The sequence below is a fragment of the Rhizobium acaciae genome (assembly GCF_025941625.1).
In the GTDB taxonomy this organism is placed as follows: Bacteria; Pseudomonadota; Alphaproteobacteria; order Rhizobiales; family Rhizobiaceae; genus Rhizobium; species Rhizobium acaciae.
In genome coordinates, this window is record NZ_JAPCZO010000001.1 from 1 (window position 1) to 220101 (window position 220101).

At 61.4% G+C, this 220101-nt stretch carries 228 protein-coding genes, 5 pseudogenes, 1 riboswitch and 1 other annotated feature (1 of these 235 only partly in view); of the genes and pseudogenes, 127 read left to right on the plus strand and 106 right to left on the minus strand.

The window, feature by feature from the left end:
* A pseudogene (locus OLZ32_RS00005) lies at window positions 1-402 on the plus strand (S4 domain-containing protein); the annotation flags it as partial.
* A 185-nt stretch (window positions 403-587) separates the two neighbouring features.
* On the opposite strand, the gene OLZ32_RS00010 reads toward OLZ32_RS00005, so the two are convergent.
* A complete protein-coding gene (locus OLZ32_RS00010) occupies window positions 588-1010 on the minus strand; it encodes a hypothetical protein (protein ID WP_264394968.1) in 423 nt (140 codons plus the stop codon).
* Between the two features lie 433 nt (window positions 1011-1443).
* Here OLZ32_RS00010 and OLZ32_RS00015 point away from each other — a divergent pair, with 433 nt between their 5' ends.
* Both OLZ32_RS00015 and OLZ32_RS00020 read left to right on the plus strand, forming a co-directional pair.
* Window positions 1444-2616, plus strand: a complete 1173-nt coding sequence (locus OLZ32_RS00015; RefSeq protein ID WP_017988755.1) for an MFS transporter — start codon at window positions 1444-1446, stop codon at window positions 2614-2616.
* Between the two features lie 501 nt (window positions 2617-3117).
* Complete coding sequence (locus tag OLZ32_RS00020; protein ID WP_264394972.1) at window positions 3118-3540, plus strand: TIGR02594 family protein; 423 nt, start codon at window positions 3118-3120, stop codon at window positions 3538-3540.
* A gap of 56 nt (window positions 3541-3596) precedes the next feature.
* On the opposite strand, the gene OLZ32_RS00025 is transcribed toward OLZ32_RS00020, so the two are convergent.
* Window positions 3597-4382, minus strand: a complete 786-nt coding sequence (locus OLZ32_RS00025; protein ID WP_264394974.1) for a class I SAM-dependent methyltransferase — start codon at window positions 4380-4382, stop codon at window positions 3597-3599.
* A 154-nt stretch (window positions 4383-4536) separates the two neighbouring features.
* Between OLZ32_RS00025 and OLZ32_RS00030 the strand changes: the two genes are divergently transcribed.
* Entirely contained in the window at window positions 4537-5013 is a 477-nt protein-coding gene (locus OLZ32_RS00030) for a GNAT family N-acetyltransferase (protein ID WP_264394975.1), read from the plus strand.
* Window positions 5014-5103: 90 nt separating this feature from the next.
* On the opposite strand, the gene OLZ32_RS00035 is transcribed toward OLZ32_RS00030, so the two are convergent.
* Window positions 5104-5424 carry a low molecular weight protein tyrosine phosphatase family protein gene (locus OLZ32_RS00035; RefSeq protein WP_222032720.1) on the minus strand — a complete coding sequence of 107 codons (321 nt, stop codon included), beginning with the start codon at window positions 5422-5424 and terminating at the stop codon, window positions 5104-5106.
* Window positions 5425-5566: 142 nt separating this feature from the next.
* Window positions 5567-6970 carry a pyridoxal phosphate-dependent decarboxylase family protein gene (locus OLZ32_RS00040; protein WP_264394980.1) on the minus strand — a complete coding sequence of 468 codons (1404 nt, stop codon included), beginning with the start codon at window positions 6968-6970 and terminating at the stop codon, window positions 5567-5569.
* A gap of 313 nt (window positions 6971-7283) precedes the next feature.
* Between OLZ32_RS00040 and OLZ32_RS00045 the strand changes: the two genes are divergently transcribed.
* From OLZ32_RS00045 to OLZ32_RS00055, 3 genes are all read left to right on the plus strand, one after another.
* The gene (locus OLZ32_RS00045) at window positions 7284-7757 is read left to right on the plus strand and encodes a hypothetical protein (RefSeq protein ID WP_264394982.1); all 474 of its coding nucleotides are present in this window, start codon (window positions 7284-7286) and stop codon (window positions 7755-7757) included.
* Window positions 7758-7893: 136 nt separating this feature from the next.
* Complete coding sequence (locus tag OLZ32_RS00050) at window positions 7894-8400, plus strand: GNAT family N-acetyltransferase (protein WP_222352722.1); 507 nt, start codon at window positions 7894-7896, stop codon at window positions 8398-8400.
* A gap of 99 nt (window positions 8401-8499) precedes the next feature.
* Window positions 8500-9420 carry an ornithine cyclodeaminase family protein gene (locus OLZ32_RS00055; RefSeq protein ID WP_264394987.1) on the plus strand — a complete coding sequence of 307 codons (921 nt, stop codon included), beginning with the start codon at window positions 8500-8502 and terminating at the stop codon, window positions 9418-9420.
* A gap of 15 nt (window positions 9421-9435) precedes the next feature.
* On the opposite strand, the gene dapB is transcribed toward OLZ32_RS00055, so the two are convergent.
* From dapB to OLZ32_RS00070, 3 genes are all read right to left on the minus strand, one after another.
* Window positions 9436-10206: a 4-hydroxy-tetrahydrodipicolinate reductase gene (dapB, locus tag OLZ32_RS00060; RefSeq protein WP_264394990.1), complete on the minus strand. Its 771-nt coding sequence runs from the start codon at window positions 10204-10206 to the stop codon at window positions 9436-9438.
* A gap of 13 nt (window positions 10207-10219) precedes the next feature.
* Entirely contained in the window at window positions 10220-10573 is a 354-nt protein-coding gene (locus OLZ32_RS00065) for a hypothetical protein (RefSeq protein ID WP_264394992.1), read from the minus strand.
* Window positions 10574-10635: 62 nt separating this feature from the next.
* A complete protein-coding gene (locus tag OLZ32_RS00070; RefSeq protein ID WP_003540858.1) occupies window positions 10636-10851 on the minus strand; it encodes a hypothetical protein in 216 nt (71 codons plus the stop codon).
* A gap of 192 nt (window positions 10852-11043) precedes the next feature.
* On the opposite strand from OLZ32_RS00070, the gene OLZ32_RS00075 reads away from it, so the two are divergent.
* Both OLZ32_RS00075 and OLZ32_RS00080 read left to right on the plus strand, forming a co-directional pair.
* Window positions 11044-11433 carry a VOC family protein gene (locus OLZ32_RS00075; RefSeq protein ID WP_264394996.1) on the plus strand — a complete coding sequence of 130 codons (390 nt, stop codon included), beginning with the start codon at window positions 11044-11046 and terminating at the stop codon, window positions 11431-11433.
* A gap of 223 nt (window positions 11434-11656) precedes the next feature.
* On the plus strand, window positions 11657-12661 hold the full coding sequence (locus tag OLZ32_RS00080; RefSeq protein ID WP_264394998.1) for a carbon-nitrogen hydrolase family protein: 1005 nt from the start codon (window positions 11657-11659) through the stop codon (window positions 12659-12661).
* A 233-nt stretch (window positions 12662-12894) separates the two neighbouring features.
* Here OLZ32_RS00080 and OLZ32_RS00085 read toward each other — a convergent pair.
* Window positions 12895-13516: pseudogene (locus OLZ32_RS00085) on the minus strand (histidine phosphatase family protein).
* Window positions 13517-13675: 159 nt separating this feature from the next.
* Complete coding sequence (locus OLZ32_RS00090; protein WP_264395000.1) at window positions 13676-14260, minus strand: nucleotidyltransferase family protein; 585 nt, start codon at window positions 14258-14260, stop codon at window positions 13676-13678.
* Window positions 14261-14400: 140 nt separating this feature from the next.
* On the opposite strand from OLZ32_RS00090, the gene OLZ32_RS00095 reads away from it, so the two are divergent.
* Window positions 14401-14874 carry a VOC family protein gene (locus OLZ32_RS00095; RefSeq protein WP_264395002.1) on the plus strand — a complete coding sequence of 158 codons (474 nt, stop codon included), beginning with the start codon at window positions 14401-14403 and terminating at the stop codon, window positions 14872-14874.
* 78 nt (window positions 14875-14952) lie between these two features.
* Here the strand turns inward: OLZ32_RS00095 and OLZ32_RS00100 are convergent, their stop codons facing one another.
* The gene (locus OLZ32_RS00100; RefSeq protein WP_222042843.1) at window positions 14953-15354 is read right to left on the minus strand and encodes a GFA family protein; all 402 of its coding nucleotides are present in this window, start codon (window positions 15352-15354) and stop codon (window positions 14953-14955) included.
* Here OLZ32_RS00100 and OLZ32_RS00105 point away from each other — a divergent pair.
* The 3 genes from OLZ32_RS00105 to OLZ32_RS00115 all read left to right on the plus strand — a co-directional run bounded on the left by OLZ32_RS00105 (window position 15353) and on the right by OLZ32_RS00115 (window position 18199).
* Window positions 15353-15544 carry a hypothetical protein gene (locus OLZ32_RS00105; RefSeq protein WP_264395005.1) on the plus strand — a complete coding sequence of 64 codons (192 nt, stop codon included), beginning with the start codon at window positions 15353-15355 and terminating at the stop codon, window positions 15542-15544. The genes OLZ32_RS00100 and OLZ32_RS00105 overlap by 2 nt on opposite strands.
* A gap of 37 nt (window positions 15545-15581) precedes the next feature.
* On the plus strand, window positions 15582-17462 hold the full coding sequence (locus tag OLZ32_RS00110; protein ID WP_264395007.1) for an ABC transporter ATP-binding protein: 1881 nt from the start codon (window positions 15582-15584) through the stop codon (window positions 17460-17462).
* Between the two features lie 140 nt (window positions 17463-17602).
* Complete coding sequence (locus OLZ32_RS00115) at window positions 17603-18199, plus strand: demethoxyubiquinone hydroxylase family protein (RefSeq protein ID WP_264395009.1); 597 nt, start codon at window positions 17603-17605, stop codon at window positions 18197-18199.
* Window positions 18200-18267: 68 nt separating this feature from the next.
* Here OLZ32_RS00115 and OLZ32_RS00120 read toward each other — a convergent pair whose 3' ends face one another.
* The 3 genes from OLZ32_RS00120 to ubiA form a co-directional block, all read right to left on the minus strand.
* Complete coding sequence (locus OLZ32_RS00120) at window positions 18268-18894, minus strand: family 16 glycoside hydrolase (RefSeq protein ID WP_017988751.1); 627 nt, start codon at window positions 18892-18894, stop codon at window positions 18268-18270.
* A 241-nt stretch (window positions 18895-19135) separates the two neighbouring features.
* Window positions 19136-19912 (minus strand): phosphodiester glycosidase family protein, encoded by a 777-nt coding sequence (locus OLZ32_RS00125; RefSeq protein ID WP_003540846.1) that lies wholly within the window; start codon window positions 19910-19912, stop codon window positions 19136-19138.
* A 22-nt stretch (window positions 19913-19934) separates the two neighbouring features.
* On the minus strand, window positions 19935-20849 hold the full coding sequence (gene ubiA, locus OLZ32_RS00130) for a 4-hydroxybenzoate octaprenyltransferase (RefSeq protein ID WP_264395011.1): 915 nt from the start codon (window positions 20847-20849) through the stop codon (window positions 19935-19937).
* A gap of 210 nt (window positions 20850-21059) precedes the next feature.
* Here ubiA and OLZ32_RS00135 point away from each other — a divergent pair, with 210 nt between their 5' ends.
* Entirely contained in the window at window positions 21060-21443 is a 384-nt protein-coding gene (locus tag OLZ32_RS00135) for a VOC family protein (protein WP_264395013.1), read from the plus strand.
* A 35-nt stretch (window positions 21444-21478) separates the two neighbouring features.
* Here OLZ32_RS00135 and OLZ32_RS00140 read toward each other — a convergent pair whose 3' ends face one another.
* Window positions 21479-21652 carry a hypothetical protein gene (locus OLZ32_RS00140; RefSeq protein WP_003540843.1) on the minus strand — a complete coding sequence of 58 codons (174 nt, stop codon included), beginning with the start codon at window positions 21650-21652 and terminating at the stop codon, window positions 21479-21481.
* A gap of 317 nt (window positions 21653-21969) precedes the next feature.
* A complete protein-coding gene (locus OLZ32_RS00145; protein WP_264395025.1) occupies window positions 21970-23181 on the minus strand; it encodes an argininosuccinate synthase in 1212 nt (403 codons plus the stop codon).
* A gap of 124 nt (window positions 23182-23305) precedes the next feature.
* On the opposite strand from OLZ32_RS00145, the gene OLZ32_RS00150 reads away from it, so the two are divergent.
* Window positions 23306-23773, plus strand: a complete 468-nt coding sequence (locus tag OLZ32_RS00150) for an Lrp/AsnC family transcriptional regulator (RefSeq protein WP_264395027.1) — start codon at window positions 23306-23308, stop codon at window positions 23771-23773.
* Window positions 23774-23969: 196 nt separating this feature from the next.
* On the opposite strand, the gene OLZ32_RS00155 is transcribed toward OLZ32_RS00150, so the two are convergent.
* On the minus strand, window positions 23970-24866 hold the full coding sequence (locus OLZ32_RS00155) for a hypothetical protein (protein WP_264395029.1): 897 nt from the start codon (window positions 24864-24866) through the stop codon (window positions 23970-23972).
* Window positions 24867-24929: 63 nt separating this feature from the next.
* Here OLZ32_RS00155 and OLZ32_RS00160 point away from each other — a divergent pair, with 63 nt between their 5' ends.
* On the plus strand, window positions 24930-25805 hold the full coding sequence (locus OLZ32_RS00160; protein ID WP_003540839.1) for a bifunctional helix-turn-helix transcriptional regulator/GNAT family N-acetyltransferase: 876 nt from the start codon (window positions 24930-24932) through the stop codon (window positions 25803-25805).
* A gap of 142 nt (window positions 25806-25947) precedes the next feature.
* Here the strand turns inward: OLZ32_RS00160 and OLZ32_RS00165 are convergent, their stop codons facing one another.
* The gene (locus OLZ32_RS00165) at window positions 25948-26979 is read right to left on the minus strand and encodes an aldo/keto reductase (protein ID WP_264395032.1); all 1032 of its coding nucleotides are present in this window, start codon (window positions 26977-26979) and stop codon (window positions 25948-25950) included.
* Window positions 26980-27113: 134 nt separating this feature from the next.
* On the opposite strand from OLZ32_RS00165, the gene OLZ32_RS00170 reads away from it, so the two are divergent.
* Window positions 27114-27734 carry a TetR/AcrR family transcriptional regulator gene (locus OLZ32_RS00170; RefSeq protein WP_264395034.1) on the plus strand — a complete coding sequence of 207 codons (621 nt, stop codon included), beginning with the start codon at window positions 27114-27116 and terminating at the stop codon, window positions 27732-27734.
* Between the two features lie 351 nt (window positions 27735-28085).
* Here the strand turns inward: OLZ32_RS00170 and OLZ32_RS00175 are convergent, their stop codons facing one another.
* Window positions 28086-28727, minus strand: a complete 642-nt coding sequence (locus OLZ32_RS00175; protein WP_264395036.1) for a dihydrofolate reductase family protein — start codon at window positions 28725-28727, stop codon at window positions 28086-28088.
* 90 nt (window positions 28728-28817) lie between these two features.
* Between OLZ32_RS00175 and OLZ32_RS00180 the strand changes: the two genes are divergently transcribed.
* Window positions 28818-29339 carry a winged helix-turn-helix transcriptional regulator gene (locus OLZ32_RS00180; protein WP_025395039.1) on the plus strand — a complete coding sequence of 174 codons (522 nt, stop codon included), beginning with the start codon at window positions 28818-28820 and terminating at the stop codon, window positions 29337-29339.
* Window positions 29340-29363: 24 nt separating this feature from the next.
* Here the strand turns inward: OLZ32_RS00180 and OLZ32_RS00185 are convergent, their stop codons facing one another.
* From OLZ32_RS00185 to OLZ32_RS00195, 3 genes are read right to left on the minus strand one after another with little or no spacing between them, the layout of a single operon-like run.
* Window positions 29364-30167, minus strand: a complete 804-nt coding sequence (locus OLZ32_RS00185) for an ABC transporter permease (protein ID WP_264395041.1) — start codon at window positions 30165-30167, stop codon at window positions 29364-29366.
* A 2-nt stretch (window positions 30168-30169) separates the two neighbouring features.
* Complete coding sequence (locus OLZ32_RS00190) at window positions 30170-30970, minus strand: ABC transporter permease (protein WP_264395043.1); 801 nt, start codon at window positions 30968-30970, stop codon at window positions 30170-30172.
* Entirely contained in the window at window positions 30967-31968 is a 1002-nt protein-coding gene (locus tag OLZ32_RS00195; RefSeq protein ID WP_003540832.1) for an ABC transporter ATP-binding protein, read from the minus strand. Before OLZ32_RS00195 ends, OLZ32_RS00190 begins: the two co-directional genes overlap by 4 nt.
* Before the next feature lie 164 nt (window positions 31969-32132).
* Between OLZ32_RS00195 and OLZ32_RS00200 the strand changes: the two genes are divergently transcribed.
* Complete coding sequence (locus OLZ32_RS00200; RefSeq protein WP_003540825.1) at window positions 32133-32675, plus strand: NADPH-dependent FMN reductase; 543 nt, start codon at window positions 32133-32135, stop codon at window positions 32673-32675.
* A 15-nt stretch (window positions 32676-32690) separates the two neighbouring features.
* Here the strand turns inward: OLZ32_RS00200 and OLZ32_RS00205 are convergent, their stop codons facing one another.
* A complete protein-coding gene (locus tag OLZ32_RS00205; protein ID WP_003540823.1) occupies window positions 32691-32837 on the minus strand; it encodes a hypothetical protein in 147 nt (48 codons plus the stop codon).
* 139 nt (window positions 32838-32976) lie between these two features.
* Between OLZ32_RS00205 and OLZ32_RS00210 the strand changes: the two genes are divergently transcribed.
* From OLZ32_RS00210 to OLZ32_RS00220, 3 genes are all read left to right on the plus strand, one after another.
* The gene (locus OLZ32_RS00210; RefSeq protein ID WP_264395047.1) at window positions 32977-33648 is read left to right on the plus strand and encodes a response regulator transcription factor; all 672 of its coding nucleotides are present in this window, start codon (window positions 32977-32979) and stop codon (window positions 33646-33648) included.
* Window positions 33648-35000, plus strand: a complete 1353-nt coding sequence (locus OLZ32_RS00215) for a sensor histidine kinase (protein ID WP_003540818.1) — start codon at window positions 33648-33650, stop codon at window positions 34998-35000. Before OLZ32_RS00210 ends, OLZ32_RS00215 begins: the two co-directional genes overlap by 1 nt.
* Window positions 35001-35202: 202 nt before the next feature.
* Window positions 35203-36102 (plus strand): DUF3313 domain-containing protein, encoded by a 900-nt coding sequence (locus OLZ32_RS00220; protein WP_017988733.1) that lies wholly within the window; start codon window positions 35203-35205, stop codon window positions 36100-36102.
* Window positions 36103-36228: 126 nt separating this feature from the next.
* Here the strand turns inward: OLZ32_RS00220 and OLZ32_RS00225 are convergent, their stop codons facing one another.
* From OLZ32_RS00225 to OLZ32_RS00245, 5 genes are all read right to left on the minus strand, one after another.
* Window positions 36229-36819, minus strand: coding sequence for a GNAT family N-acetyltransferase (locus tag OLZ32_RS00225; RefSeq protein ID WP_264395050.1), 591 nt, complete (start codon window positions 36817-36819; stop codon window positions 36229-36231).
* A gap of 165 nt (window positions 36820-36984) precedes the next feature.
* Window positions 36985-37467, minus strand: a complete 483-nt coding sequence (locus tag OLZ32_RS00230) for a BA14K family protein (protein WP_003540812.1) — start codon at window positions 37465-37467, stop codon at window positions 36985-36987.
* 303 nt (window positions 37468-37770) lie between these two features.
* Window positions 37771-37980 (minus strand): hypothetical protein, encoded by a 210-nt coding sequence (locus tag OLZ32_RS00235; protein ID WP_264395754.1) that lies wholly within the window; start codon window positions 37978-37980, stop codon window positions 37771-37773.
* A gap of 194 nt (window positions 37981-38174) precedes the next feature.
* Window positions 38175-38405 (minus strand): hypothetical protein, encoded by a 231-nt coding sequence (locus OLZ32_RS00240; RefSeq protein WP_003540808.1) that lies wholly within the window; start codon window positions 38403-38405, stop codon window positions 38175-38177.
* 91 nt (window positions 38406-38496) lie between these two features.
* Complete coding sequence (locus tag OLZ32_RS00245) at window positions 38497-39333, minus strand: alpha/beta fold hydrolase (RefSeq protein ID WP_003540806.1); 837 nt, start codon at window positions 39331-39333, stop codon at window positions 38497-38499.
* A 593-nt stretch (window positions 39334-39926) separates the two neighbouring features.
* On the opposite strand from OLZ32_RS00245, the gene OLZ32_RS00250 reads away from it, so the two are divergent.
* A complete protein-coding gene (locus OLZ32_RS00250) occupies window positions 39927-40883 on the plus strand; it encodes a S1C family serine protease (protein ID WP_264395056.1) in 957 nt (318 codons plus the stop codon).
* 38 nt (window positions 40884-40921) lie between these two features.
* Here OLZ32_RS00250 and dusA read toward each other — a convergent pair whose 3' ends face one another.
* Together dusA and OLZ32_RS00260 are read right to left on the minus strand one after the other, a co-directional pair.
* Window positions 40922-41923, minus strand: coding sequence for a tRNA dihydrouridine(20/20a) synthase DusA (dusA, locus tag OLZ32_RS00255; RefSeq protein ID WP_264395058.1), 1002 nt, complete (start codon window positions 41921-41923; stop codon window positions 40922-40924).
* Window positions 41924-42109: 186 nt separating this feature from the next.
* Window positions 42110-42322 (minus strand): cold-shock protein, encoded by a 213-nt coding sequence (locus OLZ32_RS00260; protein WP_003540801.1) that lies wholly within the window; start codon window positions 42320-42322, stop codon window positions 42110-42112.
* A gap of 570 nt (window positions 42323-42892) precedes the next feature.
* Here OLZ32_RS00260 and OLZ32_RS00265 point away from each other — a divergent pair.
* Window positions 42893-43978, plus strand: coding sequence for a preprotein translocase subunit SecY (locus tag OLZ32_RS00265; RefSeq protein WP_264419491.1), 1086 nt, complete (start codon window positions 42893-42895; stop codon window positions 43976-43978).
* A 297-nt stretch (window positions 43979-44275) separates the two neighbouring features.
* On the opposite strand, the gene OLZ32_RS00270 is transcribed toward OLZ32_RS00265, so the two are convergent.
* Window positions 44276-44743, minus strand: a complete 468-nt coding sequence (locus OLZ32_RS00270; protein ID WP_264395172.1) for a YbjP/YqhG family protein — start codon at window positions 44741-44743, stop codon at window positions 44276-44278.
* Window positions 44744-44924: 181 nt separating this feature from the next.
* On the opposite strand from OLZ32_RS00270, the gene OLZ32_RS00275 reads away from it, so the two are divergent.
* Entirely contained in the window at window positions 44925-45236 is a 312-nt protein-coding gene (locus OLZ32_RS00275; protein ID WP_264395174.1) for a putative quinol monooxygenase, read from the plus strand.
* Between the two features lie 85 nt (window positions 45237-45321).
* On the opposite strand, the gene OLZ32_RS00280 is transcribed toward OLZ32_RS00275, so the two are convergent.
* From OLZ32_RS00280 to uvrB, 5 genes are all read right to left on the minus strand, one after another.
* A complete protein-coding gene (locus OLZ32_RS00280) occupies window positions 45322-48111 on the minus strand; it encodes a cadherin domain-containing protein (RefSeq protein WP_264395176.1) in 2790 nt (929 codons plus the stop codon).
* 378 nt (window positions 48112-48489) lie between these two features.
* On the minus strand, window positions 48490-48876 hold the full coding sequence (locus OLZ32_RS00285; RefSeq protein WP_264395178.1) for a GNAT family N-acetyltransferase: 387 nt from the start codon (window positions 48874-48876) through the stop codon (window positions 48490-48492).
* A 368-nt stretch (window positions 48877-49244) separates the two neighbouring features.
* Entirely contained in the window at window positions 49245-49733 is a 489-nt protein-coding gene (locus tag OLZ32_RS00290) for a hypothetical protein (protein ID WP_264395180.1), read from the minus strand.
* Complete coding sequence (locus OLZ32_RS00295) at window positions 49730-51118, minus strand: HD domain-containing protein (protein ID WP_264395182.1); 1389 nt, start codon at window positions 51116-51118, stop codon at window positions 49730-49732. The genes OLZ32_RS00290 and OLZ32_RS00295 overlap by 4 nt, the downstream gene beginning before the upstream one ends.
* A gap of 193 nt (window positions 51119-51311) precedes the next feature.
* Window positions 51312-54314, minus strand: a complete 3003-nt coding sequence (gene uvrB, locus OLZ32_RS00300; protein ID WP_264395184.1) for an excinuclease ABC subunit UvrB — start codon at window positions 54312-54314, stop codon at window positions 51312-51314.
* Between the two features lie 264 nt (window positions 54315-54578).
* Here uvrB and OLZ32_RS00305 point away from each other — a divergent pair, with 264 nt between their 5' ends.
* Together OLZ32_RS00305 and OLZ32_RS00310 are read left to right on the plus strand one after the other, a co-directional pair.
* Window positions 54579-56489 (plus strand): hypothetical protein, encoded by a 1911-nt coding sequence (locus OLZ32_RS00305; RefSeq protein WP_264395186.1) that lies wholly within the window; start codon window positions 54579-54581, stop codon window positions 56487-56489.
* Window positions 56486-57406 carry a hypothetical protein gene (locus tag OLZ32_RS00310; RefSeq protein ID WP_264419493.1) on the plus strand — a complete coding sequence of 307 codons (921 nt, stop codon included), beginning with the start codon at window positions 56486-56488 and terminating at the stop codon, window positions 57404-57406. Before OLZ32_RS00305 ends, OLZ32_RS00310 begins: the two co-directional genes overlap by 4 nt.
* 95 nt (window positions 57407-57501) lie before the next feature.
* Here OLZ32_RS00310 and OLZ32_RS00315 read toward each other — a convergent pair whose 3' ends face one another.
* On the minus strand, window positions 57502-59292 hold the full coding sequence (locus OLZ32_RS00315; RefSeq protein WP_264395190.1) for a glycoside hydrolase family 15 protein: 1791 nt from the start codon (window positions 59290-59292) through the stop codon (window positions 57502-57504).
* Between the two features lie 247 nt (window positions 59293-59539).
* On the opposite strand from OLZ32_RS00315, the gene OLZ32_RS00320 reads away from it, so the two are divergent.
* Together OLZ32_RS00320 and OLZ32_RS00325 are read left to right on the plus strand one after the other, a co-directional pair.
* Window positions 59540-59881: a hypothetical protein gene (locus OLZ32_RS00320; RefSeq protein ID WP_264395192.1), complete on the plus strand. Its 342-nt coding sequence runs from the start codon at window positions 59540-59542 to the stop codon at window positions 59879-59881.
* Between the two features lie 183 nt (window positions 59882-60064).
* On the plus strand, window positions 60065-60391 hold the full coding sequence (locus OLZ32_RS00325; RefSeq protein ID WP_003540765.1) for a DUF982 domain-containing protein: 327 nt from the start codon (window positions 60065-60067) through the stop codon (window positions 60389-60391).
* A gap of 77 nt (window positions 60392-60468) precedes the next feature.
* Here the strand turns inward: OLZ32_RS00325 and OLZ32_RS00330 are convergent, their stop codons facing one another.
* Entirely contained in the window at window positions 60469-61236 is a 768-nt protein-coding gene (locus tag OLZ32_RS00330) for an adenylate/guanylate cyclase domain-containing protein (protein WP_026159927.1), read from the minus strand.
* 232 nt (window positions 61237-61468) lie between these two features.
* Here OLZ32_RS00330 and OLZ32_RS00335 point away from each other — a divergent pair, with 232 nt between their 5' ends.
* Window positions 61469-63685, plus strand: coding sequence for an adenylate/guanylate cyclase domain-containing protein (locus tag OLZ32_RS00335; protein WP_264395195.1), 2217 nt, complete (start codon window positions 61469-61471; stop codon window positions 63683-63685).
* 19 nt (window positions 63686-63704) lie between these two features.
* Here the strand turns inward: OLZ32_RS00335 and OLZ32_RS00340 are convergent, their stop codons facing one another.
* Window positions 63705-64244 carry a YHS domain-containing (seleno)protein gene (locus OLZ32_RS00340; RefSeq protein WP_264395197.1) on the minus strand — a complete coding sequence of 180 codons (540 nt, stop codon included), beginning with the start codon at window positions 64242-64244 and terminating at the stop codon, window positions 63705-63707.
* A gap of 45 nt (window positions 64245-64289) precedes the next feature.
* Window positions 64290-64937 carry an ankyrin repeat domain-containing protein gene (locus OLZ32_RS00345; protein WP_264395755.1) on the minus strand — a complete coding sequence of 216 codons (648 nt, stop codon included), beginning with the start codon at window positions 64935-64937 and terminating at the stop codon, window positions 64290-64292.
* Window positions 64938-65148: 211 nt separating this feature from the next.
* Between OLZ32_RS00345 and OLZ32_RS00350 the strand changes: the two genes are divergently transcribed.
* From OLZ32_RS00350 to OLZ32_RS00375, 6 genes are all read left to right on the plus strand, one after another.
* A complete protein-coding gene (locus OLZ32_RS00350) occupies window positions 65149-65937 on the plus strand; it encodes a DUF899 domain-containing protein (protein ID WP_003540756.1) in 789 nt (262 codons plus the stop codon).
* Between the two features lie 234 nt (window positions 65938-66171).
* A complete protein-coding gene (locus OLZ32_RS00355; protein ID WP_264395202.1) occupies window positions 66172-67932 on the plus strand; it encodes a phospholipase D-like domain-containing protein in 1761 nt (586 codons plus the stop codon).
* A complete protein-coding gene (locus OLZ32_RS00360) occupies window positions 67932-68174 on the plus strand; it encodes a hypothetical protein (protein ID WP_003540750.1) in 243 nt (80 codons plus the stop codon). Before OLZ32_RS00355 ends, OLZ32_RS00360 begins: the two co-directional genes overlap by 1 nt.
* Window positions 68175-68306: 132 nt before the next feature.
* Window positions 68307-68684: a response regulator gene (locus OLZ32_RS00365; protein WP_264395205.1), complete on the plus strand. Its 378-nt coding sequence runs from the start codon at window positions 68307-68309 to the stop codon at window positions 68682-68684.
* An 80-nt stretch (window positions 68685-68764) separates the two neighbouring features.
* Entirely contained in the window at window positions 68765-69016 is a 252-nt protein-coding gene (locus OLZ32_RS00370) for a hypothetical protein (protein ID WP_222015003.1), read from the plus strand.
* A 145-nt stretch (window positions 69017-69161) separates the two neighbouring features.
* Window positions 69162-69217: a sequence feature (sul1 is cis-regulatory element that is thought to sense ions involved in sulfur or methionine metabolism; They are found in Alphaproteobacteria), on the plus strand.
* 69 nt (window positions 69218-69286) lie between these two features.
* Complete coding sequence (locus tag OLZ32_RS00375; protein ID WP_264395209.1) at window positions 69287-70753, plus strand: SulP family inorganic anion transporter; 1467 nt, start codon at window positions 69287-69289, stop codon at window positions 70751-70753.
* Between the two features lie 22 nt (window positions 70754-70775).
* On the opposite strand, the gene OLZ32_RS00380 is transcribed toward OLZ32_RS00375, so the two are convergent.
* Entirely contained in the window at window positions 70776-71699 is a 924-nt protein-coding gene (locus tag OLZ32_RS00380) for a LysR family transcriptional regulator (protein ID WP_003540741.1), read from the minus strand.
* A gap of 100 nt (window positions 71700-71799) precedes the next feature.
* On the opposite strand from OLZ32_RS00380, the gene OLZ32_RS00385 reads away from it, so the two are divergent.
* A complete protein-coding gene (locus OLZ32_RS00385) occupies window positions 71800-72681 on the plus strand; it encodes an NmrA/HSCARG family protein (RefSeq protein WP_264395212.1) in 882 nt (293 codons plus the stop codon).
* Between the two features lie 87 nt (window positions 72682-72768).
* On the opposite strand, the gene OLZ32_RS00390 is transcribed toward OLZ32_RS00385, so the two are convergent.
* Window positions 72769-73848 carry a GlxA family transcriptional regulator gene (locus tag OLZ32_RS00390; protein ID WP_264395214.1) on the minus strand — a complete coding sequence of 360 codons (1080 nt, stop codon included), beginning with the start codon at window positions 73846-73848 and terminating at the stop codon, window positions 72769-72771.
* A 98-nt stretch (window positions 73849-73946) separates the two neighbouring features.
* On the opposite strand from OLZ32_RS00390, the gene OLZ32_RS00395 reads away from it, so the two are divergent.
* Window positions 73947-74996, plus strand: coding sequence for a class I SAM-dependent methyltransferase (locus OLZ32_RS00395; RefSeq protein ID WP_264419496.1), 1050 nt, complete (start codon window positions 73947-73949; stop codon window positions 74994-74996).
* An 83-nt stretch (window positions 74997-75079) separates the two neighbouring features.
* Here the strand turns inward: OLZ32_RS00395 and OLZ32_RS00400 are convergent, their stop codons facing one another.
* Entirely contained in the window at window positions 75080-75817 is a 738-nt protein-coding gene (locus tag OLZ32_RS00400; protein WP_264395217.1) for an SDR family oxidoreductase, read from the minus strand.
* Window positions 75818-75910: 93 nt separating this feature from the next.
* Between OLZ32_RS00400 and OLZ32_RS00405 the strand changes: the two genes are divergently transcribed.
* The 6 genes from OLZ32_RS00405 (at window position 75911) to OLZ32_RS00430 (ending at window position 82930) form a co-directional block, all read left to right on the plus strand.
* Window positions 75911-76822, plus strand: coding sequence for an AraC family transcriptional regulator (locus tag OLZ32_RS00405; RefSeq protein ID WP_264395219.1), 912 nt, complete (start codon window positions 75911-75913; stop codon window positions 76820-76822).
* A gap of 81 nt (window positions 76823-76903) precedes the next feature.
* On the plus strand, window positions 76904-77713 hold the full coding sequence (locus tag OLZ32_RS00410) for a class I SAM-dependent methyltransferase (protein WP_264395221.1): 810 nt from the start codon (window positions 76904-76906) through the stop codon (window positions 77711-77713).
* Between the two features lie 417 nt (window positions 77714-78130).
* A complete protein-coding gene (locus tag OLZ32_RS00415; protein ID WP_264395224.1) occupies window positions 78131-79381 on the plus strand; it encodes an MFS transporter in 1251 nt (416 codons plus the stop codon).
* A gap of 268 nt (window positions 79382-79649) precedes the next feature.
* Window positions 79650-79997 (plus strand): DMT family protein, encoded by a 348-nt coding sequence (locus OLZ32_RS00420; RefSeq protein ID WP_003540725.1) that lies wholly within the window; start codon window positions 79650-79652, stop codon window positions 79995-79997.
* A gap of 121 nt (window positions 79998-80118) precedes the next feature.
* Window positions 80119-81630 (plus strand): DUF1800 domain-containing protein, encoded by a 1512-nt coding sequence (locus OLZ32_RS00425; RefSeq protein WP_017988700.1) that lies wholly within the window; start codon window positions 80119-80121, stop codon window positions 81628-81630.
* Between the two features lie 115 nt (window positions 81631-81745).
* A complete protein-coding gene (locus tag OLZ32_RS00430; RefSeq protein WP_017988699.1) occupies window positions 81746-82930 on the plus strand; it encodes a DUF1501 domain-containing protein in 1185 nt (394 codons plus the stop codon).
* Window positions 82931-83032: 102 nt separating this feature from the next.
* Here the strand turns inward: OLZ32_RS00430 and OLZ32_RS00435 are convergent, their stop codons facing one another.
* The gene (locus OLZ32_RS00435; protein WP_264395229.1) at window positions 83033-84022 is read right to left on the minus strand and encodes an aldo/keto reductase; all 990 of its coding nucleotides are present in this window, start codon (window positions 84020-84022) and stop codon (window positions 83033-83035) included.
* A 156-nt stretch (window positions 84023-84178) separates the two neighbouring features.
* Between OLZ32_RS00435 and OLZ32_RS00440 the strand changes: the two genes are divergently transcribed.
* From OLZ32_RS00440 to OLZ32_RS00455, 4 genes are all read left to right on the plus strand, one after another.
* Complete coding sequence (locus tag OLZ32_RS00440; RefSeq protein ID WP_017988698.1) at window positions 84179-85078, plus strand: LysR family transcriptional regulator; 900 nt, start codon at window positions 84179-84181, stop codon at window positions 85076-85078.
* A gap of 141 nt (window positions 85079-85219) precedes the next feature.
* Window positions 85220-86308 (plus strand): alpha/beta hydrolase, encoded by a 1089-nt coding sequence (locus OLZ32_RS00445; RefSeq protein WP_264395233.1) that lies wholly within the window; start codon window positions 85220-85222, stop codon window positions 86306-86308.
* 119 nt (window positions 86309-86427) lie between these two features.
* On the plus strand, window positions 86428-86910 hold the full coding sequence (locus tag OLZ32_RS00450) for a cytochrome P460 family protein (protein WP_264395235.1): 483 nt from the start codon (window positions 86428-86430) through the stop codon (window positions 86908-86910).
* Window positions 86911-86943: 33 nt separating this feature from the next.
* Entirely contained in the window at window positions 86944-87642 is a 699-nt protein-coding gene (locus OLZ32_RS00455) for a DUF4405 domain-containing protein (protein ID WP_264395237.1), read from the plus strand.
* A gap of 122 nt (window positions 87643-87764) precedes the next feature.
* On the opposite strand, the gene OLZ32_RS00460 is transcribed toward OLZ32_RS00455, so the two are convergent.
* Window positions 87765-88352, minus strand: coding sequence for a hypothetical protein (locus tag OLZ32_RS00460; protein ID WP_264395239.1), 588 nt, complete (start codon window positions 88350-88352; stop codon window positions 87765-87767).
* 19 nt (window positions 88353-88371) lie between these two features.
* A complete protein-coding gene (locus tag OLZ32_RS00465; protein WP_003540707.1) occupies window positions 88372-88758 on the minus strand; it encodes an acyl-CoA thioesterase in 387 nt (128 codons plus the stop codon).
* A 289-nt stretch (window positions 88759-89047) separates the two neighbouring features.
* On the opposite strand from OLZ32_RS00465, the gene OLZ32_RS00470 reads away from it, so the two are divergent.
* Window positions 89048-90865 (plus strand): methyl-accepting chemotaxis protein, encoded by a 1818-nt coding sequence (locus OLZ32_RS00470; protein ID WP_264395246.1) that lies wholly within the window; start codon window positions 89048-89050, stop codon window positions 90863-90865.
* Between the two features lie 87 nt (window positions 90866-90952).
* On the opposite strand, the gene OLZ32_RS00475 is transcribed toward OLZ32_RS00470, so the two are convergent.
* Window positions 90953-91174 (minus strand): hypothetical protein, encoded by a 222-nt coding sequence (locus OLZ32_RS00475; protein ID WP_231285479.1) that lies wholly within the window; start codon window positions 91172-91174, stop codon window positions 90953-90955.
* Here OLZ32_RS00475 and OLZ32_RS00480 point away from each other — a divergent pair.
* Together OLZ32_RS00480 and OLZ32_RS00485 are read left to right on the plus strand one after the other, a co-directional pair.
* Window positions 91074-92318, plus strand: a complete 1245-nt coding sequence (locus tag OLZ32_RS00480) for an extensin-like domain-containing protein (protein WP_264419593.1) — start codon at window positions 91074-91076, stop codon at window positions 92316-92318. The genes OLZ32_RS00475 and OLZ32_RS00480 overlap by 101 nt on opposite strands.
* 137 nt (window positions 92319-92455) lie before the next feature.
* Window positions 92456-92803 (plus strand): CAP-Gly domain-containing protein, encoded by a 348-nt coding sequence (locus OLZ32_RS00485; RefSeq protein ID WP_003540699.1) that lies wholly within the window; start codon window positions 92456-92458, stop codon window positions 92801-92803.
* Between the two features lie 17 nt (window positions 92804-92820).
* Here the strand turns inward: OLZ32_RS00485 and OLZ32_RS00490 are convergent, their stop codons facing one another.
* A complete protein-coding gene (locus tag OLZ32_RS00490; protein WP_264395251.1) occupies window positions 92821-93618 on the minus strand; it encodes a class I SAM-dependent methyltransferase in 798 nt (265 codons plus the stop codon).
* A gap of 281 nt (window positions 93619-93899) precedes the next feature.
* Here OLZ32_RS00490 and OLZ32_RS00495 point away from each other — a divergent pair, with 281 nt between their 5' ends.
* Entirely contained in the window at window positions 93900-94295 is a 396-nt protein-coding gene (locus tag OLZ32_RS00495) for an Ohr family peroxiredoxin (RefSeq protein ID WP_264395253.1), read from the plus strand.
* A 117-nt stretch (window positions 94296-94412) separates the two neighbouring features.
* Window positions 94413-95504 (plus strand): DUF3095 domain-containing protein, encoded by a 1092-nt coding sequence (locus OLZ32_RS00500; protein WP_264395255.1) that lies wholly within the window; start codon window positions 94413-94415, stop codon window positions 95502-95504.
* Here the strand turns inward: OLZ32_RS00500 and OLZ32_RS00505 are convergent.
* The 3 genes from OLZ32_RS00505 to OLZ32_RS00515 all read right to left on the minus strand — a co-directional run bounded on the left by OLZ32_RS00505 (window position 95501) and on the right by OLZ32_RS00515 (window position 97640).
* The gene (locus OLZ32_RS00505; protein WP_264395257.1) at window positions 95501-95917 is read right to left on the minus strand and encodes an NUDIX hydrolase; all 417 of its coding nucleotides are present in this window, start codon (window positions 95915-95917) and stop codon (window positions 95501-95503) included. The two genes, OLZ32_RS00500 and OLZ32_RS00505, sit on opposite strands and share 4 nt — an antisense overlap.
* 44 nt (window positions 95918-95961) lie before the next feature.
* Window positions 95962-96435, minus strand: coding sequence for a MarR family winged helix-turn-helix transcriptional regulator (locus OLZ32_RS00510; RefSeq protein ID WP_264395756.1), 474 nt, complete (start codon window positions 96433-96435; stop codon window positions 95962-95964).
* 149 nt (window positions 96436-96584) lie between these two features.
* Window positions 96585-97640, minus strand: a complete 1056-nt coding sequence (locus OLZ32_RS00515; protein ID WP_032987268.1) for a GlxA family transcriptional regulator — start codon at window positions 97638-97640, stop codon at window positions 96585-96587.
* Window positions 97641-97802: 162 nt separating this feature from the next.
* Here OLZ32_RS00515 and OLZ32_RS00520 point away from each other — a divergent pair, with 162 nt between their 5' ends.
* From OLZ32_RS00520 to OLZ32_RS00545, 6 genes are all read left to right on the plus strand, one after another.
* Window positions 97803-98681, plus strand: coding sequence for an ABC transporter substrate-binding protein (locus OLZ32_RS00520; protein ID WP_264395260.1), 879 nt, complete (start codon window positions 97803-97805; stop codon window positions 98679-98681).
* A 183-nt stretch (window positions 98682-98864) separates the two neighbouring features.
* The gene (locus OLZ32_RS00525) at window positions 98865-99617 is read left to right on the plus strand and encodes an amino acid ABC transporter ATP-binding protein (RefSeq protein WP_017988683.1); all 753 of its coding nucleotides are present in this window, start codon (window positions 98865-98867) and stop codon (window positions 99615-99617) included.
* Between the two features lie 7 nt (window positions 99618-99624).
* A complete protein-coding gene (locus OLZ32_RS00530) occupies window positions 99625-100284 on the plus strand; it encodes an ABC transporter permease subunit (RefSeq protein WP_264395263.1) in 660 nt (219 codons plus the stop codon).
* Window positions 100281-100943 carry an amino acid ABC transporter permease gene (locus OLZ32_RS00535; protein WP_264395265.1) on the plus strand — a complete coding sequence of 221 codons (663 nt, stop codon included), beginning with the start codon at window positions 100281-100283 and terminating at the stop codon, window positions 100941-100943. The genes OLZ32_RS00530 and OLZ32_RS00535 overlap by 4 nt, the downstream gene beginning before the upstream one ends.
* 23 nt (window positions 100944-100966) lie before the next feature.
* Window positions 100967-102196: an Atu1372/SO_1960 family protein gene (locus OLZ32_RS00540; protein ID WP_017988680.1), complete on the plus strand. Its 1230-nt coding sequence runs from the start codon at window positions 100967-100969 to the stop codon at window positions 102194-102196.
* A gap of 1 nt (window position 102197) precedes the next feature.
* Complete coding sequence (locus tag OLZ32_RS00545) at window positions 102198-103409, plus strand: FAD-dependent oxidoreductase (RefSeq protein WP_264395269.1); 1212 nt, start codon at window positions 102198-102200, stop codon at window positions 103407-103409.
* A gap of 182 nt (window positions 103410-103591) precedes the next feature.
* Here the strand turns inward: OLZ32_RS00545 and OLZ32_RS00550 are convergent, their stop codons facing one another.
* Window positions 103592-104362 (minus strand): siderophore-interacting protein, encoded by a 771-nt coding sequence (locus OLZ32_RS00550; RefSeq protein ID WP_264395271.1) that lies wholly within the window; start codon window positions 104360-104362, stop codon window positions 103592-103594.
* Window positions 104363-104624: 262 nt separating this feature from the next.
* On the opposite strand from OLZ32_RS00550, the gene OLZ32_RS00555 reads away from it, so the two are divergent.
* Window positions 104625-105236: an O-methyltransferase gene (locus OLZ32_RS00555; RefSeq protein ID WP_264395273.1), complete on the plus strand. Its 612-nt coding sequence runs from the start codon at window positions 104625-104627 to the stop codon at window positions 105234-105236.
* Window positions 105237-105356: 120 nt separating this feature from the next.
* Window positions 105357-105752: a hypothetical protein gene (locus OLZ32_RS00560; RefSeq protein WP_003540671.1), complete on the plus strand. Its 396-nt coding sequence runs from the start codon at window positions 105357-105359 to the stop codon at window positions 105750-105752.
* 5 nt (window positions 105753-105757) lie between these two features.
* Here OLZ32_RS00560 and OLZ32_RS00565 read toward each other — a convergent pair whose 3' ends face one another.
* Window positions 105758-106450, minus strand: coding sequence for a GntR family transcriptional regulator (locus tag OLZ32_RS00565; RefSeq protein ID WP_017988675.1), 693 nt, complete (start codon window positions 106448-106450; stop codon window positions 105758-105760).
* Window positions 106451-106821: 371 nt separating this feature from the next.
* Here OLZ32_RS00565 and OLZ32_RS00570 point away from each other — a divergent pair, with 371 nt between their 5' ends.
* On the plus strand, window positions 106822-107604 hold the full coding sequence (locus tag OLZ32_RS00570; protein ID WP_264395281.1) for an alpha/beta fold hydrolase: 783 nt from the start codon (window positions 106822-106824) through the stop codon (window positions 107602-107604).
* A gap of 39 nt (window positions 107605-107643) precedes the next feature.
* On the opposite strand, the pseudogene OLZ32_RS00575 reads toward OLZ32_RS00570, so the two are convergent.
* Window positions 107644-109149: pseudogene (locus tag OLZ32_RS00575) on the minus strand (epoxide hydrolase family protein).
* A gap of 42 nt (window positions 109150-109191) precedes the next feature.
* A complete protein-coding gene (locus OLZ32_RS00580) occupies window positions 109192-109863 on the minus strand; it encodes a TetR/AcrR family transcriptional regulator (protein WP_264395283.1) in 672 nt (223 codons plus the stop codon).
* Between the two features lie 93 nt (window positions 109864-109956).
* Here OLZ32_RS00580 and OLZ32_RS00585 point away from each other — a divergent pair, with 93 nt between their 5' ends.
* From OLZ32_RS00585 to OLZ32_RS00595, 3 genes are all read left to right on the plus strand, one after another.
* A complete protein-coding gene (locus tag OLZ32_RS00585) occupies window positions 109957-110577 on the plus strand; it encodes an NAD(P)H-dependent oxidoreductase (protein WP_264395285.1) in 621 nt (206 codons plus the stop codon).
* Window positions 110578-110666: 89 nt separating this feature from the next.
* Entirely contained in the window at window positions 110667-111626 is a 960-nt protein-coding gene (locus tag OLZ32_RS00590) for an acetylxylan esterase (RefSeq protein WP_264395286.1), read from the plus strand.
* Entirely contained in the window at window positions 111623-112351 is a 729-nt protein-coding gene (locus tag OLZ32_RS00595) for an esterase family protein (RefSeq protein ID WP_264395287.1), read from the plus strand. The genes OLZ32_RS00590 and OLZ32_RS00595 overlap by 4 nt, the downstream gene beginning before the upstream one ends.
* A gap of 10 nt (window positions 112352-112361) precedes the next feature.
* On the opposite strand, the gene OLZ32_RS00600 is transcribed toward OLZ32_RS00595, so the two are convergent.
* From OLZ32_RS00600 to OLZ32_RS00660, 13 genes are all read right to left on the minus strand, one after another.
* Window positions 112362-113354, minus strand: coding sequence for a dihydroxyacetone kinase subunit DhaK (locus OLZ32_RS00600; protein WP_003540657.1), 993 nt, complete (start codon window positions 113352-113354; stop codon window positions 112362-112364).
* A gap of 51 nt (window positions 113355-113405) precedes the next feature.
* Window positions 113406-113813: a hypothetical protein gene (locus tag OLZ32_RS00605; protein ID WP_003540656.1), complete on the minus strand. Its 408-nt coding sequence runs from the start codon at window positions 113811-113813 to the stop codon at window positions 113406-113408.
* A gap of 1 nt (window position 113814) precedes the next feature.
* On the minus strand, window positions 113815-115419 hold the full coding sequence (locus tag OLZ32_RS00610; protein WP_017988668.1) for a putative PEP-binding protein: 1605 nt from the start codon (window positions 115417-115419) through the stop codon (window positions 113815-113817).
* Window positions 115403-115759 (minus strand): HPr family phosphocarrier protein, encoded by a 357-nt coding sequence (locus OLZ32_RS00615; protein WP_011652425.1) that lies wholly within the window; start codon window positions 115757-115759, stop codon window positions 115403-115405. The genes OLZ32_RS00610 and OLZ32_RS00615 overlap by 17 nt, the downstream gene beginning before the upstream one ends.
* Window positions 115759-116157: a dihydroxyacetone kinase phosphoryl donor subunit DhaM gene (dhaM, locus tag OLZ32_RS00620; RefSeq protein ID WP_003540653.1), complete on the minus strand. Its 399-nt coding sequence runs from the start codon at window positions 116155-116157 to the stop codon at window positions 115759-115761. Before dhaM ends, OLZ32_RS00615 begins: the two co-directional genes overlap by 1 nt.
* The gene (gene dhaL, locus OLZ32_RS00625; protein WP_017988667.1) at window positions 116154-116774 is read right to left on the minus strand and encodes a dihydroxyacetone kinase subunit DhaL; all 621 of its coding nucleotides are present in this window, start codon (window positions 116772-116774) and stop codon (window positions 116154-116156) included. The genes dhaM and dhaL overlap by 4 nt, the downstream gene beginning before the upstream one ends.
* A 47-nt stretch (window positions 116775-116821) precedes the next feature.
* A complete protein-coding gene (locus tag OLZ32_RS00630) occupies window positions 116822-118462 on the minus strand; it encodes a dihydroxyacetone kinase subunit DhaK (RefSeq protein ID WP_264395288.1) in 1641 nt (546 codons plus the stop codon).
* A 53-nt stretch (window positions 118463-118515) separates the two neighbouring features.
* The gene (locus OLZ32_RS00635; RefSeq protein WP_017988665.1) at window positions 118516-119544 is read right to left on the minus strand and encodes an ABC transporter ATP-binding protein; all 1029 of its coding nucleotides are present in this window, start codon (window positions 119542-119544) and stop codon (window positions 118516-118518) included.
* Complete coding sequence (locus tag OLZ32_RS00640; RefSeq protein ID WP_017988664.1) at window positions 119537-120634, minus strand: ABC transporter ATP-binding protein; 1098 nt, start codon at window positions 120632-120634, stop codon at window positions 119537-119539. Before OLZ32_RS00640 ends, OLZ32_RS00635 begins: the two co-directional genes overlap by 8 nt.
* Before the next feature lie 3 nt (window positions 120635-120637).
* Entirely contained in the window at window positions 120638-120850 is a 213-nt protein-coding gene (locus tag OLZ32_RS00645; RefSeq protein ID WP_017988663.1) for a hypothetical protein, read from the minus strand.
* Window positions 120847-121800, minus strand: coding sequence for a carbohydrate ABC transporter permease (locus OLZ32_RS00650; protein ID WP_264395289.1), 954 nt, complete (start codon window positions 121798-121800; stop codon window positions 120847-120849). The genes OLZ32_RS00645 and OLZ32_RS00650 overlap by 4 nt, the downstream gene beginning before the upstream one ends.
* Window positions 121797-122765: a carbohydrate ABC transporter permease gene (locus OLZ32_RS00655; RefSeq protein WP_264419500.1), complete on the minus strand. Its 969-nt coding sequence runs from the start codon at window positions 122763-122765 to the stop codon at window positions 121797-121799. Before OLZ32_RS00655 ends, OLZ32_RS00650 begins: the two co-directional genes overlap by 4 nt.
* A 123-nt stretch (window positions 122766-122888) precedes the next feature.
* Window positions 122889-124214 (minus strand): ABC transporter substrate-binding protein, encoded by a 1326-nt coding sequence (locus OLZ32_RS00660; protein ID WP_017988661.1) that lies wholly within the window; start codon window positions 124212-124214, stop codon window positions 122889-122891.
* 572 nt (window positions 124215-124786) lie between these two features.
* Here OLZ32_RS00660 and OLZ32_RS00665 point away from each other — a divergent pair.
* The 5 genes from OLZ32_RS00665 to OLZ32_RS00685 all read left to right on the plus strand — a co-directional run bounded on the left by OLZ32_RS00665 (window position 124787) and on the right by OLZ32_RS00685 (window position 131412).
* The gene (locus OLZ32_RS00665; protein ID WP_264395290.1) at window positions 124787-126232 is read left to right on the plus strand and encodes an MFS transporter; all 1446 of its coding nucleotides are present in this window, start codon (window positions 124787-124789) and stop codon (window positions 126230-126232) included.
* A gap of 278 nt (window positions 126233-126510) precedes the next feature.
* Window positions 126511-127575: a sensor histidine kinase gene (locus tag OLZ32_RS00670; protein WP_017988658.1), complete on the plus strand. Its 1065-nt coding sequence runs from the start codon at window positions 126511-126513 to the stop codon at window positions 127573-127575.
* A gap of 279 nt (window positions 127576-127854) precedes the next feature.
* Window positions 127855-128406 (plus strand): DUF924 family protein, encoded by a 552-nt coding sequence (locus OLZ32_RS00675; protein ID WP_264395291.1) that lies wholly within the window; start codon window positions 127855-127857, stop codon window positions 128404-128406.
* A 92-nt stretch (window positions 128407-128498) separates the two neighbouring features.
* Window positions 128499-131033 (plus strand): mechanosensitive ion channel family protein, encoded by a 2535-nt coding sequence (locus tag OLZ32_RS00680; RefSeq protein WP_264395292.1) that lies wholly within the window; start codon window positions 128499-128501, stop codon window positions 131031-131033.
* A gap of 112 nt (window positions 131034-131145) precedes the next feature.
* Window positions 131146-131412, plus strand: coding sequence for a hypothetical protein (locus OLZ32_RS00685; RefSeq protein ID WP_017994411.1), 267 nt, complete (start codon window positions 131146-131148; stop codon window positions 131410-131412).
* Window positions 131413-131433: 21 nt separating this feature from the next.
* Here the strand turns inward: OLZ32_RS00685 and arsK are convergent, their stop codons facing one another.
* The 7 genes from arsK to OLZ32_RS00720 are packed head-to-tail and all read right to left on the minus strand — an operon-like array spanning window position 131434 to window position 135821.
* Window positions 131434-132669: an arsenite efflux MFS transporter ArsK gene (gene arsK, locus OLZ32_RS00690; RefSeq protein ID WP_264395293.1), complete on the minus strand. Its 1236-nt coding sequence runs from the start codon at window positions 132667-132669 to the stop codon at window positions 131434-131436.
* Entirely contained in the window at window positions 132666-133391 is a 726-nt protein-coding gene (gene arsH / locus OLZ32_RS00695) for an arsenical resistance protein ArsH (protein ID WP_017988653.1), read from the minus strand. Before arsH ends, arsK begins: the two co-directional genes overlap by 4 nt.
* Window positions 133366-133794, minus strand: a complete 429-nt coding sequence (gene arsC, locus OLZ32_RS00700; RefSeq protein WP_017988652.1) for an arsenate reductase (glutaredoxin) — start codon at window positions 133792-133794, stop codon at window positions 133366-133368. The genes arsH and arsC overlap by 26 nt, the downstream gene beginning before the upstream one ends.
* Complete coding sequence (locus OLZ32_RS00705; RefSeq protein WP_017988651.1) at window positions 133791-134498, minus strand: aquaporin; 708 nt, start codon at window positions 134496-134498, stop codon at window positions 133791-133793. Before OLZ32_RS00705 ends, arsC begins: the two co-directional genes overlap by 4 nt.
* Window positions 134495-134938, minus strand: a complete 444-nt coding sequence (gene arsN2, locus OLZ32_RS00710; protein ID WP_264419502.1) for an arsenic resistance N-acetyltransferase ArsN2 — start codon at window positions 134936-134938, stop codon at window positions 134495-134497. Before arsN2 ends, OLZ32_RS00705 begins: the two co-directional genes overlap by 4 nt.
* Complete coding sequence (locus OLZ32_RS00715; protein WP_017988649.1) at window positions 134938-135468, minus strand: arsenate reductase ArsC; 531 nt, start codon at window positions 135466-135468, stop codon at window positions 134938-134940. The genes arsN2 and OLZ32_RS00715 overlap by 1 nt, the downstream gene beginning before the upstream one ends.
* Window positions 135465-135821: an ArsR/SmtB family transcription factor gene (locus OLZ32_RS00720; RefSeq protein ID WP_003540616.1), complete on the minus strand. Its 357-nt coding sequence runs from the start codon at window positions 135819-135821 to the stop codon at window positions 135465-135467. Before OLZ32_RS00720 ends, OLZ32_RS00715 begins: the two co-directional genes overlap by 4 nt.
* A gap of 42 nt (window positions 135822-135863) precedes the next feature.
* Between OLZ32_RS00720 and OLZ32_RS00725 the strand changes: the two genes are divergently transcribed.
* Both OLZ32_RS00725 and OLZ32_RS00730 read left to right on the plus strand, forming a co-directional pair.
* Window positions 135864-136388 carry a DUF6428 family protein gene (locus OLZ32_RS00725; protein ID WP_017988648.1) on the plus strand — a complete coding sequence of 175 codons (525 nt, stop codon included), beginning with the start codon at window positions 135864-135866 and terminating at the stop codon, window positions 136386-136388.
* Window positions 136389-136427: 39 nt separating this feature from the next.
* Window positions 136428-136588 (plus strand): annotated as a pseudogene (locus OLZ32_RS00730) (TetR/AcrR family transcriptional regulator); the annotation flags it as partial.
* Here OLZ32_RS00730 and OLZ32_RS00735 read toward each other — a convergent pair.
* Entirely contained in the window at window positions 136553-137557 is a 1005-nt protein-coding gene (locus OLZ32_RS00735; protein WP_264395295.1) for a squalene cyclase, read from the minus strand. The pseudogene OLZ32_RS00730 and the gene OLZ32_RS00735 overlap by 36 nt on opposite strands.
* Window positions 137558-137904: 347 nt before the next feature.
* On the opposite strand from OLZ32_RS00735, the gene OLZ32_RS00740 reads away from it, so the two are divergent.
* Together OLZ32_RS00740 and OLZ32_RS00745 are read left to right on the plus strand one after the other, a co-directional pair.
* Complete coding sequence (locus OLZ32_RS00740) at window positions 137905-138735, plus strand: response regulator (RefSeq protein WP_003540610.1); 831 nt, start codon at window positions 137905-137907, stop codon at window positions 138733-138735.
* 186 nt (window positions 138736-138921) lie between these two features.
* Window positions 138922-140253 (plus strand): diguanylate cyclase, encoded by a 1332-nt coding sequence (locus tag OLZ32_RS00745; protein ID WP_003540608.1) that lies wholly within the window; start codon window positions 138922-138924, stop codon window positions 140251-140253.
* A 141-nt stretch (window positions 140254-140394) separates the two neighbouring features.
* On the opposite strand, the gene OLZ32_RS39310 is transcribed toward OLZ32_RS00745, so the two are convergent.
* From OLZ32_RS39310 to OLZ32_RS00790, 7 genes are all read right to left on the minus strand, one after another.
* A complete protein-coding gene (locus OLZ32_RS39310; protein ID WP_003540607.1) occupies window positions 140395-141414 on the minus strand; it encodes a GlxA family transcriptional regulator in 1020 nt (339 codons plus the stop codon).
* 293 nt (window positions 141415-141707) lie between these two features.
* Window positions 141708-141908: a hypothetical protein gene (locus OLZ32_RS00765; RefSeq protein WP_264395296.1), complete on the minus strand. Its 201-nt coding sequence runs from the start codon at window positions 141906-141908 to the stop codon at window positions 141708-141710.
* A gap of 333 nt (window positions 141909-142241) precedes the next feature.
* A complete protein-coding gene (locus OLZ32_RS00770; RefSeq protein ID WP_264395297.1) occupies window positions 142242-142889 on the minus strand; it encodes a MarC family protein in 648 nt (215 codons plus the stop codon).
* Between the two features lie 108 nt (window positions 142890-142997).
* Window positions 142998-143399 carry a hypothetical protein gene (locus tag OLZ32_RS00775; RefSeq protein ID WP_264395298.1) on the minus strand — a complete coding sequence of 134 codons (402 nt, stop codon included), beginning with the start codon at window positions 143397-143399 and terminating at the stop codon, window positions 142998-143000.
* 51 nt (window positions 143400-143450) lie between these two features.
* The gene (locus tag OLZ32_RS00780) at window positions 143451-145607 is read right to left on the minus strand and encodes a mechanosensitive ion channel family protein (RefSeq protein WP_017988639.1); all 2157 of its coding nucleotides are present in this window, start codon (window positions 145605-145607) and stop codon (window positions 143451-143453) included.
* A gap of 48 nt (window positions 145608-145655) precedes the next feature.
* Window positions 145656-146969, minus strand: coding sequence for an alpha/beta hydrolase (locus OLZ32_RS00785; protein ID WP_026159923.1), 1314 nt, complete (start codon window positions 146967-146969; stop codon window positions 145656-145658).
* A gap of 143 nt (window positions 146970-147112) precedes the next feature.
* The gene (locus tag OLZ32_RS00790; RefSeq protein ID WP_017988637.1) at window positions 147113-148933 is read right to left on the minus strand and encodes an adenylate cyclase; all 1821 of its coding nucleotides are present in this window, start codon (window positions 148931-148933) and stop codon (window positions 147113-147115) included.
* A 145-nt stretch (window positions 148934-149078) separates the two neighbouring features.
* Between OLZ32_RS00790 and OLZ32_RS00795 the strand changes: the two genes are divergently transcribed.
* The 4 genes from OLZ32_RS00795 to OLZ32_RS00810 all read left to right on the plus strand — a co-directional run bounded on the left by OLZ32_RS00795 (window position 149079) and on the right by OLZ32_RS00810 (window position 151895).
* On the plus strand, window positions 149079-149336 hold the full coding sequence (locus OLZ32_RS00795) for a hypothetical protein (RefSeq protein ID WP_003540598.1): 258 nt from the start codon (window positions 149079-149081) through the stop codon (window positions 149334-149336).
* 151 nt (window positions 149337-149487) lie between these two features.
* A complete protein-coding gene (locus tag OLZ32_RS00800) occupies window positions 149488-150594 on the plus strand; it encodes an HlyD family secretion protein (RefSeq protein ID WP_003540597.1) in 1107 nt (368 codons plus the stop codon).
* Window positions 150584-151612 (plus strand): DUF2955 domain-containing protein, encoded by a 1029-nt coding sequence (locus OLZ32_RS00805; protein ID WP_017988636.1) that lies wholly within the window; start codon window positions 150584-150586, stop codon window positions 151610-151612. The genes OLZ32_RS00800 and OLZ32_RS00805 overlap by 11 nt, the downstream gene beginning before the upstream one ends.
* A gap of 46 nt (window positions 151613-151658) precedes the next feature.
* The gene (locus tag OLZ32_RS00810) at window positions 151659-151895 is read left to right on the plus strand and encodes a hypothetical protein (RefSeq protein ID WP_245271942.1); all 237 of its coding nucleotides are present in this window, start codon (window positions 151659-151661) and stop codon (window positions 151893-151895) included.
* Window positions 151896-151991: 96 nt separating this feature from the next.
* On the opposite strand, the gene OLZ32_RS00815 is transcribed toward OLZ32_RS00810, so the two are convergent.
* The 5 genes from OLZ32_RS00815 to OLZ32_RS00835 form a co-directional block, all read right to left on the minus strand.
* Window positions 151992-152495: a CYTH domain-containing protein gene (locus tag OLZ32_RS00815; RefSeq protein ID WP_026159922.1), complete on the minus strand. Its 504-nt coding sequence runs from the start codon at window positions 152493-152495 to the stop codon at window positions 151992-151994.
* Window positions 152496-152674: 179 nt separating this feature from the next.
* Complete coding sequence (locus tag OLZ32_RS00820; protein ID WP_003540589.1) at window positions 152675-153007, minus strand: hypothetical protein; 333 nt, start codon at window positions 153005-153007, stop codon at window positions 152675-152677.
* An 83-nt stretch (window positions 153008-153090) separates the two neighbouring features.
* The gene (gene ppk2 / locus OLZ32_RS00825) at window positions 153091-153936 is read right to left on the minus strand and encodes a polyphosphate kinase 2 (RefSeq protein WP_017988634.1); all 846 of its coding nucleotides are present in this window, start codon (window positions 153934-153936) and stop codon (window positions 153091-153093) included.
* Window positions 153937-153942: 6 nt separating this feature from the next.
* A complete protein-coding gene (locus OLZ32_RS00830) occupies window positions 153943-155661 on the minus strand; it encodes a SulP family inorganic anion transporter (protein ID WP_264419505.1) in 1719 nt (572 codons plus the stop codon).
* A gap of 200 nt (window positions 155662-155861) precedes the next feature.
* Complete coding sequence (locus tag OLZ32_RS00835) at window positions 155862-156326, minus strand: hypothetical protein (RefSeq protein WP_003540585.1); 465 nt, start codon at window positions 156324-156326, stop codon at window positions 155862-155864.
* A gap of 450 nt (window positions 156327-156776) precedes the next feature.
* On the opposite strand from OLZ32_RS00835, the gene OLZ32_RS00840 reads away from it, so the two are divergent.
* From OLZ32_RS00840 to OLZ32_RS00860, 5 genes are all read left to right on the plus strand, one after another.
* Window positions 156777-158168 carry a DUF3300 domain-containing protein gene (locus tag OLZ32_RS00840; protein ID WP_003540584.1) on the plus strand — a complete coding sequence of 464 codons (1392 nt, stop codon included), beginning with the start codon at window positions 156777-156779 and terminating at the stop codon, window positions 158166-158168.
* Between the two features lie 20 nt (window positions 158169-158188).
* The gene (locus OLZ32_RS00845; protein ID WP_003540583.1) at window positions 158189-159145 is read left to right on the plus strand and encodes a DUF2950 domain-containing protein; all 957 of its coding nucleotides are present in this window, start codon (window positions 158189-158191) and stop codon (window positions 159143-159145) included.
* Between the two features lie 81 nt (window positions 159146-159226).
* A complete protein-coding gene (locus OLZ32_RS00850) occupies window positions 159227-159460 on the plus strand; it encodes a DUF2171 domain-containing protein (RefSeq protein WP_003540582.1) in 234 nt (77 codons plus the stop codon).
* Between the two features lie 298 nt (window positions 159461-159758).
* Window positions 159759-160241, plus strand: a complete 483-nt coding sequence (greA, locus tag OLZ32_RS00855) for a transcription elongation factor GreA (RefSeq protein ID WP_003540581.1) — start codon at window positions 159759-159761, stop codon at window positions 160239-160241.
* Window positions 160242-160352: 111 nt separating this feature from the next.
* Window positions 160353-160712 (plus strand): hypothetical protein, encoded by a 360-nt coding sequence (locus OLZ32_RS00860; RefSeq protein ID WP_017988631.1) that lies wholly within the window; start codon window positions 160353-160355, stop codon window positions 160710-160712.
* A gap of 48 nt (window positions 160713-160760) precedes the next feature.
* Here OLZ32_RS00860 and OLZ32_RS00865 read toward each other — a convergent pair whose 3' ends face one another.
* Window positions 160761-161654, minus strand: a complete 894-nt coding sequence (locus OLZ32_RS00865; RefSeq protein ID WP_264395300.1) for a LysR family transcriptional regulator ArgP — start codon at window positions 161652-161654, stop codon at window positions 160761-160763.
* 100 nt (window positions 161655-161754) lie between these two features.
* Here OLZ32_RS00865 and OLZ32_RS00870 point away from each other — a divergent pair, with 100 nt between their 5' ends.
* Entirely contained in the window at window positions 161755-162363 is a 609-nt protein-coding gene (locus tag OLZ32_RS00870) for a LysE/ArgO family amino acid transporter (protein ID WP_264395757.1), read from the plus strand.
* 13 nt (window positions 162364-162376) lie between these two features.
* Here OLZ32_RS00870 and OLZ32_RS00875 read toward each other — a convergent pair whose 3' ends face one another.
* From OLZ32_RS00875 to OLZ32_RS00885, 3 genes are all read right to left on the minus strand, one after another.
* A complete protein-coding gene (locus tag OLZ32_RS00875) occupies window positions 162377-163588 on the minus strand; it encodes a LysR family transcriptional regulator (RefSeq protein ID WP_264395301.1) in 1212 nt (403 codons plus the stop codon).
* The gene (locus OLZ32_RS00880; RefSeq protein ID WP_264395302.1) at window positions 163585-164466 is read right to left on the minus strand and encodes an NAD(P)-dependent oxidoreductase; all 882 of its coding nucleotides are present in this window, start codon (window positions 164464-164466) and stop codon (window positions 163585-163587) included. Before OLZ32_RS00880 ends, OLZ32_RS00875 begins: the two co-directional genes overlap by 4 nt.
* 67 nt (window positions 164467-164533) lie before the next feature.
* Window positions 164534-164668, minus strand: a complete 135-nt coding sequence (locus tag OLZ32_RS00885) for a hypothetical protein (protein ID WP_264395817.1) — start codon at window positions 164666-164668, stop codon at window positions 164534-164536.
* Between the two features lie 253 nt (window positions 164669-164921).
* Between OLZ32_RS00885 and OLZ32_RS00890 the strand changes: the two genes are divergently transcribed.
* The 13 genes from OLZ32_RS00890 (at window position 164922) to OLZ32_RS00950 (ending at window position 178111) form a co-directional block, all read left to right on the plus strand.
* Window positions 164922-165884 (plus strand): VOC family protein, encoded by a 963-nt coding sequence (locus tag OLZ32_RS00890; RefSeq protein WP_264395303.1) that lies wholly within the window; start codon window positions 164922-164924, stop codon window positions 165882-165884.
* 2 nt (window positions 165885-165886) lie between these two features.
* Window positions 165887-166558 (plus strand): 4-carboxy-4-hydroxy-2-oxoadipate aldolase/oxaloacetate decarboxylase, encoded by a 672-nt coding sequence (locus tag OLZ32_RS00895; protein ID WP_264395304.1) that lies wholly within the window; start codon window positions 165887-165889, stop codon window positions 166556-166558.
* Entirely contained in the window at window positions 166551-167618 is a 1068-nt protein-coding gene (locus OLZ32_RS00900) for a 4-oxalomesaconate tautomerase (RefSeq protein WP_264395305.1), read from the plus strand. The genes OLZ32_RS00895 and OLZ32_RS00900 overlap by 8 nt, the downstream gene beginning before the upstream one ends.
* Before the next feature lie 90 nt (window positions 167619-167708).
* Window positions 167709-168539, plus strand: coding sequence for an amidohydrolase family protein (locus OLZ32_RS00905; protein WP_017988623.1), 831 nt, complete (start codon window positions 167709-167711; stop codon window positions 168537-168539).
* Window positions 168540-168610: 71 nt separating this feature from the next.
* Window positions 168611-169540, plus strand: a complete 930-nt coding sequence (locus OLZ32_RS00910) for a LysR family transcriptional regulator (protein ID WP_003540561.1) — start codon at window positions 168611-168613, stop codon at window positions 169538-169540.
* Between the two features lie 162 nt (window positions 169541-169702).
* Entirely contained in the window at window positions 169703-170587 is an 885-nt protein-coding gene (locus OLZ32_RS00915; protein WP_003540560.1) for a shikimate dehydrogenase family protein, read from the plus strand.
* Window positions 170584-172476: a bifunctional sugar phosphate isomerase/epimerase/4-hydroxyphenylpyruvate dioxygenase family protein gene (locus tag OLZ32_RS00920; protein ID WP_264419507.1), complete on the plus strand. Its 1893-nt coding sequence runs from the start codon at window positions 170584-170586 to the stop codon at window positions 172474-172476. The genes OLZ32_RS00915 and OLZ32_RS00920 overlap by 4 nt, the downstream gene beginning before the upstream one ends.
* A 91-nt stretch (window positions 172477-172567) precedes the next feature.
* On the plus strand, window positions 172568-173413 hold the full coding sequence (locus OLZ32_RS00925) for a shikimate dehydrogenase (protein WP_003540558.1): 846 nt from the start codon (window positions 172568-172570) through the stop codon (window positions 173411-173413).
* A gap of 134 nt (window positions 173414-173547) precedes the next feature.
* Complete coding sequence (locus tag OLZ32_RS00930; protein WP_003540557.1) at window positions 173548-174696, plus strand: ABC transporter substrate-binding protein; 1149 nt, start codon at window positions 173548-173550, stop codon at window positions 174694-174696.
* Between the two features lie 49 nt (window positions 174697-174745).
* Entirely contained in the window at window positions 174746-175630 is an 885-nt protein-coding gene (locus tag OLZ32_RS00935) for a branched-chain amino acid ABC transporter permease (RefSeq protein ID WP_264395308.1), read from the plus strand.
* On the plus strand, window positions 175627-176640 hold the full coding sequence (locus OLZ32_RS00940; RefSeq protein WP_264395309.1) for a branched-chain amino acid ABC transporter permease: 1014 nt from the start codon (window positions 175627-175629) through the stop codon (window positions 176638-176640). Before OLZ32_RS00935 ends, OLZ32_RS00940 begins: the two co-directional genes overlap by 4 nt.
* Window positions 176637-177383 (plus strand): ABC transporter ATP-binding protein, encoded by a 747-nt coding sequence (locus tag OLZ32_RS00945; protein ID WP_264395310.1) that lies wholly within the window; start codon window positions 176637-176639, stop codon window positions 177381-177383. The genes OLZ32_RS00940 and OLZ32_RS00945 overlap by 4 nt, the downstream gene beginning before the upstream one ends.
* A 2-nt stretch (window positions 177384-177385) precedes the next feature.
* Window positions 177386-178111: an ABC transporter ATP-binding protein gene (locus OLZ32_RS00950; protein ID WP_264395311.1), complete on the plus strand. Its 726-nt coding sequence runs from the start codon at window positions 177386-177388 to the stop codon at window positions 178109-178111.
* A 132-nt stretch (window positions 178112-178243) separates the two neighbouring features.
* Here OLZ32_RS00950 and OLZ32_RS00955 read toward each other — a convergent pair whose 3' ends face one another.
* Window positions 178244-178447: a hypothetical protein gene (locus OLZ32_RS00955; protein WP_264395312.1), complete on the minus strand. Its 204-nt coding sequence runs from the start codon at window positions 178445-178447 to the stop codon at window positions 178244-178246.
* A 73-nt stretch (window positions 178448-178520) separates the two neighbouring features.
* Here OLZ32_RS00955 and OLZ32_RS00960 point away from each other — a divergent pair, with 73 nt between their 5' ends.
* Together OLZ32_RS00960 and OLZ32_RS00965 are read left to right on the plus strand one after the other, a co-directional pair.
* The gene (locus OLZ32_RS00960; RefSeq protein WP_264395313.1) at window positions 178521-179462 is read left to right on the plus strand and encodes a LysR family transcriptional regulator; all 942 of its coding nucleotides are present in this window, start codon (window positions 178521-178523) and stop codon (window positions 179460-179462) included.
* 168 nt (window positions 179463-179630) lie between these two features.
* The gene (locus tag OLZ32_RS00965) at window positions 179631-179786 is read left to right on the plus strand and encodes an entericidin domain-containing protein (protein ID WP_003540537.1); all 156 of its coding nucleotides are present in this window, start codon (window positions 179631-179633) and stop codon (window positions 179784-179786) included.
* A 76-nt stretch (window positions 179787-179862) separates the two neighbouring features.
* Here the strand turns inward: OLZ32_RS00965 and OLZ32_RS00970 are convergent, their stop codons facing one another.
* Together OLZ32_RS00970 and OLZ32_RS00975 are read right to left on the minus strand one after the other, a co-directional pair.
* Entirely contained in the window at window positions 179863-180225 is a 363-nt protein-coding gene (locus OLZ32_RS00970) for a hypothetical protein (protein ID WP_172426270.1), read from the minus strand.
* 20 nt (window positions 180226-180245) lie between these two features.
* A complete protein-coding gene (locus OLZ32_RS00975) occupies window positions 180246-181247 on the minus strand; it encodes a glycine betaine ABC transporter substrate-binding protein (protein WP_017988614.1) in 1002 nt (333 codons plus the stop codon).
* A 640-nt stretch (window positions 181248-181887) separates the two neighbouring features.
* Between OLZ32_RS00975 and OLZ32_RS00980 the strand changes: the two genes are divergently transcribed.
* From OLZ32_RS00980 to OLZ32_RS00990, 3 genes are all read left to right on the plus strand, one after another.
* Complete coding sequence (locus OLZ32_RS00980) at window positions 181888-183342, plus strand: cobyric acid synthase (RefSeq protein ID WP_264419595.1); 1455 nt, start codon at window positions 181888-181890, stop codon at window positions 183340-183342.
* A gap of 104 nt (window positions 183343-183446) precedes the next feature.
* A complete protein-coding gene (locus OLZ32_RS00985; protein WP_164069101.1) occupies window positions 183447-184217 on the plus strand; it encodes an SDR family oxidoreductase in 771 nt (256 codons plus the stop codon).
* 170 nt (window positions 184218-184387) lie between these two features.
* Entirely contained in the window at window positions 184388-185647 is a 1260-nt protein-coding gene (locus OLZ32_RS00990) for an adenylate/guanylate cyclase domain-containing protein (RefSeq protein WP_264395759.1), read from the plus strand.
* A 28-nt stretch (window positions 185648-185675) separates the two neighbouring features.
* Here the strand turns inward: OLZ32_RS00990 and OLZ32_RS00995 are convergent, their stop codons facing one another.
* The gene (locus tag OLZ32_RS00995; RefSeq protein ID WP_264395314.1) at window positions 185676-187466 is read right to left on the minus strand and encodes a chloride channel protein; all 1791 of its coding nucleotides are present in this window, start codon (window positions 187464-187466) and stop codon (window positions 185676-185678) included.
* 259 nt (window positions 187467-187725) lie between these two features.
* Window positions 187726-188121: riboswitch (cobalamin riboswitch) on the plus strand.
* A 376-nt stretch (window positions 188122-188497) separates the two neighbouring features.
* On the opposite strand from OLZ32_RS00995, the gene cobU reads away from it, so the two are divergent.
* From cobU to cobO, 4 genes are read left to right on the plus strand one after another with little or no spacing between them, the layout of a single operon-like run.
* Window positions 188498-189007, plus strand: coding sequence for a bifunctional adenosylcobinamide kinase/adenosylcobinamide-phosphate guanylyltransferase (gene cobU, locus OLZ32_RS01000; protein ID WP_003540525.1), 510 nt, complete (start codon window positions 188498-188500; stop codon window positions 189005-189007).
* A gap of 4 nt (window positions 189008-189011) precedes the next feature.
* Complete coding sequence (cobW, locus tag OLZ32_RS01005; RefSeq protein WP_264395315.1) at window positions 189012-190061, plus strand: cobalamin biosynthesis protein CobW; 1050 nt, start codon at window positions 189012-189014, stop codon at window positions 190059-190061.
* Window positions 190062-190065: 4 nt separating this feature from the next.
* The gene (gene cobN, locus OLZ32_RS01010) at window positions 190066-194169 is read left to right on the plus strand and encodes a cobaltochelatase subunit CobN (protein WP_264395316.1); all 4104 of its coding nucleotides are present in this window, start codon (window positions 190066-190068) and stop codon (window positions 194167-194169) included.
* Window positions 194166-194816, plus strand: coding sequence for a cob(I)yrinic acid a,c-diamide adenosyltransferase (gene cobO, locus OLZ32_RS01015; protein WP_003540519.1), 651 nt, complete (start codon window positions 194166-194168; stop codon window positions 194814-194816). Before cobN ends, cobO begins: the two co-directional genes overlap by 4 nt.
* 5 nt (window positions 194817-194821) lie before the next feature.
* Here cobO and OLZ32_RS01020 read toward each other — a convergent pair whose 3' ends face one another.
* The 3 genes and pseudogenes from OLZ32_RS01020 to OLZ32_RS01030 form a co-directional block, all read right to left on the minus strand.
* Window positions 194822-195616, minus strand: a complete 795-nt coding sequence (locus tag OLZ32_RS01020; protein WP_264395317.1) for a helix-turn-helix domain-containing protein — start codon at window positions 195614-195616, stop codon at window positions 194822-194824.
* Window positions 195616-196029 (minus strand): nuclear transport factor 2 family protein, encoded by a 414-nt coding sequence (locus OLZ32_RS01025; protein ID WP_017988609.1) that lies wholly within the window; start codon window positions 196027-196029, stop codon window positions 195616-195618. Before OLZ32_RS01025 ends, OLZ32_RS01020 begins: the two co-directional genes overlap by 1 nt.
* A gap of 51 nt (window positions 196030-196080) precedes the next feature.
* Window positions 196081-196343 (minus strand): annotated as a pseudogene (locus OLZ32_RS01030) (TSUP family transporter); the annotation flags it as partial.
* Between the two features lie 100 nt (window positions 196344-196443).
* Between OLZ32_RS01030 and OLZ32_RS01035 the strand changes: the two are divergent.
* From OLZ32_RS01035 to OLZ32_RS01070, 8 genes are all read left to right on the plus strand, one after another.
* Entirely contained in the window at window positions 196444-196863 is a 420-nt protein-coding gene (locus tag OLZ32_RS01035; RefSeq protein WP_264395318.1) for a cobalamin biosynthesis protein, read from the plus strand.
* A gap of 69 nt (window positions 196864-196932) precedes the next feature.
* Window positions 196933-197886, plus strand: coding sequence for a nucleoside hydrolase (locus OLZ32_RS01040; RefSeq protein WP_003540507.1), 954 nt, complete (start codon window positions 196933-196935; stop codon window positions 197884-197886).
* A 189-nt stretch (window positions 197887-198075) separates the two neighbouring features.
* Window positions 198076-198915, plus strand: coding sequence for a uroporphyrinogen-III C-methyltransferase (cobA, locus tag OLZ32_RS01045; protein ID WP_264395319.1), 840 nt, complete (start codon window positions 198076-198078; stop codon window positions 198913-198915).
* On the plus strand, window positions 198912-200222 hold the full coding sequence (locus OLZ32_RS01050) for a cobyrinate a,c-diamide synthase (protein WP_222390680.1): 1311 nt from the start codon (window positions 198912-198914) through the stop codon (window positions 200220-200222). Before cobA ends, OLZ32_RS01050 begins: the two co-directional genes overlap by 4 nt.
* Complete coding sequence (gene cobD / locus OLZ32_RS01055; RefSeq protein ID WP_264395320.1) at window positions 200219-201262, plus strand: threonine-phosphate decarboxylase CobD; 1044 nt, start codon at window positions 200219-200221, stop codon at window positions 201260-201262. The genes OLZ32_RS01050 and cobD overlap by 4 nt, the downstream gene beginning before the upstream one ends.
* Window positions 201259-202239, plus strand: a complete 981-nt coding sequence (gene cbiB, locus OLZ32_RS01060) for an adenosylcobinamide-phosphate synthase CbiB (protein WP_003540493.1) — start codon at window positions 201259-201261, stop codon at window positions 202237-202239. The genes cobD and cbiB overlap by 4 nt, the downstream gene beginning before the upstream one ends.
* Window positions 202240-202332: 93 nt before the next feature.
* Complete coding sequence (locus OLZ32_RS01065) at window positions 202333-202533, plus strand: ECs_2282 family putative zinc-binding protein (RefSeq protein ID WP_003540491.1); 201 nt, start codon at window positions 202333-202335, stop codon at window positions 202531-202533.
* Window positions 202534-202669: 136 nt separating this feature from the next.
* The gene (locus OLZ32_RS01070; RefSeq protein WP_017988607.1) at window positions 202670-203101 is read left to right on the plus strand and encodes a L,D-transpeptidase; all 432 of its coding nucleotides are present in this window, start codon (window positions 202670-202672) and stop codon (window positions 203099-203101) included.
* A 56-nt stretch (window positions 203102-203157) separates the two neighbouring features.
* On the opposite strand, the gene OLZ32_RS01075 is transcribed toward OLZ32_RS01070, so the two are convergent.
* Window positions 203158-203880: a Crp/Fnr family transcriptional regulator gene (locus OLZ32_RS01075; RefSeq protein WP_264395321.1), complete on the minus strand. Its 723-nt coding sequence runs from the start codon at window positions 203878-203880 to the stop codon at window positions 203158-203160.
* Window positions 203881-204300: 420 nt separating this feature from the next.
* On the opposite strand from OLZ32_RS01075, the gene OLZ32_RS01080 reads away from it, so the two are divergent.
* The 7 genes from OLZ32_RS01080 (at window position 204301) to OLZ32_RS01110 (ending at window position 210755) form a co-directional block, all read left to right on the plus strand.
* Window positions 204301-204579 carry an acyl carrier protein gene (locus OLZ32_RS01080; protein WP_003540486.1) on the plus strand — a complete coding sequence of 93 codons (279 nt, stop codon included), beginning with the start codon at window positions 204301-204303 and terminating at the stop codon, window positions 204577-204579.
* A 202-nt stretch (window positions 204580-204781) separates the two neighbouring features.
* Window positions 204782-205264, plus strand: a complete 483-nt coding sequence (locus tag OLZ32_RS01085) for a 3-hydroxyacyl-ACP dehydratase FabZ family protein (protein WP_003540474.1) — start codon at window positions 204782-204784, stop codon at window positions 205262-205264.
* Complete coding sequence (locus tag OLZ32_RS01090) at window positions 205261-206466, plus strand: beta-ketoacyl-ACP synthase (protein WP_264395323.1); 1206 nt, start codon at window positions 205261-205263, stop codon at window positions 206464-206466. Before OLZ32_RS01085 ends, OLZ32_RS01090 begins: the two co-directional genes overlap by 4 nt.
* Window positions 206467-206478: 12 nt before the next feature.
* Window positions 206479-207765: a beta-ketoacyl-ACP synthase gene (locus OLZ32_RS01095; RefSeq protein WP_130700479.1), complete on the plus strand. Its 1287-nt coding sequence runs from the start codon at window positions 206479-206481 to the stop codon at window positions 207763-207765.
* A gap of 56 nt (window positions 207766-207821) precedes the next feature.
* On the plus strand, window positions 207822-208850 hold the full coding sequence (locus tag OLZ32_RS01100) for a zinc-binding dehydrogenase (RefSeq protein ID WP_264395324.1): 1029 nt from the start codon (window positions 207822-207824) through the stop codon (window positions 208848-208850).
* Between the two features lie 4 nt (window positions 208851-208854).
* A complete protein-coding gene (locus tag OLZ32_RS01105) occupies window positions 208855-209790 on the plus strand; it encodes a lipid A biosynthesis lauroyl acyltransferase (protein WP_264395326.1) in 936 nt (311 codons plus the stop codon).
* A gap of 248 nt (window positions 209791-210038) precedes the next feature.
* A complete protein-coding gene (locus OLZ32_RS01110) occupies window positions 210039-210755 on the plus strand; it encodes a PAS domain-containing protein (protein WP_024322086.1) in 717 nt (238 codons plus the stop codon).
* Between the two features lie 55 nt (window positions 210756-210810).
* Here the strand turns inward: OLZ32_RS01110 and OLZ32_RS01115 are convergent, their stop codons facing one another.
* The 3 genes from OLZ32_RS01115 to OLZ32_RS01125 form a co-directional block, all read right to left on the minus strand.
* Window positions 210811-211173 (minus strand): VOC family protein, encoded by a 363-nt coding sequence (locus OLZ32_RS01115; protein ID WP_018074611.1) that lies wholly within the window; start codon window positions 211171-211173, stop codon window positions 210811-210813.
* The gene (locus OLZ32_RS01120) at window positions 211174-211572 is read right to left on the minus strand and encodes a polyketide cyclase (protein WP_018074612.1); all 399 of its coding nucleotides are present in this window, start codon (window positions 211570-211572) and stop codon (window positions 211174-211176) included. It lies immediately after the preceding gene.
* A 70-nt stretch (window positions 211573-211642) separates the two neighbouring features.
* Window positions 211643-212434, minus strand: coding sequence for an AraC family transcriptional regulator (locus OLZ32_RS01125; RefSeq protein WP_130754017.1), 792 nt, complete (start codon window positions 212432-212434; stop codon window positions 211643-211645).
* A 211-nt stretch (window positions 212435-212645) separates the two neighbouring features.
* On the opposite strand from OLZ32_RS01125, the gene gndA reads away from it, so the two are divergent.
* Both gndA and OLZ32_RS01135 read left to right on the plus strand, forming a co-directional pair.
* On the plus strand, window positions 212646-214097 hold the full coding sequence (gndA, locus tag OLZ32_RS01130; protein ID WP_172643630.1) for an NADP-dependent phosphogluconate dehydrogenase: 1452 nt from the start codon (window positions 212646-212648) through the stop codon (window positions 214095-214097).
* Window positions 214098-214180: 83 nt separating this feature from the next.
* Complete coding sequence (locus tag OLZ32_RS01135) at window positions 214181-214945, plus strand: carbon-nitrogen hydrolase family protein (RefSeq protein WP_264395327.1); 765 nt, start codon at window positions 214181-214183, stop codon at window positions 214943-214945.
* A 72-nt stretch (window positions 214946-215017) separates the two neighbouring features.
* Here the strand turns inward: OLZ32_RS01135 and OLZ32_RS01140 are convergent, their stop codons facing one another.
* On the minus strand, window positions 215018-215395 hold the full coding sequence (locus OLZ32_RS01140; RefSeq protein WP_017960818.1) for a VOC family protein: 378 nt from the start codon (window positions 215393-215395) through the stop codon (window positions 215018-215020).
* Window positions 215396-215644: 249 nt separating this feature from the next.
* Between OLZ32_RS01140 and OLZ32_RS01145 the strand changes: the two genes are divergently transcribed.
* The 3 genes from OLZ32_RS01145 (at window position 215645) to OLZ32_RS01155 (ending at window position 217487) form a co-directional block, all read left to right on the plus strand.
* Window positions 215645-216139: a GNAT family N-acetyltransferase gene (locus tag OLZ32_RS01145; protein WP_264395328.1), complete on the plus strand. Its 495-nt coding sequence runs from the start codon at window positions 215645-215647 to the stop codon at window positions 216137-216139.
* A gap of 55 nt (window positions 216140-216194) precedes the next feature.
* On the plus strand, window positions 216195-216704 hold the full coding sequence (locus tag OLZ32_RS01150; protein WP_264395329.1) for a GNAT family N-acetyltransferase: 510 nt from the start codon (window positions 216195-216197) through the stop codon (window positions 216702-216704).
* A 165-nt stretch (window positions 216705-216869) separates the two neighbouring features.
* A complete protein-coding gene (locus tag OLZ32_RS01155; protein WP_264395330.1) occupies window positions 216870-217487 on the plus strand; it encodes a class I SAM-dependent methyltransferase in 618 nt (205 codons plus the stop codon).
* Between the two features lie 9 nt (window positions 217488-217496).
* Here the strand turns inward: OLZ32_RS01155 and OLZ32_RS01160 are convergent, their stop codons facing one another.
* The 3 genes from OLZ32_RS01160 to OLZ32_RS01170 are packed head-to-tail and all read right to left on the minus strand — an operon-like array spanning window position 217497 to window position 219783.
* Window positions 217497-218042, minus strand: coding sequence for an AAA family ATPase (locus OLZ32_RS01160; protein ID WP_264395331.1), 546 nt, complete (start codon window positions 218040-218042; stop codon window positions 217497-217499).
* Window positions 218043-218057: 15 nt separating this feature from the next.
* A complete protein-coding gene (locus tag OLZ32_RS01165; protein WP_264395332.1) occupies window positions 218058-219134 on the minus strand; it encodes a D-alanine--D-alanine ligase family protein in 1077 nt (358 codons plus the stop codon).
* Between the two features lie 34 nt (window positions 219135-219168).
* On the minus strand, window positions 219169-219783 hold the full coding sequence (locus OLZ32_RS01170; protein ID WP_264395333.1) for a C39 family peptidase: 615 nt from the start codon (window positions 219781-219783) through the stop codon (window positions 219169-219171).
* Between the two features lie 175 nt (window positions 219784-219958).
* Between OLZ32_RS01170 and OLZ32_RS01175 the strand changes: the two genes are divergently transcribed.
* On the plus strand, window positions 219959-220101 hold the 5' end (the start) of the coding sequence (locus OLZ32_RS01175) for a LysR family transcriptional regulator (RefSeq protein ID WP_130744175.1). It continues 766 nt past the right edge of the window; the window shows 143 of its 909 coding nt (coding positions 1-143); its start codon is at window positions 219959-219961; its stop codon lies off the right edge, out of view.

A 220101-nucleotide genomic window follows, 5' to 3' on the forward strand; every position in this document is an offset into this window, starting at 1 on the left:
CGAAATTGCACGCCTTGACGTGCTTCGGGATTCCGAGATCAACGAAGCAAAAAAGATCCTTGCCGACCAGATCACCAGTCTGTGCCAGGGGCCGATGCGGCAGTACAAGCTTCCGAAACTTCCCGGCGCATCTTCGAAGCGGGCGAGGTGCCGGCGGGTCTTCCGACGGTGAAGCTCCCCGATAGCCTTCGCGGCGATTTTCCGCTTGTCGACGCCATGGTCGTTACCGGGCTCGCCAAGTCGAAAAGCGAAGCACGTCGATTGATCGGCGGCGGCGGTGTGCGGGTGAACGGCGGCAGCGTGAGCGATGAGGCCATGCGGCTTGGCGACTTCGACGTCCAGGACGGCGTGATCCGGCTCTCGGTTGGCAAGAAGCGACACGTCCTGCTTCAGCCTGTCTAGCGTTGTGTATTCAATTCGGGGAGCGGGACAAACTCGAAACACCTTGTCGCGCTCCCCGCGATACTCCAGAACAGGATGATTTTAGGCCTGTTCGGCCTAAAATCTGAATCCTGTTCTGAATTAAATAGTTAGAGCATGATGTCGTCCGAAAACCGCTCACACTTTCGGCATCATGCCCTAGGCAATCAGCGAATAGGCGTGCAGCTCCCAACGTCATCAGGCTTGACGCGGCCGGATTGAAGATCGCTCCATTGCGGTATCGACGGGTCAGGGCCGCCGATCCTCGCCTCGAACGTGGCACGGTCCACCTTGATGAGCCGTCCAGACGCCGTGATGCTCACCATCTCCTTTTTGCTGACATAAGCCAGGCTGGCATTCAGGCGGCAGAAGAACCGCTTATTGCTGTTCGAGATGACCCAGCCGTAGCCGCCGGCCTTGCCTTTGGTGAGTTTACCGATGGCATAGCCCTGCTTTTCAAGCTTCGAAAAGGATTCCGCCTGCGCAATGCCCGGCATCAAGTCAAAGCCGATCACCGCGCCGACGACCAGTCCGACAAAGCCCTTCCAGCCGGCACGTGCACCCGTATTGTTTATATGCTTCAACGCCATAGTTCCTCTCTCGTGCCACTTGCCTATGGGCACAAACATATGCCGATTGCAGAACGGCAAGTAAATTGAGGTGAATGCGAAATTTTGTGAGAAAGGGGACGTGGATGTGGACGGAGCAGTTGCGCGTCACAGAAATACCAGCGGCCGACAAGCATCCGTGAAATCAGCGGCGGCTGCATGATGCTGACGGAGGCTGTCAGCAAGGGTGGTTGATAATCCTGAGAGCGCGGCTTTTGAGCCAGAGCATGATGCCGAAAAGTGTGAGCGGTTTTCGGACGACATCATGCTCTAGCTATATGATGTAGAACAGGATTCAGATTTTAGGCCGACCCGGTCTAAAATCACCCTGTTCTAGCGCCATTTTGTCGGAAAGTCCGGCTATCTGCGGGATCGCTCTGCTTCGATCCCGCTCCAATCGGAGCAGAGTGCCGAGATGAAGCCGCACCACCGCATTTTCTTCATCCAGTTTGCCGTGGCCCTTTCCTTAGGTGCGTTTGTTTCGCGGTTGCCCGACCTTCAGGTCAAGTTCAGCCTGACCGAGGGAGAGCTGGGCCTTTTGCTCGCTGTCATGTCCTCCGGGGTTCTCTGCGGGTTGACGTTCTCGGTGAGGTTGATCGAGAGGCTCGGTGCGCGCACCACGGCTTTCGTCACCGTCTTCGGTGCGGCGCTGTTTTTCGCACTGATCCCCTGGATGCCTTCAGCTCTCCTGTCAGTGCCATTGTTCTTCATTGCCGGCGTTTTCACCGGCGCGTTCGAGATCAACGCCAATATCGAAACCGATCGCCGTGAGGCGCTGCTTGGGTATCGCATCATGAGCCGGGCTCACGGCATGTGGAGCCTCGGCTTCTGCATCACAGCCCTCGTTGCCGCCGGCATGCGGCAGGCTGCCGTCTCCATCGAACTGCATAGCTTGATCATCCTCGTCACCGTCTTGATTGCGGGGGCGATCGTTTTCGCCGGGATCGAGAATGCGCCCCAACGGCAGGACGCGCACCCGGGAGATAGCCCGCCCATCGCTTTTCCGACGATCGGGTTGCTACCTCTTTGCCTGATAGGCGCAGCTCCACTTCTCGCCGAAGGCGCGAGCGTCGATTGGTCGGCGATCTATATGCGTGACGTATTCGCGGTCGAACCCTTCATCGGCGGGCTCGGCGTGACCATTTTCTCCCTGTTCATAGCCATCGGACGGCTCGGCATGGACCCTCTCATCGACCGCTTCAATCCACGCCCGGTCGCAATAACCCTCCTCGGGATCGCGACCATCGGCCTCGTTATGGTTGCGACGGCGACACATCCTGTTTTCGCGCTCGCAGGCTTTGGCCTGACGGGTATCGGCTGTTCTTCGGTCTATCCGCTTGCCATCTCGGCTGCGGCCCGACGTACGGATCGACCCGCACCCGTCAACGTTGCAGCGCTGGCGCAGACGACGTTTGTCGTGTTTTTCGCCGGGCCGCCGCTGCTCGGTTTCGTCGCCGAACATTTCGGCATCCGCTTTTCGTATGGGATGGTCGTCCCGGTTATCGGTGCCGCACTCCTGGTCACCAGGGCGCTTACCACTGATCCTGCCCTCATGGGCCAGCCCGAACCGGTGCAACCCCACGGTTGATACGCCGCACCGTCCATCTGCTGTCCGAAAGTCGTTATGTCGGCGACCGGCCGTAAGTAAGCCCGGCCTCCGCCGGCGAATGGAGCGAGCGCAATGTATTGTCCGTCACGTCGAAGTATTGTGAGGGATCCTCATAAATATAACTCCTGCGGGCGATGACCTAAGTTTGCGCGCGGTGGTCCGCCCTTGGCAAATGGTCTTGCCGCTCAAGCACTTGAGGCGCGATCCATCTCCATCTGAGTGAACCCGGTTTGGACGGCGAACTGCAGCCTGTGGCACCTGCATAATAGGCCTTTTCGGAGTTTTCTGTCGCCGTGTCAGGTCATAGAGAGAGGCTCGCCAGCGGTGGTAGACGCCTCGTTTCGGACAATTTTTTGCCGCCAAAGTGCCAGTATTAGTTGTTTCTAAATCACGCCATAATTCGCATCTACGTTGCCGCGCCTGTTTTATTCTTCGCCACATTTCGGAATTTCAACATTATACAAACAATGGTGGGTAACTATGAAGGTTATTCTCGTCATCGTCCTCACGGCGCTTGCCGTGCCCTGTGAGGCGGACATGCTCGGCACGGCGTCCCGATACAAAAGCATGCATGAACGCTCCATCTCGTTCCTGAGCATCAATCCGCGCCGGGTATCGTGGTGCGGCGCATTTCTAGCCTTTGTCGCCAAGCGATCTTCGCGACAGCCGCCGCCCAACCCCAACATGGCGGCGTCCTGGAAGAAATTCGGCAAGCCGGTCGGCGTCCGCTCCGCCAGGCGAGGGGATGTCGTGGTGATCCGCACCGGCCGGCGCTTTCATGTGAGCCTGTTCGATCACATCGACCAGCGCCGGCAGTACGTCTACCTGTTCGGCGGCAACCAATCCAACCGGGTCCAGCTGTCGCGCTATCGCGCCAGTTCGGTGGTCGCCGTGCGACGATGATGTTGGGTGAGAACTCACCCTCCTTCCAAACCTCGGTGGCGGCGGGAAAACAGGCCTTACGCCTTGCGCGCCCTGATGTGGAGGAAGATCGGCGCGATGCGGGTGTCGGCGACTATTGGCTCGGCGAGCGCCACCTCGACTGACGCCATGGGCTCGCCGAAAGCTTCGATCGTCAGCCCCGCTTCGACGATCATCGACACCCAAGTCGACAGCGTCCGGTGAAAACGCGGAATGGCGAACGGCGTCAGCGTCGCCCGTTCTTCCTTGGGGATGGAGGAAAAGATCCAGCGCTCGACCCGGCCGTCGCTCTCGTCGAAATAATCGGCGATCTCCACAGCGACGGGCTTGCCGGCCTCGTCACGGATATTGCGGCGTGTCGGCGGCACGAAACAGGGGTGCAGGATCGAAAGCTGCAGGAAGCCGCCCGATTTCAGGACGCGGTGGATGCCCTTCAGCACCTGGCGCTGATCGGCCATGTCCATCATCGACATGAAGGCGGTGACGAAATCGAAACTCGCCTCGGGGAAATCGATGCCCTGGCCGTCGCCGAGCACGTAGTCGATACCGAGCGGCGCTTGCGTCTCGGTCTCGCGGGCAAAACGAATGAAGGTCGGGGCGATGTCGAGACCGATCATGCGGGCGCCGAGGCGGGCGACGGCGCGGGTGTTGGAACCTTCGCCGCAGCCGAGGTCGAGCCCGGCAAGGCCTGCCACCGGCGGCAGCATCTTGAGAAAGGCCGGCGTGTTCAGCGCGTCGCGATATTTGTCGTAGCCGGCGCGGCTATAGATCGTCCAGGTCTCGGCATTGCTCTCCCAATGGGCGGCGACATCATTGGCGTTCATGGCTCTCCTCCATGTGCGATCGGAACGGGCGGGGAGCTATAAGCGCAGCGGATTACAATGGGAAGACAGGCAGTCTGCTGTAAGTGGTTCACGCCCATGGATCATGACCAGGTTCGCGTGCACTATCATGCGACAGAGAGGATAGGGGGCTGCTGTGTCCGACGAAGTGATCATCCGCGAGCTGGTCGGCCTCGATCAGACGATGGCAATTTTCCCGCTGTACAGCCAGGTTAGTCGCCTGAGTGAGGCCGTGGTTTGCCAACGACTTTCAGCCATGTTCGCACAGAGCAACTACCGCTGCATAGCAGGATACATCGACGAACGGACGGTGGGTGCGTCGGGTTTCTGGACGGGCACTCAGTTGTGGTGCGGTAAGTATATCGAGGCGGACAATGTGGTGGTAGACAGCGCCGTGCGCAGTCAGGGCATCGGCGGCAAGATGATGGCGTGGATCGAGGCGGAGGCGGAGCGGACTGAATGCGCGGTGGTCCGTATCGCCATGGTTCTGGGAAGGGAGCGTACGCACCAGTTCTACGCGAGAAATGGCTACTTCGACGACGGCCTGCTGATGGTGAAAGCCCTAAGTCGCGGTGCGGCCGAGTTTCCGGAATATGTCTCTCAACAAGTTTGACTGTCGGCCCCGCAGATTGGCGCAAGTTGCCACCATTGGCACGCGCGCCTTCTTGTTCGGGGCGGCGATTTTACGGTCGCATGACCGAGCTTAGAGATGCCGAGGCACCTTTGCCTTCAGCAGCTGCACGAGCGCGGGATCCATGAAATCGTAATCGTCAGGAATATGAAGGCAGATCAACCGCTTGTCCTTGAGAGCTGACCGGTACTTGCCCTGGACTTTCGAACGGTGAGCCTTCTCCATGACGAAGACGACATCGGCCCATTCGATCAGCTCGTTCGATAGTGGGTTTTCGGCATCCTTGTTGGTGCCGGCCGAGGAGACCTCTATCTCCGGCCAGCCCGCGAAGACCTGTTCGGCCGTCGGGCTGCGAAGTTTGTTCTGACTGCAGACGAACAGGACGTTTTTCACGTTTCGATCTCTCTTGAAGCGAGCGAGGCCCGCGATAGCACAATTTCACTCGCTAACGAACCAGGTATCCATCGACAGAATACCGGCGGCCCTGCGTCCGTTGAGGTCGGCAGAAGAATTGCCTTCGCTGTCGCGCGTTGCGTCAGCCGCCGCTCACACTCTTGAACGCAGCGATGATGCTTTGTGCGGCGCGTTGCGCCTCATCTGATGTCGTCTGGAAATTGGTGACGGAAAGGCGCAGCACGTCGCGGCGGCGCCACTTGGCGCCGCCGGCGAAGATGATGCCGTCAGCTTGGATCTTTTCGATCGTCTTTCGGGTCAACGCGTCGCCTTCTTCGGAGGGCAGGTCCGCTCCGAAACGGATGACGAGCTGGTTCAGCGTCACCTCGTTCAGGATGGCGATGCCCGGTTGTTGCGACAGGAGATCGGCCACCAGCCGCGCTGAGGCGCAGCACTGGTCGATCAAGGCGGCGATGCCGTCGCGGCCGAGATGTTTCAGCATCGCCCAGGTGGCAAAGCCGCGCGCCCGTCTCGAAAGCTCGGGCACGTAGTGTGAGGGATCGCGTTCGCCTTCGCCGGCGAGCGGCAGGTAGCTCGCGGCGATCGTCATGGCGCGGCGATGGGCGAGCTCGTTGCGGACGATGGCATAGCCGCAATCATAGGGCGTCTGCAGCCACTTGTGGCCGTCGGTCGCCCAGCTGTCGGCCGCTTCGATGCCGAGGCTGAGGTGGCTGGTCTTCGCTGATGCCTGCGCCCAGAGGCCAAAGGCGCCATCGATATGCACCCAGGCGCCTTTCGCCTTCAACAGCGGGATGATGGCGGCGAAATCGTCGAAGGCGCCAGTATTGATCTGCCCCGCCTGTAGAACGGCGATGACGGGCCCAGAGACAGTATCGAGCGTGCCCGCCAGCGCGGCCGGGTCTATCCGTCCCATCGCGTCGGTAGGCAGGCGCAGCACGCGATCATGCCCGAGGCCGAGGAACTGAAGCGCGGAGAAGACGGTCGTGTGGGCATCGTCGCCGATCAGCACGGTAATCTCAGGCGCTCCGAACAGGCCCTTTGCGTCGGCATCCCAGCCCACCTGGCGCAGCACCTCGCCGCGGGCGGCGGCAAGGCAGGTAAAGTTCGCCACCGTTGCGCCGGTGACGAAGCCGACCGAGCTTTCGGCCGGCAGCTTCAGGAGATCGAGAAGCCATCTCGCCGCGACGGTCTCGACGGCTGCTGCGGCCGGGGCGGCGGCATGGTTTCCGGCGTTCTGGCCCCAGGCGCTGGTGAGGAAATCGGCCGCGACGCCGACCGGATGGGAGCCGCCGATGACCCAGCCGAAAAAGCGCGGCCCAGTGGTTGCATGCAGCCCGGGTTCGGCGCCGTCCGAGAGACGCCTGATGACATCAAGCATATCGGAACCGGCCGCCGGCAGCGGCTCTTCGAAACAGGCAAGCGAGGCTGCGTAGTCGTGGGTGGGCATATGGCGGGCGGGCGCTGCCTGCCGGAACGCGGCCGCAAGGCGGGCGGCTTCCTGAAACACAGATGCAATTGCCGTCATGCGGATCCCCCTTCCGCTACCGATCCTGGAGGGCCTCACCCTCGAAAGCAGGCTGCCGGCACACGCAATCTAGCCCATATCGCCGAGGCTGTCTTCGCCTGACAGATCTCGGATCTGGGTTCCGGGGCCCTCCCTGGGCTTGCCGAGACCTCAAGACAAAGTGAGCATCGGGGAGGCGCTTCCTAAACATCTACAATAACTACCTTATCCCGTTCTGTGCATTTTTGAAATTTTGCGGCTCTTGTTGAAAATGATTGCCTTCGTCTCAAGTATCGTTCAATGATGTGGAAATATCATTTGCACCATTGTCAAGTTGGTGCTGCCAATCAGCGAGGGATATGCACTGAAATATTTCCTTCTCTACGCGCTGACGTGCACGTTGGTCGGGATAGTTCTTCTCTTTATCATCCGTGAAGTTGTACCGTTCACGATCGACAAGCCAACCGATCAATCGGTTGCCGACTCAACTGATGAGCCAGTTGCCGGGCCAACCGAGCAATCTGCGGCCCGACCAACGGGTGAGCCATTGAGCGCGGCAACCGGCAAGCCGGTGCCGGGGGCAACCGGCAAGCCGGTGCCCGGGCCAACAACCGATCAGTCCGCCGTCCAGCCAGCCGATCCCCTGGTCGTCCGATCCACCGGCCAGCCGGTCGACGGGCCAGCCCGTGAACCGGTGGTCGGCCCAACTGGCGAACCGGCAGCGAGGCCGACCGATCAATCGGTGGTCGGTCCGCCCGGCGAACCGGTCGTCCGGAAGGGTGGCCGGCTGGGGAGTCCGGCGCAGTGACCGGCGCCTGAGACGGCGGATTTCCGTTCGATCTCGTCACTTCGAGCATATGCTGAACTACGAAGCTTCCTGACACCGGTTGCATCGGCTGAGGCCATCTGTATTGACAGTACCTCTCATCTCGCAGGAGGTCCCGATGGATGGAAGTGGCACGACGATCAGGCATGTCAGGGCAGACGAAGTGGAGGCTTTCCGGCGCATCCGTCTGGAAGCGCTTCGCACCGAACCGTCTCTTTTTGCAAGCCGCTACGAGGACTGGGAGGCTCTTTCTCTTGAGGAGTGGCGCAATCGCCTGAATGAGCCGGTTTTCATCGCCTTTCAGGGTGACGAACCCGTCGGCATAACCGGCCTGGTTCGGCAGCGGTCGAGCAAGATGGCCCATCGCGCGACGATCATCATGGTTTACGTGAGAAGGAGCCTGCGCGGAACGGGCCTTGCCGGCAAGCTGCTCGGCGCGGTGGCCGATCACGCGCGCGATATCGGCATCCTGCAGCTGGAACTCTTCGTCAGCGCAGAGAACCCGGCGGCAATACGCTTCTATCAGCGGGAAGGCTTCTCCGAGATCGGCAGGATTCCCGGCGGGGTTCTGGAGGAGGGCAGGGAGATCGACGACGTCATGATGGCTCGCCGTCTGGTCGGTTAGGTCTCACGCCGATGTTTCAGCGCATATCGGTTTGCCTGGCCTATTGACCTCAAGCGGGGTTGGGGTTGCAGCATGCCGGCATGGGCTGGAGGTTTGGCCGTGACGAAAATTCTGAAAGACGAGGAACTGGTTGGTAGCGCGCTGATGGTGGTTGCAATCGATGCGCTCGATACCGCTTTTCTCGCGAGGGCCGGCAATCGACTGATCTCTCCACCCCGGCATCATGTCTCGTTTCCCGATCGAGGCGATCTCGTCTTCACCATCGGCGGCATCCTCGGCGAGAAACCGCTTGCGGGCTTCCGGGTCTATGAAACATTTGACGGGGCTGAGCATTCGCAGATCGTCGCTGTGTGGTCGGCCGACGACGCGAAGCTCAAGGGCATTATTCTCGGAGAGCGACTCGGCAACCTCAGAACCGGTGCGATCGGAGGGCTCGCCATCCGGCATCTCAGCGCGCCTGACGCCAGCATCGTCGGGATCCTCGGCAGCGGAGCGCAAGCGCGAATCCAGCTTGCCGCGGCGGCTGCCGTTCGAAAGCTGGATCGCGCCCGCGTCTATAGCCGCGACGAGAAAAATCGCGCTGCCTTTGCAGACGAGATGCAGCACGCCTTGGGTATTGAAGTGGAGCCTGCCGGCAGCGCCTCCGAAGCCGTCGATCACGCCGACATCGTCATCTGCGCGACGGCGAGCCGAACGCCCGTCATTCATGCCAGGGATATGAAGCCCGGCGTGCACGTCAACACCGTCGGCCCGAAAACACATGGGGGATACGAACTCGGCCTGGATATCGCCGATGTCGCAGCCGTGATCGCGACGGACTCTCCCGAACAGACGCGCACCTATGCTTCGCCCTTTTTCCTGGCCGGCTCCGGCAATGAGCACCGTATGACCGACCTTGCAGATATCATCGCCGGGAAAGTGGCCGGGCGAGGATCGCCTGGCGATACGACGCTGTTTTGCTCCGTCGGCTTGGCTGGAACCGAAGTCGTCGTCGCCTCGGCAATCCTCGATATGCTGTGAGCCTGTTTTCCTTATTCACGCCAGACCCAGCACATCCCGCATGGCGTATTCGCCGGGTGCGCGTCCTGCGATCCAGCGGGCGGCGGCAAGCGCGCCGCGGGCGAACATGCCGCGGTCGAGAGCCGAATGCGAGAGCGTCACGACTTCTTCGGCGGCGGCAAAGAGCACGCTGTGTTCTCCGACGAGCCCGCCGGCCCGCAACACGGCAAAGCCGATTTCGCCGGGCGGCCGCTCGCCGGTGATGCCGTCACGCCCGCGCCGCTCGACGGATGCAAGGGAAACTCCACGGCCTTCGGCGGCGGCTTCGCCAAGCATCAAAGCCGTGCCGGACGGCGCGTCGATCTTCCTGTTGTGATGGGCTTCGAGGATTTCGATATCCCAGTCATGCGCGGGAAGGGCGCGGGCGGCCTGGGCGACGAGGCCAACCAGCATGTTGACGCCGATGGAGAAATTGCCGGAGCGCAGGATCGGAATTCTGCGGGCGGCCTCTGCGATCCGTTCGAGCTCATCCGGCTCGAAACCCGTCGCCCCGATCACCAGGGCCGGTCCGCCGGCCGACGCGCACAAGCCGGCAAGTTCGGCGGCAGCACGTCCCGTCGTGAAATCCAGGATCACATCGGCCGCCTTAATTGCGGTTGAACGGTCGATCAGCCCGGCGCCCATGGAGCCCTCACGGCCGATGCCGCCGACGAACGCGAAATCCGGATCGGCCGCCAGCAGCGGCAGGATGGCGCGCCCCATGCGGCCGTTCGCGCCGGCGACGGCTATTTTGATTGGTGAGGTCACGGACTTTCCTAACTCAGGAGGGCAGGTGTGGTGGGGAGGGGTTTTGGCGTTTTGCGCGCAGACCAAGCAAAACGATAGCATAAACAACAAGTACCGTTGGCGTTTCCCACAAGATCGGAAGTACGATGAAGCCGTCGCCGGGAGCGGCAACTTCGTCTGCCGCCATGGTCGGCGTCGTCAATACGGCGAGCGTCAATGGCGAGAAGAACACCCATAGAAATGCGATTGTGTGTGGCAGCCATCTACGCCGCTTGAGCCTTCGCGCAGCGAAAATTGCTGAAACAGGTATCAGGATGTTCAAAACGAAGACGAGCGAAAGCGCGATGAACTCCGGCAGGATTGTCGGGTAGTGCGGATCATATTCCATCAGGTTTTCTCAAAGACTGCTATCGATGGGATGGCGGCCAGTCCCAGCGGGTCAGTTGAGGTTTACCAGTTGCCGGGGTCGGCGGTGTGATCGATGCTGGCGAATTCGTCTGCCTTTTCCCGGTCCAGCTTCACCTCCGTGGCAGCCTTCGTCTCGTCGGAGACCGAGTAGCGGTCGGGGATCGGTCCCCTTGATAGTTCCTGATACAGGAGCAAGGCGGCCTCCTCGGCGGTGTCGGCCTCGATCTCCCGAGTGATTGATACGGTGAACTTGTGCATGGCTTCGGCCCTCTCGATCGGTGCGCCGGCGTGTGCGTGGCTTGCACAGTCTGACACGAGTTTTGTGTCGATGACACTAAAACTGCTCGCTTAGAATTTGATTCATGCGACGGCTTCAGGTCTTTGTTTTTATGAATGTCGTGGTGCCAAGCCGCCGCACAGTTTTGGCGAACTCAGCCGAGGAGGTAGATCATGCGCCTGAATCAAGTAACCGTTATGATGCCTGACCTTGATGCGGGCTGGAACTTCTACTGCGCTCTCGGTCTCAAGCCGGTCGTCGACGCCCGTCCTCGCTATGCGCGCTTCTTATGCCCGGACGGGGACAGCACCTTCTCCCTGCATCAGGGCGAAGGCGGCGGTGGCGGCACCACGGTCTATTTCGAGTGCGAGAAGCTGGACGAGACGGTCGGCAGTCTCAGCGAGGCCGGCCTTCGTTTCGTCACCGGACCGGAGGACAAGAGCTGGCTCTGGCGCGAGGCGGAGCTTTTCGACCCCGGCGGCAACCGCATCATCCTTTATTTCGCCGGATCTAACCGCACCGATCCGCCGTGGCGCGTGGATAAGGTGGACCGCCCGAAGTAGGCAGCCTCGGCGCCTGCCTATCCCGGCCATTCCCCGAATTGACGAATCGCGGTTGCCTCGGCATCTTTGTGTCGGCGTGGCCTAACGCCGAACCTCCCAGGACCTTCCCCAGCAGGGTCTTCAACCGGAGGCAAAGGGACTTTCGTCTCGGGTCGTGATCCTTGGTCCTGATGTTTCGGGCCTGTTGCTGGGGAACGATGTCCGGAACGTGAGAGGCCCTGATATGACTGAGAATGGAAATTTCAAGCGGCGGGTGCGTGCACGCGCCGCCAAGACGGGTGAATCCTACACCGCCGCCCGCATGCATGTTCTTCCCAGGTCGGCGAACGATGCACTGCCTGAGGCAAGACGCTTGCGTCTCGCCGTGGCCCAGACCACCCATGCAGACGATCCCCGCGATGCCGACAAGCTTCGCCAGAGCGGACAGGAGATACGCCTGCTGATGCGGCAGGCGCGAGAGGCAGGGGCGCGGCTCATCCACTTTCCCGAAGGAACGACATCATCGCCGAACAAGCGCATCATGTCGGAAATCGGGCCGAGAGAGATCGGGCCGTCCGATTGGCGGCGGTTCGAATGGGCCGTGTTGCGTGAGGAGCTGGATATAACGCGCAGACTGGCGCGCGAACTCGGCCTCTGGACGGTCATCGGCTCGGTGCATCCGCTGACGCCGCCGCACCGGCCGCACAACAGCCTTTATGTCGTCTCCGATCGCGGCGAGCTGGTGACGCGCTACGACGAGCGGCTGCTGTCCAACACCAAGATCTCCTTCATGTACACGCCGGGTTCGATCCCCGTGACCTTCGAGGTCGACGGCATCCGTTTCGGCTGTGCGCTCGGCATGGAGTGCAACTTTCCTCAGATTTTCACCGAATACGAGCGGCTCGATGTCCACTGCGTGCTGTTTTCGTCCACTGGGGGGACGTCGGCCAATGATACCTCCTTCGCCGCCGAGGTGCAGGGGTATGCGGCGAGCAACAGGTACTGGGTGAGTTTCTCCATACTTGCACATCCCGGTTTAGCCGATCCCGTGTCTTCCGGGATCGTCGCTCCCGGTGGCCGGTGGGCAGCGCAATGCCCTGCGGATGGAACGGCCGCGATATCGCTCGCCGATATCGACGACAATCACGGCGATATTGCCCGGCCGTGGCGGCGCAAAGCGCTGGGCGGCCTCTACGAGCCGCACCGGGTGGCCGGCGATCCGCGCAGCGACGGGCGGGATATGTTTTAGAGCCGTATCGAACCTCATCCATGCGACGCGTTTGCCCAGTGATTTTCCAGTGGCAGGTCAGCCGCGTTAAGTTATCACCGGTGGGTCGACTCCACCGGTGATGCAGCACCAAAAGAGCCTCACTCTGAGGGGCCTGAAGGTCGATGTTCGCAAGTCGAGGCGTCAATCTCTGGCATCGAGCCGCGTTATAGTCAGCATTGGCGGTCGGGCCGGCACTCAGGGAGGAACCCTTCCTAAGCGACCACGTCGGATATCATATCAGCCGAACCGCTTACCAGACCGAACCCACCGTCGCAAAGACAATAAAACCCGTCTTGGGGAACGGGCAATTCCAACATTTCCTGCTTTGAAAGGCCGGCATATACACCACGCACCAATCTGCCAAACAGCCCGTGAGAAACCGCAACTGTCGGTCCATGTATGCCTACGATCCAGTCCTTTGCTCGAGCACAGGCGGCATCGAAGCTCTCCCCGTCTGGAGATTTGAAATACCAATCAAAAGCGTTGGACCCGTCCAGCATTCGTTGGACCCGTCCAGCATTCTTGGAAACTCGTTGTCGATCTCGAACTTGGTCATGCCGTCCCAAGAACCAACGGTCACCTCCATTAGCCGCGATTCCGGACGGGCCGCCAGTGGCACACCCTTTCGATGCGAGCCGCAGTCTCTTGCGTTCTGCCGAGAGGGCTGACATGGAGTTGGAACGATTGTTCACTTCCTGCCATTTCCTTTTTCAGAAGCTTCGCCATTTGTTCGGCCTGTTCGATGCCGCGCTCTGTAAGCGGTGAATCTTTTTGGCCCTGGAACCGACCTAAGGTGTTCCAAATGGTCTCGCCGTGACGAAGCAGGTAAATCATTGGCGTTGTCCTAAATGAATTGATGAAACAATTAGCTTCGCTACCCGCCCGAGGAACGGTTGTAGCAGCTAGGTCATGCGACAGTTCAATGATGACCGCAATTGGAGCGATCCAGGCGAACCCGATCTTTTTTCTACTGGCTCAAAGCTACCAAGGAACTCACTGGACCGCATCGACTGAAGCCTCTGGCTCGACACGCAACCACGGCCAGCGCTGCTGATATTGGCTGCATTTGCGGGCGAACAATTCGGGCTGAGCGTTGAGCGGGTTCATCCTGAGGATGCCGTCCCACATGTCGTCGAGATGATCGGGTGCGTAGAGGCTGCCGTCATGAACTCTCACCCCCAGCCGAGTACAGGAGATAAGATAGCGATCAACGCCGTCTTCAGTGCATTTGAAGGCAGGGAAGTCTTTGCCAAATTTCTCGCCATACCAGAGGTGGACGCGAGCCTCGTTCTTTATGTCAACTTTGTCTGCGAGGTCTCCCAGCAAAGCCTTGCCACGACGGATTACTTTGTCCTCGGCTTCCCATGAGAGATCGTGGTCGTCAAAATAAAAAATGTCATAATCTTTGATGCCGTGCTCTGGATCATTTCCGGTCTTCAAGTTCCATACCGTCTGAAAGAGGCAGCCAGCCGTTAGCATACATTGCGGCAGGCCCAGAGCCGGCAATTTCTCCAGGAGCAGATGGTTGAGCGGATTAAGCCGAATGCGGGCTAGAAATTGTTCAGTGGTGATGGTCACGCTTATCCCTTCCTCTCTGCGATCATAGTCGATTCTCATCTCGCAATCGTCCGCGTGAAATTGCTCCCATGGGCTGGAGAAAGACGGTTTGCCTCTTATTTCAGTGGGCAATGCGAAACGAAGAGCGAAAGGACAGCGCAATGGCGAAGAACACGATCTGCGTATGGTACGACAAAGACGCTGAGGCGGCTGCCCGCTTCTATGCCGCGACTTTTCCCGACAGCGCCGTGGGTGCCGTCATTCGTGCACCGGGAGATTATCCTGACGGCAAGCAGGGAGATGTCCTGGTCGTGGAATTCACCGTTGCGGGTATTCCTTGCATCGGCCTGAACGGCGGTCCTGCGTTCAAACACAACGAAGCCTTCTCATTTCAGATCGCAACCGACACTCAGGAAGAAACCGATCGCTATTGGAACGCGATCGTCGGCAATGGTGGCCAGGAAAGTGAGTGCGGCTGGTGCAAAGACAAGTGGGGTGTATCCTGGCAGATTACGCCGCGCGTCCTCTCCGAAGCCCTTTCGGCAGGTGGTGGCCAGGCAAAGCGTGCTTTTGACGTGATGATGACCATGAGGAAGATCGACATTGCGGCGATCGAGGCGGCGCGGCGCGGCTGAGGTAGCCTTGCTCAGAGCGATCTTTTACCAGGGCTCGCATCTGGCGCGATCCGGCCCGGGGCGAAATTCGCAGTCGGCTCAGAACCAGAGATCGCGCACGCAGCGCCCCTTGGATGGAAGGTCTTCAAATGTGTCCAGGCCGTCGAAATGATCGATGGGCAGATGCTGAACGAGATCCGGTGGCGCAAGCCGCATGTTGACGGCCATGCGCCTGCGGCCATCCTTTGGAAGCCGCAGGCCGCGCCAGCTCAAGACACAGGCGCAGGATGGGCAGAACAATATTTCGAGAGACGGCTCGTCGCTGTCGCCGCGGGTGTAGGAGGCGGTCTCACCGGCGAGAGCGATGCGCTCTCCTTCGTAGTCATAGGCCCACAGCGTGCCGTAGCGTCGGCAGAGCGTGCAGTTGCAGGCGGTGATCGAGCCGGGATCACCCTCAAGTGTCCAGCTTGCCTTGCCGCAATGACATGAGCCCGTCAGCATGAGCGTCGGTTCGATCCTGCACCATACAACGATGGCATCCTGCCCCAATCCCGTGATGATCGCAATTGGCGCTTTTCGCCGCCGCCTGCTTCCAGCGCTTGCGAACCAATACCTCCTGTTGGCGGATTTTCTGAAATCTCTAATTGAGTTCGCGGCTGGAGGATGGTTTTCTGCGACCCAGCGTAGCTGAGTCCACGCCTCCTCCCGATTTCTGATCCGAGTGGCCCATGTCGATTTCAGATGCGATCTATCGTCCTTTCGAAAGCCTGATCCGGCCGCTCGATATCCCCTACCGGCCACTGCCGTCGAAGGGGCCGGTGGCGGTACTCCTGCATTTCATCTCGATGTTTCGGGGTGTGCTGATTACGCTGGCATTTTGCTCCATGGTGTTCGAGGCGATCAACCTGACGATCGTCTGGGGACTTTCGGTTATCGTCGATGGTGTGACACAACACGGCGCTCCCGCCTTCCTGCGCGATGAATGGCTGCTGCTGACCAATCTCGGCTTACTGATTTTTCCGGTCATGCCGATCATGTCCTTCATGCTCAATACGCTGAAGTCGCACACGCTCGGCATCGGCATGCCGGCTGCCATTCAATGGCAGGGCCATAAGGCTGTCGAGCGGCAGGACCTTGCCTTCTTCCATGATCTCTATGCCGGCCAGGTTTCCTCACGGCTACAGCAGGTCTCTTCCGCCGTCCAGCAGCAGATCCTCGCGGCCTTCCAGTCCATCCCACGCTTCCTGATGCAGCTGGTTGGCTCCGTGATCCTGCTGAGTGCGCTCGCGTGGCAGCTTGCCCTGCCTGTCGTCATCTGGATCGTGCTCAATGTCGTATTCACCGCCAGGATCGTGCCGACCTTCGTCGAGCGCTCGCGCCGCACCGCGAAGCAGCGCAGTCTTGTCGCCGGCGCCATCACCGATCTCTATACCAACATGCAGATGATCAAGCAGTTTGCGGCTGAAGATAGCGAGGCAGGCGCGATCCGCCGCATCATAGGAAAGGCTGTGCAGACGCAGCACAGCGAACAGCGCATCTATCGTTCGTCGGAATTGACGGTCGTGGTTCTCAACACGCTGCTGTGGCTGACCATGCTTGCGATTGGATTTTCCGGCCTCGTCAAAGGCTTTCTCACGATCGGCGAATTCGTCGGCGCGGTCTACATTCTCAACCGGCTGTCGTCGCAGATCTTCGTTTTCCTGCAGATGGGCCAACAGATCTTCCAGGCAATCGGCACCATCAAAGATGCCATGCCTGTTATGACGACACCGCCCAGCATCACCGACCGGACGGATGCGAAGAACCTCGTGGTCGAGCGTGGTGAAATCCGTTTCGAAAATGTCGGCTTCGCCTATAAGTCCGTCAAGCCTGTCATCGATGATCTGTCGCTGACGGTCCAGCCCGGCGAGAAGGTCGGCTTGGTCGGCCTCTCCGGAGCCGGCAAGTCCACGCTCGCCAACCTGCTCCTGCGCTTCTACGACATCAAGGACGGCGCGATCTTCGTTGACGGGCAGGATATCCGCGCCGTCACCCAGGCAAGCCTTCGCCGTGCCATCGGGGTCATCGCGCAGGACGTCGCGCTGCTGCACCGTTCTGTCGGCGACAATATCCGTTACGGCCGGCCGGAGGCGACGAGGGACGAGATCGAAGCGGCGGCGAAGATGGCGAGTGCCGATGTCTTCATCGCCGACCTTTCCGACGGCGAAGGCCGCAGGGGCTATGACGCCTTCGTCGGCGACCGCGGCATCAAACTGTCAGGCGGCCAGCGCCAGCGCGTGGCCATCGCCCGCGTTCTCCTGAAGGATGCGCCGATCCTGGTGCTCGACGAGGCGACATCCGCCCTCGACAGCGAATCCGAAGCCGCCATCCAGGAAAGGCTTAATCTCGTCATGGAGGGGAAGACGGTGATTGCCATCGCCCACCGTCTGTCGACCATCGCCAGAATGGACCGGATCGTCGTGCTCGATCACGGGCGCATCGTGGAGGAGGGCAGGCCGAACGAACTGGTCGAAAAAGACGGCCTGTTTGCCCGCTTGTGGAGACGCCAGACCGGCGGCTTCATTCCCGAAGATATCGACGAACCCTTGTCGGCCTCGCCTACGACCTGAGTGGCTGGTCCTTACGAAAACCGGGATAACATCAGCGGACTTGGAGCAGGCGACCGGGACCTTCTCCATCGCCGCGCCCCTTGACGATGGCGGCGACCGTCCTGCTTATTGCCGGCAAGGGAATCGGGGGCAGGCTGGTCATGATGAATCCGTCGAGCAGGTCGGGCAGGCGCGACCCCGATGTCACCATCCGTCGTATCCTGAAGGTCAACCATGCGGGCGAGTTCGGCGCTATCAGGATCTATGGCGCCCAGATCCTGGTGGCCCGGCGGCTGTTTCCCGACATCGTGCCGGCGCTTGAAGAGATGCGTCGGGACGAGATCGACCATTGCTGCCTGTTTCGCGCGGCGATGCCTGCAAGGAGCGCCAAGCCTTGTCGTGTCATGGCGTTCTGGAGCCTCGGCGGTTCTGTGCTTGGCCTCCTGACGGCGCTTGGCGGGCGCAACATGATCTGGATTTGCACCGAGGCGGTCGAAAGCACGGTCCATCGCCATCTCGAAGACCAGCTGGCTTTCCTTCCGCAGCGCGATCCCGGGCTTCATGCCCTCATCGCGTCGATCCAGGAACAGGAACTGGCGCATCTCAGGACGGCCGAAAACAGCCAGAAAGGGCGGGGCCTCAGCCACGCCCTGCTCTTGCCCGTCGTTGGTGCCCTTACCGATTTAATGATCTGGCTCTCCACATGGGGAGATTCGAGTTGGATGCGCGCCGAAATGGTGCGTGCGGGGAGGAGCTAGCTTTGTGGAGGACGGCGGCTTCCGCTGCCGGGTCTTGCTGTGATCGGATGACGGCTGGCTCACATGAATTAGGAACTTATCCTCAAGTTTGAGAAATAGGCCTGCGTTCCGATGTCGACGAACAGGCCGATGCGGCCGGCCGAAGGCGGTGACTTGGCCTTCGTTATCTCCAGAACCGTCTCGCCGTTTACGGACGCGGCGACGTGATCATCCTGAATCCGAAGTGTCAACTCTATCCATTCGCCGGGTCTGATATCGGCTCCGGCCTCATAGCGTCCGTCTGGATATTCCTCGCGCAGACGCTCGAACCGCCAATCAGGATAGGAGAAATACTGGACGGCCCGACGCGAGCGCGGAGGATTAGGCTCAAGCCGGAGACCATTCAGAGGCCTTAGGTAAACGGCTTCGAATCCGATTTCGGTTATGCGATAGGCGACCCCGGCGAATGCTCTTGCGTAGTCGGGCGCATCTGCTCGGAGCTCGCCCAGGATGTCGACCGAAATCTCGCCGTTCTCAAACTCGATCGGCAGTTCGAGAAACGTCGGCATGTCGATGTAGTCGATATTCGGGGTGCCTCGGGCCGTGCGCTCATCGAACGTCACGCTCAGAGCCGTCCGTCCGACCTTGTCTGCCGTCGCGACCTCGACTGATCTTGCTTTGGAACCCTGTGGCACCGTGGCGAGAACAAGGAGCATCGAAGCTGGATCACTCACACTCATCTCCTCCTGAGGACTTCCAATCGATCAGCCGATCGACGTTAGAATCGCCGCGCAAAGAAAGACATAGGATCGTAGCGATTGCCGCCATTGATTTTCAAAGCGCCTCTTCCAGATTTTGTTTGCATATCGGGCGGAACAGCGGCCGCTCCGCGTCCGGCCAGATCCAAAGGCCCGCTGACGGGATCGCGGGCTTTGATGAAGACGACTCCCTCATGCGCTATTCGACAAGCCCAAAGATAGGGCCGTAGCCGCCGTGCCAGGACCAGTCGTTACGGCCCATTTCAGGATTGTAAAGTCCGACGCCTCGTCCGCCATCGAGAAACAAGGCGTCGGGGCATTTCAGATGGTCGCGGAAGAGCCGTGCAAAATCGTGGAAATTCACCCCGTCTTCGCTGATCGCGAAACGAACCGCGCCACCGTCGCAGACGCCGACACCGCTGCGGCGGGTCCGGTCTGTCGAGCCGACGATGAAGATCGGGTTCAGCTTGTTGGCGATGACAAGCATCGGGCCGGATTGCGTGGCGAACCGCACCTTGGGCCGACGCTTCAGAAATTCATCCGTCGGCAGTATCGCAGCACCTGCTTCACCCAGAAAGAACACGCCGTTCGGCTTCTTATAGAAATTCGGCACCTGACCGGCGGAGCTTTCGGCCTTTGTCGTATTGGCGGGTTTCAATTCCCTGCCGTTTTCGACATAAAGTCCCATCGGCGAAAAATCGGCCCGGTACATCCCGGCGTTGACGGCGAAAGTCAGCGTTCGCCCCTCGGCGCGAACGGCTTCGGCAAGGCTTGAAAAAGTGCGGTATGGCGCGCCGTCGGCATTCTTCCAGAACAATCGCAGGTCGGCTTTGCCCGGTTCCAGCGTGCAGACGACGTATTTTGCCTCTTCGAAGCTTTCCTGCTCACATTGTTCGGCATGCGCCTGATGCAGGGATGTCATCATTGCTGCCAGCGTTATGGCCGCCGCGAGCACGGGATGTTTGAGATAGGTCATCTGTGCCACGTCCTCGCGCTGCTTACCATGTGCCTGACAAAGCCGTGCAGGCGAGCAATACCCCGGTCAAGATATTCGCCAGGAACAGGCGATAATTCACCTCCGGACGGGCAAGATCGATCCGCTGTGTCTGCCAGGCAAGATGGACGGCGATTGCCAGCATTCCGATCGCATAAGGCGGCGACATTTCCAATAGCCAGCCCCCGAGTGACCACGCGCCGACCGCCAGAGCATAGAACAGGCCGATCAAGGCCTTGCCGTGCCGGCCGAACAGGATTGCCGTCGATTTCAGGCCAAGGCGGGTGTCGTCCTTCAGATCGACATAGGCATAGATCGTATCATAGCCGATCTGCCAGGCGATGGCCCCGGCCCACATCAGCACGGCGCCAGCCGGGATATGTCCTGTAGCCTCGGCCCATGCCATCAGCATCCCCCAGTTGAACGCCGCGCCCAGGATAGCCTGGGGCCAGTGGGTGAAGCGTTTGCAGAGTGGATAGACGAAGACAAGCGGCAGGACACATATCGCGATGAGGCGCGTGTAGGGCGTCAGGAAAAACAGCAGCGAAGCCGCCAGTGCGAGTTCAACGGTCAGGAAGATAAAGGCCTGTAGCGTGACGATCTCTCCACTTGCCAGAGGTCGAAAGCGGGTCCGCTCGACATGGCCATCAAACTTCCGATCGGCGATGTCGTTGACCGTAGAACCGGCACTTCTCATCAGAAGAGCGCCGAGAGAGAAGATCGCCAATTGCCTGAGATCTGCGAGACCGTGCGATGCCTGGATAAGGGCGGCCCAGCACGGGAACAGCGTCAGCCATATTCCGACCGGGCGATCCACCCGCGCCAACCGCGTATATGGCCGCCATGCGGCCGGCAACCGGCGATCCACCCAGTCGCCACGGTGGATATCGCTGAGATCAGGGCGGCTCACAGTCGTCATGATGATCCAAATTCCCTGTCAGAATAGCCGTGAAGCCTCAGGTGCTGTCGCCATCGGCGGCGCCCAGAATAGGAATTTTTGCAGACACGGCAATAACCATCGGCTGCGATTGGTCACCGACCTTCCGCGGAAAATGCAGCTTCCTGTTCTTGTTGTGTTCACATATTTGCGATATGGATTCTTCCGATCTTGGAGCAGGGAGGAAAGATCATGAGCGTCTACGCAACCGTCGGTGCAATCGATTCCGTCAAATCGAATGGCTTTTATGATGCGACCCTGGCAACGATCGGATGGAGCAAACATCGGGAATTTCCCGGATGGAGCGCCTATTCCCAAGGCGGGAAGGGTGATGGTTTCGTTTTATGGGTTTGCAAGCCGATTAACGGCGAGCCGGCGAGCGCCGGAAATGGCTCGATGGCTGGTTTCATGGCCAAGTCTCACGCCGAGGTGGACGCTTTTTACGATGCGGCCATGACAAATGGCGGAGCGGACGACGGCGCGCCTGGTCTACGTCCGCACTACGGGCCGAACTGGTATTCCGCTTACGTGCGCGACCCGGCTGGGAACAAGATTGCTGTCGTCTACGACGGCTGAGGCCAGTTTGATTGCCGCAATTCGACGTCTCGGGACTACCAGGCGGTACGGGCGGTGCCGAGCGCGGTCGTATGAGAGGATGAGACCTGGGCGACGTGCGCCTTGAGCGACACGACGCAGTTTCCCGGAACGCTGAGATTGTGCGACGTCAAGTGTTTCAGCAATGTCTCGGCGTCGCGCTTTTCGGTTAGCGGAAATGTCACAGTCATGCGAGTTCTCCAACGAATAAACTGAGCATCTGCAAAAATTAATGTCTAAATTCTTTTGCGCTGCAACAAGAAAATTTTAACGATAAAATTAAAATCGATTAGCTTTCGGAGTGGCTATTTTAAAAATCGTTTGAAATCGGATTTGGGGCTTCTCCATGGATGCCTTGACTGCTTCGGCCAACTGCGAGGGAAGATGCCGTCAATGTGGGCATTGACCTATCCGCCCATCTGACCCTCGCAGCTTTCCTGCCGGTCGAAGTGAAGGCGTTTGGAGCGTCGTGAGCGTTGAGTGCTCTGGCTGACGTAAGATCGGGCGGTCATCTGCCGTTGCGGGCGGCCCAACTCCTGAGCCGTAGTCCGTTAAGCCTGATGAAACCTTCCGCATCGTGATGATCGAAGGCGATGGTGCTTTCTTCGAAGGTGACGAGGTCGGCGGAGTAGAGTGAGAAGGGGGAGGCGCGGGAGATGACCGAGGCGCTTCCCTTGTAGAGCCTGAGCGTCACTTCGCCGCTGACGAAAGCCTGGCTGTGGTCGATCAGCGCTTGCAGCATTTCCCTCTCGGGCGCGAACCAGAAGCCGTTGTAGATCAGCTCGGCGTATCGGGGCATGATCTCGTCCTTCAGGTGGGCGGCGACGCGGTCGAGCGTGATCGATTCAATGCCGCGATGCGCCGAAAGCAGGATCGTGCCTCCCGGCGTTTCGTATATTCCCCTCGACTTCATGCCGATGAAGCGGTTTTCAACGAGATCGAGCCGCCCGACGCCGTGCCGGCCGCCCAGTCCATTGAGCTCGGTCAGCAATGCGGCCGGCGTCATGGCCTTGCCGTTCACCGAAACCGGATCACCCCTCTCGAAACCGATGGTGATGATCTCAGGCGTGTCGGGAGCATCGACCGGATCGACCGTGCGCTGATAGACATGATCGGGCGCGACCTCCGCCGGATTTTCGAGGATCTTGCCTTCGGTCGAGGTGTGCAGCAGGTTGGCGTCGATCGAGAACGGCGCCTCGCCGCGCTTGTCGCTCGGCACCGGGATATGATGCTTCTCGGCATATTCCAGAAGCTGCATGCGGGAGCGGATGTTCCATTGGCGCCAGGGAGCAATGACCTTAATCGATGGGTCAAGCGCATTGACGGCCAGCTCGAACCGGATCTGATCATTGCCCTTGCCTGTCGCACCGTGGGCAATGGCATCCGCGCCGACCTCCCGGGCTATGTCGACCAGACGCTTGGCAATAAGCGGCCGTGCAATGGAGCTGCCCAGCAGGTAGTGCCCCTCATAGAGCGCGTTCGCCCGCAGCATCGGAAAGACGAAGTCGCTGACGAATTCCTCGCGCAGATCGACGATGCGGATGTCCTTGACCCCTGACATCTCCGCCTTGGCGCGCGCCGGCTCGAGCTCCTCGCCCTGGCCGAGATCGGCGGTGAACGTCACCACCTCGCATCCATAGGTTTCCTGCAGCCATTTGAGGATAATCGAGGTATCCAGCCCGCCCGAATAAGAAAGCACAATTTTCTCTATCTTCGTCATTTAGCCATCTCCATCTCGATGCTGGAACGATAGGCCAAGCTCTGCGCAATGAGCTTGCGAAGCATCCGCAAAATTGCGAAAGTTTGGCATATCATGCCATTCCAGCATGAATCGGAGCTATGAAATGCCAGTGATCCTGGACTCGATCGACCGCCATATCCTGCGCGTACTTCAGCGTGACGGGCGTATTTCGAATGTCGATCTGGCGCGGGAGGTAGGGCTGTCGCCTTCGCCGTGCCTGCGTCGCGTCCGGCTCCTGGAAGAGGCCGGTATCATCGATCGCTACGTTGCCGTGCTGGACCCTGCAAAGGTCGGGGCGGGACTGACGGTTTTTGCCCGCGTCTGGTTCAAGACCCAGGATGCCGAGGTCACGCTCCGCTTCGCCGAAGCCGTCCGGCGGTTTCCCGAGGTGATGGAATGCTACCTGACGACAGGAGAATGTGATGCCGTGCTTCGGATCGTCACCGCCGATCTGCATAGCTACTGGCGTTTTCAGGCCGATCACCTGACGCGCATTCCGAGCGTCCTCAGCGTCAAGACCGACGTGCCGATGGAGACGCTGAAGCGAAGCTTCGAACTGCCGTTGAGATAGGCGTCGTGCTCGATCCCTATCCCAGGGGAGAGGCGTTCCGGTTCCTTGCCAGCAAGACGAGGCCTGTGACCAGGAGCAGCATCATCACGGCATGGGTGATGTAATCGAGTGTGGTTTGCGGGCCGACGCCGATGGCGATGGTAAAGGCGCCGACGAGGGTGCCGAGGAGGGCGAAGGACTGGGCGGGGCGAGAGGATCACTCGACCTGGATATGAATATGGTCATCGTGGCGGGCGGCGCGGCAGCCTTGAAAGCGGACATGGCTGTCGGTGATGCCGAGCGCGTTCTTCAGATGCGGCTCGATGAAGATCTTCTGCAGGCCCAAACGCGCAACGCCTTCGCTCGTCAGCCAGCCGATCGCTGCCGATGTGCGCTGCTCCTCGATCCGATAGGCCGGAAACAGAGGCTGCAGCGCATCGAAGTTCCAGCGGGTGGTGAGCCAGTCGTTGCGCCCTTCGCATGGCAGTTCGTCGCCGGGGGCGGGTTGCTCGAAGGCGAAGTAGCCGATCGGGGAGCGGGTGGCGCCATTCAGGAAGGCACCGTCGGCATCCTTGTAATAATAGGCGAAGTCTAGCTTTTTGCCATCGGCATGCGACAGATGCGGCAGCAGCGGAAAGCCGTTCAAGAAGGGGAAATTCGCATCCAGCGCGACGGTGACGGTTCCGGGGAATTCCTTGTCCATGTGGGCGGCAAGCGCCTTTGCCAGATCGCGCACGTCTGGGGTGACGTAGTTGCGGTTCAGTAGGCAATAGATCGGGGAGCGGACCACGAGCCTGTCTGCAGCGTCGGCGACGCAGGAGAGGGCAACCCGCCCGAAGATCGGCGCGGCGAGGCTCGCGGTAAAGGTGGCGCCGGCATAACAAAGCAGAAAGATTGCAAACTTTGCCGGAAGCCGCCGCAAGCCCCAGCCGCGCGATGCGGCCAGCGCTACGAGATAGGCGATGCCGCCGATCTGCGTCAGCAGCGTCAGGATGAGAACGATCAGGGCGTGAAGGGCAAAACGGAACACGGGAAGGCCTTGCGGACGTTGTCGTTCCCATAGGCGAGGCGATGCTGCTGCGCAAGGCGGATGGCGGGGAAGTGCGCGGCTCATTTATGCCCTTCCTTTGAGTGCTTTGAATTGACAGGATCAATTATCTGACTAAAGTCAGATAATATGACTTACGATCCTGTCGCTCGTGTCCGTCGCTTCAACCGTGCCGTCACCTCCGAAGTCGGCGCTCTCGATACGTCGTTCCTCGGACGCGGTCGTCCGCTGGGCGCAGCCCGCGTTCTCAATTCGATCGGCCGGGGACAAACGGATGTTGCGGTGATCCGCGATTATCTCGGTCTCGACTCGGGGCTGATGAGCCGTCTGCTGCGCAGTCTGGAAGAGGAGGGGCTCATCGAGACGGTGCCGAACCCTCAGGACGCGCGTCGCCGCGTTGCCAGGCTGACCGAAACCGGCCGTTGCGAGTTTCAGGCTTATGAAGCGCTTTCCAATGCGCAGGCGAAATCGTTTCTGGCGCGCCATCGCCGCCCGGACGAACTGCTGCGCGCCATGGATATCGTCGCTTCTTCGCTGAGGCGTGAGCAGATCGTGCTCGAGGAGAAAGATCCGCGGCACGAGGACGCCAGCTATTGTCTCCGCGAATATTACGGCGAACTCGCGCGCCGCTTCGAGAAGGGTTTCGATGTATCGCTTTCTCGCGATCCTGACGCCAAGGATATGATCCGTCCGCGCGGTGCGTTCCTGGTGGCCATGTCGGATGGCCTGCCGATCGGCTGTGTCGGGCTGAAGGGCAATGGCGGCGAGGTTGCGGAGATCAAAAGGCTCTGGGTCGCCCCATCCGCGCGTGGCCTTGGGCTCGCAACGCGCCTTATGACGGCCGCCGAGAACATCGCCCGCGAGTTATCCATCAAGCTCCTGCGTCTGGATACGAATAGTGCTCTGCCCGAGGCAACGCAGCTTTATCGCGGAACCGGTTGGAATGAGATCGATCGTTTCAATGACGACCCATACCCGGACAGGTTCTTTGAGAAACGTCTTTAAGTGACGCTCGCTTTGAGCTGTCCAAATTAGGGGAGGCGCCGCTGTCCGGCGCCCTTCGCATGGCTCAGGGCGTTCGGCCCTGCGATCGATTCACTGGATCGATCGCTCCTGCTTCGCAGGACCGGGCCTCACCCCCTGCCGGTCAGGCGGCGAAGCGCTCCGTTATCGGGCGGCGGCGCAGGTTCGGCTGCGTTACCGCAGGCGGGTTATAGGCCGCTTCCAACGGGCCGGTGTCGGTGCCGGGTGGGACGATCGCGTCGATCCGGTCGAGGATTTCGTCCGTCAGGCTCACCCCGGCGCCGGCAAGCAGATCGTCGAAGTGCTCCATCGTGCGCGGGCCGATAATCGCCGAGGTGACGGCGGGATGGGCGATGGTGAAGGCCATCGCCATGTGCGCCAGAGAGAGCCCTGCCTGCTGGGCGAGCGGGATGAGCCGTTCGACCGCGTCCAGCCGGCGCTCGTCGTTCATCTGCCTGGGGAAGCGTTTGGCGCGGGCGCTGTCGGGTTGCGGGGCGCCCTTGCGGTATTTGCCGGTGAGCATGCCCATCGCCAGAGGGCTCCACACCATCGCGCCCATTCCGTAACGCTCGCAGGCGGGCAGCACCTCGCGTTCGATGCTGCGGTTGAGGATTGAATAGGGCGGCTGCTCGGTGCGGAAACGTGCCAACCCGCGGCGCTCGGAAACCCATTGCGCCTCGATAATTTCCGAGACGGGGAAGGTCGACGATCCCACGGCACGCACCTTGCCCGCCCGCATCAGGTCGGTGAGGGTCGATAGTGTCTCCTCGATGTCGGTATCGGGTGCCGGCCGGTGGATCAGGTAGAGATCGATATGGTCGGTCTGCAGGCGGCGGAGCGAATCCTCGACTGCGCGGGTCAGCCAACGGCGTGAATTGCCCTGCCGGTTCGGGTCTTCGCCCATCGGCAGATGCGCCTTGGTGGCGAGCACGACGTCGTCGCGCCGGCCCCTGAGCGCCTTGCCGACGATCTCCTCGGATTCGCCGCGGCTGTAGATATCGGCGGTATCGATGAAGTTGATGCCTGCATCGAGCGCCTTGTGGATGATCCGGATCGAATCCTCGTGGTCGGGATTGCCGGCGGTGCCGAACATCATCGCGCCGAGGCAATAGGGGCTGACCTTGATGCCGGTTCTTCCAAGCGTGCGGTATTGCATGGTCTGTTCCTTTTATTGGGAGACGAACTTCGTGCGCATCGATGTGGCCAACATCGTCGCGCTGTGTTAATTTGCATAAACGGAACCGTATTCCGTTTACATACGGAACAACGTTCCGTTTTGCAAGTGAGTGAATGATGAGCGACGACAAAAAAGAGCAGGAGGACGGCCTGAAGCCCGGGGAAAGGGCGGACAGGCGCGTGCGCGCCGACGCCAAGCGCAATCTCGACGGGCTGCTTCAGGCGGCATTGACCGTGTTTGCGACCTCCGGCGTCGATGCCCCGGTGCGTGAGATCGCGGAGAAGGCCGGCGTCGGCATCGGTACCGTTTACCGGCATTTTCCCGAGCGTTCCGACCTCGTCGTTGCCGTCTTCCGCCGCGAAATCGACGCCTGCGCCGACGCTGCGCCGATCCTTGCCGCCGAGCATGCGCCGGGCGAAGCGCTGGCCAGATGGATGCAGCGTTTCGTGGATTTCATTGCGGCCAAGCGCGGGCTTGCCGCGGCCCTGCACTCCGGCAACCCAGCCTTCGATGCCTTGCCCGCCTACTTCCAGCAGCGGCTGCAGCCGGCTCTTCGCTCGCTTCTCGACGCCGCCGCTGCCGCCGGCGAGGTCCGCACCGACATCGCCGCCGAGGATCTTTTGAATGCGGCCGCAAGCCTCAGCATGCACGCCTACGCCCAAGGGGCCGAACATGCCCGGCGTATGGTGTCACTGCTGGTCGACGGGCTGCGCTACGGCGCTGTACTGCGGTGAAGCTCCGACAATGAAACGGGCCGTTGCCCGGCCGGCACGCGCGCTCGGCCGGGCAACGGCCTGGCGTCATCAGGTCCGCATCGACAGCTCGATATCCTCTTCGAATTGACGCCATGGCCGATATGTTTTGCGCCTACCTTGAACGGCTTGGGTTTGGCCAGGACCGAGCATAACGTCCCGGCGGCACACCCGCTTCGTCCTTCGAAGTCCCTCAGGATGAGGCTCTCTCGGGCGCTGATGCTTATCGGCGGTGACGCAACGGGGCGGCAAGGGAAAGCGCGGCATCCTCAACATCGGTCATTGGAGGGCGCCTCTGGATGGATGTCGAGTCCTAGTCCCGAAGAGGCTCGCTTATTTCGCCAGCACGATATGCGTGGCGTGTTCGGTCGCGACATGCTCGGCGACGCGGAAGCCGAGGGCCGGGAGGTCGATGCCTGCAAACATCGCCTCGCCCTTGCCGAGCACGACCGGCGAGACGGCGAAATGCAGTTCGTCGATCAGGTCGGCCTGCAGATACTGACGGACGGTGCTGACGCCGCCGCCGATTTTCACATCCTTGCCGCCGGCCGCAGCCTTCGCCTTGTCAAGCGCTTCCTCGACGCCGCTGGTGACGAAGTGAAACGTCGTGCCGCCCTCCATGACGATCGGTTCGCGGGGATAATGCGTCAGGATATAGGTCGGCGAGTGATAAGGCGGGTTCGGTCCCCACCAGCCCTTCCAGGCATCATCCGGCCAATCGCCGCGGATAGGGCCGAACATGTTGCGTCCGAGAATGAAGGCGCCGAAATTCGCCATGCCTCTGGCCGCATAACCCTCGTCGACGCCTTCAGAACCGCCGTCCTTTCCGATCATTGCGCGGAAGGTGCGGGTACGGAAAAACCATTCGAACATCTCCGTTCCCCGCTTGCCCAGCGGATCGTTCATGCTTTGCTCCGGCCCGGCGCCGAAACCATCCACGGAAAGGGAAAATGCTGCGACACGCACCTTGGACATGCTGCTCTCCTCCACCTGATTGCATACCGAAACTAGTTGCGTTGTCGCATAAGTGATCCTATATTGCAACCAGTTTTAAGGAGAGAATTCGTGGATATTGAACTGCGGTCGGGCTGCCCGATCAACCTGACGATGGAAGTGCTGGGCGACCGGTGGAGCCTCATCATCATCAGGGACATCATGTTCGGCAACCGCCGCCATTTCCGCGACCTTCTGACCCATTCGGAGGAGGGGATTGCCTCCAACATTCTGGCTGCCAGGCTGAAGCGTCTGCTCTCGCTGGGGTTCATCAGCAAGCGAGACGACCCGAGCCACAGCCAGAAAGCGATCTACAGCCTGGCGGAGCCAGCGATACAGCTCGTGCCGGTCTTTGCCATGATCGGTGCCTGGGGACGGCGGCATCTGCCTGTGAGCGAGGAGTTGAGCATCCGTGCGCAGCTTCTCGAAGAAGGCGGGCCGCCGCTGTGGGACGAGTTCATGGAGGATCTCCGGCAGATCCACATCGTCGACCCGATCGGCGGGGCCAACGGTACATGCACCTCACCCGTACTGGCCAAGCTGACGGCGGCGTTCCTCGAGGTCCGCGCGAGATCGTTGTCGCAGGCATCCTGATATCGAGGAAGGTCGGTCCCCCGATCAGCCGCCGGCACCCTGGTACTTGCCGGTGGCATACCGCCAGTAGGCGATTGATATCAATACCCAGATCGGGCCGGCTGCGAGAGCCACAGGCCCGGCCCAGTCCCCGAGGATCGGGATGGGCTTGCCGAGCAGGGCGCCGACGGGGACCGAGCTGGTGAGGGCGAGCGGGACCGCGGTGATCAGGATGGTCTGGATGCCGCCGGGGAAAATGTTGAGCGGGTAGCGCGTCAATTCCCAAAAGCCGAAGAAGATCGAGAACAGGTGGTTGGAGCGCACCCAGATCAGCGCCGTGGCGCCGATCATGGTGATGAGGGCCGCGGTCAGCAGCGTCGCGCTGAGGAGCGCGGCTACGAGGAACGACACGGACCAGACCGACCAGGAGAAGTCGACGGACAGAACGGCCCAGCCCATCAGCGCTACCGCGAGGATGACGTGGCCGGTATAGCCGATATTGAGACCGGAAAAGACCAGATAGGCCCAGGGGCTGAAAGGCTTGACCAGCAGCGTGTCGAAAGTGCCGAGCCGCACCAGTTCTTCGAGGTCGCGCAATTGCACGAAGCTCATCGCGGCGCCGAGCGAATAAGCCAGCAGTTGGAAGCTGAACAGCAGCGCCAGCTCCGGCCAGGTCCAGCCGCCGAGCGTGTCGAAGCGGGCAAGCAGGATGCCGATGGTGGCGAAGACGCTGCCATAGGAAAGGATCTGCGCAAGACGGTCGAGCCAGAAAGCGCCGCGATATTCCATCTGGCAGCGGACATGCATTCGGACCAGCAGCGGAAGGACGCGTAGGTGATGAATGAGCACGATCAACCTCCCTGCACGGTGATGCGGCCGGAGGCACAGCGCCACAGCCAGAGGACGCCGGTAAGGAACAACGCCGCCCAGGCAAGGCCCAGGCCGAAATGGAGCCAGACATCGGCCGTGGAAAGCCTGCCGAGATAGATCGCATTGGGATAGTAGACCACCCAGGCGAAGGGCAGGTGGCGGGCAATTGTGGCCAGCGGTTCGGGGAAGAACCAGAACGGTATCAGCAGGCCCGAGAACAATTGCAGCAGGGCGCCCAGTATCCAGTCCAGCGAGAAACTTGTCATCAGCCAGAAGGCGACGAGGCCGAAGAGCGCCGACATCAGGAACAGCAGCGTAAAGGATAGCGCCCAGAAGGCGATGAACATCAGGCCATCGAACAGGGTCGCCGGCGGCAGCATGCCGTAAAACAACGCGGTGAAGGCGATGGTCGGAATGACCTGGGTCATCAGGCGATAGCCGAAGCTGCCGCATTCGTTGGCGAAGAGATAGAGCGGATAGGACAAGGGCTTGAGCAGCCAAACCGCGATATCGCCTGTTTTGAGCGACCGGCCGATCTCGCCGATGATCCTTTCAGGGCGGGTAGCGCCCATCACCGCGCCGCCGAGCAGGGCATAGGTCACCATCTGCTGCAGGGAGACGCCGTCGACCACGATTGCGCCGATGCCGGCATAGGCCGCCTGCCAGATGGCGACACGCGCGAAGACCTGCACGAGTTTGCCGAAGATATTGGCCCATACTTCATTGCGGTAGGCGAGTTGCGAATGGAAGGAACTGCGCGCGAAGGCGAAATAGGCGCTCATGATGCCAGAGCCTTGGCATTGCGCCGCTGGTAGAAGGTGCGGATGACCTCTTCGATGTCGGGCTCGTGCAGCGCCACATCCTTGAGACCGCGCCCGCTGCCGACTTCCGACAGGATAGCGACCAGCGAGATGTCTTCACGCTCGATGAGATAGTTCTTGCGCAAGCCCTCGTCGCTGACGAGTGCGGCGGTGCTGAGCGGCAGTGGGCCAGGGTCGCTGGCAAATTCGAGGGTCAGCCGCCGGGCCGAGCCCAATGCCGCGCGCAGGCTCTTCAACTCGCCATCGAAGATGAGCCTGCTGTGATCGACCATGATCAGCCGCGGGCAGATGGTTTCGATGTCCTGCAGGTCGTGGGTGGTGAGAATGATGGTGACGCCGCGCTCGCGGTTGATCTCGGCGAGAAAGCGCCGAACCGCATCCTTGGCGACCACATCAAGCCCGATGGTCGGTTCGTCCAGAAAGAGGATCTTGGGATCGTGCAGCAGCGACATCACGATCTCGGCGCGCATGCGCTGGCCGAGGCTGAGCTGGCGCACCGCGCGGTCGAGAAAGGGCGTCAAATCAAGCAACTCGCTGAAGCGTCGGAGATTATCCGCATAGCGGGCGGCGGGGATGTCGTAGATCCGCTGGTGCAAGGTAAAACTGTCGACCAGCGGCAGGTCCCACCACAGCTGGCTGCGCTGGCCGAAAACGACGCCGATCTCGCGGGCATTGTCCATCCGCCGCAGATGCGGCGTCCGGCCGAGCACCGAGAGCGTGCCGTCGCTCGGCACCAGGATGCCGGTCATCATCTTGATCATCGTCGATTTGCCGGCGCCATTTGGACCGAGATAGCCAACGGCTTCACCTGCCGCGATGTCGAAGCCGATGTCGGAAACAGCCAGAACTTCCGTATATTCGTTGGTCACCAGCGTCTTGAGCGCGCCCATCAGGCCCGGAAATCTCTTGTGCTGCCGGAAGCGTTTGCTGACGCCCCGCGCCTCGATCAAAGCCGACATGTGTATTTCCTCAAGGGGTAATTCCAGCCGATTCGGCAGCAGCATCCAGGCTAACGCGGGGCTCGGCCAGTTCAAGCAAAAGTCGCTTTTTGGGGCGCTACTCAATCGCGCCTGGCGTAGCCTTTTGCGTTGACAGCCACGATCAATCATTTCCTGTTAGGGTCATGAAGATTCTCGCAATATCCGGCAGCGCCCGGCGCAATTCCACCAATACGGCCATGCTGCAGGCTGTCCGCGCCGTTGCGCCAAATGAGATCGAGATTTCGATCTTCGACGGCGTGGGGCGATTGCCGGTATTCTCGCCCGATCTCGAGGGAGAATGTCTACCGGAGGCGGTGCGGGATTTCATCGATGTGATCGCTCAGAGCGATGGGGTGATCATTACCAGCCCGGAATATGTGCGATCCATCCCCGGCGGCCTCAAGAATGCGATCGATTGGCTCGTATCGGGAGATGAGATCGTCCATAAGCCGATCGCCCTGCTGCACGCATCCCATCGCGGCGACGAGATGCTGGCCGGTCTTCGCACCGTTCTTGCGACCATCACCGACCGGTTCGCGGGCGATATTTTCCTCAGGCTTCCTCTGATGAAACTGGAGCCGGCCGAGGTGTTCAAGGCCGTCGAGGCAGCGGAAAACCGTTCCAGGGTGCAGGCCTATCTTCAGGCATTCTCGGCCTATTGCATGGCAGACGGTAAGACCGCCTGAGGTTCGCTCGCTGCATCATCGGACATCCATCAGCAGGCCGTTCTCGAATGCCGTCTTTTCGTGAAGCGTGTGCAGAATGACGAGCGGGGCCGCGAGCAGCGCGGCAAGGATGAAGGCGGAGAAGAAGTGTCTCGTCAGGAGACGAAGGATATGTCGGATCATCTTGATCTCCAGCTGCTGCGGATATTCGTTGTGCTGGACCCCAACAATTGCGGCAGCATGACCGGCTGCCTTGCAAGCTCCGCAATGCTGCCGCAACCCTTGTGGCGGACAGAGGGGAGAGCGAGACAATGGACGGGCGATGCGGATACTGTTGATAGAGGATGAGAGGGAGTTGGCGGAGGCGCTGTCGGCTGCACTCGGCAAACATGGGATCGTCACCGACCACACGGTGCATCTGGTCGATGCGGTCGAGCTGACGCGGCAGAACCTCTACGATGCGATCCTGCTCGACCGGCGCCTGCCCGACGGCGAGGGGCTGAGCTTCATTCCCGAGCTCAGGCGGACGGGGAAGGATACGCCGATCATCGTGATGACGGCGCTGAACGAGCCGAAGGAGCGGATCGAGGGCCTCGACCTCGGGGCGGACGACTATCTCGGAAAGCCGTTCCTGGTCGAGGAGCTGATGGCGCGGCTCAGGGCCGTGCTGCGGCGATCGCCTGAACTGGCCGAACTCAGGATCACGGCCGGGCGGATGGTGATCGACCCGCTGCATCTCGGCGTCACCGTCGATGCCGTGTCGCTCGACCTGCCCCGGCGCGAACTTCTGGTGCTTGCAGCCCTTGCCAGGCGCAAGGAGAAGACGGTGCTGCGCTCGACGCTGGAGGCGGCGGTTTATAACTACGAGGAGGAAATCCAGTCGAATGCGCTCGACGCGCATATTTCACGGTTGCGCAAGCGGCTGATCGATGCCGGCGCCGGCGTCGCGATCCATAATATCCGCGGCGTCGGCTATCTCATGAAGGAAGAATGATGCGCGAGGCGACCAAGTCGAACCTTTCACTCTGGTGGACGCTCAGCTGGCAGCTCAGTATCCTTTTCGTGGCTGTTGTTGCGACTGTCATCATCGGGCTTTGCATTTACGCCACCAGCATCCTCTCGCCCAATGAAGGAATGCAGGTTCAGCTGACTGCAGCCCTCGAGGAAGCTCTTACGCGTGACTCGCAGGGCAGGATCGCCATAGCTGATAGCCCGCGTCTCAGGTCGTTCAAGGCTGAGAACAACAGGCTCTGGTTTTTCGTCGCAACACCCAGTGGAGAAACGGCCTCCTACGGCGTAATACCGGCGCCCTATGCGGACCTAGCCCGGTACGTCTACCTCATCAAAGACGCCGACATACGAGGGGCGTCTGGTACGACCGAGGTCGCCTCCATCGACCGTGTCGATACTGCAGAAGGCGAGTACAGAGTGATGTACGGCGGAAACGCCAGCAGAAGCTCCGCATTCCTGGCAATACTCGGCAAAACCTACCTCATTTACACACCACTTTTGGCCATCGCTTTGCCCGGGGTTTTTCTAACGATCCCCCGCGTCGTAGCGCGCGCTTTGGCCGGCGTGAAGGATATAGCGAGCAAAGCATCGGAAATCGAACCCCGTCGGCAAGGAGCCCGATTGCCGGTGGATGGTATTCCCACAGAAATCGCACCATTGGTGATTGCTTTTAACGGAACGCTTGAGCGGCTTGAGAACGAGTTTAAGAAACGCCAGCGTTTCCTGCTCGACGCGGCGCATGAGCTTCGGACCCCGATCGCTATCATGCAGACGCGGATCGACGGGATGCCCGATGGGCGCGAGCGGCAGCGGCTGCTCGACGACGTGGCGCGGCTCGCGCAAGCGGCCGAGCAACTGCTCGATTTCGAGCGCAACGATCAGGCGGCCGATCTCGACGAAATGGTTGATCTCGTCGAGATCGCCCGAATGACGGTTGCCGATCAGGCGCCGCTGGCGATTGCCGCTGGCTATCAGATTTCGTTTCAGAGCGAGGTCAAGAGCCTGAAACGCAAGGGCAGCCCGTCGGCGCTACCGAGGGCGGTGAGCAACCTTGTGCGCAATGCCATCGACCACGGAGGCAACAGCGGCATAATCACGGTTTCTGTGTCGGGCTCACCTTCCGGCGGCGGTCGGATCACGGTCGCCGACGAAGGGCCTGGCATTCCGGCCGAACATCGGGAGCTGGTGTTCGAGCCGTTTTATCGCGTCACCCCGAAGAGCAGGGGCGCCGGTCTCGGCCTCAGCCTCGTCAAACAGGTCGCCGTAAACCATGGCGGCGAGGTCAGCATCGAGAGCGGCGCCGTCGGGACGCGGGTGGTGATCGAACTCGCATAGGTCAGGCTTGCTTGAGCAGCATCCGCCCTGGTTCTGACCAGCAAAGACTCAGGGAAGCGATCTGTAATGTTGCGGCAATTCTCGACCGCCACTTTCGCCCGATACTAGAGCGCCGCGCGTCCGACAGGACGCGCCAAGGACGCTCTAGCGTTTTAAACCTGCGCATAATCCTTTCCTAAAATCGATCTCGATTTTCGGGGTTATGCGCTATCGGCGACGGAGGCCAGACAGCGTGCGCAGCAATCCATTCCTATTTTCCTTCCCCGTGGCGTCGAGAGGCTTGTCCCTCGCTCTGCCGGTGGCGCTCGCCATGGCCGCGGCCGGGTGCAGTTCGGTGCCGCTAAAGGAGGCCGGCACGCTCTCCTCCTACGGCAATCTCGGCGCGCCGAAGGGCAAGCTGTCGAAATCGCGCGTCTATGTCGATGGGACGCGCCTTAGTCCGGCAAAGACGGTCAGCATCGTGCCGACGACCTTCGCTTTCAACGCCGCGACTCGCGTCAAATCGAACGCCGACCGCGTGATGGTGGCGAACGCTCTGGATCGGGCGCTCTGCATTTCGCTGAGCGACAAATACCAACTGGTCTCTGCCGGCCAGCCGGCGGATCTGACGATCCGCTCCGTCGTCACCGACATCGTGCCGACCAACAAGGCGATGGCGGGTGTTTCGACCGTCGTGACCGTCGGCACCGGTTTCGTACTGCCCGTCAGCGTGCCCCGGCTGCCGGCCGGCCTTGGCGGACTGGCGGTCGAGGCGGAGGCCGTCGACAGCGGTGGCGTGCAGCGGGCGGCAATCGTCTGGTCGCGCGGGGCAAACTCGCTGCAGAACAACCCCCGTGTTTCCGAAGTCGGCGATGCCTATAGCCTGGCTTCGAAATTCAGCAGCGAGTTTTCCCGCATGCTGATCAAAGGCAAGGAGCCGAAGGGAATGGATATCTCGCTTCCCTCAGGGCAGCGGATGAAATCCTGGCTCGGCGGCAAACCGAAATACGCCGCCTGCGACGCCTTCGGCCGGCCGCCCGGACTGATGGGGGCGGTAGCCGCCAAATACGGCGCGCCGCCGCAATGGACCGAGAAGAAGCCGAAACCAGCGGCGACCTATTGAGAGACGATGCGCGGCGGCGACTGCCGCCGCGACCAGCACTCAGCCCGCCCCAGGCTGACGGGACGGACGGAGCAAAGGCAGGCAAGGCTTGTGCTCCGTCCGTCTGCAAATCCGTCGCGCGTCACGTCAGCCGGCGGCTCCGGGCTTCAGCCAGAAATACAGTTTTATCTGATCGGGCCTGTCGGAGGGATGCGGGCCGCGCATGAACAATTCGCCGCCATTGCGCTCGATCACGCGCCGCGAGGCGTCGTTGTCCTCGTTGCAGAGGACGACCACGCGGTCGAGACCTTCCTTCGATGCCACGGCCATCAGAAGGCTCAGCGCAGCGGTCGCGTGGCCATTGCGCTGTTTCCACGGCACGACGGAATATCCCACATGGCCCGACACTTCGGGCGGCAACTCCTCGGTGCACGCTTGAAAACGCAGGCTGATGCTGCCGCAGATTTCGCCGTCCCAGATCCAGAACCGACGCGTGGTGAGAGGCAGCGATCCGGATCCGGTGCATCGCCTGCCATCAGGAATGAGATTGCCGAGAAAGCTTGATCTGTCCTGGCGCAGCCGCTGAAGCTCACCGTAAACATAGGCTTCATCGCCCGCGCGGCGCGGATCGGGAGACCAGCCGGCGGCGAGTGCCGCTTCGAAGCCCGACAGGTTTTCCAGATCCGGCGGCAGCAGGATGACGGGACCAGCGGGCATTGCGGTATATGCAAATGTCATCGATCACGCTCTATCTGGCCGCAGGAAATTCAGGGTTCGATCCGCGTGGCTGAAGCCGAAGTCAAGCACGGTTGATGGCCGGTTTAAAGCGGGCGCGCTGGTTCGGAGCAGGCATCAAAAAGCCCCGCATCTTCATGCGAGGCTTGCTGCTAAATGCGGACCGGATTAACGGCACTGGCGGCGTGGGCCGTAGTTCGGCTGGTACGTATTGTCGTAGGCGCGGTACGACCGGTAGCGGCTATAGCAATACTCCGCATGCGAACCAGAACTATAGGCACGTGCGCGCGGTTGCGAAGCAATGATGCCGCCGATTATGGCGCCGGCCGCCAAGCCGCCGATGATGGCACCAGTGTTGTCGTTGCGGCGATATCTGCGATCGTAGCGACGATCCCAGCCATAGCGGTCGTCGCGGTAGTAGTTCCGGTCGCGATAGTTGTGGCGGTTGCGATACCACCTGCGATTATTACTGAACTGCCCCGGGCAGTTCGTGAAGTTGTTGCAGCCAACGGTCATTATGCGGGCATCGGTATTTTGAGGCGCCGGCTGCGCCGATTGCACCGGGCTCGGCACGAAAGCCGGGCCTGCCGAGGCCGGCATTCCGGAGAAGGCCGTCGCTATCGACAGGGCAATGATGGCGAATTTGTTCATTTTACTCACCTTGGGTAAACGGATGTATCGAGAGAATAACGCAGGGGAAGGGAATAGGTTTCATTTTGGGATGGAATGAGGCGGTGTATGTGCGCGATCACGAACGTAGGTAATGATAGGCCTTCGGTTATTCCGTGAACAGCCGCTTCAACCCCGGACGCGCCGCCGCGTCGAGACTGACCTCCGACACCAAAGCCGTCCGGCAGGCATACACCAAATCCCGCAATGGTGGCGGATCAGGCAGGCTTGACGCCGAGGGAAATGGAGAAGCTGCAGGTAACGTGACGTCTCAAGCTATCAGGCTCACCTTCCGCCGGCCAGCAACCGAAGCTGGTTCTCGTCATGCACACCCTGGCGGTAAAGCTCGATGATGAGGGCGCCTAAGCGGTCGGCCTCCCTGCCTGATCGGTCGATCTTTAGCCCGCTACAGAGAGATTCGTGGACACGCCTGCACACATCGAGGTCCTCGGAGGCGAGCGGTTCGTCACGCGTGCTAAACAGCTTGTCTGACATCGCAATCTGCCCTTTTTGGATGCCGTGAATCGCTTTCGTGAAAAAGATAATTTCGCGATCTTTGCTCTGCAAGATGGGCGAAGGTCCGAAATTCAAAAACAATTCTGGGCACGCACTGGAAGATGCGGGCGAGGGCGGCAGGGCTTGGATATGAGACCGATCGGGGTGTCGACCGGATCGTGCGAGCGTGAGATCTACTTTGCGGGGTCCTTGGCGCCCTGCTGCGACAGGCGCAGCTCTTTCAGCCGCTTGGTTTTTTCCCGGCGGGCCCGCTGCTCCGCTTCGATGGTTTCCTTGGCGGCGCGCTCGGTGTTTTCGAAACGATCCTGCCGGTAAGCCTTTGATGAGGGTTCACGTTCTCTTTTCATGGCCGCTAAACGCAAATCGGCGAAAACGGTTTCATGGGAAAATGAGTCACTGGCCATCAATCGATGGACGTGGCCAGGATGCCGGCGTGTAGGATGGCAAGCCATCGTGGCAACCGGGCGCCTGATCGGCGCCCGGTAACATCACGGATCAGCCTTTGATGAAGGCGAGGATGTCGGGGTTTATGATGTCTGCGTGGGTGGTGCACATGCCATGCGGGAATTTCTCGTAGACCTTCAGCGTGGCGTTCTGCAGCAGCTTGGACGAGAGCAGGGCAGAGTCGGCGATCGGCACGATCTGGTCGTCATCGCCGTGCATGACGAAGGTCGGTACGGTGATGATCTTCAGGTCTTCGGTGAAGTCGGTTTCCGAGAAGGCCTTGATGCCGTCGTAATGCGCCTTGGCGCCGCCGATCATGCCCTGGCGCCACCAATTGTTGATGACCGGTTCCAGGACCTTCGCGCCCGGCCGGTTGAAGCTGTAGAACGGGCCGGCCGGCAGATCGTAATAAAACTGCGCGCGATTGGCGGCGAGCTGCTGGCGCAGGCCATCGAAGACTTCGATCGGCAGGCCGCCGGGATTGGCATCGGATTTGACCATGATGGGCGGCACGGCGCCGATGATCACCAGCTTGGCGACGCGGCCCTGCGGCTGGCCGTGGCGGGCGACATAATGGGTGGCTTCGCCGCCGCCGGTGGAATGGCCGACATGGACGGTGTTCCTGAGATCGAGATGCTCGACGACGGCTGCGGCATCGGCAGCGTAATGGTCCATATCATGGCCGTCACCCACCTGGGTGGAGCGGCCGTGGCCGCGCCGATCATGGGCGACGACGCGGTAGCCCTTCTCGAGGAAGTACAGCATCTGGGCGTCCCAGTCGTCGGAGCATAGCGGCCAGCCGTGATGGAACATGATCGGCTGGGCGCTCTTCGACCCCCAATCCTTGTAGAAGATCTCGACGCCGTCCTTGGTGGTAACCGTGCTCATCTTTTGGCTCCGTTGGTTGGGGTTGGTTGGACTAATGCGGTCAGAAGTTTGCGCCGTTGCCGGCAGAATTGGCAAGGCCACGAGCGCCGTTGCGCTGGAGGCTAGGGGCAAGAAGGTCGCGCCTGATCAACCCGAATATGTTGATGTGCTTATTCAATGCCTCTTTCTATTCTATTGATATGACAGAAGTTTGTATGCCTCCGCGACATGGGCGTAGCACCCGCCCATTTCGCATGACGCGAGGGGCTGGGTGATCCTCACCTGGCTGCTTCGTGCTGCGAACATTCTTTAAATCCACGGTATCTCGGCCGTCGGCCACCTCAGGCTGGTTCGTCATGGGTGAGACGAACGTCTGTAATGAGCCATTTTTTTAATATTCGTTCAATATATCCGTCCGGGTAGTTCAATATATCTGTCCGGGGTAGGTGTGTTCCCGTTCTGCCGCCGCGTGCATGCCGCTGCCGGCGCTCACTTGAACGCGGTTCATCGCCCAACCATCTAATCCTCATACAACAGCGCCATGGCGGACCGTCGCAACCGCGACGGCTTTGCCGGCGGCGGGACGGCCGTTACTGCCGCCTGAGGATTCAATAATGGGTTACATGGACAAGCAGATAGTGCCTCAGAATGATGAGGCGCTGATCGATGCCTATTCGCAATCGATCGCAGCAGCAGTCGATACGGTCGGGCCAGCAGTCAGCCGGATCGAGAGGGTGGGAGGTCGGCAGGGGCACGGGTCCGGCTTCGCCGTCTCGCCTGATGGCCTGATCATCACCAACAACCATGTCGTTGACGATGCCAAGGTTGTTCGCATCACCACGCCTGACGGTTTCGTTACCGAGGGCCGGGTGTTGGGCCGCGATGTCGATACCGACATTGCCCTCATTCGCGCCAATACAGGCACCGGCGCCTGGGCGAGGCTCGGAGATTCCCACCACTTGCGCAGGGGCCATATCGCGATCGCGATCGGAAACCCGCTCGGCTTCGAATGGACGGTTACCGCTGGTATCGTCTCGGCGCTCGGCCGTTCGATGCGGGCGGCCAGCGGCCGGCTGATGGACGATGTCATCCAGACCGATGCGGCGCTCAATCCCGGCAACTCGGGCGGGCCGTTGGTGTCTTCGGGCGGGGAGGTGATTGGCGTCAACACCGCCGTCATCCAGGGCGCGCAGAGCATCGCCTTTGCCGTCGCTTCGAATACGGCCAATTTCGTGGTTTCGGAAATCCTCCGTTATGGGCAGGTCAGGCGCGCCTTCATCGGCATATCAGGCGATACGATCGTGCTGCCGCGCCGGGTGGCGCTTGCCGCAAGCACGGTGCAGACGACATCCGTGCGCATCCGCCGCGTCGAGCCGGACGGGCCGGCGGCGAAGGGAGGCCTGCAGGAGGGCGATTATATCCTCGCCATCGACGGCAGCCCGGTCGGCGGTGTCGATGATATTGTCCGATTGATGGATGGCAGCAGGATCGGCAGGGATACGGAGATCCTGGTGTTTTCGGTGGCGGGCCGGATCGAGAAGAAGATCTTGCTGCCGATGGCCCGGTCCTGACGCTTCACCTCAGCGCCATGACTAGGCATCACCTCACGTCAGGCGCTGACTGCTTCCTGATCCGCCCCCGAGAAATCCACTGCCGCAAAGGCCGCCGCCAACACTTCCGGCCCGGCGCCGGTTTTTGCCGCATCGGTTGAGAGGATCTGACGGTAGCGGCGGGCGCCGGGCAGGCCGGTGAAGAGGCCGACCATGTGGCGGGCCACGTGCTGCAGCCGGCCGCCGCTGGCGATGTGACGTTCGGCATAGGTCATCATCCGGTCACGCAACGCCTCCCAGTCCGGCTCGGCCGCCGGCGCACCAAAGAAGCGCTGGTCGATGTCGGCTAGGATCGCGGCATTCTGATAGGCGGCGCGGCCGAGCATGACGCCGTCGACATGGGCGAGGTGGGTTGCTGCCTCGTCGAGCGTGCGGATACCGCCATTGATACCGATGAAGACATCGGGCCAGCGTTGTTTCATCCGATAGACGATCTCATAGTCGAGCGGCGGTATCTCGCGGTTTTCTTTGGGGCTCAGGCCCTTCAGCCAGGCCTTGCGCGCATGGATCCAGATCGCATCGGCGCCGGCATCGAGAACGCGGCTGATCAGCTCGGGCAGCGCGTGTTCCGGTTCCTGCTCGTCGACTCCGATCCGGCATTTCACCGTCACCGGCACGGTCGCAACCCTCTTCATCGCAGCGACGCATGCGGCCACCGTTTCCGGCGTCAGCATCAGACAAGCGCCGAAGGTTCCGGACTGCACGCGGTCGGAGGGGCAGCCGACATTGAGATTGATCTCGTCATAGAGGTAGGGTTCGGCGATTTTCACCGCCTCAGCAAGCTTTGCCGGGTCCGATCCGCCGAGTTGCAGCGCCAGCGGATGCTCGGCGGCGTCATGACCGAGCAGCCGGTCGCGCGGGCCGTGGATGATCGCATCGGCCACTACCATCTCGGTATAGAGCAGCGCCTCGCGGCTGATCTGCCGGTGGAAATAGCGGCAATGCCGATCCGTCCAGTCGATCATCGGGGCGACCGCAAAAATCGGCCTCTTCTGCGTCATCGACGTTCCATTGTTCCTTGTTCCCGCGGTACCGTCTCACGGCGCCGTCGCAGCCGCATGGGGCGGGATCATCCATAAAACGCGCATATAACACTTGCCGATGCGATCGACAAACTAGTGGCGCGCACAAACAGAAACAGCGCCCCTTGCGGAGCGCCGTTCATGCCGCGTGAGCGGAAGTCTGACTTACGAAGCCGAGATGTTGACAGCCTTCGGGCCCTTGCCCATGCGATCCGGCTCGGTGTCGAAAGTAACCTGCTGGCCTTCGCGCAGCGACTGGATGCCAGAAGCCTGCAGCGCAGAGATATGGACGAAAACGTCCTTTGCGCCGCCGTCTGGCGTGATGAAACCAAAACCCTTGTCCTGGTTGAAGAATTTTACGGTGCCCTTGGTGGCCATTGGGATCGTCCTTTTCCCTTAGTCTGTGTAGTATCCGCGCCCCCGAGAGGAAGCGGACGGCTTTAGCTTTCGCCCCGATCGATTGGGACGAAGGGTCAGTCGGAGAAGTCACGTACGGGGAAAGAACGTCTACGTAGGCGGGTAGTCCCGCGCCGCCTTCCAAACGGAAGGGATTACCACATCAGTCCAGTCACCGGCATGCAAATGCCCGAGTAAGTCAATTCGTGCCAGCATTTCGGGCAAAAAGCAAGCGGGATTATTGTGGCATGCCCGCATCGATACCGGGAAATGCCGAAGATTCAGATACTTGACGATGGGTTAACGGATTCTTGCACGCTTGTGCCATATCGGGATTCCGTGCCGAAACGGGATGATGGGCGGATTCTAGCCGGGTCAGGGATTTTGTTGGGGAAGCGGTTTGGGGCGGCACCGGCAAGATACCCATGAGCCCTATCCGACAGCTCTTGACTTCGCATGATTCAACTTGAGATTAAACCCTGTGGTTCGCACTAGCGAGATGCGATCCATCAAGATCGGTGACCCGGGGGAAATCGAATGGATTCGCGGCAAATGATCATCACCTTCGCGCTGATCGGCATCGTTTATACGCTGGGTTTGCACATCCCGCTTCCCGGGATCGATTTGGATGCTCTTGCTAGCCTGGCATACACTGCCGATTCCGATATGCTCTCTCGCATATCGATCCTAGTCCTTGGACTGACGCCTCTTTTCGCCGCGCTGGGACTTGCGGAAATTGCACGATTGATTGCTTTTCCTTGGCTCAAGCAGAATGATGAGCAAGATCGAAACACCGTCCTGGGACCTGCGATCGTCATAGTGATCGCGCTGGCTGTTGCCGCTCTGCAGGCGTACGCCATATCAGGCGGCCTGGGCGCGACGCCTCTGGTCGCTGATAATAGGACTAGCTTCACCATGCTCACGATCGCATCCTGCGTGGGCGCGACGGCGTTCACGATCTTCCTCTCCGATCGCATAAGGATCGCAGGCCTGCGCGATGGCCTCTGGCCATTATACTCGATCCCGATCCTATTAAGCCTGCCAAAGAATGTGATCGCTTCAGTCGAAATGACGAGAACCGGAGCCGTGCCTTCGACGCAATGGCTGATTGTCGCGGTTTATCTCGTCTTGTCGGTCGCCGCGGTGGTCGTCACGGCTTTCCTGTGGAGGTCGGCATGTCACGAGGCCGGCGTCATCGCAGAAAAGACGGTTGAGCCAAGGGCAATTCTCATCTGGCCGCCGGTGCTGGCCATCACCGCTGCAGGTTATGTGCTGGCCTTTTTCGCCTTCATTGCTCCAAATGTCATTGCTGCGGCTCAAGGGTTGCCTTTGCAAATCATCGCTCTCGTAATGGCATCGATCCTGATCCCGCTGATCGTTTTCGCCTATGTCAGGCGACTTGAGGTCATGAATGGGGCGAATATTCGTCTGGCCGCGATTGCAAGCATTATTGCCTTCATCCAGATCCTGCTGCTTGTCTCCGGCGCCCTCGTAAGTGCATTCATTCAGCTTCCGGTCAGCCCCGGCTCCATCGGCATCATCGTTTTGACGATAACAGCTCTCGGGCTTCGGAACTGGGATACAGTTAAAGTGGAAGATTCAACGGGACCCCATGTCTCGGCCCAGACAGCCTCGTGAAGGCTCGCCTCAAGGAAACGCTTGGTCCGTCTAGATGCCTCGTGAGCTTTTGAGTGAAGGCCGGAGCCGCGACGGGGGTGAATGTTTGCCTCAAACGGAGTCGAGCCAGCGAACCGGCGTAGAATCCTTATGGCCGCCGTTATCCGGTGCATTCAGGCCCCAGGTCCTGGGCGCGGAGGAGACTTCGTTGAAAGAAAGCTATTCACAGCGCCGACGCGCCGTGGCTGGATTCCTGTGACAGGCACAGGAATGAAGGAAGATAGGTCGGCAGCGCCTCGTTCGTCCGATCCCAACCACCTACTGCGCGTCCCCCAGCAACCCGCTCAGGCTCCACGGATTATCACCCTTCTGATTGGCGATGTCGTCGACCTTCCAGCCGCCGTGTTCGCGCACCAGGGTGTAGAAGAGCGTCACCTCTTCGCCGTTTTCGAATTCCACCTCCACCTCGGCCTTATCATCCAGCAGGATCGGTTGGCCGATCCTGACGTCGCTGGCCGCGCCATCCTGACCCGCGATGACGGGATCGAAGTCGATCGCGCCGACATCGCCCTCCGGTGTGTTGTCGAGATCGGTCTGAAGGAGCTCGTTCAGGTGGTCGGAGAAGAATGCGGAATAGGGCGAGGGCGCCTCGGCGTCGCTGTTGTCGGTGTCGTAGCTATAGAGCGCCTTGAGCAGCGCCTGCGGCGTCTTGTAGGTCTGCGCCGATGCGGGCAAGGCTGCGAGCGCCGAGACAGCAAGGGCGAGGATGAATGTGGGCAGACGCATGCGGGGTTCTCCTCGGATCGGCAGGAAATCATAGCGGAATCGGGCGCGGAGGTGGAGCGGCATTTTTGGAGGGGGTACTCAGGTTTGGCGCGGCCATCGGCCGTGTTCCGATGACAAGGCTCCGCACTTGCTTGTGACAGACGCCCGGGCGAGACTTCCAAATCAAGCTGGGGAGGGTGAGATGAAATGCATCGTCGGATTCTTCATGACCAAGCCTGGAAAGCGCCATGCCTATCTGGCCGCGGCTCAGAACCATCTCGAACAGAGCCGGCTCGACCCGGATTGTCTCTATATCGAGTTGGTACCGATGCCCGAGCATCCCGACAAGATCCTGTTGGCCGAGGCCTTCACCAGCGAGGACGCGCATCGCCGGCACGAGGATACGGACCACATGCGCGAGCTATGGGCCGTCGGCCCGACGCTGCTGTCGCATGTCGTTATCGACAATGTGATTTCCGCTGAGGTGGAGCATATCGACGAGCGGTTTGACTGATGCGTGCCTGATTCCGCGCGGCCACCCATCGGTGGGGCTTGCACGACTGCAAGTCCCACCTCGGTGCCCGGCAATTCTGTCGCGGCTAAATCAGCGCCTCATGCGACAAGCTCGAAACCGACAGCTCGAAGACGTCCTTCACGGCCAGCGTGAAATCGTGGCTGGTGACGTTTCCGGCCGCGTCATAGGCTTCGGCGGTGAAGGTCAGGCTGTGGGTGCTTTCGTAGTCGATTGCAGCCTTCGTCTGGATCTTGTTGCCGACGAGCTTGAAGATGCCGTCGGCATCGTCCGTCAGCCGCCATTTCACCGTGTCGCCTTCCGGATCCTTTGCCGTGAGCAGGCCGACCGAGGTGCCGATGGCGACATTCTCGGAGATCGAGCTGCGCGAGAAGGCGAGATTGGTCGGCGCCTTGTTGACGGGGGCCTCGTTGACGTCGAGCACGTTGATCGTGATGTCCTTTTCGACAGTGACCTTGCCATCCGAAACAGCGACCTTGATCGTGTGCGACTTCGCCGTCTCGTAGTCCAGAGCCTTCGAGGTGACGATACGGTTGCCATTGATCCGGAAGTGGTCGTTGGCTCCGTCGATCAGCGTATAGGTGAGCGCGTCGCCATCGGCGTCCTTGGCGCTGAGCAGGCCGACCGTGGTCCAGATCGGTGTGCTCTCCAACAGGGAAGTTTTCGAGAGCTGTATATTGGTGGGCGCGCTGTTGCTGCCGTCGGGCGTGAACTTTCCCTTGGCGAAATCGTAGACGCCGTCGGCAAAACGGGCGAATTCAACATCGGTCAGCGTATCCTTGCCCTCCAGGGCGCTCGTCAGGATGTGGCTGCCATTGTTCAATGCGAAGGTGTATTTGGCGAAATTGCCTGAGAAGACCGCCGTATCGATGCCCGCACCGCCCAAAAGCACGTCGTTGCCGGCGCCGCCTTCGAATTTGTCATTGCCGCCGGTTCCGAAGAAATAGTCGTCGCCGCCGCCGGTCTTGACGTCGATGCCGAAGGCGGTGCCGAAGATGTCGACGTGGCGGTTTGCCAGTTCGTCGGAGAGGTCGGCATGGGCGCTGTCCGTTAAAGTCAGTGCGAGGACATCGTTCTCATAGCCCGGCATTTCGTATTTGACGATCTTGTCGAAGCTTTCGAACTGGGCGGCCGAAGCAAGAACCTCGGCTCCCGCCGTTTCAAGAATTTCGACGTCCTTGATCGTGAAACCGGCAAGCCCGATGGATTCCTGCCCAGGGCCTAAAGTAGGTTTGATGACCTGCAGCGTGTCCGTGCCGGCGCCGCCATCGATTACTCCGGAAAGCGCGGAAGAGTGTGTCTGCAGGTTGATGGCATCATTGCCATCGCCCGCATCGATATCGAAGGTCTCGGGGGCGGTGGACATATTATCGCCATCGGTGATTTTATCGTCGCCCGCGCCGCCTTTGATGACGTCATTTCCGACGCCGCCGAAGATCTGATCGTTGCCATCGCCGCCGGTCAATTTGTCGTTGCCGGCATTGCCGTTGATCGTGTCGTTGCCGCCGCTACCATCGAAAATATCGTTGCCGTCGGTTCCCGTAAATATGTCGTCACCGCCGCCAGTCTTGACGTCAATACCGGAGACCGTGCCAAATATACTAGCCCGACTGTTTCCAAGCTCGTCGGAAAGATCGACATGGGCCTTGTCCGTCAATCTCAAGATGGCGATGGAGGAGCCGAAAGCGTCCTTCGTTCCCGAGATTTTGTCAAAGCTTTCTAACTGCGCGGATGAACCGGTAAAGCCATACTCATTCGTTTCAAGAATTTCGAAATTCTTGATCGTCAGCTGGGCAAACCTGGACACTCGCAGTGTATCAATCCCGGCACCGCCGTCGATCGTCCCGGAAAGCGCCTGAGACGGTGTCTGGAGGGTTACGACATCGTTCCCGTCGCCCGCATCAATGTCGAAGACTTCCGGCGAAGAGCTGGAAAGCTGGCCATCGACGATCGTGTCGTCGCCCTTGCCGCCGATCAACCGGTCATTTCCGCCATTGCCATTGATATAATCGTTGCCGTCGCCGGCGTCTAAGATGTCTCTGCCGGCAGTCCCGGTGAGAAGGTCGCGAGCGCTCCCGGTTGTGACGTTGATGCCGGAAACGTTAGGGCCGCCAAAGATGTAGTTTAGCTTGCCTGCCAACTCGTCGGAAAGATCGACATGGGCGCCGTCTGTCAAGACCAACTGCACGGAAGAATCGGAGCCGGTACCGATGATTTTATCGAAGGATTCGAATTGTGCCGTCGATGCGGTCACGCTGGATGTCGCAGGCTGGAGAATCTCGACGTTCTTGATCGTCAGGCCTGTCAGATCATTGGCTTGCAGCGTGTCGGTGCCGGCCCCGCCGTCTATCGTTCCCGATATCTTGGCGAAAGAGCCGGTGAACAAAATCACTTTGTCGTTGCCATCGCCGGCATCGATATTGAAGGTTTCAGCGACATCGGAAAAATAATCTCCGTCGCTAATCGTGTCATTACCCGCGCCGCCCTTGAGGACGTCATTGCCGACGCCGCCGTAAATCTCGTCATTGCCATCGCCGCCATTCAGCGTGTCATTGCCTGCTTCACCATTGAGCAAGTCGTTACCGCCGCCGCCGCTCAGCGTGTCTGCGCCACCACCACTCACTATGGTGTCGTTGCCGGCGCCCGTCGTGATCGTATTGGGGCCGCTCGAGCCCCTGACGCTCGCGGAAACCGAGCCCAACTCGTCGGCGAGGTCTGCCACGCTGGAATCTGAGACGGTGAGGGCGACGGCGGAGAGAGGATTAGCGGCGGAGTAGCGGATAACATCGTAAGCTTCGAACTCAGCGCCGGTCTTGGTAACTGTGGCGCCGTTCGTGTCCAGAATATTCAAGGCCATATATATCTTTCCCCAAAAGATGCTTTGTACTCGGCAATATGAGACATCCCCGAAAGAACTGTTTTATTGCTCAGCGGACGACAACCCCTCGGGGATCTATGCCAATCCTCGATTAAGTTTTCAATGCAAAATTGTGTCTTTTCATTGCTTTTTTAATGAAAAACTAAGGATGAAATACTGGGGAAAGGAATTTTAATTTGAGAACTCAAAGTCATGCTTTGGTTTCGTAAATAGTATTATCTTTCATTTTCAGGTGGGAAGCTCTCGCGAAAATTGTGTTTTCAGCAAGGTCTTCGCTGGCGCCACGCCGTGCGATCATCCGCCTCACTATCGCAGGTTGGTGCTGGCTTCGACTTGCTCCGCTTCTCGCGCGAGGCTTCACATCAGCTTGATGAGGCCTGCTTCCGTGGGTCTGAAGCCGCAGGCGCGGTAGAATCCGGTCAGGTGCGGTTCGAAATCGACATGCAACCACTCTGCGCCACGCTCCCGCGCAATCCTTGTCGCTTCCCTGACCAACCGCGTCGCGATGCCTTGCCTTCGCATGTCGGGATGGACCGATGTATCGAGGATGAAGGCATGGATGCCGCCATCCCAGGCGACGTTGACGAAGCCGATGAGTTGGTTGTCGTGGTAGGCGCCGATATGGGCGAGGCTGCGGGACAGGATGGGGGTGAAGTCGCGCGGGGTGGGCGCGCCCCAGGCGGCGGACCAGAGGGTGTTGAGTTCGGCGGCAGAGGGGAAGGGATCGATGCGGAGTTCTGGCATGGGTACTTCCCCTTGGTGGGATTCAGGCCCGTCTGCGCTTACGCAGTACGGCTGTCAGTATGCAAGGGTGGCCGTTCCAATCCCTGCTCACTGCGCCCAGCGGGGCCTTAGGTGCCAGACCGCCCGCCAGCGGAAGCTAGGGCGGGGATGGTTATGATCAAAGGGGATAGGGAGTAAACTCTCCACAGAAATCCAGTGCGTCCCAGTCCTAGGGCACGGGAGCCCATTTCGTGAAGTGAGATTGCCCCGCTGCAAGAGGTTGAGCAGGAGCGAGAAAGCGTACGAAATGGGAACGTTGCCTCAAAGATTACTTCTACGGATTGGTCTATCAAGCATATTTCAATCGCTTCGATTGGTGTCATGTTCTATCAAATGCGCGACAGCTCTTTGAGAATATTTTTCGCACGGTCTATCCGGTCGGTGCTTGCCTTTTCTGGCTTTCTGGCTTCCGTTTCCAGCCACGCCTCACTTCCGTAACCGTTTTTTTCTAAATAATCTGCCGTAGCGGCAAGCTCTATTGAGATGGAATCGTATTGATCCAATACCTGGAGTATCTTAACTCTTCTTTTGTCTATGTCTTCTTCTTCAGGTCTAATCTTTGAGTAAAATATAGCGTAATTAGTTCCGGCCGAAGTGGATTTCCAATCTACGTTTAACAGACCCAAGGCTTCGGCGTCTTGCGTCGCTATATTGAGGTCTTCGGAGTATGGTCCATAGTGATAGTAATCAAAGGTAAGGCCAAATCCAGCATCTAACTCCTCTAAAAAGTAAAATGTCTTTTGAAGGCGCGTTTTCCCGACAAGCCTGTTGTTGTTTAAATTGACAACTTTTGTTACGATTTCCGGCAAGTCCATCATTTTTCGACCTTTTTTATAATATCCTCGATTTTTTTACGTGCGGCTGCGTCCCTCACATAAACTCGAAAAACGGTCTTTTCCTCGAGAGCCTTAACCACGTCAGAGCAATCTCTGAGATCTTCAGGGCGTCCTTCATCTGTCATTTTTATATAAATCTTGGACAATGCCTCTGGCGAGCCGTGGCCGCGTCTCTTGTATGGATTTCTAGATGGCTGGTCTTCAAAAATTTCGGTTTCGTCGAAATCTCCATTCTTTTTCGCTTCGGAAAGAGCTGCTCTAAAATGCGCGGTTCCCGAATTTTCACCGCGGCCTTCGAAGTGGTTTGTGATATCCACCGCCTTATAGAGATCTCTACGCAATAACCTCCTCGACAACGTACTAAGTTCTATGTCCTCGCTATCTTGCATGGCCGTCAAGCTCCCCCACACCAAGAAATCGTCCAAGTTCACATACGATTGCAATGCTCGCCCTTCTATAAATGAAATCAGCGGGTTGCTCTTTCCAAGGCCGCTTTTCTCAGCATCTCCCGAGGCAATCAGATTTCCTAGGCGTCGCAGAACTGCGGACAAAATCTTCTCCGCAGATCGAGTCGCCTTATGATAGTATACCGTAAAATAGAGGTGAAACAAACCAAGAACGTACGACTCCGCAGCTTGAAACGCCTTAGGTCCCAATACCAAACTATCGACGGTTGAATACGCCTCGTCATCGATAGCTAGCGGAATAGGTGCAACTTGAAGGTTGGCCAGTATCCAAGAGTAATCGAATCCGCCATGCTTTGCGCCGGTCATCAGGCGGTCTCTTCTAACGTAATCAAGGCGATCAGCGTCAAATTGGCTTGAGACCACTGCGGAATATATATCTGCCGGCGTATCGGCCAACAGCATATTCGACACACGCTTCTGGAAATCCTCTCCCTTTTCATCTCTTATGAGTTGTGAAATAGCTGTGTCGCCAAGGATAATTTCGGATGTCCAGATTTCGTGTTTTTTTAATTTTTCTGCCTTTTTCCCCTCCCTTTCACTTATGTCTTTGTTCAGTAATTTCGTCGCTTCTTCAAATGCATGACTGAAAGGCCCGTGGCCGAGATCGTGCACCAACGCTGCGGTCAGCGCGACTTCCGCAGCGTCTCTATCAAACTTTTCAATTCTATTCGAAATTAATGAAATCAATTGTCTGGCTGTATGAAACACGCCGATGCTATGGGAGAACCTGCTGTGGGTAGCGCCAGGATAAACGAGTTCGGAGAATCCTAGCTGCTTTACTCTACGAAGCCTTTGAAACTCGGGAGTGTTTATTAGCTTCCACAAAAACTGATCGAAGTCGTCGATGCCGAATTCGATTAGATCATGCAAAGGATCCCTAATTCTTTGTGTTTTTGCCATGCTAACGACTCATCCTGCCCTAAACAACTAGCGAGCATTTTTAGAGTGCGATTGTCAATCTCAGATTGTGTCATTAGTTGCAATTTCGCTGCGCCGAAATATAGCTGAAGATTACTGTTGGTTTCGCGGCTAAGTATTGCTCTGTGCCTAGTGGCAGCTGGCGGAAGGAACTGTTCGAATTTGATGAGCCGAACTATCTTCCTGGCCGCCCAGTCTTCCCCTTCGTCCGGCTCTTGCGCTTCTGCTCGCCCGGATCCTCATAGCTCCCCACACCCGTCCTCCCGCGCACGACGGGCCGCACGTCGTCGCGCTCCGGCTGGCCTTCGAGCAGCGGTGAAAACCGCTTCGTGCTCTTGGCGGCTTCCGGCTTTTCCGGCAGCGCGCCGGTGACCGGCTTTTCGGTTCGGCCGACGGTCATTTCGTCGAGGTCGTTTTTGCGGAAGAGGGTCTTCTTTGCGGGCTCGGCGATGTCGCGGCCCATGTCGTCGAGGGCGGGTTTGCGGAAGAGGGGGGTGGTGGTGTCGGTGCCTGGGCCCATGTCGTCGATGGAGGGTTTGGCGAAGTAGGAAGCTTGCGTCGAGTTTGCGGCTTTCCCCTCCCCAACCCTCCCCACAGGGGGGAGGGAGTTCGTTGCGTTTGCGGCGCCAGTCTTCTTTCTTCCGCCGCCTTCCATCGCTTTCGCTTCCTCCCGCGCCATCGGATCGTCCATGGCGGCGAGTTCGACGGCCTTGAGGCGTTTGATTTCGTCGCGGAGGCGGGCGGCTTTTTCGAAGTCGAGGTCGGCGGCGGCGTCGCGCATGCTTTTTTCGAGCGCGTTGAGATGGGTCTGGAGGTTGTTGCCGACGAGGTTGCCGCCATCGGCGAAGCCCTTGCCCGAGGCGCCCGAGATATCGGCGCGGACGTGGTCGCGTTCGTAGACGGAGTCGAGGATGTCGTTGATCCTGGCCTTGACCGATTCCGGCGTGATGCCGTGTTCCAGGTTATAGGCCATCTGCTTTTCGCGGCGGCGGCCGGTTTCCTCCATCGCCCGCTTCATCGAGCCGGTGACCTGGTCGGCATAGAGGATGACCTTGCCGTCGACGTTACGCGCGGCGCGGCCGATCGTCTGGATCAGCGAGGTCTCCGAGCGCAGGAAGCCTTCCTTGTCGGCGTCGAGAATGGCGACGAAGCCGCATTCGGGAATGTCGAGGCCTTCGCGCAAGAGGTTGATGCCGACGAGCACGTCGAAGGCGCCGAGGCGGAGATCGCGGAGGATCTCGATGCGTTCCAGCGTGTCGATATCGGAGTGCATGTAGCGGACGCGTACGCCCTGCTCATGCAGATATTCTGTCAGGTCCTCGGCCATGCGCTTGGTCAGCACGGTGCAGAGGGTGCGGTAGCCCTTGGCTGATGTTTCGCGGATCTCGCCGAGCACGTCGTCGACCTGGCTGCGGGCCGAGCGGACCTCGACCGGCGGGTCGATCAGGCCGGTTGGGCGGATCACCTGTTCGGCGAAGACGCCGCCGGACTGCTCCATCTCCCAACCGCCTGGGGTGGCCGAGACGGCGATCGTGTCGGGGCGCATGGCATCCCATTCCTCGAAGCGCAGCGGCCGGTTGTCCATGCAGGAGGGCAGGCGGAAGCCGTATTCGGCCAGCGTCGCCTTGCGCCTGAAGTCGCCCCGGTACATGCCGCCGATCTGCGGCACGGTGACATGGCTTTCGTCGATGAAGACGAGGGCGTTGTCCGGGATATATTCGAACAGCGTCGGCGGCGGATCGCCGGGGTCGCGGCCGGTGAGGTAGCGCGAATAGTTCTCGATGCCCTGGCAGGAGCCGGTCGCCTCGAGCATTTCGATATCGTAGCGGGTACGCTGCTCCAGGCGCTGGGCTTCCAGCAGGCGGCCTGCCTTCTCCAGCTCGGCCAGGCGAAGCCTGAGCTCCTCCTTGATCGACTTGATGGCGCCGTTCAGCGTCGGGCGCGGGGTGACATAGTGCGAATTGGCGTAGATTTTCACCGATTTCAGGTCGCCGACCTTCTGGCCGGTGAGCGGGTCGAACTCGGTGATGGCGTCGATCTCGTCGCCGAACATCGAGATGCGCCAGGCGGCATCTTCCAAGTGGGCGGGGAAAAGCTCGATCGTGTCGCCGCGCACGCGGAAAGAGCCGCGGGTGAAATCCATGTCGCGGCGTTTATATTGCTGGGCGACGAGGTCGGCCAGCAGCTGGCGCTGGTCGAGCCGGTCGCCGACCGACATCTGGAAGGTCATCGCCGTATAGGTCTCGACCGAGCCGATACCATAGATGCAGGAGACCGAGGCGACGATGATGCAGTCGTCGCGTTCGAGTAGCGAGCGCGTCGCCGAGTGGCGCATGCGGTCGATCTGCTCGTTGATCGAGGATTCCTTCTCGATATAGGTGTCGGAGCGCGGCACATAGGCTTCCGGCTGGTAATAATCATAGTAGGAAACGAAATATTCCACCGCATTGTCGGGGAAGAAATTCTTGAATTCGGAATAGAGCTGGGCGGCCAGCGTCTTGTTCGGCGCCAGGATGACGGCCGGGCGCTGCGTCGCCTCGATCACCTTGGCCATGGTGAAGGTCTTGCCGGAGCCGGTGACGCCGAGCAGCACCTGGCTGCGGTCGCCATTCTCCAGCCCCTCGACGAGATCGCGGATCGCGGTCGGCTGGTCGCCGGCCGGCTCGTAATCCGACTGCATGCGGATGGCGATGCCGCCTTCGGATTTGTCGGGGCGGGCAGGGCGGTGCGGCGTCCAGATCTTGCCGTTTTTGTGCAGCGGATTGCCGCTCTCGATCAGCGCCGACAGCGCCTCGACCGTCGCGGTGACGGCGGTGCCGGCCTGCAGCGACGAGGCCTCCTCCAGTGTCGTATCCATGCCGGAGACGGGATTGAGACCGGCGGCCGCGCGCGTCTTCGGATCGGTCGAGCCGCCCATGGAGGTGCCGCGCGCCGATTTCGACGCGCTGACGCCGCCGTCGCTGGTTTTCGTCCTGGCGGCGATTTCCACCTTCTTGCGATGTTTGCCGGCCTTGGAGGCGATCTGGCGCTGGGTCTCGACGCCCGAGGTTTCGGCATCGGCCTCCAGCTGCTTCACCCAATCGGCAACCGAGCCCGAGAGAGGGGCTCCCTCAAAAGACGATTGAGGGGCTTCCTCGAAGCCATTCGGGGCGGGGGATTTCTTCGGAAATTTTGCCATGCGCGGAATATGGCTGTTGTCATGCGGAAATGGAAGGGGTTGAGAGTACAAAAGGGAAACGAATGAATCGTTCGGATTTTGGAATAGTGGCGCTGCATCTGCTCCTGCAGGCGAAATCCGCAATGCGTTACCTCAAGCAGCCGCCAAGAAAGCACCATAAAATCACATTGAACAGATTTTCAATCTGAAGTAAGTTTTTGTAAATTGATTGTATAGTCCCCCTGTTTCGGTTGCCGAGCCGAAGCAAAAACCATGAGATGCGCAATGCAAGTAGTGGATTTTGTATATCAATTTGCCGTATCTTGGATTTCATGGCTCGGCACGCAAACCGCTCAGCTTATCGGCCTTGACTTAAGCCGGGATGGAATTCTCCTCCTCGGAATTTTAGCAATTGCGTGCGCTGTCTTTACTATAGTTACTGTCATTGTTTCGATCGCAGGGGCATTGTCCGGGCGCTCATCACGGAGCTTTCGGGGTGAGGTCGAATCCAATGCTGAAGCAAAGCGGATGAGATCGATCAGAGAGCGCCACGCCATTGCGATGTTGAAGATGCAGCGGCAGCAACAAAAGCGTTCTGATCAGCTCGAACACCTACAGCAACGGCTTGAGCGCGCCAATCGTGTCCGGTTCCGGGAAGTAGGGTTTTTTCTACGTTTGAAGGATCGCTGCAGTGCCTTGCTGGCCGCAACATCGAGAGCAAATCTGCTGCCGCTTCAGGTAAGGAGTTTCTATCTTACACTCGAGCACGCCGGCTATTCCGTGCTTCGGGCGCGGGAACACGAGATCAGGCAATTTATCGCCAGACGGGATGGCAACAGAAGAGAGCAGATTTTCGCGCTGCGTCAGGAGCAAAAGGCGGTCGAAGTTGACCGGACTTTTACCGATGAAATGATCGAGCGCCTCAACAAACACATCTCGGAACATGAATCCCCCGATGAGGAGGAGGTCGCTGCGGATCGCACCTTCAAGCTTTGGGAGACTGCGGTGGGCAGGCCGGTGTTCATCGAGCGCTTTGTCTCCTTCTTTCAGCGAAACATAGCTGAATGGCGTCGAAGCATGGGACAAGGGGGAGGCGGACAGGCCACGCTTGAGAATGCCTCAGCCGCCCTGAACGAAAATTCAGCGGCCAGGTTGGATCGCATTTCCTCTCTTATCCTTCGGATTTGGGAGCTTTTCAGTGTAACCAGTATTTTCCGAGTGATCGCCGTGCCGGCGGAACTGCTGTTTTCCTATCCAATTTTCCTGGCACTGACGAACGGGGATAAGACGATCGCCGTAGCCGGCGCTACTGTTTTTACATTCGGACTGATGACGGCCGGGGAACTGGCCGGATATGCGTTGATGCGTACGCGGTCGCACAGGCTGGTCGAAACTCCACAGCCGACACTGGTCGTGCGCTGGCGCTTCGTCGCTCTGTCTGCCGCTATTGTTCTGATCGCGGTCGGCTGCGCCGGCGTCTATGCCGGCGCGACCTTGCGGCAGAATGCCGGCGAAGCGCTCCGAATGGGCGAGGAAATTTCGGGCGTACGTGACCAGATAACAATTCTCGATCGGAGGAGAACAACGGCGACCACACCCGGAAGCGCCGAAGAACAGGCCAACGCAAACTTGCGGGGCGTGATCGAGAGACTGCAGAAAGACGTGAGCGACAAAGAAGAAGTACGGCGTACGTTTCTGAGGACGCTGACATCCCCTTTCGAAAATCCGGAGGGGCGTATGGCGCTTGTCATTTTCGCTGTCTTCTTCATTTCGGCCGTTGCTGGCCGGATATTTCAGCATGATCCGATCTATGAATATAGTTTGCTGGAACGACGCCTGGCGCGCATGCGTCAGGAGAGATTTCGCAAGCTATTGATCTTGAACGTGTTGCTCGATCTCTACAGAGGAGGGCGCCAACAGCTTGAGAAGCAGCTCGAGCTCAAGAAAAACGAAGTCGAGCATCTGGCGCGCAACGAAGAAGAGGAAGCGTTGCTGCGAAATTGGGAAACCGATATCGCCGAATCGAAGGAGGAAGTTCGCAGCTACGTTCATGCACGATGCCTGGTTTTTTGCACCACTCTCGGCCGCTTTCGCAATTTCGTGGCGGAAGATATCGAGGCCCTCCTGGAGCAGTTGCAGAGAAAGGGTGAAGATGCTGGCAAGAGCGAGGCATATGAGAAGGAGGCAGCCGAGTGAGATTTGCGTTTTTCCTCTCAGTATCGGTGGTCGCCGTTCTGCTGTTTCTCATGTTTGGCCGCGTATCGCCGCGGTCCGCGGATCCGCCGCAGCCGCCACCGCCCATCACGTCCACCGCATCAGGCACGCCGAGGAACATCATTGTTCTCGACCGTTCGACGGACCTCGGCGGCGCATCGAAACTGCTTGCGGCGGGGGTCAGAGAGCTCGTCGGGCCTGCGGATTTTGAAGGACGTGTCGATCTCATCGAGGTTCGAGATACTGCGATTGGCTATGAGCTGATCGCGGACTTGACGGTGACGCGCGTTCCGCCAGCGCCATCGCCGGTTTTACTGGCGGAATGCCCACATGAGGAAGGCGCTTTTAGTCAACCGTCCGTCGCCAAGAAGCGTCTCGCATGCGAGGACGAAAATTTCGGCAGGCAGCAGTCCTTTAGTAAACAAATCAGCGACTATCAGGCGAAAGCCGCAGAGGCGAAATTGCAACGCGACGATCTTGTTCAGCGGATCGACAGTTTCGCCAGCGTCAAGCGCTCGACCGAAGATCATACCGAGATACGTCGGGCCCTGACGGAGATCCTTCGATCCCGCTGTGATGGAGAACCATGCGTCCTCTACATATTTTCAGACCTCCTCGATACCGACGTCAAGAATGTCGTGTTGGAGACCGCGTCCACGAATGAGGAGGTTGCTGGTCTGGGTAAGCGCGACGCATCGGAGGGGTTTCGGCTGGACGGCTTGCTTTCGGATTTTAAAGTCGTCGCCTGGGGCATCGGCCGGTCGGATGTTGGCGTTGACATACAGCTTCTCCCCCGAGAACGAGAAAGGCTCGTGGAATATTGGAAGGCTTTCTTTGCCACGTGGGGCGCGAAAAAAACCTATTTGGGATTTGAGTTCCCCAGCTCCCATCCAGGCTGACGCCAGCCCGGCTTCGGCGCAGACACGGAAATTTGAGAATGAGTTTGGCGGTGCCTCCATTGGTCTTGCCTTGCTCGTGCATTCTTCGTCACCCATCAAGCCGAACGTTGATCCGCCGGCCCCTCCGCCCGCGCGAGGTTCAGCGCACTGTTGATCAACCCGATATGGCTGAACGCCTGCGGGAAGTTCCCCAGCATGCGCTTCGCAGCCGGATCATATTCCTCCGCCAGCAAGCCGACATCGTTGCAGATATCGAGCAGCCGCTCGAAGAGGCGCAAAGCATCGTCCCGCCGCCCGATCATGTTGTAGGCATCGACCAGCCAGAAGCTGCAGGCGAGGAATGCGCCTTCGCCCGGCGGCAGGCCGTCATCCACCTCCTGCGTCTCGTAGCGCAGCAGCAGGCCATCGCGCAGCAGCCTGCGCTCGATCGCCTCGACTGTCGCGACATAGCGCGGATCATCAGGCGGGATGAAGCCGACCATGCCGAGATGCAGCAGGCTGGCATCCATCGCCTTGGAGCCGTAGGCCTGCACGAAACAGCCGAGTTCGGGATCGAAAGCCTTGTCGCAAACCTCGGCATGGATGTGATCGGCGAGCGTGCGCCAGCGTACGGCGGCCTCGGGTTCGCCGTCCGCCTCGGCAATCTGGACGGCGCGGTCGAAGGCCACCCAGGCCATGACCTTCGAATAGGTGAAATGCTGGCGCTGGCCGCGCACCTCCCAGATCCCTTCATCGGGCTCCACCCAGATTTTTTCGAGAAAGGGCAGAATGGCCGCCGCCAGTTCGCGTTCGCGATGATGCGGCGGAAGCCCGCCCTTGCGGGCCTGCAGCATGGCGTCGGCCACCTCGCCATAAACGTCGAGCTGCACCTGTTCGGCAGCGGCATTGCCGATGCGCACGGGTGTCGAGCCCTCGTAGCCACTCAGCCAGGGAACCTGCCATTCCAGCAGATTGCGCTCGCCGGCGACGCCATACATGATCTGTATCTGCGCCGGCGCGCCGGCGACCGCGCGCAGCAGCCACTTGCGCCAGGCGCTGGCCTCCTCGTAATAGCCGAGCTTCATCAGGGCGAGCAGGGTCAGCGTCGCGTCGCGCAGCCAGCAATAGCGGTAGTCCCAGTTGCGCGGCCCGCCGATCTTTTCGGGGAGGGAGGTTGTCGCCGCGGCGACGATGCCGCCCGTCGGCATGTAGGTCAGTGCCTTGAGCGTGATGAGCGAGCGTTTGACCTGTTCCGTCCACCGGCCCACTTTCGGGCATTTCGCGGCAAAGGATTGCCAGAATTCCTCCGTGTCCGGCAGCGCATATTCCACCTGCCGCTGAGCCGGCTGCGGCATATGCGAGGGGGACCAGGTCAGGGTGAAGATCTGGCTCTCGCCAGCGGCAACCTGGAAGGAGCCGACCGTGCTCAGGCCGCGGCCTTCGAGCGGGACGGCGCAATTCAGAGTTAGCCTGTCCGGGCCGGCAATGGCGGTGATGCCGCCATCCTCGCCATGCGTGACCCAGGGAACGGTTCGACCGTAATCGAAGCGAAGGTTGAGCTCCATATCGAAGGCGACAGTGCCGCTCTTGCCCTCGACGATGCGCATGAGATCGCTCGTGCCATCGCGAAGCGGCATGAAGTCGATGAGAACGGCGGTGCCGGTCTCAGTCTGAAACTCGGTTTCGAGAATGAGCGTGTCGTTGCGGTAGCGGCGCGTGACGCGGACATTTTCACCTGACGGTGACAGCGACCAGAAGCCGTTATCCTCGGCGCCGAGCAGGGCGGCAAAACAGGCGGGGGAATCGAAGCGCGGAAAACAGAGCCAGTCGATCGAGCCGTTCTTCGAGACGAGTGCGGCGGTTTCGCAATCGCCAATGAGCGCGTAGTCCTCAATGGGTACCGACACCGGAGCCTCCTTTGCATAGCAGTCGGGCTTTTAGGTAGAGGCCGTGCGCGGAGGTCAAGCGCGGAAACCAACGGGGCGGTAGGCGTGCCGGCTATCATGCAAACTCCGGATATCAATGGGGGCATCGCCAGCAATGCCAAGCCGAAATGGAAAGTGTCGATAAATAAGAGTCTGTGGTTGAAGGCTCTGCCGCCTCCCGCATTGCGCGCGCCGATGTTACATCTGCTGCGGGAATTGGGGACCATTCATGAACAAGATCATTATCGCATTCGCTGCGACCGTGGCGCTTGCCAGTTGCGCCAAACGTCCTGACGCCATCGTCCAGGTCGATATTCCGATGGCCGCCTATACAAACCTCAGTTGCGAGGCGCTCGCAGTAGAACATAAGAAAGAGAAGGCCAAGCTCGACGACCTGTCCAAGCAGCAGATCAGCGCAGCGAACGGCGATGCTTTCGGTGTCTTCCTCGTCGGCGTCCCCATCGGCAGCGTCGCCGGGGGAGACAAGGAAGGCGAAATTGCCGCGTCCAAGGGCAAGGTTTCGGCCATGCAGTCCGCTGGAATGAGCAAGGGCTGCAAGTTGCCCGGCTGACAGCCGGGGCCGCAACCATCGAGATCGGCCCGGCCAAAAGTAAGGCATTGGCCGGCGATCCCGATTTCAATATCCATTCGCCGCCCGTCGTTTCTTCGCCGAAAACTCGACAGTATTCGTGAAATGCCGCGCGGAAATCGTCCGACCCTCGTGTCGGAACCGGAATCGGCCTTCCGCAGTTAGTTGCCTGTCACTTCAGCGTCAGGTGCTACTGCCATTAGCGATCATTCCGCCTTCTGGGAAAACCCCATCTCGATCGACCTTGATTCCGGCGAACGGCTGGTTCTTCGCTCACCGCAGGATGCGCTTTATGCACTCGTCTCCGACTGGCCGGTCAATGGTGGCGTCCACCAGCAAAGGGCGATCGATTTCTGCCGCGCCTGGCTTGCCGGGCGGATGCCGGCCGAGACGGTGCGGCAGGCTTTCATACTGGCCGCGCTGGAAGCCGGCGTGCCGATCAATGATGATGAAGACGGGGCCGAAGCCTCCGCCTTGAGCCCCGCGGTATAGGTCGAGTGACGCGGCTAGATTTGCGCGTCCCGCGTCCGGCATCCGTTTCGAAGAGATCGTGGCGTGGTCGCAATCGGTCAGGGCTTGGCCAGCACTCGTGCCTGCACCGGCTGCTCGATGCCCTTGAGCATAAGCATGCGGGTTTCGGCGCCTGCGGCGAGATCGGCGGCCTTCGCCGCCGTTTCGGCCGAGATCAGGATCTCGCCGGCGGCAGCCTGGGATTCCAGCCTTGCGGCCTGATTGACGACGCCGCCGATGGCGGTGAAATCACTGCGAAAGCTTGAGAATTCGCCGATCTGGACCTTGCCGGAATGGATGCCGACGCCGACGCCGAGGGTGCGGCCGGGCAATGCCTCGAGCGCCAGACCGTTCAGCGCGGCGGCGCAATTTTGCTGGATCTCCTGCGCGGCCAGGATCGCGGCGCCGGCGTGATCCTTTCTGACGATCGGAAAATTGAAGATCGCCATCAGGCCGTCGCCCATCTGCTTGTTGACGATGCCGTCATGCGCCCAGATCGCCTGCGCGCAGCGATCCTGGAACAGGCTGACGATCTCGCTCAGTTGCACCGCCTCGATGCGCTCCGACAGATCCGTGAAGCCCCTGATATCGGCAAACAGGATGGTGGCGTCGACGGTGATCTGGCGCTGCTTCTTGACATATTGGAAGGAGCGTTCGCAGATCGTGCAGATATCGGGGTTCATCTTGCTGCGGGTGATGCCGAAGGCGCGGAAGGGCAAGGCAAGCGGGCCGCCGATCGGAATCGGCACATGCATCTGGTCCCAGCAGCCGCGACAGATCCTGGCGCTGCCGTGCCTGGTTGGCTCACTCGATGAGGCTGTCGTCATGTCGCGCAATCCATCGCCTGATAGCTGAAAACAAGCTTCCGACACTCGCCTGCTTTTGGCAACTCTGCTGATGGTCCGGGGTGACGATGGACTGAAGTATTTCGTCCGGCCCCATCCTTATCGGACACGTCGCCACTAAGTTGAATATCGCCCCGCCCGACGATAGCATCGCGGTGGGACATACTGTAGGATATTGTTAACCAATACATTCGCTCTCCAGGAAAGACCGGGGATGGAGCGCCGTCTTGCAGCAATCCTGATCGCTGATGTCGTCGGTTACAGTCGATTGAGCCAGATCGACGAAGAGGGCACCCGTGTGCGCTTTCAGGCGGACCAGAACGATGTCTTCGAGCCGGCGATCGAGCGTCATCACGGCCGGCTGGTCAAAACCATGGGCGATGGTCTGCTGGTCGAATTTCAGAGTGTCGTCGATGCCTTGCGCTGCGCGGTGGAGGTTCAGCAACTGAAAGCCAAGCAGAGTGCCGCGGCGCTGCCGGAGCATCGGTTCGAGTTCCGGATCGGCATCAATCTCGGCGACATCATCGTCGAGGGCAAAGATATCCAGGGTGACGGCGTCAATATCGCCGATCGAATTCAGGCGCTGGCCGAACCGGGCGGCATCGCCATATCGGGCACGACATACGACCAGGTGAAATCGAAAGTCCCGGTCGGTTTTGCTTCGCTCGGCGAACAGCGATTGAAGAGCATCACCGAACCGATCCGGGTCTACCGCATCCTGCTTGATCCAACTGCCGCCGGCAAAACCCTCAAGACCCGCAGGCGCCTGCCGAGACGCCGCCTCTTTGCGGCCATCGCTGCGGCCGTCGTCCTTGCTGTTGCGGGCGCAGGACTCTGGTGGCAGCCGTGGATGCCGGCAAAACCGCCGGGGCCTGGCGAACGTTTTGCCTATCCGTTGCCGGACAGGCCCTCGGTCGCGGTTCTGCCCTTCATCAATGTCAGCGGCGACAGCGAGCACGACCATCTCGCAGAGGGTTTGACGGACGATCTGATCACCGAATTGTCCAAAGTATCGGGCCTCTTCGTCATCGCCCGCCACTCGGTCTTCGCCATCCAGGGCTCCGTCGGCAAGATCCAGGACGTGGCCACCGAACTCGGCGTTCAATATGTGCTCGAAGGAACCTTGCAACGCGCCGGGCCGCGGCTGCGGATCAATGTCAAACTGATCGACGCAGTCAGCGGCTTGTCGCTCTGGGCCGAACGCTACGATCGCCAATATGCCGACCTCTTTGCCGTTCAGGACGATGTGATCGGTAAGATCATCTCGGCCCTGTCGGTCAAGCTCAGCGCCCGCGAGCGCGACCAACTGGCCCGGATCCCGACCGAAAATCTCGAAGCCTACGATTATTACATGCGGGCCGAGCAGGAAGGCTTCATTTTCAGGGATGTCGATACCTATCGACGGACGCTGTCCTTCTACCAGAAAGCGATCGATCTCGATCCGGGCTTTGCCAACGCCCACGCGGGAATCGCCCGCGTAGCCGTCGATGTCTGGCGCAACGACTATAATTACCTCTGGTCGGCTGCCGTCGCCCGCAAGATCGCCTATGACGCCGCCGGGCAGGCCCTCAAGCTGGATCCCAGCAATGCCAGGGCGCACACGGTGCTTGCTCTGCTGCAATGGGTGGATGGACGCGAGACGGAGGCCAAAGACTCCGCCAACATGGCGGTTGCGATGGAGCCGAACGATGCGGAGGCCGCCGCTAACCTCGCTCTCATCCTGGTCCATACCGGAAGCAGCGGGCAGGCGATCACGGAGATGGAAAAGGCTTTGCGGCTCGACCCTTCGCCGGCATCGAGCTTCCAACTGCTGGCGGGGATCGTCTTTTATACCGCGGGTGACGATAGGCGCGCGATCTCGCTGATAGAGCCGACGCTCGACAGCCTGCCGAAGGTCGAGCCGGCACGCGAATATCTGGCGGCGGCCTATGCCGACCAGGGCAATGAAACCAAGGCTGCAGCGGAGACGGCAAAGCTGCTGGAGCTGTTCCCCGAAAGCAATCTCACCTATTACGGCTATCTCTATGATTACTGGCGGGACGGCGATCTGCAGCGCCATCTGGCCGGATTGCGAAAGGCCGGCATTCCCGAATGGCCCTTCGGTTTTACAGGCAGTCAAGCCGACAGGTTGGGCGAGGCAGACCTGCGCAATCTTGTCGATGGCAAGAGCTGGACCGGCAAACACAAGAACGGCACGGATTTCACCCAGTATTTCGACAGGGCTGGAAACACTGCCTATCGCAGTGCGAATACCAACATCACCGGTATCGTCGAGGTGCGAGGCGACAGTCTCTGCGAAAAATTCGACGGCTATTTCCTGGACCGGATGGTGTGCGGATATGTTTACCGCAACACGTCAGGTGAGCAGCGCGACAGGCCATACGTCCATGTCACGCCGCGCGCCTTGACGTTCTTTTCACCCACACCCTGACGGGTCGGGCGTTGCTGCTTCATTTCATATCCGGTTGCTGCCAGACGGTGTGCATCTTCTCCGAAATCAGCGTCTGCTGAACTTCGGACCAATGCTTCTTCGAGTCGGTCACCTTGGTCGGGTTCTTCTCCATGCCTTCGGCCGCGCCGGGGTCATAGCTCAGGTACAGTTTGCCATCGATAATCCGCCAGGCTTTCGGATCGATATTGGTGGTCACTGTCCCGAAAGACACGCCGTCGGCGCAATAGCCGCCATATTGCGGCGCATATCTGGATGGATCGCCCTTGAAGAGATCGCGATTTTTAGCGCTGGCGAAATACCAGGTCGCGCCAAGCCAGTGGTGGGAATATGTCTCGGATCCTTCGACGGCCTGGTTTTCAGTGAAATAGGCGACCGGGTCGTAGCCCTTGATCGCGACATCGCCGAAATAGCCGGTATTGACGAGTTCCCCGGCCGCCGCCGCCTGAATGAAGGGGGGCTGAAGGAAAGAAAGCAGCATGACCGCAGCGCCAATCGCCACGCCGGCCCGCGTTCCGCATTTTTGCACGTAATAAGACATAACAAGCTCCGTTCCCGGACGTGGTCTGTTATCTCAAGCGAAATGCTATTGCCGTTTGGTGCATTCCTTGTAGAGCGGTTCGCCCACAAGCTCGGCTTTCTGGCAAACAGCACCGACTTCCATGAGTAATTTGGCCGTGTCCCAATGCGCCCGCCACCCGGCTTGAGTGAGAGGCGTGTACCCGTTTCTTTCCGTCGCTTCGACATCCGCGCTCTTCGTCAGCAGAAAAGCGACCACGTCGGTGCGGCCCTCTTCGGCGGCGCCGTGCAGCGGCGACATCTGATAGAAATTCTTCCTGTCGTTGACGTCAGCTCCCTCGGCGACAAGCCGTTTCACCACCTCCAGATTTCCTCCATAGGCTGCTGCATGCAGCGCCGTCAGCCCACCCTTGTTGCGAATTTCGATGTCGGCGCCGCGATCCAGCAGAAGAACGACGACATCGGCATGGCCCGCCAACGACGCGATAATCAGCGCCGGCTCGCCCGCCTCATCGAGCTCCGACAGATCGGAGCCCTGGTCCAGCAACTGTGTGACGCGGGCGATATCGCCGTCCTTCGCCGCCTGATGCAAAGGACCTGCCCATGCCGGCAGGACGCCAATGACAAGCGTAGCAACAGTCGCGATAAAAATATTCACGGGCACGATCTCGGTTTGATCAGGGTTCGTATGCGCCGTTTTGTCGCGTTTTAGCACGTGTGCAATTCGTAAACAAGATTGCGCTAATGGATGCGCGCCGGGCCAACACCACTCGCGCGTCAAGGCTGCGACCGGCGGTTTCATGGGAATACGGTCACACTTGTTACTCCCCCTGTTCGATTTCCGATGCGAAACTATCTCAGACCAATGCGCGATGAACCGGGCTTCCAAGCCCCCAGAAATCGCCCCAATGAGGAGATTGAAAGCCATGACTGCTTCAGCCGAGAATGGAAAAAGCGGACAAGCCATGCACAAGCCGCCGGTCGTGTCGCCGCAGGCCTGGGAGGCGGCCCGCGCGCAGTTGCTCGTCAAGGAAAAGGCTGAGACCCGCGCCCGCGACGCGCTGGCCGCCGAGCGCCGGCGCATGCCGTGGATGGCTGTCGAGAAGGCCTATGCGTTCGAAGGTCCTCAGGGCAAGGTCAGCATGCTCGACCTGTTCGACAACAGACACCAGCTCATTCTCTACCGCGCCTTCTACGAGCCCGGCGTGTTCGGCTGGCCAGAACATGCCTGCCGCGGCTGCTCGATGGTGGCCGATCAGGTCGCCCATGTCGCCCATCTCAACGCCCGCGACACGACGCTGGTCTTCGCCTCACGCGCGCCGCAGGCCGACATTGCACGGTTGAAGGCGCGGATGGGCTGGACGATGCCGTGGGTCACGATCACCGACAGCTTCGACAAGGACTTCGGCGTCGACGAGTGGCACGGCACCAATGTGTTCTACCGCGACGGCGAGCGCATCTTCCGCACCTATTTCATCAACAACCGCGGCGACGAGCAGATGGGCGGTACCTGGAACTATCTCGACATCACGCCGCTCGGTCGCCAGGAAGTCTGGGAGGAATCGCCCGAGGGCTATCCTCAGACCCCGACCTACAAGTGGTGGAACTGGCACGACAGCTACGTGCCGGATGCCGAGCCAGACAAGAAGTGGGTCGAGGTCTCCGACGCCGGTGAGGCGGCGTTCAGGGCCGAGAGCGCAAACGAGAAACCGTAGGGTCGGTCCGGCCGTATCCTCCGTCCCGGCAGGAGGGTACGGCGGTCCGTCTGAAAGTCTGGCGAACCGCAATCTCCTTTCATGACGACGCATCAGCTGGGCAGGTCGTGGCGCCGCTGGCCTTGCTCCGTACCGTCGCCTCCATGCACCTTCTGCGCGCAAAATTTCACCGACATATCTCCTTACTGTCACGGAACCATGCTAGATTCTCCCCGATTTCCAGGGGAGGCGGGCATGGATACGGATTTTCGTGTGACCGGCAGGAATGCGGCGGCGCTTTTTGCGCTGACCATCCATCGCGGCGACGGCATGGTGCTGCTCGGCATGGATTGGAAGAATGGCCGGCCGCCGATCGATTTCGTCGGTTTCGCCATCCAGTATCGCGAGCCGGGCATCGACTTCTTCAAGAACGTGCGCAACCGCATCGGCTTTCCCGGCCAGCCGGTTCCAGCCGACGGCATCCGCACGACAGAGGCGCCGATCCAGAAATTCCGCTGGGTGCATTTTCCCTTCAACGCCGATCTGCCCGGCAAGTTTCTCTATCGAGTCACGCCCAAGTTCATGGATGCCGCGGGCGCGCTGACGGCCGGTGAGGCGCAGGAGGCGGAGCTGGCGCTGATGCGCGAGACCATTCCCGGCAAGCTCAACGTCGCCTTCACCCGCGGCTTCGTCTCGTCGCAGGCCTTCGTGCGCAATTTTGCCCCCGACGCGCCGACGATCATCACGTTGGTGCCGCCTGTCGGCGATGAGGGGCTGGACTTCGTGCCGACTCATGCCGATGCCGAGCGGGCGCTTACCTGGATGGGCTTCGAGGCGCGGGCCGAAACCCTCGCGCTGCTTGACAAAGCGCGCGACGCCGGCGCCGAGGTGCGCGTCATCGCCTATGATCTCAACCTGCCCGAGGTGGTCACCCGGCTGGAGGCGCTGGGGCCGAAGCTGAAGATCATCATCGACGACAGCGCCCGCACCAAGGGTCACGGCCGCCCGAATTCGCCGGAGACGAGGGCGGCGGAGCGGCTGATCACGTCGGCGGGTGTTGCCAACGTCAAGCGCCAGCATATGGCCAACCTCCAGCACCAGAAGTCCATTGCGGTCCGCGGCGGCGGCATCTCGACCGTGCTCTACGGTTCGACCAATCTCAGCTGGCGCGGGCTCTATGTACAGTCGAACAACAGCCTTGCCGTCCACAGCGACAAGGCGATCGACGATTATTTCACCGCCTTCGAGAGTTATTTCACCGCCAAACGCGCCGCCGATTTCCGCAGCTCGGCAAGTTCCGCCGGTTGGATCGATCTCGGCCTCGACGGCGTCGACGCCAAGGTCGCCTTCTCGCCGCACAGCGATGCCAATGGCCGGCTGGACGAGATCGGTGCCGATATCGATACCGCCCAGTCCAGCGTGCTGTTCTCGCTCGCTTTCCTCGGCCAGATGACCAGAGGAGCGATCGGTCCGGCGCTCGGCCGCGCGCTCGAACGCCCCGAGGTGCATGTCATGGGCATCGCCGATGCCGAGGTCCGCGCCGGCAATCTCGGCCTCAACGTGCTGACGCCGGACAATCGGCGCAGGGTGGTGCGGGCGGCCGCCTTGACGGGCAACGTGCCGCCGCCCTTCCTGACGGAACCCTCGGGTCTATCAGGCGTCGACGGCAACCAGCGCGGCACGCGCATGCACCATAAATTCGTCGTGCTCGATTTCGACAAGCCGACGGCGCGCGTCTATCTTGGCTCCTACAATTTCTCGAACCCCGCCGATGACGAGAACGGCGAGAACCTCGTCGTCGTGCGCGACCGAACGGTTGCGACCAGCTACATGATCGAGGCGCTCAGGATGTACGACCACTATATCTTCCGCGTCGCCTCCGAAGCGAGCAACGGCCCGGCTCGTCCGCTTGAGCTCAAACGCCCGCCTCAGCCCGGCGGCACGCCCTGGTTCGAACGCGACTGGACCGACCCCATCCGCGCCCGCGACCGGGAGTTGTTTGCCCGGGCGGAGTAATGTCGCTGGCCACGACGACCTTGAACCTCAACCATTCCACGCGGGTGATTTCGAAAGGCGCAACAGGCGTTCGACGGACGGCTGAGGTGAGGCGGTCTTACACTTTGGGGACGATTGCCTTATCCATCGTTGATACGGATGACGAATGGGCGATCACCCGGATTCAATCCGTGCGGCAACTGCCGCTCTCCCGAAGCCTGAGCGACCGCGCCATCGGCTGGTTCCTCCACAAGGACCAGTAGCGGGACCGATAACGCGGCGCTGTCCGTCGATCGTCAACATATTCTTCTCAAAGTGGAAACATTCCGGGGACGGTTGCGTTGTAGCCGCTACCGGCAGTGCGCCTGACAGGCCGTCTATGAGGAGGCTTATCCATGAAGGTCATGATCGTCGAAGATGAGAATTTTATCGCTCTGGAGCTCGAACGCATTGCGCAAGAGGCCGGACACCAGACCATCGGGCCGGTTTCGACGGTGGAGCAGGCTCTCGCCCACGCTCAAAGAAGCGATGTCGCGCTCGTCGATCTCAGTCTCTCCGATGGGCTGAGCGGCGCCCAGCTCGCGCGTCGGCTGATCGACCGCCATGGGGTTGACGTTATCTTCGTGACCGGCAGTCCCGAGAATGTCGGTCATGGTATCGAAGGCGCGCTCGATGTCATCTCCAAGCCCTTTACCGATGAGAGGATCGCCAGCGCGCTGTCGCGGGCAGAGGAGCGACGCAAAGATTTCGGCAGCAGCAAGGCTGCGTTGTGAACAGCAGCAAGGCTGCTTTGTGATAAGAAGGAGATCGACGTCGTTCAGGCCGCTACTGCCTGCCTGAGGAGATAGTCTGGATGAAACACGCGCTGTTTGCCGTTCTCTTCGCACTCTCGGCCTGCGCCAGCGCCGGGGATCCGCAGCCTCTTCCCGGCAGCCTCACCTATGGCGGCAAGGTCCTGCGGTCGCCCTACCGTCCGGGAACGGTGGTCAAGAATACATTTCTTGGCGATTTTGGTTACCGTGTGTTCGAGACCTATGTCGTCCAGCCGGACGGGACGCTGAAGCTTACCTCACAGAGCACGGGGCCGGACTTCCTCTGGCAGTGAGGACTTCCGGTTCCTCGGCGTCCAAGCGAGGGGTGAGCAGAGTGCCGTCCGGTGAGACGATGACGGCTCGTGCTTTTTCGCTTTCGTCCTTGGCAATTGAATGTTGCGCTGCAGTAAAGATCTCGTCTATACCGCAGGCATTCACCACGGACCCGGTGAGACCCCGGGTGGCTCTTCTGGCCGCCGATCCGCCAGACAACGCAAAACCTGCATGCCATCACGCGACCGCTCGACCGAGCGGGTCCGGCCGTGCTTTGCGAGAATCCATCTATGCTGCTTGCCTCCATCCGTCGTGATTGGTCCGCCAATCCCATGCGCGAAATGCTTGCTGGAGCGGTGGCGACCTTCGCCCTGATCCCCGAGGTTATCGCCTTTTCCTTCGTGGCGGGGGTCGATCCCGAGGTCGGTCTGTTCGCCTCTTTCGTCATCGGCATCGTCATTGCGTTTACCGGCGGACGCCCGGCGATGATTTCGGCCGCCGCCGGATCGGTGGCGTTGGTCGCGGCGCCGCTGGTGCATACCCACGGCTTGCCCTATCTCTTTGCGGCCGGGCTGCTTGCGGGGCTGATGCAGATCGCGTTCGGCCTGCTGCGACTTGGCGTGCTGATGCGTTTCGTGTCGAAATCCGTCCGCACCGGCTTCGTCAACGCGCTTGCCATCCTGATCTTTGCCGCGCAGATGCCACACATCATTGGCGCCGGCTGGATGGAATATGCCGTGCTGATCGCCGGGCTCGTCATCATTTACCTCACGCCGCGGATCACGACCGCGATCCCGTCGCCGCTGATCTGCATCCTGATCCTGACCGTCGCCTCGATAGCGCTCGGGCTTCCGGTTCTCACTGTCGCCGATCTAGGCAAGCTGCCGGATTCGCTACCGGTATTCGGCTGGCCGGCGGTGCCGCTGACGCTGGAAACGCTTCGGATCATTGCAGCACCTGCACTTGCCATTGCGATGGTCGGGCTGCTTGAATCGATGATGACGGCGAGCGTCGTCGACGATCTCACGGATACGCCGAGCTCGAAGAACCGCGAATGCACCGGTCTCGGCCTCGCCAACGCAGCCGCGAGCCTGTTCGGCGGCATTGCCGGCTGCGGCATGATCGGCCAGACGGTGAGCAATGTGAAATATGGCGGGCGCGGCCGGCTCTCGACGCTGTTTGCCGGCGCGTTTCTGCTGATCCTGATGGTGCTCCTGAAGCCGTGGGTCTCGGAGGTTCCGGTTGCCGCGCTGGTGGCGATCATGGTCATGGTATCGATCGACACGTTCGACTGGTCGTCGCTTCGAGCTGTCATCATCCATCCCAGGATGTCGAGCGCCGTCATGGTGGCGACCGTCCTCGTCACCGTCTTCACCGCCAATCTGGCGCTCGGGGTGACGGTCGGCGTGCTGCTCAGCGGCGTGTTCTTCACCTTCAAGGTCGCCCGTCTGCTGCGCGTCGACGTGGCGCCCGACCAAGCCGCCGCGCGGCTGACCTATCGCGTGTCCGGCCAGGTGTTCTTTGCCTCCGCCGACGTCTTCGTCGAAGCCTTCGACGTTCAGGACGCGGTGGGCAAGTCCGTGCTGATCGACGTGTCCGAAGCGCATTTCTGGGACATCACCGCCGTTGCCGCGCTCGACAAGGTCGTGCATCGGTTCGGAGCGCACGGCATTGCCGTGGAGGTCGCGGGCCTCAACCAGGCGAGCGCAACCTTAATCGGAAGCCTCGACAGCAAGGTGGTGCTGAAGGAGGTGTGACCAAGGCCGGGCGGATTTCATCCTACCGCGAGACAATCGCGAAATCATCGCCCCCGCCGGTTCCCGTGGCGTTCAGTCGTCTGACGGCCAGTTCGATGAACGCCTTGACCAAAGGCGGCAGGTGCCGGCTGCTGGGATAGACGACATGCAAGCCGCCGGCCGGGGTCGTATAGCCGTCGAGAACGCGGCGCAGCCGCCCGTCCTTGATGCAGGCTTCGGCGAATCGGTGCGGCAATTGGGCGATGCCATGGCCGGCGATCGCGGCGGCCATCACCGCCTGCATCTCGTTGGCGGCGAAGCGGCCCGAAACCGCGACCGTTTCCTGACCGTGCGGACCTTCCAGCAACCATTGCGCATGGGCGGCCTGGCCGGCGATGACGCAGTCGTGGCGGACGAGATCTTCGGGCGCAGCGGGCGGGCCGCAGCGGGAGAGATAATCCGGGCTTGCGCAGAGAAGGCGGTGCAACGAGCCGAGTTTGCGGGCGACCAAAGTAGAGTCTTCGAGGATGCCGGTGCGGAAGGCGAGGTCTATACCGCTTTCGACGAGGTTCAGCCTGTCGTCGGTCAGGCGCAGTTCGACCCTCGTCTTCGGGTAGGTCGAAAGAAATTCGAAGATCGCATCCTGGAGGAAGTGGCCACCGAAGCCGACCGGCGCCGATATGCGGATCGTGCCGGCGGGCTCCGCACGCGCTTCCGCAAGCCTGAGGTTGGCGCCTTCGATGGTGCGCAGCGCTTGGCTGCTTTCTTCATAATAGAGACGTCCTGAAGCCGTCAGGTTGAGGCTGCGGGTCGTGCGCTGCAGCAGCCGCACGCCGAGTTCGCGCTCGAGTGCGGCAATACGGCGGCTGACCGTCGTCTTCGGCATGCCGAGCAAGCGCGCGGCGGCGGTAAAGCTGCCCGCTTCGATGACGCGGGCGAAGATCATGATATCGTTGAGATCGATCATTGTAGCCTGTGATGGTACGATGTTTCCCAACTATAGGCCATTATGGTTCAATATGACAGGCCTTACCTTTGCTGCATCAGTCACAACAAGGAGCAGACAGATGAGCAATACACGAAGCGTTCTGGTCACAGGCGCCACCGGCCAGCAAGGCGGCGCGGTCGTGCGCGCCCTGATCGCGCGGGGACATCGCGTCAAGGCGATCACCCGCCGGCCCGAGAGCGACGGCGCAAAGCGGCTGGCCGCGGCAGGAGTCCAAGTCGTCGCCGGCGATCTTGACGACGCGGCATCGGTGGCGGCGGCGGCAAAGGGCGTCGACGCGATGTTCCTGATGGGCAACAGCTACGAGGCCGGAACGGATGCGGAAACCCGTCAGGGCATTGCCGCCGCCGATGCGGCAAAGGCCGCCGGCATCGGCCACCTGATCTATTCCTCCGTCGCCGATGCCGACAAGAAGACCGGCATTCCGCATTTCGACAGCAAGTATCTGGTCGAGAAGCACGTGGCTGGCCTCGGCATCCCCTACACGATCAGCGCACCCGTCGCCTTCATGGAGAACACCGTGGCGCCCTGGGCGATCGACGGGCTGCGTCAGGGCGTCTATGCCGCAGCGCTGCCGCCCGCCCGCGTGCTGCAACAGGTCACCATCGATGACATCGGCGCTTTCGTCGTAACGTTGGCCGAGAGGCGTGAGCAGGTGTTCGGCAAGCGTTTCGATATTGCCGGCGACGAATTTTCGGGCGAGCAGCAGGCGAAGATCCTCACCGAGGCGCTCGGCCGCCCAATCACTTACCGGGAATTGCCGATCGCGGCGATCCGGCAGCAGAGCGAGGATACGGCGCTGATGTTCGAATGGTTCGACCGCACCGGCTACGACGCCGATATCGCCGCCTTGCGCCGGGATTTCCCTGAGGTCGGCTGGCACAGCTATGCCGACTGGGCGAAGGGCTTCAACTGGAGTGTGCTCGACAAGACGGCCGGTTAGTCGCAGCGACGTCATCGAGTGGTGACATCCTGATGGAGGCGGGCCGGTCGAGTCCGCTTCCCGATCTCGTCGGGTAAGGAATCGTGCTCAGGCCCGCGCTGCCGGCGCCACTGCCTGTAACGCCGCCTCGACATTGGCGGGCAGCCGGAAGCGGCGGCGGTATTCGCCGGGCGTCAGGCCTGCCAGCTTGCGGAACAGGCGGCGGAACGAGGCGAGGTCGGAATAGCCGACTTCGAGCGCGATCTCCTCGATCGGCCCATCCTCCATCTCGAGTATCTGCTTGGCTTCCTCGACGCGGAGCCACTGGACATATTCGAGCGGCGAATAACCCGTTGCCTTCCTGAAGCGGCGGTCGAAGGACCGCTTCGGCAGCCCGGATAGTCTGAGCAGCTCGGCGACGATATCCGCCGACTGGTAGTGCAGGGGGGCATATTCCTGGCATTTCTTCACCACGGCGTCGCCGTGATCGGCATTGGCGATCATCGAGGCGTAGGGAAGCTGGCCATCGCGATGCCATTGATAGAGGAAGATCTTCGATATGCGGATGGCTTCCGCCGTTCCGGCATGCCGGGCGATGAGAAAGAGCGTCAGGTCCTGCCAGGATGATGCGCCGCCGGCGCAGACGATCGAATGACCAGCGCCGGCCTGGACCAGGATGCGCTCTTCCTTAAGTTCCACATTCGGAAACTGGCTGCGAAACAGCGGCGCATACATCCAGTGCGTCGTTGCCGACTGCCCCTCCAGCAGCCCCGCCTCGGCCAGCACGATCGAGCCGCCGCAGGCCGCCAGCAGACGCGCGCCGCGCCGATGCATCTCGGCAATCCAGTTCAAGAGCCTGCGGTCGAGCGCCCTGATGGTTTCTGGCGTGTCGACAAGCACGTTCGGAACGAGGACATAGTCAGTCTCTTCGATGTCATCGATCGTTTCCTGCGGCATGATCGTCACGCCTGTTATCAGTCTCAGCGGGCCGGGCTCGGCGGCGACCAGGCGCGGCGCGAACATCACCTCGCTCGTCGGCTCGTTCGAGCTGCTCTTCCAGTTGGCGCCTGCGATCCACAGCGTGTCGAAGATGCCGTACATGATCGAGGGGTCGCACTCCGGAAATGCGACGATGCTGACCCGCAAGGGGCGCTTCACATTGGCGGAATGTGGCTCTATCGGCTTCATAGCGGCCATCCTGCCTCTGCCGCCAACCATTGGCAACACGTAAAAGGCGCTTCGAAACGGGTGGCATGCCGCTGCCTGATGGAGAGGGTATCCCATCAATGGAACTGAATATCGAGAAATTACAGACGCTGCTCAGCGTCATGGTGAATGAGCTCGGAGCGGCGCAGAATTCCGCGCTTGTCATCATCGGCGAGGAGCTGGGTCTTTATCGCAAGATGGCAGAGAGGGGAGCGATCTCGTCGATCGAGCTTGCCGAAGCGACCGATACAAAAGAGCGCTACGTCAGGGAATGGCTCGCCGCTCAGGCAGCGTCGGGATTTGTCGATTATGACGCGGCGACCGGCAGGTTTACGCTTTCGCCGGAACAGGCGGCGGTTTTTGCCGTCGAGGACAGCCCGGTCAACATGATCGGCGGCTTTGTCGCCCTCGACGCCATCTATGCCGATCGCACCAAGCTCACCCATGCCTTCCGCCATGGCGGCGGCGTTTCGTGGACGGACCGGTGCAACTGCATGTTCTGCGGCACCGACCGCTTCTTCCGGCCGGGCTACAAGGCCAATCTCGTCGAGAGCTGGCTTCCGTCGCTGGAAGGTGTCGTCGAGAAGCTCGAGCGCGGCGCGCGGGTTGCCGATATCGGCTGCGGCTTCGGCTCGTCGACGCTGCTGATGGCCAAAGCCTTCCCGAAGTCGGAATTCACCGGCATCGACTTCCATGCCGCGTCGATCGAGCATGCGAGCGGGCACGCAAAGGGCATGAGCAATGTCCGGTTCGAAACCGCCCGCGCGCAGAATTTCGAAGGTTCCAGCTTCGACCTCGTCACCATCTTCGATGCGCTGCACGACATGGGCGACCCGGTCGGCGCCGTCAGCCATATCGCCAAGGCATTGAAGCCGGATGGCACGCTAATGCTGGTCGAGCCGATGGCGGGCGACAGCCTGGCCGACAACCTCAACCCCGTCGGCCGCGTCTTTTACGCCGCCTCGGCCAATACCTGCGTCCCGGCCTCGCTCGGCCAGGAAGTGGGAGCCGCCCTCGGCGCGCAGGCCGGCCAGGCAAAGCTGACCGAGGTGCTCAATGCGGGTGGCTTTTCGAAGGTGCGGCGCGCGACGGAAACCCCGTTCAACATGGTGCTGGAGGCTCGGCTCTGACGTCTCCAGGGGCAATTCGAGACGCACCCGCGGAACGCGCTTGAGATGCGTCAGACTTTTTCAACAGCTGCCGCCCGCCATCGTTACGCCTGCGCGGTCGGCCGCACCACGATGTCGCTGATATCCACATCGGCGGGTTGCTCGATGGCAAAGGCGATGGCGCGGGCAATGGCATCGGGTGAAATTGCCATCTCGTCCATACGTTTTGCCATCTCGGCCTTGATCCCTGGGTTTGTCATGGAGTCGGCGAAATCGGTCCTGATGAATCCCGGGGAAATGTTGGTGACGCGCAGATGCGGGCCGGCCTCCAGCCGCAGGCCTTCGGCAATGGTGCGCATGGCGTTTTTCGTGCCGGCATAGACAGTCATGGTCGGCTTGATGATGAGGCCGGCGGTCGAGAGCGTATTGACGAAGTGGCCAAAACCCTGCCGGCGGAACACCGGCAAGGCCGCAGCAATGCCATAGAGCGGACCCTTGATGTTGACGTCGATCATCTCCTCCCAATCCTCGACCCGCAACTCATCGAGAGGCGAGATCGGACCGATGCCGGCATTGTTGATGAGGACGTCGATCCTGCCATAGGTGTCGCGGGCAAGGGCGACGAGGGCTGTGAGATCCTCGCGCTTCCTGACGTCCATGGCGAGGCAGACAGCCTCGCCGCCCTTGTCGGTGATGCGTTGCGCCAGCGCTTTCAGGCGATCGGCGCGGCGGGCGCCGAGCACGATCCTTGCGCCGCGCTCCGCCAGGATCAGTGCCGTGGCTTCGCCGATGCCGCTGCTTGCGCCCGTGATGGCAATAACCTTGTCCTTGATATCTGACATGTTCGTTCTCCTTTGTGCCGCTGAGGATTGCAGGTGCCACCTGGAGAATCTATGCTGTGGGCTCCATGATTTCGTCGAGATCGTCCAAGCCCCATGATCGATCCTTTGTCCGATGTGTTTTCGCTGCTCGATATCGAGAGCGCACGCTGCACGCGTTTCGAGGTCGGCGGGCAATGGGCTTTTCGCTTTCCGGCCAAGCCCGCGCTCAAGTTCGTCGCCGTCCTCCGTGGCGCCTGCTCGATCGTTCTGCCTGACGAGCCGCCGTTTGCGCTTGTTGCGGGCGACACCTTCCTGCTGGCCAATGCGCCCGCCTATGTAATCGCCAACGATCTCGACCGCGAGCCGGAGGACGGGATCGCCTTCTTCGACTGGGAGCATTCCAACATCGCCCGGCACGGCGGTGACGAGACCGCGCTGATCGGCGGCAGCTTTGTCATCGGAGGCGGCAACGCCCGGCTGCTGCTCGACGCGCTGCCGCCGTTCATTCATATCCCGGCCAGCGACCGCGCCGCCGCGCTCCTCAGCACTACGCTTGCAACCCTCGATGGCGAACTCGAGGCCGGGCAGATGGGCTCGACGCTGATGACGCGGCGGATGGGCGATATCCTGCTCGTGCAGGCGCTGCGGGCCCATGTCGGCTGGAAGGGTGCTGCCGAAACGGGATGGATCGGCGCGCTCACAAATCCGCAGATCGGCGCGGCGATCAGCCTGATCCACAACAGGCCTGGCCATCGCTGGACGGTCGAGGCGCTGGCGACCCGGATCGGCATGTCGCGCTCTGCCTTTGCGCAACGCTTCAAGGAACTGGTCGGTGTTGCGCCGCTCGACTATGTCACGCGCTGGCGCATGCATCGCGCCCGCGAAGCCCTGCGCCGAGAGGATGTCTCGGTCGCCAGCCTTGCCGCCGCACTCGGATACTCCTCCGAAAGCGCTTTCGGAAACGCGTTCAAGCGTGTCTTCGGGCGCGCACCGAAGCGCTACTGGTCGGACGCGAAGCCGGGTTGATAGTGGCTGTTCCGCTTGCGACGGCTGCCGCGTAATCCTATTGTTCGACGGCAGACCATCGTCCTTGAGGGGGAGACGTCAATGCCGTCGAGTTTCAATGTCGAAAGTGCGGATGGTTATGAACGGCTGATGGGGCGCTGGAGCAGGAAGCTTGCGCCGATGCTGATCGATTTCGCCGGTCTCGCGGATGGCGATCGCGTGCTCGATGTCGGCTGCGGCACCGGCAGCCTCGCATTCACGCTGGCGGAAACACCGGGTCTGCAGGAGATCGTCGCCGTCGACTATTCGCCGGTTTTCGTCGAGGCGGCAACGCGACGCAACACCGATCCGCGCGTATCGATCCGGCAGGCCGATGCCTGCGCGCTTCCCTTCGAGGATGACCGTTTCGATAGGGCGATGTCGCTGCTCGTACTGCATTTCGTCCCGGAGGCGGGAAAGGCGGTGTCCGAGATGGCCCGCGTCGTCCGCCCCGGCGGCGTGGTCGCCGCCGCCGTTTGGGACCATTATGGCGGCATGTCCGGCATGCGGATGATGTGGGATACGGTGGCGATGCTCGACGAGAACGCGCTGGCGATGCGCCGCAGATATTGTTTCCAGCCGATGACGCGGCCGGGGGAAATGAAGGAGAGCTTCATCGCGCAGGGCCTGGCCGATGTCGAGCAGACCTCGCTGCTGATCCGGATGGAATATCTTTCCTTCGAGGATTACTGGGAGCCGATCGCCGCCGGCGAGGGACCGCTCGGCAAATACGTCGCGGGGCTGGATCCGGCGAAACGAAAAGCGGTCGATGCGGCGATGAGGGCGGCATATGAGGCCGGCGAACCGGATGGGCCACGGTCGTTTGCGTCGGTGGCGTGGGCGTGTCGGGGCAGGGTGCCGGGCAAGAGCTAGGCATAGCGTTTTCGCATGGCGGCAACATCCAAGAGAGCCTCATCCTGAGGCGCCCCGTAGGGGCCTCGAAGGACGAGGCGGGTCCTTCGACGTCAAATGGACGCAAGGAGCGGCGTTGCAGCGTGTCCTTCGAGGCTTCGCCCTACGGGCTCGGCGCCTCAGGATAGGGGATGTTGGAGGGTGCCGCGCCCAAGGGCAGGGCGCTGGACGGTCGTATGCCTGCGACAAGGAGCCGCGTGGGACGCCGCCCGATCACGGCAATCGTGATGGAACACGGGCAGCACTGCTGACGTTGTTGCCCGCTGTCTCCGACTGCAAACGCTGCCGCAACAGCATCACCCGCCCGTTTCGGGCACCCCTTCCGACGGCATCCGGAATTGCCCGCCTCGCCGCCGCTTTCGGACGGAGGAATATCAGATGTCCGCTTTGGAAAGCCTGCGCCGGCTGACGCCGCAGCAGCGCAACACCGTCATCGCCAGCTATCTCGGCTGGACGCTCGACGCCTTCGATTTCTTCATTCTCGTCTTCGTTCTCAAATATATCGCCGAGGAATTCCACACCGACGTTCCCGCTGTCTCGGTGGCGATCTTCCTGACGCTTGCCATGCGGGCACTCGGCGCGCTGGTCTTCGGGCTGGCGGCCGACCGTTACGGGCGGCGCATTACGCTGATGGCCGACGTGCTGCTTTATTCGCTGTTCGAATTCCTGACCGGCTTCTCCACGGGGCTCACGATGTTTCTCGTGCTCCGAGCGTTCTATGGCATCGCCATGGGTGGTGAATGGGGCGTTGGCGCTTCGCTGGTCATGGAGACAGTGCCGGAGGAAAGCCGCGGCATCGTTTCCGGCATCCTGCAGGCCGGGTATCCCTCGGGCTATCTGATCGCGTCGATCGTGTTCTTCCTGCTTTTTCCGGTCATCGGTTGGCGCGGCATGTTTTTCGTCGGCGCGCTGCCGGCGCTGCTGGTGCTCTACATCAGGCGCAATGTCGAGGAGAGCCCGGCTTTCCTGAAACGGCAGGCTACGGGGCGCCGGCCGTTCCTCACGGTGCTGCGCGAAAACATCCCGCTGTTCATCTGGTCGGTGCTGCTGATGACGGCATTCAACTTCTTCAGCCACGGCACGCAGGATATTTACCCGACCTTCCTCGAGACGCAGCGCGGCTATTCGAGCTACACGGTCGGCGCAATCGCCATCGTCTACAATATCGGGGCGATCTGCGGCGGGCTGTTCTTCGGGGCGCTGTCGCAGCGGATCGGCCGGAAGAAAGCAATCGTCATCGCCGCGCTGATCGCCGTGCCCGTGGCGCCGCTCTGGGCCTATGCGCCGGGGCCGGTGCTGCTCGCCATCGGTGCTTTCCTGATGCAGTTCTTCGTCCAGGGCGCCTGGGGCATCGTGCCGGTGCACCTGAACGAGCTGTCGCCGGATGAAGTGCGCGGCACCTTCCCCGGCTTTGCCTATCAGCTCGGCAACCTGCTGGCGTCAGGTAATGCGACGCTGCAGGCGGGGCTGGCTGCCCGCTGGGACGGCGACTATGCCTATGCGCTCTTGATCGTTGCGGCCGTGGTGGCGCTCGTCGTCGCGGCCCTTGCCGGCTTCGGCTACGAGAAGAAGGATGTCCGCTTCGGCATGGAGGAGGCCGAGGAACCGCATGGCGCGATGCGAATCTAGCGCTGCTGCGGTTATGAAGGCCGGCGGCAACAGCTGCCGGCCTTTCAGTTCTTGAGCACATTGCAACCGCAGATGCGATCGTAAAACGCGGACCGCAGCAGGGTGATGCCGGAAGGCAAGCGCTATGTGCGCTGCCGGCGATCCGCATCGGTGGCGTGAGACGATTGGTCCGAGCCTTGCAGGACTTGCCGTCGAATGGCGGCGTGCTAGGTAAAGCGCGCCGGCGTCTCGCCGGATCCATCGTTCCCTCCAAAGCCCGAGTGACTCCATGCCGTTTTCTCCCGCCGCCGTCTGGCCCGTCGTCATGCTGTTTGCCTCCAATATCTTCATGACCTTTGCCTGGTACGGGCATCTCAAGCACAAGAGCAGCGCCATCTTCCTCGCCATCATCGTAAGCTGGGGCATTGCCTTTTTCGAATACTGCCTGGCGGTACCGGCCAACCGGATCGGCTCGGCGGTCTATACGACGGCACAGCTGAAGACGATGCAGGAGGTGATCACGCTGATCGTCTTTGCCGGCTTCTCGATTTTCTGGCTGGGCGAGAACCTGACCTGGAACCATGCGATCGGCTTCGCCCTGATCGCGATCGGGGCATCCTTCATCTTTCGTGCATAAACTTTAGCCTTTTCAATAGATTACAAATTGTCCATGTCTAGATATCGCCACATTTCCTACAGATTGGCGTCGCAATCGGCTGGCAGCCTGTCACTACCAAGTGATCAGGAGGTGATCTGCCATGAGCCTGTCTTTCCCGACGATGGCGGCGATCCGGTTCGGCTATGGTTTCCGGCCGGGCGAAGCTCCGCCGAGCAGCAAGGACGATCTCATCGGCCAACTGCGCAAGGGGGCGGCGGCAACGCCGGACTTTCCCCTCGGCGGCCCCGACATGCGCCACCAGGCGATTCTCAGCCTGCAGGCGCAGTTGCAGCAGATCCGGCAAGACGCCAAGACGGTGACCGACGATACGACACAGCGCGAGATGCGCAAAGGGGTGCAGCGCCAGGCGCAGCAGCAGTTTCAACATGATGCGAACCTGCGGCTGATGCAGGCGGTGCTGTCGCCGTACGGCTTCTACGAGCGGCTGGCGACCTTCTGGACCGATCATTTCTCCACCAGCGCCAACAAGAGCCTGCCGATGCGCCTGATCGTGCCGCTCTACGAGGCCGAGGCGATCCGGCCGTTCATATCAGGCAAGTTCGGCGATCTGTTGCGCAGTGCCACCGCCCATCCGGCCATGTTGATCTATCTCGATCAGGCGGATTCGCTCGGTCCGGATTCGGCCGGCGGCATCAAACGCAACAAGGGGCTGAACGAAAATCTCGGCCGTGAACTGCTGGAACTGCACACGCTCGGCGCCGGCAGCGGCTATACCCAGGCGGATGTGACCGCGGCAGCCATGGTGCTGACAGGCCTCACCATCGACCGCAAGGAGATGGACATCGCCTTCCGGCCGAATATTTCGGAGCCCGGCGCGCATGAGGTGCTGGGCGTCAGCTATGGCGGGCGCAGGCGCTCGCGCGACGATTATCTCGACATGCTCGATGATCTCGCGCTCCATCCGAAGACGGCGGCGCATATCAGCCGGAAGCTCGCGGTGCATTTCATCGCCGACCAGCCCGACGAGGGGATGGTGTCCGATATGGCCGAAGCCTGGAAGAAGACGGATGGCGACCTGACTGCCGTCTACACTGCGATGCTCGACCATCCCGCCGCCTGGCGCGACGAGGGCGCCAAGGCGCGCCAGCCTTTCGACTATGTCGTCACCGGCCTGAGGGCATTGAATGCGGGACCGGTCAACGGCGTCGTAGGCAGTTTCCTGGCGGCCAACCAGCAAGGTACGGACGAGGGCGACATGGCGGCGAACACGCCTGGCATGGCAGGATCGCCGGTGCCGACGGATCCCGCCGGCGAGGCGAGGGAGAAACGCCTCAAAGCCTTCCAGACGGCGCGGGCGCTGGGGCAGGGCGCACTCAGGCGCATGGGCCAGCCGATCTGGCTGCCGCCGAGCCCGGCCGGTTTCGAGGAAGGCTTCTCCGCCTGGATCACCGGCAGCCAGCTCGCCGAGCGGCTGGCCTGGGCGAGGCGGGCCGCGGCGCAGTTCGGTCGGGACGAAGATCCGCGCGAATTCCTGAAGTCGACGCTTGCTGATGCCGCCCGCGACGAGACGATCCGCGTGGTGTCGCAGGCGCCGAACAAGATCAGCGGGCTGACGCTGGTGTTGGCATCGCCCGAATTCAATCGCCGCTAAGCAGACTTTCGTTGGCAAGCCAACGCTTCGTCTGCTTAGCCTCTTTGTTTTATCGCAGGTTCTGGCCGGAAAACCGTTGGACACTTTTCCGGAACCTGCTTAGGAGGCCCCGCCCATGACGCTGCCCACGAACCGGATTTCGCTGTCCCGCCGCGGCTTTCTGGCCTCTGCCTGCTGTCTTGCCGCCGCCCCCGTCTTCACGCCGGTCACCTTTGCGGCGATGCCGGGTGACAACCGTTTTGTCACCATCGTGCTGCGCGGCGCGATGGACGGGCTGGATCTGGTGCAGCCCTATGGCGATGCCGGTTTTGCAGCGCTCAGGCCGACTCTGGCGCTGACGCCCGAGACCGGGCTTCTCGACCTCGATGGGCATTTCGGCCTCAATCCAGCGGCGGCCGAGCTGATGCCGCTCTGGAAGAGCCGGGAGCTCGCCTTCGTGCATGCGGTGTCGACGCCTTACCGCGACCAGCGCAGCCATTTCGACGGGCAGGACATGCTGGAATCCGGCGGCGAGCATGTCGCCGAGGAAAAGACCGGCTGGCTGAACCGGGCGCTCGCCGTGATCCCGCGCTCGGACGCGCGCAAGGCGATCGACATCAACACCTCGACGGAACTGATCCTCTCTGGGCCGAACAATGTCGACGTCTGGGCGTCGGATTCCAATCTGGCGCCGGCGCGCGACGAGATGCAGTTCCTGGCACGGCTCTATGCCGGCGATCCGCCGTTCGCCGAAGCACTTGCCGAGGCGACACGGGCCAATAGCACCTCCATGATGGTCGAGCCGGAGGGCCAGCGCGGCGCAAAGATCGCCGATGTGGCGGCGCTCGCCGGCAACATGCTGAAGGGCGATTACCGCATCGCCAGCTTCTCGATATCAGGCTGGGATACGCATATCGGCCAGGCCGGCCAGTTCAAGCGGCCAGTGCAGGACCTCGCCCAGGCGATCAATACGCTGAAGGCGACACTCGGGCCTGAGATCTGGTCGAAGACCGTGGTGCTTGCCATGACCGAATTCGGCCGCACCGTGCGCCAGAACGGCTCAGCCGGCACCGACCACGGCACCGGCGGCTGCGCGCTGCTTGCCGGCGGCGGCGTCAACGGCGGCCGCATCCTCGGCCGTTGGCCGGGCATCGGCGACGGCCAGTTGCTCGACGACCGCGACCTGATGCCGACCACCGACCTACGCGAACTCGCCGCGGCAATGCTCTACCGGCAGTTCGATGTCAGCGCCGATGATTTGACGGGGAAGATCTTCCCGGGGCTGGGGTTCGACAAGGGGTCGCAGTTTCTGCGTGGGTGAGGCCGGGTCCCGCAAAGCGGGAGCGATCGATCCAGTGAATCGATCGCAGGGCCGAACGCCCTGAGCCCAAGCGAAAGGGCCGGGCGGCATCGACGACAGGCCTTAGCGGCCGGTCATCTTGAGCGCTGCCTCGGGTAGCCGTTCGCCTTGGACCTCGATGCCGGAGAGGGCTGCGTCGATTTCGGCGAGGTCGTCGGCGAGCAGGTCGACGTCTACTGCCCCGAGGTTTTCTTCCAGCCGATGTTGCTTCGTCGTACCCGGGATCGGCACGATCCATGGCTTTTGGGCCAGCAGCCAGGAAAGGGCGATCTGCGCGGGTGTTGCGCCCTTGGGGTCGCCGATCCGGCTGATCAGGTCGACGAGCGCAAAATTGGCCCTGCGCGCCTCAGGTGAAAAGCGCGGCACGCTGTTGCGGAAATCGCTTGGATCGAACTTGGTGTTCTCGTCGATCTTGCCGGTCAAAAAGCCTGCGCCGAGTGGGCTGAAGGGCACGAAGCCGATGCCGAGTTCCTCAAGGGTGGGCAGCAGTTCCGCCTCGGGGCCGCGCCAGAAGAGCGAATATTCGCTCTGGACGGCGGTGACCTTCTGAACGGCATGGGCGCGGCGGATCGTCTGGACGCCGGCTTCGGATAGGCCGAAATGCTTGACCTTGCCGGCTGCGATCAGGTCCTTGACGGCGCCGGCGACATCTTCGATCGGCACGTCGGGATCGACGCGGTGCTGGTAGAGCAGGTCGATGCGGTCCGTCTTCAGACGGCGCAGGCAGGCATCGGTAACCGCCTTGACATGTTCGGGGCGGCTGTTGGTGCCGCCGCGGCGTTCACCAGTTTGCTGGTCGATATCGAAGCCGAATTTTGTGGCGATGACCACCTGGTCGCGGATCGGTGCGAGCGCCTTGCCGACAAGCTCTTCATTAGCGAAAGGACCATAGGCTTCGGCCGTGTCGAACAAGGTGACGCCCTGCTGATGGGCGGTGCGCATCAATCCGATCATGTCGCCTTCGTCGGCGGGCGGGCCGTAAGCGGCGCTCATGCTCATGCAGCCGAGACCAAGTGCCGAGACTTGGAGGTCGCCGATAGTGCGTGTTTTCATGGTCGTATCCGTTCGTGGTTTTGCTTGGGCTCGGGAAAATCCGTTCCGCGGCGCGGGAGCAGCCGGGCTCGCGGTCGAGTTGACGTGAACTTAGTCCTCGTGTCAGCTTTCGATTAGATGCTGTAATGCGCATGAACCTATAAGACGGACTAATGAATGCCCCAGGACAACAATTTCAACGAACTCGTGGCCTTTCTGACCGTCGCCAGAGAACGAAGCTTTACCAGGGCGGCCGCCAAGCTCGGCGTGTCGCAATCGGCGTTGAGCCAGACGGTACGCGGTCTCGAAGAGAAGCTCGGGCTTCGCCTTTTGACCCGCACGACTAGAAGCGTGTCGCCGACGCAGGCAGGAGAACGTCTGCTGGAACGGGTCGGACCGAGATTTGAAGAAATCCAGTTCGAGATTGCCGCGCTCAGCGAAATGCGCGAGCGGCCGGCGGGCACCATTCGCATCACGGCAGGCGAGCATCCGGCGATTTCCGTTCTCGCCCCGGCATTGGCGCGGTTTCTTCCTGATCATCCCGATATCAATGTCGAGGTGATCGTCGACTACGGCCTGACTGACATCGTCGCCGAGCGTTACGACGCCGGCATCCGGCTCGGCGAGCATTTGGCAAAGGACATGATCGCGGTCCGGATCGGCCCCGAGATATGCATGGCGGTCGTCGGAGCGCCCGCCTATTTCGAGCGCCATCCGCGCCCTGATATCCCGCAGGATCTGACGGCGCACAACTGCATCAATATGCGGTTGCCAACGCACGGGACGATATATCCCTGGGAATTCGAGAAGGATGGACGTGAATTGCGCGTCCGTGTCGAGGGCCAGGCCGTGTTCAACAACATCGCCATGAGGATCGGCGCCGTGCTGGACGGTCTGGGGCTGGCCTACATGCCCGAGGACCAGGTTCAGCCTTACATCGAAGACGGGCGGCTGATCCGGGTTCTGGAGGACTGGTGCCAGCCCTTCCCAGGATATCATCTCTACTATCCGAACAGGCGGCATGCGTCTCCCGCCTTCACCCTGTTCGTCGATGCGCTCCGCTATAGAGGAAAGTAGCGCCGATTTTATTCCATCACGGCTTATCAACAGGCTGTGATTAATTAGTCGGCCTAATAGACCCTAGCTGTCCAGGCCGGCTAATCCTTTCGGTCCGATGCCGTTACCTTCTCGCCATCCGAAACGAAGCGAGAAGCCGACATGCGATATGGATTGTCTAAAACCCTGGCCGCATTGCTACTTGCCTCAGCGCAGCTTGCCGCGCCATTGGCGACAGCTGCCGATGCGGTAAAGCCCGAGCCATTGGTCATCCAGGAGCAGGGCAGTTTTGCCGTCGGGGGAACCAGCACGACGGCGCCTGGAACCTTCGATCCGCTAAAACCTCTCGATTCCGTAGGCCAGACCTATCACGGCGATCATGCCTTTGCCTTCTACCAGGTGCCGGCAAACCCGCGTCAGTACCCGATCGTGATGTGGCACGGTGCCGGACAATTCTCCAAGACCTGGGAGACGACTCCCGATGGCCGCGAAGGCTTCCAGAACATCTTCCTGCGTCGAGGCTTCTCCACCTATCTCGTCGACCAGCCGCGCCGGGGCGGCGCCGGGCGGAGCATGGCCGAGACAACAGTGAAGCCGACAGCGGACGAGCAGCTTTGGTTCAACCAGTTTCGCGTCGGCACCTGGCCGAACTATTTCGACGGCGTGCAATTCTCCCGCGATCCCGAAGCGCTGAACCAGTATTTCCGCGCGATGACGCCGAACACAGGGCCGTTCGATATGGAGGTCGTGTCGAATGCGGTGGCAAAGCTGTTCGAGAAAATCGGTCCCGGCATTCTTTTCACCCATTCGCAGGGCGGCGGACCGGGCTGGCTAACGGCTATCAAGAGCGACAAGGTCAAAGCCGTCGTCGCCTTCGAACCCGGCAGCAGCTTCGTGTTCCCGGCAGGCGAGGTCCCCGCCGATATGCCGAGCGCCTTCGACACGCTGAAGGGCGTGCCGGTACCGATGGACGACTTTCTCAAGCTGACGAAGATCCCGATCGTCATCTATTACGGCGACAACATCCCAGACCAACCGACGACGATGCCGGCACAGGACAGCTGGCGGGTGCGCCTGGCGATGGCCCGCCTGTGGCGGGACACGATGAACAAGCATGGCGGCGATGTCACCGTCGTGCACCTTCCTGAGATCGGCATCCGCGGCAACACCCACTTCCCGTTCTCCGACCTGAATAACGTAGAGATCGCCGACCTGGTCTCGACCTTCCTCCGCGAGAAGAAGCTCGACTGATCCGCCTCGGACGCGGTGCGGCGCTGCTCGGCCGGTCCAAAGGCCGGTCGTGCAGGTCGCGATCCCGTTTGCATCCTGCTCAGAGCCCATACGATCTGCAGACTAAGGGAAACATATCCATGCGTGATCTCTTCAAACGTGTTCCCATCCTTCTCGCCTTGGCCAGCGCCGTCGTTCTTGTCGGCTGGCAAGTCGACGCGGAGCCGAACCGGACGACGCTGCCCGAACTGGCAGGCCTCGTTCATTATACGACCGTCAGACGGGGGAACGTGACTGAGCATATCATGACGACAAACGAAGCCATCCAGGCGGTGAAGACCGGACAGCCGATTCCCGACGGCACGCACTTCATCCTGGTGGATTACCGCGAAGGCGCAGTCTTTCGCTATTTCGTCATGGAAAAGGGCCGCGGCTGGGGAGCGGACTATGACGAGGACCGCCGCACCGGCGATTGGCAGTTCCAATGGTTCAAGCCGGATGGCACGATCAACATGGCCGAGAACACGGCGCGGTGTCAGTCCTGTCATTCGTCCAGAGCCGACGAAGGCTTCCTCTACACCCTTGACGAACTCAAGGAATTCGACGGAGCCGTCGTTGAATAGGCCGGATTCAACCCATGACGGGAGCGCGGCGTCATGAGTCCGTTCTTTCTGATACGGCTCGTGCTTGATTTCACTGCAGCCGGGCTGCTTCTTGTCGCGCTCGCCTACTGGTGGCTCGACAACATGTCGCACGAGCTGATCGGCACAGGCATGTTCATCCTTCTCCTATCCCACAACGTCTTCAACCGGCGATGGTGGGCCAGGCTCCCGAAGGCGGCGCCCGGCAAGCCGAGCTTTCTGACAATTGCTTCGAATATCTCGATCGCCCTGGCGATATCAGCTTTGCTGGTGACCAGCGTGCTGATTTCCCGCGCGGTGTTTGCTTTCCTTCCCGTGAGCGGCGGGCCGACGGCGCGCGAAATTCACATCCTTGCGGCCTACTGGGCGTTCATCCTCGCAGCCGTCCATCTCGGCCTTCACTGGTCGATGATCATGGCCGTCATAGGCAGGCTTTTACGGGTCGGTGCTCCAAACGCGATCAGGACTGCATCCCTTCGCGCTGCCGCGGGCGCGATAGCGGCGTGGGGCATCCACAGCCTGTTCGTCATGGGAATTGGAGACCGGCTCATTGCCCGGCCATCGATCGATTTCTGGGACTTCCAGGAGTCGACGATCGGGTTCTTCCTGCATCACATCGCGATGCTGGGGACGTGTGCTTGCGCAGCGCATTATGCGGCAGGATGGCTTCGTTGGGCGGGTGGGGTACGACGGGTGACAGATGCCGGCGAGTGATGTGTGCGTCGGCTTTGTGGGGAATGGAGTTTGCGGCCGCCCGGCCCTTCGCTTGGGCTCAGGGCGTTCGAAGCTGCAATCGATTCACCGGATCGATTGCTCCCGCTTTGCGGGACCGCTTCTCACCCCAAGACATCATAGAGCCGGAAGATGAAGCTGATCTGGTAGATCAGGTTGGCGATGACGAAGGTGGCGTGGAAGCGGCGGTTGGGGGTCCAGGCAGCGATGGCGCAGAGGAGGATGTAGATGATGTTGCGGGCTGGGTATTCCCAGCCGAGCGAGAGGATGCGATCATGGCCCTTGATTGCCGTGTCGAGAATATCGACGGCGTAAGTGAGGCCGAGGATGCCGAAGAACCATTTGCGCCGCGAGATGAAATATTCCTCGTAGCCGCCATATTCGTCGAGCGAGGCAGGAAAGAGCAGGGCGCAGAGCAGGAAAAACAGACTGCAGAAGCAGATGAGGAAGAGATAGATGCCGAAGCCGATCGCCGGCACGGCCTGCAGGCGATATTCCCACCACCAGATATGGATGATGAACAGGAACATCGACAATGCCCAGCCGAGATGGATGGGATAGACCTTGGCCTTGGCGGGATGCTGGACGATGCCGGCAAGGCCGGTGAGCACTCTCGCGAGCGAAAGGCTGATGACCATGCCCATCACCACCTTGATGTGAAGGAAGACCTCCGGCGAGCTGACCGTTTCCATGTTTTCGATCCTTAGGGTGTCACTCCTCGGGGACTTGCTTCGGTTTGCCCTCTTCGTCGAGCGCCACCATGATGAAGGTGCCCGCCGTGACCTTTTCCATCTTGGCGTAACGCGCGCGGTGCGCCCAGGCTTCGACGCAGAGCGTGATCGAGGTGCGGCCGACGCGGTCGATATCCGTATAGACGGACAACGTGTCGCCGATCTTGACCGGCAACTCGAAGGCCATCTCCTTGACGGCGGCGGTGACGACGCGGCCCTTGGCGCGCTCTGCAGCGCGGATGCCGGAGGCAAGGTCCATCTGCGCCATGACCCAGCCGCCGAAGATATCGCCGGCCGGGTTGGCGTCACCGGGCATGGCAAGCGTCCTCAGCGTCAATTCGCCTCTCGGCTTGGCGGCATCGGTCATCAAGTCTTCTCCATCTGGTGCGGCGTCGGGCCGGCGATTCACTGCGAAGCACCCTAGTGCAAAGGCCGAGGGCTGTAAAAGACGGCAAGACCAAGCTCTACAGACGGCCGATGGGAAAAATATTGCTGCCGTTTCCGACTGAAATTTCATTTGATTTCAAATGGTTGAATTTTGTAGGTTTCACCTGACCTTACGTTATTTAATCCTCTCCTAATTAAGCTTTACGCTCCAGTAATTCCGGCAATTCAGAATGCGATTGATCTCAAATATAAGAATCGCCGGGAACCTCATGCGCAACGTCAAGATTTCCACCCGACTTTACTGCCTCGTCGCATTCACGCTTGCCGTGCTCACGGCGACGATGGTCTTCTTTCTGAACTATTCTTACGCCGAGCTGGAAGAGGAGCGGAAGGCAGGGCTGGCGCAGCTCGATGCGACAGCGCTCGGCATTTTCGAAAAATATTACAAGATGGAGCAGGCGGGCACGATGACCCGCGAGCAGGCGCAGGCGGCGGCCAAGGACGTGATCGGCGCGATGCGCTATGGCGCCGACGGCTATTTCTGGATCAATGACATGCATCCCAAAATGGTGATGCACCCGATCAAGCCGGCGCTTGATGGTACCGATATCTCGCAGATGAAGGACCCGGCCGGCAAATTCCTGTTCGTCGAGTTCGTCAACAAGGTGAAGAAGGACGGCAAGGGTTTCGTCGACTATCTCTGGCCGAAGCCGGGCGCCGATGAGCCGGTGCTGAAATACTCCTATGTCGCCGGTTTCGAGCCCTGGGGCTGGATCGTCGGCACCGGCGTCTATGCCGACGACCTTGCCGCGCTTTATCGCCAGAATTTGCTCTGGGCCACGATGGCCTGCCTGATCGGCGCGGCGACGACGATCGCGATCGCCTTTGCCATAGTGCGCAGCGTGACGGCGCCGATTGCCCGGCTGAGGAAAGCGATGAATGCGATTGCTGCCGAAGAAGCGTCGGTAGAGATCGCCGGCAGCGAGTATCGCGACGAGGTCGGCCAGATGGCCAAGGTGCTGCTGGTGCTGCGCGACTCCGTCGATGAGCGCAGCGCGCTGCGCGGCCGGGAAGACGAGAGGCAGCGGCAGATTGAAGAAGAGCGCCGTGGCAACGAGGCGAGCCTGCGTTCGGCCTCCGAACGGCAGAACCGCGCGATGCAGGCGCTCGGCGTCGGCCTGGAAAAGCTGGCGGGCGGCGACCTGACGGTTGCGATCGGCGATATCGGCGAGGATTACGCCAAGCTGAGGGGCGATTTCAACGCCGCCGTCGACGCGCTGAACGGCGTCATCCATGCGATCGCCGAATCGAGCCGCGTCGTCAACGACAGCGCGTCCGACATCAGCGAGGCGACCGGCAATTTGTCGAAGCGCACGGAACAGCAGGCTGCTGCGCTGGAAGAGACGGCGGCCGCTCTCGACGAGATCACCGCGACGGTCAAGACGGCATCCGAACGGGCGAACGAGGCGCGCGAAATGGTGGCCGAGACCAAGGCGAGTGCCGGAAAATCCGGCGAGATCGTCCGCAATGCAGTCACCGCGATGGGCCGGATCGAGGATTCGTCCAACCGCATCGGTCAGATCATCTCGGTCATCGACGAAATCGCCTTCCAGACGAACCTTCTGGCGCTGAATGCCGGCGTCGAGGCTGCGCGGGCGGGCGAGGCGGGCCGCGGTTTTGCCGTCGTCGCGCAGGAAGTGCGCGAACTCGCCCAGCGTTCCGCCAATGCGGCCAAGGAGATCAAGGAACTGATCAGCCGGTCGGCAACGGAGGTCGAGGGTGGGGTGGCGCTGGTGCGCTCGACGGGTGAGGCACTGCTGGAGATCGAGGCGCTGGTCAACCAGGTCAACGATCACGTCGCATCAATCGCGACGGCGGCGCGCGAGCAGTCGACGGGGCTGAACGAGATCAACGGCTCCGTCAATCACATGGACCAGATGACGCAGCAGAATGCTGCGATGGTCGAGGAGACGACGGCGGCAAGCCGCACGCTCGCCGACGAGAGCACCCAGTTGAAGACGCTGCTTTCGAATTTCCGCCTGCGCGGGGAGCCGCAGCCAGTGACCCGATACACACGGGCAGCGTGAGGAAACGTAGAGATGAAAGGCCGGGAAACCGGCCTTTTTCATTTCCGTCGCGTTCAGATTGTGCCGGTAAGTTTTCATTCACCGTTTTTAATTAAAATTGGAGTGAGTTTTTTCGGTCACTGCCCAGCCAGCCTGCGGAAGCGATAAGAGTATGGCGTTTGTTTCCTTTCCTCGGCGATCCCTTTTGCCCTTGCTGCTTTCGGCGGCGCTGACGACCTGTTCAATCAGCGACGGGCTGGTGCCGCCGGCCAATGTCGACAACGGCACCAGGGTTAGTTCGATCTCGCCGTCGCGGGGGGCAGCGCGCATGGCGCCTGCCGTGCGCATGGCGCCGGTGGAGAGCCAGGCCTCCTATCCGATTTCCAGCGCGCCCGTCGGCAATAGCCAGGGCTCCGTCGATTATCTCGATACGCCAAACCTTGCCGGCACCGGTCACGCGGCGCCGGCGCAGGGGGGTAGGCTGCCGATGATCGACAGCGACGAGGCACTGGCGGCAGGCCAACCGAGCGGCAACTGGGGCGGCACGCAGGATCTTGCGATCCCGTCCGGCGGCGTCAACATGGATGATGAGCTTGGAGCCCAGCCGGTCGTCGGGCTGGCGCAAGAACAGCAGCAGCAGATCGCCGAGGGCAATGCCACCGAGCCGGTTGTCGACGGCATCGGCACCGACAATCCGACGCAGCTCAACCAGCCCATGCGCCAGCCCCCGCAGCAGCCGATGCCGCAGCCGGCCGCCGAGGCACAGATGAGCCGGGCGCCCGCCTGGAACGACGGCAGCCCCGTGGTGGCGCCGACCCGTGTTCCCGAAGAGGATGAGAGCGAAGAGGTCGCGATGCTGCGGCCGAACAATCCGATGATGAGCGAGCCAGCGGCGCCCGTCGATCCCAGCGTCATGCCGTCCTCCGAGCTTGCCTGCCGGCGTGAGCTGAAACGCATGGGCGTACTCTTCGACAACAAGCCGCCGATCTCGAACGGGCCGGCCTGCCAGGTGCCTTATCCGGTGTCGCTGAAGGGGCTTTCCGGCAATATCGGCGTGCGCCCCGCCGTGACGCTGAACTGCCAGGTGACGCTTGCCTTCGCCAAATGGGTGAAGAACGAACTGGCGCCGTCCGCCCGCTATCGTTATTGGTCCGGTATCAAGACGATCCAGCCGCTCGGCGGCTATTCCTGCCGGCGCATGAACAACAGCCGGCAGAGATACAATCCGATGTCGGAACACGCCCGCGGCAACGCCATCGACGTCGGCAAGTTCGTGCTGAAGAACGGCCACGAGATAGACGTGCGCAAGAAGGGCCTGTTCTCACTGCGCGAAGGCCGGCTTTTGAAGGCGGTGCGCAGCGACAGCTGCCGCTATTTCAACACCGTGCTCGGCCCCGGCAGCAACCCGGAGCACTGGAACCACTTCCACTTCGATCTTCGTTCCCGCAAGAGCGGCAAGGCCTATTGCGACTGATGCATATCGCCTAAGCCATGCGGCGCAGGTGCAGTTGATGTCGGAGCATCGGGCTCGGCTGCCAAAAAAGGGTTCATCCCTGCCGCAGGGCACGCTATAGATCGGCCAAGCGGATTGCCGTTTCGAGAGTTTGATCCATGAGCTATGATTTCCATGTCGGCCAGAAGGTCGTCTGCATCAACGACACCTTCAAGCATGTCAGCATCGACCAGCTGATCCGCAAGGGCGAGATCTATACGATCCGCTGGGTGGGTGAATATACCCATTATATCGACGGCACGTTCATCGGGGTGAAGCTCGCGGAGATCAACCGCGGCAATGACGACGGGCCGGAAGGTTACGGAGCGGCCGACATGCCCTATCGCGCGACGCGTTTCCGGCCGCTGGTGAAGGACAAGATCTCGTCACTGCGCAAGCTGTTGGCGCCGACGCCCGATGCACCGGTGGAGCCTAAGGAAAAAACCAGGAAGAAAGAGAAGGTCTGACCGCCCGACGACACCGATCAGGCCGTCTTTCTGCTCAGGAACAGCGCGGTCTCCCTGCTGACCTCTAGCACGCCGCTGCGTTGGCTGAACGCATCGGCAATGGCTTGACGGAACCTGGTGAGTTGAGGTTCGCCGGCGCCATCGCCGGGCGGATAGGAGGTGAGCGCCAGGAAGACATCCTCGGGCTCAGTGATCCGGAGGCTTGCCGGATGCTGCGACATGGTCACGTTTCCAAACTGCGACCGCATGGATCGCTCGGCAGCGTCATATCCGAAGGCTTCGGCAGCCGGATCGGAAGGGGCACTGCCGAATAAGGTCGTCAGCGCGTAAATCTCGCGCATATTGCCGGCACCGTTTGTTGTGACCGCGAGTAAGCCGCCCGGCTTCAGCACTCTCGACATGTCCGCGATGCCGGCGGCCGGGTCTGGCAGGTGATAGAGCATATGCATCGCGACCACCGCATCGAAGGCGCCATCTTCGAAGGGGAGCGCGGCGGCGTCGGCCTGGCAGCCTCGGACGGAGCCGAACGGCAGTGCGCTGCAACGCGCCACTGCCTCGTCGACCATGCCGGGTGAAAGGTCGGTGAGCGTCAGGTCGAGATCCACCGGCAGCAGGCCTGTCGTTGCCGCCCAGAACCAGGCCGGCCCGTAGCCGACGTCGAGGACGCGATCGCCCCGCTTCAGGGACAACTGCGCAGCAACCCATGGAAACCAGGCCGTCTCGGCGATGGTGTATTGGCTATGCAGTCGGGCCCGCGCAGCGAGCTTCCGGCTGTCGCCATACTGCCCGGCATTGTCTGCTGTTATGGAGGACATATCATCTCTCTGGGTTTCTTCACAGGATGCGCCCCGCCTCTAGTTCGTCGGCAGAGCCTATAGATAGCCCGATTCCCGGACAAGAGGTGACCTTGCGCAGCGGGCCGGCTTGTTCGCATAGCTGCCGCTGAGGGTTGCCCGGATATGGCGCGTTTCCGCCCATGGAAACAAATCGCATCCGATTAAATCGTAATGGTGTTGACATCGGTTTTGGCTAAGCGTATTAGAGCGCATCCGATTTAATCGGATGTGAATTAAATCTAAACCGAAAGGATATCACCATGACCGAGAAGCTTCTCTTTACCGGCAAAACCCACATCTCCGGCGGCCGCGACGGCTCTGCACGCAGCAGCGACGGCACGATCGACATCAAGCTGCCGCAGCCGCATCCGGCCGCCGAAAACCTGTTCGGCATCGCCTGGTCGGCCTGCTATATCGGCGCCATCGAACTTGCCGCTGCTCAGAGAAAGATCACGCTGTCTGATGGTCCCGAGGTCGACGCGGAGATTACTCTCAACGCCGACAACGGCTCCTTCTTCCTGAGGGCGCGCCTCAATGTCAGCCTGCCCGGCATTGATCGCGACGTTGCGCAGGAATTGATCGAGGCAGCCCATGGCATCTGCCCTTATTCCAAGGCGACACACGGCAATATCGATGTCGAGACCACACTTGTCTGAGCGGGGAAGGGCGGACCTCACCGCCAGAGGATTTGATGCGGAGGGCCTGCCGATCGGCCGGCAGACCCCTTCCTGAGGTAGCAGGCACCGGAACCTTGCCGATCTGGAGAACATGCCATGATCAATAGCCACGCCCAGCCACACCAGGCCTATGACGAGTTTTCGCTCGTGCTCGACCCAGCCGTCTATGAGCCGCTGCCCGAGGATTGGCTGATCGGCATCACCGACGTCGTCAGCTCGACGCTGGCGATCAAGTCGGGACGCTATGAAGATGTCAACTTCGCAGGCGCATCAATCATCGCCGCTCTCGGTAATGCCTGGGGTTCGTTCGATTTCCCCTTCGTGTTTCGTGGAGACGGGGCGGCATTCGCCTTGCCGCCGCACGGCATCATGGCCGCGACCTCGGCGTTGCGGCAGGTCGCGAGCTTTGCAAGAAGCGATCTCGATCTCACCCTTCGTATCGGGCTGCTCACCGTGCGCGAAATCCGCAATAGTGGGCGTGACGTCAGAATTGCCCGTTATGCCGCCTCCGAGAACGCGACCTATGCGATGTTTACAGGGGGAGGGCTCAAATGGGCGGAGCAGCAGATCAAGAACGGCCGGTATCTGGTCAAGCCGGGCCGCTACGCGACGAAGCCCGACCTGACCGGCCTCAGCTGTGACTGGGCTCCGTTCCCGAGCCGGCAGGGCGAGATCCTGTCGCTGCTGGTCGAGCCGAATGACCATACGAGCCCCGAGGTCTTTGCTGCTTTGGCAAAACGCGTCCTTGCGGTTTTCGACGCCGCGCCGCGCCAGTCTCATCCGCTTTCGGGGGATAAGGCTATTCCTAAGGACAGTGGCAGACAGGTCGATGCGAACGGCTGGTCGGCGGTCGCCGCCAATTCGGATTTCCGCAAATTCGATGATGGTTTGCGTTTGACGCTGGACTGCACGCGCGAACAGATCGACAGGGTCGAAGCGATCCTTATTCCGGCGAGGGAGCGCGGCGAGATCAACTTCGGACTGCACCGCCAGTCGCATGCGCTGATGACCTGTCTCGTGCCATCGGACAGGCCGGATTCGCACCTGCATTTCCTCGATGGAATGGGCGGCGGCTATGCCAGGGCCGCCGAGAAGATGGAGGAAGGCGCGCTAGGCGACGTCGTCCGGCATCATGCTCCGTCGCTCAGGACCCAGCCGACGCGGGATCATGACCGCCAAGAGAGCTAAGCGGGCGTGCCTGTTTCCCGCATGGCCAGCTTTGCCAGCATTTCAGTGAGCTGAGGCGGTGCCAGCTCGGCTTCGCCTTCTATCGCGGCGAGGCTAAACCATCTGAGCTCGGTGTGTTCGTCACCGATCAGTCGCGGCCGGCCGCACCATTTATCGACGTGATAGACATGGAAGGTGACGGATGCTTCGGGCGGGTCTTCCGATACGAGCCGTCCTGCAAACTGCCAGAGCTCCGGCGTCACGCCTATTTCTTCCATCAATTCCCGGCACATTGCCGTCTCGGCGTCTTCGCCGTCTTCGATATGGCCGCCCGGCAGGCTCCAGCGATCGGGGTGCACCTTGCGCCTGGAACTGCGTCTGGCCAGAAGAACGGTCCCGTTCTGGCTCAAGGCGCCCATCGCGATCTCGGGCATCTCATCTTCTCCGCTATGTCAGCCGCTTCCGACTGAGGCCGCGATCACGATTTCTCCGATTCGCCCTGCGTTGACCGCAGCAGGTTGTCGCGCAGCGTCGTCACCGATTTCTGCACGACGGGAAAGTCGTCGCCGAGGCCGATGGCGCCAAGCAGCGCGTTGCCGGGATCGGTTTCAACGAGTTGGCGTCCTGCCGGCGTCAGGCTGACCCGCACCTGCCGTTCGTCGGCGGGATCGCGGTGACGGGTGATAAAACCATTCGACTCCAGCTTCTTGAGGATGGGCGTCAGCGTGTTGGATTCGAGGAACATCTTTTCCCCCAACACCCCGACGGTCTGGTCATCCTCTTCGGAGAGGGCCACCATGGCGATGTATTGGGTATAGGTCAGGCCAAGCTCATCCAGGATCGGCTTATAGGCGCGGCCGAAGGCAAGATTGGCCGAATAGACCGCGAAGCAGAGGAAATTGGAAAGTTTGCGACCGCCCTTGCCCGGCTGCGGAGAGGTGGGTGCAGGCATATCCGGCCCCTTGGCTGCTTTAGATGTCGGCATCGGTCCATCCTGTCCAAGCTTTCTAACGATGATATCTATATAGATCGCATCCGATTAAATCGCAATAGTGTCGAAGCCGGTTTTCGATCCTGCCGTTTGTGGTGACTCGACAAAGATCAGCGGAAACTCCTGGGAGGCTTCCCATACTTCTTGCGAAAAGCGGTCGCGAAATGGGCGGAGTCGGAGAATCCGATTTCAAAGGCGATCGCGGTCATGGGCAGTGTGCTGTTTTCGACCAGAAACCGGCCATAGCGCAATCTCGTTTCGACGATAAAACGCTTCGGAGTCATGCCGATATTGTCCTGGAAGATACGCGCGAACTGGCGTGGTGACAGGCCGACCAGAGAGGCCACCTGTTCCGGTGAGACATCGCGGCCTTTCCGACTTTCGATGAGAACGACGGCTCGCTGAATACGCGAATCTTCTGTGCGGCGAAATGTCGTGGCGCGGCCGTGATCGAAGGCGCTCATGTGCTTCTGTTCCGTGAGCGAAAGCTGGTGCACGGCCTTGGCCGCCCGATCCGGTCCGCAATGCGTGCGGATGAGCTCCGTCATCAGCGACAGGATCGATACGCCGCCAGGCACGGTAATGCGGCCGTTTTCGATCAGGAAGTCATCGCGCGTGGAGAAGGCAAGACGCGGGAAGGCAATGCGGAAATCCTCCGCGTGAAAGGGATGGACGCACGCCTTGCGCCCGGCGAGCAGTCCCTCCTGCGCCAATATGAAGGCGCCCGTACAAACGCCAATGACCGGGACACCCGCCGACGCCGCCACCCTGAGATAGTCGCGATGCTTGCTAGGTGCGACGCGCAGATGTGGCAGGAGTCCGCCGATAACCACGACGTAGTCGAAGTCGGTCGGGTTTATATAGGGCGCATCGGCATGAACCCGGATGCCGCAGCTGGCAACCGCTGCATGGCCCGGAGCCCCCATGATCGACCAGCGACAATGCAATGGACGGGAATTGTCGGCAAAGTCCGCCGCATGCCTGAGAGGCTCGACGATACCCGTCAGCGACATCATCGGGAAGGTCGGCCAGAGGAGAATGCCCACCGAGAGATCGGCCTTTCGGTCGCGTGCGACCAGAAGCCGCTCGGCCCAAAGATCGTCGAGCCAGCGCACATAGTCCGGCTCGTTGGCAGATATTTCGGAAGGTTCCTCGGATGTGATCATGGCGTGTGGCGATGATAGAGTCATCATGTCCTTTTTTCAAAGAAAATGTCTGATTTATAAAATTCAGCCGCAGCCTTCAGTGTCAAGTTTCCTCTCGTCGAACACGACATCCGGGGACAGAAACCACCGGACCGGGGAACCAACAAATCAAGGATCAGAACAATGGCACTTTCTCTTTCGAGAAGGATGGTGACGTGCGCTCTGCTGGCAGGCAGCTTCATGTCCCTTTCATCTATCGCCAATGCTTTCGAACTTGCCGAGCAGGGCAAGCTTACGGTTGCCTTCACCGGCGACATGCCCGGCTCCGGCTGGCAGGACGGGAAGCTGGTAGGTTATGACGGTGAAATCATGCAGCGCATTGCCGACAAGCTCGGCCTCAAGATTCAGCCTGCCCTCATGGAATGGTCGGGTACGATCGCCTCCGTTCAGTCAGGCCGCGTCGACGTCATGCTCGGCACCATGGGCTGGACCGAAAAGCGCACGAAGATCATGACGCTGTCAGAGCCGATCCACTACTTCAAGAACGGCATCATGCAATCGACGAAGACGAGCTGGGACAAGCTCTCTGACCTGGAAGGCAAGAAGATCGGCACGATCACCGGCTTTTCGTTCGTCCCGGAACTGAAGAGCATCAAAGATCTCCAGCTTTCGCTCTACGACACTTCCGACGCGGCCGTGCGCGATCTTATCGCCGGGCGCATCGACGCTGTCATCGGCGATCCGCCGGTAATCTCCTACGCCATCAAGCAGAACCCCGATTGGAATATGCACTTCCTCGCCTTCACCGATAACAGTCCGGATTTTCCGCTGCTGACCGGTCTCGGCCAGGTCGTCTATGGCCTCAACCAGAAGAACGACGATCTGCGCCAGAAGATGGACGCCATCATCGCCGACATGTGGAAGACTTGCGAGATGAAGGAAATCGGCACCCGCTACGGATTGTCGTCGGATGTCTGGTTCAAGCCTGTGGGTCAAAACTTCCGCGCCGGCGTCGATCGCCCCGCAGATTACAAGCTGCCGTCCTGCGCAGCTGGCGGCTGAACGAGCGTGCGGACGAAAGCTGCAATCGGCGGCTTTCGTCCACCCTCTTCGCCTACTGCATAATTCCTTAAATCGGAATCGATTTCAGGAGAAAATTATGCAGCAATTCAAAGTGCTACAGCGTCCTTGGCGCGTCTGAAAAGACGCGCGGCGCTGTAGATATAATCGCATAAGGAAACGGCGATGAATGCGCTTCTGAGCGTTGCAGGCCTGCGCAAGAGCTATGGTCCTATCGAAGTTCTCAAGGGCATCGATTTCGATGTCGCGCCAGGTGAGAAAATTGCCCTGATCGGCCCATCCGGGTCTGGGAAATCCACCTGTCTGCGCTGCATGAACTTTCTGGAAAAGCCCAGTGCCGGCGAGATCCGCCTCGACGGCGAGCGGATCGGCGTGCGCAACGGCCAGGTCATGAGCGACCGGCAACTTGCACCGCAGCGCGCCGAGATGGGCATGGTCTTCCAGCTCTTCAATCTCTGGCCGCATCTGTCGGTGACGGAAAACGTGGCGATTGCGGCGCGCAAGGTGCGCGGCCTGGCTGCTGCCGAGGCACGCGAACTGGCTTTGGAGATGCTGGCCAAAGTCCATATGACGCACCGCGCCGAAGCCTCACCACTCGAGCTGTCGGGCGGCCAGCAACAGCGTGTCGCGATTGCGCGGGCGCTTGCCCAGAAGCCAAAGCTCATGCTGTTCGACGAGCCGACATCGGCACTCGATCCCGAACTGGTCCAGGAGGTTCTGAAAGTGATGGAGGAGCTGGCAGACGAAGGGCGCACGATGCTGATCGTCACGCACGAGATCGCGTTTGCGCGCGACATTGCCGACCGCGTTCTGTTCCTCGACGGCGGCACGATCGTGGAATCCGGCCCGGCACGCCAGGTCATAACCGCTCCTCGGGAAGCGCGCACGCAAGCGTTTCTCAACAAGATCCGGCACTAGGCGTGTCATGATTGGATTTTCCGTATTCTTCTCGGTCGTCCAGGGGCTCGTCGCCGGGCTTGGCGTAACCGTTTTCGTCACGATCGCCTCGCTGGTGCTTGCAGCCGCTTTCGGGTTCCTTCTCGCTCTGCTCAGGCAATTTGCTGGGATCAGGTTCATCAATCTCGCGATCGATGCCTGCTGCGAAATCCTCTGCAATGTGCCGGCCTTGACGCATCTGTTCATCCTCTACTTCGGGCTTGCCAGCCTCGGCGTGAAATTGACGTCGATCACGGCGGCCATCCTGGGCCTCGGGCTCATCGGGGCGGCGATCACCTGTGCAATCTTTCGCGCCGGTTTCGCCGCGCTGCCTGGCGGGCAGGCGGAGGCGGCGCTTGCTGCAGGGCTGGCCCCGTTCCAGACCATCTTTGAGATCCTGACGCCACAGGCCATGCGGATAGCGCTTCCGGGGCTCGGAAACTACGCGGTGCAGCTTCTCAAGGACACGTCCGTCGTCTCGGCCATTGCGGCGCCGGAAATCATGTTCTTCGCCCGTTCAATGGTGACGTCGTCCTTCCAGACAACAATGATCTATGCGACGGCGGCGGCACTCTACCTGTTGCTGAGCCTGCCATTGATGCAGGCAACGCAGTTCCTTGAAAGACGTTACGGGAGATTGAAAGGATGAGTGCTTTCCTGGCGCCCTATGGCGATTATGGTGCCGAATGGCTGCCTCTGCTGCTGCGGGCGATGGTGAATACGGCCCTGCTTTCCGTTTGTGCCTTTGCCCTGGCATTCGTTTTCGGCCTGCTGCTTTCGCTCTGCCAGAAATCCAGTTTCGCAGCGCTGCGGTATTTTGCGGCTCTTTATGTGACGATCGTGCGCGGCGTGCCGCTGCTGGCGGTTCTGTTTCTGCTTTATTTCGGCTTGCCAGGCATCGGGGTCGTCTTCGATGCTTTCGGTGCGGCGATCGCCGGCCTGGCGTTGTGTTTCGCGGCCCAGGTCGCCGAGCTTTTCCGCGCCGGTCTGAAGGCTATACCGGCCGGGCAGAGCGAGGCAGCGCTGGCCGCGGGCTTCACCCCGGCCCAGAGCTTCGTCTGGATCATCCTGCCGCAGGTCGCGCGTGTCATCCTGGCGCCGATGATCATCACCTTCGTCTCTCTGCTCAAGGATTCTTCTCTCGCTTCGCTGATTACCGTCGACGAACTGGTGCTCACGGGGCGGTCCATGGCGACGGAGTATTTCCTTCCCTTGCAAATCTATGTTGCCGTCGGGCTCTGCTCTTTCGCGATAGCCTGGCCGTTCTCGGTCCTCTCGCGCCGGCTAGCCCTTCCGGCCGCCCGCTAACTCGTCATCACAAGGCCAAGACCATGACCACTGAAACGACCGTTGCCACGGGCAACGCATGTCGGCATGCAACGCAATCGCATGAACCTCGTTGGCCGGTGATCCTCATGACGCCCGACGTCAGCGAGGCGCCCGATGCGCCGACCGAGACGGAGTATGTGGTGCGCGCCAACTATGCGGAGGCCATAGCCGAGGCAGGGGGAATTCCTTTGATCTTGCCTTACAACACCCGGAACCTGGCATCAGCGTTGGCACTCGCCGATGGGATCGTCCTCACCGGTGCGCGGCCAGGGACCGAAGTGACAGGCGCGCGCCGGCAGTTTGAAATTCAGCTGGTCGAGCAGGCCTTGAAAACGGGCAAGCCCCTTCTCGGCATATGCCACGGCATGCAACTGATCGGTGAATGCCTTGGAGGCGAATTTCAAACCGCGCTGCCGGCCGCCGCCGTATCCCACATCCCACACGATATCCCCGACGTTTTGGCGCACGAGATCATCGTCGAGCAGGGCAGCGTGCTGACCGATTGGGTGGGGAAGGGGCCGGCACGCGTCAACAGCCTGCACCGGCATGCTTTGGCCGGCGAAGGACGCTTCCGTGTCGCCGCGCGGGCGCCGGACGGAACCATCGAAGCGTTCGAAGGGGACACAGACGGCTTTTGCCTCGGCATCCAGTGGCACCCCGAATACCGGCTGAGCGAACTCGACAGGAATATCATGAGGGCCTTCGTCGACCGCAGCGCAGAAGCAGCAGTCCGCAAGGCACGCAGTGCTTCATCGGCTGGAGGCAATCGTGTGCGCGAACGGCTGGCACAGCTCGAGCTTGCTCTGCCGGAAGCATCCTCGCCGCCAAGTGCATTTTTCGGAGCAGTGCGGGCCGGCAACATCATCACCGTTTCCGGTCAGGTGCCGCTGAAGGATGGTGCGGTGCTGCGGACAGGACATCTCGGAGTGGACGTCTCCATCGAAGAAGGGCGAGAATGCGCGCGCTGGGCGCTTCTCAATGCGCTTGCGCAGCTGGAGAGGGCGGCGGGCGGCTTTGATAACGTTCTGGGCTTCGTCCGGCTCGCGGGCTATGTCGCGGCGGATGCTGCTTTCGCGCGCCACGCCGTCGTCGTCGATGGCGCTTCGGAACTGCTCCGAGAGCTTTTCCCGGATCGATGGGCGCATGCCCGTATCGCGATCGGCGTCGCATCTCTGCCGCGCGGGGTTCCTGTTGAAGTCGCGCTGACAGCCGTCGTCGGCGACGAGGCTTGAGATGGCGCGCGTTGCGGTGATCGGCGCCGGCGTCATCGGCGTATCGTCGGCCCATCTTCTGGCCCGGGCGGGGCATGATGTGACACTTATCGATGCGGCAAGTGAGCCCGGCATGGGGGCGAGTGCCGGCAACGCCGCGCAGCTGTCCTGGGCCTATGGTGACGCAATGGCATCACCAGCCCTGCTGAAACATCTGCCAGCGATTGCGATGGGCCGCGATCCAGCCTTCCGGATCTATTGGCAGCTCGATCGGGACTTTCTCTGCTGGGGGCTGAAATTCCTTGCCAATACACCGTTCAGGTGTTGGTGGAACAATACGCAGGAGATCCTGCGCCTTGCCGAGCAATCCCGTCACGAGCTCGCAATCCTGCTTAAGGAAACCGATATCGAATTCGACTATCGTGTCGCCGGAAAACTGCACCTCTATGCCGATCGGCAAAGTTTTTCTGCCGCCGATTCCAGTGTCGCGCGCAAGAATGCCCTCGGCTTCGAACAGCGCCTGCTGACGCGAGTGGAGGCGGAAAACATCGAGCCTGCGCTCGCCGCGTATCAGGGAGAGATTGCCGGGGCCGTTTACACTCCAGGTGATGCACTCGGCGATGCGGCCGGATTTTGCCGCCAGCTGACCGCCTGGATGATCGAGCGTCGGCAGGTGTCGGTGCTTTTCGGCAGGAGGGTCTCGAGCTTCGTCCAAACGGGAGGCGTGCTGACAGGGCTGAGGTTCGAAGACCGCGATGAGCTTCACGTCGATGCGGCCATCGTCGCCGCAGGACCGCAGATCCGTTCCCTCATATCCGATTTGCCCGAGGCCCGAGACATACGCCCCATCAGAGGCTACTCACTCACCATTCCAAGAACTGGCCTTGCACCAAGTATCAGCCTGACAGACGTCAAGCGAAAGCTCGCCTTTGCAGCCATCGGCGACCGCTTTCGTGTCGCCGGACTGGCAGATATCGAGCGTCCTGGGGCCGGTTTTGATGCCGGACGTTTCGAGACGCTGAGGCTGGCCGCGTCTGCTGTGCTGCCCGACCTTTTCGAGCGATCGGACGAACTGATGAGATGGTCGGGCGAGAGGCCTATGACACCGACCTCCATGCCCATTATCGCCGCCTCCCGACACATCAAAGGTCTCTACATCAATGCCGGTCACGGCATGCTGGGTTGGACGCTTGCATTAGGCTCTGCCCGCCGCGTGGTCGATCTCTTTCAATGAGTCGGTGGCTGGCGCCCGGTGCTTACAGTTGCTGACGCTCTTCCACCTGCCGCAGCGTTCCGGCAGGGACTGCCGAGACTTCGATCAATTCATACCTCTTCACATCCATCTGATCGTTCCGGATCATAAAATCCGGAACGAAGTGAGTCAGAACTCATCACCAAATGGAATGCGGGTTTGTCCTAGCCGAATTTCTCGGTCGTATCGGCCTTGCCGAACACCCAGTAGCCGGAAGCCTTGATCCAGCCGAGCGGGCAACCTCGTTCCAGCAGGTAGGCGCGGATATCGCGTGTCACCGACGCTTCCGCCGCGACCCAGATGAAGGTTTCCGGTTTGATATCGACCGTACTCAAGAGTTTCAGCAGCGCTGCGGCATCGGTTGCCTGAGAGAGCGGCCGGTGCGCCCAGTGGAGGTGCAGCTCGGCCGATGTCTCGAAGGTCTGCTCTTCCAACGGGCCGGTGACGGCCGCGATTGTGGTGACGACGGTTCCGGCGCCGCTTTCCTCGATCCGGCGGCCGATCGCCGGCAGTGCTGTTTCGTCGCCGATCAGCAGCCATCGTTTTACGGTCTTCGACACTACGGCGGAGCCTCTTGGTCCGCCGATCTCGAGCCTGTCGTCCGGGCCGGCGTCGATCGCCCATTTCGTCACCGGACCTGCCTCATGCAAGGCAAAGTCGATGGTCAATCTCCGCTCGGCATTGTCATAGCGGCGCGGCGTGTAGTCACGGCGCTCTTCTCCGCCATCGGCAGTGGGAATGAAGATCTTGATGTGGTCGTCAGCACCGAGACTGATGAAATCGGCGAGATCGTCACCTGCCAATACGACACGGCGCATGCTCGGAGTGATATCGACGACGCTTTCGACTGTCAGTAAGCGCCGCCGCGTGTCGTGGCGGATCCGCTCGATGCCAGGGGTCGATGAAGCTTGATCTTTGAATTGATTGTTATCCATGTGTCCTTCTGGGGCTTCTGAAGCTCGATCCGCAGGACACAGTCGCGCAGATCGAAGCCGCAAAGCCGTTCGATCATACGCGTTGAGTGACGTTAACGCTTACGTGGCCGGGTGACCCGACCATTGACGGCATGATGTAGCCGACGACGGCGGCATGTGCAACGTCAAGGTGGTCAACAAGGGCGATGATTGCCAAAGTTTAACTTTCCGGCGCCGTTCCGGTTGGGCAATGATCGACCGATCAGCGGTTATGGAGAAGACAATGGACAGCAGAATCCAGGACGTGCTCGACATCTATCATGCGATGATCGAGACGGAGCATAACAGCCCACGCGAGCTGCCTCCCGGCGGGCGCGATGGAGGACAAGATCAGCGGCTGCGGGCGGTCGGGCCTGCGACCGGGCAGTTCATCAATATCCTCACCAAGAGCCTCAAGAGCCCGACCATTCTCGAACTCGGCACCTCCTTCGGCTATTCCGGGATCTGGCTGGCGGAAGCCGCGCGCGCTTCCGGCGGGCGGCTGATCACCATGGAAATGCACGACTACAAGTCTGCCTATGCACGCGACATGGCCGTCAAGGCAGGGCTCGCAGAGCATGTGGAATTCAAGGTCGGCGATGCGGTCCAGATGATCGGCGCGCTTTCCCAGGGCATCGACTTCGTGCTGGTGGATCTCTGGAAGGATCTCTACGTTCCCTGCCTTGAAGCCTTCTACCCCAAGCTCAATCCGGGCGCGATCATCGTCGCTGACAACATGCTGCGCCCGGGAGGCGATGATATCAAACGCTACGGCGAGGCTGTCCGCGCCAAGCCCGGGATATCAAGCGTGCTGCTGCCGGTCGGCAGCGGGCTTGAGGTCAGTCGGTTCGATTGAGGCTGAGGTGAGATCAGCGGCCATTTTATTTTTGGTTGCAGCAAAAAAGATGACACGTTTGAAGCTAATTTCCGACACTTTCCCGATCAAAGCTCCGCCATCGCGAGCTTTGGAGATGTGATGTCGGGCATTCTTATCGCCACCCTGTTGGCAACGGTTTCAGCAAAGATTCCCGCCGGATTTTCCAGCGGTGACCTGCTTTATTCTGATTGCGGCGGCTCCCGGCAGTTTGTCGTCGGATATGTCGCGGGTTGGCTGGACAAGTGGAACCGGGACGAGTATTTGGCCCGCCGTATTTTCACTGAAGTCGTTCCTGCGCCGAAAGCAATGGTGAACTCGGCGTATTTTGCCAACTCCGTTGGGGTAAATGTCTGTGTGCCGGTTGGAACGACCGCGGAAGCAATCGGCAATACGTTGTGTACATTCCTGGAAGAGAATCCCGGCATTCGCGAGGCCACCGGCGACGAGCTGATGACGACGTTGATCGCCTATAAATACCGCTGCCCCGTGCCGTGAGAACGTCAAACTCCTCCCGGCTTCTTGGTGTCGATGAAACGGCTGAGCGAGGTGGCGGCGTTCAGCATGTGGGCGCGCATGCGCCGGGATGCCATCTCGCCGTCGCCTTCGGCGATCGCCTGCATGATTGCCTCGTGTTCGTCCCGGGATCGGCGGAGCCGTTCGCCCTGGCGCAGCTGCGTGCGCCGGAAGGCATTCAGGCGGTTGCGCACGGCGATCGCCTGTTCGGCAAGGAAGCTATTGTGGGTGGCGTGATAAATCGCTTCATGGAATTGGCGGTTGAAGCTGTCATAGGCATCGAAATCGCCGGCTTCGACAATCGGCTCTGAGAGGTCGTGCAGTTCGATCAGATGGCTGCGCTCCAGCGGCGTCATGCGGTAGGTGGCGAGCTTGACGCATATGGCCTCGATTTCGGCAACAGTCTCGAACATCTCCATGATGCGTTCCGGCGTCATGCGGGCGACGACACCGCCGCGCCGGGCGCGAAGCTCGACGAGGCCGCCCGCCGCCAGCTGACGCAACGCTTCGCGAACCGGCGTGCGGGAGGCGCCGAAGCGATCGGCAAGCTGCTGTTCGTCCAACGCTGCGCCTGCCGCCAGCGTGCCGGTGGCGATCTCGTCCGTCAGGGCGTTGCGAATGCGGTCGGAGAGCAACCCGCGATCATCGCCGTCATCCTCGATTTCGAAACCACCCGCCATTCCGTTATCTCCGATCTGTTTCAACCTCGACGGCTCTATCGATTGTGTATGCAAATGCGATCGACGTGCCGCTAGGCGTATACACTGATAGCATCACGAAGGTGTTACGTATTCAATAATTGACTTTATATCGGATGGGAATACATAAATCTCCAGCAAGCAGGCTTCTGCATACACGAAGCCGCTTCCAATACTGAATTTGAATACGACGGGAGCCGCAACGCGGCGACGGCCAACGCCTCGCGCCGGGCAAAGCAAACCGTGCCGACATGGCATCACAGACCAACCGATTTCGACTTGGCTTCGGTTCTTCGGTCCCAAACCAGCATGCTTTCGATCCTTCAATTCCTGGACGCACAAGGAACCAGATCATGATGATGAACAGACGGACTTTCTCGGCTGCCCTTGTTGCCGGCGCCGCCGCTTCTCTGCTTGCTACCCGCGGTATGGCTGCGACATCCGCTCCCGTAAAGGCGCGCAACGTCGTGCTGGCGCACGGGCTGTTTGCCGACGGCTCGTGCTGGACCGAGGTGATCGCGCGCCTGCAGGCCGCCGGGCTCAATGCCACGGCGGTGCAAAACCCACTGACGACGCTGCCCGAGGCCGTCGCTGCCGTGAAGCGGGTGCTCGACCGGCAGGATGGCCCGACGGTTCTGGTCGGGCATTCGTTTTCCGGCATGATGGTCACGGAGGCCGGCGTACACCCTGACGTTTCGGCGCTCGTCTATGTCGCGGCGCGGGCGCCGGATGCAGGTGAGGATTATACTGCTCTCGCCAAAACCTTCCCGACGCCGCCGGCTTCGGCCGGCATCGTCTTCGACGGCGACGAGGGTCGGCTGAGCGAGGAAGCATTCCTGCGAGATTTCGCCGGCGACCTGCCGGAGGCGAAGGCGAAAGTTCTTTACGCCGTGCAGCAACCGTTCCAGAAGGCGCTGCTGACCGGCAAGACGACACAGGCCGCCTGGCGTTCGAAGCCGAGCTGGTATGCCGTTTCGACCGAGGATCGGACGATAAATCCCGATCTCGAACGCTTCATGGCCAAACGCATGGGAGCAAAGACCATTGAAATCCAGGCCAGCCATCTGTCGTTGATCTCCCACCCGGACGAGATCACAAAGCTGATCCTCACGGCGGCGGGGCAGAATACGGACTGATGCCGAGGCCGGGAAGCGGCAGGGCCGTTCGCCGGCTGGTCACCGGCGCAGCGGCCTGAACGCTGCTCGAAGCTCGGCGGAGATGAGCTCCGGCTGCTCCCAGGCGGCGAAGTGGCCGCCCTTGTCGACCTTGTGGAAATAGATAAGGTTGCGATAGGCGCGACGGGCCCATGTCTCCGGGGCCTGTTAGCTCTCCCCAGGAAAGACGGTGATGGCGACCGGAAGCGCGATCTTGGAGGTCTTCTCCCCGGCCGCAAGGACGGGACTGCGCCCGCCGCCATATTCCCAGTAGATCCGGGCCGAGGAAGCGGCGCTGTTGGTCAACCAGTAAAGCGTGATGTCGTCGAGCACCTCGTCGGGAGACTTTTCGGGATCGCTGCTGTCCTAGGTCCAGTGCGCGAAGCCTGGATGACCGAGCGTCCATGCCGCAAGGCCGGCCAGGGAGTCCGATATGGCGTAGCCGATCGTCTGCGGTCTCGTGCCCATCATCGTGGCATAGGACCTGTTCCCCATCTTGGCTGCGGCGCTGAGGGCATCGAACGCCGCGCGTTCCTCGGTGGAGTGTCGCTGCGGCGCTGGCCCGCCCGCGGCGAGCACCGCGGCAACTTCGGGCGGCACGACAGCCGGCAGGTTGATGTGGATGCCGAGCAGACCTTGTGGCGCGAGCCGTGCCATCGCGCCGGAGACCGGCGAGCCCGTGTCGCCGCCCTGGGCGACGTAGCTGCTGTAAGCGAGGCGCTTCATCAGTTCTGCCCAAGTCCGCGCGATGCGGTCCGGCCCCCAGCCGGTGCCGGTCGGCTTGCCGGAGAAGCCGTAGCCCCGGCATCGACGGAATGACTACGTCGAACGCATCTTCGGCGCGTCCGCCATGAGCGGTCGGATCGGTGAGCGGGCCGATGATCTTGAGGTTCTCGAATACCGATCCGGCCAGCCATGGGTGATGATGACGGGCAGGGCATTCGGATGTTTCGAGTGGACGTGAATGAAGTGGATGTCTAGGCCGTCGATCTCGGTGATGAATTGCGGCAGCGCGTTCAGCTTCGCTTCCGCCAGTCGTAGCCGGTGCCCCAATAATCGACGAGCGGCTTGATCTTTTCAAGCTTTATGCCCTGCGACTGATCGTCGACCGTCTCGCGTTCGGGCCAGCGTGTTGCCAGCACGCGCCGGCGAAGGTCGAGGAGGTCCGCCTCGGGAGTGTCGACGCGAAACGGGCGGATCGCATCTCCCGTGGCAGCCGATGCCGGATAGGACGGAAACAGGCTGCTCGCGCCCGCGGCGGCGATCCCGATCGCCGCGGTGGTCAGAAACCTGCGCCGGTCGCGGTTCAGGGATTCCGAGTCGGCACTTGCGAGCATTTTGAAGAGCATGGTCATGGCATTGTCTCCTTTGAAGCAGACGCCTTGGGCAAGACTTCGATGAGTTCGGCCGTCGTCAGAATAGCATGGGCGTAGGTCGGGCCGTTCAGCTTGTGCGCAGCATGCATTATTAGGTGCGAGAAGGCGGCCGTCGCGTCGCTCACCAGGGTCGCGAATAACCGAGTTCCATGGCGACGCGGGCGGTGGATTCGATACAGATATTCCCGCCGGATCATCTCGATGCGAGGCCGGCCGTATTGCGCAGGTGATCGGGATGCGTGCCGCCGCCCATACTTCTCGCCACCATCGCGACGATGGTCTCGAAAAGTTCATCCTTTGCCTCGACGGCAGTGATATCGCCTGAGGCTGCGGCATAGGAGAGGGCTTCGGCAGCACCGAGCATGGCCCAGAGGCCGGCTGCGGCGATCGTGCCGGTGCCGGCGAAGGGCGAAAGCGCAATGCGGCATTTCTCGATGAAAACCGCCTCATATTCGCGCTTGATCCTTTCGAGTTCCGGTGAGCCAGCGAGCGCGGCAATGACGCCGGGGATTTCGCGGCCCTGGAGAAGCACGCAATCGACATAGGAGGTGGCGATGACCGCGGCCCGGTCGGCGAGATATGGCTGGCTTGCCGCAAGGGCTGCGTCCATCACTGTGGTCTGGCGGGCGTCGAATTCGCGGTAGAGCGCCGCAAGCAGGCCGGGGCGGGTTTCGAAATGATCGTAGACCACGGGTTTCGTCACGCCCGCCTGCTCGGAAAGCCGGCCAAGGGTCAGCGCTTCCGTTCCCTCGTCGCGGGCGATCTGCCAGGCGACGTCGAGAAGCTGGCGATGCCGATCCTGCCGCGACATGCGGCGGCGCGGCTGCGGATCGGTCGGCTGATCTGTTGTTTCGGCGCTTGACATCACTATATACCAAAAGTAACTTACTGAAAGTAGCTTACCAAAGGTATACAGGCTGCGCCGTCCATCCACAATCATTCAGCAGGAGTTTTCGCCATGCACGCACTCATCGTCGTCGCGCATCCCGATCCCCGGTCGCTTACCCATGGCGTTGCTGCGCATCTCGCCGAGGGCATCACGCTTTCCGATGCCGGCCATTCCTTCGAGATCGCCGATCTTGCGGCCGAGGCCTTCGATCCTCGCTTCAGTGCTGCCGATATCGCCCTGCATCTCAGGGAAGGGGTGTTGCCCGCCGATGTTGCCGCCGAGCAGGCAAGGATCGACCGCGCCGATGCGCTGGTGCTCGTCTATCCCGTCTACTGGTGGTCGATGCCGGGGCTGCTCAAGGGATGGATCGACCGGGTCTTCACCAATGGCTGGGCTTACGACTACGGCGCGGATGCCAGGCTGGTGAAGCGGCTTGGCCGACTGCCGGTGCATCTGGTCGGCCTCGGCGGCGCTGATGTCAGGACCTATGCGCGGCACGGTTATTTCGGCGCGATGAAGACGCAAATCGATCATGGGCTCTTCGACTATTGCGGCGCCCGGGTCGTGACATCAGAGGTGCTGTTCGAAGCCGGACCGGACCATGCAACCGCTCATCTGGAGGCTGCGCACGTCATCGGCCGCAGGCTTTTTGATGCCTCCCGGCAACGCAAGGCGGCCGACGCGGCGTAACGATGTAGCGCGAGATCCGACGGCGCGGTTTTGCTGGCTGGCGCGGGCAGAGTCTTGCGCCGCCGGCTTTTTCACGAGACAAGCCTTGGATGAGTATTCCGACGACACATCCCTTCGATTTCGATCCGACCTACGGAATGCAGCTCGAAGAACTTCTCGCGGTCGAGCCGCCCGAGGCGCCTGCCGGCTTCGATGATTTCTGGAAGGCGCGGTATCTCAAGGCGCTGGCGGTCGATCCGCAGCCGGTGCTGCGCTGGAGCAAGATCACCCATCCCGATTGGCATGTACTCGATCTCGTCTATCTCTCGACCGGTTCGTTCCGGATCGGCGGCTGGCTCATCCTGCCACGTCAAGGGGAGGTGCGGCGCGGCCTTGTAGTCGGGCATGGTTATGGCGGGCGGGATCGTCCCGATTTCGATCTGCCGGTCGAGCAGACGGCGGTGCTCTTTCCCTGCTGCCGCGGGCTGTCGCTCAGCGCCCGTCCGCCGATTTCGCAGAATCCCTCCTGGCATGTGCTGCACGATATCGACAAGCCTGGATCCTATATCATCGGCGGCTGCGTCGAGGATTTGTGGCTTGCCGTGTCGACGCTGGTTGCGCTCTATCCCTGGGTGTCAGGGCATATCGGCTATAGCGGCATCAGCTTCGGCGGCGGTGTCGGCGCAATGGCGATCGCTTACGACCAGCGTATCGATCGCGGTCATCTGGCGCTGCCGACCTTCGGGGACCAGCCGCTGCGGCTAACGCTGCCGACCGTCGGCAGCGCGCAGTCGGTGCAGGAGTATCACAAGAAACACCCGGATGTGCTGGAGACGCTACGCCTCTACGATGCGGCAAGTGCCGCTTCCCGGATCAAGGTGCCGATGTTGGTTGCCGTCGCCCTTTTCGATCCTTCCGTCGCGCCACCCTGCCAGTTCGCTGTCGCAAATGCGCTACCGAAATTTAATGAAATCTTCATCCTGGATGCGGGGCATTTCGACTATCCTGGCAGTGCTGAGCAAGAGGCGGTTCTCCGCGACAAGATCGGACAGTTTTTCAGGGTGCCATGAACCGCGAATATCTCAGCTGGTACAGCCAGCGGCTGCATCGAGACATGGAGATGCTGGTGTTCGGCCATGCCGGCGCCAAGGTGCTGGTATTTCCGACGCGGGACGGGCGCTTCTTCGAATATGAACAGCTCGGCCTGGTCGCGAGTCTCGCCGACAAGCTGCAGGCCGGCCATCTCCAGCTCTATTGCATCGAGGGCCTGGCGGCAGAAACCTTTTACGGCTTTCACCGTCACCCGGCCGAGCGCATCCGCCGGCATGGCGCCCTTGAGGATTATATCCTGCACGAAGTGCTGCCGCTGATGGCGGCGAAGAACCGGCATGACTGCACCATCGTGCATGGCTGCAGTCTTGGCGCATTCCAAGCAGCGAGCCTGTTCTTTCGCCATCCGCATCTATTCCGCAAGCTCGTCGCCTTTTCCGGCCGCTACGACCTGACGATGAGGGTGGAATCCTTCGGCGACCTGTTCGACGGCTATTACGACGACAGCGTCTATTTCCACACGCCGGCGCATTTTCTTCCAGGGCTCGGCAGCGACTGGCGGCTCGACAGGCTGCGTGAGCGCGACATCGTTCTCACCATCGGCGATGCCGACCCCTTCCTCGACAACAACCGCTATCTGAGCCACCTGCTCGCGGACAAGAATATCGGCCATCAGCTGCATGTCTGGGATGGACGCGCCCACCGCGCCGGCGCCTGGCGGAAGATGGCGCCGCTTTATATTTGAGGGCGCGCCGTTATGGCCAATGCAGCGCCGCCGTCGCCACCGGCGCGTCCCAGAGCGCAATCTCCTCGTCGCTCAGCAAAGCAAGGGTGACGGACAGTCCCTGCATGTCGAGCGAGGTGACATAGGTTCCGACCAGTGAGCGCTCGATCGGAATGCCGCTTTGCTCGATGAAGCGGCGGGCGCCGTTATAGGCAAGGTAGAGTTCGGCCGGCGGGGTGCCGCCGAGGCCGTTGACGAAGAGCAAGGCCTTGGTATCGGGCGCTGCCGCGATGTCGCCGGCGATGGTTTCGCAGAGATGGCCGATGATCGCGTCGGAGGCGGCGAAGGGCTGCCTGGCATGGCCGGGTTCTCCATGGATGCCGACGCCCATTTCCATCTCGCCTGGCCCAAGCGAAAATGTCGTGCGCTCGGTCTGCGGCACCGTCACGCCGTTCAGCGCGACACCCATCGAGCGGATGCGGGTGTTCAATCCCTCGCCAAGCTGTTTCAACTCGGCAAGCGACATGCCGCGTTCGGCTGCAGCGCCCAGCAGCTTTTCGACGATCAGCGTTCCGGCAACGCCGCGCCGGCCATTGCCTTCGCCGGACCTTGATGTCTCGATATCGTCGCTGACGACGACCATGTCGATGTTGTGGCGGTCGCCGGCCATCTCGATCGCCATTTCGAAATTCATCAGGTCGCCGTCGTAATTCTTGACCACGAGCAGGCAGCCGGCGCCGGTATCGGCCTCTTCGATGGACGCGATGATCTGGCTCGGTGTGGGAGAGGTGAAGATATGGCCGACGCAGGCGGCATCCAGCATGCCGTGGCCGACGAAGCCGATATGCATCGGCTCGTGGCCGGCGCCGCCGCCGGAGATCAGCGCTACCTTGCCAGGGGTGAGATGCCGGCGGCGGATGCACTTGCGCTCGGGCCCGAACACCACGAAGGCCTCATGGGCGCGCACGAAGCCTTCGACGCTTTCGGCGACCATGGTTTCCGCAGTGTTCATGAATTTCTTCATCAAGCCCCTCCCAAGGCCAAAAGCATTACGTTACGTCAACCAGCGCACGCGTCATTCGGCACCCGATATCGCGACGATCTTCTGCACCAGATCGGAGATCGCCTCTTCCAATAGGCGGTTTTTCCTGTCGTCGCCGAAGTCGGGCACCATCAGCGACAGGTGCCGCAATTTCTCGGAATGACCGAGGTCCGGCAGCTTCCCGGGATGGGCGGCCTGATAGGCTTCGAGAAAGCGCTCCTGTTCAGCGGCGCTAAAATGGCAGACGCGGACGATTGTGGCGAGATGGCGCGCCGGCAGCGGCGTCGCATAGGTCGGGCTGGTGATCTGGGTGACGAAGCTGCGATGTTTTCCAAGAGCGGTCGCCAGGCGCTGGCGCGTGCCCGACGGCCTGTTGTCGATGATCTGCGCCAGAATGGACTTGTAGGCGATAATGGCGTCTTCGGTGTCTTCGCGCGCCATTCTACTCTCCGGCTGCCTTTGTGCCATCGGCGTTGAGGCCGATGATCGCCGATCTTATCGCGGGACGCCGGGCCGGCGCCACGGAAAAATGCCGGAGGCCGGCGGCGAGCAGCCCGGGCAGATAGTGCGGATTGCCGGCCATGTCGCCGCAGATGCTGACTGGCTTGCCGGCGGTCAGCTTCACCGCCTGGGCAAGCAGCCGGAGCACGGCAGGCGCCGCATTGCCGGCATCCGCGTCGATATCGTCGCGAGAGGAGGCGGCGAGATACTGGGTAAGATCATTGGTGCCGAACGAAAAGAATGCTGCTGACCCGAAAGTATCGAGCATCAACGCCGCGGCCGGCACCTCCACCATCATGCCGATCGGCGGCATCCGGTGGAGCAGGGATCGGCGGCCGAGCTTTTCGGCTTCCTCGCGGAACAGCTCGCGCATCCTGTCGATCGCGTCCGGAAAGGTCACCATCGGCAGCATCACCGAAAGCCTGCCGAAGACCGCGGCGCGTAGCAGGGCGCGAGCCTGGACGCGGGCGATTTCCGGCCGGGCAAGCAGCAGTCGGATGCCGCGCAGGCCCGGGGCCTGACCCGGCAGGTCTTCGAGGCCGGCAAGCGGCTTGTCGCCGCCGATATCGAGCATGCGGATCGTCACTGGCCTGTCGCCCGCCTGCTCCAGCACGCGGCGATAGATCGCCAGCTGCCGTTGCTCATTGGCGGCATCGGCGACGGAGGTGATTGAAAATTCCGAGCGCATCAGGCCGACGCCTGCCGTTGCCGGATCGAGCGCGTCGATCTCGGCGGGGTCGTTGATGTTGATCGAGAGCAGGATCGGCACGCCGTCCGCCGTGCGCAGTTCGCCGCTTTCGTTCTGCGTGTCGGCGGTAGGCGCCTGTGCAGGCGCGAGCGGCGGGATCAGCATGCCGCCCGCCTGCAGGATCACTGTACCGGCATCGCCATCCACGCCGACAGGATCTCCGTCTGCGGCTGAAAAGCGGCCTGTGCCGATCACCATCGGCACCGATTTCGCCCGGGCGAGCAGGGCGACATGGCCGGCGGTGCTGCCTGCGAACAGCGCGATGCCGCCGCCTTTCGACCAGTCATGGGCGAGAAAGCGGCTCGGCTCCATGTCCTTGCCAACGAAGACCGAGCCGGGCGGGAAATCGGCGATCGGGGTGCCGGACAAGGCACCGAGCACGCGGTTCTTGATGTCGAGAATATCGACAGCGCGTGCCCGCATCTGCTCTTCGTCGGCCGCTTCGAGTTCACCGATATAGGCGTCGAGGGTGGCGACCCAGGCGAAAACGACGTTCTCGTCGGCTTCCATGCGCGCGCCTGTTGCTTCCGCGATCGTCGGATCGCGCAGCACCTCGATCTGGAAATCGATGATATCCCGGCTTTCGGCATCGGCTCCATCGGCAAGGTGCTCGAGTTCGCCGATCGAGATGTCGATCGCCTTCTCCAGCGCGCCGTATCCACCAACGGCTCGGGACGCAGGGGCAGCGTCCGGCCGCTCGGCAACGGAAGGAGCCTTCGGCTCCTCCGCGAGAAAGGCCGGGCCGGATGCGATGCCCGGGGATGCGCTCTTGGCTTTCAGTCTAAGCGGTTCGGCCATGTTTCTTTTCCTCATCGAAGTTGCGCTCGATGAGTTCCTTCAGCGCGCGGATCGCCTCTTCGGCGAGGATGCCGTCGGCGCGGATCCGGAGGATCGACCCTTTTCGGATACGCGCACCCATGATCTTGATGATGCTCTTGCCGTTCAGCCAGACGTCGCTGCCGTTGACGGCGATCTCGATCGAACAGGGGAAGGACTTGGCAAGCCGCGTGAAGGTGACGGAGGGGCGGGCATGCAGCCCGACGCCGTGCTTGACTTCTACCTCCGTCTGGCAATTCACCTTAAATGGCTCGGGCAATGGCTCGGGCTCCTGTTTTTCACTACGCAATCCGCTCGTCATCAGGGGGACAGTTCCTCGGCTGTGGCGACGACCTTGGCCAGCGACGCGCCCCCCGACGCCTCGGCGGCGGCGATGACGGCGCCTTCAACCAAAGGCGCATTGCAGATGGAGACGAGGGCCGCGCGGGGAAGGCCCAGCATTTCGATCGCCATCTCGCTGTTGGTTTCGGCGCCGCCGAGATCGACGAAGACGGCGACGCCGGCATCGGACCAGGCAGCCTCGATCGCTCTTAGGATGCCGCCGGCATCGGTGCCGAGTTCGCCATGGACATTGCCGCCCGACCAGGCGAGCGGCACGCTGTCGCCCACCATCTGTCGCACCATATCGGCGATCCCCCTTGCCACCAGCGGCGAGTGGGAGACGATCACGATACCCACATTTGCGGTCTTTCCATTCATTGCGGACGATGCTCCCCGAGATAGCGGCAGATCGCCGTGGTCAGCAGCGCGCAGCTCGACGCGCCGGGATCGACATGGCCGATCGAGCGGTCGCCGAGATAGGCCGCGCGCCCGCGCATCGCCTTCATGTCAGCCGTGCGGCTGGCGGAACGCTCCGCCCTGCGGGCGATTGCGCCGAGCGGCGAGCGGCTGGCGAGTGCCGCATGCACGGGATAGAGCACGTCGAGCAGGGTTTTGTCGCCGGCATGCGCCCGACCGCGTCTTGCGACGGCATCGATCGCCTGTTTCAGCACCAGCGAAAAATCAGTCTTCGCCTCGCTTTTGCGAAGCTCGCGGCCGATCTCCATCAGCAGCGTGCCGTAGAGCGGCCCGGCGGCACCGCCGACATTCATCACCAGCGTCAGGCCGATCTTTTCCATGGCGTCGGGGAAGGGCAGGCTCGACAGGCTCTCGCCTTCGGCGCTCACCGCCTCGCAGCCGCGCCGCATATTGGTCCCATGATCGCCATCGCCGATGGCGCGATCGAGCGCGCAGAGATGATCGCTGTTTGCCGCGATCGTCGCGCGACACACCTCGATCAATCCTGCCACAAGCACCGGTTCCGCCTGCACTGCCATCCTCCCTGTCGCCGCGCCCTCCCGCGGGCTTTCGAATTTCACTTCCGTCAGGCGAGGCTTGCCGCCACACCGAATGCGCCGGCAACCGCGACGGCGCCGGGATCGGCGACACCTGCCAGATCCCTTTCTCCGACATAGGAGGCCCGTCCGGCTTTCGCCTTCATCATCGTCTTCGTCGACTCCGCACCTGCGGCAGCAGCCCTGGCCGCTGCCGCGACATCGCCGGATGCGAGCGCCTGCAGGGCAGGCGACAGCGCATCGACCATCGTCCGGTCGCCGACTGCGGCTCCACCATAGAACGTCATCCTGTCGAGCCCGGCAAGAAGGGCTGCTGATATATCGGCCTTGTCAGCCATTGCCTTTGCCGCTGCGGTGAAGAAGATCGACAGCAGCACGCCGCTCGATCCGCCCATGCTGGTGCCAAGGATATCGCCGAGCGAGGCAAGCGTTGCCGCCGGCCGGTCAAGCGGCAGCGTGTCGAGGCGGGCCAGCACGCTGCGGGCGCCTGAGGCCACCGTCGAGCCGGTATCGCCGTCGCCGACGCGGCCGTCCAGCCGGTTGAGTTCGACTTCCAGTGAGATCAGATGCTCGCAGAGCGCCGTGATCAGACGGCGGTTGCGGAGATCATCCCCGGCCACTGGCGCGTCGTTCAGGCCGGCTGATGTTCTCGGTGCGGCGATGACCTCGATCTCGTGGCGTTCGACGGCCGGCATCCAGGCATGCGGCTCGACCGCTGTCGTTAGCGCGGCCTCACGCACGGCGTCCAGCCGGATCAGCGACAGCGAGAAGCCGTTCATGTTGAGCGCCGTCATCATCGGCGCCGGGCCGATAATCAGCCGGACGCGGCGGCCAAGCGGCGAGGACAGCACGGCATTGGCGATGACGGTCATTTCGAGCGGCGGCACAGCGCCGAGATTGTTGATGAGGAGGCAGTGGCTTGCCCCTTCGCGCAGTGCAGGCGATAGGCGCGCCACCATGGTGGCGACGATATCGACAACCGGCTGCAGCGCAATGCGCTCGACGCCGGGCTCGCCATGGATGCCGAGACCGAGTTCGCCTTCGTTCTCGCCGAGGCGGCTTTCATGCGCCTGGCCGGGCACGCTGCAGGTGGAAAGCGACATGCCGAGCGAGACGATGTCGCCGGCCGCTGCCACGGCATGGGCTGCGACCGTCTTCAGGTCCTCGCCCCTTTCGGCGTGATAGCCAGCGATCTTGTGGACGAACAGAGTCCCGGCGACGCCGCGCGGCTGGTTGATCTCGGGGATGGCGATATCGTCGGCGACGATGACCATTTCGACGTCGAAGCCCTCGGCGCGCGCCTTTTCGGCGGCGAGGCCGAAATTCAGCCGGTCGCCGGTGTAGTTCTTGACGATCAGCAGGGCGCCCTTTTCGCCGGCGACGGCACGGATCGCCGTCAGCACGGCATCGACGCTCGGCGAGGCGAAAATCTCGCCGGATACGGCAGCCGTCAGCATGCCCTTACCGACGAATCCGGCATGGGAGGGCTCATGACCGGCGCCGCCGCCTGAGATGATCGCCACCTTCGACTTGTCCCAGTCCGCGCGCAGGATCACCTTGATGTCGGGAAAGCTGTCGAGGCGGGCAAGACGACCCTTGCTGCTCGTCAGAAGCAGACCGTCCAAGGCTTCGGTGACGATGTTTTCCCTGCGGTTGAAGAAGTGTTTCATCGATTGAGACCCGTCTGTTTGTTTTTCATGCCATCATCACGTCTGTTTGCCGGTCAGGACAGGCGCTGTCCAGCCGCATCGAAATAAAGCGGATCGCGCAGCGTCAGGCTGATCCGGTCGCCCGGCGCGATTGCCAGATATGGATCTGCAAGTGTGACGAGCTTGTGATCCCGCTCCGGCTGCTTGGGATCGCGGACCCTGATGTGCAGATGGTTCTGGTCACCCAGATGCTCGATCCAGTCGATTTCGGCATTGGCATCTTTCCCGACAATAATGTCGAGATGTTCGGTGCGTGCGCCAACGGTTTTCGTGCCGGGCGGCGGCCCGCCGCCCGGCAAGAGGTCCGCCGGCAGAAGGTTGATATGCGGCTGGCCGAGGCGGGCGGCGACGTGCAGGTTGGCGGGATTGCCGTAGATCTCGCGCGGCGTTCCAACTTGCATCAGCCGTCCCTCGGCAACGATGCCGATGCGGTCGGCCATGGTCATGGCTTCCACCTGGTCGTGGGTGACATAGAGCAGCGTCGAGCCGAGTTCCTTCTGGATGCGCTTCAGCTCCAGGCGCAGTTCGGCACGCAGTTTGGCGTCGAGCGAAGACAGCGGCTCGTCCATCAGATAGATCGCCGGCTTGCGCACCAGCGCGCGGCCGATGGCGACACGCTGCATCTCGCCGCCGGAAAGGCGTGTCGAGCGGTTCTCCAGCTTGTGGTCGATCCGGACCATGCGCGCCACTTCGCGCACGCGCCGGTCGATCTCCTGCGCAGTCAGCTTGCGGACCGGCGCCTTCAGCGGGAAAGCCAGGTTCTCGTAAACCGTCATATGCGGATAGAGCGAATATTGCTGGAAGACGAAGGCGACGTCGCGTTCGGCGGGCGCCTCAGTGGCGACATTGCGGCCGCCGATCTCGATGCCGCCGCTATCGGGTCTTTCGAGGCCGGCGATCAGCCGCAGCGTCGTGGTCTTGCCGGCGCCAGTCGGCCCGAGCAGCACGACGAACTCGCCGTCGCGGATCGAAAGATCGAGGTCGGCCAAAGCCTGGGTGTCGCCGAAGCGCTTGGCGAGGTTCCTGAGGACGACATCAGCCATGCCGGGTCTCCTGATAAAGCGAGGATGGCACCGCACGACCGGACGTGCAGTCGAAGAGCGCGAGTTTCGCCGGGTTGAATTCGAGGCCGACCCTTTCGCCGATCTGGAAGCTGCGATTGGCGGGAACGCGGGCCTTGATCAGGCCACCCTGGGTTTCCACTGCCACGACCTGGTTGGTGCCGAGATATTCGCTGCCATAGATGGCGCCGCGCAGCGCCGAGGCGTCGCTGAAGCGGATATGCTCCGGCCGCACGCCGAGCGCCAGTTCGCTTTCGGCCATGTCCTGGTGGATCTCGGGAACAGCGACATCGACGCCGTCGAGCAGGATGGAGCGATCGCCGTTTTTCAGGCCGGAGGTGAAGCGCATGAAGTTCATCGGCGGCGAGCCGATGAAATCGGCGACATACATGGTCGCAGGCTTCGCATAGATCTCCTGCGGCGTGCCGAATTGCTCGATGACACCATGGTTCATGACGGCGATCTTATCGGCCATCGCCATCGCCTCATGCTGGTCATGGGTAACGTAGACGGTGGTCGCGTGGATGCGGTTGTGCAGTTCGCGCAACTCGTGGACCATGATCTCGCGGAACTCGGCGTCGAGCGTGCCGAGCGGCTCGTCCATCAGGAAACATTTCGGACGCCGGACGATGGCGCGGCCGAGCGCCACGCGCTGCCGGTCGCCGCCGGCAAGGCCGGAGACCGAGCGGTTGAGAATATGGTCGATCTGCAGCAGGCGCGCGGTCTCTTCGACGCGCTGACGGATTTCGGCCTTGGGCATGCCCTGCGACAGCAGCGGGAAGCCGATATTCCTACGCACGTTCATATGCGGGTAGAGCGCAAAGAGTTGGAAGACGAAGGCAATGTCGCGGGCGCTGGCGCGATTGAAGGTGACGTCCTCGCCGTCGAGATAGATCTTGCCGCTCGACGGCAGCTCGAGGCCGGCGATCATGCGAAGCGTCGTCGTCTTGCCGCAGCCGGAAGGTCCGAGCAGCGCCAGGAACTCGCCGTCATGGACGGTGAAGCTCGAATCCTTGACGGCGACGAAGCTGCCGAACTCCTTGCGGAGATTTTCGATCCGGATGTCCGCCATGGTTCACACCGGGAATTTCGAGACGATGATGAACATGACCGTGCCTATGAGCAGGGTCACCAGCGAATAGGTGTAGAGCACCAACAGGAAGGGCTGGAACAGCATCAGGAAGCCTAGCCCGATCAGCACGGTGGCGATGGCCTCCATCGGGCCGCGGCGCAGGAAGAACGGCCGTTTCGGACGGGCAGGGCCGGGGGTTTCGATCAGATGGCTCATTTGCGGACGGCTCCGAAGGTGATGCCGCGCAGCAGCTGCTTGCGCAGGAGAATGGTGAAGACGAGGATCGGGATCAGGAAGATCGTCGTGCCGGCGGCGACCGCCGGCCAGTCCTGCCCGCCTTCGCCGATGATCGTCGGAATGAAGGGCGGTGCGGTCTGGGCCTCGCCCGATGTCAGAAGCGCGGCGAAGGCATATTCGTTCCAGGCGAAGATCAGGCAGAAGATCGCGGTCGCGGCAATGCCGGTCGTTGCCTGCGGCAGCACAACCTTGCGGAAGGCCTGCAGCCTCGAATAGCCGTCGATCATTGCCGCTTCCTCGTATTCGCGCGGGATTTCGTCGATGAAACCCTTGAGCAGCCAGACGGCGAGCGAGACGTTGACGGCGGTGTAGAGCAGGATCATGCCCAAGGCCGTGTCCGACAGGCCGAGTTCGCGATACATCAGGTAGATCGGGATGGCGACGGCGATCGGCGGCATCATGCGCGTCGACAGGATGAAGAACAGCAGATCGTCGGCGAGCGGTATCTTGAAGCGCGAGAAGCCATAGGCGGCGAGCGTGCCGAGGAAGACCGCGAGGAAGGTGGAGCCGAAGGCGATCACCAGCGAATTGACGAAGCGCGGCACGAAGTTCGACGGGCCGGCGATCACCATGTTGCGCTTGCGCGTCACCTCATCGCAGGTGCCGACCGGCGCCGGCAGCGAGGCGATATAATCAGGGGTCTGTCGCGTGCGCGTCGTGAACAGGTTACAATAGCCTTCGAGCGACGGCGAAAAGACGATCTTCGGGGGATAGCTGATCGAATCCGGCGGCGACTTGATGCTGGTCAGGAAGATCCAGACGAGCGGGATGAGGGTGATGAGCGCGTAGAGGACGACGATCGTGCCGGCGATGCGCTTGCTGGACGGGCTCGGTTCGACGACCGAATGGGCTGAGTTGGCGGCGCTCATCGTTGCTTCACCTCGTTCAATGCCTTGACGTAGATGTTGGCGAGGCCGAACACCGCGACGAAGAGGATGATGGCGAAGGCCGAGGCCCGGCCGGTCGCCCAGCTTTCAAAGGCAGCGCGCTTCAACGTGATCGAGGCGACCTCGGTGACGGAGCCCGGACCGCCGCCGGTCAGCAGCGTCACCATGTCGAACATCTTGAAATTCTCGATGCCGCGGAAAAGCACGGCGAGCATGATGAAGGGCAGGGCCATCGGCACGGTGATCGACCAGAACTGCCGCCAGGGCGAGGCACGGTCGACCTCGGCCGCCTCGTAGATATAGTCGGGGATCGAGCGCAGGCCGGCGAGGCAGATCAGCATCACATAGGGCGTCCACATCCAGGTATCGACGATGATGATCGCCCAGGGCGCCAGTGTCACGTTGCCGAGCATCTGGATATCCGATGTCGGGATGCCTGACACCAGCGACACGGCGTAGGCGAAGAGGCCGATCTGCGGCTCGTAGAGAAAGCGCCAGAAATTGCCGACGACGGCGGGCGACAACATCATCGGGATCAGGATGATCGTCGTCCAGAAGGCATGGCCGCGAAACTTGCGGTCGATCAGATAGGCGAGCGTAAAGCCGATCACCGTCTGCAGCACGATTGTCCAGAAAACGAAATGCGCGGTGGTCTGCATCGCCTGCCAGATATCGGGGTCGTTGAGGACGCGCTGGTAATTTCCGAAGCCGACACCCTGGACCGGCGCATTCGGCCGGTTGGCGCGGTAATTGGTGAAGGAGAGATAGACCGCCCAAAGCAGCGGAAAGATGTTGATCGCCAAAAGCAGAGTGATGGCAGGTGCAATGAACAGCCAGGCGATCGCCCTATCGGAGAGGCCGCGGACGCGCCGGGCGACCGAGGAGGGCGTTGCCCTTGCAGTCGCATCGGCTGCCTTCTCGACGATGGAGGAATGGGAAATGGTCAAGTCTTCACCTGGTATTTTTGGGATACGGGGTCTTTTGGGGTATGAGAGATCTGGCGGCCCGGCTCGACTGCCGATCCGGGCCGCCATCCTGTCGAGGATGGCGCGCATCAGGGATGCCACGCGTCAGATCTTGCCGTCGTCCTTGAAGACGTCGCTCCAGTCCTTCACCAGGCCGTCGAGCGCTTCCTTGGCGGTGCCGTTGCCGGCGACCACGTAGTTATGGACGCGCTTTTGCATGGCCTGCAGCAGCGAAGCGTAGCTCGGCTCGGCCCAGAAGTCCTTGACGATCGCCATCGAGTCCAGGAAGGCCTGGGCATAGGGCTGGCTCTTGGCAAAGCCCGGCGCGCTGACGACGGAATTCAGGCATGAAAAGCCGCCGAGTTCCCACCATTTGGCCTGCACGTCAGGCTGTGCGAACCATTTGATGTATTGCAGGGCGGCGTCGCGCTTGTCGGAATAGGAGACCACCGAGATGCCCTGGCCGCCGAGCTGGGCGAAGTGCGCCTTTTCAGCCGGATTGGGGAAGAAGCCGATCCTGTCGCCGCCGACCTTCTCGTCCTTGTAGAGGCCAGGCCAGGTGAAGGCGAAGTTCATCTGCATGGCGACCTGGCCGGATTTGAAGGCGTCGGCGGATTCGACCATATAGACGTTGGAGCTGCCGGGCGGCGTGCAGCAATCATAGAGCGACTTGTAGAATTCGAGGCCCTTCACCGCATCGTCCGAGTTGACGAAACCTTCCATGTCATAGGGCTTCTTAGGGTTCTCGTACTGGAAGCCCCAGTCGTAGAGCACGTTGGTGACGCCCATGGTGATGCCTTCGGAGCCGCGCTCGGTATAGATCGAGGCGCCATAGACGGTCTTGCCGTCAATCTCGCGTTTCTGGAAGAACTCGGCGATCTGCTTCAGCTCGTCGTAGGTCTTCGGCGCGGCGAGGTCCCGGCCGTATTTCTCCTTGAATTCCTTCTGCAGTTCCGGCTTCTCGAACCAGTCCTTGCGGTAGGTCCAGCCGACGACGTCGCCCATGGCAGGCAGCGCCCAGTAGTTCGGGGTGTTCTTCGGCCATTCCGAGTAACCGACGACCGTCGCCGGCACGAAGTCATCCATCTTGATGCCTTCCTTGTCGAAGAAGTCGTTGAGCTTGACGTAGTGGCCGTTCTCGGCCGAGCCGCCGATCCATTGGCTGTCGCCGATGATAAGATCGCAGAGCTTGCCATGGGAGTTCAGCTCGTTGAGGAAGCGGTCGGCATAACTCGTCCAGGGAACGAATTCGAACTTCATCTGCGTGCCGGTCTTGGCGGTGAAATCCTTCGACAGCTCGACGAGCGCATTGGCGGGGTCCCATGCGGCCCAGCACAGCGTCAGTTCATCGGCTTTGGCGAGATTGGGCAATGCCGACGACATGACGAATGCCGTGGCCAGCCCGAAAAGGGCTTTCGATGTTTTCTGCATAAGTTCCTCCCAGAACCAAGGGCCGGCTCCCCGCCGGCGTCGCATGTTCACCCACTTCAGAGAATGCTCACATGAACTCCTCAATCATCATGTTTAGCAATATGTTTAGTGATATCTATTTTTATAAACATTGCAAGCGCCAATCGTTGCTGCAATGCGACAGGTGTCGCACCACATGGGCGGATAGTTTTGGGGGCCGATCTTTTTTCGGCAGATCGCGAAAAATTCTTTGGCGAGCGTACCGATGCAGCGACATCTGGCCTCGCTGCGACATCGATCGCACGGTATGGACTGCACGCCGCTCCTGTTTTTCCCCGGAGCGGTTCAAGCTTGGCCTCGCTTCGGTGGGGCCTTTTTCTTGAATCCTTTCTTAGGATCGATAGCGGCCAGCTATCCGGCCGCATCGGGAATATTCCTGCGCAGTGCGAGATTTAGCCTTTCCGGCCGGCTGCAACGGGCGTATTCAGCCAGTGCGCGGCTTTCCATGTCCGCGTGTCCTCCGCGCGGCAGATCTCCGATCGGCTTCCTTCCCGTTTCCTGCCGCGTCATCAGGAATTTTCATTGGCAGATCGATGACCACGGCAGAGACGAGCGAGAATGGGCAAGAGGCCGCGAGCGGCCGCCAGGCGAAGATCGTGGCGCTGGTCGTTGCCGTTTCTTTCTTCATGCAGATTCTCGACGGCACGATCGTCACCACCTCGCTGCCGCAGATGGCGGCGAGCTTCGGCGTGCAGCCGGTGTCGATGAGCATCGGCATTACCGTCTATATGCTGACGATGGCCGCCTTCATTCCGCTGTCCGGCTGGCTCGGCGATCGGTTCGGCGCACGCCGCATCTTCGTGATGTCGATCGCCGTCTTCACTGGGGCCTCGCTGTTCTGCGGGCTCTCCGGCAGCCTTGCGGAATTCGTGCTGTGGCGTGCCGTCCAGGGCGCGGGCAGCGCGCTGATGACGCCGGTCGGGCGCATCATCGTGCTGAAGAACGCCCGCAAGTCGGAACTCGTCCAGGCGATCGCGCTGATCACCTGGCCGGCGCTGACGGCGCCGGTGATCGGCCCGGTGCTCGGCGGCTTCATCACCACCTATGCCAGCTGGCACTGGAATTTCCTCATCAACATCCCGATCGGCATCCTCGGCATCGCGCTGGTGCTGCGCTTCGTGCCGGAGCAGCGCGAGACCAATCCCGGCCGGCTGGATCTCGTGGGCTTTGTGTTGAGCGCCGCCGGACTGACCTTCTTGCTCGCCGCCCTCGAACTCTCGGTCAAATGGGACGGCGGGCTTCTGCCGATCATATCAATGCTGGCGGCGGGCATCGTGCTGTCAGTCATGGCGACGCGGCATTTCCTCGCCGTCGACAATCCGCTGCTCGATCTTTCAGCCTTCCGCATCCAGACCTTCTCGATGTCGACGCTGTCGGCGGGCACGGCCTGTCGGATGGCGATCAATGCGACGCCTTTCCTGCTGCCGCTGCTGTTCCAGCTCGGCTTCGGCCTGAGCTCGATTGCCGCCGGCACCTATCTGCTCGTCTATTTCCTCGGCAATTTCAGCATGAAGGCGGTGACGACGCCGCTGCTGCGCTTCTTCGGCTTTCGCACCGTGCTTGGGGTCAACGGGCTGATCGCCGCGCTTTCGATCGTCGGCTGCGGTTTCCTCTCACCGGAGACGCCGCCGCTTTTCATCCACGTGCTGCTTTTCCTCGCCGGCCTGTCGCGGTCGATGGAATTCACCGCTTTGAACACGCTCGCCTTCGCCGATATCGGCCCGGCGCAGCGAAGCTCGGCCTCGACGCTGTCGAGCATGCTGCAGCAGGTATCGATGCTGCTTGGTGTGGCAGTGGCGGCGGCCGTGCTCAACATCGCCTCAGCTTTCAGGGGCGCCGACAGTCCCGTCCTTGCCGATTTCCGCTGGGCTTTCGTCGTGGTCGGTGCGATCGGGATCGTCTCGTCGCTGCGCTTCCTGCAATTGCCGGCGGAGGCAGGGGCCGAAGTATCAGGCCATCGGAAATTCCAGAAAAATTAGCTTATCCGCGGAACCAATCGGGCCGCTCGGCGTTCATGCATCTCATTTCAGGTTTTCGTTTCCCCATCTCCTTCAACGCCTTCCATAGGGATCCTCCCCAGCCTAGGGTCATGTTCTGAAAATACCGGCTTCCCGACATCCTCCTTCCGCGCCGCCCGCGACAAGAGCGAGGGATAACCGCTGTTTACCCCAGGCGGCCAATGCAATACGACATTGCCATGCGGACGACTCGGACGCTTACGGGCGGTCGTCGCTGCGAGAGAACGCTGGGAGACCGAATGAGCAATTCTAGCGGCGATGCGGATGCCCTGATCCACATCCTCTATATCGACGACGACGAGGGGCTTGCCCTCCTGATGCAGAAAAACCTGCATCGGCGCGGTTTTTCGGTCGAGTGGGCCGAGAGCGGCGCTGCCGGCCTTGCAAGGCTGGGCGAAGGCGGTATCGACGCCGTCGTGCTCGATCATGTCCTGGCCGGCGAGACCGGCCTCGGCATTTTGCCCAGTATCACGGCGATACCGGATCATCCGCCGGTCATCTATGCGACGGGTTCGGACGATACCAGCATCGCGGTCGCGGCGCTGAAGGCCGGCGCCGACGATTACATGCTCAAAGGGATCTCAGCCGATTATTTCGACCTGCTCGCCGCCGCCCTTGAACAGGCGCTGGAACGAGCGCGTTTTCGCCGCGAGACGGCGCAGGCGCAGGAGGTGATCCGCCAGCAGCGCGACCTTGCCGAAATGCTGCTCACCGAAGTCAATCACCGCATCGCCAACAGCCTCGGCCTCGTCGGCGCCCTGATCCGCATGCAATCCTCGATGACCACGGATCAGGTTGCGATCGACGCGCTGCACGAAACGCAGATGCGCATCAACGCCATCGCCAGCGTGCACCGCCGGCTCTATACCAACCGGCAGGTCGGCTCGGTACAGGTCGATGAATATCTGAACAGCCTGCTCACGGAACTCGAAACCTCGATGCGCGACGACAAGCGGCCGCACCGGATCGTCCTCACTGCGCAGCCGGTCAATCTGGCGACCGACAAGGTGATCACGCTCGGGCTGATCGTCAGCGAGCTCGTCACCAATGCCTTCAAATATGCCTATCCGGACAACGTGCCGGGCGAGATCCGCGTCGTCGTCGACCAGACGGATGGCGCATTGCGTGTCATCGTCGAGGATGACGGCGCCGGTTTCGACCCGTCGAGCCCGGCCAGAGGAACCGGCCTTGGCACACGCATTCTGACGGCCATGGCCGCCAGCCTGAAATCGGATTTCGCCTATGACCCCGGCCACGACGGAACCAAGGCGACGCTGGTGTTTTCGTTGCATGAGGGGAAGTAGGGTTTGTAGGTTGATGGACCGAGGGATGTGAAGGACAAATGATGAAGGGTATGCCGGATGGCCCCCTCATCCGGCTGCCGCCACCTTCTCCCCGAGGGGAGAAGAGACTCGCGGCAGCGCCTCATTCCCCCTTCTACCCAGCGGGGAGAAGGTGCCGGCAGGCGGATGAGGGGGCGACACGGCACGCCGGTCGTGAATAACCCTGTCCGTGTGGGTTTGTCTTGTCTCCACAATAGCTTACCGACACTGCATTAACAAACATGACGCTAGGGGAGGAATATGACGACCATCCGCACGCCACGCGAAGTGTATGATTTCTGGTTCGTGAGATGCGGCCGGGAGCTGTGGTTTCGCTCGACGCCGGAACTCGACGTGGAGATCCGCGAAGGCTTCCGCGATACCCATCTGGCTCTTGCGGCGGGTGTTGGCGCCGACTGGCGGGCGGATGCGGAGAGCCGGCTGGCGGCTGTCATCGTGCTCGACCAGTTTCCCCGCAACATTTATCGCGGCACGGCGCTTACCGTTGCGACCGATGGGCTGGCGCTTCGCGAGGCCAAGCTCGCACTGGCATCCGGCGCCGATCAAACGGTCGAGGCCGCATGCCGTACCTTTTTCTACATGCCTTTCGAACATGCCGAGGACCTTGGGGAGCAGGAGCGATCGGTGGAACTGTTCGGCGCGCTCGGCGATGCCGAATATCTCGATTATGCGATCCGCCACCGCGACGTGATCGCCGCCTACGGCCGCTTTCCGCACCGCAATGCCATGCTCGGACGCGAGTCGACGGCTGAGGAATGCGACTATCTCTCCCGGCCCGATGCCGGTTTCTAAGCCTTTCCAGGGAGCTTCCGCCTTTCTGTCGCCTTTCTTTACTAAGACAAGCTGGCATTCTATTCCGACGACAACCTTTCCCGGAGGCGCTTTTGCGGCTGAGACCGATCCTGCTTCGCACCATTCTTCTGCTGACACTGGCGGTCGCCGGCGCGCATTTCAAGGGTGCTGCGGCTTTCGCGCAGGAGCCGCAGGCACCGGCGGCTGCGCAGGCGTCGCTTGTCGATAGCTCGCTCGATCAGGCGACGAAGGAGATCGACAAGGCGAAGGTCCAGCTGACCGCCCTTCAGGACGGCGTCAAGCAGAATGCCGACAATGACGATGCCCTGGTCGGGCTTGCGACCAAGGCCGACGAACTCAGCCGCGCCGTCATCACCATATCGGTCAATCTCAGGCCGCGTTTCGACCAGATCAAGAACCGGCTTGCCGAGATCGGCGATCCGCCGAAGGACGGGCAGCCGCCTGAAGCCGAGATCGTCACCCAGGAGCGCAACGCGCTCGCCGCCGAACGCGCGCAGATCAACGCGCTGACGGGCGATGCCGAAAATCTCTCGATCACGGTGACGAAGCTCGTCAACGAGATCACCGAGATGCGGCGGCGGCTGTTTGCCGATACGCTGCTCAGGCGCACCGAGATTTCAGTCTCGGTGCTCGACGATGCCGGCAGCGCCTTTGTGCACGAGGCCAGCGAATTCTTGCAGGCCCTGTCGAGCTGGGCCACCTTCGTCTGGAAATTCAAGCGTTTCCCGATGTTTGCCGCGATCTTCCTGTCGCTCGCCTCGGCGCTGATCCTGCTCTCCGGCAGTTACCGGCTGTTCGGCTCCTACCTGCGCCGCGACGAGGCTGTCGAGAACCCGTCCTATATCGGCCGGCTGTCGATCGCCTTCTGGTCGACGTTGATCCGCACGCTGGCGCTCTCGGTGCTGCTCGTCACCTCCTTCTTTTTCCTTAACGGGTTCAATGTGCTGAGGCCCGATATTGCGCCTGTCATCGGTGCGCTGTTCGGGGCGATCGGGCTCGTCTATTTCGTCGGCCGCTTCGTCAATGCCATCTTCGCGCCCCACGAACCGCGCTGGCGCCTCGTTCGGCTTTCCAATCTCGGCGCGCGCTCGATCGGCTACTGCCTGCTGGCGATGGCGATCGTCAACGCGCTTGATTATCTGTTCGGCACGATCGGCGAGGCGATGGGCTCGCCGCTGGTGTTGACCGTGGTCAGGAGCCTGATCGCCGCCCTGATCATCGGCCTGATCCTCATCGCCGTCTCGTTCGGAAAACCGATGCTGGCGAAGAACGGCGATCCCGATGCGCCGGGACGGCATTGGCCACGCGGCATGGCGATCATCCTGCGGGTCGTCGGCGCCGGCCTCATCCTCACCGCGCTAACCGGGTATGTCGGGCTCGCGCGCTTCGTCGCCACGCAGCTCATCATCACCGGCGCCGTCGTCGTCACCATGTATGTCGGCCTACTTTCCGGCAAGGCGATATCAAGGCAGGAAAGCTTCGGCGACACCTTCTTCGCAAGCTTCCTGACGCGCCGTTTCAAGCTCGGGCCGGTGGCGATCGACCAGGCCGGCCTGCTTGTCGGTCTTGCCATCTATGCGGTGGCGCTTCTCGTCGGCATCCCGCTGATCCTGCTGATGTGGGGCTTCCATGTGCAGGACCTGCAGATTCTTGCCTATAGGCTATTCACCGAGGTCAGGCTTGGCGGTATCAGCATCTCGCTGCTCGGCATCTGCACCGGCATCCTCTTGTTTGCCGGCGTCTATCTGCTGACGCGCTGGCTGCAGCGCTGGCTCGACGGCAATGTGATGGCCAGAAGCCATGTCGATCTTGGCGTGCGCAATTCGGTCAAGACGGGCATCGGCTATCTCGGCGTCGGCATAGCGGCGATCATCGGTGTTTCGGCGGCCGGCATCGACCTGTCGAGCTTCGCGCTCGTCGCCTCCGCACTTTCGGTCGGTATCGGTTTCGGCCTGCAGAACATCGTCTCCAACTTCGTCTCCGGCCTGATCCTGCTCGTCGAACGGCCGTTCAAGGTCGGCGACCATGTCGTTTCCGGCACGGCCGAGGGCATCGTCAAACGCATTTCGGTGCGCGCCACGGAGATCGAGACCTTCCGCAAGCAGTCGATCATCGTGCCGAATTCGGAGTTGATCAACGGCCTCGTCGGCAACTGGACACACCGCAACAAGATCGGTCGCTCGGAAATTCCGGTTTCCGTCGCCTACAACGCCGATCCGCAGCAGGTGATGGACATCCTACTGGAACTGACGGCCAAGATACCGCTCGTCATGCGCAATCCCGAGCCGCACGTCGAATTCCTGCGCTTCGGGCCCTATTCGCTGGATTTCGAGCTGCGCTTCTTCCTCGCCGACATGGGCGATGGCATGGCGGTGCGCAACAATCTCAGGATCGAGATCCTTAAGCGTTTCAGGGCCGAGGGCATCGAGATCCCGCTGCCACAGACCGATCTTACCATCCATCGAGAGGCTCGTCCCGCGCTTGCCGATGCGGGCAGGGATCAACCCAATGAGCAGGAAAACTCTGCGGACACGCCCATGGAGGAGGAAGAGCAGCCGGTGCGGCAATTGCGCAGCAAGACGGCAGACGGCAATCGGAAAGGCTGAACGGGTCATTCAGCCATCATTCACAGCTATATGTGCATGATCTCCACTATCGGGATCGCTGCCGGGGGCAGCACCGATCGTTCGAGGGGAGGGCGCGCCAGCGCCGCCGCACATGATGGCAAGATTTGCCGCCGTTCTGCTTGTCCCGCTGCTTGCCGCACCCGCGGCTGAAGCGGCATCCATCACCAACACCGATCCAGCCGCCGTCGTGCTCGTCATCACCGAGAGCGGCCAGCGCGTCGAGGTCGTGGTCGATGCCGGCGCTTCGGAAAACCTCTGTGCTTCCGGCTGCTTCATGACAACGCCCGACGGCGACCGCATCGGGCTCGACGGCGGCGAGACGATCGACATCGTCAAGGGTTCGGCCGTCGTCAAGTAGCGCCTGTCCTGATTAATGTGCTCAAGCTTTTCCGGGATTGGGAACAGTTTCCGGCCGGGCAAGCGGGCGCGTCAGCCGCATGATGGCGAAGAATGCGGCAACGGCGACGGTGCTGAGCAATGCAGCGATCGACAGCGACCATGATACGCCGAGATTGCCCATCAGGAAGGCGAGCGCGAACGGCGCCATCGAGGAGACGACGAGACGGACCGACATGATTTGTCCCTGCCGCCGGCCGTAGCCATCGCTTCCGAAGAGCGCGAGCGGCAAGGTTCCGTAGACGATGCTGTTAAGGCCCGAGCCGAGGCCGAAGACCACGGCGAAGACCAGCGCGCCGGGCACCGAAGGTGCGGTGGCGATGAGGATGACAAGGGCTGCCGGGAGCAAGATGGCGCAGATGATCGCCAGCATCACTTGCGACAAGCTCTCGCCAAAGGCCATGTTGATGAGGCGGCTCAGCACTTGTGACGGGCCGAAGAGCGTTCCGACCACCACTGCCATGGCGCCGAGGCCGAGTGCCGACATCACAGGCACCATGTGAACCAGAAGCGCCGAGTTCACGAAGCTTTCCAGAGCAAAGCCCGTCACTATCAGGATAAAGGCCGGCCTGCGCACCGACGGCGGAAGGCTCGGCTCGACGCGTTTTGCAGCCTCTTCTCCTGTCCGTCTCCTGGTTTGGCTGACGCCACGGGAGAGCCAGGCATGAATGGGAAGGCAGACCACGAGATTGAGCGCGGCGAAGATCAGATAGACGTTCTGCCATGAGAGATGCGCATGCAGCGCTGTGGTGATCGGCCAGAAGATGGTTGAGGCGAAGCCGGCGATCAGGGTCAGATAAGTGATGCTGCGCTGGGCGACCTGCGGCCTGATCTGCACGAGCAGGGCGAAGGCCGCGCCATATTGCACCAGATTCGAGGCGATCTCGATGCCGATCAATGCCGCAACGAAAGCGATCTTTCCCGGCGCGAAGGCGCAGGCGACGAGGGCGGCGGCGGCAATCGCCGAGCCCGATGTCATGATCCTGCCTGCGCCGAAGCGATCGATCCACGTACCCATGAGAGGTGCGGCCAGACCGCCGATCAGAAGGGCCGCGGAGAGCGCGCCGAAGATCCATTCCGATGACCAGCCCAGATCACGGGCCATGTCGGGGGCGAGGATGCTGAAGCTGTAATAGAGCGATCCATATCCGATGATCTGCGTCAGCCCGAGTGCGGCGATGGCCGCTACCGGCGGTCGTTCGGTGCCGACGATTGTCATAGGGATCTGAGGCCCACGCGCTGTTCGAGCTTTTCGACTTCTTCCTTCCGCTCGCTGTAGCGGTCGGTCAGATAGTTCGAGGCATCTCGGGTCAGCAGCGTGAACTTCACCAGTTCCTCGCAGACGTCAACGACGCGGTCGTAATAGGAAGAAGGTTTCATACGGCCGTCCGCGTCGAATTCTTGGAAAGCTTTGGCAACCGAGGACTGATTGGGAATTGCGATCATCCGCATCCATCGTCCAAGGATGCGGAGTTGGCTTACCGCATTGAAGGACTGGGAGCCGCCAGAGACCTGCATCACCGCCAGCGTCTTGCCTTGCGTTGGCCGAACCGAGCCGACCGATAGTGGAATCCAGTCGATCTGCGCTTTCATGATGCCGGTCATCGCGCCATGACGCTCAGGGCTGACCCATACCTGGCCTTCCGACCATGCCGACAATTCTCTCAGTTCCTGAACTTTTGGGTGGCTCGCCGGCGCCGCATCAGGCAGCGGCAGACCTTCCGGATTGAAGATGCGCACTTCGCAGCCGAAATATTCGAGCAGCCGCGCGGCCTCCTGCGCGAGGAAGCGGCTGTAGGACACTGCTCGCAGGGAGCCATAGAGGATCAGGATGCGCGGCTTGTGCGTCGAGAACGCCGGCCTGAGCGCATCCATATCCGGTTGGCGCAGATGCATCGGCGATACCGCAGGCAGATCAGACAATGCGCTTGCCTCCGGCATCGAGCACCTTCTCGCCGTCTTCCTTGGTGAAGGCGCCCTGATGCGTTTCCGGCAGGATTTCGAGGACAAGTTCCGACGGTCGCGACAGGCGCGTACCGAGAGCGGTGACGACGAAAGGCCGGTTGATCAGGATCGGATCTTTCAGCATCGCGTCGAGAAGCTGATCGTCGGTAAGATCAGGATTGTCGAGGCCGAGCTCCGCATAGGGCGTGCCCTTTTCGCGGATCGCCTCGCGAACGCTCAAACCTGCATCCGCAATCACCTTGATTAGCTGCTCGCGCGACGGCGGGTTTTTCAGATATTCGATAACGTTGGGCTCAATGCCGGCGTTCTGGATCATCGCAAGCGTGTTGCGCGAGGTGCCGCATTCGGGGTTGTGATAGATCGTAACATCTATGGTCATGAGGCGGATTCCGTCTTGGTGAGGGTTTTAGGATCGCGGGTTTCCATCAGCAGCCATCCCGCAAGCATCAGCGCCAGCAAGGCGCCGAGGACTTCAGCGGCGATAAAGCCCGGTAGATCGACCGGGCGGATGCCGGAAAAGGTGTGCGTCAGCGATCGAGCAATCGCGACGGCGGGATTGGCAAAGGACGTGGAGGCGGTGAACCAATAGGCGGCGGTGATATAAAGGCCGACCAGCCATGCCACGGCATCGGCGCGAAAGCGCACACCGGCTAAGATGACGAAGACGAGGCCGAAGGTTGCCGTCACTTCAGAGAGCCATTGCGCGCCGCCGGTGCGCACGGTTTCCGAGGCCTGCAGCACGGGAAGGGCGAACATCGCATGAGCGAGCATCGTCCCGGAAATGCCGCCGACGATCTGCGCCGCGATATAGGCGGGAAGGGAGGAGGCAGGCAGTTCGCGCCGGAGCGCAAACACCAGCGACACGACCGGATTGAAATGAGCTCCGGAAATCGGGCCTAAAATCGTGATCAGGACAACGAGGATTGCCCCCGTTGCCAGCGTATTGCCGAGCAGCGCAAGCGCCGTATCGTCCGTCAGGCTATCCGCCATGACGCCCGAGCCGACGACGGTTGCCACGAGCAGTAGCGTGCCGAGCGCTTCGGCGACCAGTCGTCGAGACGGGGGGAACACCGGCGCGCTCATGCCGGCAGGCTCCGGACCATCAGGGCGGCCGATGCCGGGCACAGGCTTGCGGCCTGGCGCGTCGTCAGGATCTCGGCCGGCGCTTCATCGCGAGCGATCGGACGAAAGCCGAGCGATTGAAAGAAGGGGGCGGCTGTCTCTGTCAACAGATAGGCGGCAGTTGCGCCTTTCCTTCGGGCCTGATCGAGCAGGCCAAGGGTGATCGCATGGCCGAAGCCAAAGCCTTGCTGATCGGACAGCACGACAATGGAACGCAGGAGTACGGTCTCGCGATAGAGTTCCAGCCCGCCGAAGCCGACCGTCTCGCCGCCACGTGAAAACCGATAGAAGCTTCGGCCGGCGTCTGTGAGGTCATCGACCGGAAGCCCGGCGCCTGCGAGCGCGCCGCGAAGTCTGTCGTCGTGCCCTTCCAAGGTCTGCTGGTTCAAATCAAAACCCATCAGCTCGCCTTGGGCTGTTTAATGCTGGCGCCTTCCATTGTGCCGATCTGGCGCAGGTGCGATTCCAGGGCGAGCTTGTCGATTGAGGAAAGAGGCAGGCTCAAAAAGGCGCTGATCCGGTTCTTGAGGAAGCGGGCGGCTTGCGCGAAAGCGCGGCCTTTGTCGACTTCGCTGCCCTCGACGACAGCGGGGTCCTCGACGCCCCAATGGGCGGTCATCGGATGACCGATCCAGACGGGACAAGCCTCGCCGGCAGCGCTGTCGCAAACCGTAAAGATGAAGTCCATCTCCGGAGCGCCCGGCTCGGCGAATTCGTCCCAGCTCTTTGAGCGGAAGCCGACTGTTGGGTAGCCCTGCGCCGCAAGCTCCTTCAGCGCATAGGGATTGACTTCACCCTTCGGCTGGCTGCCGGCCGAATAGGCCTTGAATCGACCCTTGCCTTCGGTCTCCAGGATGGATTCCGCCAGGATCGAGCGGGCAGAATTGCCCGTGCAGAGAAAGAGCACATTGTAAACGCGGTCAGGGGTCATTGCAGTTTCTCCTTCATTTTAGGGGTGCAGCAGGCCGCAACCTCCGCGGCAGGTGCGCAGATTTCCGGATGCCCGGAACAGCAATCTTCCATCAGGAAGCGAACCAAGCCGCCAAGCGCCTCGTAGTTCGCGGTGTAAATGATCGACCGGGATTCACGCTGCTGCGCGATCAGGCCCGACCGTTCGAGCTCTTTCAGGTGGAAGGAGATATTGGAGGGCGAGACCTCCGCCTTCTCAGCGATCGCGCCTGCCGCCATGCCGTCGGGACCCGAAACCACGAGCATGCGGACGATGTGAAGACGGGTTTCCTGCGAGAGCGCGCCGAATGCGATGAGGGCTTGACGTTGATCCATATTTCAATAATCCTTGAATCGTTGAAACGAGGATTAGCGCAAATGAACGTCATCGACAACAGCAAAATTCAAGAGAACGACATTGATCTCGGCCTGCTGCTCAGTGTGCTTACCGGCGCCAAGGATTCTCCGCTGATTTTCTATTATGACGGCAAGGCGGTGAAGCCTGGCTATCATGTCACCGAGGTCAAGGCGGGCCAATTCTCGGCGTTGGATTGCGGCGCCAATCCCGAAGCGTGGGCGGAAATCTTCATCCAGCTCTGGGATATCGAGGAAGGCGACCGCACGCATATGCCGGCCGGCAAGTTCCATGCAATCATCCGCAAGGTTACCGACCACCTGCAACTGAATGCTTCGGCGAAGCTGACCTTCGAAGTCAGCGACGGCGTGCGGCCAATGCAGCTTTATTGCGCGGCGATGCCGGTTCTTCGCGCCGGCGCCGTCCATGTTACGCTTTCGCCGCGGCCGGCAAGCTGCAAGCCGCGCGATCGCTGGCTGGCAGAGGAAAACAGCAAGGCGGCGGCCTGCTGTGGGCCGCGAGCGGCAACGAGCGGCTGCTGTGTGTAAGGACAGATAAGATCGGGTGCTGGCGAGAATGCCTGATAGGTCATTGATCTCGGCTTTACGGCGGTGTTTCTGTTCAACGCTCTGCACGGAGTGGTCAACCAGCCCGGCATCAGTGAGACGCCCGCGGCTCGCGCCGAATTGCTGCGGGCGCTTGAGGGCATTTCCTACGTGGGCTGGGATTGCAGTCCGGCATTGATTGAGGGCTGGGCATCCCACCATCTGAGCACCCGCATCGCCCGGAGCGTCACCCACCGCGAGGGCTTGCCTTGCCCGTCATCGACCTCGAACCACACCCGACCGGCAGGGCTGTCGTCGAGCGGCCAACTGCCGTCCTGCAAGCGTCTGGAACGAAGGTGGTCGATCGCCTCGCCGAGGCGCGGATCGGGGTCGGCGCCGGTCAGGATCGCGCTTGCGCGGAAATAGTCGAGCGCGCGCAAAATGTCGTAGCGCCACCGGTTCGGATGCAGGAAGTGCAGGAAGCGTTCGTCGGCCGGCTCGCCTGTGCCAAGGCGGCGGAAGAGGTTGCGGGCCAGCAGAAACTCCTCACCCGTCCTGCGCGCCTCTCGAGACTGATGCGTGCCGCCGGTCGATCTCTGGTATTCCAGCAAGCCTTCCAGCACATTGATGGTGCTGGCGAAAGACGAGCGGACGGAGCCATCGATCCGCTCACAGTTCCAGCCACCGTCGTCGAGTCGCTCGCCGATGAGCCTGTCGACGATGGGTGAGACGTCGATCCCGAAATAGGCGCCATCGGCAACGGTGCGGCCGTTGATGCACTCCTCGACTTCGCCTTCCCAATAGCGCTGGCCGCCTTCTTCCCAACGGGCATTGGCGCCGATCAATTTGACGGTGCGCCTGGCGCAATCGCAGGCGGGATCGAGACCGAATTCGCGCAATTGCGACAGCGAGAAGGTCGTGGCCGTCCACGGCTGGCCATGCTCCTTCCACTCTCGCGGGTCGAAACCGGCGGGCAGGAAGGCGCCGCCTGCCCATTGCCCGTCCTCATCCTGGCAGGAGAGCATTCCGGCGCCCCAGCCCTCGGTCTCGACTTTGGCCCGCTCGGTCATCCATTCCCGCTCCGGAGCATCGAGCAGGTCGCGCATCACCTGCCATCGGATCGACGGGTCGGAGTCGAGAAGCCATGCGATCACCAGGTCGGATTGGATCATGGGCGAACCTGTCGGCGGGTCGGGGTCAATGGCTCGTTTATAATTGCTTCGGCCGAGCGGTGCCAGCCAGATGGGCTCGTCGGCGGCCGGATTGCGCCAAGGAAGGCACGAAGCTGAAGATCAAAACCTCGGTTCGACCTATAATGCGACGGTTGTCGGCGAAAGCCCTTTCGATGCCGAGAATGCGGCGCTTCGCGCCCGATTTCTTAATCATATCCGCAAAGAAGTCGCAGGCGGCCCGATCGGGCCGCCTCTTCATTTATATCCAGGCGCGTCGATTAATAATTACTCAAATCAATTGATGTATCAGTTTGATCCGGGGACAGATTTTACATCAAAGGTTTGCTATGGCGTTTCTAGGTATTTCGGGGATGCAATATTCCGGGGAAATGTTTGCGGGTGCGCGTATTATTGTCGCGGAAGATTCCAACGTATTCACCTCGATGATCAGCAAACGCCTGAAGGAGCTGTTCGACATCGATGTCGAGATCTGCCGCAGCTTCGAGGATCTGCAGGTTTCCTACGACAAGTCTTCCGATCCGATCACGCTGGCGATCTCGAACATCAACCTGCCCGGCGCCGAAAACGGCGAAGCGCTCGAATATCTGGTCGATCTCTCCATCCCGACCATCGTCTTCACCGGCACCTTCCATGAAAACATGCGCGACAAGCTGATGGCCAAGGATATCGTCGACTATATCCTCAAGGACAATATCTTCGCCGTCGACCTGCTGGCGGAATCGATCTGCCGCTTCCTCACCAATCATCGCCACCACGTGCTGATCGTCGACGATAGCGCGACCGCGCGCGCCCTGCTCTCGAGCCGGCTGAAGCGCTACAATTTCCGTGTCAGCGTCGCCGAGAGCGGCGGTAAGGCGCTGGAGATCCTGAAGGCCAACCGCGATATCGGCCTTGTCATCACCGACTACAACATGCCCGACATTGATGGCTTCGAACTGACGCGCCGCATCCGCGCCAGTATCGGCTCGCACGAGTTGCGCATCATCGGCGTTTCCTCCTCCTCGAACCGGCTGCTTTCGGCACGATTCCTGAAGGCCGGCGGCAATGATTTCATGCTGCGTCCCTTCATCGACGAGGAGTTCTACTGCCGCGTCAACCAGAACCTCGATACGCTGCTGCAAATTCAATCCATGCGCAAGGAGCGGGCGGTTGCCTGACGGCCCTTCCAGTATCGGTACCGCCCAGGGGGCGGAGATGACGGTCGGGGACTATCGTCGAATTTTTGCAATTACAGGTAATGTCGCCGGTATTTGTCCCCTTCACGCGCACAGGCCTCTCGGTTATCGTCCCCGCCGGGGAGAGGGCCGAGTCGAGCCCATCGGACGCATCGGGGAGTAGGGGCTTTGGCTTTTCAAGCGGATTTCCAGCGAGATGGCATCGGGCTGCGCTCCGGCGGGCTCAAGATACTTCTGGTTGAAGATTCCCGGATGTTTTCCGCGGTGCTCTGTCACCGGTTCCAGACGGAGCTCGGCCTTGCCGTCAAATCCTGCCCGTCGCTGAAGGCTCTTCGCAAGGAACTTGCCGATGACGCTCACGGCTACACCATGGCCGTCGTCGATCTCAACCTGCCGGATTCGCCCTATGGCGAAGCGCTCGACTGCACGATCGAGCACGACATCCCGGCGATCGTCTTCACCGCGACATTCGATCTCAACACGCGCAACAAGATCATGGAGCGCAACGTCATCGATTACGTGCTGAAGGACAATGAATTCGCGCTCGACAATCTGGTCGCCACCGTCCGGCGGGCGATCTCCAACCGCAAGACGCGGGTGCTCGTCGTCGACGATGTCGTCTCGGCGCGCCAGGTGCTCGTCGACCTGCTGAAGGCACAGCAATATCTCGTCGTCGAGGCAAATTCGGGGCTCGAGGCGCTGGCGGCGCTTGAGGCCTACAGCGATATCGAACTCGTCGTCACCGACCACCATATGCCTGATATGAGCGGCTATGAGCTGACGCGGCGCATCCGCCATCGCTTCGGTTCGGACAGGCTGCGTGTCATCGGCGTTTCCTCCTCCAACGACCGCATGCTTTCGGCGAGTTTCCTCAAGGCCGGCGCCAGCGATTTCGTCTACCGGCCCTTCGTCGCCGAGGAGCTGCAATGCCGCATCGCCAACAATGCCGAAACGCTGGCGCAGATGCGGCAGCTGAGGGCAGCGGCGGCCTGCGACTACCTGACCGGTCTCTATAATCGCCGCTATTTCTACGACAACGGCCCGAAGCTGGTGAACGAGTGCCTGCGGCTGAAGGTGCCGAGCTCGGTCGCCATTCTCGATATCGACCATTTCAAGCGGCTGAACGATACCTATGGCCACGAGATCGGCGACAAGGTGTTGAAGGCTGTCGCAAACAGGCTGTTCACGATCTTCGAGGGCAGCGACAATCTTCTCTCGCGGCTCGGGGGCGAGGAATTCGCCATCCTCTTCCCGCAGATGGATTCGGCAGCCGCGACCAAGCTCTGTGACGAGATCCGCTCGGACATTTCGCGGCTGAAGGTCACGGCGGACGACGAGGAACTCGGCGTCACGATTTCGATCGGCATCGCCGAAATCGCCGGTTACGAAACCTTCGAGAACTACCTCAACGCCGCCGACCAGTTTCTCTACATGGCCAAACACAGGGGCCGCAACCAGGTCTATTCCGACGCCAAGATGACGGAAGAGGCGGCGCAGTAGCGCCTTCCGAGGCCGAGGCCAAGCCGCCGCCCTTTATGTCAGGCGGCGACGATCTTTTCGCGTCAGGCGAGGTCAGCTTTTTACTGTCTCAGGCGGCGGCCCGTCTTATTGTCTCAAGCGGCGACGGCCCGTCTTATTGTCTCAAGCGGCGACGGCCTGGCGAGCGGTCGCCATGGTCATCTTGCGCTCGGCGCGCTCCTGCTGCGGCGAGCGATGGTAGAGTTCGCGATAACACTTGGAGAAATGCGAGGCCGAGACGAAGCCGCAGGCGACGGCGACCTCGACGACCGGCATCGAGGACTGCACCAAGAGGTGGCGCGCACGGTCGAGGCGGATTTCCAGATAGTAGCGGGCCGGTGAGCGGCCCATCTCCTGGCGGAACAGCCGTTCGATCTGGCGGCGCGAGAGGCCGGCGCCATCGGCGATCTCGATCAGCGACAGCGGCTCGGCGAGATTGCCTTCCATCAGTTCGATGATCGACAGCACCTTGGCGTTCTGCACGCCGAGACGGGCGCGCAGCGGCAGACGCTGGCGGTCGTGAGGGTTGCGCACGCGGTCGGTCAGGTGCTGCTCGCAGATGCGGTTGACAAGGCTTTCGCCAAAGTCCTCGCCGACGAGGTTCAGCATCATGTCGAGCGAGGCGGTGCCACCGGCGCAGGTGTAGAGATTGCCGTCGATCTCGTAGAGATCTGCATAGACCTCCGCCTGGGGGAAGGCTTCCGAAAAGCCCGGGAGGTTTTCCCAGTGGATGGCGCAGCGCTTGCCGTTCAGGAGGCCGGCCTGGGCAAGCACATGTGCGCCCGTACAGAGGCTGCCGACGGCGACACCGCGATTATAGCATTCACGCAGCCAGGCATTGACCGACTTGTTGTTGAACTGCTCGACATCGATGCCGGAACAGACGAGCACCATGCCCGGCCGATTTTCGCCGCCGAGATGACGGCGCTCCTCGGCAAGCGAGGAATTTGCCTCGACGCCGATGCCGCAGGAAGAATAGACCTTTTCTCCATCGACGGAGGTCAGCCGCCAGGTATAGGCCTGATAGCCGAGCATGCGATTGGCGATGCGCAAGGTGTCCACGGCCGCCGAGAATGGCAGCATGGTGAATTGCGGTACCATAAAGAAGACTACTGAACGCTTCTTGATCTGCATCCTGTTCATAGCGAAATCCATGCTCGAGGGGCGATGACACATTCGTTGCGCGGAATGCGTCGCGCCGATGTCCTGAAAGCGACACTGGCATGGAAAAATGCGGCCGGGAAGAGCAAATATGCGACATCGCCGGCGATTTGGCCGATCAAACCGCCGGAATGACCGTGGGCAGGCAGAGGGCAGGCTAATAGGCGGCTGGAATTTAATGTTGAAAATGGCTTAGGATGGATGGTCAGACCACGAAAAAGGCGGCGTTACACGAGGCAGGCGCCGCCCTTATCTTGGGAGAAATGTCGCATTCATTACATGGCCCGGTGTTTGTTGTCGTCCGTGCTCGGCCAGCCGATGTCCTTGCGAATGTCGAAGGGCATGGCTTCGATTTCGCGGGCCGTCTGCCAGCGCGTCCAGGCGAGCACAAGCTTACGGGCATAATGTGCCAGGTCGAAGCGGCTTTCGCTGGAGGTGAGGGACTTACCACCACCGCGATAGGTGAGCGTGGTCATTTTCCGGTTCCTTTCTTGGGTCAGGGGCATGGTCGTCAATGGGAGGCTCGTCCATGTCCATGATCTCAATATGGGCTTTGAAAACTCATCATTCAAACGAATAGAACTTATGGATAACATCAGAGATATTGAATGATCATTGCGTGCCCGGCGGTCGATGGCGACACCATTGTCGTCTGTTCCTGACCTTAATCCCCGGGCTTTCCGCGCAGGGGGACAGCAAATCCGCAGCTGGGCATGATGCCGAAAACCGAGCGGCTTTCGGCTCTATTGTGTGATTTAAATCCGGGTTCAGATTTTTAGGCCGGCCGGCCGGCCGCAAATCATCCGCATCTAATGCGCAGCGGTCGGGGTGATGATGCCAAGACTGCCAAGCCCGGCGACGATCAGCTGAACTGCGACTGCGGTCAACAGAATGCCGAAGACGACCTCCGAGACGATCAGACTGGCGGGCTTCATGTGCTTGGCGAGTGCATCGATGTTGGTAAACACCACATAGTCCAACGCAGCGACGATCAGGATCAGGCCGATGACGAGTATCACGCTGGCAATCGAGACGACTTCGCCGGAGGCGATGATGACGACGGTGATGCCGACAGGATTGAGCAGGTAAGGGACCGCAAGCGGAAAGACGGCGATCTTTTCTGGATCGACGGGAAGCCCCGTTTCCTCATGCGGCTTCTCTGTCGGCCCTGATGCCATCTTGATCGCGATAAGCGCGAGGATGATACCGCCGGCGACGGCGACTGCGCCACCCGTGATATGGAGAAGCCGCATCAGCAAAGCGCCGGTGGCAAAAAGGATCAAGGCTGTGACTACTGCGACCAAAACCATCTTGCGGCCGATGCGCGCCTTGGTTTCGGCATCGAAGGCATGGGTCTTCTCCAGAAACGGCACCAGGGCGATCTTCGGCCCCAGGCCGACCAGAAGCAGCAGGAGAAGTTTTCCGACGAGTGCGGCATCGATGACTGTGAAATCCATGGAACGTACCCTCTAAAATTTGTGACCTGGAAATCGAGGTCCTCCCCACTCAGGGGAGGGCCGGCGACGAAGAGAACCAAGCGAGCTGGCAGTTTTCTGCCGGATCGCTCACAGCGGGCACACGTCCCAGAAGCCCGTCGTCTTGGCGGGCGAGGTGTAGTACCAGCATTGACCGGATTGCGGCGGCGTGCCTGCCAAGGACACGGCGGAAGCTCCGGCGACGAAGCCGATGGCAGCACCCGCGGCGATTGCCGTACCCGGGCGCCAGTAGCGGCGAGGGGTGACGACGACGACGCCGCGCCGGACAGGCGGGCGAACGACGGGGCGGGTGCTTCCGACTGCAGCGCATCCGCGCGGTCCGCAGGCCGCGGCACCGCAGCCTCTCGGGCCGCATGCCGCCACGCCACGACGGGCGGCTTCGGCCGTTACGGGAACGAGGACCGGCACGCAGACCGTCATCAGAACGGCAAGTGTCGCAAGCATGTGCGTAGGGATGACCAGGATCTTCATTTCATTTCCTCCCATTGCTCTCGTGTGTCGTTCATTTCGAAAATGCCGCCCTCAGGCCGGGTTTGCGACGGCGGCCGCGTTGTGTGCTGCGAGCGTCTGCTGGGCAGCGGCGGCAACGGCGTCGTCCTTGCCGCCGGAGACCTGGACTGTGGGCACAGCGAGCTTGATGCCGTTTTCGTGGAATGCCTCATGGATCATCCGCAAGGCCCGCCGCTTCAGCGTGAACTGCTGGCCGGGAAGCGTCATGACCTTCATCCGCAGGAGCAGACCGGAATCGCCAAGACTATCGATCCCCTGCATCTTCAGCGGCTCGAGCGTCGTCGGTTTGAACTCAGGGTCCTCGAACAGTTCCTGGCCAATCTTCTTGATGATCTTGCGGGCTTTCTCGATGTCGGAATCGTAGGTGACGGTGATCGTCATTTTCTCGATTACCCAGTCGCGGCTCATGTTCTGGACCGCGCCGAGCTCGCTGAAGGGGACGATGTAGACCGCGCCGCGGTGGTGCCTGAGCTTGACCGATCGCAAGCTGAAGGATTCAACGGTGCCCTTGTAGCTGCCGCTCTGGATATATTCGCCTATCCTGAAAGCGTCGTCGAGTAGGTAGAACATCCCGCTGATCACGTCCTTGACCACCGTCTGCGCGCCGAAGCCGATCGCGACGCCGACCACGCCGGCGCCGGCGATCAACGGGCCGATCTCCACGCCGAGCGACGATAGTGCCATCATGATAGCGATGGCGACGAACAGGATCATGAGGAAATTGCGAAGGATCGGCAGCAGGGTTCTGAGGCGCGTGCGCCGCCGCTCCCGTTCGCTGCCGACTTCGAGGACGGTCTCGGTGTCGTCGAGCTTGCGATCGATGAGGACCTTCACGACGCTCCAGGCGAGATCGACGATCAGGAGAATGATCCCGGCGCTGAGGAGGCCGCGCACGAGGCGCAGAAGTGGCGAATCCTGCATCGTCATCTCCGTGAGCCGGACCTCCAGGGCGTCCGCAAGCAGGACGATGGCTCCGACGATCAGCGCCGCCCTGATGCCGCGCTCCACAATCACCGACACGACGGTGCCTCTCTTGTGGCCGTCCCCTTCGTCCTCAGAAGAACGCAGGATATTGTCGACAGACGCCTTGGTGAGGGCGATGGCACCTGGCAATGCCGCGCAGATCACCGCAATCCAGAACAGCTTCATGGCTCCCATCACCCACAGCAGCCAGACGCTCGCGAAGTAAACCGTCCAGAGCCAGTTCCGCGCCCGCAGGCCGATGTGGGTGGTCTGGCCGGCCGTCAATCCGGACGGACGTCTCCAGACGGCTTCGATACCGATGATGAGGAGCACGAGGCCCAAGGCATAGGCCACGAGTTGCCGTGCCGGGACGGAAAAGCCGAGGGTGCCGAGCAGGCGGATGGTCACCCAGCCGAAGGCAAACCAGCCGACAAGATAGCCCAGGCGTTTCGCCCAGTGACCGGCGGCATCCTTTGCGATCGGTACGACACGAAAATGGCCCTCTTCCTCGGCCTGTGGTGCCAACAACACGTCGAAAAGAGCGCTCGCCAGACGGAAGACGACGATCGCGAAGAGGTAGCCGACGACGATCTCTCTGATAGCCGGCGGCCACTGGAACAGCAGGAAGAAGCCGATGCTGCCGAGGCCGAAGGAAAGGACGTAACACGCCGCCCACAGAAGCCTCGCTGCCAGTGCGATCAACCTTTCGCGAACCGTGGCAAAGGGCGCGCGCGCCATCCATGAGCGCCAGCCGGCGCTGATCCACCAGAACAGCCATTGTCCGGCCAGTCCGACAGCGACGAAGGCGGCGACCAGGAAGATCGGCCGCGTCCCGCCATTCGCCTGAATGTCCCGTTCGAGCACGGCCCCGCCGCGCATCGTCTCCAGGGGAAAGGACTGGACGGCCCCGAGAAGCCCGGAGGCGTGGGCCCGGAATCGCATCGCGAATTCCGAGAATGAAGGGTCGGCGTTCGGGGTTTCCAAGGGCGGCTCCGCCGCGGTCTTGGCTGCTTGCGACTGCTGCTGTAGGAAACGTTGGACATCAGGATCCGAGAACATCCCGATAAAGCGCTGGACGCTTTCCGGCTGTGGGCTCGCTGGCGTCACGCTCTGCGCCACAGCAATCGAGGCACAAAGGAGAACGGAAGCCACGGCAACCGCCGTGAGAAGTGGTTTAAATATGCGGATCTTGAAAAGTAATTGCATCGTCTATCCTGATCTCGATGAACCTATTTCGTCTGCCGGATCCTTCCGTCATTGCCTGCACGACTCTTTCGATCGGCCCGCGGCAGTGCATTCGGATGCTCGCGGCTGTGTACCCACGGGACCTGTAAGGCCGCTGACATGGCCGGCGTAATTGTCTCTGGTGTCGGCATCGATGACGGCTACCGGGGCGGCAAGGATCAGGCCGGCTGCGCCGCCCGCCGCTGCCGCCGTGCTCGTCGTTGCGGCAAGGATCTTGTCCCCAAGCCCGACCTTGCTGTCGGTCAGCGTCTGTCCGTCGGAAATCCGCGCCCCGATCAACTGAACGACCTCCGGCGATTCCGCGAACTTTCCGTGGTTCAGCTTGTCGCCCGCCTTGACCTTGGTGAGGTCGATCACCGTGATCTGGCTATCGGCCAGCTCCTTCTTGAAGGGAGATGCCTCGGGATCGATGGCGCCGAGTCTGGCGACGTCGCCCCATACCCTGCGGGATACCGCGAGCGCACGGTCGTCTCGTGAAACGAACAAGGTGAACTTCGGATGCTTCTTGCCCATGTCGACGATCTGTTGGCGGAAGACGTCGACATCCACGTCGGGCGAGGCCAGCATCACGTTCTCGAACTTGGCGGGGAGGCGGCCGTTGCGGATCGCCATCTGGCGAAGCGCTTCCAGCGCCAGCCAGTTCCCCATGGAATGCGCAAGGATCGAGACTTCCTTCACCTCTGGATCCCTCGCGAGATACTGGAAGAGCGTCTCCAATGCGTTTCGCGTGTAGTTGGTGCTCTCCCTGTCATAGCCATATGCGAGCAGACTGCCGCGCGACGGCCATGTCACCAACACGGGCGCGCTATGCACGCCGGAATCCTTCACGATCTGAGCGAAGCGATAGACGGAATCTTCGAAACGGTTGTTGAAGCCGTGGATGAACACCAGCACGCTGCGATCGCGGCTCTTCCTGACAGAGGCGCTCAGCCATTTCTTGGCGTCGTCGCGCGTGATCTCCTCGGCTTTCAAGGTCGCAAAGTCGGTGGCCGGGTTGGATGGAAGCCTTCTCGGCCAGGCGACTTCGCCGATCTTGCGGACGTTCTCAGGCGGGATGGATACGGTGATGTCGGCAAAGGCCGGGGCGAGTGCGCGCTCGCCTGTGAACATTTCGCCTTGGATCGTGGAGCGGCTGCGCGTCGTGGTCACGAGCATGCCGACCTTGGTGGCGTTCGGCACGCTGTCGGCAACTGGGACGAGGACGTTCTTCGGGTGGCCTCCGCATCCGGCCAATATGGAGAGCAACAGCAGAGCCGAGATGCATCTCAAACCCGGGGAAAGGCTTGGTTGAATTCGGCCGTCACGACATTTTGCTGTGCTCACTAGCGTTCCTCATAGCCCTGTCAAGTTTGTACGGGCCTCGACGCAGCACGCCGCGGCGGTCGAAGTCGGCACTGAGGTCAGACTATGCGAAGATGAGATGGCGTGCCCGTATGATCGGGTATGTTACGGTCGGGGAGACGGTATCAGCGAGGTTGCAGGTCGGAGGTGGTGGCAGTCGACGCAATTGCGTCGGGATCGGGCACAGTCATCCCCGCCTTGCGAAGTCCTTCGATCAGGCGGTCGCGATCTTCGGGCTGCATGTTGCGCATTGCAAGTTCCGTGACGATGTTTGGCAGGAAGTCGGGTCGCATGCTGACGAACACCTGTCCTTCCCGGCGGGCGTCGTCCATCATGCCAGCCTCTGCGTAGATGACGGCGGCGACAACATGGAAGAGAGGGAACTTTTGCATGTTCGCCTGCCTGATCTCCAGCACGGCAGTGTGGTTGTCGCTGAGCATATAGGCGGCCAGGGCTCGCGTTCCGTGGTAGAAGCCGCCGCTGCCTGGATTGAGGGCGATGGCCTGGTCCAGCAGGCTTGCTCCACGTTGCCACTGGCCAGCGATCGCAAGCCGGGTTCCGAACTCGCCCATCAGTTCGGTGTCATTAGGATTGGTGGCGAGCGCCTGCTCGCCCACACGAAGCGATTCAGCGAGCTGCCTGTCGAAGAACAACGCCGTCATCAGCGCTTGGAGCCCGCGCGTATTGTTCGGATCGATCTGGGTTGCGCGCCTGGCGGCATCGAGTGCACGCTGTATGGCTGTATCCTGGCCTGGTGTCGGATTGAACTTGTACCGGTCCTCATCGAGATAGACGATCGACAGCATTGCCCAGGCGGTCGCGTAGTTCGGAAACCGCGCGAGCGCGGCCTCAAGGCAATCTCGGACGCGCGCATGCGCTTCGGCGCTCAGTTCCGAACGATAGGCATAGAAGCGCAAAGTGCACTCATACGCGCCGAGGTCATCCGGCGGCGGACTGGCGGAGTCGATCTGTGCCATGACCCCGTAGGGCTGGGCGATGGCGGTTGCGACCTTTCTGGCGACATCCGTCTGGATCGCAAACAGGTCTCCCGATGCGAGATCGTTGTCATAGTTCTCCGACCAGAGGATTTCGCCGTCCGACGTATCGAGCAGCCTCGCCGTCACTCGAAGACGCTTGCCCGACGTGCGTACCCCGCCGGCAAGGAGATAGCGTGCGCCGAATTCGGCTCGGATCTCCGATGCGCCCACATCCGCGGGGAGGGACTTGGACGTTTCGCGGCCGAAGACCTTGATCTCCTTGAACCGTGGCAGGATGGTCATCAGTTCCTCGGTCAGGCCGGCTGTGTACAGCTGCGCCTCCGCCCCTTCGCCGAGATTGGCAAACGGGGCCACTACGAGGGCCGGCCGATCGGGCGACAGGCTTGCAACGCGTTCGAGCGACGGAGCGGGAGACGGCGCCCCGATCCAATAGAGCGAAATAGCCACTGCAGCGAGCGCAGCAGCACCCGGCCACAAGACCCTTCTTGCGCGCCACCAGCGTCCGGAACGGACCTCAGAGCCCGATGTTTCGCCAGCGTCTTCGCCTCCAATGTCGACTAACGCCGGACAGGACCAGGTGAAGGTTGGAACATATCCCCCTTTGGGAATGTCGATCCTGACCGGATCTTGCTGCCCGGCGACGAGATAATAACGCTCGAGCGAGCGCCGCAGCCGTCCGGCCTCGATCCTGACCACCGGGTCGTCCTGGGTGAAGCCGGGATCCCGGCCGAATACCTCGATTGCGATCGAATAGGCTTTGATCCGGTTGCCCCGGCCCTCGAGGGTTTCCGAGACGACATAGCGGAGAAACGTGGCTGCGCGACCGACGCGTGGAAATTCAGGGCTGGAGACGACACGTTCCAGCTGCTCCCTGATCTCGTCGGCTTGAGGCGCCAGCCCTGAAGAAATGAGCGCTGCAGACCCCTCTGCTGGTATCCACGTCTGCATGTCTGCCCCAATCCCCCCGTTGAGTCACATCACTGCCAGACCGTATGTTACGGTAACATACTCCACGAACTGATCGTCGTCCACGAAGATTGAGCCGGGCACACGTTACAGAGGCAGCGTTCCAAATGCCGTTAAGGAGTGGACCATGGACGAAGGCGTGACCGCAGTCCGTCGGCAGTTTCCAGCCAGGATCAAGGCGATCGACGATCTTTCTGCCCGCAGTGAGGATTTTCGGGAAATCTGCAGGGACTTTGCCGACGCCCAATCGGCGCTGCAGAAATGGAACGTCTCGACCGATCTGAAACGCGACGAGCGCGTCGTCGAATACCAGGAACTCATCGCCGAACTCTCCAAGGAGATAGAGGGCGCGCTTGACGCCTCGATACCGCCAACCGCTCGCTGATGCGTGCGACCAGGCCGGCGGCAAGCCATCGCAAGGCGTATGTTACGGTTACCTACTTGCGTTCCATCGCCCGGTAACGACCATCGCGACAAATGTCCGGCGCTGAAACTTTGCGCTTCCACGAAACGAAACGCCTCCGAAGGATATTGCTGTGGTTTCCGAAAACTTGGACGAGCCTGCCATTTCCCCAACGCCTCGGAATCCCCTCCGCAGGATAGCACTCATTATCGTCCTTTTGGCGCTCGCCCTGTTCGCTTTCTCCATCTTCATGGAGCGGCGCACGCCGTCGACCTCGCAGGCTCAAGTCCAAGCCTATATCGTGGGCATCGCGCCCGAAGTCACCGGCCGGGTGGTGGAAGTCGGCGTCACCGACAACTCGCGCGTCGAGGCCAACCAGCTTCTCTTTCGTATCGATCCCGAGCGCTACGAACTCGCGGTCAGCGAGGCCGAGGCGAGCCTTGCAAGTGTCGGCCAGTCGATGGGCGCGTCAACGGCTGCTGTCGATGCGGCGCAGGCAAAGCTCGTAACGGCCCAGGTCGATCGCGACAATCTTCGCGAACAATCTGCGCGCGCCGCAGAGCTGGAAAAGAGGGGCGTGTATTCCAAAGCGCGGGCTGATTCAACCAGATCGGCTTTCGGTCAGTCAGAGGCGGCCGTCATCGGTGCTGAGGCTGAGCTGGCCAAGGCCAAGGAGCAGCTCGGGCCGAGCGGAAATGACAATCCGCAGCTCCGGGCAGCTCTGGCAGCGCTCGAAAAGGCACGACTCGATCTGGTGCGGACCACCGTTCAGGCACCTTCGGCCGGGGTCGTGACCAACCTCCAACTTACAATCGGTAAGGTCGTGTCCGCTGGACAGTCAGCCATGACCTTTATCGATGTCGGAACGATCTGGATCACAGCCGCCTTCAAGGAGAACAGCCTCGAGAAGGTAGCAGTCGGCAACCGGGCGGAAGTCCTTTTCGACGCGCTTCCCGGCCGGTTGTTTCCGGCCCAAGTCGAGAGCGTTGGTTTCGGAGTATCGCAAGGCAGCACGGACCCGAACACCGGATTGCCGACGATCCGGAGCGATAGCGGCTGGGTCCAGGAGCCGCAGCGGTTTCCGGTCCGGCTCATCATCGAGGAGGCGCAGAGGCCCAAGGGCGGCGTACGCTACGGATCGCAGGCGACCGTCGTCATCTACACCGGCGACAACCCGGTCACCAATGCCTGGGGATCGCTCTGGATCCGCATCATGTCGGTGCTGACCTATGTCCGCTGAGACGAGCCCCGCGGTCGAGGAGCAGAAACGCAAGGGGCTGCGGGTTGCGTTCGCGGTCTCGATCGGCTTCACGCTCGCAGTCTATGCGGGGGCCATCGTGCCCTTCCTGGGTCCGCTCTTTGCCGCCCAGTTTCTGCTCGGAAGTTCGCGGCCCATGCCGCTCGGCAAGACCATCGGCGCGGCGATGGTCATGCTGATCGCCGGGATCGCGATGATGGTTCTGACCGACGTCCTCGGCGAGCGTCCCGCACCCTTCCTTCTCATCCTGGGGCTGACCTATTTCGCGTGCTTCGCCGCACAGTCGACGGGAAAGGGAGGACCGGCCGTCTTTCTCGTGCTCGTCGTCGCGATTATCGTGCCTCTGCTCGGCATCCTCAACAAGGAACTCGCCAACTCCATCCTGTCCATTCTGGTCACCGGCGTGTTGTCGGGCACGGTTCTGATGTGGTTTGCCCATGCGATCTTTCCCGAGCCGTTCTCCCAACATATCGAGGCGGCGCCGATCGAGGAGCGGCCGCCGGCCTTGGGTCGGGCACTGGCCAACACGGTCATCCTTCTGGGCTCCGTCGTGATCTGCCTGACGAGCGACAACCTGACCGCTGCGGCGGTCATTCCGATCACCGTTGCGTCGCTGCTCGGGCAGCTCGACGTTGCCGCAAGCGCGCGGGCGGCGATCGGGCTCGTGCTCGTCAACCTGTTCGGCGGCGTGCTCGCCTCCGTTGCCTATGCCGCGCTATCGCTGCGCCCCAATCTTTTCTCGATCTTCCTCATCGTTCTCGTCGTCGTCCTCCTCATCGGAGGGCGCGCGGCCGCCCGCTCGAAGGATGCGCCGGTATTTGCCGGCGCCCTTACGACCTTCCTGATCCTGTTCGGCCTCGGGGTTTCGCCTTTGCCGGGGAGTGCTGCAGAATCCTTCGCCACCCGCATCGTCTATGTCGCAGCAGCCTTGATCTACGCGCTGCTGTTTGCCGTCATCCTGTGGCCGCGGACGGGGGAAAAAAAGAGGATATCGGCATGATTCAGGCGTTCTCTGAGAGCACGTTGTCTTGAAGGCGTCGGCTGCCTTGAGCCGCGCGATGTTTTTGGCGTTAGCTGCTTCGGCGGCTTCAGTTGACGCCACTGAGAGAACCGAAGACTTCATCAATGTCCGCAAGCACTGCGAACTCGCCCATCTGTGGAAGGATCCACCCGACCCCAAGGGCTTCAGCGAATGCATGAAAGAACGGCGCTATCGCCTCCATCTCTCGGCGACCTGCCAGACCGGGAGCCGCAGGGCGCAGTGCTACGACCTGCAGCGCTGACTGCCGATGCGTTAGCATCAGCTCTTTGCTTTCAACCTGGCACAGAGGAACTGCCGCTGGTTACCAAGACGCTCATTGTTCCCTCCTTTGGGAAGGCTACCCATCAGGTTGCAGCCTGGATACATTCCGGCTGCGGTAGTCGTTGCGTTGCACGAGCATTGCGAGCGTACGATTGGAGAATGCGGCATTTCCGGTCACTTCCGGCCCGAGCCACGGCGGGCAGGGAGGTTGGTCGCTTTCGTCGGCAAGCTCGATTTCTGCGACAACCAATCCGTCGTGGACGCCACTGTAGACGTCCACCTCCCAAAGGCAGCCACGATGGTTCACCTCATAGCGGGTCTTCTCCACCACACTTGTTGCAAAAGTGATCATTTCGAGGGCATCGAGATACGGAATTTCATATTCGAACTCCTCGCGGCGCAGGCGCCCGGTCCGGAGTTTAATCGTCAGGACGCCGCGTGCGTTATCGATGATCCTGACCCGCACGAAGCGGTTTTTCCTAACCAGCAGGTAGCCCTGGCAGAATGCGGCTCCTTTGGAGGCGTGATCCTGCCAGCTACCGTTTACGACGAGGAATTTTCGCTCAATCTCTGCGGTCATCTTGCCCTCCTTTGTCGTTCCGAACGACGACGAACCTGGATGGCGATGCTTGACGGACTTCCCACCAGGCTCCGCTGTCCGAACTTTAATATCGAGTAGGCAGGGATGCAGCCTCCCTGCCGCTGGATCGGGCCGTCGATTGCTGCATGCGGATCCATGACACCCGGAAGGGAAGGTTGCTAGGGCTTTAGGTCGCGAGCTTGTCCCGACGCCCTGAGCTCCTTAAGTGTTTTACCCAAACAACTTCCGCCGATTGGTTCACCTAACGCTTTAGCGGTCCCGCCGATCGATATCGTTCCCGCAAGCTTGCTCGGATTGATGTAGGTGGCCATACCGTCCGCATCCAATCTCGTGAAGTAGAAGGCTTGGTGCAGGCCTTTATATTCACAGGTTATAACTATCGGAAATTGTTCGAACGGCTCGGCCGCATGCGCTTGCGAAACGGATATGCTCGCCAAGAGAAGAATGCAGCCAATGGCGACAGATAGCGCACGGACAGTTGGATAAATCATCACACACTCCTGTTGATTGAAACCATCACCGCGTCGGATAGCCGGCGCTGTTCCAGTGCGGTGTTCGTCCCACGCGGCCCCGATCATCGCATGTTGTCGGCGATCACATCCGGCACCATATGCCGGACGCTCCTGTCTTCGACATAGCCGCCGGGCCGCTTCTGACGTTTTCCGAGGTCCGGTGCGTCGAACTTCACCTTTTCGTACGGAATCGACTTCAGGATGTGCGAGATGCAGTTGATGCGCGCGCGCTTCTTGTCGTCCGACGGCACGATCCACCATGGGGCGTGCTGGCGGTCCGTCGCCCGGATCATTTCGTCGTAAGCAACCGTGTAGTCCCACCACCGTTGGTACGACTCGACATCCATCGGGCTGAGCTTCCACTGCCGCAGCGGATCGTCGATCCGCCGTCTGAAGCGGCGATCCTGTTCCTCCTCGCCGACCGTCAGGAAGTACTTCAGCAGGGTGATGCCGCTTTCGACGATCGAGGCCTCGAAACCGGGAGCCAGCTCGAGAAAGCGCCGGGCCTTTTTCTCGGAGCAGAATCCCATTACGCGGTCGACGCCGGGGCGATTGTACCAACTGCGATCGAATATGACGATTTCGCCCGCGGCGGGCATATGCGCGATGTAGCGTTGCATATACATTTGCGTCTTTTCGCGATCGGTCGGAGCCGGCAACGCGATGACGCGAAAGACCCGTGGACTGACGCGCTCGGTAATTCGCTTGATCATCCCGCCTTTGCCGGCAGCATCCCGACCCTCGAAGATGATCACGATGCGAGCGCCGGATTTCTTCACCCAGGCCTGCAGATGCGCGAGCTCGACCTGAAGCTTTACGATTTCCTTGTCGTAGTTCCAGGACTTCTTGCCTTTCTTTTCGTCTACTTCTGTGTCGTCGTCCTGCCGTTTGTTCATCACTTCCTCCATGTCCCTTCACTGATGACCTCCGGCCAAAGGCCGGTCGCTTTCTTCCCCCAGGCGCGCGGCGCGCAGCGCGTCCTCCGTGTCGTCAAAGAACTTTCCTGCTCCGATGCCGTCGACAACGCCGGCGCGCGCCAGCAGCTCCGTGACCTCGGCGTTCAGGTGAGCGACGCCGAAAGCGATGCCCCGCCCGGAGAGGTTTGCCTGCACGGCATCGAGTGCTGCGGCTCCGGTGCTGTCGATATGCGCAATGGCGCTGGCGTCGAGGATGAACCAGCGTGTTTCGGCCGGCAGGCCGTCAGCGATGGCGCGAAGCCGGATGCTGATATAATCGGCGTTGTAAAACAGCAGATTGCCCTGGACGAGACATATGGCGATGCCTGGAATGCCCCGGGCCTCCGGAAAGCGCTGCATGTCGTAGAAGCCATCGCGTCCGGCAATGCGGCCGAGAAGCGTGTCTTTCGGAAACATCGTCTTGCGCAGGAGATAGATCAGGGTTGCGGCAATCGCGACGATGACGCCGTTCAGCACGCCGAAGCTGATGGCTCCGAACATGGCGATCAGGGCAAAGACGAACTCCATGCGGCTGATGTGCCATATCTTTCTCAACTCGCTGACGTCGATCAGGCTGATTGCGGCTGCCGCCAGGATCGCCGCCAGGGCAGGGATCGGCAGGATGCGCAGGGCGTCATTCAAGAACAGTAGCGCCGCCATCAGGGTCACGGCGGAAACGAGACCGGCTGCTTGCGATCTGCCGCCGACTGCAAGATTGATCGCTGTACGCGAGTCGGACACGGCGATGGGAAATGAACCAAACAGACTGGGGGCGATGTTCGCCGCGCCCAGCCCGATAAGTTCCCGGTTAGCGTCGACCTCCTCGCCGGAGCGCGCCCCGAAGCTTCGTGCGGCGACGATACTCGAACCAAAACTGATCAGAAAGACGGCTGCCGACCCAAGCACGATCCTGTCCATGGGCATTTGAGAGAATGCATCGAGGGAGAATGACGGCAGCCCGGTGGGGAGATCGCCAACGACGCGGATGCCTGCGGCTTCAAAGTTGAAGATGGCGGAGAGAATGACGGAAACGACGACAACGACGACGGGTCCCGGTACAGGCAGCCGCGTGGCTTTCACGATCCACAACAGTGCGAACATGGCGAGCCCGAACAGCAATGTCGGCCAATGGATCAAGGCACTCTTGCGAATGATCTCGGCAATCGGCGGCAGGAGACCGTCGGACTCGATACGCACCCCGGTAAAGCGGCCGATCTGCCCGACAAGAATGGAGATGGATACGCCGGCAAAGAAGCCGACTAGAATCGGGCGGGATAGAAAGCTTGCGAGGACGCCCAGCCGCAGCAGCCGTGCTGCAAAATAGAAGGCTCCGACGCCGAGCGCCAGGGCAGAGGCGATTGCAACCGGATCGGCTGATGTGCCGGCAGGTTGCGCGGCGATGACAGTTCCTATGACCGCCGCGAGAACCGCCATGGTCCCGGCGTCCGGCCCGACCACCAATAGCCGCGACGGCCCGAACAGAGCGTAGGCAACGGGCGCGACGATACTCGCATATATCCCGGTTTCCGGGGGGAGGCCGGCGATGGCGGGATAAGCGATCGCACTCGGCAGGCCGACAGCTGCAATCGACAGCCCCGCAGGAATATCGCTTCGCAGCCAGTCCGCGCGAAATCCCTCCAGACCCCTGAATATCGGCATATGAAAACTTTGAAGCATGCCACTCCCCCCGGAAATTCATTCATCTGCTGAAGCGAACCCAGGCTACCAGTGGGGTAGCCTCCGATCGCTCCAGACTGGGCGCAGATTGGGCTTTGACGAAGATGGTCTTGCCAAGCAGCATCAGCCGAAGGGTTGACCGCGGGCGCTGATGCGCCGGCCTAACCCATGGCTGACGAACCGCATCGTTGCGTAGCGGCCTAGCCGACTGGTGCCTCCCAATTCAGGAAGAAGCCGATGTCGCCCGGCATGCCGCCCGGAAAACTGATGACCATTGCTTTCAGCTTGTAGCCGTGAGGCCGGGCCACCTCGACGAAAAGATCATATATTTCCTTGGCTTTTCCTTGAAGCGTCGTCGGCCACTCTGGCCGGGCACTGTTGATCGCGCGGCCGCTATCCGTGCAGAAGCTCGACGGAAAGCTATAGACCATGGCCTCGGATTTGCCGTCGGCGGCTGCCTTCATGACGACGCGCCTGATAATGTCACGTTCCTTGTCGCCGACGTGTTTGCGGAAGAAGTCATCGACGAACTCCGCGTGTTTTTTTGCTTCACGCGCTTTGACTTTGTCATCACGCTGCATTTCTACCAGCTGCAGTTCCAGAGCTTTCTGCCTCAATTCTTCCGCGCTAAGCATCTGAGGATTTGACTTTTCACTTTCAGCCATGACGTTACCTCCCAGTGGCCGAAGGCCAAGACCGAGAACTACAGCACCGATAAGTCCAACTAGACAGTATGATACTGTAGGATCTGGTAACCTACGGCCTGGCCGATATTTTAGCCGTCAACCGAGCCCTCGCGGTGACTGATAATTGGCGTGCCATATCGTCTTCAAGGGAGGCAGTGGTCCATGCCCTTGACTTCGTGATCAAGCGGCCTGCGGTCGATTTTAGCCAGCGCGCTGAACTCCGCTTTTGTAAGCGTGTTACTGTAACATACGTCCCAGATCAGTCCCGAGACTACGCCTGGAGCCGTCTTTGCTATAAATTTGGAGCAAAAGACGGCTTGGCCGATGTTTAGCTATCAATCCTCCTCTACTCGGAGGAGTATGCGGCACGAGCGAAGATACAATAGTCGACAGCCTACACACCATGTCTGACCGCAAGGAGGATTTGAGATGGCTAGACCTCACGCATTGTTAATCGCCACGGGCCTGTTCCTGCCTTTTGCAGGGTTCCCGTTTTCGCCACATCCGATGCCGATCGCCGCCGCGCAGGAGCCTGCCGCTTCCAGTCCCGTTGCGGCGGACGACGATGCGCCGGCGCCGCTGAGCGAGGACGAACTCGAAATCCTGGTGGCGCGGATTGCACTTTATCCGGACGAACTGGTCGCGCTCGTCACATCGGCGTCGCTTTATCCGCTGCAGGTCGTGGAAGCAGCCCGGTTTCTCGAAACCTTGAAGAAGCAGCCCGAGCTCAAGCCGAAGACGACGTGGGACGGCAGCATCGTATCGCTGCTGAACTATCCCCAGATCGTCACGATGATGAGCGACGATCTGGACTGGACGCAGTCGCTCGGAGAGGCGCTCTCCGTCCAGCAGAAGGACGTTCTGATCGCCATACAGCAACTGCGCGACAAAGCGGTCGCCGACGGCATCATCAAGACTGACGACAAGATCAAGGTCAGCCAGGAGAACGACAACGTCGTGATCGTCTCCGCCAGTCCTGACAAGATCTACGTTCCGCAGTATGCGCCGGAGATGTTGTATGAACCAAACTATGCGGCTGAGCCTATCGGCTACTATTCAGAGCCGTATCCAAACTACTACTATCCGACCGCCACCTTTTTTGCGGGCGTGGTGACAGGAGCGGTTTGGGCCGCTGCCGTCGACTGGAACGGTTGGGGCGTATGGGGCGGGCGCTGGAACGGCAACGTCGATATCGACTGCAACAATTGCCTCAACAACATCAACGGCAAAGTGAATATCAACGACGTCGACTGGAAGAATGTCGACCGCAGCAAGATCGGGTTCGACGGCGCGCAGTTCAACAATATCGATCGCAACTCCTTCCGGAGCAGTATCGAGGCGAATGCCGGCAACAGGGTCGGAGCTAGAGGCAACGACCGTGCGAACACGATCCGCAACCAGCCGGGCAAAATCAGCGTCAACGATGTCCGCAAGAGCAAGATCGATGCGGACAGGATCAATACTGCCCGCAACAAGGCAGGCAACACGGGAGCGGCTTCTGGAGGCGGGAAGGCAGCGCAGGCCGCGCAGAACCGCAGGCCCGACGCGAGGACGACGAACAGAGCTGGCGAAAAGGCAAGGTCCGGGGGCAACGCCAAACGTCCGGTCGCAAAGGCGAAGCCAGCGGCCCGGGTCGACAACCGGCCCAGAAAGCCTTCAGCCCTCGGTCAGGTCGACAGCGGCAGGCGCGCTGAGATGCAGTCCAACCGCGGCAGACAGGCCATGGCTGGGAGCAATCGCGGCGGCGGTAGAGAAATGCGCGGCGGTGGCGGCGGCCGCGGTGGCGGTGGCGGTGGCCGCGGCGGCGGCGGTCGTCGGTGACCGAAAGAAGGAGGAAAGTCATGACCAAATCAGTCAGAAACATGCTTCTGGGTTCTGTGTTCGCTCTTGCGGCTCTCGCCACCAATCCGGTTCCGACATCTGCGGCAGAGCCATCCGATGCGACCGTCATCTCGGGCTTCGCTTCGCAGAGCGATCCCCCGGTATTCGAGACGCCGGAACAAGCCGTCGACGCCTTCAAGGCGGCCTTGTCGGCTGATGATTTCGACAAGTTCGCGGCGCTGCTGGGAATTGATGCGGCGAAAGCGAAGGCAGGCGAAGGAGTGATGGACACCTATGCACAGATCCGGGACGGCACGAAGAAGAAGATCGTCGTGAAGGACGTCGATGGCCGCAAGATCATCGAGATCGGCGACAAATTATGGCCTCTGCCATTTCCGATCGCGAAGGGCGACGATGGCAAATGGGCCTTCGACACCTATGCCGGGTTCGAGGAGATCATCAATCGTCGCGTCGGCGAGAACGAATTGCAGACCATCGACACGATGCGGGCCTATGTCGATGCCCAAAGGGAATATGCTTCCGCCGACCGCGACGGTGACGGCGTCCTGGAATATGCCCAGAAACTAATCAGCAGCGACGGCAAAACCGATGGTCTTTACTGGTCGCCTGATCTGGGCGAAGGTGATAGCCCGGCGGGCAATGCCCTCGAAGACGATGCGGCACTTGATAAGGCGAAGGCCGGCGAGGGCTATTACGGCTATCGCTACAGGATTATCGACAGCCAGGGGCCGAACATCGCCGGCGGAAAGTTCGATTATGTGATCAACGGCAACATGATCGCAGGATTCGCAATGATCGCCTGGCCGATCCGATATGGCGAAACCGGGATGCACACCTTCGCAGTGAACGCGAACGGCACCGTCTACCAGGCCGATCTCGGCCGGCAGACCGAAAAAATAGCTGATGGCATCAGGACCTTCAACCCGGATGACAACTGGGACGTGACTGCTGATTGAACACCGTCGCTCGTGTTTGGAACCATGTCCGCTCCACGTCGTTGCCGCTTCGTATCTGACAATGATTCAAAGGAGGAAACGATGATTTCCGCAGAGCAGATCCGTGAACATATGGAAGTTCGGGCTGCCGACGGCACCCATGTCGGCACAGTCGATCATCTCGATGGCACCACCCGCATCAAGCTGACGAAGATGGATTCGGAGGACGGCAAGCACCACTTGATCCCGATCGATTGGGTCGATCACGTCGACGCACACGTCCATCTGTCGAAGAACGCCAGGGATGTCCGGATGCAGTGGGCTACCATCAACTGACAGCCGGTCGGCTGCGGCTTGCGGGCCGCAGCCTCCTTCGAACGGCATGATTGGGCATGATGCCGAAAACCGCCCCGCCACGTTGCACCAGGGATGCATCCGGATGCGCCACGGCACACCGTGGTATAAACGCCACGTTGCGCAGGACGTTCCCAACGCTCCCAGGCTAGGGGGTAACGGAAGCAGCTGTCGATGGCCAGATTGGCGGTTCGTCTGCAGTCGGTGTATGATTCCGGCAAAAGGCTGGGGCGTTGCCCGTCAGCTACAAGATCGCATCGCGCTAAAACGGAGTTCGAGATTGGCCGTCGCCTTCACCAAGGAAGAGAGTTTCGAAACCGCTTCGGAAACCCTGCTGCCCGATCGTCCGATTTCTCCGCATCCGAACCTGGTCACGGAAGCGGGATTGAAGGCTCTGGAATTACAGTTCCAGCAGGCTCGCGAGGCCTATGATGCTGCGAGCCCCATCGAAGACGTGAACGAACGGCGGCGGCAGGCGGCCAATCCCTTGCGGGATCTTCGCTACTTGGCCGCAAGACTTCGCACCGCCCAGCTCGTACCTGCGCCAACGTCAATCGATACCGTCGCCTTCGGCAGCACGGTGACTTTCCGTCGTGACGACGGGCGGGTGCAGACCTATCGCATCGTCGGAGAGGACGAGGCCGATCCGAAGGCCGGCTCCATTTCCTATGTCTCCCCGGTGGCGCGGCTCCTGATGGGCAAGGCTGTCGGCGATGCGGTGGAAACGGCCGGCCAGGAACTGGAGATCATCGCTATCGCGTAGAAGAGCGTGCAATTCGCGTGGTCCGCTCATTATTTTAGTACTATCCGGTACTTTATTTATCGAACCTTTACCATCCGTGGCTAGAACGATGACATTCCATCATCGAAAGTCATGCTCATGGTCAGCGCAATTTCCAGTTCTGCATCCACCATTTTAAGTTCAGCCGCTTCAACCTCGTCTTCCAGTTCGTCGGACCAACTTGCCTCTCTTGAGGCGCAGCTTGCCGAAAAGCAGGCAGCCCTGTCGGAAACGCAGGACGAGCAAGAGAAGGCCACGATCGAAAAATCCATCGCGACGCTGGAAGCGAAGATCGCCAAGCTCGAAGCGAGCGAGAGCAGCCAAACTCAGGCGTCTGCTGCATCGAAGCCTGCCGGTGGCGCTCCGAAAGAACTTTCCGGCGAAAGCGAACGTATCGGCACGACGAATTTTGACGAGACCAGCGAGTTCGGCAGCCGCACGGCTTACGTCTGATAAAAGCGACCCGGTCACCGGGATGAAGCTGCATTTTTGAGTGATGCATTAAAGACGGCGCTTGGCCACGGTGACGACTTCGCGTGTCAGATCCGCAAGGCGGTCGGCGGCGAGGCGATTTATCTGCCAGTTGAGCGGGACATCGAGCGGCGTGTCGGGCACCAGCTCGACCAACCGTCCGGATGCGAGGTGCTCGCGGGTCAGCTGGGTCGGGTTCATTCCCCAGCATATGCCTGAAAGGCTGGCCTCGACGAAGCTTTGCGGCGACGGCAGCCAGTGGGTGGGATAATCGAGATCGCGTCCGAATGTTCGCCTGATCCAGCTGCTCTGCAGCCTGTCCTTTTGATTGAAGGTCAGCGCCGGAGCGTTGCGGATCGCCTCTGATGTCACGCCCTGCGGAAAATAGCGTGCGACGAAGTCGGGGGTTGCCGTTGCATGGTAACGCAGAACGCCGAGGGCAAAACGCCGGCATCCTCGGACCGGTTTTTCCAGGCTGGTGACGGCGGCGATCACCCGTCCGCGCTGCAGCCATTCGGCGGTATGGTCCTGGTCGTCGACGGCGACGTTCAGCAGATAGGAAGAGCTTTTGGCAAAATTCGACATGGCTTCGACGAACCATGTCCCGAGGCTGTCGGCGTTCGTCGCGATTTGAAGCGTGACCCTTTGCCGTGGTTCGTCGGGATCGACGAGGGCCGGCAGCTGCCCGAAGAGTTCGGCTTCGAGCATGCCGACATTCTCCATATGGCGGCAGAGCCATTCTCCCTTTTCGGTCGCCGTGCACGGCGTGCCTCTGACGATGAGGACGACGCCGAGACGCTCTTCGAGTTGCTTGACGCGCTGCGAAATGGCCGAAGGGGTCACGTTCAAGGCGGTCGCAGCTCTTTCGAAGCTGCCTGTCTGGACAATAGTTGCGACGGCGCGAAGAGCGGGATAGTCGAGCATGGATTAGTTTCACTTAATCTGGGTAAGCTGGATTAATTAGCCTAATTCTCGAAATAGCGATAGCGCAACCTCACCGAAATGAGGGGCGTTGGCCGAAGAGATGAATTTTTCGATCTATGGAACCGGCCTGATGATGGGCCTCAGCCTGATCGTCGCCATCGGCGCACAGAACGCCTTTATTCTCCGTCAGGGCTTGCGCAACGAACATGTCTTCGCCGTCTGCTTCGCATGCGCCTTATCCGATGCCGCATTGATCGTGCTTGGCGTGACCAGCCTCCAGCAAATCGCCAGGTTCATGCCCTGGCTCGATCCCGTCATGCGCTACGGCGGAGCGGTATTTCTGGTCTGGTACGGGGCAAGAAGCCTCTATTCCGCCTTGCGGTCGTCCGCCGCTCTGACAGCCGCGGAAGCCAAACCATCGAGCTTTCGGCAGACGCTGGCAACCTGCCTCGCACTCACCTGGCTCAACCCGCATGTTTATCTCGACACCGTGGTGCTGCTCGGCACGATATCGACACGATATCCGGGAGAGCAGGCTTCTTTTGCGGCAGGGGCGGTGACGGGGTCCTTCCTGTTCTTCTTTTCGCTCGGATATGGCGCGAAGCGGTTGCGGCCGATCTTCTCGAAACCGTCATCCTGGCGCATGCTGGAAACGCTCGTCGCTTTCACGATGTGGATCATAGCGTTCAAACTGCTGGGCGGGTTGTGACCGCCGATCCGCTTCATCGCGTTTCGGCGGCCGGCTCCTCGTTCGACGAAACGAACCTCAGAAATTGTTCCTGTGCGCGCGTCGGCATCCAGTTGATGCGCAGGGTGAGGCCGATCGGCCGTGCCGTATGGCTGAGGTCGAGCGGCAATGCCTTGAGGAGGCCGCGGGAGAGCTCGGCCTGGGCCTGCAGGTAGGAAATGCAGCCGAGGTGGTCCGTTCCGTTCAGCAGTTCGCGCATGAGGATGAGCGAACTGGACTCGACGATGCTTGTCGGCGGGTGGTCCAGGCCCTCGAACAAGGTGTCGAAATGCCGCCGAATCGGCGTGCCGCGCTGGCCGACGATCCATGGATAGGCCGCGAGTTCCTCGACCGAGAGCTCGGAGCGTGCCGTCAGCGGATGGTTGCTGCCGGCGACGACGACCAGCGTATCGGTAAACAGGAAGCGCTGCTCGACGTCACCGATCGGTGCGGGATCGCGCAACGCGCCGATCAGGAAATCGATCTCGCCGCGCCTGAGGCCGGCAAGCAGATCGGCATAGGGACCTTCCAGAATGTGGATCGGCGTGTTCGGACGGAACTTCCGGAACTCGGCGATGGCCCTCGGAAGCACGAAGGAGCGCGAAAGCGGCATCGCACCGACAACGATCCGGCCTGCCTCCTCTGAAAGCGTTTCGGCGAGATCCACCTCCGCCTGGGCCAATTCGGCGAAGGCGAGGCGTGCGGCCTGGGCGAGCGTTCCGGCGGCGCGGGTGGCGACGATGCCGTAGGAGGTCCGCTCGAACAGCGGGCGGGCGGCTTCCTCCTCGAGTTGCGTCACCGCCCGGTGAACGGTCGGTTGGGCCAGGCCGAGCCTGCGGGCGGCAAGCGTGAAGTTCTCGGCCTCGCGGACGGCGATGAGGGCTTGCAGTTGAGAGGAGGTCGCGACCATGCGAAGGCGTGGGCTGAGTTCATTGAGGGCCGGATCGAGGAAGCCGAAGGCTCTTCGCACGCGCTTTGCGAGAACATCCCCTTGCGCGTTGGCGAACAGTCCTTGCGGGGTCCTGGTAAAAAGGGTCGTTCGCAGGGCGCGTTCGATCTTGGAGAGCGCCTGCGTGACCGCGGGCTGCGAGAGATGGCAGACATCGGCCGCCCGGGTGACGGAATTGGTGTCGACCACGGCAAGGAAGACCCTCAGATGGCGAAGGTTGTGCTGGACTTGCAATGCCGGAGACGCCGCTGAATTCAAGTCAAATCACGCTCCAAAATGGCATCGGCCCGCGCTTCCAGGGAATTCTCCGGCATCAGGATGTCCAATTCGCCGATCCGGCGCTGCCAGTCGGCCGTCGCCGAGGCCATGCGATCCGGCAGTCCCAGTTCCCTTAGTGTTGCCGCGACTTCTTGCATTTCCGCGGCCCGCCGCTTGCCATGTACCATCATGCGTTCAAGGTTGTAAGCTGCACGCACCGTCCAGTCTATGCCAGGATCCGAGGCCTGGAGAGATGCGAGCACAGCTTTTTCTACGCCGGCGCGGCGGGCAGCCAGCAGGCATTCCGCAGTCAGCGCCTCGAAGCCCTTGATCATCACCGACCGCAGCATTTTGATCGACGAGGCCTGTCCGATCTCGTCTCCCACCGTCCTGGCCTGCATTCCGAGGCCAAGGAGCAGGTCTTGCGCCCGTTCTGCTGACGATCCTGAGACCAAGAGCGGCGTGCGATGGCGGGCCGGATGAACGGGTGACATCACCGCGACGTCGACATAGACGGCGCCGGCAGCTTCAACGAGCCTGGCGGCCGCGGCCTTCGTCGCGGGAGAGCAGGAGTTGCAGTCGAGATAAAGCGCGTCTCTCCCGAGGAATTCGGCGACCCGGGTCGCCGCTTCCAGGGCGCGGTCTGCAGTGACCAGGCTGAAGACGGTGCCGGCACCCGTCAGCGCCTGTGCCGGTGTTTCGGCGCAATCGACACCGAGATCCGAACAGGCCTGCAGCAGATCGCCACGCTGGGATGGATCTTCGACCTTTATGTCGAAGGTGGAGGTCTTGCCCGGCGACGCGCCGTTCTCTGTCCGCCAGCCCGATACGAAGGCCTGCGCCGCTTCGCCGAATCCGATCGTTGCAATAGCCAACATCCGCTTTTCCCTTTCGATGCTGTCAGGCAGCCCGCTTTCTCGACCTGATGTTGGAGTGGCAAGCGTATCAATGAGCCGGATCCTTGACGCTCTCGAACGTCTGGAATTCGGTATTGTAGAGCTCGCCGTCCACTTTTTCGACCTTGCGCACTTCGAGCTCGATCTTGGCCTTAGGCTGTCGGGAGATGCGGGAAATGCCCATTTCAAAATGATCTATTGGATATAAGAAAAAGCTATAGTTCTCGGGCTACTGAGCCGCTTGAGAAGATTCCCTATAGCGAAAACTTATAGGCTCTGCGGCAATTCCAAATTGGCAAAAGGCAGCCTGGGGAATGAAATCCCTTCAACGAGGAAGGAGGCATTTCATGTCGGAAAAGAAGAAGGCTCTCGTCATCAGCGCACATGCAGCGGATTTCGTCTGGCGCTCCATGCGGAGAGAGCGGAGGAGGAGATAGATGGAGCCCTGTTTCGACATTGCGCATCTGGCGCATGTCGAGATGTATTCGAACAAGTTCGAAGAAAGTCTCGACTTTTTTCTGCGGGTCTACGGCCTGAGCCTTGCCGGCCAGGACGAGAATTCCGCCTATCTCAGGGCATGGGACGATTACGAGTTCCATACGCTGAAGCTAACGCGTCACCACACGACCGGCGTCGGGCACATCGCCTACCGGGCCTCTTCGCCTGAGGCGCTCGAGCGGCGGGTGAAAGCGATCGAGGCCAGCGGCTACAAAGTTCTGGGATGGGTCGACGGCGATCTCGGCCACAACAGCGCCTTCCGCTTCGAAGATCCCTTCGGGCATGTGTTCGAAATCTATTACGACACGGTCCGCTACCGACCGCCCGACGATGAAAAGCCGGCTCTGAAGAATATTGCACAACGCTATCACGGTCGGGGATGCCACCCCCGGCGTCTCGACCATCTCAATCTTCTGGCGTCGGATGTTTCCGAGTTCCGGCGGTTCATGGAGACGTGCCTCGGGTCCCGGGTGACCGAGATGATCCAGCTCGACAACGGGCGCGTGGGAGGCTGCTGGTTCACCATCAACAACAAGGGCTACGACCTTGCCTGCACCGAGGAGCATGGCCGCGGCAACGCCCGTCTTCACCACGTCACCTATGCGACGGACACGCGAGACGACATTCTGCGGGCGGCCGACATCTTTCTGGAAAACGGCGTCCACATCGAGACCGGTCCGCACAAGCACGCCATCCAGGGCACGTTCTTCCTCTATGTCTGGGAGCCGGCCGGCAATCGCGTCGAGCTTGCCAATGCCGGCGCGCGTCTCATCCTGGCGCCCGATTGGGAGCCGATCGTCTGGACCGAGGCCGACCGGAAAAAGGGGCAGGCCTGGGGACTGAAGACGATCGAAACATTCCACACCCACGGCACGCCGCCGGCGGACAAGAACGGAGCATAAGCATGGGCATCGTCGTACAGAACATACCGCGGGCGGAAGCTGATGTGATCGACAGGCTCGCCAGATCAGGCGTCGCGACGGTCCACGAAGCCCAGGGGCGCAAAGGCATGCTCGCCAGCCATATGAGGCCGATCTATTCGGGTGCGCAGATCGCCGGCTCCGCCATCACGATCTCCGCACCGCCCGGTGACAACTGGATGATCCATGTGGCGATCGAGCAGATCCAGGCCGGCGACATCCTGGTGCTTTCGTCGACCTCGCCCTGCGACAACGGTTATTTCGGCGACCTGCTCGCCACCTCGGCGCGGGCGCGAGGTTGCCGCGGCCTTGTCATCGATGCCGGTGTCCGCGATATCAGGGATCTGACCCAGATGCAGTTCCCCGTGTGGTCGAAGGCCGTGTCCGCGCAGGGGACCGTCAAGGAAACGCTCGGTTCGGTCAACGTTCCGATCGTCTGCGCTGGCGCCTTCATCGAAGCCGGCGACATCATCGTCGCCGACGATGACGGGGTGTGCGTGGTGAAGCTCAACGAGGCCGAGGAGGTTCTGACTGCTGCCGAGAAACGGGTGGCGAACGAGGAGGCCAAGCGGCAACGCCTCGCCGCCGGCGAACTCGGGCTCGATATCTATGACATGCGGTCGAAGCTCCGGGAGAAGGGGCTTAAATATGTATGAGGACGGCATTCCCTGCCTCTGGATGCGAGGTGGAACGTCGAAAGGCGCCTATTTCCTGGCCGACGACCTGCCCGGAGATCCCGGCGAACGGGACGCGCTGTTGCTTGCCATCATGGGTTCACCGGACCCGCGGCAGATCGACGGGATCGGCGGCGCCGATCCGCTGACCTCCAAGGTCGCGGTCATCTCCGCCTCTTCGCGCGAAGACGCTGACGTCGATTATCTCTTCCTGCAGGTCTTCGTCGACCAGGCACTGGTCAGCGACGCGCAGGGGTGCGGAAACATTCTTGCCGGCGTCGGTCCGGCCGCCATCGAACGGGGTCTGGTGAAGGCATCGGGCGAGATTACGCCCGTCCGCATCCACATGGTCAACTCCGGCGAAGTTGCTGTCAGCAGGATCGAGACGCCGAACGGCCGCGTCAACTACCAGGGCAAGGCCGAAATCGCCGGTGTGCCGGGAAGCCATGCCGCTGTACCGCTGCTCTTCGTCAACATTGCTGGCTCGATGTGCGGCGCCCTTCTTCCAACAGGAAACGAGGTCGATGTCATCGACGGCGTCGAGGCGACGTTGATCGATAACGGCATGCCCTGCGTGATCATGCGGGCCTCGGACTTCGGGCTTTCAGGCACGGAGAGCCGCGAGGCGCTGGAAGCAAATGAAGGCCTCAAGCAGCGTATCGAAGCCATCCGCCTGAAGGCGGGGCCGATGATGAATCTCGGCGACGTCAGTGCCGCGTCCGTTCCCAAAATGACCCTGGTATCGGCGCCCCGCGCCGGCGGATCGATCGGCACGCGCAGCTTCATTCCGCACCGCGTTCACGCCTCGGTCGGCGTGCTCGCCGGCGTTACCGTTGCGACGGCGACGCGGCTCGGCCGTTCTCCGGCGCATGCGCTGGCGCATGCTTCCACAGACGGCCGTTACCGGATCGAGCATCCCACAGGTGACATGGAGGTGTTCCTCGATCTGGCCGCAGACGGCTCGGTCCAGGGGGCGGGGACGATCAGAACGGCGCGCAAGCTGTTCGACGGAAGGGTGTTTGCGAATGTGCCCGCTTGGTGAGGGACGGCACTGATGAAATCATAATGCAGAACGGCGCAGTCACGGGTCGCGCGTGAATGAAATCTAGGTGCGCCGTCGTCGGGAGGACGAATGAGTATTTTTGAAGAGCCGAAGATCGACTGCCATGCGCATGTCCTCGATCCCGCGCGGTTTCCCTATGCGGAGGACGCGGCCTATAAGCCGTGGGGGCAGGAGATCGGCACGACCGCCCAACTTGTGCAGGTGATGCAGGCCTATGGCACCCACCACGCTCTTCTGGTGCAGCCGAATTCCGGATATGGCTCGGACAACAGCTGCATGCTCGATGCGATCCGGCGCCATCCGAAGCTCTTCAAGGGCGTGGCGATTGCCGCTCTCGACGCAGAGACGGCCACACTTCGCGCGCTTCGGGACCAGGGCATCGTCGGAATTGCCCTCAATCCGACCTTCCATGGAAACGCTTATTACGAGAGCGCTTCCGGCTTGATGGAGAAGCTCGCCGAGCTCGATATGTTCGTCCAGATACAGGTCGAGCACGACCAGCTGGCGATGTTCCGGCCATGGATCGAAAAAATCCCCGTACGGGTATTGATCGATCACTGCGGACGCCCGACGCCCAGCGATGGGTTGGACTATCCCGGATTCGAGACGCTGCTGCGGCTTTCCGATACCGGCCGCGTCCATGTGAAGCTGTCCGGCTACGCGAAGTTTGCGGGCACGGCCTACCCCTTCGAGGATACCTGGCCTTTCCTGCGGGCGCTGGTCGGTGCCTTCGGGCTGGAACAATGCATGTGGGCTTGCGACTGGCCCTATCTGCGCGCGGCCGACCGCCAGGATTACGGCCCACTTCTCAAGCTGGTCGAAATGCTCTTTCCCGATGTCGAAGACCGTCGCCAGATTCTGTGGGAGACACCGCGCAGACTGTTCGGCTTCGGCAGCTAGTGCTTGGTTTCACGATCTGAACACGGCTTGCGGCAGCGGGCGCGGCACACCGGAAAGAGGAAGGAGTTTCGGTGCTGACACTGAGGCAGATAGAAATCATCCGCGCCATCATGGTGACCGGCAGCATCGCGGGCGCCGCCAAGCTGCTGAACATTTCCGCGCCGGGCGTCAGCCGCCTGATGAAATATACCGAAGACATGGTCGGCGTGCCGCTCTTCAACCGGCGGCATGGCCGTTACGTGCCGACACCCGAAGCGCGCAATGTCTTCGATCTTCTCGACAACATTCATTTGAAGGTCGAAGATCTGCAGAACGCGATCGGTCGTCTGGGCAGCGGCGAGGGGCGCGAGTTGAGTTTCGCTTCTGTGCCGAGCATCGCCAACGCCATGGTGCCGCGTGCGGTCGAAAGGCTGAAGCGCCGCTTTCCCGATATCGGTATCGAAATCGACATCCTCAAGATCGAACAGTCGATCGACTATCTTCTGCTCGGCCGCGGAGAGGTCGTGGCGATCAGTTCGCGATTCGACCATTCGATCATCGATTTCGCGCCACTCGCCACGGGACGGCTGTTCTGCATCGTCGCGCTCGACAGCGAGCTTGCGCAGCAGGATTCGATCCGTCCGGCCGACATCGTCAAGCACCCGCTGATCGGCATCGATCCGAACGATCCTTACGGCCGCATCATGACCGAGATCTTCCGCCGCGAAGGGCTCTCATTCAACATGAAGATCAAAACCCGCTTCGGCACCACGGTGGGAAGCCTCGTCGCCGCCGGCCTGGGGATCGCCATCATCGACGAATTCACCGTGGCGCACGGGAAGATGCCCGACGTGAAATGCCTCGAGATCGAGGCGAAGACGACGTTCAGCACCTATGCGGCGCACCGCAACGACATGGCCCTTTCCGTCTACGCGGAAGCACTCATCGAATCTCTGCGATCCGAAATGAAGGCCGTTTCGTCTCCGCCGCAACAAAAGGCGCAGAAACCGCGCAAAACTTAACATGATGTTACGGTTTGGGAGGATTTTGGTATTTGCGATTCATTTTTGACCAGTTCATCAATCGTCACGTCGAAGATTTCTTTGGAGGCGGCAGGAGGAGGCCACCTCGCACGGAGGAGAGAATCCCCGTGTGAACTCTTCGCGATGGAGGATGGAGGATCGATGGTTTCGCCCAAGCGCAAGCGCCTTGTCACCGGCAAGACCGTCGTCATCCCGCTCGTCGGCCATCCTGTCGAGCAGGTCAAGTCGCCTGGTCCGATAAACAACTGGTTTGCCGAGCACGGCGTCGACGCCGTCATCGTGCCGATGGATATCCGTCCGGAAAAGGTCGCGAGCTTCTTCGACGTCCTCAGGGCGATGGAGAACTGCGCCGGCTGCTCCATCACCATGCCGCACAAGCAGGCCGCCTTCGTGGCCTGCGACGAGGTCAGCGAACGGGCTCGCCGCGCAAGAGCCGTCAATACCATCAGGCGATCGCCCTCGGGAAAGCTCATCGGCGAGATGACCGACGGGATGGCGTTCATCGCCGCGCTCGGCGGTCACGGCGTCAGGGTGCGTGACTGCAATGCCCTGCTGGTCGGAGCCGGCGGCGCGGGCATGGCGATCGCGTTCGAACTGGCTTCGGAGGGCGCAAGCTCGCTTACCATCATCGAGCCCGACCAGATGCGCCGCAGAGCGCTCGAGGCCGAGTTGAACCGCTATCATCCCGCGCTCGAAGTGTTCGATCGCGTGGCGGCCGGTCGCAAGATCGATATCGCCGTCAACGCTTCGCCGCTCGGCATGAACTCCGGCGATCCGCTTCCTTTCCCGATCGCCGAACTGGCCGGTGCGCTGATCGTCGCCGACGCCGTCACCAAGCCTGTCGTAACGCCCTGGCTGAAAGAGGCGGAGCGGCACGGGCTGAAGGTTCAAAACGGCGAGGAGATGGCGTTGGCGCAACTGCCGATCCAACTGAGCTACCTCCGCTTCATGAATTCGTCCTCGCGCTCCGCAGGCGGAGCGACCGGCGCCGCTGAACTGTCCATTGCGCCGGAGGCAGCGAAATGAAGACCTCGATTGCAACGGTCTCGATCAGCGGCGATCTCAGGGAGAAGCTGGAGGCGATCTCCGCTGCCGGCTTCGACGGTGTCGAGATTTTCGAAAACGACTTCCTGACATTCGACGCGTCGCCCCGGGAGATCGGCCGGATGGTGCGCGATGCCGGGCTGGAGATCACCCTGTTCCAGCCATTTCGCGACTTCGAGGGCATGCCCGAGCCGCACCGATCCCGGACGTTCGATCGTGCCGAACGGAAGTTCGACGTTATGCAGGAACTCGGCACCGAGCTGATGCTCGTCTGCTCCAACGTCTCGACCATCGCGCTCGGCGGCATCGATCGTGCCGCTGACGACTTCCGCGAACTCGGTGAACGCGCTGCCAAACGATCGATCCGGGTGGGATACGAGGCGCTCGCCTGGGGGCGTCACATCAACGATCACCGCGACGCCTGGGAGATCGTCCGACGCGCCGACCATCCGAACATCGGCTTGATCCTCGACAGCTTCCACACGCTGGCGCGACGGATCGACGTCGAATCCATCCGGGCCATTCCCGGAGACCGCATCTTCATCGTGCAGCTTGCGGATGCGCCAATGATCGACATGGATCTGCTCTACCTCAGCCGGCATTTCCGCAATATGCCTGGCGAGGGCGACCTGCCCGTCGTCGACTTCATGCGGGCGGTCGCGGCGACGGGTTACAAGGGGCCGCTATCCCTGGAGATCTTCAACGACCAGTTTCGCGGCGGCTCCGCAAAACTGATCTCCGTCGACGGGCGCCGGTCGCTGGTCGACTTGGCGGATCGGGTGGCGCGCAGCGAAGGCGGCGTCTCCTTCGACGCGCCTCAGATACCGCCCCGCAGTTCCATGCGGGGTGTGGAATTCATCGAATTCGCCACCAGCGCCGAGGACGCCGACGAACTCGCGGCCTTTCTCCACATCATGGGCTTCAAGACCTATGGCCGGCACAGGTCGAAGGCCGTGACCCTGTTGCGCCAGGGCGGCATCAACATCCTGCTCAACACCGAGCGGACGGGCTTTGCCTATTCGTCCTTCGTCGTCCACGGAACCTCCGCCTATGCCGTCTGCCTGAAGGTGGACGATGCGAGGAACGCCGTTGAAAGGGCCAAGGCACTCGGGGCGGAGCTTTTCGAGCAATCCGTGGGTCCGGGAGAGCTGACAATCCCAGCGATCCGGGGTGTCGGCGGCGGCCTCGTTTATTTCGTCGATGAAAAGAGCGAACTCGGCAGCCTGTGGGGGATCGACTTCGAGCCGGTGGAAGAGACGGACGCCGGCATGGCAGCCGGTCTTTTCAGGGTCGATCACGTCGGGCAGACGATGAAAGCGGACGAATTGCCGTCCTGGCTGCTGTTCTACCTGTCGATCTTCGATCTCAGGAAGACGCCGATGATCGATATCGTCGATCCCTCGGGCCTCGTTCGCAGCCAGGTCGTCGAAAGCGCCGACGGTGCGCTGCGGATAACGATGAACGGCGCCGACAACCGACGCACGCTTGCCGGCCATTTCATCGCCGAAAACTTCGGCTCGAGCATCCAGCACCTGGCATTTGCGACGGCGGACATTTTCGCGACCGCCGAAGTGCTGAAGGCCAATGGATTTTCGCCGCTCAAGATCCCGCGCAACTACTACGACGACGTCGAGGCCCGCTTCGGCCTGGATCCCGTCATGGCGGACCGGCTGCGCGAGGCGAATATCCTCTACGATCGCGACGAACAGGGCGAATATCTTCAGCTCTACAGCCCAAGTTTCCGCGAAGGCTTTTTCTTTGAAATCGTCGAGCGGCGCGGCGGATACAGGGGATATGGCGCACCGAATGCGCCGTTCCGCATAGCCGCCCAGAAGCGCCATCTCCGACCGGAGGGCATGCCAGGTGCCTGATCCCGACCAGCCCACCATCATTGCAGGAAGACGTCATATCGGTTTCCGGGCGGCCGAAAGCGTCGCGAAGAATTTCAGGGAGTGGACATAAATGGCGCAGAACCGCGCATTCGTCATGGGACATCCAATCGCACATTCGCGTTCGCCGATGCTGCATGGCTATTGGCTGAAACGTTATGGAATCGAAGGCAGCTACGAGCGTCTGGACATTCCGCCGCAAGATCTCGATTCCTTCTTCTCAAGCTTCAGAGAGGCCGGATGGATCGGTGGCAATATCACCGTGCCGCACAAGACCGCCGTGATCCCGCATCTTGATCACATCGACGATGCGGCGACGAAGATGGGCGCGGTCAATACCATCTGGTGGGAGGATGGCGTTCTCGTCGGCGGCAACACGGATGCCATCGGCTTCCTGGGCAATATCGACGAACTAGCGCCCGGCTGGGACACGGGGACGAAGCGCGCCGTCATTCTCGGCGCCGGCGGTGCGACGCGGGCTGCCACTTACGGACTTCTGAGCCGTGGACTGACGGTCGCCTTGTGTAACCGCACGGTTTCCAAAGCCGAGGCGCTGGCCTCGCATTTCGGCGCCGGCGTCAGCGCGCATGGAACGAGCGAGCTCCCGGATCTGCTGGCGACATGCGACCTGCTGGTGAACACGACCAGCCTCGGCATGATCGGGCAGCCGCCGCTCGATATCGATCTCAGCCCGCTGAAGAAGGACGCGATCGTTTATGACGTCATCTATGTGCCGCTCGAAACCGAACTGATCAAGGCCGCGAAGGCCCGGGGGCATCGTAGCGTCGACGGGCTCGGCATGCTGCTGCATCAGGGCGTGGTCGGCTTCGACAGGTGGTTCAAGATCAAACCAGAAGTAACCGGCGAACTGCGTCAAATTCTTATCGACGACATCCGCGCGAAGACGCCGGGTGCCTGAGCGGGGGCAAGGCCGCTCCGGGGAGCGGCGGTCCGACGTCCTCAAGTGAATCCGTTCGGGCTCCGGCGCTGTAGCCGGTTTCGGGCGATTGGTGGAGGTCTCCTGCGTGGGCGGGAGGTATTTGGGAGGAAGACATGAAAAGACGTTATCTGATAGCTTGGGCCGCAGCGTCCCTCATCACGGGCGCTGCTCTTCATCCGCAGGGCGTGCGTGCCGAGGACACGGTCTCGTTGCCGTGCGTATGCGAACTCTCCGGCGCCGGCGCGGTGTCCGGCAAGAACTACCGGGACGGCGCCTACATGGCGGTCGAGGAGATCAATGCCGGCGGCGGCATTCTCGGCAAGAAGATCGTCATGGACGATTACGATACGCAATCGGACGCCCCGACGTCCCGCGCGCTCGTGCAGAAGGCGATCGACGCCGATGCCTATGCGATCATCGGGACGGTCTATTCCGGTTCGACGATCGTCAACATGCTGGTCGCAAAGCAGAACGGCGTCCCGCAGTTCACCGGTTCCGAAGCCCCCAATATCACACAGCAGGGCAATCCCTACATCTTCCGCACGTCGTCCAGCGCTGCAAAGGGCGTGCCGGGACTGACGCCCTATTTCAAGGACACGCTGAAGGCCAAGAAGATCGGCGTCGCCTGGGTGAACAACGAGTTCGGCAAGGGCGGCCATGACGTCTTCACCGGCGAGATGAAGAAAGCCGGCATCGATATCGTCGCCGACGTTCCTTCCGAGCAGGGTCAGGCCGATTTCGCAGCCGACGTCTCGAAGATCAAGGAATCGGGCGCCGAAGCCGTCTTCGTCTATCTGAACGAAGAGGAGGCCGCCCGCTTCCTGAAGGAAGCCAAAAAGCAGGGATTGAAGGTGCCGCTCGTCGGCGAGGTGACCCTGACCAGCCAGAAGGTCATCGATCTTGCCGGTGATGCCGCCGACGGCGCCTACGCGCATGTCGGCGTCACCGCCGGCGCCGACGTTCCGGCGATCCAGGCGTTCGGCGAGAAGTTCAAGCAGAAGTACAATCGCGCGACCGATCACAACGGCCTCAAGGGCTACGTCGCCGTCTATGCGGTGAAATACGTCTCCGAGATGAACGGCTCGCTCGACCGGGAGGCGCTGGCGAAGAAGCTGCACGGGCTGACGCTCGATGTCGCCAAATATCCCGGCATGCTGCTGACGACGACCTGGGACGATACCGGCGAAATGTCGCGTGAAAGCTTCATGACGCAGGTCGTCGACGGCAAACAGAAGGTTGTCGGCACCGTTCCGGCGAACTGAGGTTCAGCGCGGGTGCCGGCCGGGCCGGCACCCTTTCGAGGCAAGATCCATGCAACAGTTTCTGCAAGTCCTTATGTCGGGCCTGGCGACGGGGTCGATCTACGCGCTGGCGGCGATCGGCTTCACGCTGCTCTGGCAAGCTGCGCAGACGGTCAATTTCGCCCAGGGCGAATTCGTCATGCTGCCCGCTTTCTTCATGCTGATGGCGCTTGGGGTCGGGCTGCCGATGCCTTTGGCCATTCTCGTCGCGCTTGCGGCTTCCGTTTTCGTGCTCGGCTATCTGTTCAAGCGGCTGATCGTGGAACCGATGCAGGCGTCGAAAGCAGGAGGAGGTCTTCCCCTGGTGATCGCGACCATGGCGTTGGCGATCCTGTTGAAGGAGAGCGTCAAGGAATTCTACGGGGCGGAAGCGCAGCCCTTTCCGGAGCTCGTCTCCGGTGGCAGCCTGAACGTCTTCGGCGCCGTCATTTCGGTCACCGACATCGCCCATCTTTTCATTTCGCTGGCCGTCGTCGTGGCTCTGACGCTGTTTCTCAACCGCACGAGAACGGGCCGCGCCATGCAGGCGACAGCACAGAATCCCAACGTGGCGGAAATTCTCGGCGTGGATACGAGACGCATGGTGCTCTACACCTTTCTGATCAACGCGGCGCTCGCGTCGCTGGCATCGTTCCTGATCACGCCGTTCTATCTCGCGAAGTTCTCGAACGGGGAATATCTCGGTCTCATCGCCTTCATCGCTGCGATCGTCGGCGGCTTCAACCAGATCCGCGGCGCACTCGCCGGCGGCCTGCTGATCGGCGTGCTCGACAATATGACGGCAACCTACGTGACCGCTGAATATCGGGCGGCCGTTCCGCTCGTCCTGCTCATCGTCATCATCCTGTGGCGGCCGGAAGGCCTGCTGGGTACGGCCGAAGGGAGGAAAGTATGATGAACCTCGTCCCGAAATGGCTGCTGATCACCGTCGGAATAGCGCTTCTCGCGCTTGCTCCGATCGGACACGGAAATTACGTGGCCCTCATCCTCTGCTCGTGGCTCATCTACACGATCGCGGCGATGGGCTTGAACCTGACGCTCGGCTATGCCGGACAGATATCCCTCGCGCAGGCCTCGTTCATGGCAGTCGGCGCCTATATCACCGCCCTCATGACCATGAACGGCATCCACTGGCTGATCGCCATGCCGGTATCGGTGGCCGCCTGCTTCGTGATCGGCCTGCTGGTGGGCTTTCCGGCGCTGCGCGTCAAAGGCCATTTCCTTGCCTTCGTCACGCTCGCCTTCAACACGCTGCTCGTGCTCGTGCTTCGCAACGAGGACTGGCTGACCGGGGGCTCCTATGGAAAGTCGAACATGCCGCGGCCTGATTTCTGGGTGTTCGATACCGGCATGAAATCCACCGTCCTGTCGATCCCGCTGACGTCGAACCAGAAGATGTACTATCTCTGCCTGGTGGTCTTCGTGATCTTCGCCCTGCTGATGTACGGGCTGGTCCGTTCTCCGTGGGGGCGCGCCTTCAAGGGACTGCGTGAAAATCCAATTCGCGCCGAAAGCCTCGGCCTCGATATCCGCCGGATCACCCTGCTTGCCTTTGCGATCGGTTCGGCGGCCGGGGGGCTTGCCGGATCGCTGGTCTCGCCGGTGGTCCAATATATCGAGCCGAACTCCTTCGCGCTCAGTTTTTCGCTGAAAATTCTGCTGATGGTCGTCGTCGGCGGGTCCGGCTATTTCTTCGGCCCGATGCTGGGAGCCGCGGTCGTGATCCTTCTGCCGGAATTCCTTCGGTTCACCGAAGGCTACTACCTCATCATATATTCCGCGCTGGTCATCCTGCTCATGGTGCTTTCGCCGAGCGGCCTGATGGGGGTAGGCGGACGACTGGTCGGCGCCGTTCGTCCGAGACGCGTTACCCGCGGCGACATGAAGGAAGGAGCGCAGCTATGAACCCTTCCGTCCTCTCGGTGCGCAACATTTCCAAGGCCTTCGGCGGTATCCAGGCCGTCAAGGACGTCAGCTTCGAAGTCATGAAAGGCGAGGTGCTCGGCCTGATCGGTCCGAACGGATCGGGAAAGTCCACTTTGTTCAATTGCGTGCTCGGTCAGCTCCGTCCGGATCGCGGCGAAGTCTTCGTGAACGGTCATGCCGTCGCCGGGATGAAGGCCTGCGACCTCGCCAAGCGCGGCGTCGGCCGCACGTTCCAGCAACTTTCGGTCTTCCCCGACATGACTGTGCTCGACAACATCATCCTTGCCGGCCAGGAGCATCAGGGAACCATATTGTCGCGGCTGTTCGGAAAGCCCGATGCCGGTCTGACTCAGCAGGCCGAGCAACTCGTCGATTTCTTCAAGCTCCGGCATCTGAAAGAAGATAAGGCCGGCGCTCTTTCCTACGGCCAGCAGAAGCTGCTGGATGCGGCGATGGCCTTCATGGCCGGGCCGGATCTTGTTCTGCTGGACGAACCGGCGGGCGGCGTCAACCTGACCATGCTCGGCAATCTGAAGGAACGCCTCCAGACATACAACCGCGAGCACGATACGACCTTCGTGGTGATCGAGCACAACATGGAATTCGTGATGTCGCTCTGCACGCGGATCATCGTGCTGGCGGAAGGGGCAATCATTGCTGAGGGGGCACCGGACGAGATCCGCGCCAACCAGCTGGTCATCGACGCATATCTCGGAGGCTGAGCATGCTGGAATTGAAGGACGTCTACGGCGGCTACGGCAAGATCACCATCCTGAACGGCGTCTCGTTCAAGATCCCGCGAGCCTCCATTACAACCATCATCGGTCCGAACGGCGCCGGCAAATCGACCGTCTTCAAAGCGATCTTCGGCCTGCTCGATATTCATTCGGGTCAAGTGCTGCTGGATGGCCAGGATGTGACCGGCTGCAAGCCGCGCGATCTGATCGGCCGTGGCGTCAGCTACGTGCCGCAAGGTCGCAACATCGTGCCGCAGCTCTCGGTCTACCACAATCTGGAACTCGGCGGCATCACCTCGAAAGACCCGTCGAAGGTGCGTGAACGCATCAACCTGGTGATGGAGCAGTTTCCGGCGCTCAACACCCATCGGGATCGAAAGGCGATCGAACTCTCCGGAGGCCAGCAGAAGCAGCTGGAGGTGGCGCGCGCGCTGCTGCTCGACCCCAAGCTCATTCTGATCGACGAGCCGTCGATCGGCCTGTCGCCCAACCTCGTCCAAGAGGTATTCCGGACGTTGATCCGGCTGCGCGACCAGGGCGTGACGATTCTGATGGTCGAGCAGAATGCCAAGGCGGCGCTCGCCATGTCCGATTACGGGCTCGTCCTGGAACTCGGCCAGACGCGGATGCACAACAAGGCAAGCGAACTTCTTGCCGATCCGCGGGTCGGCCGGCTCTTTCTGGGCGGGCACATCGATGACCTGGCGAGTTGATCGGTTCGATCTCCGTGGATTCAAAGTGATGAAGCGTCCGTTAGAGCCTGATGCCGAAAGATTTCAGACCGCCCCGGCCTAAAATCATCCTGTTCTACAGCGCCGCGCGTCTTTTCAGATGCGCATTCCGATTTAAGGAATTGTGCAACAGCGCGTCTCATCGAACGCGCGGCGCTCCGGGACGGTCAACTCCATCTCGCGCTGACAATCTGCCAGCAGATGTGGTGGAAAACGCCTTAGCTCCCGGAGCGCATGCTCACGGTTCGCATCCCTGCGCCTCTGCGACTTGAATGCGGAAAGGGCCTGTACGATATTCCAGATGCTTGTTTGAGACATGTCGGGCCTCCTTTGCTGCATTTAGCTGCCGACACCCGAAATATGGTGGTCAATTGACATTCAATCAAACAAAATGATATGGGGTTATAAATCAGAAAAATTGAAAGATGCGACGATGAGCATTCCCTTTCGCCGTCCCATTCCGCTGCTTGACAACGAAGTGCTGCGTACCTTCGTGGCGATCGCCGAGACAGGCAATTTTTCGACTGCCGCAGAGGCGGTCTTCCGCACGCCGTCGGCGGTGTCGATGCAGATCAAGAAGCTTGAAGAACAGCTGGGGGCGACGCTCTTTCTGCGCGACGCCCGCTCGGTATCGCTGACGCGCCACGGCGAGATGTTGCTGTCCTACGCGCGCAACATCCTGGCTCTGTCGAACGAGGCCGTGTCGCGCTTCATCATGCCGGAGCTCAGCGGCGTTGTGCGGCTCGGCGCGCCGGAGGATATCGGTGAACGGCTGCTGCCGAGCATCCTGAAGAGTTTTGCCGAAAGCTATCCCGGCATCATGGTCGACGTGACCATCGACATGAGCATGGGGCTGAAGAAGCGCATGGAGGAGCAGCGGCTCGACCTGGCCTTGATCAACTGTGCGACACGGCCGTTCCCGACGGGCGGTGAGGTGGTGTTCCGCGAGCGGCTGGTCTGGGCCGGCGCCAAGTGCGGTTCGGCGCATCGCCGCGATCCGCTGCCGATCTCGATTTGGGAAGATGGCTGCATCTGGCGCCAGGAAGCACTCTCCCAGCTCGAACGCAACAAGCGGCATTATCGCGTCGCCTATCTCAGCGGCCACACGATGGCGCAGCGCGCCGCCGTGCTTTCCGATCTCGCCATCGCGCCGTTGCCGCTGTCCTATGTCAACGAGGACATGGCGATCCTCGGGCCTCAGGAAGGCCTGCCGGAACTCGGCGCCTTCGATATCCGCCTGCTGACCGCCTCGCAGGTGTCGGGGCCGATCGAGACGGTGGCCGACAGCATTCGCGGCGCCTTTGCCGAGAGAGCGAAGGCGGTCGCCGCCTAGCTGCATCGGACAGGATTATGCGCCGATCGAAAGTGATGGCGCGTCCTATCGGACGCGCGGCTGTAGCGGGTATACTTATAGCCAGTGAACCTTTTGGTTTGTCGTGCGTTATCGGCGCGGACGGCAATTGTCGCCGTTCGGGGTTGATTTCAAACAAGGATATCCGAGATGACGACAACGGCCAAAATTGCCGCAGCCTTGATGGTTCTTCTTGCCCTTTCTTCTTGCGGCAATACGATCCGCGGCATAGGAAAGGATACGGCAAACACCGTGAACGCCACGCAGGATGCCGGCCGCTCAGTCGACCGCGCCGCGAAGAAGTGATGACGGTTCAGATTCCTTCCGGGGACTGCCTGATCAGATACTGACCGAGGGATCAGATGACCCGGTCCTGATCATCCTAACGGATGACCGGGGGATAGGCTTTTTCGAGGCCACCGGATCGGCTGAGGCCGGTCCGGAAGGCTTGGTAGGCGGGATGCTGGCCAGAGCGGGCGGTTTCCATCAGCCGGATCTGCAGCCGATCCGGCGCCTGTGCCCCGAGCCACATTCCCAGATTTTCAAGCTTCAGCGAGTTGAGGAAACGCGATCCGGCGGCAAGATCGAGATGGCGGCGCAGGCCGTCGAGCAGGTTGTCGTCCTGGGCGGCGTTTTCCATGAGCAGCGCCAGGTAGGACTTGTCGGTCTCCGACAGGGCGGCGAGCTTTTCCGCAACGGTATCGCGGTCGGGAAAGGGAACATTGCCTGTCATCGAATCGTCCATGCTTGATCGTGTTTTGGTCGTTATAAGCTCGCCTTGACCTTCTCGGCTACATCGACCGGCACCCATTTCGTCCACAGACTCTCGTAATTGCGAAGGAAATAGGTCGCGGCGTCCTCGTTGCTTTCGCGGTTTTCGTCCTGCCAGGCGAGCACCTGGTTGATCGTCGCATTGTCCCATTTGCGGGTCTTGAGATAGGCCGTGACAGGTCCGGCGCGGCTGGCGAAGGACCTGGTCATCAGTGTGAAGGCGCGCGAGACCGGGTAGGAGTTGAGCTCGGGCCTGGCGCAGCCGGCAACCGCGGTACAGCGGTCCCATTCATTCTTGTTGTGGCCGACGCCGAAGCTCAGGCGCGTCATGTCGTATTTGCCGAGGATGGCGGTCGGCGCCCAATAATAACCGAGCCAGCCGATCTTGTTGTCGAAGGCGCGGGCAATCGACGCATCGAGCCGTTCGGGACTGCCGGTCTCGACGAGTTCGAAGCCCTTCTTGTCGGCGGCAAGCGCCTTGAAGAGGTTGGTGGTCGATATCTGGCAGCTCCAGTCGGCGGGGCAGTTGTAAACTGCGCCTTTCGACGGGTCGTCCTCGGCGGGGAAGAGTTCTGGATGTTTCAGCGCGTCCTCGACCGAGCGGATGTCGGGGTGGGCGTCGGCGATAAATTTCGGAATCCACCAACCCTCGACGGCGCCGTCGGCCAGGATTTCGGCCCCCTGTACCAGCCGGCCGGTGTTGACAGCCTGATCGAGCAGGGACCTGACGGAATTGATCCAGTATTCCGAGGCGATGTCGGGGATGCCTTTCTCATTCATCGAGGCGAAGGTCGGCAGGGTGTCGCCATCGACGATGGTGACGGAGCAGCCGTAGCCCTTTTCCAGGATGATCTTGTCGAAACTCGCCGCAATGCCTGCCGAGGCCCATTTCATTTCGGCGATCGAAACGCTGCCGCATTCGGCGGCTTCAGCCGGCGCGACGGTAGAAAGAGCCGCGGCAAAGACGGCCGGAATCAGAAACGTCTTCATCGTCATTCCCCGAATTCTTCTTAGGCGGACGTGCAGCAGGCTCTGAAATTCACCGACAAATCTCTCCGGCACCCGAATGGAAAATGCCTGCCGGGGCGATACCGCAACAGGCTTTCCGGTTCATGGGCAGGCCATGTTCAACAATGGCGTGTTATGACGGAGCCTACGCGTTCGCTCGCAGAAATCAACCATCTTCTGCTCATGGTTGCGTGACTAAATTATTGAATTCGAAGAATTTATGTCAGCATTCCGAAATTGGCGCCCTCGGGCGAAAAGCACGCTCTTGGCGACAGGCTGCGGATCTTCGGCAGAAATTTTGGCCAGAATGTCAAAAAAGATCAAAATTAACATTTGCGTAAGCCTTCAATAACTCTCCGGTAAGAATGTGCCGTTATCAGTTGGGTCGTGGCAGCAATGACCGCCGCTTCTCCGGTTCAGGTAGTGCGCACCGGAGAAAGCGAGCTTCGCCGTGTAAGGGCGAAGACGCCAGAGTTTTTCGGCAAACCGCGCAGAGCCAAGGCCATGCGCGGTTTTCGCGTTTATGTAGGAACGTGACTGGGGCCAAGTCTTGACCCGGGCCAAGTCTTGACCTGGGATTACCGCCCATTGTAGGCCTCGCCTGAACGAGAGGCGAATGCGGGCCACCATGGCAAGAGCGATCATGCTGCAGGGAACCGGCTCCGATGTCGGCAAGACGGTTCTGGTTGCGGGCCTCTGCCGGCTGGCGGCCAATCGCGGGCTGACGGTCCGGCCGTTCAAGCCACAGAATATGTCGAACAATGCGGCGGTCGCCGATGATGGCGGCGAGATCGGCCGGGCGCAGTGGCTGCAGTCGCTGGCCGCGCGCACGCCATCCTCGGTGCACATGAACCCGGTGCTGCTCAAGCCGCAATCGGAAAACGGCAGCCAGATCATCGTCCAGGGCAGGGTGTTTGGCCAGGCGAAGGGGCGCGACTATCAGCGGCTGAAGCCTGAGCTGCTCGGCGCCGTGCTCGAAAGTTTCGAAAAAGTGGCAGCGGGTGCCGACCTCGTTATCGTCGAAGGTGCGGGATCGCCGGCCGAGATCAATCTCAGGCCCGGCGATATCGCCAATATGGGCTTTGCGACGCGGGCCGGCGTGCCCGTCGTGCTCGTCGGCGATATCGACCGCGGCGGTGTGATCGCCTCGCTGGTCGGCACGCATGCGATCCTCGACGAGGACGACCGGGCGATGATTGCGGGCTATATCATCAACAAGTTCCGTGGTGACGTCTCGCTGTTTGACGACGGCATCCGCGCCATCGAAGGTTTTACCGGCTGGCAGTGTTTCGGCGTCGTGCCGTGGCTGCCGGGTGCTGGGCGCCTGCCGGCCGAAGATTCGGTCGTGCTCGAACGGCTGGCGAGGGGCGGGGCGCGCGCGCTGAAGATCGCCGTGCCAGTGCTGCCACGCATCGCCAATTTCGACGATCTCGATCCGCTGAGGACCGAGCCGGATGTCGAACTGGTCTTCGTGCGATCAGGCGAGCGGATCCCTGGCGACGCGAGCCTCGTCGTGCTTCCCGGCTCGAAATCAACGATATCGGATCTCGCCGACTTCAGGGCCCAGGGCTGGGACCGCGGTCTGCAGGCGCATGTCAGGCGCGGCGGCCGGGTGATCGGCATCTGCGGCGGCTACCAGATGCTCGGCCGGACGGTGCACGATCCGCTCGGCATCGAGGGCGGGACGCTCGAGACGCCGGGGCTTGGGCTGCTCGACATCGAGACCGAGATGGCGCCGGAAAAGACCGTGCGCAACAGCCATGCCCGCTCGACCGAATATGATGCGCCGCTGGCCGGCTACCAGATCCATCTCGGCATCACCCGCGGCCCGGATTGCGATCGGCCTTCGGCGATTATCGACGGCGCGCCCGACGGGGCGTTGTCGGCCAACGGCCGGATCATGGGCACCTATCTGCACGGCCTCTTCGGCAGTGACGCCTACCGCGCTCGACTGCTCCAAAGCTTCGGTCTATCAGGCGAGCGGCGGAATTACCGCGAGAGCGTCGAGCAGGCGCTTGACGAGATCGCCGGAGAATTGGAACGTCATCTCGATCCGCGCTGGCTGGCTGGGCTGCTCGGCTAGGCCGCACCTCGCACCATCATCGGTGCCGTCGTTCGGCTATTGCCAAATTAGTTGACTGAGTCCATTAATTGTCGCGACGGACCCAAGTGAGAGCCACGAAAACTATGAGCATATTGGATAGATTTTCACTGGCAGGTCAGGTGGCGCTCGTGACCGGCGGCGGCCGTGGTCTGGGATTCGAGATGGCGCGCGCCCTTGCCGAGGCCGGCGCGCATGTCATCGTCAACGGACGCACGGCGGCGACGCTGGAAGATGCCGTCAGGACGATCCGCGCTGCGGGCGGCACGGCGGAGGCCGCCGCATTCGATATCGCCGACCGCGAGGCACAGCGTGCTGCGATGGCGAATATCGACAAGGTCCATGGTCGTCTCGATATTTTGATCAACAATGTCGGCGCCCGCGACAGGCGGCCTCTGGCCGAATTCGATGATGATGCCATCATCGAGCTGCTGCGCACAGACCTGGCGGCGGCGATGACGCTGTCGCGGGACGCTGCCGTGCTGATGAAGCGACGCAATCACGGCCGCCTGATCGCGGTGACCTCGATCAGCGGCCATGTCGTCATGCCCGGGGACTGCGTCTATCCGGCGGCCAAGCAGGGACTGACCGGACTGATGCGCGGCATGGCGGTCGAATTCGGCCCGCACGGCATCACCAGCAATGCGATTGCGCCCGGCTGGTTTGCCACTGAGACGAACGCGGCGATGGCTGCAAACGAGGAATTGATGCCCTTCGTGCGTCAACGCATCCCGGTTCAGCGCTGGGGACGGCCGGACGAGATCGCCGGCGCGGCGCTCTTTCTTGCAAGCGACGCCGCTTCCTTCGTCAACGGTCACGTGCTGACGGTGGACGGCGGCATGACAGTCAGGATGTGAGATATCCGCAAGCGCTGCGGCACCGTCTTTCATTTCTGCGGCGCCCTTCACTGCTTCTCGTCGGAGCCGAATGACGGTAACGGCAGGTATCACTTGCTCTCAGCCTGCCTTGTGGTCGTCGCTGCCGGAATCCATGGCTAGAAATATCTGCCTGACTCGACTATTGGTTGATCTGGCAACGCCCCGGTTGGTCATCGCCGTCCATTTGCCCGATTTCCGACCATAAATTGCGTCGGTCATTTGGAGGTTCGGAAATTAACAATCATATTCAGTGGCTTATAGAGCATGGAATCACAGCTGAGCATATTGGCGAGCTGATAGCCGGATTGTGCGATCGGCTGATCGCGGATGGCTTTCCGATCTGGCGGGGAAGCATCTCAATGCCGTCGATTCATCCCATGTATGGCGGCGTCTCGGCCAATTTCGTGCGCGGCGGTGCGACCACGATCGAGAATGCCGAATATGGCAGTGCGGGAGTGCTGAATTTCGAGAAGACCCCGATCTACTATCTTTTGGGCCGTAGCGAAACGTCAGGTCGCTGGAACATCGCCAAGGGTGAGGGTGTCGATGACTATCCGCAGCTTGCGGAATTCGCGCATAGCGGTGGCACGGATCACTTGGTCAGCCTGCTGGAATTTCCGAAGGAGGCTGCGCTGCGCGGGGTTAGTCTGTCTCTTACAAGCGATAGGTCGGGTGGATTTTCTGACGACCAATTGGCGATCGTCGCGAAGCTCTTCCCGGCGCTGGGGCTGGCTTGCTATCGCATCGCGGCATCGAAAACCGCTGCGGATATCCTCGCCGTCTACACGGGCGCCAAAACAAGCGCACGCATCCTTGCAGGCGAGATCCAAAGGGGAAAGGGTGGCTCCATCAATGCTGCGATCCTGCTTGCGGATCTCAGGAATTTCACGGCGTTGACCGAAGTCTATCAGCCAGGCGAAATCGCCGGGTTTTTGGACGAGCATTTCGAGCTGATCGGCCGGCATGTCGAGGAGAATTCCGGCGAGATCCTCAAGTTCATGGGCGACAGCGTGCTGGCGATCTTTCCGACCGATGCTGAAGATCCGCAAAGGGCCTGCATGGCCGCTCTGGCCTCCGCAAGGAATATTCTGGAAGCCAACAAGGTGCTGAACGGTCAGCGCAGGAATGATGGAGGTCCGGACATTGGCGTCGATGTCGTGCTGCATCTCGGCGAGGTCTTCTATGGAAATATCGGCGCACGCGGCAGGCTTGATTTCACGGTGATCGGCAGCGCCGTCAACGAGGCTTCGCGCCTCGAAAAACTCTGCAGCACGCTCGGACATCACCTTCTGATGTCGGAAAGCTTCGCCGTCACCTGCGCCGTCGCCAGCGAATGTCTGGGATCCTTCGAGTTGCGAGGGGTTTCGAAAGAGGTAAACGTGTTCAAGCTCGCCGACGCCATATCCTGAAGCGTCGATCCGATCGGCGCGGTGACGCTCAGATTTCGCCTGAGACCTCGCGGCGGCGACGGTCGAGTTCTTCGCTGTAGCGGCGCAGCGTATAGCTTTCGCTGAGCTGGCCGATCACCTTGCGTTCGATCAGGTTGTTGACGACGGCGAGCGCTTCGCTTTCGCTCTTGTCGAAGATCGCCGCCGCCTGCCTGGCATTCATCTGCGGCTGCAGGAAATCGTTGCGGTAGTGGATGAAATCCGCAAGCGTCTTGCCCTCGTCCTGCGCATCGGTCGGATTGGCGTAAATCTCCGGCACCAGCACCAGGCCCGCATATTTGTCGCTCTCCTCGACGAGGATGACGCGCTGGGTCGAGCCGATCGGGAAGGCCTGCTTGAATTCCTCCAGCGAGATGCCCGCCCTTGCCGTCTTGACGTCGGCGCGCATCAACTTGTCGACCGTCAGATTGCGAATCCAGCCGACATCATGGGCGCTGCGGATGCTTTCGCCGCGCAGGTGGAAGCGCCATGTGGCGAAGGAGTAGCCGAAGGTCGAACGCACGACGAGCGAGGAGGTGATGACGGCGGCGAGCACCAGCGCGGTGATCGGAAAATCGCCGGTGATTTCGAGCGCCAGGAACGTCATGGTCAGCGGCCCGCCGATGACGGCGACGGCAAGCGAACTCATGCCGACCACGGCATAGATGACCGGCGTCAGCGTCGCATCGGCGAAATAGGGGCCGCAATAGGCAAAGAGTTTGCCGAGCAGGGCGCCCATGAACAGTGAGGCGAAGAACAGCCCGCCCCTGAAGCCGGAGCCGATCGAGATCGCCGAGGCGAAGGACTTCAAGAGGAAGAGGCCGATCAGCGTCGGGATCGCCACCTCATGGGAAAGGTTGAGATGCAGCGCGCCGTGGCCGGCCGAGAGCACCTGCGGCGAGATCATCGCCAACAACCCGACGATGATGCCGCCGAGAGCCGGACGGAAGGGTGGGGCGATTGAACTCTTGCGCGCCAGCTCCTCGACAAAGGCGACGCCCTGCATGATCAGGATGCCGACACCGGCGCAGAAAGCACCGAGCAGCAGCGCCGGGATATAATCGGCCGGTACGACCGAGCCGAAGCTGCCGATATCGATGGTGAAATCGCTGCCGGCGAGCAGCCTTGCGATCAGGGTGGAGACAAGGGCGGAGACGACGACAGGCGTCAGCGAGACGATCGTATAGGTGCCGATGATCAGCTCGAAAGCATAGAAGGCGCCGGTCAGCGGCGCGTTGAAGGCGGCGGCGATGGCGCCCGCCGCGCCGCAGCCAACGAGGGTGCGCAGGTCCGAGCGACGAAGCTGCAGCTTCAGCCCGAATTTCGAGGCGAGGCCGGCGGCAAGCTGGGTATAGCCGGCCTCCAGGCCGACGGAGGCGCCGAAACCGTTGGAGATCAGGTTCTGCACGGCAACGATGATGCTGTCGGTCAGGGACAGGCGGCCGCCATGCAGCGCATTGGCCTCGATCGGGTCGACCATCGGCTTCTTGCGCCGTTTCGCCAGCACGAAAAGCAGCAGGCCGAGCAGGGCGCCGCCGATGACGGGGGCGGTGAGCAGCAGCAGCTTGTTCTCGATCTCGGACGAGCTCAGCCGTTCGCTGTCGGCGATGCCGAAGACCAGCTGGTGCAGCTCGTTGGAGACATAGCTCATGCCGGTGACGGCGAGACCCGAGATGATGCCGACGACGGCGCCCGCCAGCGACAGGCCGACTTCGCTGCGCCGGGTCAGCGCCCTCAGGCGTCCCGGATCGAAGAAAACACGCAGCGCGCGGAAACCGCGCCGATCCAATTTCATAAGCATGGCTAGACAACTAGGCGGGGAGAGGCCCGGTCAAGGGCGGAGATGGTCGCGCAGTCCGCTTGCGACGCAATTGCGGCGAAAAGCCGGCGGTTGGAATAAATTTCGGTGACGTAAGTCTCTGATAAATGACGATATTTAAGGTAGGGTAAGTCGTGTTTGTGTGGGCACGTCACGTGGCCGGCGATCGGGCGGTCGCCAAGGCCGGTTGACTTCATCCCTGCGCTTGCCTAACCATCCCGATAACGGATGGTCGACTGACCATCCTGACATAACGGATGGTTCCGGATCGGTGTTGCGCCCTTCCGGATGAAAAGGGAATGTGACGGGGCGGACCCAAGCCGGGCGCCTTCATCACAGCCGACCCCGCGACTGTAGAGCGGTCAGGGTCTTCCATCCGGCACTAAGCCCTTCCGGCCAGCGGCTTGCAATCATGCAAGCGGGCGGGATGGGCGACATGCCGGAAAAGCCACTGGATATGCATGGTGATCAACCGGGGTCGGACGCCTCTCAATCTACGAATCGTCCACCTTTTCACTGATGCAGCCGGGAAGGCGAGGATGATCCGCTGGCACGATCAGCGCGACCGGTTTCCGGTCTGCCCCGATCGCGGCCGATAACCGCGAGCCAGGAGACCTGCCATGCGGCCGGGCGAGGAGCCCACACCTGGGCACTATGCCCGCTGCCAGCACGGAGGTTGTCTTGGCTGAACGATTGAATTCAGCGTGGCCTGGTGCGGCGCGCGCGACGCCTCCAAGCAGTGCTGCAAGAGGTGTTCTTTCGGCCGTTTATGTCGAATGCTGGGTCCCTCCCTCTGTCCTGCCGGACATTTCCCCCACAAGGAGGGAGATCGGCAAGCAGCACGACCGTCGTCCTACATCAATTGTTTGGAGAAAAGCTCTCGGCGATTCAATTTCTCCCCTTGTGGGGGAGATGTCCGGCAGGACAGAGGGGGGTGTCACACCCTCAGTAGCCGAGAAAGGTGCACTCGGAACAAGCCACGGCTACGCACTCTCCCTGAGGGGCGTTTGAGCATGACTGCCACCTTCATCCTCGGCGGCGCACGTTCCGGCAAATCCCGGTTCGCCGAAGACCTCGTGACGGCGACCGGCCTCGACCGTCACTATGTCGCGACCGGCCGTGCATGGGACGAGGAGATGCAGGCGCGCATCGCCCAACACAAGGCTGATCGCGGTCCGTCCTGGACGACGCATGAGGAGCCGCTCGATCTTGTCGGCAAGCTCACCGCCATCGACGGACCGGGCCGCATCGTGCTGATCGACTGTCTGACGCTCTGGGTCACCAATCTGATGATGGAGGAGCGGAACATGGCGGCGGAATTCGCCGCCCTTGCCGATTTCCTGCCCGCCGTGAAAGCGCGGCTCGTTTTCGTTTCCAATGAGGTCGGTCTCGGCATCGTGCCCGACAATCGCATGGCGCGCGATTTTCGCGATCATGCCGGCCGGCTGCACCAATCGATCGCGGCGAAGGCCGCCGAAGTTTATTTCATCGCGGCAGGCCTGCCGCTGAAAATGAAGGGTTAAGTCCATGAACCAGCAGAAGATTCCCGCAACCGTCATCACCGGCTTCCTCGGCGCCGGCAAGACGACGATGATCCGCAACCTGCTCACCAATGCCGGCGGCAAGAAGATTGCGCTTATTATCAACGAGTTCGGCGATCTCGGCGTCGACGGCGACGTGCTGAAGGGCTGCGGTGCGGAGAATTGCACCGAGGACGATATCATCGAGCTGACCAATGGCTGCATCTGCTGCACCGTCGCCGATGACTTCATTCCGACGATGACCAAGCTGCTCGAGCGCGAACAGCGTCCTGACCATATCGTCATCGAGACCTCCGGCCTTGCCCTGCCGCAGCCGCTGGTCGCCGCCTTCAACTGGCCCGATATCCGCACGCAGGTGACCGTCGATGGCGTCATCACGGTGGTCGACAGCGCTGCGGTTGCCGCCGGCCGTTTCGCCGACGACCATGATGCCGTCGATGCGCGCCGCGCCGAGGATGAATCGCTCGATCACGAAAGCCCGATCGAGGAGCTGTTCGAGGACCAGCTCACCTGCGCCGACCTCATCGTGCTCAACAAGACCGACCTGATCGATGCCGCCGGCCTTATCAGGGTGCGTGACGAGGTCGCCTCCCGCACCGTCCGCAAGCCTGTCATGATCGAGGCACGGAACGGCGAGGTGTCGGCCGGCATCCTGCTCGGCCTCGGCATCGGCACGGAGGACGATGTCGCCAATCGCAAGTCGCATCACGAGTTGGAGCATGAGGACGGTGCGCCGCACGACCATGACGAATTCGACAGCTTCGTCGTCGAACTCGGACCCATTGCCGATTTCGCCGGCTTCGTCGAAGCGCTGAAGCGCATCATTGCCGCCCATGACGTGCTGCGCCTCAAAGGTTTCGTCGATGTGTCAGGCAAGCCGATGCGTTTGCAGCTCCAGGCCGTCGGCAGCCGCATCGACCATTATTTCGACCGCGCCTGGGGCGCGAGCGAAAAGCGCGCCACGCGCCTCGTCGTCATCGGCCTGCACGAAATGGATCGGGACGCGGTGAGGGCGGCGATCGAAGCGCTGGCGTAACCCGATGCATCTGCTTCTGGCTCAACAGGGAACGATCAGCGACGGCGAGGAGGCAATCGACCTCGGGCAGACGCCGGGCGATATCCTGTTCCTGTCAGCGGCCGACAGCGAGCTTGCCGCGATCGCGGCCGCCCATCGCGATCGCGGGACAGCACCTTCGCTGAGGCTCGCCAGCCTGATGAGCCTCAAGCACCCGATGTCGGTCGACACCTATGTCGAGCGCACGGCGCGGCATGCGAAGCTGATCATCGTGCGTGCGCTCGGCGGCGCCAGCTATTTCCACTATGCGCTGGAGGCGCTGCATGCGGCAGCAGCGCGCGCCGGTGCGCTGATCGCGGTGCTGCCGGGCGACGCCAGGCCGGATGCGGGGCTGGTGCCTTTCTCCAACGTTGATCTCGACGATCTCAACGCGCTCTGGGCCTATCTGATCGAGGGCGGCGATGCCAATGCGCGGGCCTTTCTCGACTATGCCGAGGCGATGCTGTCTGGCGCCGAGAAGCCGGCGCCGGCTGTGCCTTTGATGAAGGCTGGCATCTGGTGGCCGGGGCGGGGACTGATCGGGGTTGAGGAGTGGCGGCGGATTGTTGCTTCGCTCCAGGGTGCGCCTTTGGGTGTGGCACCCCCCTCTGTCCTGCCGGACATCTCCCCCACAAGGGGGGAGATCGGGGATGGGAGGTCTCGCTCCATCTCCTCGGCCGAAGGCACGGCATCCTCCAACGTTTCTTTTTTTGTGCGAAGCCCAAGCGACTTGCCGATCTCCCCCCTTGTGGGGGAGATGTCCGGCAGGACAGAGGGGGGTACTACGAACTCGACGCAACAGGCATCCCCCATCGTCGCCATCAGCTTCTACGGCGCCCTCGTCCAAAGCGGCGAGACCGGGCCGATCGAAGCTCTGATCGAAGCGCTGATGACACTCGGCCTCCGTCCGCTGCCGGTCTTTGCCTATAGCCTTAAGGATCCTGTCTCGACAGGCATTCTCGAAAGCGTGTTTTCGACGCTGAAACCCGATGTCGTTATCAATACGACGGGCTTTGCCGTCTCCGCACCGGGCGCGGACCGGCAGCCGACGGTGCTGGAGGCGAATGAGGCGATCGTGCTGCAGGCGATCCTGTCGGCTTCGTCGAGGGAGGCATGGGCAGCTTCCGCGCAGGGCTTGTCGGCGCGCGATCTCGGCATGAACGTGGCGCTGCCTGAAGTCGATGGCCGGGTGCTGGCGCGGGCGATCTCCTTCAAGACGGCGGCGCGCTACGATGCTGCCGTCGAGACGAATATTGTCGCGAGCGAACCGGATGCTGGCCGGGTACGTTATACGGCGGAGCTTGCCGCCAATTGGGCACGGCTGCGGAAGACTTCCGCCGGCGACCGGCGCATTGCGCTCGTCATGGCGAACTATCCGAACCGCGACGGTCGGCTCGGCAATGGCGTCGGCTTGGATACGCCTGAAGGCACCATCGAGGTGCTTCGCGCCATGCGGGCGGCGGGGTATCCGGTCGCTGACATTCCGGCCGACGGCGACGCGCTGATCCGGCATCTGATGGAAGGGCCGACCAATTCCGGTTCCGATGGAAAGATCATCCGCGAGGCGCTTTCCCTGAGTCTGTACAACAGCTTCCTGGAATCTCTTCCCGATAAGATTCAGGATGAGGTGAGAGCTCGCTGGGGCAATCCGCAAGACGATCCGTATTTTCGCGAGGGCGTCTTCGCCCTGCCGTTTGCCCGTTTCGGAGAGGTGCTCGTCGGCATCCAGCCGGCGCGCGGCTACAATATCGATCCGAAGGAAAGTTATCATTCGCCGGATCTCGTGCCGCCGCACGGTTATCTCGCCTTCTACGCTTTCCTGCGCTGCGAGTTCGGCGCCCATGCGATCATCCACATGGGCAAACACGGCAATCTCGAATGGCTGCCGGGCAAGGCGCTGGCGCTGTCGGAGACATGTTATCCGGAAGCGATTCTCGGGCCGCTGCCGCACCTCTATCCTTTCATCGTCAACGATCCGGGCGAGGGCACGCAAGCCAAGCGCCGAAGTGCGGCCGTCATCATCGATCACCTGACGCCGCCCTTGACGCGGGCCGAGAGCTACGGGCCGCTGAAGGATCTGGAGGCGCTGGTCGACGAATATTATGAAGCATCCGGCGGCGATCCCCGCCGCATCCGGCTGCTCAGCCGTCAGATCCTCGATCTCGTGACCGATATCGGCCTCGACCGTGATGCCGGGATTGCCAAGGGCGAAAGCGAGGGCGAGGCGCTGAAAAAGCTCGACGCCTACCTCTGCGACCTCAAGGAAATGCAGATCCGCGACGGGTTGCATGTGTTCGGCGTTTCGCCCGAGGGGCGGCTGCTGACCGATCTGACGGTAGCGCTGGCGCGGGTGCCGCGCGGGCTGGGTGAGGGTGGGGATGCGAGTTTGCAGCGGGCGATCGCTGGGGATGCGGTGAAAGACCCCGCCCCAACCCCTCCCCACAAGGGGGAGGGGCTTACCTCCGCGCTTGCGGCAGCCTCTGCGACCAAAGCTGATGTGGAGACGGTGCTCCCATCAAGCCCCTCCCACCTGTGGGGAGGGGTTGGGGAGGGGTCTTCCTTCGACCCTCTCGACACCGACATGGCCGCCGTTTGGACCGGTCCACGTCCTGATATCCTCGCAGATATTCTCGATGCCCCATGGCGAACCAACGGCGACGCCGTCGAGCGCATCGAACTGCTGGCAGCGAAGTTCGTTTCCGACGAAATGGGGTGCCCAGCGGACTGGAAGGCTACGCAGGCTGTACTCTCCGAGATCGAAACCCGCCTCAAACCCTCCATTCTCGCCTGCGGCCCCGCCGAGATCGGGGGTCTGCTCGCTGGCCTCGACGGTCGCTTCGTCGCACCTGGCCCATCCGGCGCGCCAACACGCGGGCGGCCCGATGTGCTGCCGACGGGTCGCAATTTCTACTCCGTCGACAGCCGCGCCGTGCCGACGCCGGCTGCCTACGAGCTCGGCTGCAAATCGGCGGAACTGCTGGTGCGCCGTTATGTGCAGGATCACGGCGAATGGCCTGTCTCCTTCGGGCTGACGGCCTGGGGCACGTCAAACATGCGCACCGGCGGCGACGATATCGCCCAGGCCCTGGCGCTGATCGGCGTCAAGCCGCTCTGGGACATGAGTTCGCGGCGCGTCACCGGCTACGAGATCATTCCGCCGGCGATGCTCGGGCGGCCGCGCGTCGACGTGACGCTCAGGATCTCCGGCTTCTTCCGCGATGCCTTTCCCGAGCAGATCGCGCTGTTCGACAAGGCGATCCGTGCCGTCGGTGCGCTTGAGGAGGACGAGGCCGACAATCCGATCGCAACGCGCATGCGCGGTGAGGCGGCAAGGCTTGCGGCTGCCGGTCTTGACGAAGTCTCGGCAAAGCGCCGGGCGGGCTACCGCGTCTTCGGCTCGAAGCCCGGCGCCTATGGTGCCGGCCTGCAGGCGCTGATCGACGAAAAGGGCTGGGAGCGGCGCGCCGATCTCGCCGAAGCCTACCTGGTCTGGGGCAGCTATGCCTATGGCGCCGGTGAGGAGGGTAGGGCCGAACGCGGCCTGTTCGAGGAGCGGCTGCGCTCGGTGCAGGCTGTGATCCAGAACCAGGACAATCGCGAGCACGACCTGCTCGACAGCGGCGACTACTACCAGTTCGAGGGCGGCATGGCGGCGGCGGCCGAACAGCTCGCTGATGCGCGTCCCTCGATCTATCACAACGACCATTCCAGGCCGGAAAAGCCGGTGATCCGCTCGCTGGAAGAGGAGATCGGCCGCGTCGTGCGCGGGCGCGTCGTCAATCCGAAATGGATCGCTGGCGTCATGCGCCACGGTTACAAGGGGGCGGCCGAGATCGCCGCCACTGTCGATTATCTCTTTGCCTTTGCAGCAACGACGGGTGCGGTCGGCGAATATCATTTCGAGGCGGTCTACCAGGCTTTCGTTGGCGATCCCGGCGTGCGCGATTTCATGATCGAGAAGAACCCGGCGGCGTTCAACGAGATGAAGGAGCGGCTGCTCGAAGCGATCGACCGCAGCCTCTGGACGCCGCGCAGCAATTCGGCCCGGTTCGACCTGGCTGCTACAACACAAAATGAGGTGACCCAATGAGCGACGAGACCCCTGATAGCGAGATCGCAGAAGGCGGAATTGGCAAGGACGATGCGCGCCATGCCGAGAAGATGGCGAAGAAGAAGGCCGCGCGCGACAAGATCATGGCCACCAAGACGGATGGCAAGGGCCTGATCATCGTTCACACCGGTAAGGGCAAGGGCAAGTCCTCGTCTGCCTTTGGGATGATCTTCCGCCACATCGCCCATGGCAAGCCGTCAGCCGTCGTGCAGTTCATCAAGGGCGCGATGTGGACCGGCGAGCGCGACCTGATCGAGAAGCATTTCTCCGATCTCTGCCAGTTCCACACGATGGGCGAGGGTTTCACCTGGGAAACGCAGGACCGTGCCCGGGATGTCGCCGCAGCGGCGGCCGCTTGGGAAAAGGCCAAGGAACTGATCCGCGACGAGCGCAATTCCATGGTGCTGCTCGACGAGATCAATATCGCGCTGCGCTACGACTATCTCGACATCAACGAAGTCGTCGCCTTTTTGAAGAGCGAGAAGCCCCATATGACGCATGTCGTGCTGACGGGGCGCAACGCCAAGGAAGAATTGATCGAAATCGCCGATCTGGTGACCGAGATGGAACTCGTCAAACACCCCTTCCGCTCCGGCATCAAGGGTCAACCAGGCGTGGAGTTCTGAGGCGGTCAGTTGAGCGCGAGGCTGCGCAGGATGGCAGCCGTTTCCGCATCCGCCGGGAAGAAGGATTCGACCGCGAGTTCCGACAAAGTGATTTCGACGGGCGTGCCGAAGACAGTCGTTGTCGAGATCAGGGAAAGCAAGCCGGCCTTGGTCGAAAGCTGAAGGGGAACGGCGATGCCGGCATAGTCGGTATGGACCTCGCCAGCAGTTTTAGGCGCTGGATAGGACAGCAACTCCTTCAAGAGATTGTCCAACATTGGATCGCCCGAAGCCGAGAACTGTTGGCGTAGCCTGCCGATAAGGTGGGCGCGCCACTCGGAAAGGTTTTTGATATGGGGCGCCAATCCATGTGGATGCAGGCTGAGGCGCAGTACGTTGACGGGTGGCGTGAGCAGAGACTGGTCGGCAACGGCTGAGAGCAGCGGAGCGATGGCCGCATTGGCCGCGATGAGTGTCCAATGGCGGTCGACAGCGATTGCTGGGAAGGGCTCGTGCCCTTTCAGCACCATGTCGATGGCGCGACGGGCCGGTTCCAATGCGGGATCGTCGAGCGCGCGTTCGGCAAAAACAGGAGCGAAACCCGCCGCGAGCAGCAGCGGGTTCCGATCGCGAAGGGGCACGTCGAGCCGTTCGGCAAGATGCAGCAGCATGTCGCGGCTCGGTGTCGAGCGCCCGCTCTCTATGAAGCTCAGATGCCGCTGCGAGATCTCCGCCTCCAGCGCGAGGTCGAGCTGGCTCATGCGGCGGCGCTGGCGCCATTCGCGCAGATGGTCTCCAAGGGAGCGAGCGGTCGGCGTCATCAGGCGGCTTCCGGCAGCAAATCTATGAAACCGCGGACGGATTTCAGCTTGCCGCCTTCGAGTTCGGCGAAATCCGTGCCCTTTATCAGCGCATCGCCGTTTTCCGGGCCGAGGCCCCAGGAGAAGCGCAGGTTGTCGCCGTAGCCGTCGGCCGCCCCGATCAGGGCGAAGCGGAAGCCGGGGAAGCGGCTTTGTACCGCCTCGACCAGCGAATTGATCTGTTCATGGCCTTCGCCGCGCATCAGTGGGTCGATATAGGTCGCCGCTTTGCTCCAGCTCTCGGCGATGAGAGCGCGACGGCGAGCGGCATCCGTCTCATTCCAGATGGCGAGATAGCGCTCTGCGTTGGTGTTTGCGTCGTTCATCGGGTCATCTCCTTTTGATCGCCCGTCAGTTCCAGGCAGTCCGATCATGCAGGAAGGCGATGCACCTTATCAATTACGCCAGAGGTAATGGAAGATGGTCGAACCGCCCATGACAGCCATCAGCGCCTTGGCAATTGTTCCGCAAGCTGCACATGGCCCTTGCGGGTATAGGCGATCGTGGCCGAGGCCGCGCCGAAGAGGGACTGCACCTTGTTGGTGCCGAGGGTCTGGAGAGGCGGAATGCCCGCGATCAGCATGACGGGGACGGTGATGAGGCCGCCGCCGGCAATGGAATCGACGAACCCGGCAAAGAAAGCCGCTGCGCAGAGCAGCAGAAGCAGATGGAAGGCGATATCGGGCAAGGTGGTATTCCGGGCAGGGATTTCGGACGGCCTTGTTGCATTTGCCGCCCCAAGCTGCAATGCCTGCAAAGACATGGGCAGGGCGTATTTGACGGTTTCCATGAGCGATATCTCTTTCGATACGGCGAGGTGCCACGTGCTCGGCCTCGGCTGCGAGCGCGGGACGCCGCCTGCGGAGATGCTGGCGCTTGCGATCGAGGCGCTCGACGCAGCCGCTATCGGCGCGGAGGGACTCACCGCCATTGCCTCGATCGACAGCCGAAGACTGGAGCCGGCGATCCTTGCCGTTGCTGCGCATTTTTCCGTGCCTGCCGTGTTTTTCGGCGCGCTGCGGCTGGAGGAGGAGACGCCGCGGCTGGCGAATCCGTCGGAAATCGTCTTTACCCGCGTCGGCTGCCATGGGGTCTCCGAGGCAGCTGCGCTGGCGGCCGCGGGGCCGAATGCCGAGCTTGCTGTCGCCAAGATCAAATCTGCACATGCGACGGCGGCAGTTGCCCGCAGCGGGTTGCAGAAAGCCTGATGAGCGTTATGTTGGCGCCAATTCGCGGCGCCGTCCGGCAGCTCACGGTTCACATCTAGAGGATATCTCATGCACAAGGTCATTTATGACACCGACCCTGGCGTCGACGACGCCATGGCGCTTCTCTTTCTGCATCGCCATCCCGAAATCGACCTTCTCGGCATCACCACGGTCTTCGGCAACGCCTCGGTTGAGACGACGACGCGCAATGCGCTCTTCCTCAAGCGCGAATGGAATATTCCGGCACCCGTTTCCAAGGGCGCCAGCGTCACCATCGATTCCGCGCGTGCGGAACGGCCATGGCCGGCCATGGTGCATGGCGACAACGGCCTCGGCGATATCGACGTACCGGAGACGATCGACCTGCCGCTCGATCCGCGCCCGGCGCATCGCTTTATCATCGACACGGTGCGCGCCCATCCGGGCGAGGTGCGCCTCGTCGCCGTGGGCCGAATGACCAATCTGGCGCTGGCGCTGAAGGAAGATCCGGAGATTGCGACGCTGGCCAAGGACGTCGTCATCATGGGCGGCAATTTCTATGTGCCGGGCAACGTTTCTCCGGTCGCCGAGGCCAATATCCACGGTGATCCCGAGGCTGCCGACATCGTGATGACCGCGCCGTGGAAGGTGGCGGTCATCGGCCTCGACGTCACCGCGATCACCACGATGAGTCGCAGCTATCTCGGCGAAATGGCAGCCAGGGGTGACAAGGCGGTCAAGCAGCTCGACGCACTCTCGCAGTCCTACATCGATTTCTACAGGCATGCGGTCGAAGACGGCATGATGGTGCATGACAGCTGCGCCTGCGTCTATGCCGTGGCGCCGGAGCTGTTCTCGTCGATATCGGGTGCGGTGCGCGTCGTCTGCGGCGGCATCGCCGATGGCCAGACGATCGTCAGGCGAGATGGGCGGCATTTTCCGCCTGATGGCGCCTGGGATGGCTTGCCGAGCCAGATCGTCTGCACCGGCATCGAGTCGGAGAGGGTCCTCGACCTCATCCGCAATACACTGCTTGTAGCCTGACAAGTTCGAAGGCCGGCCGCGATGCTGCCGGCCTTCGGGATATATTGTAATATATTCATTGCGTTGTGCGGGTTCTCCGAGGATTTGAATCCGACGCTTCACAAAGTGAGTCACGATCATCTCAGCAACTTCGAGTGAGGTGATGGGCGCGGCGTTGACCTTGCCCTTTGCGGGGCCTAGATCAGCAAGATGATCGATGCCGCATTCTCCCATCTTCCGGTGCTCGAGCCGGGCAACGTCTGGCTCGTCGGCGCCGGTCCCGGCGATCCCGGGCTTTTGACGCTGCTCGCCGCCAAGGGGCTTTTCGAGGCCGACGTCATCGTCCACGATGCGCTGGTCAACGAGGAATGCCTGGCGCTGGCGCGGCCGGAAACTCTGGTGGAATATGCCGGCAAGCGCGGCGGCAAGCCCTCGGCGAAACAGCGCGACATTTCGTTGCGGCTGGTGGAGCTGGCGCGCGCGGGCAAGCGGGTGCTGCGGCTGAAGGGCGGCGATCCCTTCGTGTTCGGGCGCGGCGGTGAGGAGGCGTTGACGCTGGTCGAACACAATATCCCCTTCCGCATCGTGCCCGGCATCACCGCCGGTATCGGTGGGCTCGCCTATGCCGGCATTCCGGTGACGCATCGCGACATCAACCATGCCGTGACCTTCCTCACCGGCCATGATTCCTCGGGCATCGTGCCCGACAGAATCAACTGGGAGGCGATCGGCCGAGGTTCGCCCGTCATCGTCATGTACATGGCGATCAAGCATATCGCCGAGATCAGCGCCCGTCTGATCGCCGCCGGCCGGCTGCCGTCCGAGCCCGTCGCCTTCGTCTGCAATGCCGCCACCGGCCGGCAGCAGGTGCTGGAGACGACGCTTGGAGAGGCGACCGAGGCTGTCGCCGCTTCTGGGCTCGAACCGCCGGCCGTGGTCGTCATCGGCGAGGTGGTGCGGCTCAGGGCCTCGCTCGATTGGCTTGGTGCACTGGGTGGGCGGCGATTGCAGCCCGATCCGTTCCGCCGGTTAGGCAAGGTGAGGGCATGAGCGGCCTCCTGATCGCAGCACCTTCCTCCGGCGCCGGCAAGACGACGGTGACGCTTGGGCTGCTCCGAGCGCTCCGCCGGCGCGGCATTGCGGTCGCGCCCGGCAAGGCCGGCCCTGACTATATCGATCCCGCCTTTCATGCGGCCGCAAGCGGCACCCTCTGCCTGAATTTCGATCCCTGGGCGATGCGCCCGGAACTGATCTCGGCCAATGCCGCCCTTCACCGCTCCGGCGACCGCATCCTCGTCATCGAGGCGATGATGGGACTTTTCGACGGGGCGGCCGACGGAAAGGGAACGGCGGCCGATCTCGCCGCCCAGCTCGGGCTTTCCGTGGTGCTCGTCGTCGATGCCTCGCGCATGTCGCAGTCGGTCGCGCCGCTGGTTTCGGGATTTGCCGGTTTCCGTGCCGATGTCCGCGTCGCCGGCGTCATCCTCAACAAGGTCGGCAGCGACCGGCACGAGGCGATGCTGCGACAGGCGCTCGAAGCGATCCGTATGCCTGTCATCGCCGTCATCGGCAGCGACAAGGCGCTTTCCCTGCCGGAGCGCCATCTCGGCCTCGTCCAGGCCGGCGAACATGCCACGCTCGACGCATTCATCGATCATGCGGCGGATGCGGTCTCCGAGGAATGCAATTTCGAATTCCTGCTGCGCATTGCAAAGCAGGGTCTCAATCGTCCGTCGGCGGCCAATATCGACCGGCTGCCGCCGCTGGGTGCTCGGATTGCCGTGGCGCGCGACATCGCCTTTGCCTTTTCCTACGAGCATATGCTGCTCGGCTGGCGCCGCCGGGGTGCTGCGATCTCCTTTTTCTCGCCGCTCGCCGACGAGCCGCCGGCTTTGGATGCCGATGCGATCTATCTGCCCGGCGGTTATCCCGAGCTGCATGCCGGACGGCTGGCAGAGGCGCAGAATTTCCGCGCCGGCATGCTCGATGCGGCAGCGCGCGACATCCGGATCTACGGCGAGTGCGGCGGCTACATGGTGCTTGGCGACGGGTTGATCGACGCGGAGGGCAAGCGTCATCAGATGCTCGGCCTGCTGCCCGTCGTTACCAGCTATGCCGAGCGGAAACGCCATCTCGGCTATCGCCGCGTTGTGCCGCTCGACGGCGCCTTCTTTGCGCGGATGATGACGGCCCATGAATTCCACTATTCCAGCGTCGTCTCCGAGGGCGAGGGCAAGCGGCTTTTTCAGGTGCAGGATGCGCTCGGAACCGACCTGGGTGCCGCCGGTCTCAGGCGCGACCAGGTGGCGGGGTCTTACATGCATCTGATCGATCTGGCCGGAGCAACGGCTGCATGAGCGCACCGATCGTCCATGGCGGCGGCGTCACCGCCGCTGCCGCCGCTTTCGGCGGCAGGCCGGAAGATTGGCTCGATCTTTCCACCGGCATCAATCCGTGCCCCGTCGCGCTGCCTGACATTCCGGCGCGAGCCTGGCACCGCCTGCCGGACAGGCACCTCGTCGATGAGGCAAGGCGCGCGGCGCGCGACCACTACGGTAGCGGCAAGATTCTGCCGCTGCCCGTGCCCGGCACGCAATCGGTGATCCAGCTTCTGCCGCGCCTCATCGAGGCGGGCAGGCGGGTCGCCGTGACGGACAACAAGATCGCCGTGACGGACGAACGCGTCGCCGTGGTGTCGCCGACCTATGGCGAATATGAGCGCGCCTTCGCCTCGGCGGGTTTTGCCGTCGATGCGGTCGGCGATGTTGCGGCGATCGGGGCCGGGCATCGGCTGGCTATTGTCGTCAATCCGAACAATCCTGATGGGCTGATATGGCCGGCCGAAAAGCTGATTGCCCTGCACGACAGGATGAAGGCAGCAGGCGGGCTTCTCGTCGTCGACGAGGCCTTCGGTGATACCGATCCGGCGCTCAGCCTCGCATCCCGGGCGCAGCAGCTTCCGAACCTGATCATCTTCCGCTCTTTCGGCAAGTTCTTCGGGCTTGCCGGCCTACGGCTCGGTTTTGCGATTGCGCGGGATGATATTCTCGCGCGTTTCGAAGACTGGCTCGGTCCCTGGGCGGTCTCCGGCCCGGCTCTTTCGATTGCGGGTTCGCTGCTGCGCTCGGACGTCTCTCCGATCCGCGGCCGCATCGACGAACGCAGCGCCGGCCTGCATGCAGTGCTGAAGGGCGCGGGGTTGCGGATGGCTGGAGGAACGGCGCTCTTCACCCTTGTCGCCGATGCGAAAGCCGGCGACATTTACACGCATCTCTGCCGCCATCATATTCTCGTCCGCAAGTTCGACTATGCGCCGGATTGGCTGCGTTTCGGGCTGACGCCCGATCCGGCGGCCGACAGGCGGCTTGGCGAAGTCCTTCAGAGATTTGAGCGATGACGATCGACGAAAACCTACTCGTACTGCTTCTGGCGCTGCTGCTCGACCGGATCGCCGGCGATCCGCAATGGTTGTGGTCGCGGATGCCGCATCCCGTCGTCATGTTCGGCGCGGCGATCTCTTATGCCGACCGGCAGCTCAACCCGGAAAGTCTCACCGGCTCGCAACGCCGAATGAACGGTATCGCCGCCATCCTGGCGCTGCTTCTGGTGGCGATAGCCGCAGGCTTCGTGTTCAACCGGTTCTTCGCGCTGTTCGGCCTTGCCGGCATCTTGCTGGAGACCGGGCTGGTGGCGATCTTCCTGGCGCAGAAAAGCCTTGCCGATCACGTCGCGGCCGTCGCCGTCGCCTTACGCGACGAGGGGCTTGCCGGCGGGCGGACCGCCGTTTCCCGCATCGTCGGACGCGATCCCGAGACGCTGGATGAGCCAGCCGTCTGCCGCGCGGCGATCGAAAGCCTTGCCGAGAATTTTTCCGACGGCGTCGTGGCGCCGGCTCTCTGGTATGCCGTCTTCGGCCTGCCAGGGCTCTTCGCCTACAAGATGCTGAACACGGCGGATTCGATGATCGGCCACAAGTCGGAAAAATACGTCGATTTCGGCTGGGCGGCGGCCCGACTCGACGATATCGCCAACTGGCCGGCCGCCCGGCTCTCCATCCTGCTGATCGCCGCCGGCGCCTGGATCCGGCGGGGAACAAGCGCCGGGCGCGGGGCGATCCGGGTCGCGATGCGCGACGGGGCCCTGCACCGTTCGCCGAACTCCGGCAGGCCGGAGGCGGCCATGGCAGGCGCGCTGAATGTCCAGCTCGCCGGCCCGCGCATCTATGGCGGCGTCATCGTGCGTGAACCGATGATCAACGACACCGGTCGCGACGTGGCGACCTCAGGCGACATCGAGGATGGCGTATCGGTATTCTATGCCAGCTGCATGGTGCTCGCCGGTGTTACGTTCGGGCTTTTCTTGTGTTTTCTGTAGAGGCGGCAGGGTACGATCACGCCTTGGTAGACAGCTCCCACTCAAACGTTTATGCGAAACGCCTCCTACCTCCACCAGACCGGAAGCAGAGCGATGACAGTTCAGGTTGAATTACCGTGCCCGAAGTGCAAGAGCACCAAGATGAAGTTCGAGCGTCCCGAGATCCGGGAGACCGACATCATCACCTGTGCCGCCTGCGGCCATAATCTCGGCACCATGGCCTCGATCCGCGAGAAGATGAACAAGGCCTACCAAGGGCTCAATCAGGCTGGGGCGAAGCGCAAGCTTCAATAAGCCTGCGGCGCATCCGCTTGCTGCGATGCGCCGTTGAAATTGTGATTACCATTCGGATTAAAGCAATCTAATAAGTATTGCCGTAGTCTCTCTTTCGTGAGGGCGCAAATAAGCTGCGCGGGTTCGAAGAGGGGCTATGATGAAGACGATTTTGGCGGCTGCGGCCGCAAGTTTATTGCTGCAGTTTTCTCCTGTTGCCGCTCAGGCAGCAACGCTGGTCGCCAATATCAGCATCGGCAAGCAGACGATGACTGTTTCCGAGAACGGCTTCGTCAAGTATCGCTGGAAGGTTTCGACCGCGCGCAATGGCTACGTCACGCCGACCGGTTCATGGAGCGCCAAGTGGCTGTCGCGTGATCACCGCTCCAGGAAATACGACAATGCGCCGATGCCGTACGCTGTGTTCTTCAACGGCGGTTATGCCGTTCACGCCACCTTCGACCTGAAGCGCCTGGGCCGGCCGGCCTCGCATGGCTGTGTTCGCCTGCATCCGGACAATGCCGCCCAGTTCTTCTCGCTGGCGCGGCAGGCCGGCCTTGCCAATACCCGCGTGGTCATTACGCGCTAACCGAACGGGTTATGCGCCGCGCTAACCCAACGGGTTATGAGCCGCGCTGATCCCTCTTATGCGCTGATCATCCGCTCCAGTTCATCCATGTCGGGGACGATGATATGTCGGAAATTCTCGATGCGAATGACGCCGCTCTTGCGCAGCCTGGTCATCTGACGGCTGACGGTTTCGATCGTCAGCCCGAGGAAGTCGGCGATCTCGGCGCGGGATAGCGGCAGGTCGAAGGCGGTGCTTGTGGCCGTTTGCGGTTCGGCGTGGGTGGCGATGAGGTGGAGCAGGCTTGCGACCTTCTCCTCGGCGGTGCGCCGGCCGAGCGTCAGCATCCATTCGCGCGCGGCATCCAGCTCCCTCAGCGCCTGATCGTGCAGGCTGCGCTGCAGTTCCGGCGTCTCCGATATCATGCGGTCGAGCAGGTTGCGCGGGAAGACGCAGATTTCAGAATCGGTCGCAGCCTCGGCCGACAGCGTGCTTTCGCGCACGAAGGGCCTGCCGACGAAATCGGGGGCGAATTGCAGGCCGACGATCTGCTGGCGCCCGTCCGGCATCACCTTGCAGAGTTTTATCACCCCGCGCATGATGTTCGAATAGAAAGAGCTTTCCGACCCCTGGGCGATGATCTCGCAGCCGGCCTCGATCTTCCGGCGCAGAGAGTGGCGGTTGAGCTCCCTCAATTGACCTTTCGACAGAGCGCCGCAGACGACGCCGTGTCGCGCCTGGCAGGAAGTGCAAGCGACGGGAGTGCCGGTCTCGAAAAATTCGCTGCGGGCAACATCCATGTCCCGATCCCTTTTGAAATCCTCGTCTGGCTGGCACGACTGGCGCGTCCGGCATGGCTAGCATGCCCCGCATGCCCCAGCGCCGCTTGAGGATTATCAATTTCGCTGAGATCGCTGTTTGATCTAGATCAAAGCGTTCCCGCCCGTGGGTTTTGTCGGGAACCGCGCTTGCTCCGGTGCGAGGGCCATCCATGGGTTAGATTCGGACGGCTTCTCCAATCTGCCGGCGCGGCGGGCCTTCCACAGAGGCCTCGCCTTCCGCCCCGACGCCTGTTCGGGTGACGGCAAAGGCCGGCATTCCATTGCTGTTTAAGCAACACCCGATCGACAAATTGCCATAGTGCCGGGACGAAAGCATTGGCTTTTGAAATGGATTTGCCTATGAGGGGGTTTAAATCGTCATTTCATGAGGTACAGCGCGTGACCGCTACATTCGATAAAGTTGCCGACATTATTGCAGAGACCAGCGAGATCGACCGCGCGACGATCACGCCGGAGAGCCATACGATCGACGACCTCGGTATCGACAGCCTTGATTTCCTCGACATCGTCTTTGCGATCGACAAGGAATTCGGCATCAAGATCCCGCTCGAAAAGTGGACGCAGGAAGTCAACGAAGGCAAGGTTTCCACCGAAGAATACTTCGTGCTGAAGAACCTCTGCGCCAAGATCGACGAGCTCAAAGCAGCCAAGGCCTGAGCGATATAACAGTCTTTTTGAACGCCCTGCCGCCCTGAATATGGCGGCCGGGCGGTTTCGTTCCTAACTAGTGCATGCCGCCCAAAAGTGCGCAGCGGTTTTGGGACAACGGCATGCGTAAAACAAAGACCTAAAGTGCGAACCAGACGCGCTTCAGGCGTCACCGGCGGGCGGATCTGGCCTGTCGGGCCGGAGGATCCGAATGCTGCTGGAATATTTCCAGATGATTGACCGCGTCGAAGCGGTGGACCTGAAGAAGGGCACGCTTAAGGCGCGATCCGTCGTGCCGGCCAAGAGCCCCGTCTTCGAGGGTCATTTTCCCGGCATGCCGCTCGTTCCCGGCGTGCTCCTGATCGAGACCATGGCGCAGGCCTCCGGCATGCTGGTGCTTGCCGTCACCAATTTTGCCGCCATGCCTTTCCTGATGACGGTCGACGGCGCCAAGATGCGCACCTTCGTCGAACCGGAAGCCGTGCTCGACATCGAGGCGGTGCTGGAGCATGACGGTTCGGGTTTCGCGGTCACCAAGGCTAAGATCACCAGCGGCGGCAAGAAGGTTTGCGATGCGCAGCTGAAACTGCGCACCATGCCGTTTTCCGAGGTGCCACTCGGCGATATCGTGAAGAAACGTGCCGGCGAGATCGGGCTTCTCGAAGCGATCGCGGCGCAGGGAGTGATTGGATGAGCAAGGCTGCAAACGACGTCGTCATCTCGGGCATCGGCATCGTCACCTGTCAAGGCGTCGGCAAGGATGCGCATATCGCGCTGCTTTCGGCCGCGAGCACCCCGAAAGCCATCGTCGAGACCGAAAAGTTCAAGCCCTATCCGGTGCATCCACTGCCCGAGATCGACTGGTCGCAGCAGATCGCCAAGCGCGGTGATCAGCGCCAGATGGAGAACTGGCAGCGCATCGGCGTCTTCGCCGCCGGCCTTGCGCTCGACGATGCCGGTTTCAAGGACGATATCGAGGCCTGCGGCACGATGGACATGATCGTGGCGGCCGGCGGCGGCGAGCGCGATATCAATGTCGACACGCTGATCGTCGACGAGGCGCTGAAGCGCAACGACCGCGAGCTGCTGCTCAACGAGAAGCTGACGACGGAACTCAGGCCCACGCTGTTCCTCGCCCAGCTTTCCAATCTGCTCGCCGGCAATATCTCGATCGTGCACAAGGTCACCGGCTCGTCGCGCACCTTCATGGGCGAGGAAGCGGCCGGCATATCCGCCGTCGAGACCGCCTTCTACCGTATCAAATCAGGCGAATCCTCGCATGCGCTTGTTGGAGGCGCCTTCGCGGCCGAACGGCCTGACATGATCCTGCTCACAGAAGCGATCGGCGCCCATGCGCGCGGCGACTGGGTGCCGCTCTGGTCGCGCAGACCGAGCGATGGCGGCGGCATGATCACCGGTTCGGCAGGCGCCTTCCTGGTGCTGGAATCGCGCAAACATGCTGAAGCCCGCGGCGCCCATATCTATGCTGTCATCGACGCGGTCGAGGGCGACCGCGGCAACCGCAATTCCGGCAATCTCGAAGTCCGGCTGGAGCGGCTTTTGGCGCCGGCTGCCGGGCTTGCCACTGAGAGCACGGCGATCTTTTCCGGATCGACCGGCATGCACGATCTTGCCGCTCGCGAGCGGGCGGTACTCGAACATCAATTGCCCGACGTAGCAATCCGCGGCTTCGGTGGGATCACCGGCCATACGATCGAGACGCAGTTCACGCTGGGTCTGGCGCTCGCAGCCCTTGCCGTCGACGGCAAGGCAAAAGTTCCGCCCTTCGATGCCGCCCATGAGGCGCCGATGCGGGCAGGCGCCACCGCCGCCGTCGTGACCACGGTCGGACACCAGCGCGGCGAGGGCGTCGCCGTTCTTTCCGCAAATGCGTGAGGAGTGAGAGATATGACAGCTTCCGCTTATAGAGATCACCTCGGCCGTCCGATCGTGGCTGTTACCGGCATGGGCATCATCACCTCGCTCGGCCAGGGCCTCAGCGACAACTGGGCGGCGCTTTCGTCAGGCACGTCGGGCATTCACGAAATCAACCGCTTCCCGACTGAGGGCCTGTCGACGCGGATCGCCGGCACCGTCGATTTTATCGGCATCCCGGTGCCGAATGCCGTCGAGCGCTCCTATGCCTTTGCCCGCGAAACGACGATCGAGGCGCTTGCCGATGCTGGCCTTTCCGGTGATTTCAATGGCCCGCTATTCCTCGCCGCCCCGCCGATCGAACCGGAATGGAGCGCACGCTTCGAGCTTGCCGACCGTTCGCCGGCCTCCGACCATCCGGGTGATGCCTACGAGCGCTTTCTGACGGCGCTGCGCCAGCGTCCGGACCCGGCCTTCCATGAGGCGGCGCTGTTCGGCGCGATATCCGAGCGGCTTGCCGACCGGTTCGGCACCCGCGGTCTGCCCGTGACGCTGTCGACCGCCTGCGCCTCCGGCGTCACGGCGATCCAGCTCGGCATCGAGGCGATCCGCCAGGGCCGCACCGATCGCGCGCTGACGGTCGCGACCGACGGATCGCTGAGTGCAGAAGCGCTGATCCGCTTCTCGCTGCTGTCAGCCCTTTCGACGCAGAACGATCCGCCGACCAAGGCTTCCAAGCCGTTCAGCAAGGATCGCGACGGCTTCGTGATTGCCGAAGGTGCGGCGACGCTGGTGCTGGAATCGCTGGAATCAGCAGTCGCCCGCGGCGCCAAGGTGCTCGGCATCATGAAGGGCGCCGGCGACAAGGCCGACAGCTTCCACCGCACCCGGTCGTCGCCTGACGGCGGCCCGGCGATTGCGACGATCCGCGCAGCGCTCGCCGATGCCGGCATGAGCGAGGGCGATATCGGCTATATCAATGCCCACGGCACCTCGACGCCTGAGAACGACAAGATGGAATATGGTTCGATGTCTGCCGTCTTCGGTGAGAAGCTGGTCGGCATTCCGGTTTCGTCGAACAAGTCGATGATCGGCCACACGCTGACGGCGGCGGGCGCCGTCGAGGCGGTGTTCTCGCTGCAGACGATGTTGACCGGAACGCTGCCGCCGACCATCAACTACAACAACCCCGATCCGTCGATCGTTCTCGATGTCGTGCCGAACAAGAAGCGGGAAGCTCAGGTTTCAGCCGTGCTTTCCAACTCCTTCGGCTTCGGCGGGCAGAATGCCAGCCTTGTCATGGCGCTCGAACCGGCTTAAGCGGTTCCCGACAATTTCAAGACAAGAAAAACGCCTTCCAGGCGAGGGATTTTGCCATGCGCGCTTTGCAACTGATCGACGACCGCAAGCTTGAGATCACCGATCTGCCGGAACCGGATGCCCCAGGTGCCGGCGAGGTGACGCTGCGGGTCAAGGCAGTGGCACTCAACCATATCGACGTCTGGGGATGGCGCGGCATGGCATTCGCCAAGCGCAAGATGCCGCTCGTCATTGGTGCCGAAGCCTCCGGCGTCGTCGAGGCGATCGGGCCGGGGGTCGCCAACGTGCTGCCCGGCCAGCTGGCGGCGATCTATGGCGCGCGCACCTGTGGCCTCTGCCGTCCCTGCCGCGAAGGCCGCGACAATCTCTGCGAACATGTCTCAGGCGTGCACGGCTTCCATCTCGACGGCTTTGCGCAGGAGAAGGTCAACCTCCCCGCGCGCCTATTGGTGCCTGCCCCTCCCGGCGTCGATGCGATCGGCGCGGCGCTTGCTCCGGTCACTTTCGGCACGGTCGAGCACATGCTGTTCGACAATGCCAAGCTTGAGCCGGGCGAGACGATCCTCGTCCATGCCGGTGGCTCCGGCATCGGCACGGCAGCGATCCAGCTCGCCAAGAAGATCGGCTGCACCGTCATCACCACAGTCGGTTCCGACGACAAGATCGAAAAGGCCAAAGCCCTCGGCGCCGATCACGTCATCAACTACCGCACCGACCGCTTCGAGGGCGTGGTGCGCAAGCTCACCAAGAAGAAGGGCGTCGACGTCGTCTTCGAACATGTCGGCAAGGATACCTGGGCGGGCTCGATGCTCTGCATGAAGCGCGGCGGCCGTCTCGTCACCTGTGGTTCGACCTCGGGTGTTTCCACAGAGATGAACCTGATGATGCTGTTCCAGCAGCAACTGAAGCTTTTCGGCTCCTTCGGCTGCCGCATGGAGAACATGGCGAATGCGATGCAGAAGATGGGCCGCGGGCTCGTCCATCCCGTCATCGATACCGAGGTCAGCTTCAGCGATATCGACCGGGCGCTGGAGCGGATGGAATCGCGCCAGATCTTCGGCAAGATCATCCTGAAGATGGATTGACCGCGTGAAACTGTTCATCACCCGGATCGTTCTGGCGCTCAGGAATTTCCAGCAATGGCTGGTGGCTCAGGTGATGTTCGGCTTCCTGAATTTCCTGAAGCTGTTTCCGGCCGATGGCGCGATCCGCTTCGCCGACAGGATGATGCGCCGCCTCGGCCGGCAGACCAGCCGCCACAGACTGATGCTGACCAATCTGCGCAATGCCTTCCCTGAGAAGAGCGAGGCCGAGATCGAGGAGATCGCGCTCGCCAGCTGGGGCAATATGGGCCGGCTTGCGGCCGAATACGTCTTCCTCGATCAGCTGTTCGACTATGATCCCGAAAAGTCGGAGCCGGGCAGGGTGGAGGTGTCGGGCGTCCCGATCTTCCTCGACCTGCGCGATAGTCCGCGCCCCTTCATCGTCTTTACCGGCCATACCGCCAATTTCGAGCTCCTGCCGGTGGCAGGCGCCGCTTTCGGGCTGACCGTGACCGTGCTCTTCCGGCCACCGAATAATCCTTATGTCGCCAAGAAGGTGTTCGACTTCAGGAGCGCGCGCATGGGCAAGCTGGTGCCCTCGCATGCCGGCTCCTCCTTCGCGCTCGCCCGTCAGCTCGAAGCAGGACAGGGCGTGGGCGTGCTCGTCGATCAGAAATTCCGCAAGGGGCTGAAGGGCACCTTCTTCGGACGCGAGGTCAAGACCAATCCGCTGCTGCCGAAGCTGGTGCGCCAGTTCGACTGCGAGGTTTATCCGGCGCGCTGCATCCGTCTGCCCGGAAATCGCTACCGGCTGGAAATCGAGCCGCGGCTGGATATGCCGCGCGACGCTGCGGGTAATCTCGACCTGCCGGCCGCCGCCCAGCTGCTCAACGACAAGGTGGAAAGTTGGGTGCGGGAATATCCGGAACAGTGGCTGTGGTATCACGACCGCTGGCAGATCAAGCAGACGCTCGCGCCTTAGAACAGGATGATTTCAGGCCGGCATGATGCCGAAAACCGCTCACACTTTCGGCATCATGCTCCAAAAACGTCCACCCTCATTTATCAGCGGTGAAAAGCGGCAGGTGCTCTCGGATTGAAACTGAGGGCACTTCATGTTATCCGTCACCACCAGGACGCGAATAATGTCTACCGGAAGGCGCATTTTTGGGAAATGCAGCCATGTGAGGTTTCGGACTCGTCTCTTGGGACAATGGGAGTGGAGGCGTCTTGCTGGAGCTTTTTCGAGCTTTTTCCTTGCGTTGCGTGCAAATCGAGGAAGCCATACGCCTGGGCGACGACCAGCGCGTCACGGCGCTCGACCGCCATGTCGAGCCGCTGGTCGAGGCAATCCTCGCCTGCCGGGCAGTCAATCTGCTCGAAGTTTACATGCAACTGCAGTTTGTGAGCCATCTGATCAGCCAGGATGCCGACGACAGCGCCAGCGTCACGGAGCACACGTCGGTGCTTTCCTACCTGCTCGACCGCTATTTCGGGGCGCATGGGCCGGACTGGCGCGTGCCTTCGCCGCAGGATGTGCGCATCGAGCCGCCGCCGGCTTATGTGCCGGATACCGACAATGGCCAGTTCCTCAACGCGGTGATCCTCGAAAGCCTGCCGGATCGCGTGGCGGTGCTGACCAGGGACTATCGCTACCTCTATTCCAATCCGGCCAACAGCGCCCATCTCAACAGGAAGCCGATGGAGCTCATCGGCCGCCACCTTTCCGAATTCATCGGCGAGGAGCGGTTTGCCGAATGCGCCAAGCATAAGCTCGACGCCTGTTTTGCCGGCGAACAGATCGACTATTCCTATGAGCGCTCGGCCGACAGCGGCGGATCGCGGCAGGTGCGCTGTCGCATGTCGCCGCTGCGCGATGCGGGCGGTACGGTGATCGGCGCCCTGCTCGTCATGGAAGATCTCGATCGGCTGTCGCAGGCTGCCTGATCCCGGTCGGCAGCCTTAGGCAGCCTGACCAACTCGGCTGCCTTGGGTAGTCTGGCTAAGCGGCCGCCCAGACGGCGAGCTCGTAACCGTCGCGGTCGAGGAAGTGGAAGCGACGGCCGCCGGGAAAATCGGTGATCGGCCGGCAGATCGTGCCGCCGGCTCTTTCGACTGAGGTCAGCACTTCTTCCAGGTCTCTGGCATAGACAACGACCAGCGGGCCGCCGCCCGGACGCACCGGTCCGAAATCGGTAAAGCCGCCCTTCAGCCGGCCATCGTCGAATTCGCAATAATTGGGGCCGTAATCGGTGAAGCGCCAGCCGAAGGCCGAGCCGTAAAAGGCTTTGGCGGCGGCGATGTCGGCGACGTTGAATTCGACATAATCGATACGGCGATCGTGGTTTTCTGTCTTCTCGGCCATCTATCTCTCCATCAGGGCTTTCAGCATGGCAAGATCCTTCTCGACATGGGCGGCATCGGCGGAAAACTGCGCGTCGGTCATGCCGGGCAGACGCAGCAGCGTGAACATGACCTCGCAGCCATCGCCGTTCGGCACGATGCGCAGGGCATTATAGACCCTGAGGCCGGATTCGATCGTCACTGTATGATCGATCACGCCGAATTCATTGGTAGGTACGAAGCTCACCTTGACGCTGCCAAGAGCGCCGTGGGCGATCCAGTCGGCGCCGTGCGGTTCGAGGCCGGTCGCAAGGCCGGAAGCCCAGAGCGGCATGTTCTCCGGTTTGCCGGCGAAGTCATAGACGTCGCGCCAGTCGCGCTCGATCGACAGGTGGATGATTTTCGCGGGCATTGTCGTCATCGGCTGCAGGTCCCTGTCATTTGCTTTCGTCAGAATAACAGACCGGCCGGCAGCGTCTTGAACAAAACGGTCAGTCGGCTCTTTGCCGCATGCTGAGCTGGTCAAGAATGACCGCGGGCGTCAGCGTCGAGAGCTCGCCGACCTCGCGCGTCATGTGGGGCTGATCGGCAAAGCCCGCTTCGAGCGCAAGGCGGGCAAGCGGCATCGTGTCCGACCTGCGGCAGAGGTCGAGGAAACGCTGGAACCGGCGGATCCGTTCCAGCGTCTTTGCGCCATAGCCGAAATGGTGGTGGCAGCGGCGGCGCAGCTGCCTTTCGCTCATGCCGAGCCTGTCGAGCAGGCCGGGTGCCGGGCGACGGCTGTCGGCGGCGGCGAAGATCACGGCAGCCTCTCGGGCGGGCTCTTCCTCATCGCGCGCGGCCTCTTCGAGCAGGCGGCCAAACAGCGCCGTGGCGGCTGAGGGGTCGGGGCAATCCGCAAGCCGCGCCTCGAATTCGGCAGTGTCCTTCCGGCCGAAGTCAGCGAGGGGCACCGAGCAGCCGACCAGTGCCGAGAGCGGCGTCTCCAGCCAGGGTGCTGCGGCGCCAGGCGCAAAACGTGCGCCGATGACAGTCGCGCCCGGCCGAATGACGGGAAAGGCCGCTGTCCTGTCGGGACCGGCGACAAGCAGCCGGCCGTCGATCCAGAGGAGATCGCAATAGCCATCCGGCACGATCGCCACCATTGCCGGCGGTCCGTCATGGAGCGCATGCGACCAGAGGCGGCTGAAATGGCGTCGCAGCGTCGGCGGCGGCATAGACTCACAGTAGCAGCCGGCGCGGGCCGCCAGGAGAGCCATCTCTTTTCGTTTTCCCGATGCCAATGCGATATCTCCCGATGCCCTGATAATACCATGAGACAGGGCGTTGCGGGCAGGTCGTACGAAAAACTTGCGGCTTCCGGATTGGGCGGCAGCTGGCGGGTTGTCGGACAAGCCGAGGTATTGCAAGCCTCATTTCATTGGCTTTTGCGAACCGATTAGACCCTTGCGAGACTTGCCGTTTGACCGAGACAGTGCCACAACACCGGTCCAAATGACACATCGGAGGTTTGTCGTGGAAAAGGCAGAAATCGGACTGATCGGCCTTGCGGTCATGGGCTCCAACCTGGCGCTCAACATCGCGGAAAAAGGCAATAAAATCGCGGTCTTCAACCGCACGCCGGAGAAAACCGACGAATTCTACGAAAGCGCCGGCGATCTGAAGAAGCAGATCATTCCCTGCAAAACCATCGAGGAATTCGTCGATGCGATCCGGCCGCCGCGCCCGATCATCATCATGATCAAGGCGGGCGAGCCCGTCGACCAGCAGATGGAGCTGCTGCGCCCGCATCTCTCCAAGGGCGACATCATGATCGATGCCGGCAACGCCAATTTCCGCGACACCGTCGCCCGCTTCGATCGGCTGAAGAATACCGATTTGACCTTCATCGGCATGGGTGTTTCCGGCGGCGAAGAAGGCGCGCGCCACGGCCCGTCGATCATGGTCGGCGGCACCGAAGAGTCCTGGAAGCGCGTCGAGAAGGTGCTGACCTCGATTGCCGCCCGTTACAATGACGAGCCCTGCGTCGCCTGGCTCGGCAATGACGGCGCCGGCCATTTCGTCAAGACCATCCACAATGGCATCGAATATGCCGACATGCAGATGATCGCCGAAATCTACGGCATCCTGCGCGACGGCCTCGGCAAGAGTGCCTCCGAAATCTCCGGCATCTTCGGCGAATGGAACAAGGGCCGGCTGAACTCCTACCTGATCGAAATCTCCGAGAAGGTGCTTGCCGCAACCGATCCGGTTTCCGGCGGGCCGATGGTCGACATGATCCTCGACAAGGCAGGCCAGAAGGGCACTGGCAAGTGGTCAGCGATCGAGGCGCAGAACATGGGCATTCCCGCAACGGCGATCGAAGCCGCGGTCGCTGCCCGCAGCCTCTCCTCGATGAAATCGCAGCGCGAAGCCGCCGAGAAGATCTTCGGGACCCAGGCCGTGTCCTTCCCGATCGCTTATGGCCCCGAGCTCAACAAGGATCTGGAACTGGCGCTTTTCGCCGCCAAGATCGGCGCCTATGCGCAGGGCTTCGCAGTGATGGCGGAAGCATCGCGCGAGTTCAACTGGTCGCTGCCGATGCCGACGATTGCCAGGATCTGGCGCGCCGGCTGCATCATCCGCTCGCAGTTCCTCGACGAGATCACCTCGGCCTTCACCAAGGCGCCTGACGCTGCAAACCTCATCGTCACGCCGGCTTTCTCCGACATGGTCAAGGAATCGATCCCGGCGCTGCGCCGTGTCGTCGGTGCCGCGATTGCCGCCGGCCTGCCGGTGCCGGCGCTGACCTCGGCGCTGACCTATTTCGACGCCTATCGCCAGGGCAGGGGAACGGCAAACCTCATCCAGGCACAGCGCGACTTCTTCGGCGCCCACGGCTTCGACCGCCTTGATGGTAAGGATTTCCACCACGGCCCCTGGGGCAGCGGTGCGTCGACCTTCTGAGGTTTACTGATTTTTCAAGGAGAGGCCCGGCCACTGCGCCGGGCCTTTTGCTGAAAGGCCGAGGCTGAAACCCGGAGATCACGGTGAATAGCATTCGGATAGCCGCCGCGCAGACGCCGGAGTTTCGGGAGAATGTCGAGGCGGCCTTGGATTATGCGGTTAGGGTCGCGGCGCTCGCCGAGGCTGATGGCGTTGCCCTGCTGGTCTTTCCCGAAAGTTTTCTGCAAGGCTACCTGACCGATGAACGATCGGCGCGGCGTGATGCCCTCGATCTCGCATCGGCCGAGTTCGCGGCGGTCCTGGATCGGTTGCCGAAGTCGGGACCGGTGCTGGTCATGGGGTTGATCGAGATCGATGACGGGCGATTGTTCAACACCGCCGTCGTCGTCGAGCGCGGCGCTCTCCTCGGCCGCTATCGGAAGGCCCACCTGCTGCACGGCGAACGGGCTTTCGAGGCTGGAAAGGACAGTCCGCGCTTTGCGATCGGTGCCCTGCGCTATGGGATCAACATCTGCTACGACACCAATTTTCCGGAGGCAGCCGCAAAGGTTGCTGCGTCTGGCGCATCGCTGATCTTATGCCTGTCCAACAACATGATGCCACGGGAAAAGGCGGAAATATTCAAGCCGCTGCACAATGCCGTTCGCGGTGAAAGATGCCGCGAGACAGGCCTGTGGCTGATATCGTCCGACGTAACGGGCGAGCGCGACGGGCGCATCGCCTTGGGACCGACGGCCGTGCTGAACCGGCAAGGGGAGGTCGTGGCGCAGCTGCCGCTGGAGGAGCACGGCTTGCTGGTCTTCGACTTTCCCTGTGATGGACAAGATGCAGGGGCTCGACTCAAATGACGAGCACTGCGGAATTCGGGAATGTGCGAAAGTTGGATGGGGACTGTATCCCCATCCACTTCTCATGGCTGGCTAGATCGGTTGGCCAACGTCTATGCGGTTGCCGTCGGGATCTTCAAACACGAAGGCCCGCAATCCGTAGTCCTTGTCCTGAAGGCTCTTGATGATTCTCAGCCCATATTGCTGGCAAACCGCATGCAAGGCATCGACATTGTCGACCATCAGGTGGGCAACATTGAAGTCCGCAGCCTTGTGGTTCGGCTGCAAGGTGAGATGCACTTCGCCCTGATCGCGCTTCAGGATCATGAAGCCGACAGGATTGCCGTTCTCGAATGTTTTCTTGAAGCCGAGGACATTGGCGTAAAAATCATAGGCCTTGGTCATGTCCTTGACCGGCAGCATGGCGGCAATTCGTCCGAAACGAACACCGTGATCGGCGATATCATTCATCGCAGAACCTCTGATTGCGAAGACGCAAATACCCTTCGGACGGTGCCGACAGAGATGGTACGCTCCGATGTTTCGATCAGCAGGACGGTGCCCACGAGCTTAGGTCTATAGCCTCGAAATCTTCTGCGGAAGAGGGGTAGCGGAATCCCCGCGAGGTTTTTCTGGGATCTACGACACTTCGTTTCAATGGGATAAGACATTGTTTGTACGGGCAGCCCTGACGACAACGCGCTTGAGGAATTGACAGAGATGCTTATCCGAGACGAAACGCCTGATGATATCGATGCGATTCATGATCTGACCTCGACCGCCTTCAAGCCGATGCCCTACAGCGACGGAACGGAAGCGGAGATTGTCCGAAGACTTCGTGCGGCGGGCGATCTCAAGATATCGCTGGTGGCCGAGCAGGGCGGCGAGATTCTCGGACATGTGGCGTTTTCGCCGGTGACGATCGACGGCGCGCATGAGGGCTGGTTCGGGCTGGGGCCGATATCGGTCAAGCCGGAGAGACAGCGGCAGGGCATCGGCAAGGCGATGATTGCACGGGGTCTCGAATTGTTGAACGAGATGGGCGCCAGCGGATGCGCCCTGATCGGCAATCCCGAGATCTACAGCCGTGTCGGTTTCAGCAGCGATGGACAGTTGAAGTATCTCGACCTCGATACGCGGCTCGTGCAGAGGATTGTTTTTCGCGGATCTCCGTCAAGCGGGATGTTGCAATTCGCCCCGGCATTTGAAAGCTAGAATATTTCGTTCAACGGCCGAAACTCCAACCCAACCTGACAGAGGAGGCGACGACATGTCCGAAGCGGGCGCGATGACCATTCGAACCGAGCGTCTTAGGCTCCGCATGCCTGAGATCGACGATTTCGTCGCTTATGCTGAGATCATGGCCTCGCCGCGATCCGTCGGAATGGGTGGCCCGTTCGATCTGCGCGCGGCGTGGGGGATGTTCTGTCACGACGTGGCTCTGTGGCAGCTTTTCGGGCACGGAGCGCTGATGATCGAGCTTGGCGAAACCGGCGAATGCGTCGGTCAGGTGGGGATCAATCACGGGCCGCTTTTTCCGGAAAAGGAACTGGGCTGGTTCGTCTACGAGGGATACGAGGGCAGAGGCTATGCGACCGAAGCGGCGCTCGCGCTGCGCAACTGGGCCTTCGCGACGCTCAAATTGCCATCGCTCGTCAGCTATATAGCTCCTGGCAATGCCGCATCCGTTGCCGTTGCGGAGCGGCTTGGCGCGCGTCTCGATCCCGCAGCACCCCGAACGGATCCTGCCGATCTCGTTTATCGGCACCTTGCTTCCTGAACCGCGGAACATGGTCTTGGGCGCACTGCGATTGGTTGCAGACGTCTCAGTCCCTACATGTTGATCAGCTACTGCATAATTCAAAGCGCTACAGCGCCCTTTGCGCGTCTGAAAAGACGCTCGGCGCTGGAGGATATCGGGCTCGGCAAGAGATGGGGATGTCAGATGACAGGCGAGAAGCGGGAACACTGGGACGAGGTCTACCGCACGAAATCTGCCGACAGCGTCAGCTGGTATCAGCCGACGCCTGGGCCTTCCTTGCGGGCGCTTGACGAGTTGCAACTGCCGGCCACGGCCTCGCTGATCGATGTAGGCGGCGGCGCATCGAGCCTTGTCGATCGTCTTATTGAGCGCGGGTGGTCCGACCTCACCGTCCTCGACATCGCTGCGCCGGCGCTCGAAGTCGCCAAGGCGCGGCTGCGGGATGATGCCGCCCGGATCGCCTGGGTGGTTGCCGACGTCACTTCATGGCAGCCCGACCGCCATTACGATGTGTGGCACGACCGCGCCGTCTTTCACTTCCTCACTGAGCCCGAGCAGCGGCTGGCCTATCGACGCGCGCTCGAAACCGGCACGGCGCGGGGCAGCGTCGTGATCATAGCGACCTTTGCGCCGGACGGGCCGGAACGGTGCAGCGGCCTGCCGGTCCAGCGTTACGACGCGGTGGCGCTTGCGACTGAATTCTCATCCACCTTCGCACTTCAGCGTAACTGGCGGGAGGAACACACGACACCCGGCGGCGGCCGGCAGTCGTTCCAGTGGTGCGTTTTTCGCAGGCGCTGACGATCTCGTCTACTGCTGCCTCGGTTCCCGAGGGAGGCTGTCGACGATGAAATCCGCCCGGTCGGCGACCGCGATTTTCGGCAGCGTGACGACGTCGTAGCCGAGCGTCGGATAGACGGCGGCAAGTCGATCATATTCGGCGACCGCCTCGTCGAAGCCATGGCGCCGCTCGGGGTCGGTCGTGTAGATTTCGGGCCATGGCGGGGTGAGAAAAACCCTCTGGTGATAGCGGTGGGCGGCGCCCAATTTTTCCAGGACCGGTTCTCCGGTTAGGTGCTGCAGCGCCGCCGCCGCATCGATCAGCCCGCGATCGAAAAACGTCCATCCCGCCTGCTCACGCGCAGCCTTGTGATCGGCGATCGCCATCTCGATCGCGCGGCCGGCAAAGGCGGCCATGTCGACCCAGGGCAGGGCTGCGCCGTCGCCCTCGAGTTCCTCTTTGACGATCCGCCGGCCGGGCTCTTCGACGATGGCATGACCGCGGGCGGCAAATTCCGCAAGCAGTGTCGATTTTCCGCCGCCGGAACATCCCGAAATCAAGACCGACTTGTTCATGATCAAGCTCCCGTCTCAGGCCACCCGTCGGGCGCGCGCCAGGCCGTGGTCGACCAGGCGGTCGATGATTTCGGCGTAGGTGACGCCGCTTGCTGCCATCGCCTTGGAATACATGCTGATATGGGTGAAGCCGGGGATGGTGTTGATTTCATTGACGAGGAACCGCATGTCATCCGTCAGGAAGAAGTCGATGCGGGCCATGCCATCGCAGCCGACGGCTCTGAAGGCTTTTGAGGCCACGTCGCGCATGGCGGTCTCGACCTCCTGCGGCAGTTCGGCCGGCACTTTCAGCGCCGCACCTTTCTCGTCGATATATTTGGCATCGTAACTATAGAAGCCGTGGCTTTCGGCCGGCACGATCTCGCCCGGCCGAGAGACGAAGAGTTCTCCTGCCGTATCTTCCAAGACGCTGAATTCGATCTCACGGCCGCGCACGAATTCCTCGGCGAGCAGTGTGCGATCGTGGCGGAAGGCCTCAGTAAGGGCAGGCGCGAATTCCTGGCTGGCATGGACCTTGGCGACGCCGACCGACGATCCCTGGCGCGCAGGCTTGATGAAGAGCGGCAGGCCGAGCTCACCTTCCAAGGCTGCCAGTGAAGGGACGGCACCCTCATGGATCGTCACCGCGCGCGCCACCGGCAGGCCCGCTGCCCTCAGCAGGCGTTTGGCGATGTCTTTGTCGAGCGCTGTGGCGGAGCCGAGGATGCCGCAGCCCGCGAGTGGAACGCGGGCCACCTCCGCCGCGCCTTGCACTGATCCGTCCTCGCCATACTGGCCGTGGAGGACAGGAAACAGAATGTCGACCTTTGCTAGGTCATGCGGCGCGCCATGAGCTGGGATCACCAGCACGCGGCCGCGCCCACCCGGCACCAGGCAGATTTCCGTGCCTGATGAAGGCGTCGCCAGCACGCCGTCCTCGAAGCCGCTCAGCAGCCATTGCCCCTCGCGGGTGATGAAAACAGGGACGGCGTCGTATTTCTCGGGCTTGAGCGCGCCCATGACATTGGTTGCCGAGAGCACGGAAACGTCATGCTCGGCCGAGCGGCCGCCGAAGAGCACGACAATGCGCAGCCTGTTTGGGGATGGGGTCATGAAAGTCTCCGAAACGATCTGGTGTTGAAAAGGGTCAGGCGTCGACCGATATGCCGCGATTGGCGAAGAAACGGTCGAAGACGGCAAGCGGCAGAGTCACATCGGCCTGGCTCGCTTCGTCATGACCGGACGGGTTGTGAAAGCGGATTGTCTCGCCGCTGGCTGCCGTCACCAGCACCAGGTGTCCGCCCTTCGACGGCGGCTCGCGCTCCGGCCAGCGGATGCCCGAGTTCACCGAGGCGATGAAGAACCGGCGTTTCGACAGAAGCTCGGGAATGGCCGATGTCTCGACGCCGGTCATCGTCTCCGCGCTAAGCGCGAAGCGCTCGGCGGCGAAGCGGACGAAGGGCGCGTAGACCAGCCCTTTGATCGAGGCATCGATCTCGTTGACGACATAACCGCCATAGGCGGTGCAGGCGCGGGCAAGCTCGAGGGTCGGATGGATCTCGCCGCGGGCAGCAAGGATCATCTTCAGGCAGGCCATGCCGCAGACATTGACCGCCCAGCGCGCATATTCCTCGATCGTCGCGGCTCCCGAATGGCGCCAGAGCGGATCGCTGAGCAGAGCCTGCGATCCCTCGGCAAGCACCGGCAGCGTCATGCCGGGTGTTTCCCATTGGCTGAAATAGGGCACGCCGCTCTGCTGCATCCTGTCGATATCCCCCGTGACTCGTCTCATGAGATGGCGGGCAATCTTGGCTTTTTTCGAACCGATGCCCCGCTTGCGAATCCAAGGCTAAGGTGCAGTTTTCTTCAGGTCCACTTAATTAAAATTAGCATATAGGTTAGAAATTATGGCCGATTGATCAGCCGGAGAAACGGGCTTGGATTTCTTCCGATTGCGCACGCTTCGCGAGCTCTCGCGCCGCGAGACGATGGCGGCGGTCGCCGACGCGCTCGGCATTTCCTCATCCGCCGTTTCCCAGCAGATCGCCCAGCTGGAGGACGAAGTCGGCATTGCGCTCGT

Excerpts from the sequence above, each read along its gene's own strand:
- OLZ32_RS00505 (WP_264395257.1), bottom strand. The coding sequence starts at position 95,917 with ATGCCCGAGATCGCGATGGGCGCCTTGAGCCAGAACGGGACCGTTCTT.
- OLZ32_RS00715 (WP_017988649.1), bottom strand. The coding sequence starts at position 135,468 with ATGACCCCTGACCGCGTTTACAATGTGCTCTTTCTCTGCACGGGCAAT.
- OLZ32_RS01025 (WP_017988609.1), bottom strand. The coding sequence starts at position 196,029 with ATGATCGGACTGCCTGGAACTGACGGGCGATCAAAAGGAGATGACCCG.
- OLZ32_RS00580 (WP_264395283.1), bottom strand. The coding sequence starts at position 109,863 with ATGTCAAGCGCCGAAACAACAGATCAGCCGACCGATCCGCAGCCGCGC.
- OLZ32_RS00685 (WP_017994411.1), top strand. The coding sequence starts at position 131,146 with ATGATGGCAAGATTTGCCGCCGTTCTGCTTGTCCCGCTGCTTGCCGCA.
- ubiA (WP_264395011.1), bottom strand. The coding sequence starts at position 20,849 with ATGACGACTGTGAGCCGCCCTGATCTCAGCGATATCCACCGTGGCGAC.
- OLZ32_RS00555 (WP_264395273.1), top strand. The coding sequence starts at position 104,625 with ATGGACAGCAGAATCCAGGACGTGCTCGACATCTATCATGCGATGATC.
- OLZ32_RS00380 (WP_003540741.1), bottom strand. The coding sequence starts at position 71,699 with ATGATCGATCTCAACGATATCATGATCTTCGCCCGCGTCATCGAAGCG.
- OLZ32_RS00420 (WP_003540725.1), top strand. The coding sequence starts at position 79,650 with ATGCCGTTTTCTCCCGCCGCCGTCTGGCCCGTCGTCATGCTGTTTGCC.
- OLZ32_RS00155 (WP_264395029.1), bottom strand. The coding sequence starts at position 24,866 with ATGAGCCGCGCACTTCCCCGCCATCCGCCTTGCGCAGCAGCATCGCCT.
- OLZ32_RS00225 (WP_264395050.1), bottom strand. The coding sequence starts at position 36,819 with ATGACATTTGCATATACCGCAATGCCCGCTGGTCCCGTCATCCTGCTG.
- OLZ32_RS00390 (WP_264395214.1), bottom strand. The coding sequence starts at position 73,848 with ATGAAGCCGATAGAGCCACATTCCGCCAATGTGAAGCGCCCCTTGCGG.
- cobN (WP_264395316.1), top strand. The coding sequence starts at position 190,066 with ATGCATCTGCTTCTGGCTCAACAGGGAACGATCAGCGACGGCGAGGAG.
- OLZ32_RS00820 (WP_003540589.1), bottom strand. The coding sequence starts at position 153,007 with ATGATTTATCCAACTGTCCGTGCGCTATCTGTCGCCATTGGCTGCATT.
- arsC (WP_017988652.1), bottom strand. The coding sequence starts at position 133,794 with ATGACCATAGATGTTACGATCTATCACAACCCCGAATGCGGCACCTCG.
- OLZ32_RS00015 (WP_017988755.1), top strand. The coding sequence starts at position 1,444 with ATGAAGCCGCACCACCGCATTTTCTTCATCCAGTTTGCCGTGGCCCTT.
- OLZ32_RS00565 (WP_017988675.1), bottom strand. The coding sequence starts at position 106,450 with ATGGCGGGTGGTTTCGAAATCGAGGATGACGGCGATGATCGCGGGTTG.
- OLZ32_RS00240 (WP_003540808.1), bottom strand. The coding sequence starts at position 38,405 with ATGGCCAGTGACTCATTTTCCCATGAAACCGTTTTCGCCGATTTGCGT.
- OLZ32_RS01160 (WP_264395331.1), bottom strand. The coding sequence starts at position 218,042 with ATGAACAAGTCGGTCTTGATTTCGGGATGTTCCGGCGGCGGAAAATCG.
- OLZ32_RS01070 (WP_017988607.1), top strand. The coding sequence starts at position 202,670 with ATGATGAAGACGATTTTGGCGGCTGCGGCCGCAAGTTTATTGCTGCAG.
- cobO (WP_003540519.1), top strand. The coding sequence starts at position 194,166 with ATGAGCGACGAGACCCCTGATAGCGAGATCGCAGAAGGCGGAATTGGC.
- OLZ32_RS00545 (WP_264395269.1), top strand. The coding sequence starts at position 102,198 with ATGGCGCGCGTTGCGGTGATCGGCGCCGGCGTCATCGGCGTATCGTCG.
- dusA (WP_264395058.1), bottom strand. The coding sequence starts at position 41,923 with ATGACGCAGAAGAGGCCGATTTTTGCGGTCGCCCCGATGATCGACTGG.
- OLZ32_RS00830 (WP_264419505.1), bottom strand. The coding sequence starts at position 155,661 with ATGCTTCAAAGTTTTCATATGCCGATATTCAGGGGTCTGGAGGGATTT.
- OLZ32_RS00105 (WP_264395005.1), top strand. The coding sequence starts at position 15,353 with ATGAGCGTCGGTTCGATCCTGCACCATACAACGATGGCATCCTGCCCC.
- OLZ32_RS00110 (WP_264395007.1), top strand. The coding sequence starts at position 15,582 with ATGTCGATTTCAGATGCGATCTATCGTCCTTTCGAAAGCCTGATCCGG.
- OLZ32_RS00125 (WP_003540846.1), bottom strand. The coding sequence starts at position 19,912 with ATGACCTATCTCAAACATCCCGTGCTCGCGGCGGCCATAACGCTGGCA.
- OLZ32_RS00845 (WP_003540583.1), top strand. The coding sequence starts at position 158,189 with ATGACCAAATCAGTCAGAAACATGCTTCTGGGTTCTGTGTTCGCTCTT.
- OLZ32_RS00245 (WP_003540806.1), bottom strand. The coding sequence starts at position 39,333 with ATGAGCACGGTTACCACCAAGGACGGCGTCGAGATCTTCTACAAGGAT.
- OLZ32_RS00410 (WP_264395221.1), top strand. The coding sequence starts at position 76,904 with ATGCCGTCGAGTTTCAATGTCGAAAGTGCGGATGGTTATGAACGGCTG.
- OLZ32_RS00895 (WP_264395304.1), top strand. The coding sequence starts at position 165,887 with ATGGGCATCGTCGTACAGAACATACCGCGGGCGGAAGCTGATGTGATC.
- OLZ32_RS00065 (WP_264394992.1), bottom strand. The coding sequence starts at position 10,573 with ATGGAATATGATCCGCACTACCCGACAATCCTGCCGGAGTTCATCGCG.
- OLZ32_RS00535 (WP_264395265.1), top strand. The coding sequence starts at position 100,281 with ATGAGTGCTTTCCTGGCGCCCTATGGCGATTATGGTGCCGAATGGCTG.
- OLZ32_RS01040 (WP_003540507.1), top strand. The coding sequence starts at position 196,933 with ATGCACAAGGTCATTTATGACACCGACCCTGGCGTCGACGACGCCATG.
- OLZ32_RS00075 (WP_264394996.1), top strand. The coding sequence starts at position 11,044 with ATGCGCCTGAATCAAGTAACCGTTATGATGCCTGACCTTGATGCGGGC.
- OLZ32_RS00870 (WP_264395757.1), top strand. The coding sequence starts at position 161,755 with ATGAATTTTTCGATCTATGGAACCGGCCTGATGATGGGCCTCAGCCTG.
- OLZ32_RS00890 (WP_264395303.1), top strand. The coding sequence starts at position 164,922 with ATGGAGCCCTGTTTCGACATTGCGCATCTGGCGCATGTCGAGATGTAT.
- OLZ32_RS00280 (WP_264395176.1), bottom strand. The coding sequence starts at position 48,111 with ATGGCCTTGAATATTCTGGACACGAACGGCGCCACAGTTACCAAGACC.
- dhaL (WP_017988667.1), bottom strand. The coding sequence starts at position 116,774 with ATGGCAGTGCAGGCGGAACCGGTGCTTGTGGCAGGATTGATCGAGGTG.
- OLZ32_RS00135 (WP_264395013.1), top strand. The coding sequence starts at position 21,060 with ATGAGCGTCTACGCAACCGTCGGTGCAATCGATTCCGTCAAATCGAAT.
- OLZ32_RS00615 (WP_011652425.1), bottom strand. The coding sequence starts at position 115,759 with ATGACGAGCGGATTGCGTAGTGAAAAACAGGAGCCCGAGCCATTGCCC.
- OLZ32_RS00025 (WP_264394974.1), bottom strand. The coding sequence starts at position 4,382 with ATGAACGCCAATGATGTCGCCGCCCATTGGGAGAGCAATGCCGAGACC.
- OLZ32_RS00975 (WP_017988614.1), bottom strand. The coding sequence starts at position 181,247 with ATGACGATGAAGACGTTTCTGATTCCGGCCGTCTTTGCCGCGGCTCTT.
- OLZ32_RS00360 (WP_003540750.1), top strand. The coding sequence starts at position 67,932 with ATGTCGCTGGCCACGACGACCTTGAACCTCAACCATTCCACGCGGGTG.
- OLZ32_RS00600 (WP_003540657.1), bottom strand. The coding sequence starts at position 113,354 with ATGAAGAAATTCATGAACACTGCGGAAACCATGGTCGCCGAAAGCGTC.
- OLZ32_RS00880 (WP_264395302.1), bottom strand. The coding sequence starts at position 164,466 with ATGTTGGCTATTGCAACGATCGGATTCGGCGAAGCGGCGCAGGCCTTC.
- OLZ32_RS00260 (WP_003540801.1), bottom strand. The coding sequence starts at position 42,322 with ATGGCCACCAAGGGCACCGTAAAATTCTTCAACCAGGACAAGGGTTTT.
- OLZ32_RS01120 (WP_018074612.1), bottom strand. The coding sequence starts at position 211,572 with ATGACGACAATGCCCGCGAAAATCATCCACCTGTCGATCGAGCGCGAC.
- OLZ32_RS00205 (WP_003540823.1), bottom strand. The coding sequence starts at position 32,837 with ATGATCCGACATATCCTTCGTCTCCTGACGAGACACTTCTTCTCCGCC.
- OLZ32_RS00485 (WP_003540699.1), top strand. The coding sequence starts at position 92,456 with ATGAGCTATGATTTCCATGTCGGCCAGAAGGTCGTCTGCATCAACGAC.
- OLZ32_RS00120 (WP_017988751.1), bottom strand. The coding sequence starts at position 18,894 with ATGCTCCTTGTTCTCGCCACGGTGCCACAGGGTTCCAAAGCAAGATCA.
- OLZ32_RS00770 (WP_264395297.1), bottom strand. The coding sequence starts at position 142,889 with ATGGATTTCACAGTCATCGATGCCGCACTCGTCGGAAAACTTCTCCTG.
- OLZ32_RS00940 (WP_264395309.1), top strand. The coding sequence starts at position 175,627 with ATGATGAACCTCGTCCCGAAATGGCTGCTGATCACCGTCGGAATAGCG.
- cobD (WP_264395320.1), top strand. The coding sequence starts at position 200,219 with ATGAGCGCACCGATCGTCCATGGCGGCGGCGTCACCGCCGCTGCCGCC.
- OLZ32_RS00960 (WP_264395313.1), top strand. The coding sequence starts at position 178,521 with ATGATATGGGGTTATAAATCAGAAAAATTGAAAGATGCGACGATGAGC.
- OLZ32_RS00935 (WP_264395308.1), top strand. The coding sequence starts at position 174,746 with ATGCAACAGTTTCTGCAAGTCCTTATGTCGGGCCTGGCGACGGGGTCG.
- OLZ32_RS00595 (WP_264395287.1), top strand. The coding sequence starts at position 111,623 with ATGAACCGCGAATATCTCAGCTGGTACAGCCAGCGGCTGCATCGAGAC.
- OLZ32_RS00435 (WP_264395229.1), bottom strand. The coding sequence starts at position 84,022 with ATGAAAACACGCACTATCGGCGACCTCCAAGTCTCGGCACTTGGTCTC.
- OLZ32_RS00640 (WP_017988664.1), bottom strand. The coding sequence starts at position 120,634 with ATGGCGGACATCCGGATCGAAAATCTCCGCAAGGAGTTCGGCAGCTTC.
- OLZ32_RS00995 (WP_264395314.1), bottom strand. The coding sequence starts at position 187,466 with ATGCTTATGAAATTGGATCGGCGCGGTTTCCGCGCGCTGCGTGTTTTC.
- OLZ32_RS00705 (WP_017988651.1), bottom strand. The coding sequence starts at position 134,498 with ATGAGCGCGCCGGTGTTCCCCCCGTCTCGACGACTGGTCGCCGAAGCG.
- OLZ32_RS00400 (WP_264395217.1), bottom strand. The coding sequence starts at position 75,817 with ATGTCAGATATCAAGGACAAGGTTATTGCCATCACGGGCGCAAGCAGC.
- OLZ32_RS00885 (WP_264395817.1), bottom strand. The coding sequence starts at position 164,668 with ATGGGCATTTCCCGCATCTCCCGACAGCCTAAGGCCAAGATCGAGCTC.
- OLZ32_RS00790 (WP_017988637.1), bottom strand. The coding sequence starts at position 148,933 with ATGCAGACGTGGATACCAGCAGAGGGGTCTGCAGCGCTCATTTCTTCA.
- OLZ32_RS00330 (WP_026159927.1), bottom strand. The coding sequence starts at position 61,236 with ATGACGACAGCCTCATCGAGTGAGCCAACCAGGCACGGCAGCGCCAGG.
- OLZ32_RS00510 (WP_264395756.1), bottom strand. The coding sequence starts at position 96,435 with ATGCCTGCACCCACCTCTCCGCAGCCGGGCAAGGGCGGTCGCAAACTT.
- OLZ32_RS00445 (WP_264395233.1), top strand. The coding sequence starts at position 85,220 with ATGCGATATGGATTGTCTAAAACCCTGGCCGCATTGCTACTTGCCTCA.
- OLZ32_RS00850 (WP_003540582.1), top strand. The coding sequence starts at position 159,227 with ATGATTTCCGCAGAGCAGATCCGTGAACATATGGAAGTTCGGGCTGCC.
- OLZ32_RS00740 (WP_003540610.1), top strand. The coding sequence starts at position 137,905 with ATGGCGTTTCTAGGTATTTCGGGGATGCAATATTCCGGGGAAATGTTT.
- OLZ32_RS00550 (WP_264395271.1), bottom strand. The coding sequence starts at position 104,362 with ATGGATAACAATCAATTCAAAGATCAAGCTTCATCGACCCCTGGCATC.
- OLZ32_RS00520 (WP_264395260.1), top strand. The coding sequence starts at position 97,803 with ATGGCACTTTCTCTTTCGAGAAGGATGGTGACGTGCGCTCTGCTGGCA.
- OLZ32_RS00495 (WP_264395253.1), top strand. The coding sequence starts at position 93,900 with ATGACCGAGAAGCTTCTCTTTACCGGCAAAACCCACATCTCCGGCGGC.
- OLZ32_RS01170 (WP_264395333.1), bottom strand. The coding sequence starts at position 219,783 with ATGCAGCAGAGCGGCGTGCCCTATTTCAGCCAATGGGAAACACCCGGC.
- dhaM (WP_003540653.1), bottom strand. The coding sequence starts at position 116,157 with ATGAATGGAAAGACCGCAAATGTGGGTATCGTGATCGTCTCCCACTCG.
- ppk2 (WP_017988634.1), bottom strand. The coding sequence starts at position 153,936 with ATGGAGGAAGTGATGAACAAACGGCAGGACGACGACACAGAAGTAGAC.
- OLZ32_RS00430 (WP_017988699.1), top strand. The coding sequence starts at position 81,746 with ATGACGCTGCCCACGAACCGGATTTCGCTGTCCCGCCGCGGCTTTCTG.
- arsK (WP_264395293.1), bottom strand. The coding sequence starts at position 132,669 with ATGACAATCGTCGGCACCGAACGACCGCCGGTAGCGGCCATCGCCGCA.
- OLZ32_RS01150 (WP_264395329.1), top strand. The coding sequence starts at position 216,195 with ATGTCCGAAGCGGGCGCGATGACCATTCGAACCGAGCGTCTTAGGCTC.
- OLZ32_RS00195 (WP_003540832.1), bottom strand. The coding sequence starts at position 31,968 with ATGTCGGCTTTGATCGAGGCGCGGGGCGTCAGCAAACGCTTCCGGCAG.
- OLZ32_RS00905 (WP_017988623.1), top strand. The coding sequence starts at position 167,709 with ATGAGTATTTTTGAAGAGCCGAAGATCGACTGCCATGCGCATGTCCTC.
- OLZ32_RS00805 (WP_017988636.1), top strand. The coding sequence starts at position 150,584 with ATGTCCGCTGAGACGAGCCCCGCGGTCGAGGAGCAGAAACGCAAGGGG.
- OLZ32_RS00915 (WP_003540560.1), top strand. The coding sequence starts at position 169,703 with ATGGTTTCGCCCAAGCGCAAGCGCCTTGTCACCGGCAAGACCGTCGTC.
- OLZ32_RS00665 (WP_264395290.1), top strand. The coding sequence starts at position 124,787 with ATGACCACGGCAGAGACGAGCGAGAATGGGCAAGAGGCCGCGAGCGGC.
- OLZ32_RS00095 (WP_264395002.1), top strand. The coding sequence starts at position 14,401 with ATGGCGAAGAACACGATCTGCGTATGGTACGACAAAGACGCTGAGGCG.
- OLZ32_RS01085 (WP_003540474.1), top strand. The coding sequence starts at position 204,782 with ATGCTGCTGGAATATTTCCAGATGATTGACCGCGTCGAAGCGGTGGAC.
- OLZ32_RS00425 (WP_017988700.1), top strand. The coding sequence starts at position 80,119 with ATGAGCCTGTCTTTCCCGACGATGGCGGCGATCCGGTTCGGCTATGGT.
- OLZ32_RS00370 (WP_222015003.1), top strand. The coding sequence starts at position 68,765 with ATGAAACACGCGCTGTTTGCCGTTCTCTTCGCACTCTCGGCCTGCGCC.
- OLZ32_RS00920 (WP_264419507.1), top strand. The coding sequence starts at position 170,584 with ATGAAGACCTCGATTGCAACGGTCTCGATCAGCGGCGATCTCAGGGAG.
- OLZ32_RS00590 (WP_264395286.1), top strand. The coding sequence starts at position 110,667 with ATGAGTATTCCGACGACACATCCCTTCGATTTCGATCCGACCTACGGA.
- OLZ32_RS00250 (WP_264395056.1), top strand. The coding sequence starts at position 39,927 with ATGGGTTACATGGACAAGCAGATAGTGCCTCAGAATGATGAGGCGCTG.
- OLZ32_RS01100 (WP_264395324.1), top strand. The coding sequence starts at position 207,822 with ATGCGCGCTTTGCAACTGATCGACGACCGCAAGCTTGAGATCACCGAT.
- OLZ32_RS00530 (WP_264395263.1), top strand. The coding sequence starts at position 99,625 with ATGATTGGATTTTCCGTATTCTTCTCGGTCGTCCAGGGGCTCGTCGCC.
- OLZ32_RS00465 (WP_003540707.1), bottom strand. The coding sequence starts at position 88,758 with ATGACCGATGCCGCCAAGCCGAGAGGCGAATTGACGCTGAGGACGCTT.
- OLZ32_RS01020 (WP_264395317.1), bottom strand. The coding sequence starts at position 195,616 with ATGACGCCGACCGCTCGCTCCCTTGGAGACCATCTGCGCGAATGGCGC.
- OLZ32_RS00415 (WP_264395224.1), top strand. The coding sequence starts at position 78,131 with ATGTCCGCTTTGGAAAGCCTGCGCCGGCTGACGCCGCAGCAGCGCAAC.
- OLZ32_RS00020 (WP_264394972.1), top strand. The coding sequence starts at position 3,118 with ATGAAGGTTATTCTCGTCATCGTCCTCACGGCGCTTGCCGTGCCCTGT.
- OLZ32_RS00490 (WP_264395251.1), bottom strand. The coding sequence starts at position 93,618 with ATGTCCTCCATAACAGCAGACAATGCCGGGCAGTATGGCGACAGCCGG.
- OLZ32_RS00270 (WP_264395172.1), bottom strand. The coding sequence starts at position 44,743 with ATGCGTCTGCCCACATTCATCCTCGCCCTTGCTGTCTCGGCGCTCGCA.
- OLZ32_RS01065 (WP_003540491.1), top strand. The coding sequence starts at position 202,333 with ATGACAGTTCAGGTTGAATTACCGTGCCCGAAGTGCAAGAGCACCAAG.
- OLZ32_RS00630 (WP_264395288.1), bottom strand. The coding sequence starts at position 118,462 with ATGAAACACTTCTTCAACCGCAGGGAAAACATCGTCACCGAAGCCTTG.
- OLZ32_RS00475 (WP_231285479.1), bottom strand. The coding sequence starts at position 91,174 with ATGCGCGCTGCCCCCCGCGACGGCGAGATCGAACTAACCCTGGTGCCG.
- OLZ32_RS00320 (WP_264395192.1), top strand. The coding sequence starts at position 59,540 with ATGAACAAGATCATTATCGCATTCGCTGCGACCGTGGCGCTTGCCAGT.
- uvrB (WP_264395184.1), bottom strand. The coding sequence starts at position 54,314 with ATGGCAAAATTTCCGAAGAAATCCCCCGCCCCGAATGGCTTCGAGGAA.
- OLZ32_RS00635 (WP_017988665.1), bottom strand. The coding sequence starts at position 119,544 with ATGGCTGATGTCGTCCTCAGGAACCTCGCCAAGCGCTTCGGCGACACC.
- OLZ32_RS00210 (WP_264395047.1), top strand. The coding sequence starts at position 32,977 with ATGCGGATACTGTTGATAGAGGATGAGAGGGAGTTGGCGGAGGCGCTG.
- OLZ32_RS00275 (WP_264395174.1), top strand. The coding sequence starts at position 44,925 with ATGAAATGCATCGTCGGATTCTTCATGACCAAGCCTGGAAAGCGCCAT.
- cobU (WP_003540525.1), top strand. The coding sequence starts at position 188,498 with ATGACTGCCACCTTCATCCTCGGCGGCGCACGTTCCGGCAAATCCCGG.
- OLZ32_RS00780 (WP_017988639.1), bottom strand. The coding sequence starts at position 145,607 with ATGCAATTACTTTTCAAGATCCGCATATTTAAACCACTTCTCACGGCG.
- OLZ32_RS01140 (WP_017960818.1), bottom strand. The coding sequence starts at position 215,395 with ATGAATGATATCGCCGATCACGGTGTTCGTTTCGGACGAATTGCCGCC.
- OLZ32_RS00010 (WP_264394968.1), bottom strand. The coding sequence starts at position 1,010 with ATGGCGTTGAAGCATATAAACAATACGGGTGCACGTGCCGGCTGGAAG.
- OLZ32_RS00525 (WP_017988683.1), top strand. The coding sequence starts at position 98,865 with ATGAATGCGCTTCTGAGCGTTGCAGGCCTGCGCAAGAGCTATGGTCCT.
- OLZ32_RS00515 (WP_032987268.1), bottom strand. The coding sequence starts at position 97,640 with ATGATCACATCCGAGGAACCTTCCGAAATATCTGCCAACGAGCCGGAC.
- OLZ32_RS00450 (WP_264395235.1), top strand. The coding sequence starts at position 86,428 with ATGCGTGATCTCTTCAAACGTGTTCCCATCCTTCTCGCCTTGGCCAGC.
- OLZ32_RS00440 (WP_017988698.1), top strand. The coding sequence starts at position 84,179 with ATGCCCCAGGACAACAATTTCAACGAACTCGTGGCCTTTCTGACCGTC.
- OLZ32_RS00375 (WP_264395209.1), top strand. The coding sequence starts at position 69,287 with ATGCTGCTTGCCTCCATCCGTCGTGATTGGTCCGCCAATCCCATGCGC.
- OLZ32_RS00980 (WP_264419595.1), top strand. The coding sequence starts at position 181,888 with ATGGCAAGAGCGATCATGCTGCAGGGAACCGGCTCCGATGTCGGCAAG.
- OLZ32_RS00405 (WP_264395219.1), top strand. The coding sequence starts at position 75,911 with ATGATCGATCCTTTGTCCGATGTGTTTTCGCTGCTCGATATCGAGAGC.
- OLZ32_RS00100 (WP_222042843.1), bottom strand. The coding sequence starts at position 15,354 with ATGCTGACGGGCTCATGTCATTGCGGCAAGGCAAGCTGGACACTTGAG.
- OLZ32_RS00455 (WP_264395237.1), top strand. The coding sequence starts at position 86,944 with ATGAGTCCGTTCTTTCTGATACGGCTCGTGCTTGATTTCACTGCAGCC.
- OLZ32_RS00150 (WP_264395027.1), top strand. The coding sequence starts at position 23,306 with ATGCCAGTGATCCTGGACTCGATCGACCGCCATATCCTGCGCGTACTT.
- OLZ32_RS00795 (WP_003540598.1), top strand. The coding sequence starts at position 149,079 with ATGGACGAAGGCGTGACCGCAGTCCGTCGGCAGTTTCCAGCCAGGATC.
- OLZ32_RS00070 (WP_003540858.1), bottom strand. The coding sequence starts at position 10,851 with ATGCACAAGTTCACCGTATCAATCACTCGGGAGATCGAGGCCGACACC.
- OLZ32_RS00900 (WP_264395305.1), top strand. The coding sequence starts at position 166,551 with ATGTATGAGGACGGCATTCCCTGCCTCTGGATGCGAGGTGGAACGTCG.
- OLZ32_RS00160 (WP_003540839.1), top strand. The coding sequence starts at position 24,930 with ATGACTTACGATCCTGTCGCTCGTGTCCGTCGCTTCAACCGTGCCGTC.
- OLZ32_RS00840 (WP_003540584.1), top strand. The coding sequence starts at position 156,777 with ATGGCTAGACCTCACGCATTGTTAATCGCCACGGGCCTGTTCCTGCCT.
- OLZ32_RS01155 (WP_264395330.1), top strand. The coding sequence starts at position 216,870 with ATGACAGGCGAGAAGCGGGAACACTGGGACGAGGTCTACCGCACGAAA.
- gndA (WP_172643630.1), top strand. The coding sequence starts at position 212,646 with ATGACACATCGGAGGTTTGTCGTGGAAAAGGCAGAAATCGGACTGATC.
- OLZ32_RS00560 (WP_003540671.1), top strand. The coding sequence starts at position 105,357 with ATGTCGGGCATTCTTATCGCCACCCTGTTGGCAACGGTTTCAGCAAAG.
- arsH (WP_017988653.1), bottom strand. The coding sequence starts at position 133,391 with ATGCCGGAGGCAAGCGCATTGTCTGATCTGCCTGCGGTATCGCCGATG.
- arsN2 (WP_264419502.1), bottom strand. The coding sequence starts at position 134,938 with ATGGGTTTTGATTTGAACCAGCAGACCTTGGAAGGGCACGACGACAGA.
- OLZ32_RS00335 (WP_264395195.1), top strand. The coding sequence starts at position 61,469 with ATGGAGCGCCGTCTTGCAGCAATCCTGATCGCTGATGTCGTCGGTTAC.
- OLZ32_RS00860 (WP_017988631.1), top strand. The coding sequence starts at position 160,353 with ATGCTCATGGTCAGCGCAATTTCCAGTTCTGCATCCACCATTTTAAGT.
- OLZ32_RS00930 (WP_003540557.1), top strand. The coding sequence starts at position 173,548 with ATGAAAAGACGTTATCTGATAGCTTGGGCCGCAGCGTCCCTCATCACG.
- OLZ32_RS39310 (WP_003540607.1), bottom strand. The coding sequence starts at position 141,414 with ATGAACAGGATGCAGATCAAGAAGCGTTCAGTAGTCTTCTTTATGGTA.
- OLZ32_RS00605 (WP_003540656.1), bottom strand. The coding sequence starts at position 113,813 with ATGGCGCGCGAAGACACCGAAGACGCCATTATCGCCTACAAGTCCATT.
- OLZ32_RS00675 (WP_264395291.1), top strand. The coding sequence starts at position 127,855 with ATGACGACCATCCGCACGCCACGCGAAGTGTATGATTTCTGGTTCGTG.
- OLZ32_RS00350 (WP_003540756.1), top strand. The coding sequence starts at position 65,149 with ATGACTGCTTCAGCCGAGAATGGAAAAAGCGGACAAGCCATGCACAAG.
- OLZ32_RS00215 (WP_003540818.1), top strand. The coding sequence starts at position 33,648 with ATGCGCGAGGCGACCAAGTCGAACCTTTCACTCTGGTGGACGCTCAGC.
- OLZ32_RS01095 (WP_130700479.1), top strand. The coding sequence starts at position 206,479 with ATGACAGCTTCCGCTTATAGAGATCACCTCGGCCGTCCGATCGTGGCT.
- OLZ32_RS00220 (WP_017988733.1), top strand. The coding sequence starts at position 35,203 with ATGCGCTATCGGCGACGGAGGCCAGACAGCGTGCGCAGCAATCCATTC.
- OLZ32_RS00985 (WP_164069101.1), top strand. The coding sequence starts at position 183,447 with ATGAGCATATTGGATAGATTTTCACTGGCAGGTCAGGTGGCGCTCGTG.
- OLZ32_RS00650 (WP_264395289.1), bottom strand. The coding sequence starts at position 121,800 with ATGAGCGCCGCCAACTCAGCCCATTCGGTCGTCGAACCGAGCCCGTCC.
- OLZ32_RS00395 (WP_264419496.1), top strand. The coding sequence starts at position 73,947 with ATGGAACTGAATATCGAGAAATTACAGACGCTGCTCAGCGTCATGGTG.
- OLZ32_RS00265 (WP_264419491.1), top strand. The coding sequence starts at position 42,893 with ATGATCATCACCTTCGCGCTGATCGGCATCGTTTATACGCTGGGTTTG.
- OLZ32_RS00570 (WP_264395281.1), top strand. The coding sequence starts at position 106,822 with ATGATGATGAACAGACGGACTTTCTCGGCTGCCCTTGTTGCCGGCGCC.
- OLZ32_RS00950 (WP_264395311.1), top strand. The coding sequence starts at position 177,386 with ATGCTGGAATTGAAGGACGTCTACGGCGGCTACGGCAAGATCACCATC.
- OLZ32_RS00305 (WP_264395186.1), top strand. The coding sequence starts at position 54,579 with ATGCAAGTAGTGGATTTTGTATATCAATTTGCCGTATCTTGGATTTCA.
- OLZ32_RS00355 (WP_264395202.1), top strand. The coding sequence starts at position 66,172 with ATGGATACGGATTTTCGTGTGACCGGCAGGAATGCGGCGGCGCTTTTT.
- OLZ32_RS00200 (WP_003540825.1), top strand. The coding sequence starts at position 32,133 with ATGAAGATTCTCGCAATATCCGGCAGCGCCCGGCGCAATTCCACCAAT.
- OLZ32_RS00170 (WP_264395034.1), top strand. The coding sequence starts at position 27,114 with ATGATGAGCGACGACAAAAAAGAGCAGGAGGACGGCCTGAAGCCCGGG.
- OLZ32_RS00865 (WP_264395300.1), bottom strand. The coding sequence starts at position 161,654 with ATGCTCGACTATCCCGCTCTTCGCGCCGTCGCAACTATTGTCCAGACA.
- OLZ32_RS00290 (WP_264395180.1), bottom strand. The coding sequence starts at position 49,733 with ATGATGGACTTGCCGGAAATCGTAACAAAAGTTGTCAATTTAAACAAC.
- OLZ32_RS00660 (WP_017988661.1), bottom strand. The coding sequence starts at position 124,214 with ATGCAGAAAACATCGAAAGCCCTTTTCGGGCTGGCCACGGCATTCGTC.
- OLZ32_RS00140 (WP_003540843.1), bottom strand. The coding sequence starts at position 21,652 with ATGACTGTGACATTTCCGCTAACCGAAAAGCGCGACGCCGAGACATTG.
- OLZ32_RS00340 (WP_264395197.1), bottom strand. The coding sequence starts at position 64,244 with ATGTCTTATTACGTGCAAAAATGCGGAACGCGGGCCGGCGTGGCGATT.
- OLZ32_RS00165 (WP_264395032.1), bottom strand. The coding sequence starts at position 26,979 with ATGCAATACCGCACGCTTGGAAGAACCGGCATCAAGGTCAGCCCCTAT.
- OLZ32_RS00610 (WP_017988668.1), bottom strand. The coding sequence starts at position 115,419 with ATGGCCGAACCGCTTAGACTGAAAGCCAAGAGCGCATCCCCGGGCATC.
- OLZ32_RS01165 (WP_264395332.1), bottom strand. The coding sequence starts at position 219,134 with ATGACCCCATCCCCAAACAGGCTGCGCATTGTCGTGCTCTTCGGCGGC.
- OLZ32_RS00175 (WP_264395036.1), bottom strand. The coding sequence starts at position 28,727 with ATGTCCAAGGTGCGTGTCGCAGCATTTTCCCTTTCCGTGGATGGTTTC.
- OLZ32_RS00645 (WP_017988663.1), bottom strand. The coding sequence starts at position 120,850 with ATGAGCCATCTGATCGAAACCCCCGGCCCTGCCCGTCCGAAACGGCCG.
- OLZ32_RS00460 (WP_264395239.1), bottom strand. The coding sequence starts at position 88,352 with ATGGAAACGGTCAGCTCGCCGGAGGTCTTCCTTCACATCAAGGTGGTG.
- OLZ32_RS00945 (WP_264395310.1), top strand. The coding sequence starts at position 176,637 with ATGAACCCTTCCGTCCTCTCGGTGCGCAACATTTCCAAGGCCTTCGGC.
- OLZ32_RS00775 (WP_264395298.1), bottom strand. The coding sequence starts at position 143,399 with ATGAAGATCCTGGTCATCCCTACGCACATGCTTGCGACACTTGCCGTT.
- OLZ32_RS00965 (WP_003540537.1), top strand. The coding sequence starts at position 179,631 with ATGACGACAACGGCCAAAATTGCCGCAGCCTTGATGGTTCTTCTTGCC.
- OLZ32_RS01050 (WP_222390680.1), top strand. The coding sequence starts at position 198,912 with ATGAGCGGCCTCCTGATCGCAGCACCTTCCTCCGGCGCCGGCAAGACG.
- OLZ32_RS00585 (WP_264395285.1), top strand. The coding sequence starts at position 109,957 with ATGCACGCACTCATCGTCGTCGCGCATCCCGATCCCCGGTCGCTTACC.
- OLZ32_RS00040 (WP_264394980.1), bottom strand. The coding sequence starts at position 6,970 with ATGACGGCAATTGCATCTGTGTTTCAGGAAGCCGCCCGCCTTGCGGCC.
- cobA (WP_264395319.1), top strand. The coding sequence starts at position 198,076 with ATGATCGATGCCGCATTCTCCCATCTTCCGGTGCTCGAGCCGGGCAAC.
- OLZ32_RS00970 (WP_172426270.1), bottom strand. The coding sequence starts at position 180,225 with ATGGACGATTCGATGACAGGCAATGTTCCCTTTCCCGACCGCGATACC.
- OLZ32_RS01035 (WP_264395318.1), top strand. The coding sequence starts at position 196,444 with ATGAGCGATATCTCTTTCGATACGGCGAGGTGCCACGTGCTCGGCCTC.
- cbiB (WP_003540493.1), top strand. The coding sequence starts at position 201,259 with ATGACGATCGACGAAAACCTACTCGTACTGCTTCTGGCGCTGCTGCTC.
- OLZ32_RS00765 (WP_264395296.1), bottom strand. The coding sequence starts at position 141,908 with ATGACCACGCTCACCTATCGCGGTGGTGGTAAGTCCCTCACCTCCAGC.
- OLZ32_RS00540 (WP_017988680.1), top strand. The coding sequence starts at position 100,967 with ATGACCACTGAAACGACCGTTGCCACGGGCAACGCATGTCGGCATGCA.
- OLZ32_RS00500 (WP_264395255.1), top strand. The coding sequence starts at position 94,413 with ATGATCAATAGCCACGCCCAGCCACACCAGGCCTATGACGAGTTTTCG.
- OLZ32_RS00725 (WP_017988648.1), top strand. The coding sequence starts at position 135,864 with ATGAACGTCATCGACAACAGCAAAATTCAAGAGAACGACATTGATCTC.
- OLZ32_RS00835 (WP_003540585.1), bottom strand. The coding sequence starts at position 156,326 with ATGGCTGAAAGTGAAAAGTCAAATCCTCAGATGCTTAGCGCGGAAGAA.
- OLZ32_RS00295 (WP_264395182.1), bottom strand. The coding sequence starts at position 51,118 with ATGGCAAAAACACAAAGAATTAGGGATCCTTTGCATGATCTAATCGAA.
- OLZ32_RS00815 (WP_026159922.1), bottom strand. The coding sequence starts at position 152,495 with ATGACCGCAGAGATTGAGCGAAAATTCCTCGTCGTAAACGGTAGCTGG.
- OLZ32_RS01090 (WP_264395323.1), top strand. The coding sequence starts at position 205,261 with ATGAGCAAGGCTGCAAACGACGTCGTCATCTCGGGCATCGGCATCGTC.
- cobW (WP_264395315.1), top strand. The coding sequence starts at position 189,012 with ATGAACCAGCAGAAGATTCCCGCAACCGTCATCACCGGCTTCCTCGGC.
- OLZ32_RS00230 (WP_003540812.1), bottom strand. The coding sequence starts at position 37,467 with ATGAACAAATTCGCCATCATTGCCCTGTCGATAGCGACGGCCTTCTCC.
- OLZ32_RS00365 (WP_264395205.1), top strand. The coding sequence starts at position 68,307 with ATGAAGGTCATGATCGTCGAAGATGAGAATTTTATCGCTCTGGAGCTC.
- OLZ32_RS00145 (WP_264395025.1), bottom strand. The coding sequence starts at position 23,181 with ATGACGAAGATAGAGAAAATTGTGCTTTCTTATTCGGGCGGGCTGGAT.
- OLZ32_RS00670 (WP_017988658.1), top strand. The coding sequence starts at position 126,511 with ATGAGCAATTCTAGCGGCGATGCGGATGCCCTGATCCACATCCTCTAT.
- OLZ32_RS00925 (WP_003540558.1), top strand. The coding sequence starts at position 172,568 with ATGGCGCAGAACCGCGCATTCGTCATGGGACATCCAATCGCACATTCG.
- OLZ32_RS00115 (WP_264395009.1), top strand. The coding sequence starts at position 17,603 with ATGATGAATCCGTCGAGCAGGTCGGGCAGGCGCGACCCCGATGTCACC.
- OLZ32_RS00385 (WP_264395212.1), top strand. The coding sequence starts at position 71,800 with ATGAGCAATACACGAAGCGTTCTGGTCACAGGCGCCACCGGCCAGCAA.
- OLZ32_RS00235 (WP_264395754.1), bottom strand. The coding sequence starts at position 37,980 with ATGTCAGACAAGCTGTTTAGCACGCGTGACGAACCGCTCGCCTCCGAG.
- OLZ32_RS00720 (WP_003540616.1), bottom strand. The coding sequence starts at position 135,821 with ATGGATCAACGTCAAGCCCTCATCGCATTCGGCGCGCTCTCGCAGGAA.
- OLZ32_RS00080 (WP_264394998.1), top strand. The coding sequence starts at position 11,657 with ATGACTGAGAATGGAAATTTCAAGCGGCGGGTGCGTGCACGCGCCGCC.
- OLZ32_RS00190 (WP_264395043.1), bottom strand. The coding sequence starts at position 30,970 with ATGAGCGCCTATTTCGCCTTCGCGCGCAGTTCCTTCCATTCGCAACTC.
- OLZ32_RS00285 (WP_264395178.1), bottom strand. The coding sequence starts at position 48,876 with ATGCCAGAACTCCGCATCGATCCCTTCCCCTCTGCCGCCGAACTCAAC.
- OLZ32_RS01075 (WP_264395321.1), bottom strand. The coding sequence starts at position 203,880 with ATGGATGTTGCCCGCAGCGAATTTTTCGAGACCGGCACTCCCGTCGCT.
- OLZ32_RS01145 (WP_264395328.1), top strand. The coding sequence starts at position 215,645 with ATGCTTATCCGAGACGAAACGCCTGATGATATCGATGCGATTCATGAT.
- OLZ32_RS00470 (WP_264395246.1), top strand. The coding sequence starts at position 89,048 with ATGCGCAACGTCAAGATTTCCACCCGACTTTACTGCCTCGTCGCATTC.
- OLZ32_RS00955 (WP_264395312.1), bottom strand. The coding sequence starts at position 178,447 with ATGTCTCAAACAAGCATCTGGAATATCGTACAGGCCCTTTCCGCATTC.
- OLZ32_RS00050 (WP_222352722.1), top strand. The coding sequence starts at position 7,894 with ATGGATGGAAGTGGCACGACGATCAGGCATGTCAGGGCAGACGAAGTG.
- OLZ32_RS01115 (WP_018074611.1), bottom strand. The coding sequence starts at position 211,173 with ATGGCCGAGAAGACAGAAAACCACGATCGCCGTATCGATTATGTCGAA.
- OLZ32_RS00735 (WP_264395295.1), bottom strand. The coding sequence starts at position 137,557 with ATGATCCAATCCGACCTGGTGATCGCATGGCTTCTCGACTCCGACCCG.